General features: G+C 43.2%; 204 protein-coding genes, 4 tRNA genes and 1 pseudogene (1 of these 209 cut by a window edge). 102 read left to right on the forward strand and 107 right to left on the reverse strand.

What is annotated here, in order from left to right; all coding sequences use genetic code 11:
* Positions 1–310 precede the first annotated feature (310 nt).
* On the forward strand, positions 311–1132 hold the full coding sequence (gene gspC / locus FM019_RS10120; protein ID WP_185969251.1) for a type II secretion system protein GspC: 822 nt from the start codon (positions 311–313) through the stop codon (positions 1130–1132).
* A gap of 93 nt (positions 1133–1225) precedes the next feature.
* Here gspC and FM019_RS10125 read toward each other — a convergent pair.
* From FM019_RS10125 to FM019_RS10150, 6 genes are all read right to left on the reverse strand, one after another.
* Positions 1226–1310, reverse strand: a tRNA-Leu gene (locus FM019_RS10125).
* A 3-nt stretch (positions 1311–1313) separates the two neighbouring features.
* A tRNA-His gene (locus tag FM019_RS10130) sits at positions 1314–1389 on the reverse strand.
* Between the two features lie 84 nt (positions 1390–1473).
* Positions 1474–1550, reverse strand: a tRNA-Arg gene (locus tag FM019_RS10135).
* A 26-nt stretch (positions 1551–1576) separates the two neighbouring features.
* Positions 1577–1653: transfer RNA gene (locus FM019_RS10140), tRNA-Pro, on the reverse strand.
* Between the two features lie 160 nt (positions 1654–1813).
* Positions 1814–2074, reverse strand: a complete 261-nt coding sequence (locus FM019_RS10145; RefSeq protein WP_143835823.1) for a DUF5062 family protein — start codon at positions 2072–2074, stop codon at positions 1814–1816.
* A gap of 9 nt (positions 2075–2083) precedes the next feature.
* The gene (locus FM019_RS10150) at positions 2084–2719 is read right to left on the reverse strand and encodes a GNAT family N-acetyltransferase (RefSeq protein WP_143835824.1); all 636 of its coding nucleotides are present in this window, start codon (positions 2717–2719) and stop codon (positions 2084–2086) included.
* A 186-nt stretch (positions 2720–2905) separates the two neighbouring features.
* On the opposite strand from FM019_RS10150, the gene folD reads away from it, so the two are divergent.
* Positions 2906–3760: a bifunctional methylenetetrahydrofolate dehydrogenase/methenyltetrahydrofolate cyclohydrolase FolD gene (folD, locus tag FM019_RS10155; RefSeq protein ID WP_143835825.1), complete on the forward strand. Its 855-nt coding sequence runs from the start codon at positions 2906–2908 to the stop codon at positions 3758–3760.
* Positions 3760–4323, forward strand: coding sequence for a DUF1415 domain-containing protein (locus FM019_RS10160; protein WP_143835826.1), 564 nt, complete (start codon positions 3760–3762; stop codon positions 4321–4323). Before folD ends, FM019_RS10160 begins: the two co-directional genes overlap by 1 nt.
* Positions 4324–4377: 54 nt before the next feature.
* Here FM019_RS10160 and FM019_RS10165 read toward each other — a convergent pair whose 3' ends face one another.
* The 5 genes from FM019_RS10165 to FM019_RS10185 form a co-directional block, all read right to left on the reverse strand.
* On the reverse strand, positions 4378–5565 hold the full coding sequence (locus FM019_RS10165; RefSeq protein ID WP_143835827.1) for an NF038122 family metalloprotease: 1188 nt from the start codon (positions 5563–5565) through the stop codon (positions 4378–4380).
* 312 nt (positions 5566–5877) lie between these two features.
* Entirely contained in the window at positions 5878–6915 is a 1038-nt protein-coding gene (locus FM019_RS10170) for a DUF4340 domain-containing protein (protein WP_143835828.1), read from the reverse strand.
* The gene (locus FM019_RS10175; protein ID WP_143835829.1) at positions 6915–8771 is read right to left on the reverse strand and encodes a GldG family protein; all 1857 of its coding nucleotides are present in this window, start codon (positions 8769–8771) and stop codon (positions 6915–6917) included. The genes FM019_RS10170 and FM019_RS10175 overlap by 1 nt, the downstream gene beginning before the upstream one ends.
* 4 nt (positions 8772–8775) lie before the next feature.
* Positions 8776–9510 carry an ABC transporter permease subunit gene (locus FM019_RS10180; RefSeq protein WP_143835830.1) on the reverse strand — a complete coding sequence of 245 codons (735 nt, stop codon included), beginning with the start codon at positions 9508–9510 and terminating at the stop codon, positions 8776–8778.
* The gene (locus tag FM019_RS10185) at positions 9510–10433 is read right to left on the reverse strand and encodes an ABC transporter ATP-binding protein (RefSeq protein ID WP_143835831.1); all 924 of its coding nucleotides are present in this window, start codon (positions 10431–10433) and stop codon (positions 9510–9512) included. The genes FM019_RS10180 and FM019_RS10185 overlap by 1 nt, the downstream gene beginning before the upstream one ends.
* 266 nt (positions 10434–10699) lie before the next feature.
* On the opposite strand from FM019_RS10185, the gene tsaA reads away from it, so the two are divergent.
* Positions 10700–11404, forward strand: a complete 705-nt coding sequence (gene tsaA / locus FM019_RS10190) for a tRNA (N6-threonylcarbamoyladenosine(37)-N6)-methyltransferase TrmO (protein ID WP_143835832.1) — start codon at positions 10700–10702, stop codon at positions 11402–11404.
* 150 nt (positions 11405–11554) lie between these two features.
* On the forward strand, positions 11555–13270 hold the full coding sequence (locus FM019_RS10195; protein ID WP_143835833.1) for a proline--tRNA ligase: 1716 nt from the start codon (positions 11555–11557) through the stop codon (positions 13268–13270).
* Between the two features lie 62 nt (positions 13271–13332).
* Here the strand turns inward: FM019_RS10195 and FM019_RS10200 are convergent, their stop codons facing one another.
* Both FM019_RS10200 and FM019_RS10205 read right to left on the reverse strand, forming a co-directional pair.
* Entirely contained in the window at positions 13333–14172 is an 840-nt protein-coding gene (locus tag FM019_RS10200; RefSeq protein WP_143835834.1) for an MBL fold metallo-hydrolase, read from the reverse strand.
* Between the two features lie 343 nt (positions 14173–14515).
* Positions 14516–15406, reverse strand: coding sequence for a GGDEF domain-containing protein (locus FM019_RS10205; RefSeq protein WP_185969252.1), 891 nt, complete (start codon positions 15404–15406; stop codon positions 14516–14518).
* A gap of 150 nt (positions 15407–15556) precedes the next feature.
* On the opposite strand from FM019_RS10205, the gene FM019_RS10210 reads away from it, so the two are divergent.
* A complete protein-coding gene (locus tag FM019_RS10210) occupies positions 15557–17527 on the forward strand; it encodes a cation:proton antiporter (RefSeq protein WP_143835836.1) in 1971 nt (656 codons plus the stop codon).
* Between the two features lie 42 nt (positions 17528–17569).
* On the opposite strand, the gene FM019_RS10215 is transcribed toward FM019_RS10210, so the two are convergent.
* The 19 genes from FM019_RS10215 to rpsB form a co-directional block, all read right to left on the reverse strand.
* Positions 17570–18565, reverse strand: coding sequence for a branched-chain amino acid aminotransferase (locus FM019_RS10215; protein ID WP_143835837.1), 996 nt, complete (start codon positions 18563–18565; stop codon positions 17570–17572).
* A gap of 147 nt (positions 18566–18712) precedes the next feature.
* On the reverse strand, positions 18713–20032 hold the full coding sequence (gene tilS, locus FM019_RS10220) for a tRNA lysidine(34) synthetase TilS (RefSeq protein ID WP_143835838.1): 1320 nt from the start codon (positions 20030–20032) through the stop codon (positions 18713–18715).
* Between the two features lie 57 nt (positions 20033–20089).
* A complete protein-coding gene (gene accA / locus FM019_RS10225; RefSeq protein ID WP_143835839.1) occupies positions 20090–21046 on the reverse strand; it encodes an acetyl-CoA carboxylase carboxyl transferase subunit alpha in 957 nt (318 codons plus the stop codon).
* 39 nt (positions 21047–21085) lie between these two features.
* Positions 21086–24571 carry a DNA polymerase III subunit alpha gene (gene dnaE / locus FM019_RS10230; RefSeq protein WP_143835840.1) on the reverse strand — a complete coding sequence of 1162 codons (3486 nt, stop codon included), beginning with the start codon at positions 24569–24571 and terminating at the stop codon, positions 21086–21088.
* A complete protein-coding gene (gene rnhB, locus FM019_RS10235) occupies positions 24561–25157 on the reverse strand; it encodes a ribonuclease HII (RefSeq protein ID WP_143835841.1) in 597 nt (198 codons plus the stop codon). The genes dnaE and rnhB overlap by 11 nt, the downstream gene beginning before the upstream one ends.
* Positions 25150–26328 carry a lipid-A-disaccharide synthase gene (gene lpxB / locus FM019_RS10240; protein WP_143835842.1) on the reverse strand — a complete coding sequence of 393 codons (1179 nt, stop codon included), beginning with the start codon at positions 26326–26328 and terminating at the stop codon, positions 25150–25152. The genes rnhB and lpxB overlap by 8 nt, the downstream gene beginning before the upstream one ends.
* Positions 26329–26359: 31 nt before the next feature.
* On the reverse strand, positions 26360–27130 hold the full coding sequence (gene lpxA, locus FM019_RS10245) for an acyl-ACP--UDP-N-acetylglucosamine O-acyltransferase (RefSeq protein WP_143835843.1): 771 nt from the start codon (positions 27128–27130) through the stop codon (positions 26360–26362).
* A 3-nt stretch (positions 27131–27133) separates the two neighbouring features.
* Positions 27134–27568, reverse strand: a complete 435-nt coding sequence (gene fabZ / locus FM019_RS10250) for a 3-hydroxyacyl-ACP dehydratase FabZ (protein WP_143836140.1) — start codon at positions 27566–27568, stop codon at positions 27134–27136.
* Positions 27569–27636: 68 nt separating this feature from the next.
* Positions 27637–28656 (reverse strand): UDP-3-O-(3-hydroxymyristoyl)glucosamine N-acyltransferase, encoded by a 1020-nt coding sequence (gene lpxD / locus FM019_RS10255; RefSeq protein ID WP_143835844.1) that lies wholly within the window; start codon positions 28654–28656, stop codon positions 27637–27639.
* 15 nt (positions 28657–28671) lie between these two features.
* On the reverse strand, positions 28672–29187 hold the full coding sequence (locus tag FM019_RS10260; protein ID WP_143835845.1) for an OmpH family outer membrane protein: 516 nt from the start codon (positions 29185–29187) through the stop codon (positions 28672–28674).
* A 56-nt stretch (positions 29188–29243) separates the two neighbouring features.
* Positions 29244–31715, reverse strand: coding sequence for an outer membrane protein assembly factor BamA (gene bamA, locus FM019_RS10265; protein ID WP_143835846.1), 2472 nt, complete (start codon positions 31713–31715; stop codon positions 29244–29246).
* 62 nt (positions 31716–31777) lie between these two features.
* A complete protein-coding gene (gene rseP, locus FM019_RS10270; RefSeq protein WP_143835847.1) occupies positions 31778–33124 on the reverse strand; it encodes a sigma E protease regulator RseP in 1347 nt (448 codons plus the stop codon).
* The gene (ispC, locus tag FM019_RS10275; protein WP_143835848.1) at positions 33121–34305 is read right to left on the reverse strand and encodes a 1-deoxy-D-xylulose-5-phosphate reductoisomerase; all 1185 of its coding nucleotides are present in this window, start codon (positions 34303–34305) and stop codon (positions 33121–33123) included. Before ispC ends, rseP begins: the two co-directional genes overlap by 4 nt.
* Entirely contained in the window at positions 34305–35168 is an 864-nt protein-coding gene (locus tag FM019_RS10280; RefSeq protein WP_143835849.1) for a phosphatidate cytidylyltransferase, read from the reverse strand. The genes ispC and FM019_RS10280 overlap by 1 nt, the downstream gene beginning before the upstream one ends.
* 31 nt (positions 35169–35199) lie before the next feature.
* Positions 35200–35928, reverse strand: coding sequence for a polyprenyl diphosphate synthase (uppS, locus tag FM019_RS10285; RefSeq protein ID WP_143835850.1), 729 nt, complete (start codon positions 35926–35928; stop codon positions 35200–35202).
* A gap of 28 nt (positions 35929–35956) precedes the next feature.
* Entirely contained in the window at positions 35957–36514 is a 558-nt protein-coding gene (gene frr, locus FM019_RS10290; RefSeq protein WP_143835851.1) for a ribosome recycling factor, read from the reverse strand.
* A gap of 23 nt (positions 36515–36537) precedes the next feature.
* Positions 36538–37275 carry a UMP kinase gene (pyrH, locus tag FM019_RS10295; RefSeq protein WP_143835852.1) on the reverse strand — a complete coding sequence of 246 codons (738 nt, stop codon included), beginning with the start codon at positions 37273–37275 and terminating at the stop codon, positions 36538–36540.
* A 142-nt stretch (positions 37276–37417) separates the two neighbouring features.
* Complete coding sequence (gene tsf, locus FM019_RS10300; protein WP_143835853.1) at positions 37418–38290, reverse strand: translation elongation factor Ts; 873 nt, start codon at positions 38288–38290, stop codon at positions 37418–37420.
* 148 nt (positions 38291–38438) lie between these two features.
* A complete protein-coding gene (gene rpsB, locus FM019_RS10305) occupies positions 38439–39170 on the reverse strand; it encodes a 30S ribosomal protein S2 (protein ID WP_143835854.1) in 732 nt (243 codons plus the stop codon).
* A 374-nt stretch (positions 39171–39544) separates the two neighbouring features.
* On the opposite strand from rpsB, the gene map reads away from it, so the two are divergent.
* The 3 genes from map to dapD all read left to right on the forward strand — a co-directional run bounded on the left by map (position 39545) and on the right by dapD (position 43992).
* Positions 39545–40336 (forward strand): type I methionyl aminopeptidase, encoded by a 792-nt coding sequence (map, locus tag FM019_RS10310; RefSeq protein WP_143835855.1) that lies wholly within the window; start codon positions 39545–39547, stop codon positions 40334–40336.
* Between the two features lie 198 nt (positions 40337–40534).
* Positions 40535–43180, forward strand: coding sequence for a [protein-PII] uridylyltransferase (glnD, locus tag FM019_RS10315; RefSeq protein ID WP_143835856.1), 2646 nt, complete (start codon positions 40535–40537; stop codon positions 43178–43180).
* Positions 43168–43992, forward strand: coding sequence for a 2,3,4,5-tetrahydropyridine-2,6-dicarboxylate N-succinyltransferase (dapD, locus tag FM019_RS10320; RefSeq protein ID WP_143835857.1), 825 nt, complete (start codon positions 43168–43170; stop codon positions 43990–43992). Before glnD ends, dapD begins: the two co-directional genes overlap by 13 nt.
* A gap of 46 nt (positions 43993–44038) precedes the next feature.
* Here dapD and FM019_RS10325 read toward each other — a convergent pair whose 3' ends face one another.
* The 4 genes from FM019_RS10325 to FM019_RS10340 form a co-directional block, all read right to left on the reverse strand.
* Positions 44039–45400, reverse strand: coding sequence for an amidohydrolase family protein (locus FM019_RS10325; protein ID WP_185969254.1), 1362 nt, complete (start codon positions 45398–45400; stop codon positions 44039–44041).
* Between the two features lie 70 nt (positions 45401–45470).
* Positions 45471–45920 carry a flavodoxin domain-containing protein gene (locus FM019_RS10330; RefSeq protein WP_143835859.1) on the reverse strand — a complete coding sequence of 150 codons (450 nt, stop codon included), beginning with the start codon at positions 45918–45920 and terminating at the stop codon, positions 45471–45473.
* Positions 45920–46678, reverse strand: coding sequence for a tRNA pseudouridine(65) synthase TruC (truC, locus tag FM019_RS10335; protein WP_143835860.1), 759 nt, complete (start codon positions 46676–46678; stop codon positions 45920–45922). The genes FM019_RS10330 and truC overlap by 1 nt, the downstream gene beginning before the upstream one ends.
* Positions 46675–47013: a YqcC family protein gene (locus tag FM019_RS10340; protein ID WP_185969255.1), complete on the reverse strand. Its 339-nt coding sequence runs from the start codon at positions 47011–47013 to the stop codon at positions 46675–46677. The genes truC and FM019_RS10340 overlap by 4 nt, the downstream gene beginning before the upstream one ends.
* A gap of 104 nt (positions 47014–47117) precedes the next feature.
* Between FM019_RS10340 and FM019_RS10345 the strand changes: the two genes are divergently transcribed.
* Together FM019_RS10345 and FM019_RS10350 are read left to right on the forward strand one after the other, a co-directional pair.
* Positions 47118–48158, forward strand: a complete 1041-nt coding sequence (locus tag FM019_RS10345; protein ID WP_143835862.1) for a DUF3549 family protein — start codon at positions 47118–47120, stop codon at positions 48156–48158.
* Positions 48159–48160: 2 nt separating this feature from the next.
* Positions 48161–48472, forward strand: coding sequence for a DUF3301 domain-containing protein (locus FM019_RS10350; RefSeq protein ID WP_143835863.1), 312 nt, complete (start codon positions 48161–48163; stop codon positions 48470–48472).
* A 6-nt stretch (positions 48473–48478) separates the two neighbouring features.
* Here FM019_RS10350 and FM019_RS10355 read toward each other — a convergent pair whose 3' ends face one another.
* On the reverse strand, positions 48479–49564 hold the full coding sequence (locus FM019_RS10355) for a DNA alkylation repair protein (RefSeq protein WP_260681599.1): 1086 nt from the start codon (positions 49562–49564) through the stop codon (positions 48479–48481).
* A gap of 74 nt (positions 49565–49638) precedes the next feature.
* Positions 49639–50550, reverse strand: coding sequence for a LysR family transcriptional regulator (locus FM019_RS10360; protein WP_143835865.1), 912 nt, complete (start codon positions 50548–50550; stop codon positions 49639–49641).
* Between the two features lie 104 nt (positions 50551–50654).
* On the opposite strand from FM019_RS10360, the gene FM019_RS10365 reads away from it, so the two are divergent.
* The 12 genes from FM019_RS10365 to FM019_RS10420 all read left to right on the forward strand — a co-directional run bounded on the left by FM019_RS10365 (position 50655) and on the right by FM019_RS10420 (position 62758).
* Positions 50655–51884, forward strand: coding sequence for an acyl-CoA dehydrogenase family protein (locus FM019_RS10365; RefSeq protein ID WP_143835866.1), 1230 nt, complete (start codon positions 50655–50657; stop codon positions 51882–51884).
* Positions 51885–51905: 21 nt separating this feature from the next.
* The gene (locus tag FM019_RS10370; protein WP_143835867.1) at positions 51906–52691 is read left to right on the forward strand and encodes an SDR family oxidoreductase; all 786 of its coding nucleotides are present in this window, start codon (positions 51906–51908) and stop codon (positions 52689–52691) included.
* 19 nt (positions 52692–52710) lie between these two features.
* A complete protein-coding gene (locus FM019_RS10375; protein WP_143835868.1) occupies positions 52711–53817 on the forward strand; it encodes a phosphotransferase family protein in 1107 nt (368 codons plus the stop codon).
* Positions 53814–54515: a histidine phosphatase family protein gene (locus FM019_RS10380; RefSeq protein ID WP_143835869.1), complete on the forward strand. Its 702-nt coding sequence runs from the start codon at positions 53814–53816 to the stop codon at positions 54513–54515. The genes FM019_RS10375 and FM019_RS10380 overlap by 4 nt, the downstream gene beginning before the upstream one ends.
* A 22-nt stretch (positions 54516–54537) precedes the next feature.
* Positions 54538–55287, forward strand: a complete 750-nt coding sequence (locus FM019_RS10385) for an SDR family oxidoreductase (RefSeq protein WP_143835870.1) — start codon at positions 54538–54540, stop codon at positions 55285–55287.
* A 29-nt stretch (positions 55288–55316) separates the two neighbouring features.
* Positions 55317–56177 (forward strand): bile acid:sodium symporter family protein, encoded by an 861-nt coding sequence (locus FM019_RS10390; RefSeq protein WP_143835871.1) that lies wholly within the window; start codon positions 55317–55319, stop codon positions 56175–56177.
* A 9-nt stretch (positions 56178–56186) separates the two neighbouring features.
* Positions 56187–57101 carry a pirin family protein gene (locus FM019_RS10395; protein ID WP_143835872.1) on the forward strand — a complete coding sequence of 305 codons (915 nt, stop codon included), beginning with the start codon at positions 56187–56189 and terminating at the stop codon, positions 57099–57101.
* Positions 57102–57283: 182 nt separating this feature from the next.
* A complete protein-coding gene (locus FM019_RS10400) occupies positions 57284–58450 on the forward strand; it encodes a benzoate/H(+) symporter BenE family transporter (protein WP_143835873.1) in 1167 nt (388 codons plus the stop codon).
* A gap of 1 nt (position 58451) precedes the next feature.
* Positions 58452–59099: a GntR family transcriptional regulator gene (locus tag FM019_RS10405; protein ID WP_143835874.1), complete on the forward strand. Its 648-nt coding sequence runs from the start codon at positions 58452–58454 to the stop codon at positions 59097–59099.
* A gap of 158 nt (positions 59100–59257) precedes the next feature.
* Positions 59258–60502: a GGDEF domain-containing protein gene (locus FM019_RS10410; RefSeq protein WP_143835875.1), complete on the forward strand. Its 1245-nt coding sequence runs from the start codon at positions 59258–59260 to the stop codon at positions 60500–60502.
* A gap of 1 nt (position 60503) precedes the next feature.
* Positions 60504–61088 carry a hypothetical protein gene (locus tag FM019_RS10415; RefSeq protein ID WP_143835876.1) on the forward strand — a complete coding sequence of 195 codons (585 nt, stop codon included), beginning with the start codon at positions 60504–60506 and terminating at the stop codon, positions 61086–61088.
* 308 nt (positions 61089–61396) lie between these two features.
* Positions 61397–62758, forward strand: coding sequence for a S41 family peptidase (locus FM019_RS10420; RefSeq protein WP_143835877.1), 1362 nt, complete (start codon positions 61397–61399; stop codon positions 62756–62758).
* Between the two features lie 260 nt (positions 62759–63018).
* Here FM019_RS10420 and FM019_RS10425 read toward each other — a convergent pair whose 3' ends face one another.
* A complete protein-coding gene (locus FM019_RS10425) occupies positions 63019–63555 on the reverse strand; it encodes a DUF924 family protein (protein WP_143835878.1) in 537 nt (178 codons plus the stop codon).
* 60 nt (positions 63556–63615) lie between these two features.
* Positions 63616–64026 carry a gamma-glutamylcyclotransferase family protein gene (locus FM019_RS10430; RefSeq protein WP_143835879.1) on the reverse strand — a complete coding sequence of 137 codons (411 nt, stop codon included), beginning with the start codon at positions 64024–64026 and terminating at the stop codon, positions 63616–63618.
* A 200-nt stretch (positions 64027–64226) separates the two neighbouring features.
* Between FM019_RS10430 and FM019_RS10435 the strand changes: the two genes are divergently transcribed.
* The gene (locus FM019_RS10435) at positions 64227–64886 is read left to right on the forward strand and encodes a class I SAM-dependent methyltransferase (RefSeq protein ID WP_143835880.1); all 660 of its coding nucleotides are present in this window, start codon (positions 64227–64229) and stop codon (positions 64884–64886) included.
* An 11-nt stretch (positions 64887–64897) separates the two neighbouring features.
* Here FM019_RS10435 and FM019_RS10440 read toward each other — a convergent pair whose 3' ends face one another.
* The gene (locus FM019_RS10440; RefSeq protein ID WP_221934372.1) at positions 64898–65380 is read right to left on the reverse strand and encodes an HAD family hydrolase; all 483 of its coding nucleotides are present in this window, start codon (positions 65378–65380) and stop codon (positions 64898–64900) included.
* 51 nt (positions 65381–65431) lie between these two features.
* Entirely contained in the window at positions 65432–67192 is a 1761-nt protein-coding gene (locus FM019_RS10445; protein WP_143835881.1) for a monovalent cation:proton antiporter-2 (CPA2) family protein, read from the reverse strand.
* Between the two features lie 203 nt (positions 67193–67395).
* Here FM019_RS10445 and FM019_RS10450 point away from each other — a divergent pair, with 203 nt between their 5' ends.
* Positions 67396–67974, forward strand: a complete 579-nt coding sequence (locus tag FM019_RS10450) for a hypothetical protein (RefSeq protein ID WP_143835882.1) — start codon at positions 67396–67398, stop codon at positions 67972–67974.
* Between the two features lie 51 nt (positions 67975–68025).
* On the opposite strand, the gene FM019_RS10455 is transcribed toward FM019_RS10450, so the two are convergent.
* From FM019_RS10455 to FM019_RS10465, 3 genes are read right to left on the reverse strand one after another with little or no spacing between them, the layout of a single operon-like run.
* Positions 68026–69246, reverse strand: a complete 1221-nt coding sequence (locus FM019_RS10455; protein ID WP_143835883.1) for a phosphoenolpyruvate carboxylase — start codon at positions 69244–69246, stop codon at positions 68026–68028.
* Entirely contained in the window at positions 69243–69878 is a 636-nt protein-coding gene (locus FM019_RS10460; protein WP_143835884.1) for a hypothetical protein, read from the reverse strand. Before FM019_RS10460 ends, FM019_RS10455 begins: the two co-directional genes overlap by 4 nt.
* Positions 69875–73576: an ATP-binding protein gene (locus FM019_RS10465; protein WP_143835885.1), complete on the reverse strand. Its 3702-nt coding sequence runs from the start codon at positions 73574–73576 to the stop codon at positions 69875–69877. Before FM019_RS10465 ends, FM019_RS10460 begins: the two co-directional genes overlap by 4 nt.
* Positions 73577–73832: 256 nt before the next feature.
* On the opposite strand from FM019_RS10465, the gene FM019_RS10470 reads away from it, so the two are divergent.
* From FM019_RS10470 to FM019_RS10480, 3 genes are all read left to right on the forward strand, one after another.
* Positions 73833–75026, forward strand: a complete 1194-nt coding sequence (locus tag FM019_RS10470) for a helix-turn-helix domain-containing protein (RefSeq protein WP_143835886.1) — start codon at positions 73833–73835, stop codon at positions 75024–75026.
* Positions 75027–75134: 108 nt separating this feature from the next.
* Positions 75135–76322, forward strand: coding sequence for a leucine-rich repeat domain-containing protein (locus tag FM019_RS10475; RefSeq protein ID WP_185969256.1), 1188 nt, complete (start codon positions 75135–75137; stop codon positions 76320–76322).
* 47 nt (positions 76323–76369) lie between these two features.
* Entirely contained in the window at positions 76370–76540 is a 171-nt protein-coding gene (locus tag FM019_RS10480; protein ID WP_143835888.1) for a DUF6435 family protein, read from the forward strand.
* A gap of 69 nt (positions 76541–76609) precedes the next feature.
* Here FM019_RS10480 and FM019_RS10485 read toward each other — a convergent pair whose 3' ends face one another.
* Complete coding sequence (locus FM019_RS10485; RefSeq protein ID WP_143835889.1) at positions 76610–77197, reverse strand: FMN-dependent NADH-azoreductase; 588 nt, start codon at positions 77195–77197, stop codon at positions 76610–76612.
* A 124-nt stretch (positions 77198–77321) separates the two neighbouring features.
* Here FM019_RS10485 and FM019_RS10490 point away from each other — a divergent pair, with 124 nt between their 5' ends.
* From FM019_RS10490 to FM019_RS10505, 4 genes are all read left to right on the forward strand, one after another.
* Positions 77322–78272, forward strand: a complete 951-nt coding sequence (locus tag FM019_RS10490; protein ID WP_143835890.1) for a LysR family transcriptional regulator — start codon at positions 77322–77324, stop codon at positions 78270–78272.
* A gap of 44 nt (positions 78273–78316) precedes the next feature.
* Complete coding sequence (locus FM019_RS10495; RefSeq protein WP_143835891.1) at positions 78317–79027, forward strand: hypothetical protein; 711 nt, start codon at positions 78317–78319, stop codon at positions 79025–79027.
* Between the two features lie 131 nt (positions 79028–79158).
* Entirely contained in the window at positions 79159–79773 is a 615-nt protein-coding gene (locus FM019_RS10500) for a hypothetical protein (protein WP_143835892.1), read from the forward strand.
* 73 nt (positions 79774–79846) lie between these two features.
* Positions 79847–80374, forward strand: coding sequence for an AAA family ATPase (locus tag FM019_RS10505; protein ID WP_143835893.1), 528 nt, complete (start codon positions 79847–79849; stop codon positions 80372–80374).
* 42 nt (positions 80375–80416) lie between these two features.
* Here the strand turns inward: FM019_RS10505 and FM019_RS10510 are convergent, their stop codons facing one another.
* Together FM019_RS10510 and FM019_RS10515 are read right to left on the reverse strand one after the other, a co-directional pair.
* Positions 80417–81292 carry a WYL domain-containing protein gene (locus FM019_RS10510; RefSeq protein ID WP_143835894.1) on the reverse strand — a complete coding sequence of 292 codons (876 nt, stop codon included), beginning with the start codon at positions 81290–81292 and terminating at the stop codon, positions 80417–80419.
* A gap of 343 nt (positions 81293–81635) precedes the next feature.
* Complete coding sequence (locus FM019_RS10515) at positions 81636–82130, reverse strand: hypothetical protein (RefSeq protein WP_143835895.1); 495 nt, start codon at positions 82128–82130, stop codon at positions 81636–81638.
* Positions 82131–82599: 469 nt separating this feature from the next.
* Here FM019_RS10515 and FM019_RS10520 point away from each other — a divergent pair, with 469 nt between their 5' ends.
* A complete protein-coding gene (locus FM019_RS10520) occupies positions 82600–83319 on the forward strand; it encodes a PEP-CTERM sorting domain-containing protein (protein ID WP_143835896.1) in 720 nt (239 codons plus the stop codon).
* A 535-nt stretch (positions 83320–83854) separates the two neighbouring features.
* Here FM019_RS10520 and FM019_RS10525 read toward each other — a convergent pair.
* A complete protein-coding gene (locus FM019_RS10525) occupies positions 83855–85309 on the reverse strand; it encodes an HDOD domain-containing protein (RefSeq protein WP_143835897.1) in 1455 nt (484 codons plus the stop codon).
* Positions 85310–85455: 146 nt separating this feature from the next.
* Positions 85456–86277: a helix-turn-helix domain-containing protein gene (locus FM019_RS10530; RefSeq protein WP_143835898.1), complete on the reverse strand. Its 822-nt coding sequence runs from the start codon at positions 86275–86277 to the stop codon at positions 85456–85458.
* A gap of 139 nt (positions 86278–86416) precedes the next feature.
* Here FM019_RS10530 and FM019_RS10535 point away from each other — a divergent pair, with 139 nt between their 5' ends.
* From FM019_RS10535 to FM019_RS10570, 8 genes are all read left to right on the forward strand, one after another.
* A complete protein-coding gene (locus FM019_RS10535) occupies positions 86417–86716 on the forward strand; it encodes a hypothetical protein (protein ID WP_143835899.1) in 300 nt (99 codons plus the stop codon).
* A 202-nt stretch (positions 86717–86918) separates the two neighbouring features.
* Positions 86919–87110, forward strand: a complete 192-nt coding sequence (locus FM019_RS10540; RefSeq protein ID WP_143835900.1) for a hypothetical protein — start codon at positions 86919–86921, stop codon at positions 87108–87110.
* 196 nt (positions 87111–87306) lie between these two features.
* Entirely contained in the window at positions 87307–87963 is a 657-nt protein-coding gene (locus tag FM019_RS10545; protein ID WP_143835901.1) for a GntR family transcriptional regulator, read from the forward strand.
* Positions 87964–88012: 49 nt separating this feature from the next.
* Positions 88013–88891, forward strand: a complete 879-nt coding sequence (gene prpB / locus FM019_RS10550; protein WP_143835902.1) for a methylisocitrate lyase — start codon at positions 88013–88015, stop codon at positions 88889–88891.
* Positions 88892–88931: 40 nt separating this feature from the next.
* A complete protein-coding gene (prpC, locus tag FM019_RS10555; protein WP_143835903.1) occupies positions 88932–90056 on the forward strand; it encodes a 2-methylcitrate synthase in 1125 nt (374 codons plus the stop codon).
* A gap of 93 nt (positions 90057–90149) precedes the next feature.
* Positions 90150–92747: a Fe/S-dependent 2-methylisocitrate dehydratase AcnD gene (acnD, locus tag FM019_RS10560; RefSeq protein ID WP_143835904.1), complete on the forward strand. Its 2598-nt coding sequence runs from the start codon at positions 90150–90152 to the stop codon at positions 92745–92747.
* Positions 92744–93937 carry a 2-methylaconitate cis-trans isomerase PrpF gene (prpF, locus tag FM019_RS10565; protein WP_143835905.1) on the forward strand — a complete coding sequence of 398 codons (1194 nt, stop codon included), beginning with the start codon at positions 92744–92746 and terminating at the stop codon, positions 93935–93937. Before acnD ends, prpF begins: the two co-directional genes overlap by 4 nt.
* A gap of 197 nt (positions 93938–94134) precedes the next feature.
* A complete protein-coding gene (locus FM019_RS10570; RefSeq protein WP_143835906.1) occupies positions 94135–94530 on the forward strand; it encodes a hypothetical protein in 396 nt (131 codons plus the stop codon).
* 132 nt (positions 94531–94662) lie between these two features.
* Here the strand turns inward: FM019_RS10570 and FM019_RS10575 are convergent, their stop codons facing one another.
* On the reverse strand, positions 94663–95481 hold the full coding sequence (locus FM019_RS10575) for a substrate-binding periplasmic protein (protein ID WP_143835907.1): 819 nt from the start codon (positions 95479–95481) through the stop codon (positions 94663–94665).
* A gap of 287 nt (positions 95482–95768) precedes the next feature.
* Here FM019_RS10575 and FM019_RS10580 point away from each other — a divergent pair, with 287 nt between their 5' ends.
* Both FM019_RS10580 and FM019_RS10585 read left to right on the forward strand, forming a co-directional pair.
* Positions 95769–96719: a transposase gene (locus tag FM019_RS10580; RefSeq protein ID WP_143835908.1), complete on the forward strand. Its 951-nt coding sequence runs from the start codon at positions 95769–95771 to the stop codon at positions 96717–96719.
* A gap of 556 nt (positions 96720–97275) precedes the next feature.
* A complete protein-coding gene (locus FM019_RS10585) occupies positions 97276–97473 on the forward strand; it encodes a hypothetical protein (RefSeq protein WP_143835909.1) in 198 nt (65 codons plus the stop codon).
* Positions 97474–97792: 319 nt separating this feature from the next.
* On the opposite strand, the gene FM019_RS10590 is transcribed toward FM019_RS10585, so the two are convergent.
* Positions 97793–98644 carry an alpha/beta fold hydrolase gene (locus tag FM019_RS10590; protein WP_143835910.1) on the reverse strand — a complete coding sequence of 284 codons (852 nt, stop codon included), beginning with the start codon at positions 98642–98644 and terminating at the stop codon, positions 97793–97795.
* Positions 98645–98758: 114 nt separating this feature from the next.
* On the opposite strand from FM019_RS10590, the gene FM019_RS10595 reads away from it, so the two are divergent.
* Entirely contained in the window at positions 98759–99133 is a 375-nt protein-coding gene (locus FM019_RS10595; RefSeq protein WP_143835911.1) for a MerR family transcriptional regulator, read from the forward strand.
* A 4-nt stretch (positions 99134–99137) separates the two neighbouring features.
* On the opposite strand, the gene FM019_RS10600 is transcribed toward FM019_RS10595, so the two are convergent.
* A complete protein-coding gene (locus FM019_RS10600; RefSeq protein WP_143835912.1) occupies positions 99138–99800 on the reverse strand; it encodes a hypothetical protein in 663 nt (220 codons plus the stop codon).
* Between the two features lie 122 nt (positions 99801–99922).
* Between FM019_RS10600 and FM019_RS10605 the strand changes: the two genes are divergently transcribed.
* Positions 99923–100480 (forward strand): TetR/AcrR family transcriptional regulator, encoded by a 558-nt coding sequence (locus FM019_RS10605; RefSeq protein ID WP_143835913.1) that lies wholly within the window; start codon positions 99923–99925, stop codon positions 100478–100480.
* A complete protein-coding gene (locus tag FM019_RS10610) occupies positions 100477–101229 on the forward strand; it encodes a sulfite exporter TauE/SafE family protein (protein ID WP_143835914.1) in 753 nt (250 codons plus the stop codon). Before FM019_RS10605 ends, FM019_RS10610 begins: the two co-directional genes overlap by 4 nt.
* Here the strand turns inward: FM019_RS10610 and FM019_RS10615 are convergent.
* On the reverse strand, positions 101226–102020 hold the full coding sequence (locus FM019_RS10615; RefSeq protein WP_260681600.1) for an aminoglycoside phosphotransferase family protein: 795 nt from the start codon (positions 102018–102020) through the stop codon (positions 101226–101228). The two genes, FM019_RS10610 and FM019_RS10615, sit on opposite strands and share 4 nt — an antisense overlap.
* A gap of 280 nt (positions 102021–102300) precedes the next feature.
* Here FM019_RS10615 and FM019_RS10620 point away from each other — a divergent pair, with 280 nt between their 5' ends.
* Positions 102301–104328 carry an NADPH-dependent 2,4-dienoyl-CoA reductase gene (locus tag FM019_RS10620; RefSeq protein ID WP_143835915.1) on the forward strand — a complete coding sequence of 676 codons (2028 nt, stop codon included), beginning with the start codon at positions 102301–102303 and terminating at the stop codon, positions 104326–104328.
* Between the two features lie 52 nt (positions 104329–104380).
* On the opposite strand, the gene FM019_RS10625 is transcribed toward FM019_RS10620, so the two are convergent.
* Together FM019_RS10625 and FM019_RS10630 are read right to left on the reverse strand one after the other, a co-directional pair.
* A complete protein-coding gene (locus tag FM019_RS10625) occupies positions 104381–104767 on the reverse strand; it encodes a DUF6746 family protein (RefSeq protein WP_143835916.1) in 387 nt (128 codons plus the stop codon).
* 447 nt (positions 104768–105214) lie between these two features.
* Positions 105215–106120 carry a histone deacetylase gene (locus FM019_RS10630; protein ID WP_143835917.1) on the reverse strand — a complete coding sequence of 302 codons (906 nt, stop codon included), beginning with the start codon at positions 106118–106120 and terminating at the stop codon, positions 105215–105217.
* A gap of 218 nt (positions 106121–106338) precedes the next feature.
* Here FM019_RS10630 and FM019_RS10635 point away from each other — a divergent pair, with 218 nt between their 5' ends.
* Positions 106339–107673 (forward strand): M28 family metallopeptidase, encoded by a 1335-nt coding sequence (locus FM019_RS10635; protein ID WP_260681609.1) that lies wholly within the window; start codon positions 106339–106341, stop codon positions 107671–107673.
* 284 nt (positions 107674–107957) lie between these two features.
* Complete coding sequence (locus FM019_RS10640) at positions 107958–108176, forward strand: tautomerase family protein (protein ID WP_143835919.1); 219 nt, start codon at positions 107958–107960, stop codon at positions 108174–108176.
* Between the two features lie 30 nt (positions 108177–108206).
* On the opposite strand, the gene FM019_RS10645 is transcribed toward FM019_RS10640, so the two are convergent.
* The 14 genes from FM019_RS10645 to ccmA form a co-directional block, all read right to left on the reverse strand.
* Positions 108207–108887: a winged helix-turn-helix transcriptional regulator gene (locus FM019_RS10645; RefSeq protein ID WP_143835920.1), complete on the reverse strand. Its 681-nt coding sequence runs from the start codon at positions 108885–108887 to the stop codon at positions 108207–108209.
* A 195-nt stretch (positions 108888–109082) separates the two neighbouring features.
* A complete protein-coding gene (locus FM019_RS10650; RefSeq protein WP_143835921.1) occupies positions 109083–109805 on the reverse strand; it encodes a nitroreductase in 723 nt (240 codons plus the stop codon).
* Between the two features lie 161 nt (positions 109806–109966).
* A complete protein-coding gene (locus FM019_RS10655; protein WP_143835922.1) occupies positions 109967–110512 on the reverse strand; it encodes a hypothetical protein in 546 nt (181 codons plus the stop codon).
* A 52-nt stretch (positions 110513–110564) separates the two neighbouring features.
* Positions 110565–111383 carry a glutamate racemase gene (gene murI / locus FM019_RS10660; RefSeq protein ID WP_143835923.1) on the reverse strand — a complete coding sequence of 273 codons (819 nt, stop codon included), beginning with the start codon at positions 111381–111383 and terminating at the stop codon, positions 110565–110567.
* Positions 111384–111449: 66 nt separating this feature from the next.
* The gene (locus FM019_RS10665) at positions 111450–112223 is read right to left on the reverse strand and encodes a VacJ family lipoprotein (RefSeq protein ID WP_143835924.1); all 774 of its coding nucleotides are present in this window, start codon (positions 112221–112223) and stop codon (positions 111450–111452) included.
* Positions 112223–113443 carry a c-type cytochrome biogenesis protein CcmI gene (gene ccmI / locus FM019_RS10670; protein WP_143835925.1) on the reverse strand — a complete coding sequence of 407 codons (1221 nt, stop codon included), beginning with the start codon at positions 113441–113443 and terminating at the stop codon, positions 112223–112225. The genes FM019_RS10665 and ccmI overlap by 1 nt, the downstream gene beginning before the upstream one ends.
* The gene (locus FM019_RS10675; protein WP_143835926.1) at positions 113440–113886 is read right to left on the reverse strand and encodes a cytochrome c-type biogenesis protein CcmH; all 447 of its coding nucleotides are present in this window, start codon (positions 113884–113886) and stop codon (positions 113440–113442) included. The genes ccmI and FM019_RS10675 overlap by 4 nt, the downstream gene beginning before the upstream one ends.
* Positions 113883–114458 carry a DsbE family thiol:disulfide interchange protein gene (locus FM019_RS10680; protein WP_143835927.1) on the reverse strand — a complete coding sequence of 192 codons (576 nt, stop codon included), beginning with the start codon at positions 114456–114458 and terminating at the stop codon, positions 113883–113885. Before FM019_RS10680 ends, FM019_RS10675 begins: the two co-directional genes overlap by 4 nt.
* Entirely contained in the window at positions 114455–116503 is a 2049-nt protein-coding gene (locus FM019_RS10685) for a heme lyase CcmF/NrfE family subunit (protein ID WP_143835928.1), read from the reverse strand. The genes FM019_RS10680 and FM019_RS10685 overlap by 4 nt, the downstream gene beginning before the upstream one ends.
* Positions 116504–116516: 13 nt before the next feature.
* Complete coding sequence (ccmE, locus tag FM019_RS10690) at positions 116517–116987, reverse strand: cytochrome c maturation protein CcmE (RefSeq protein ID WP_143835929.1); 471 nt, start codon at positions 116985–116987, stop codon at positions 116517–116519.
* Complete coding sequence (gene ccmD / locus FM019_RS10695) at positions 116984–117247, reverse strand: heme exporter protein CcmD (RefSeq protein WP_143835930.1); 264 nt, start codon at positions 117245–117247, stop codon at positions 116984–116986. Before ccmD ends, ccmE begins: the two co-directional genes overlap by 4 nt.
* Entirely contained in the window at positions 117244–117990 is a 747-nt protein-coding gene (locus FM019_RS10700; protein WP_143835931.1) for a heme ABC transporter permease, read from the reverse strand. The genes ccmD and FM019_RS10700 overlap by 4 nt, the downstream gene beginning before the upstream one ends.
* A complete protein-coding gene (gene ccmB / locus FM019_RS10705; RefSeq protein ID WP_143835932.1) occupies positions 117990–118658 on the reverse strand; it encodes a heme exporter protein CcmB in 669 nt (222 codons plus the stop codon). Before ccmB ends, FM019_RS10700 begins: the two co-directional genes overlap by 1 nt.
* A complete protein-coding gene (ccmA, locus tag FM019_RS10710; protein ID WP_143835933.1) occupies positions 118655–119284 on the reverse strand; it encodes a cytochrome c biogenesis heme-transporting ATPase CcmA in 630 nt (209 codons plus the stop codon). The genes ccmB and ccmA overlap by 4 nt, the downstream gene beginning before the upstream one ends.
* A 205-nt stretch (positions 119285–119489) precedes the next feature.
* Here ccmA and FM019_RS10715 point away from each other — a divergent pair, with 205 nt between their 5' ends.
* The 3 genes from FM019_RS10715 (at position 119490) to FM019_RS10725 (ending at position 127483) form a co-directional block, all read left to right on the forward strand.
* Positions 119490–121607, forward strand: a complete 2118-nt coding sequence (locus tag FM019_RS10715) for a flagellar hook-length control protein FliK (RefSeq protein WP_143835934.1) — start codon at positions 119490–119492, stop codon at positions 121605–121607.
* An 18-nt stretch (positions 121608–121625) separates the two neighbouring features.
* The gene (locus FM019_RS10720; RefSeq protein WP_143835935.1) at positions 121626–121934 is read left to right on the forward strand and encodes an EscU/YscU/HrcU family type III secretion system export apparatus switch protein; all 309 of its coding nucleotides are present in this window, start codon (positions 121626–121628) and stop codon (positions 121932–121934) included.
* Positions 121935–122092: 158 nt separating this feature from the next.
* Positions 122093–127483, forward strand: coding sequence for a PAS domain-containing protein (locus tag FM019_RS10725; protein ID WP_143835936.1), 5391 nt, complete (start codon positions 122093–122095; stop codon positions 127481–127483).
* A 12-nt stretch (positions 127484–127495) separates the two neighbouring features.
* Here FM019_RS10725 and FM019_RS10730 read toward each other — a convergent pair whose 3' ends face one another.
* A complete protein-coding gene (locus tag FM019_RS10730; RefSeq protein ID WP_143835937.1) occupies positions 127496–128440 on the reverse strand; it encodes an alpha/beta hydrolase in 945 nt (314 codons plus the stop codon).
* A gap of 123 nt (positions 128441–128563) precedes the next feature.
* Here FM019_RS10730 and FM019_RS10735 point away from each other — a divergent pair, with 123 nt between their 5' ends.
* The 3 genes from FM019_RS10735 to FM019_RS10745 all read left to right on the forward strand — a co-directional run bounded on the left by FM019_RS10735 (position 128564) and on the right by FM019_RS10745 (position 130745).
* Positions 128564–129268, forward strand: a complete 705-nt coding sequence (locus tag FM019_RS10735; RefSeq protein ID WP_143835938.1) for a DUF1028 domain-containing protein — start codon at positions 128564–128566, stop codon at positions 129266–129268.
* Positions 129269–129463: 195 nt separating this feature from the next.
* Positions 129464–129682 (forward strand): hypothetical protein, encoded by a 219-nt coding sequence (locus FM019_RS10740; RefSeq protein WP_143835939.1) that lies wholly within the window; start codon positions 129464–129466, stop codon positions 129680–129682.
* 238 nt (positions 129683–129920) lie between these two features.
* A complete protein-coding gene (locus FM019_RS10745) occupies positions 129921–130745 on the forward strand; it encodes a hypothetical protein (RefSeq protein WP_143835940.1) in 825 nt (274 codons plus the stop codon).
* On the opposite strand, the gene FM019_RS10750 is transcribed toward FM019_RS10745, so the two are convergent.
* The 6 genes from FM019_RS10750 to FM019_RS10775 all read right to left on the reverse strand — a co-directional run bounded on the left by FM019_RS10750 (position 130742) and on the right by FM019_RS10775 (position 137933).
* Positions 130742–131902 carry a GGDEF domain-containing protein gene (locus FM019_RS10750; RefSeq protein WP_143835941.1) on the reverse strand — a complete coding sequence of 387 codons (1161 nt, stop codon included), beginning with the start codon at positions 131900–131902 and terminating at the stop codon, positions 130742–130744. The genes FM019_RS10745 and FM019_RS10750 overlap by 4 nt on opposite strands.
* A gap of 19 nt (positions 131903–131921) precedes the next feature.
* The gene (locus FM019_RS10755) at positions 131922–133592 is read right to left on the reverse strand and encodes a diguanylate cyclase (protein ID WP_185969257.1); all 1671 of its coding nucleotides are present in this window, start codon (positions 133590–133592) and stop codon (positions 131922–131924) included.
* 820 nt (positions 133593–134412) lie between these two features.
* Entirely contained in the window at positions 134413–135447 is a 1035-nt protein-coding gene (gene recA / locus FM019_RS10760; RefSeq protein ID WP_143835943.1) for a recombinase RecA, read from the reverse strand.
* A gap of 136 nt (positions 135448–135583) precedes the next feature.
* On the reverse strand, positions 135584–136078 hold the full coding sequence (locus tag FM019_RS10765; RefSeq protein WP_143835944.1) for a CinA family protein: 495 nt from the start codon (positions 136076–136078) through the stop codon (positions 135584–135586).
* Positions 136079–136092: 14 nt separating this feature from the next.
* Positions 136093–136656 (reverse strand): carboxymuconolactone decarboxylase family protein, encoded by a 564-nt coding sequence (locus tag FM019_RS10770; protein ID WP_143835945.1) that lies wholly within the window; start codon positions 136654–136656, stop codon positions 136093–136095.
* Positions 136653–137933, reverse strand: coding sequence for a GGDEF domain-containing protein (locus FM019_RS10775; protein ID WP_143835946.1), 1281 nt, complete (start codon positions 137931–137933; stop codon positions 136653–136655). The genes FM019_RS10770 and FM019_RS10775 overlap by 4 nt, the downstream gene beginning before the upstream one ends.
* A gap of 360 nt (positions 137934–138293) precedes the next feature.
* On the opposite strand from FM019_RS10775, the gene FM019_RS10780 reads away from it, so the two are divergent.
* A complete protein-coding gene (locus FM019_RS10780; RefSeq protein ID WP_143835947.1) occupies positions 138294–141107 on the forward strand; it encodes a TonB-dependent receptor plug domain-containing protein in 2814 nt (937 codons plus the stop codon).
* 144 nt (positions 141108–141251) lie between these two features.
* On the opposite strand, the gene FM019_RS10785 is transcribed toward FM019_RS10780, so the two are convergent.
* From FM019_RS10785 to gpmM, 4 genes are all read right to left on the reverse strand, one after another.
* Positions 141252–142184 carry a DUF808 domain-containing protein gene (locus FM019_RS10785; protein WP_143835948.1) on the reverse strand — a complete coding sequence of 311 codons (933 nt, stop codon included), beginning with the start codon at positions 142182–142184 and terminating at the stop codon, positions 141252–141254.
* A gap of 24 nt (positions 142185–142208) precedes the next feature.
* The gene (locus tag FM019_RS10790; protein WP_143836142.1) at positions 142209–142997 is read right to left on the reverse strand and encodes a divergent polysaccharide deacetylase family protein; all 789 of its coding nucleotides are present in this window, start codon (positions 142995–142997) and stop codon (positions 142209–142211) included.
* Positions 142998–143138: 141 nt separating this feature from the next.
* Positions 143139–144275 carry a murein hydrolase activator EnvC family protein gene (locus tag FM019_RS10795; RefSeq protein ID WP_313901690.1) on the reverse strand — a complete coding sequence of 379 codons (1137 nt, stop codon included), beginning with the start codon at positions 144273–144275 and terminating at the stop codon, positions 143139–143141.
* A gap of 18 nt (positions 144276–144293) precedes the next feature.
* The gene (gene gpmM / locus FM019_RS10800) at positions 144294–145826 is read right to left on the reverse strand and encodes a 2,3-bisphosphoglycerate-independent phosphoglycerate mutase (RefSeq protein WP_143835949.1); all 1533 of its coding nucleotides are present in this window, start codon (positions 145824–145826) and stop codon (positions 144294–144296) included.
* A gap of 206 nt (positions 145827–146032) precedes the next feature.
* Here gpmM and FM019_RS10805 point away from each other — a divergent pair, with 206 nt between their 5' ends.
* The 4 genes from FM019_RS10805 to gpsA are packed head-to-tail and all read left to right on the forward strand — an operon-like array spanning position 146033 to position 148290.
* Entirely contained in the window at positions 146033–146458 is a 426-nt protein-coding gene (locus FM019_RS10805) for a rhodanese-like domain-containing protein (protein WP_143835950.1), read from the forward strand.
* Positions 146459–146473: 15 nt separating this feature from the next.
* Positions 146474–146731: a glutaredoxin 3 gene (gene grxC, locus FM019_RS10810; protein ID WP_143835951.1), complete on the forward strand. Its 258-nt coding sequence runs from the start codon at positions 146474–146476 to the stop codon at positions 146729–146731.
* 29 nt (positions 146732–146760) lie between these two features.
* A complete protein-coding gene (gene secB / locus FM019_RS10815) occupies positions 146761–147264 on the forward strand; it encodes a protein-export chaperone SecB (protein WP_143835952.1) in 504 nt (167 codons plus the stop codon).
* A gap of 12 nt (positions 147265–147276) precedes the next feature.
* Complete coding sequence (gene gpsA, locus FM019_RS10820; protein ID WP_143835953.1) at positions 147277–148290, forward strand: NAD(P)H-dependent glycerol-3-phosphate dehydrogenase; 1014 nt, start codon at positions 147277–147279, stop codon at positions 148288–148290.
* Between the two features lie 61 nt (positions 148291–148351).
* Here the strand turns inward: gpsA and trmL are convergent, their stop codons facing one another.
* Together trmL and rlmE are read right to left on the reverse strand one after the other, a co-directional pair.
* The gene (trmL, locus tag FM019_RS10825) at positions 148352–148816 is read right to left on the reverse strand and encodes a tRNA (uridine(34)/cytosine(34)/5-carboxymethylaminomethyluridine(34)-2'-O)-methyltransferase TrmL (protein WP_143835954.1); all 465 of its coding nucleotides are present in this window, start codon (positions 148814–148816) and stop codon (positions 148352–148354) included.
* Between the two features lie 138 nt (positions 148817–148954).
* Positions 148955–149575 carry a 23S rRNA (uridine(2552)-2'-O)-methyltransferase RlmE gene (gene rlmE, locus FM019_RS10830; RefSeq protein WP_143835955.1) on the reverse strand — a complete coding sequence of 207 codons (621 nt, stop codon included), beginning with the start codon at positions 149573–149575 and terminating at the stop codon, positions 148955–148957.
* 238 nt (positions 149576–149813) lie between these two features.
* Between rlmE and FM019_RS10835 the strand changes: the two genes are divergently transcribed.
* Complete coding sequence (locus FM019_RS10835) at positions 149814–150560, forward strand: TrmH family RNA methyltransferase (RefSeq protein WP_143835956.1); 747 nt, start codon at positions 149814–149816, stop codon at positions 150558–150560.
* Between the two features lie 37 nt (positions 150561–150597).
* On the opposite strand, the gene FM019_RS10840 is transcribed toward FM019_RS10835, so the two are convergent.
* Genes FM019_RS10840 through FM019_RS10850 form a run of 3 tightly spaced genes read right to left on the reverse strand, consistent with a single transcriptional unit; the run spans position 150598 to position 153700 of the window.
* The gene (locus FM019_RS10840) at positions 150598–151593 is read right to left on the reverse strand and encodes an alpha/beta fold hydrolase (protein ID WP_143835957.1); all 996 of its coding nucleotides are present in this window, start codon (positions 151591–151593) and stop codon (positions 150598–150600) included.
* A 14-nt stretch (positions 151594–151607) separates the two neighbouring features.
* A complete protein-coding gene (locus tag FM019_RS10845) occupies positions 151608–153008 on the reverse strand; it encodes an ATP-binding protein (RefSeq protein WP_143835958.1) in 1401 nt (466 codons plus the stop codon).
* The gene (locus FM019_RS10850; protein WP_143835959.1) at positions 153005–153700 is read right to left on the reverse strand and encodes a response regulator transcription factor; all 696 of its coding nucleotides are present in this window, start codon (positions 153698–153700) and stop codon (positions 153005–153007) included. Before FM019_RS10850 ends, FM019_RS10845 begins: the two co-directional genes overlap by 4 nt.
* 206 nt (positions 153701–153906) lie before the next feature.
* Between FM019_RS10850 and FM019_RS10855 the strand changes: the two genes are divergently transcribed.
* Positions 153907–154698: a Spy/CpxP family protein refolding chaperone gene (locus tag FM019_RS10855; RefSeq protein ID WP_143835960.1), complete on the forward strand. Its 792-nt coding sequence runs from the start codon at positions 153907–153909 to the stop codon at positions 154696–154698.
* A gap of 287 nt (positions 154699–154985) precedes the next feature.
* Here FM019_RS10855 and FM019_RS10860 read toward each other — a convergent pair whose 3' ends face one another.
* The 4 genes from FM019_RS10860 to argE all read right to left on the reverse strand — a co-directional run bounded on the left by FM019_RS10860 (position 154986) and on the right by argE (position 158535).
* On the reverse strand, positions 154986–155756 hold the full coding sequence (locus FM019_RS10860) for a hypothetical protein (protein WP_143835961.1): 771 nt from the start codon (positions 155754–155756) through the stop codon (positions 154986–154988).
* A 168-nt stretch (positions 155757–155924) separates the two neighbouring features.
* On the reverse strand, positions 155925–156344 hold the full coding sequence (locus tag FM019_RS10865; protein ID WP_143835962.1) for a methylglyoxal synthase: 420 nt from the start codon (positions 156342–156344) through the stop codon (positions 155925–155927).
* A gap of 5 nt (positions 156345–156349) precedes the next feature.
* Complete coding sequence (locus tag FM019_RS10870; protein ID WP_143835963.1) at positions 156350–157399, reverse strand: Kelch repeat-containing protein; 1050 nt, start codon at positions 157397–157399, stop codon at positions 156350–156352.
* Positions 157390–158535, reverse strand: coding sequence for an acetylornithine deacetylase (gene argE, locus FM019_RS10875; protein WP_143835964.1), 1146 nt, complete (start codon positions 158533–158535; stop codon positions 157390–157392). Before argE ends, FM019_RS10870 begins: the two co-directional genes overlap by 10 nt.
* Positions 158536–158835: 300 nt before the next feature.
* Between argE and argC the strand changes: the two genes are divergently transcribed.
* From argC to FM019_RS10910, 7 genes are all read left to right on the forward strand, one after another.
* Positions 158836–159879: an N-acetyl-gamma-glutamyl-phosphate reductase gene (argC, locus tag FM019_RS10880; protein ID WP_143836144.1), complete on the forward strand. Its 1044-nt coding sequence runs from the start codon at positions 158836–158838 to the stop codon at positions 159877–159879.
* Complete coding sequence (gene argB / locus FM019_RS10885; RefSeq protein ID WP_143835965.1) at positions 159876–160655, forward strand: acetylglutamate kinase; 780 nt, start codon at positions 159876–159878, stop codon at positions 160653–160655. The genes argC and argB overlap by 4 nt, the downstream gene beginning before the upstream one ends.
* Positions 160655–161563, forward strand: a complete 909-nt coding sequence (locus FM019_RS10890; protein WP_143835966.1) for an ornithine carbamoyltransferase — start codon at positions 160655–160657, stop codon at positions 161561–161563. Before argB ends, FM019_RS10890 begins: the two co-directional genes overlap by 1 nt.
* 34 nt (positions 161564–161597) lie before the next feature.
* Positions 161598–162851, forward strand: a complete 1254-nt coding sequence (locus FM019_RS10895) for an argininosuccinate synthase (RefSeq protein WP_143835967.1) — start codon at positions 161598–161600, stop codon at positions 162849–162851.
* A complete protein-coding gene (gene argH / locus FM019_RS10900; protein WP_143835968.1) occupies positions 162851–164227 on the forward strand; it encodes an argininosuccinate lyase in 1377 nt (458 codons plus the stop codon). Before FM019_RS10895 ends, argH begins: the two co-directional genes overlap by 1 nt.
* A 14-nt stretch (positions 164228–164241) precedes the next feature.
* On the forward strand, positions 164242–165552 hold the full coding sequence (argA, locus tag FM019_RS10905; RefSeq protein WP_143835969.1) for an amino-acid N-acetyltransferase: 1311 nt from the start codon (positions 164242–164244) through the stop codon (positions 165550–165552).
* Positions 165553–165777: 225 nt separating this feature from the next.
* The gene (locus FM019_RS10910) at positions 165778–166581 is read left to right on the forward strand and encodes a PEP-CTERM sorting domain-containing protein (RefSeq protein ID WP_143835970.1); all 804 of its coding nucleotides are present in this window, start codon (positions 165778–165780) and stop codon (positions 166579–166581) included.
* Between the two features lie 55 nt (positions 166582–166636).
* On the opposite strand, the gene FM019_RS10915 is transcribed toward FM019_RS10910, so the two are convergent.
* Both FM019_RS10915 and FM019_RS10920 read right to left on the reverse strand, forming a co-directional pair.
* Entirely contained in the window at positions 166637–168325 is a 1689-nt protein-coding gene (locus tag FM019_RS10915; RefSeq protein WP_143835971.1) for an NAD-dependent malic enzyme, read from the reverse strand.
* Between the two features lie 199 nt (positions 168326–168524).
* On the reverse strand, positions 168525–171209 hold the full coding sequence (locus FM019_RS10920; protein WP_143835972.1) for a penicillin-binding protein 1A: 2685 nt from the start codon (positions 171207–171209) through the stop codon (positions 168525–168527).
* Positions 171210–171382: 173 nt separating this feature from the next.
* Between FM019_RS10920 and pilM the strand changes: the two genes are divergently transcribed.
* The 9 genes from pilM to FM019_RS10965 all read left to right on the forward strand — a co-directional run bounded on the left by pilM (position 171383) and on the right by FM019_RS10965 (position 180313).
* Positions 171383–172414 (forward strand): type IV pilus assembly protein PilM, encoded by a 1032-nt coding sequence (pilM, locus tag FM019_RS10925; RefSeq protein ID WP_143836145.1) that lies wholly within the window; start codon positions 171383–171385, stop codon positions 172412–172414.
* Positions 172402–172989, forward strand: coding sequence for a PilN domain-containing protein (locus FM019_RS10930; protein WP_143835973.1), 588 nt, complete (start codon positions 172402–172404; stop codon positions 172987–172989). Before pilM ends, FM019_RS10930 begins: the two co-directional genes overlap by 13 nt.
* Positions 172986–173585: a type 4a pilus biogenesis protein PilO gene (locus FM019_RS10935; protein WP_143835974.1), complete on the forward strand. Its 600-nt coding sequence runs from the start codon at positions 172986–172988 to the stop codon at positions 173583–173585. The genes FM019_RS10930 and FM019_RS10935 overlap by 4 nt, the downstream gene beginning before the upstream one ends.
* Positions 173582–174118: a pilus assembly protein PilP gene (locus FM019_RS10940; RefSeq protein WP_143835975.1), complete on the forward strand. Its 537-nt coding sequence runs from the start codon at positions 173582–173584 to the stop codon at positions 174116–174118. The genes FM019_RS10935 and FM019_RS10940 overlap by 4 nt, the downstream gene beginning before the upstream one ends.
* Positions 174111–175871 carry a type IV pilus secretin PilQ gene (locus FM019_RS10945; RefSeq protein ID WP_143835976.1) on the forward strand — a complete coding sequence of 587 codons (1761 nt, stop codon included), beginning with the start codon at positions 174111–174113 and terminating at the stop codon, positions 175869–175871. Before FM019_RS10940 ends, FM019_RS10945 begins: the two co-directional genes overlap by 8 nt.
* Positions 175872–176374: 503 nt before the next feature.
* On the forward strand, positions 176375–176890 hold the full coding sequence (gene aroK / locus FM019_RS10950; RefSeq protein WP_143835977.1) for a shikimate kinase AroK: 516 nt from the start codon (positions 176375–176377) through the stop codon (positions 176888–176890).
* 30 nt (positions 176891–176920) lie between these two features.
* Positions 176921–177991, forward strand: a complete 1071-nt coding sequence (aroB, locus tag FM019_RS10955) for a 3-dehydroquinate synthase (RefSeq protein ID WP_143835978.1) — start codon at positions 176921–176923, stop codon at positions 177989–177991.
* A gap of 11 nt (positions 177992–178002) precedes the next feature.
* The gene (locus tag FM019_RS10960) at positions 178003–179436 is read left to right on the forward strand and encodes an SPOR domain-containing protein (protein ID WP_143835979.1); all 1434 of its coding nucleotides are present in this window, start codon (positions 178003–178005) and stop codon (positions 179434–179436) included.
* A 46-nt stretch (positions 179437–179482) separates the two neighbouring features.
* A complete protein-coding gene (locus tag FM019_RS10965) occupies positions 179483–180313 on the forward strand; it encodes a Dam family site-specific DNA-(adenine-N6)-methyltransferase (RefSeq protein WP_143835980.1) in 831 nt (276 codons plus the stop codon).
* 22 nt (positions 180314–180335) lie between these two features.
* On the opposite strand, the gene FM019_RS10970 is transcribed toward FM019_RS10965, so the two are convergent.
* The 3 genes from FM019_RS10970 to FM019_RS10980 form a co-directional block, all read right to left on the reverse strand.
* Positions 180336–180536, reverse strand: coding sequence for a DUF2970 domain-containing protein (locus FM019_RS10970; RefSeq protein ID WP_260681601.1), 201 nt, complete (start codon positions 180534–180536; stop codon positions 180336–180338).
* Positions 180537–180845, reverse strand: coding sequence for a hypothetical protein (locus FM019_RS10975; protein WP_143835981.1), 309 nt, complete (start codon positions 180843–180845; stop codon positions 180537–180539).
* A 176-nt stretch (positions 180846–181021) separates the two neighbouring features.
* Positions 181022–181702, reverse strand: a complete 681-nt coding sequence (locus FM019_RS10980) for a TorF family putative porin (RefSeq protein ID WP_143835982.1) — start codon at positions 181700–181702, stop codon at positions 181022–181024.
* 316 nt (positions 181703–182018) lie between these two features.
* Here FM019_RS10980 and rpe point away from each other — a divergent pair, with 316 nt between their 5' ends.
* The 8 genes from rpe (at position 182019) to FM019_RS11020 (ending at position 190926) form a co-directional block, all read left to right on the forward strand.
* On the forward strand, positions 182019–182696 hold the full coding sequence (gene rpe / locus FM019_RS10985) for a ribulose-phosphate 3-epimerase (protein WP_143835983.1): 678 nt from the start codon (positions 182019–182021) through the stop codon (positions 182694–182696).
* 35 nt (positions 182697–182731) lie between these two features.
* A complete protein-coding gene (gene trpS, locus FM019_RS10990; RefSeq protein ID WP_143835984.1) occupies positions 182732–183736 on the forward strand; it encodes a tryptophan--tRNA ligase in 1005 nt (334 codons plus the stop codon).
* 59 nt (positions 183737–183795) lie between these two features.
* Complete coding sequence (locus FM019_RS10995) at positions 183796–184410, forward strand: anthranilate synthase component II (RefSeq protein ID WP_143835985.1); 615 nt, start codon at positions 183796–183798, stop codon at positions 184408–184410.
* Positions 184411–184494: 84 nt separating this feature from the next.
* Positions 184495–185664, forward strand: a complete 1170-nt coding sequence (locus tag FM019_RS11000; RefSeq protein WP_143835986.1) for an HDOD domain-containing protein — start codon at positions 184495–184497, stop codon at positions 185662–185664.
* A gap of 590 nt (positions 185665–186254) precedes the next feature.
* Positions 186255–187460, forward strand: coding sequence for an aspartate aminotransferase family protein (locus FM019_RS11005; RefSeq protein WP_143835987.1), 1206 nt, complete (start codon positions 186255–186257; stop codon positions 187458–187460).
* A 32-nt stretch (positions 187461–187492) separates the two neighbouring features.
* The gene (astA, locus tag FM019_RS11010) at positions 187493–188527 is read left to right on the forward strand and encodes an arginine N-succinyltransferase (RefSeq protein ID WP_143835988.1); all 1035 of its coding nucleotides are present in this window, start codon (positions 187493–187495) and stop codon (positions 188525–188527) included.
* 21 nt (positions 188528–188548) lie between these two features.
* A complete protein-coding gene (gene astD, locus FM019_RS11015; protein WP_143835989.1) occupies positions 188549–190021 on the forward strand; it encodes a succinylglutamate-semialdehyde dehydrogenase in 1473 nt (490 codons plus the stop codon).
* 92 nt (positions 190022–190113) lie between these two features.
* Positions 190114–190926: a DUF1338 domain-containing protein gene (locus FM019_RS11020; protein WP_143835990.1), complete on the forward strand. Its 813-nt coding sequence runs from the start codon at positions 190114–190116 to the stop codon at positions 190924–190926.
* Between the two features lie 795 nt (positions 190927–191721).
* Here the strand turns inward: FM019_RS11020 and FM019_RS11025 are convergent.
* The gene (locus FM019_RS11025) at positions 191722–192639 is read right to left on the reverse strand and encodes a homocysteine S-methyltransferase family protein (RefSeq protein ID WP_143835991.1); all 918 of its coding nucleotides are present in this window, start codon (positions 192637–192639) and stop codon (positions 191722–191724) included.
* Between the two features lie 203 nt (positions 192640–192842).
* On the opposite strand from FM019_RS11025, the gene FM019_RS11030 reads away from it, so the two are divergent.
* On the forward strand, positions 192843–193448 hold the full coding sequence (locus FM019_RS11030; RefSeq protein ID WP_260681610.1) for a class I SAM-dependent methyltransferase: 606 nt from the start codon (positions 192843–192845) through the stop codon (positions 193446–193448).
* Between the two features lie 47 nt (positions 193449–193495).
* Complete coding sequence (locus FM019_RS11035) at positions 193496–193891, forward strand: hypothetical protein (protein ID WP_143835993.1); 396 nt, start codon at positions 193496–193498, stop codon at positions 193889–193891.
* Positions 193892–194209: 318 nt separating this feature from the next.
* Here the strand turns inward: FM019_RS11035 and FM019_RS11040 are convergent, their stop codons facing one another.
* Complete coding sequence (locus FM019_RS11040; RefSeq protein ID WP_143835994.1) at positions 194210–194599, reverse strand: RidA family protein; 390 nt, start codon at positions 194597–194599, stop codon at positions 194210–194212.
* Between the two features lie 1037 nt (positions 194600–195636).
* Here FM019_RS11040 and FM019_RS11045 point away from each other — a divergent pair.
* Positions 195637–197052 carry a hypothetical protein gene (locus tag FM019_RS11045; RefSeq protein ID WP_143835995.1) on the forward strand — a complete coding sequence of 472 codons (1416 nt, stop codon included), beginning with the start codon at positions 195637–195639 and terminating at the stop codon, positions 197050–197052.
* A gap of 901 nt (positions 197053–197953) precedes the next feature.
* Here FM019_RS11045 and FM019_RS11050 read toward each other — a convergent pair.
* On the reverse strand, positions 197954–199471 hold the full coding sequence (locus FM019_RS11050) for a hypothetical protein (RefSeq protein WP_143835996.1): 1518 nt from the start codon (positions 199469–199471) through the stop codon (positions 197954–197956).
* Positions 199472–200027: 556 nt separating this feature from the next.
* Here FM019_RS11050 and FM019_RS11055 point away from each other — a divergent pair.
* Positions 200028–203150, forward strand: coding sequence for a hypothetical protein (locus FM019_RS11055; protein WP_143835997.1), 3123 nt, complete (start codon positions 200028–200030; stop codon positions 203148–203150).
* A 141-nt stretch (positions 203151–203291) separates the two neighbouring features.
* Here the strand turns inward: FM019_RS11055 and FM019_RS20920 are convergent, their stop codons facing one another.
* From FM019_RS20920 to FM019_RS11065, 3 genes are all read right to left on the reverse strand, one after another.
* Complete coding sequence (locus tag FM019_RS20920) at positions 203292–203429, reverse strand: hypothetical protein (RefSeq protein WP_221934373.1); 138 nt, start codon at positions 203427–203429, stop codon at positions 203292–203294.
* A 1100-nt stretch (positions 203430–204529) separates the two neighbouring features.
* Positions 204530–204937 carry a phosphate ABC transporter substrate-binding protein gene (locus FM019_RS11060; protein ID WP_143835998.1) on the reverse strand — a complete coding sequence of 136 codons (408 nt, stop codon included), beginning with the start codon at positions 204935–204937 and terminating at the stop codon, positions 204530–204532.
* Positions 204938–204947: 10 nt separating this feature from the next.
* Positions 204948–206144, reverse strand: coding sequence for a hypothetical protein (locus tag FM019_RS11065; protein ID WP_143835999.1), 1197 nt, complete (start codon positions 206142–206144; stop codon positions 204948–204950).
* Positions 206145–206388: 244 nt separating this feature from the next.
* Here FM019_RS11065 and FM019_RS11070 point away from each other — a divergent pair, with 244 nt between their 5' ends.
* Complete coding sequence (locus tag FM019_RS11070; RefSeq protein WP_143836000.1) at positions 206389–207387, forward strand: GlxA family transcriptional regulator; 999 nt, start codon at positions 206389–206391, stop codon at positions 207385–207387.
* Positions 207388–207528: 141 nt separating this feature from the next.
* On the opposite strand, the gene FM019_RS11075 is transcribed toward FM019_RS11070, so the two are convergent.
* The gene (locus tag FM019_RS11075; RefSeq protein WP_143836001.1) at positions 207529–208536 is read right to left on the reverse strand and encodes a GlxA family transcriptional regulator; all 1008 of its coding nucleotides are present in this window, start codon (positions 208534–208536) and stop codon (positions 207529–207531) included.
* Positions 208537–208804: 268 nt separating this feature from the next.
* On the opposite strand from FM019_RS11075, the gene FM019_RS11080 reads away from it, so the two are divergent.
* The 7 genes from FM019_RS11080 to FM019_RS11110 all read left to right on the forward strand — a co-directional run bounded on the left by FM019_RS11080 (position 208805) and on the right by FM019_RS11110 (position 216413).
* On the forward strand, positions 208805–210661 hold the full coding sequence (locus FM019_RS11080) for a diguanylate cyclase (RefSeq protein WP_143836002.1): 1857 nt from the start codon (positions 208805–208807) through the stop codon (positions 210659–210661).
* A 421-nt stretch (positions 210662–211082) separates the two neighbouring features.
* Positions 211083–211655, forward strand: coding sequence for a hypothetical protein (locus FM019_RS11085; protein WP_143836003.1), 573 nt, complete (start codon positions 211083–211085; stop codon positions 211653–211655).
* 57 nt (positions 211656–211712) lie between these two features.
* Positions 211713–212246: a hypothetical protein gene (locus FM019_RS11090; RefSeq protein WP_143836004.1), complete on the forward strand. Its 534-nt coding sequence runs from the start codon at positions 211713–211715 to the stop codon at positions 212244–212246.
* 597 nt (positions 212247–212843) lie between these two features.
* Positions 212844–213491, forward strand: coding sequence for a hypothetical protein (locus FM019_RS11095; RefSeq protein WP_143836005.1), 648 nt, complete (start codon positions 212844–212846; stop codon positions 213489–213491).
* Between the two features lie 381 nt (positions 213492–213872).
* Positions 213873–214310, forward strand: a complete 438-nt coding sequence (locus FM019_RS11100; RefSeq protein ID WP_143836006.1) for a GNAT family N-acetyltransferase — start codon at positions 213873–213875, stop codon at positions 214308–214310.
* A 461-nt stretch (positions 214311–214771) separates the two neighbouring features.
* Complete coding sequence (locus FM019_RS11105; RefSeq protein WP_143836007.1) at positions 214772–215386, forward strand: methyltransferase family protein; 615 nt, start codon at positions 214772–214774, stop codon at positions 215384–215386.
* Between the two features lie 64 nt (positions 215387–215450).
* The gene (locus tag FM019_RS11110; protein ID WP_185969258.1) at positions 215451–216413 is read left to right on the forward strand and encodes a diguanylate cyclase; all 963 of its coding nucleotides are present in this window, start codon (positions 215451–215453) and stop codon (positions 216411–216413) included.
* 440 nt (positions 216414–216853) lie between these two features.
* Here the strand turns inward: FM019_RS11110 and FM019_RS20995 are convergent.
* Positions 216854–216976, reverse strand: a pseudogene (locus FM019_RS20995) (IS3 family transposase); the annotation flags it as partial.
* A gap of 532 nt (positions 216977–217508) precedes the next feature.
* On the opposite strand from FM019_RS20995, the gene FM019_RS11115 reads away from it, so the two are divergent.
* Together FM019_RS11115 and FM019_RS11120 are read left to right on the forward strand one after the other, a co-directional pair.
* Positions 217509–217715, forward strand: a complete 207-nt coding sequence (locus tag FM019_RS11115; protein ID WP_143836009.1) for a helix-turn-helix domain-containing protein — start codon at positions 217509–217511, stop codon at positions 217713–217715.
* A 78-nt stretch (positions 217716–217793) separates the two neighbouring features.
* On the forward strand, positions 217794–218510 hold the full coding sequence (locus FM019_RS11120; protein ID WP_143836010.1) for an esterase/lipase family protein: 717 nt from the start codon (positions 217794–217796) through the stop codon (positions 218508–218510).
* Between the two features lie 61 nt (positions 218511–218571).
* Here the strand turns inward: FM019_RS11120 and parC are convergent, their stop codons facing one another.
* Together parC and FM019_RS11130 are read right to left on the reverse strand one after the other, a co-directional pair.
* The gene (gene parC, locus FM019_RS11125; protein ID WP_143836011.1) at positions 218572–220884 is read right to left on the reverse strand and encodes a DNA topoisomerase IV subunit A; all 2313 of its coding nucleotides are present in this window, start codon (positions 220882–220884) and stop codon (positions 218572–218574) included.
* A gap of 64 nt (positions 220885–220948) precedes the next feature.
* Positions 220949–222070, reverse strand: a complete 1122-nt coding sequence (locus FM019_RS11130; protein WP_143836012.1) for a PQQ-dependent sugar dehydrogenase — start codon at positions 222068–222070, stop codon at positions 220949–220951.
* Between the two features lie 195 nt (positions 222071–222265).
* Here FM019_RS11130 and FM019_RS11135 point away from each other — a divergent pair, with 195 nt between their 5' ends.
* Positions 222266–225418, forward strand: a complete 3153-nt coding sequence (locus FM019_RS11135; RefSeq protein WP_143836147.1) for a hybrid sensor histidine kinase/response regulator — start codon at positions 222266–222268, stop codon at positions 225416–225418.
* A gap of 27 nt (positions 225419–225445) precedes the next feature.
* On the opposite strand, the gene FM019_RS11140 is transcribed toward FM019_RS11135, so the two are convergent.
* A complete protein-coding gene (locus tag FM019_RS11140) occupies positions 225446–226162 on the reverse strand; it encodes a DUF2982 domain-containing protein (RefSeq protein ID WP_143836013.1) in 717 nt (238 codons plus the stop codon).
* Positions 226163–226557: 395 nt separating this feature from the next.
* Between FM019_RS11140 and FM019_RS11145 the strand changes: the two genes are divergently transcribed.
* Entirely contained in the window at positions 226558–227430 is an 873-nt protein-coding gene (locus FM019_RS11145) for a phosphate/phosphite/phosphonate ABC transporter substrate-binding protein (protein ID WP_143836014.1), read from the forward strand.
* A 107-nt stretch (positions 227431–227537) separates the two neighbouring features.
* Here FM019_RS11145 and FM019_RS11150 read toward each other — a convergent pair whose 3' ends face one another.
* Positions 227538–230686: the 3' portion of an efflux RND transporter permease subunit gene (locus FM019_RS11150; protein WP_143836015.1), read on the reverse strand. It continues 7 nt past the right edge of the window; 3149 of the gene's 3156 nt are visible here — the last part of the coding sequence; its start codon lies beyond the right edge, outside the window; it ends in the stop codon at positions 227538–227540.

Raw genomic sequence — 230686 nt, forward strand, 5'->3', positions numbered from 1 at the left:
CCAACTTTTACAAACCTCGTAACGCATTGTATTTATTGAGTTTTATAAATCGGCAAGATAATAGACTTAAATAATGAAACAACAAAATTAAAATATGAATCAATATGTGAATAGTTAATTCATATTTTAAGTCAACTTTCGCAGCGCAATTAAATTACCTGGAAGATTTTTACTCTGGAGTTTGTGAAAATTCTGACTCATTAACGATTAGTGACTGATTTAACGGCATTTTACTAAGAATAAGTCATTGTGATGGTCGAGCTGCGCCGTTATGCTTGGCGGGTATTTAGAAATAAAGAGGATTTTTATCGTGAGTGACAATGCAGGGTCTGCCAGCAAAATTATCTTAGCTACACTTGTTTTGGCAATTGCGGTGTTAAGTTACTTTTTGTTCTCGCAAAATGAACACCAGCCGATTGAATTATCCGACGAAGCAAAATCAAGTTTTTTGGACGACAGTGATGAACCACTCAGTGCTGCAGAGATTGCTCATTCCACTGACACATTGCCAGAAAGCAATTATCCAAACGCCGAACCGACCAAATTGGAGTTGACCCTATTGGGTGTTGTGGCAAGCAATATAGAAACAGAATCATCAGCCACGATTCAATCTCGTCTGCAAGTTCGAACTTACTTCATTGAGGATCAAATTGCTTACACAAACGCCATCATCAAAGAAATACGAAATGATCGAGTGGTACTTGATAATGATGGAAAAATCGAAGTCCTCAGACTTCAAGGCACAAAGACGAGCGAAGGTGATATCAGCACTAATAATGAAACTCGTGAAACAACTGAGCAAGATCAATCTCTAGAACAAGCAATTGGGAACCGTCCCAAGGAACTGGAACACATTGTTCGTTTAGTCCCCGTTGATGAGAACAATTCATCGCAAGGCTACAGCGTAGTGCCTGGCCTTAATCCGAAACTATTCAGAGCTGCACGTTTTCAACCTGGTGACGTTTTACAAACTGTAAATGGAATAGACGTGAATACTGAAGAGGGTCTCGAACAAATACAACAACTGATTCCGAACGCGATGACACTGGTATTTAGCGTGTTAAGAGGAGGAAGAACCATCAATTTGTATTTGGATATTCCTTCGGAAGGATTGAATATTAAGAAAAACTAACACTGAAAGTGTTTGAATGGACGAGCAAGGGAAAAAATCCGCTCTAAGGCAGCAAACTGCTAAGTAATGGATTTATACTGAACGTCAACAAGATGGTGCGGAAGGAGAGACTTGAACTCTCACGCCGTGAAGCACTGGAACCTAAATCCAGCGTGTCTACCAATTCCACCACTTCCGCAAGTGGGGTGGGCGATGGGGCTTGAACCCACGACCACCGGAATCACAATCCGGGGCTCTACCAACTGAGCTACGCCCACCACTGTGTTTACCTGTTTTACACTATTTTATTTTTACTTGCCAGATTTTTGCGAGCCCTTAAGATTTTAATCCTTCCGGTCGCATGGCGCGTCCGGCAGGATTCGAACCTGCGACCACCCGCTTAGAAGGCGGGTGCTCTATCCAGCTGAGCTACGGACGCTCGACGAATCAAAGCAAATAAAAAAATGGTCGGTGAGACAGGATTCGAACCTGCGACCCCTTGGACCCAAACCAAGTGCGCTACCAAGCTGCGCTACTCACCGAACCTACGTAGCAATAATTCCTCATCGCTACGGGGGGCGCATATTACCCACTTGCCCTAATGTCGTCAAACACTTTTTTCGACAAACTTTCTAGTTGCTTGTTTTTAACTCAATTTCATCCTTTTTTGAGCTAAATTGCATTGCATTTCTTCAAACAGGATTATTGCAATAACTCATGGCTCGCTGGCAATTTATTTTTTACCCAGACCGCCAAACGATGTTTCATACTGAGTAAATCTTCTGAGTCACTGGGTAAAGGAGCAACCAATTTATCATTGACCAACAATCGATAAATAATTTCGACTTTTTCTTTTTGTCCCATCGTTGCGCTAAACCCGGTGTAACCACGGTTTTTTGAATAGGTTTCTCCCACAGAGAGCGCGAGCTTTAGAAGTTGTGCCTCATTTTTAAGCTTTTTCATTTATTCAACTCAATTTGTTTGCCCATCATAGGACCATATACCATTCTTCTTTGGAGAAAAACCAAGTTGTTGTAAATAGTGTTCGTGCTCTGTGCTATCTGCTTTGGCAAAAATTTGTTCGTAGCCCGTAACTTTTTTAAGCTGCTGACCTTGCGCAAGCACAAACTGACCAAGTCGACACTCACGGTATTCAGGCACGACAAAATCAAAGTCGACCATAAAGCTGTTTTCTTCAACCGGGAAACCCGACAATAAACCAACAACTTCGGTGTTTTCCATCATGAAATAATAGCGTCGATTTGGCTCATCCATTTTTTTGAAAAAACGCGGAAAAAAATGATCAACTTCAGCTTTGTGATAATTTAAGAAGAAATCAACATAGTTAGAGGGCATGCTGACTTCCAGTACCGAAAAGTGAGTTTCAGCCTGTAATAGCATCTTACGCAAATACACAATGTTGGTTAAGGCTATGAAGCCGTTGAGCAATGCAACGGGCGTGGCGCCAATGATCACTCCGTAGACACAAAACGATGATGCGCCAAACAAATTAAACCATCTGAGCTTAATGATAGAACTGCGTGTTAATGAATAAGCGATAAGAGCCGATGCGCAATAACCGAAGATTTCAACGCCTGAAAATTCCAATGATTCTGTTCCTTTACGAATGTCTTAATACGTTCTACACATTATATTGCGAGCGTAAAAATGATGAGACCGCAAATTATACTGCATTTTTGAATGGGTCAGTGTGAATATTTGAACCATCAGCGTTGCGATAATCCCTCAGGGTATGGGACAATATCCTAATTCTCCTTTTCAATGTCTCAAAAAATGCCAGCTCAAATTATCAATGGAAAATCTATCGCCAAACAAGTGCGTGAAAACGTAGCCTCCCAGGTTGAAGCAATAACCGCCGCGGGGAAACGCGCGCCGGGTTTAGCGGTCATTAAAGTCGGTAGCGATCCGGCTTCAGGGGTGTACGTTGCCAATAAGCGCAGAGCTTGCGAAGAAGTTGGCTTTGTTGATCGAGCTTACGATTTACCAGCCAATACGTCACAAAGTGATTTGCTTAACTTGGTTGATGACTTAAACAAAGATGACAACGTAGACGGCATACTTGTGCAGTTACCACTTCCAGCTGGCTTAAACGCTGAGCAAGTTTTGGAAAGAATACAACCCGATAAAGATGTTGATGGCTTCCATCCATACAATATCGGCCGTCTGGTGCAGCGTATGCCCGCACTGAGGCCTTGCACGCCTAAAGGCATAATGACCTTAATTGAGTCTACAAAACGCCCTGCAAAAGGCCTGGATGCGGTCATAGTTGGAGCTTCCAACATTGTTGGACGTCCAATGTCATTGGAGCTGCTTTTAGCCGGATGCACAGTGACCACTTGTCATAAGTTCACCCAGGATCTAAAAAGTCATGTAGAACGTGCAGACATACTTGTGGTTGCCGTAGGTAAAGCCGAATTTATTCCGGGCGATTGGGTTAAACCTGGTGCAATCGTAATCGATGTTGGCATTAACCGCCAAGCAGATGGTTCATTGGTTGGTGATGTAGAGTTTGATGTTGCTAAAGACAGAGCGGGTTGGATAACGCCCGTGCCCGGCGGTGTTGGTCCTATGACGGTCGCCAGCCTGATCGAAAACACCTTGGAAGCCTACGTAAAATATCGCTCGTAATGTCACAGCACACACCTAGCGAATCGGAACAGGCGATTGGCGCCACTAAGGCGTGGGTTGATGCTGTAGTTGTTGGCCTTAATTTCTGCCCATTTGCGAAACGTGAAGTGGTTGCCAACAGCATTCGCTATGAATACTTGCATAAATACCAAAAAAGTCATTTAAAACAATTCCTTGAACGTGAGATACAGCTTTTAAACGCTAATACAGATATTGAGACCACTCTGCTGATCTTTGGTACAGGATTGGAAGGCTTCTATGATTATTTGGATGCGTTAGATATCGCAGATGAATGGATAGATAATTCAGGCCACAGGGGCACTTATCAAATCGCTAGCTTTCATCCCGACTATATTTTTGAAGGTGAATTGTCTAATTCGCCAGCAAATTACACAAATCGTTCGCCTTTTCCTATGTTTCATCTTCTCCGAGAGAGCAGTTTGGAAAAAGCCATTCATGCCCACAAAAACCCTGAGCAGATCCCCATCGACAATATCCGTATGGCGACCAGTTTAGGCGAAGACAAACTAAAAGCCCTGTTAAGAGCTTGTTTAGCTCAATAAAAAAGCCGCTTAACTCAATGAGCTAAACGGCTTTTAAATTTGCTTGATAGGGTGTTATTTGGCTTTATTTCTTCTACGTGACGTTGCGCCGAACAGGCCAAGGCCGAGCAACATGATAGATACGGTCGCAGGTGCGTTAACCGATGTCACACCAAATAACTCTGTACCTGCAAAGGTACGATCTCTGTCATTGAACACGTCATAGCTAATATTCCAACCCATTGCATCGTATGCAGCCAAATCAAGCGAAGTGACTTCAGTACCTGTACCAAAACTCACAGTTGGATCAAGCAGACCCAAGGGTGGAGCTATATCTTTCCAGTGACTTGCCTGACGCCCGTCTCCGAAGGTTCTACCCGTAGAGAAGAAACCGGCTCCTGAGCCTGCAGTAAAAACAGAGGCTCCACCATCAATGGAAAAGTAAGGTGCTTCATTCGTCATAAAGTCTCCACCAACCGCCCAATCCAAAGCGCCCTGAGCTGCACTGTCAGCACTATAGCGGAATAGATCTAATGCACTCATGATGGCGAAATTACCAATATCTCCCCCAAAGCCAGTGTTTATATCATAAACATCGACCCCAGAGACAAAGCCTAGTGCATGTCCAATTTCATGAATTGCTACACCAATAAAATCGATTTTGTCTCCATCAATGCCGTCTTGCGGATTAAAATCAAAAGCAAAATCACTACTGAATGTCACAGTTCCATCAGCCCCAGCAGCATCCGCTGCCAGCAAACCAACGGCTTTTAACACAGCAGTATTAGCGGCCAAAAATGAGTTGTTAGCTCCACCATCACTGTCGAGAGCACGGGATACAGGCAAAGCGACACCTGTACCATCGGGACGCGGAGCGGAAATTAAAGCGTCTACTGCCGCTGAGCCACCAGCGGTGGACGCTACCAAATTCGGCATTACTAAATTTGAGTCCAAATTTGTTGTACCTGTGGCCTGAAGGGCATTAACAAATTGTCCAAGGTCTGCGACTAATCGAGAACTACCTGTAGAGCCCAAAACATTGGGTGGAAGCCCTCCAAAACCGACATCTAGATTAACTTCAACGTCGTTTGAGATGACATTTTCCCAAAACGCGCTGGCTACTGAGAATCCATAAAACGCTTGGGTTCCCATTTCAACACCGCCAGTGTTGTTTAAATTGATCACAAGTGCTTGTGCGGGTGACAAGGCAGCGGCACTGCATAAGGCTGCGACACTGACGCTGAGTAATTTTAATTTCTTCACAACTTACCTCTTTTTCCATTCTTTGTGGCTTGCGACTGGGTCAGTAAAGTACAACTCCATCTCTTTACGGTCATTTTTTTAACCCTACAAAATGCAGCAATATATGGACCACCAAATGTAGTCTATTGAAATATAAAGAATTTAAAATTTATGTCGCGATTTAGCAGCACTGTACTCGCCTGAAATGTAAAAATAGTTGACACTTCTATTGAGTAGTAAACATGATGATTAATTGTGGCTTTGATGTCGATGTGTAACAACGTAAAAGAACTGCTTTTAAGTGCGGGCAGTTAAAAGCAGCTCATTTGTAACTTAATCGCCAGATGGCGCTTCACCTTCGTCAATAGAAGGTATTTCTGGAGTATCGGATTCAACGGCAGGGATTTCAACGAAGTCATCCAATCCTTTGTTAAGTTGACCAAATGCAAAGCTAGAAATTTTGTACGTTTGGCCATTCCAATAACGGGCGGCATCTGGATTGACAGATTCAAACTTCGCAAAATACTGTTCATCGATTTCAGTAACCGACAGTAAAATTGTCAGGCCATCATCCATCGAGACCTCAAAACTGGCGTCGATGTCATTCGCTTGCCAAAGCTCATTCTCGAGGTTTTCAATTCCGTCAAAATTTAACGAGGTGATATTGTTAACAAAGCCATCAAGAATCGAATCGTATTTGAGTGTTTGACCTTCAGGAATGTCAGATAAAGCAAAAGTCATTTCGTCATTTTGCTGTTTGATAATTGAAAAAGATTTAGAGTCGGTTCGCTTCACAGCGATTATGCTTTGAGGATCGACATCCAAAATAGGTTGTTTGAGCCAATCCACTTTATCTGTAGGTAGATTTATCACCCTATCAAGCAACCAGGTTTGGTTTTCGCCAACTTTTCTTATGTAAGAACCTTGCCCGGAGTTGGCCACTATTCCCACTAAGACCTGGTAACTATCACCTGCAGCTTCGATTTGAATCAACGCTGCTTGGCTATCAGTTTGCTCAACGTCCAACAGCCCTAAACGTGAAAAGTTTTCCGATTTTGCAGTTTTTGATTCAAATAAAACGGCCCTAGTTAGGCTCTCGGCCAAATCAGTTAGCGACTGTTGGTCAATAGGATAATTAATTGTTGGCTGTTGAAGCTGTGTTCGCCAACCATCACGAGTGCGCCTGGCGTCGATCACTACACCGTCGGCTCTCGACACTTTAACCCGGTCTATCTTGTCTGCATTTTCAAGCAACCTGGGATAGAGCAAGGTTTTTTCCGGCGCTTGCTCCATTGACTTGATATACAAGAAATATGCTGCAGCACACACACTGACCAATAAAACCAGAAGGGATAAAATTTGTTTATTCATTACGACAACCCTTCTTTATTTTTCGACGTTGTGCGCAACAACCTTGCTAATAGCATTAGTAACAGCATCAAAGCAAAAGGTGCTACGGCAATATTGGTGAATTTTAACCAATTGCCGAGTTTTTCAATATCTTTGTCTAATTGATGACGCACATCGCGCAGTTCTTTTCGAATCTCAACCTTCTTATCAACGAAGTCATCTATGGCTTGCTGCTGTTCAGCAGACAGCACCAAAGCAGCGCCTTCTGTTTGTTGAGATTGCAATTGAGCAAGTTGTGCTTCAGTTTCGTCCAATTGTTGCTGAAGAATTTGTTCCTGTTCACGGAATTTTCGCTCAGCTTCAACGGTTAGAGCGTCTACAGTTGTAAACGGCCGCGCAAAGGTTCCTCTGCTGCGAATACTGATTAAAGCGTCACTACCGGCCAAGTTTTCAACGGCATTTGTGACAAAATCGCCGTTATTGGCAAAAGGTGTATAAACCGTCTGTCCGAAAAAATTTGCCTGTTGTACCCAAAATCTGTCTGCCAACATATCTGTATCGCCAACCACAATCGCATTAAGTTGAGTGGTGTAGGAGACAAAATCTTGTTGCGCTGCACCCTCTGGTGCTGTTTCAAATGCAGAATTTGCAGCACCACTTATTCTAGCGGCTAAAATATGTCTGCTGTTTTCGCTTGAAAACTCTCTCGCTAAAGATTGCGGATCGCGGTTCATAGAATAAGGTGCAACAGCCATCAAGTCGGTATCATCGGATGACGTCATCAATGGTAACCATTCAAGTTGACTATCCTCAGTGCGACCAAAGACACCAAAAGATGCACCGTTGATAATTTCCAAACTCGCAGTTGTCACGTCATCGCGATCCAATTGCTGCGCCCCAACACCTACGAAACCAAAGTGCCTGGAAACACCACCATCTGCTGTGCGAATATCTAGTCCTAATTCTGCATCGAGTAATACTTCGTCGCTGTTAAAAGACAGTCCCCAGGCAGAAAACAGTTGTTGCAAATTAGAGCTGTTGGGGCCCATTGCCCCCATCCCGGCCATCATCGCCATGGGATCCGATTCATTGTTTGGATCAACAAATGCCAATAGCTTGCCACCTTTCATCACATATTGGTCGATGGCATACATTAGTGACTCGTTGAGAGCCTTAGGATGCACTAGGATCAAAACATCAGTTTGCTCAGGCAAAGCGTCAGCGTTGTTTGCGATTTTTTCTACCGAGTACAATTGTTCGAGTTGCGATAAAAACGTCCAAGCGGGGTCAAATTGCCCCGTCATTGGATTTTGTCCACCAGAAAGCGGTAAGTCACTTATCAAGGTGACATTAACGGATGCAGGTTTCGATAAGGTGTGAATAAGTTTACTAATTTCATATTCAAGAAATTTCTCTTTTTGCGGGTCAAAAAAAGCGATGACTTCTTGATCATCAAGGGCATTCGTTGCTGCCAAGCCTAAATAAATAGAATCACCCAGATTACCCAGGGTTGCCGCAGTTAAGCCAAATTGATTGGCCTGGTCCTCTGCTTCAGAAAACGGCTCCGGATCGATCACATTCAGTTTGATTTTTCCTGGCGCAGCATTGGCATATTCCCTAAGCATACTCTCAACTCGGCTCGCATAATTGCGCAGCGTTGTCATGCCTTTGGAAGATTTGTCAGAATAAAAGAAATAGAAATTGATCGGCTCATCAATACTTTCGACTATTTGCTTACTACCAGAAGAAAGTGAATACACTTTGTTTTCGGTCAAATCTAAGCGCACCGGGGAAAGCAACTGATTGTTTAATATGGTCAAAGCAAAAAACAGCACTGCCAATAAAATCAAAATTAAAGAGGTGGAGAATTTATTCATTTTATTAGTCCGCCTTTTTGTGTTCGATAATCAACAAGCTGGCGTACAGCCAAATCGCAATAGATAAAAGGAAATAACCCACGTCGTTAAGTGCAATAACGCCTTTGGCTATGGATTCAAAATGAGTCAGGAAACTGAAGGATGCCACCGTATCGATGACAATTGATGGTGCCCAGTCTTTGAAAGCATCGAGTACAATATTACTGCCACTGACGACAAATAGAAAACATATGACTACAGCCAAGATAAAAGCCACAACCTGATTTTTGGTCAACGCCGACATACACATGCCAATCGCCAGGAATGCCCCGGCCATTAGCCAGCTTCCAATGTAAGCGGCAATGATTACGCCATTGTCGGGATTTCCAAGATAATTTACCGTTATCCATAATGGAAAAGTCAAAAGCAGCGACAACCCCAAGACTGCCCAAGACGCTAGGAATTTTCCTAATACAGCCTGCAGTGAGCTGATTGGCAGCGTCATCAATAATTCAATGGTGCCGCTTTTGCGCTCTTCTGACCAGGTTCTCATGGCAATGGCAGGTACTAAGAACAAGTACAGCCAAGGATGAAAATTAAAAAATGGCAGTAAATCAGCTTGCCCTCTTTCGTAAAGGCTGCCGATAAAAAATGCAAAAACCCCGGATAGGATCAAGAATATTGTAATAAAAACGTACGCCACAGGTGTAGCAAAGAAACTAGAAAGCTCTCGTTTAAATAAGGTTGCAACCATTCCCATTATGCCTGCTCTCCTTGGGTTAATTCTCTAAAAACTTGGTCTAAACGGCCCTGCTCTACAAACATGGTATCCACAGGCAATCGCCTCTCTTTTATATGTTCGGTCACAGAGTGCAGCACATCGGCTCCGTTTCGGGTGATCAAGGTTACCTTGCTGTTAGGTAGGTCGTCTTCGATGTCAATCACATTGTCCAGCTCTAAAAACCCAGAGGTGTCCGATGGGTAACTAAGATGAAGTGTTACCGCATTATGGTATTTCGATTTTCTAAGTAAGGCTTTTGGAGTGTCGTCAAACATCAGCTGTCCAGCAGAAATAATCATAACGCGATTACATACAGCCGTTACTTCTTCAAGAATGTGGGTGGAAATCACCACGATTTTATCTTTGGAAAGGTTCTGGATGAGTTCTCTGACTTGATGTTTTTGATTTGGGTCTAAGCCATCTGTGGGCTCATCTAAAATCAAAATTTGTGGATCATGCAAAATCGCTTGCGCCAGCCCCACCCTTCTTTTAAAGCCTTTAGACAAATTTTCGATTGGCTTGTCCAATACCGACTGCAGCTCAATTTGTTTAACGACGGTGCTAATCCGCTCGTCTTTGTGCTGCCCTTTTAAACCGCGAACTTTAGCGATGAATTCCAAAAATTGCAGAGGTGTCATATCCCCGTATGCTGGCGCGCCTTCAGGCAAGTAGCCAATCATCTGTTTGATTTTTTTGGCGTCGTCGACAATGGACAAATCGGCAATTTGTATTTCCCCGCCCGTTGGCGCAAGAAATCCAGTCAACATTTTCATCGTAGTGGATTTTCCCGCACCGTTTGGACCTAAAAAACCCACCACGTCTCCGGGTTGGATATTAAAAGAAAGGTCATTAACCGCGACAAAATCACCAAACGTTTTAGACAAATTATTTACATAGATCATACTATTCCCATAATGATCAACGAGTTAACGAAATCCACTGGATATATGGTGTTCGCAAAAAAGAATTCAAGGATTGATCGCGACAATTTCTGTCGAAATCCAGGTCAAAATTTTGAGGGTAAGCATACTAAAAAAAATGACTTAAACCAGAACTAATGCGACGATTAGTCAGGTTTAAGCCAATATTGGTCCGGGAAGTGAACAAGGACTAGTCTACGCCTAAAGTATGTCGAATTCGTGTCATATCCGGAGATAAGTTTTACAAAATGTGTCAAATAACCATAGATCCAATTGCCATTATCCATACTCCGTTTAAAGAAAAGTTTGCGATCCCGCGTCAACCGGGCCTTGCGTCAGAAGCAAAAGGACATATCGTTTTTCGAGCAGATTATTCCTCCGCGGATTTTGTGCGTGGACTGGACCAGTTCAGCCATATCTGGTTGATGTTTCAATTTCACCAAACCGCTAAGCCATCTCACCCTCCATTGGTGAGGCCTCCCAGATTGGGCGGAAACAAAAAAATCGGCGTGTTTGCTTCCCGCAGCACGCATCGTCCTAACAACCTTGGCATGAGCGTAGTCAAACTCGATTCGGTAACACTTAAGGATAACGCGGTGAGTTTATTGGTTTCAGGCGTGGATTTGCTCGACGGAACGCCAATAATAGATATTAAGCCCTATATTCCTTACAGTGACGCAATACCTGAGGCCATGGCCGGATACGCGCAACAGGCACCTAGAGCACATTTGCATGTTCAGTTTGAAGAAAGCGCAAAATCGCAACTCATTGAGCAAAAAACTAAACATACTGATTTGGAATTACTGATCAGACAGGTATTGGCGCAAGATCCTCGCCCCGCATATCACCAACAAAAAACTTCTGATCGGGTGTATGGCGTCAGTTTGTATGACCTCAATATTCAATGGAGAGTCGAAGACGACCAGTGCATCGTTACCAACATTTCAGGCTAATACCAATTCCAATGAGTATAAAGTTTACTTGGCTAAGCCACTAAAGCACTTATTGATGACATTATTCCTTTGGCCTTTTCAGTGGTGCTGTTAGAATGTCGCCCGCCCAAAAAAGTTTGAATTTTGTGAAGATAAGGAACTGCACAGACAATGCGTACTAGCCAATATTTATTGTCCACCCAAAAAGAAACTCCAGCAGATGCTGAGGTGATTAGTCATCAACTTATGTTACGGGCGGGAATGGTTCGCAAACTCGCATCTGGCTTATACACCTGGCTACCGACTGGCCTTCGGGTATTAAATAAAGTAGCAAATATTGTACGCGAAGAAATGAATAAAGCAGGCTCAATTGAAATGTTGATGCCCGTCGTGCAACCTGCTGATTTATGGCAGGAAAGTGGTCGCTGGGAAGAATACGGCCCAGAGTTGCTTCGTATTAAAGACCGCCATCACAGAGATTTTGTTTTGGGACCCACTCACGAAGAAGTCATCACCGCGTTAGTGAAAAACGAAATTAGTAGCTATAAACAGTTACCGCTCAACCTGTACCAAATTCAAACCAAATTCCGAGACGAAGTGCGACCGCGATTTGGCATCATGCGTGGACGAGAGTTCACCATGAAAGACGCTTACTCCTTCCACACCGCGCAAGAATCATTGGAAGACACCTACAAAGACATGTTTACCGCCTATTGCAATATTTTTGATCGCATGGGCTTGGAATATCGTCCCGTCATTGCTGATTCTGGCTCCATTGGTGGTGCTGTATCACATGAATTTCATGTATTGGCTGAATCTGGCGAAGATGCCATCGCTTTTAGCGATTCTTCGGACTATGCAGCAAATGTCGAAATGGCTGAGGCCATCGCACCGCAAGTTAGTGCCGCTGAGGCAACAGAAGAAAAAAGTCAGATTGATACACCAGACGTGTCAAGCATCGAAGATGTCACTAATTTTTTCCAGATCAGTGCAGACAAGGTAGCAAAAACGATCGTTGTGCTGGGTGAGGCCGATGAAAATGGTAAACAAGGGCTTGTCGCGCTTGTGTTACGCGGTGATCATCAGTTAAACGAGATAAAAGCTGAAAAATTAGAAGGTGTAGCTATCCCGCTCGCGTTGGCTAACAATGATAAAATTGTAGCTGAACTGGGATGCGAAATAGGTTCCCTTGGACCTGTGGACTTAAATATTCCAGTGTTTGCTGATCGCAGTGCGGCTGTGTTAAGTGATTTTATCTGTGGCGCAAATATTACGGGTAAACACTTAAAAGGTGTGAACTGGGATCGTGATGTAAGTGAATATCAGGTCGCGGATTTACGTAACATTGAAGCAGGTGATCCCTCACCCGACGGCGAAGGAAAGCTCGAAATCAAACGAGGGATAGAAGTCGGTCACATTTTCCAGCTGGGTGACAAATATTCAAAGGCCATGGGTTGTGGCGTACTGAATGAACAAGGCAAGCACCAAATCCTAACGATGGGTTGTTATGGGATTGGGGTGTCAAGAATAGTCGCTGCCGCCATTGAACAAAATCACGACAAATATGGCATTATCTGGCCAGACGCAATCGCGCCATTTAAAATTGCACTGATCCCGATGAACATGCATAAATCTCATCGCATACAGCAAGTTGCAGAGAAAATGTATGATGAACTAATAGCAGCGGGTATCGATGTGCTGTTTGATGATCGCAAGGAACGCCCAGGTGTCATGTTCAATGATATGGAACTTGTTGGTGTACCCCATACAATAGTGATTGGCGAAAGAAATCTTGACGAAAATAAAGTGGAATATAAAAACCGTCGCTCTGGAGAAAAGCAGCTTCTGGATATTGACGGTATCCTTGAATGGGTGAAAACCCTGTAGACCTCTAAAGGACTTTCCGCAGAGATTTCAACAAGAGATCTCTGTGGAAAAAAGCACCACCGCTACAAATCTATTGCCAAGCCTTCTGCAGCAGCAAACACTTGTAAATCATCTTCAGCGATAGCAATCACTTCTTGGCAGTGACTTTCAATTGCCGCAATTTGCTCGTCGGTACGAATATGATCATGGCTATACAAGGCCAAACGCTTAGCGCGGCTTGCTAACGCTAACTTGACGGCTTCTTCAGCCACTGAGTGTCCCCAACCTGATTTTGCGGGCATGTCTGACAACATGTATTGCGCATCATGAATAATGATATCTGCACTCATCGCAAAATCGACCCATTGTAAAAAGTCTGTTTCCTTTCGATAAGGAGGATACAGCTCGTTGTCGGTGATATATGCGACCTTGGCGCCGTCCGCTTCGATCACGTATGAACTTCCACTTCCTGGGTGATTCATAGCATGACGATAGATGGTCGCACCATTTATTTGCCAGCTATTGATTTCTTCATCTATGGCTTCAAGCACGATATTGGATTGCAATGATTTGTGGTGAACCGGGAAGTAACTGCCGGTCATCTGTTTTAAAATTGCATCGTGTTCATCATAAGTAGTCATTCCCGGGGTGATAAAAATGTTACGCCCTGGCTGATAGATAGGAGAAAAAAACGGAAACCCTTGAATATGGTCCCAATGATTGTGAGTCAATAATAAATGGATATCCGATTGCTTAGAAATAAGCTGTTGACCAAGATTTTTAATCCCCGTACCTGCATCGAGAACGATGTCCGTGCCATCGTCCAACTGGATGTGCACGCACGCCGTATTTCCACCGTATTTCGCGAACTCTGGTCCAGGCGAAGGAATTGACCCCCTAACTCCAAAAAAGGTTAGTCGCATATCTAGTCTCTTGGTTTGGCCTCGCAACTACGAAGCAATCAGTGTTATTAGCATAGCGTAACACTATTGTATTGAACAAATAAGATATGAAGTTATGCAAAGTTATTGAAATTTATATGGAAATTTTAATACAAAAAATATCTATGGACTTTTTCGGTGTAAGCAAACTTAGAGGTATTAACTTTACTGCTCTTGCTCAGCCTTTTTAGGTCCCTAAAGGCACAGACTACATGGCACTCGCCTAATCTCGGAGTCGCATTTACAGATAAGTTTTGGTACGCAAAAGCGGTAAGGATCTGCCCAAGAGCGGTTAGCCCTGCAGATTTTTGCCTTAATTCGTCTTTTAGGCCGCTTTGTAGCACGCCCTACCATTTTGTTTGGCTTGATAAAGGGCACTGTCAGCACGATTAAAAATATCTTGCTCACTGTCGTTCGCTAGATAAACCGTACTGCCAATACTGCAGGACACTGCATGTCGAGACAGTACTGGATCGCTTTTCATAAGCAATTGAATCCTTTGGGCTATTTTACTGTTGGTAGCAATTTGACTACCAGGTAACAGACAACAAAATTCATCACCGCCAAAACGAAATGCATAGTCAGTATCACGTAAGGAGTGACGCAGAACTTCAGCAACTGCTATAAGTACTTTGTCCCCTTCATGATGTCCAAAGGTATCGTTGATGTGTTTAAATTTATCCATATCGATGACCAGTAGTCCAAACCCTTCCCCATAACGATGGGCTTGGCTGATCAAACGCAGCAGTGTTTCCTGATAGTTGGCGCGATTACCCAATGACGTCAAATGATCTTTTAACGCCAATTGTTTGATACTGTGATACTCCAGAGCATTGTTCAGTGGAAACTTAAATAGCCGATGTAGCTCAATTAAGATGGCGTGTTCGCGCATGCTCAACACTTTTGAAAATGAATACACCAAGGTTGCGAATATTTTGCGGTTTATCGACTGGTCGAGAGACTTAGATGTCGCATTTTCTGGCGCTTCACCTATGGTTATCAGGCCAGTTGGAAACTTAATCGTGACAGCATCAATGTTCAATTTACTTTTCAATTGATTGTAATACAACGATGCCAATTTATGCAGATCAATACTTGACGCTAGCTGTTGCATCACAATATTTGACTCGTGCTGCTTCATGCCTTTAGGCGCAGTATCACTTGTGAACAAATGGTCATTAATAGTGTCGTCGTATAATTGGCTGATCTGTTCCAATTGTCGCTCCTGCCAAAAAATTGGCGAATTCATGTGTAAAAACGGCCCAAAAGGCAATATACAAAAGAATTTGCAATTGCTGTGCCATCGGACCTTTTTTTACTTTTAGTTGGTGTACACTTAAGGTTCACGATTAGGGATCTGCCACGTATGCACGTCAGTTTTGCGAGTATTTTGATTTTGATGACTGCCGCCGTATTTGCGGTTTGGCTATTCAAACGTGTCAATCTCCCCCCGATCCTCGCCTATTTAGTTTGTGGTATTTTTGCTGGTCCGCACATGCTGGCAGTTATCGACAATCCCGAAGAAATTCACTTTTTTGCCGAATTAGGTATTGTTTTTTTGCTTTTTTCCCTAGGTTTAGAGTTTTCTTTACCCAAAGTGCTCGCCATGCGCCATCTGGTTTTTGGTATTGGCTTGGGGCAAATGTTATTTACCACTTTGGTATTTATGGGGCTTGCCATTCTCGTCGGTTTTGACGCCAAAGCGTCTTTGATCATAGGAGGGATGGTGGCACTGTCATCGACGGCAATAGTCATTAAACAGATGAGCGAAAAAGGCTCTCTAAATACAACCCGTGCACAAATGGTTGTCAGTATTTTGTTATTTCAAGACTTGGCAGTTGTTCCTTTACTCATTCTTGTGCCCCTGCTATCCAGTGATACACAGTCTAGCATGTGGATTGCCATCACTATGGCGCTGCTCAAAGGGACTATCGTCGTGGCGCTTTTGTTATCGGTGGGCAAATGGTTATTACCTAGAGTATTCAACGAAGTGGCCCGGACACGCACAGATGAACTTTTTGTACTTACCACCATTCTAGTGGCGTTGATTGCAGCCGGGATCACCTACTCTTTTGGGTTATCTATGGCATTAGGGGCTTTTTTGGCTGGCATGATGCTAAGTGAAAGCCAATATCGCCACCAGCTTGAAGCGGATATCAGGCCGTTTCGAGACATTTTGATGGGTTTGTTTTTTATTACCGTTGGAATGCGATTTGAAATGCAAATTTTGGTAAGCCAATTCCATTGGATTCTGGTTGGCTTGATCACCATATTGGTATTAAAAACCTTGATTGTTCGCGCATGCGCTTGGTTGTACAGATGTGATAAAACAGATGCCTGGGCAGCCGGTTTAAAACTTTGTCAAATGGGTGAGTTTAGTTTTGTGTTAGCCGCATTGGCGGTTAATCATGATGTCATCAGTGCGGCCCATGGCTCAGTATTGTTGGCTATTGGTGTATTGAGTATGGCTGTCACACCTTGGTTAGTCGACAATGGGTTACTGTTCGCGAAAAAAATCGTCGGTGAGCCACAAGTTACCCCCGATCCTTTAGACGAAGATGTGTATCAACCTAACATGACCGATCACGTTCTGATATTTGGTTATGGACGTGTGGGCCAATCAGTAAGTCGCCTACTCACAATAGAAAAAATCCCCTATCTAGTTGTCGACGCTGATGCGGTGCGTGTTAACGAAAGTCGAGGGGCTGGCCAACCTGTATTTTTTGGTGACGTAAGTCAAAAAGACATTTTACGAGCAGTAGGTATTGACTCAGCTAAGCTAGTGTTAATTACCTTCGACGAACATCAAAAAGCACTTAATGTCATTAAAACTCTCGCCGAACTCAGGCCCGGCTTGCCGATTGTTGTCAGGACAAGAAAAGACTATCACCTAGAAGAACTGTATGCTGCAGGCGCGACGCAAGTGGTACCCGAAATCCTTGAAGGTAGTTTAATGTTGGTATCACAAATACTGCATCTGTCGGGGATCCCTATGTCGCGCATCCTCAAAAGAGTGCGCTCTGAACGCAAAGATCACTATCGCCACATGCACGGATTTTTCCCTGGTGAAACCACTGAAATCACCTACGGGACAAAAGATAAACTGGAATTTATGCATGCTATTGTGTTGTCTCGGGAAGCCTTTGCAGTGGGCAAAAGCATCACTCAACTCAATTTATTGCAAAAGCGCATAACTTTGCAGGGTTTGCGACGCAACAACCTAGAGATATCAGACCCAGACCCGGATGAGCCATTGAAGCCTAATGATGTATTGGTGATATCTGGCAAGCCTAGACGGGTAGAACGAACAGAGCGCTTTTTACTTGAAGGGCATTAAATGACGCAAAATCGGGAGAGCATTCTCTCCCGTAAAGTACTGTTAAATTTTCGTTAGCCATCCATGAGTGTCAGCAGCTTGACCCCATTGAATTTCGTTAAGCGCTTTGCGTAACTTCATTGTCGTTGGCCCGGCTTCACCAGTACCTACGCTAAACTCCTGATTGTCTTTAATCAGTGTACCAACAGGCGTTAACACCGCTGCGGTTCCCGATAGTGCCGCTTCGGTTCCTGGCTTAGCAGAACGCTCTAAGAGTTCATCTACAGACAGCTCTCTTTCACTGACTGTCATGCCCATATCTGCGGCAATTTGCAGCAAGGAAGCTCGAGTGATGCCGTGTAAAAAGGTACTATCCAATGCCTTAGTGATAATTTCATTGCCATCAATCAGTACAAAATTAGCGGCACCGGTTTCCTGCACATCGCCATCTGGGCAAAACAGGATTTGATCGGCATTGACATCCGCTCTGGCTTTAAGAATCGGTCCCAAAGCACTTGCATAGTTACCACCACTTTTGATCATCCCCATATGCGGCGCACAACGCATACCATCGTTTGCCAACAGCAATCGTAGAGGTTTCGCGCCACCAGAAAAATAATCCCCTACAGGAGACAACAAAACATATAACATCGAATTTGCCGATGGCGCAGCCGCTTTTCCGATCGCTGCATCAGTACCAAAATGAGTTGGACGAATATACATGGAACCGGGAGGCGCAGGTACTTCGTCTTGATATTTTTTAACGACGTCGATAATCATTGACGATAGCAACTCAGTATCTATGGCAGGGAGATTAAGCAGCTTACTGCTTTGTGCCATACGCTTCACATTTTCATCCATGCGGAAAATGTTTATTGAGCCATCTTCATGCTTAAACGCTTTTAGACCCTCAAAACAAGTACTTGAGTAGTGCAATACATGGGCACCAGGATGCATTTGAATGCTATTTGAACTGACAAAACTAGCTTCGCTCCATTGATTATTTTCAAAGGTTGCTAGTGCCATTTCTGGCATAAAGACGGTACCAAAGGCTGCCATAACTACTTTTACACTCCTGTATCCTGTTAAGCACATTGTTTAATGCACATCTAAGTCGTGGATTTTACGTCAGATACCACCAAAAACACTAGTGCCCAGCAGCTTGTTTTTTAGATTATTTTGTAAAGCAGAATCGACAAAGGAAGATCACAGCGCAGGCTCAATAGGCTGCCATTGCATTTTATCAATGAAAACAGGTGGCATATGCACTGAAAAAATAACGTTTTCCGCTACCCAAATTGCCACAGGAAGGCCATCAAACGTCACGGTTAGGCTTTGTTCTCTTGTCCACGGTGCGATGTCCCAGGTTTTAAACCACTGTTTCAACGGTTTGGACATCGCTGCATCTTGAGGTTTGAATTTTTCACTGAAGACACTTTTATGTGCTTCGATCGAGCCGACATTTTTAGTAGCAGACGATGAAAAGATCAGCTGACCAAATCCATTGGGGTGTATAAGTTTTCCATGTTTGAGCGCAATTTTGCTTCCCGCTTTAAGCGCCTCACAATGCTTTATACAGAACAGTTTGTTTCGAAAGCGCCGAAATTGCCATTCTTGCCATTGTAAAATCGGCTCTGCATCATGTTTTGCATTCAATACCTGCTGCAATTCATCCAAAACCGCTTTCGACGGCATGGACACATTTTTTTGCTCCAGCCACGTACGCACGAGTTGATGCTGCCAAGCAATAGAGTATTCGTTAAGACTATCAATATTTAGCGAATCGTTTTCATCAGTAATCGATTGTAAGCGTGCATCGCAAACCTCATATAGTAAGGCTTGTTGTTGTGCAGACAGTGAGGCGCTGCGCGCAACTGCCTGACTGAATCCAGGCCAGCGTTGAGACAATAAAGGCATAATTTTGTGACGCAGAAAATTTCTATCGTATCGACTATCTTGATTAGACGGATCTTCAATCCATTGAAGTTGGTTATCACTAGCATAAGCGACGAGTTGCTCACGGCTTATATGTAATAACGGGCGCGAAAAAATCACGCCGGAATGGTGCTGATGACATTCTGGCATCGCTGATAATCCCTTTGGCCCAGCCCCTCTTTTTAATTGCAGCAAAACCGTTTCTGCCTGATCGTCCAGATGTTGGCCTAAAAAAATAATTGAACCATGATCGGCACAATTGATTAACGCTTGATAGCGTTGTTCCCGAGCCGCGGCTTCAATGCCTTTTTTGCTTTTTACATCGATATGAACTCGAACGCTTTTAAATGGTATGCCTAGTGCTTCGCATTGTGTCTTACAATGCTGCTCCCAGCTATTAGCCTGTTCTTGTAATCCGTGATTAATGTGTACCGCAAGAAAGTCATGTTGGGGATATTTGGGGTGCAATGACGCAACACAATGCAACATAACTTGGGAATCAACACCGCCGCTGTAAGCTACAATAATTTGCTTGCCGTCACCGGCTAAATACTCGGTTATATTGGCGACTACAGTTTCAATTGCGTTCATAAGCAAAAAACCGCCTTGGGTAAACAAGGCGGTTTTGTCGTAAGCAGTTTAGTAATTTTAACAGTAACCAAACGACATAAGTCTTTCATAGCGCTGCTCAAGCAAGTCTTCTTTAGACAAGCTCATCAATTGAGACAGTTGCTGCTTTAACGTCGCTTTTAGATTGGCAGCCATAGCATCATGATTACGATGAGCACCTCCTAAAGGTTCCTCAATAATGTTATTGATCAACCCCAGTTCTTTAATTTGACCGGCACTGACACCCATAGCCTCGGCCGCGAGCGGAGCTTTTTCTGCGCTTTTCCACAAAATAGACGCACAACCTTCTGGTGAAATAACCGAATAGGTACTGTATTGCAGCATATTGACCCGATCACCCACACCAATTGCTAATGCCCCACCCGAGCCGCCTTCACCGATAACGGTACAAATGATCGGCACACTGAGTTCAGCCATTTCTTTAAGATTTTTCGCAATGGCTTCACTTTGTCCACGCTCTTCTGCGCCAACACCTGGATAAGCGCCAGGTGTGTCAATGAAGGTGATGATTGGTAAATTGAAACGTTCCGCCATGTGCATCAAGCGTAACGCTTTGCGATACCCTTCTGGTTTAGGCATACCAAAGTTGCGACGAATTTTCTCGTGGGTATCACGGCCTTTTTGATGACCAATTACCATGACCGGTTGTCCATCAAATTCCGCAAGCCCACCCACGATGGCCTTATCATCAGCAAAGGCACGATCCCCAGCCAGCTCATCGAATTCGTCAAATAAATGAGGAATATAATCCAATGTATAAGGACGCATAGGATGACGTGCCAACTGTGACACCTGCCAGGCACCTAAGTCTGCGAAAATTTTGCGCGTTAACTCTGCACTTTTTTCACGTAACTTAGTGATATCTTCTTCCATGCCGACATCGAACTCACCACCTTGGTTTACCAGGCGCAGTTCCTCTATCTTCGCTTCTAAATCAGCTATCGGCTTTTCGAAATCAAGGTAATTTAAACTCATCCCCAACCTTTTAAATTAAGTATTTTGACGGTACTACCATCAACTGAATTGCAGTTGTACACACTCAGGTGTTAACACTTGCTGCAATTCGTAAATTAACTGATCTTCAGGTGTCACGTACCATTGTGCTCCAAATGCTAATGTCATCTCAGCATCTGGATGAATCACCCGCATATTAATTGGGCAACTACCACCTTGATAATTCTGTAAAATTGCTTGCAGTTTAGACACACTTGCGTCGTTACACCAGTTTGATTGCACTTCTAAACCTAAACATTTAACGTTTTTCTCCCGAGCTTGGACGATGTCCATGGCATCACGGGCCGATATTGTATTGCCACCAGAGAAATCATCAAAGCTGACCTGTCCAGATATGAGCAAAATTCGGTCAGGTTGCAGCAGTTCCTCGTATTTTTCATACATATCAGGGAAGAATCGTGCATCCATTCTTGCACTTTTATCGTCCAAGGTCACGATCGCCCATCGACGCCCTTTTTTGTTTACCATGACACGAACCCCCAACACCAAACCCACCGCCGTTGAGGTGGTATCTTTATTGGTCGGCTTCAAATCTACTAGTCGCCCAGAACTATAATTCTTTATCTCTTGAGCGTACTGATTGATCGGGTGCCCGGTTAAGTATAGGCCAAGGGTTTCTTTTTCACCTTCCAGCCATATTTTCTCTGGCCAATGGGGCACATTCGAAAAGGCTTGCTCAACCTGTTCAGGTTCGGTGGTCAACAAACCAAACATATCCGATTGTCCATGAGATTCTGCTTTGGCGTGTTGATCGGCGGCAGCAATTGCTTCTGGCAAAGTTGCCATCAAACAAGCTCGATGCGGTCCAAGATTATCCATGGCGCCCGACAAGACCAGCTTTTCTAACACTCTTTTGTTGACCTTTTTTAAATCAACTTTAGCGCAAAAATCGAATAAATCGGAAAATGTCTCTTTTTCCTTACGTGCAGCAATAATCGCTTCAATCGGACCTTCACCCACACCTTTTATCGCGCCTATTCCGTAGACAATTCGCCCTTGCTCATCAACGGTAAACTTGTACTGGCCGGCATTCAAATCAGGTGGCAATATGGTGATGCCCATGCGTTCGCATTCATCGACCAAGGTTACAATTTTGTCAGTGTTATCCATATCAGCAGACATTACCGCTGCCATGAATTCTGCTGGATAATGTGCTTTCAACCACAAGGTTTGATATGAGACTAACGCATAGGCTGCTGAGTGAGACTTGTTAAAACCGTACCCGGCGAATTTCTCCACCAGATCGAAGATTTTCATTGCAAGATCGGGATCGATATTGTTGTTTTTGGAACCATCAGCAAAAACGGAACGTTGCTTTTCCATCTCTTCAGGTTTTTTCTTGCCCATTGCGCGACGCAACAAATCGGCGCCACCCAAACTGTATCCTGCCATTTCTTGAGCGATTTGCATCACCTGTTCTTGGTACAGAATAATACCGTAAGTTGGCTCAAGGATTTCTTTGAGACAGTCGTGCTGATAATCTGCATCTGGATAAGAAATTTCTTCACGACCATGTTTTCGGTCAATAAAGTTATCTACCATGCCCGATTGAAGGGGGCCTGGTCTGAATAGGGCCACCAAAGCGATAATGTCTTCAAAACAATCGGGTTTAAGTCGTTTAATCAGGTCTTTCATACCGCGAGATTCCAACTGGAATACTGCGGTAGTCTCTGCATTTTGTAGCACTCGGAAACTACGCGGATCTTCCAAAGGGATGGCAGAGATATCAATTTGTTTGCCCTGACCTTCGGCAATCATGTCAATTGCCCATTGAATAATGGTCAGTGTGCGTAACCCCAGGAAGTCAAATTTCACGAGTCCTGCAGTTTCAACGTCGTTTTTATCAAATTGTGTAACCGGGTTTTTACCTTCGTCGTCACAGTACAAAGGTGCGAAGTCGGTAATTTGAGTTGGGGCGATGACCACTCCACCCGCATGTTTGCCGGCATTTCTGGTCACACCCTCGAGGATCCTCGCCATATCAATGAGATCTTTAACTTCTTCATCTTGATCATAGAGCTCAGGAAGCCGAGGTTCTACGGCAAAGGCTTTTTCCAAAGTCATGCCCGGATCAGATGGAATGAGCTTAGAGATCCTATCAACAAAGCCATAAGGATGGCCAAGCACCCGACCAACATCTCGCACAACGGCTTTAGCAGCCATTGTTCCAAATGTAATGATTTGTGAAACCGCCTGACGGCCGTACATGTCAGCCACATGATCGATCACCTCGTCACGCCTGTCCATGCAAAAATCGACATCAAAGTCAGGCATCGAGACCCGTTCAGGATTCAAGAAACGTTCAAATAGCAAATCAAATTCTAGTGGATCGAGATCAGTGATATCTAGCGCATAAGCTACCAACGACCCAGCACCTGAACCACGTCCCGGTCCGACAGGAATACCGTGATCTTTACTCCATTGAATAAACTCCATGACGATCAAGAAGTAGCCAGGGAATCCCATTTGGTTGATAACGGTAAGTTCGATTTCCAAACGTTCATCATATTCAGGGCGTTTTTCTTTACGCTCTTCTTCGTCAGGAAACAAAAATTCAAGACGACGCTCCAAACCTTCCCAGGATACTTTTACCAGGTAATCGGCGTCGGACATACCACCAGTTGGAAATTTTGGCAGAAAGTATTCGTTCAGCTTGACGGTAACATTACAGCGTTTTGCGATTTCCACAGAGTTTTGTAATGCCTCTGGAATATCACTAAACAACTCGCACATTTCCTCTGCGCTACGCAGATATTGTTGCTCGCTGTAAAGTTTCGGGCGTCGCTTGTCTTCTAATGTATAGCCGTCATGGATAGACACGCGAATTTCGTGAGCGGCAAATCGGTCTTTGTCCAAGAAACACACTTCATTGGTGGCAACCAAGGGTAACTCATGATCGACTGACCACTGACAAGCTCGCTGAATATACTCATTTTCACCTGGACGTGCGGTTCGAGTCACTTCTAGATAAAAACGGTCAGGAAAATGCTGCTGATAAAACGCACTGATGTCTTGTGCAAGGGGCATATTGCCTTTAGTCAACGCAATCCCCAAGTCGCCATGCAAACCACCAGAGATAATAAGCACACCTTCTTGATGCTCAGCCAACCAGTCTTTGTCAATCACTGCACGGTTTTGAAGATGTCCCCGTTGATACGCTTTGGAAATGAGCAGCGTGATGTTTTTGTAGCCTTGATTGTTCATTGCCAGCAAAGTAAGACGGAATAATTGTTCTCCAAGCTCTTCACTTGTCACCCAAAAGTCGGTACCGATTATAGGTTTTATTCCACTCGCGTGGGCAGTTTCATAATACTTGACCAGACCACACATGTTCATCTGGTCGGTAATAGCCACCGCAGGCATATTCATTTCTTTGACCCGCGCTAAAATCGGTTTGACCTTATTCAAACCATCCATCATCGAAAAATCGCTATGGACACGCAGATGGACAAATTGGCACGTAGTGTCTTGAACTTCAGACGACATGAATTGCTCCATTATGTTGCGACAAAGCTTGTTGCACGGGTTTAAAACTCATTCTATAGGCTTGATTGGGTCCCAACTCATAGAGTTTTTGCAAGTGTGCTTGCGTCGGATAACCTTTGTGCTGACGATACCCATATTCTGGGAACTGCTCGTCAAGGGCAAGCATTTCACGATCTCGAGTAACTTTGGCAAGTATCGATGCAGCGGAAATCTCTGCGACGCTGCCATCCCCCTTTACGATAGCTTCACTGGGATATTGCCAATCGGGTAATCGGTTGCCATCGACCTTAACAAAATCCGGCTTAATCGATAGTCCGTCAACGGCTCTTTTCATGGCTAACATGGTTGCATGCAAAATGTTGATTTGGTCTATCTCTTGCGGTGTCGCCCGGCCTATTGACCAGCACAATGCAGACTGAATGACTTCATCAAACAAAACTTCACGTTTTTTTTCGCTAATTTTTTTCGAATCGTTTAATCCGACAATTTGCCTATCTGGGTGCAGTATAACCGCTGCTGTCACGACATCGCCAACCAAGGGACCTCGCCCAACTTCATCTACACCGGCGACTAAAACCTTATTCATTGGCAATTCCAATAAGCTCAAGTACTGCGTTGGCTGATTGTACATCAGCGCCTTGCTGCAGCATTTGATGTAATTCGACAAACTTGTCTGTCACTTGGCTTGTTTCTCCCTCAAGCATGGGCGTCAAGTAGCTAGCGATCTTATCTGGATTAACATCTTGTTGCAGCAATTCAGGGACGATTTTTTCATCTGCTAGCAAATTTGGTAATGCAAAGTACTTAGCTTTATAAAGCACCTTCATCATCTGATGTGTCAGCCATTTTAACCGATAAGCGACAACCATGGGGCGCTTGCACAACATGGCTTCCAGTGATGCCGTACCGGAAGCGAGTAAAATCGCATCAGAGGCGATCATGACTTGCCTTGACTGGCGCAATAAAACTGCAATTTCAAGCTCTTCAGGCAAAAGACCATCTTCTACCATTGCCGCAATTTTTTGTTCAATCTGCTGTTTACGCACATCATTAACCGCGGGAATTACGACTTGGAGTGAGCCCACGTTTTTAGCAACTATCGCAGCGCTTTGAATAAAGATATCTAACAACATATTGACTTCACCAGCACGACTGCCAGGCAACAAAGCCAACACCTTTTGACCAGGTTTTATATTAACCCCGTCCAGCATTTCACGGGCGCTATCGCTATCTGGGTGTAACGGAATATCATCAGCCATTGTATGGCCAACAAATTTACACGGAAATCCGTGTTTATCGTAAACCTGTTTTTCGAAAGGAAAAATACTCAGTACAAGGTTGGTCGCTTCACCAATACCGTAGATACGATTTTCACGCCAAGCCCAAACCGTTGGACTGACGTAGTGCACCGTCTTAATTCCAAGCTTTTTCAGTTTTTTTTCTAACGGAAGATTAAAGTCTGGCGCGTCTACACCAATAAAAACGTCAGGGGGATTGTCTTTAAAATGTTGCAAAATAGTTTTACGAATATGCAATAGTCGACGAATTCTTGATAACACCTCGACCAGCCCCATCACCGATAACTCTTCCATCTCAAACAACGTTGAGCAACCTTGTTCAAGCATGTTTGGTCCGGCGATGCCTTCGAACACGGCGTCAGGAAACCGTTTGCGGATTTTTTTGATTAAGCCCGCAGCAAGCACATCACCAGATGCCTCACCAGCGACGATACCGATTCGTAATGGAGGAGTTGCCATAGATGCTATGTATCAAGCAAGAGGTGTCATGTTAACGAATGATACCCCGAGTTGATTCAGCAACAAAGTCTGCCATGATGCCGACTTGTGGTGTGTTTTGTGCCATCTCACGTAATTGCTCGACAGCCTGTTCGGCTCGATTGCCACTTCGGTACAGCACTTTGTAAGCACGTTTTATTTGCATAATTACGTCTTTATCAAAACCACGGCGTCGTAATCCCTCAGAATTTATTCCTGCTGGTGTGTTGTCTGTACCACTGACCATAACATAAGGTGGAATATCTCTAAGTATGATACTTCCTCCCCCAGTGAAACAATGTGAGCCAATGTGACAGAATTGGTGAACCGCGGTAAGACCGCCTAAAATGACACTATTGCCAACATGAACATGACCGGCCAATGTTGCATTATTGGCCAAAATATTGTCATCACCAACTATGCAATCGTGAGCGATATGCACATAGGCCATGCATAAATTTCCAGAGCCAACTTTAGTCAAACTTTGATCTTGTGTTGTGCCACGATGGACGGTGACACATTCTCTAAAAATATTGTTATCCCCAATTTCTAAGCGAGTATTTTCGCCAGCATATTTTTTATCCTGGCACTCTTCGCCGATTGAAGAAAATTGGAAAAAGCGGTTGTTAGAACCGATTTTCGTCGGCCCTTTAATTACCACATGAGACTCAATCACGGTGCCGCTGCCTATTTCAACATCTTCCCCTATCAAAGAGTAAGCGCCTACATGAACATCTGCCGCAAGTTTGGCTGAAGGGTGGATAATTGCTGTTTCGTGGATCACAGGTTACATTTTCCTCATTGCACACATAAACGACGCGCTACAACACTCTTTTCCATCCACGCTGGCAACACCTTGGAATTTCCATATACCGCGTTTTTCTTTTATCAATTTGACGTCAAAATCCAGTCTGTCACCGGGTACCACTGGATGCTTAAAGCGCGCACTGTCTATACCAGCGTATAAGTATAGTTCATCTGAATTACCCGCCGTTTTAAACCCTAATACGCCAGCAGCTTGCGCCATAGCTTCGAGAATTAACACCCCTGGGAAAATGGGTTTGCCAGGAAAATGCCCAGTAAAACATGGCTCGTTAAAGGTAATATTCTTGAAGGCTTTTATTGATTCACCAAGGGTGTAATCAGTCACTCTATCGAGAAGTAAAAATGGATATCGATGAGGCAATAACTCGAGAATTTCTTCAATCTCAATAGTTTTCATTTGTTCGGACAACGGTATATCTCCTTTGTACAGCGCCTAAATTAGGATTAAAACGCTATTTGACACGGTCATTTTTCCAATGCTTTGACACGTTGTGCGATAGAGGCAAGCTGCCGGAGTTGAACAGCGTTTTTACGCCATTCACGGTTCGGCACGGCAGGCATCCCGGAAGAGTAAACACCAGGTTCAGTAATGCTTTTTGTGACCATACTCATACCCGTAAAGTGGACATTATCGCAGATCTCAATATGGCCATTAATACCGCATAATCCGGCAATGGAACAATTACTACCTATTGTCGTGCTTCCTGCAATCACTGAACACGCCGCCATAGCAGTGTTTTCACCGATTTTAACGTTATGTGCTATCTGCAATTGGTTATCAAGTATTACACCATCTGCAATTACAGTATCTTCCAGCGCACCACGATCAATGGTTGTGCTAGCACCAATTTCCACGCGGTCACCGATGACGACTCGACCAAGTTGCGGAATTTTAATCCACTTACCTTTGTCATTAGCGTAACCGAAACCATCACTTCCGATAACCGTCGCTGATTGCACCAAGCAACGCTCACCAATAACAGTATTGTGGTAGATGGTCACATTGGCCCACAGCTTAGTGTGACGGCCAATTTCACTATTCTTTCCAATGAAAGTCCCTGCACCAACCTGCACATTGTCTCCCAGCTTTACGCCGGACTCTATCACTGCATTTGCCCCCAAGTGCACATTAGTGCCCATTTCCACATCATCCGCTATTACAGCACTTGGATGTATACCGCATGCAGCATCAGGTGTGCTGTCAAGAGCTTGGGCTGCCAACGCAAACCCAACATAAGGGTTTTCGTGTACGAGTGCAGAACCTGGACAATGCGAAAGTTCGTCGGGGTGCAAAATAACGGCTTGTGCCGTCGTATCAGCAAGCTGGCTACGATACTTGCTATTGGACAAAAAGGAAATCTGACCAATGCCTGCATTTGCCAGCGTACTCAAACTATCAATCTGAGTTTGCTCAGTGTCATCAGCTGATAAATGCAGCGTGGCGCCGATTTTTTCCGCTAACTCTTTTAAACTGATTGACTTCATGCAGGCTCCAAAGGCTTATTTCATTTGGCTGACTTTTTTCAATACTTTTTCAGAGATGTCGTGCGCAGGTGTAGCAAATACAACCGCCTGACGATCCAAAACCAACTCTAATCCCTCTTCGTCAATCACAGCTTGAATGGCTTGATTAAGTAGATTTAAAACTTTCACGTTTTCTTCTTGTCTGCGTTGCTGAAGCTTTTCTTGAAGCGGCTTAGCAAGCGCTTCATATTCTGTATTTACGCCTTGTAAACGTGCTTGTTCAGCTTGGATTTGAGCCTCACTCATAGTGGGTGCGTCTTTACGCAACTTTTCTAAATCTGCTGCCATCTGTTGACGCATAGCGTCGATTTTTGCACCTTCATCTTTAAATTCAATTTGCAATGCTTGCTGGCTGGCAATGGCTTGAGGCATTTGCTGAACAATCGCTTCGCGATTGATGACACCAATTTTTTGCTGTGCTTGGGCAACCGAACTGATCAGGGCACTGGTAATAAGGGCCGTAGCAAAAAGGGTTTTAAATAACTGTTTCAAGGGATACTCCTTCCTATGTTTTTGTTTTTCCGATTAACGTACATGCTAACCTAAGTTTAAAATGTTTGTCCGATATTAAATGAGAAGAAATCGACGTCGTCTCCATCTCGTTCTTGAATAGCTCTTGAGAAACTAAACACCATGGGTCCCATTGGTGATAGCCATTGTATCGAAAGTCCTCCAGAAGCTCTATAGCGAGTCCAATCGCTGTAATCAGCAACTGCGTCTGGACTGTTGGGATTCAACTCGAGATCGCGATACTCGTTAAAATCAAATTCAGTGTCCCAAACGTTACCTGCATCGACAAAGAAGCTAGTTCGAACGGAATTGTCATACTCTTCTCCTACAAACGGAGTGGGAACGATTAATTCGATCCCCCCTAGCACCATAGCATTGCCGCCCAATGAACGAGATGATACTGATACTTGGTCTGCTTCTGGACCGAGAAATATGGTGCTACCGTCGGGCCCAATGATATTTCTCGCTTGTCTTTGCACGCCGCGAGGACCAACTGTGTTGTTTTCGAAGCCACGCAATGTGTCGCTACCACCGGCAGTGAAGTTTTGTGTAAAGGGTAATATTTGTTCTACGCCGTTAGTTTCACCATAACCATTACCATAACCAGCTCTGAATCGAGCAAGCACAGACCAACGTTGACTTTGTGACAACGGGAAGTAGAACTTACTGTCGAATATTGTCTTGAAATAGTTTACGTCAGAGTTTGGCGTTGTGACGCTAAATGAAGCACTTTGTGATGAACCTGCGGTCGGAAAGATACCACGATTTAGCGTGCTTCGGCTCCACGTCACGGACGCAAGGAAATTGTCATAGTTTATCGGTGCATCAGGGTTTTGTGGATCAATAAACTGGCTATAGAAACGGTCGGTTTGTTCAAACGAACTACGACGAGACAATTCAACATCACTGTAAGAAAGACCAAACCCGATACGGTTGAACTCATTGATAGGATATCCTACGTTCACTCCCAGGGTGTATTGCTTACTGTTGAATTGAATTAAGTTGGCGCTACCCGCATCAAATTCACTGTATGCAATACTGCCGCCCAAGCTAATACCATCAATGGTGAAATAAGGGTCTGTGTAAGAAATCTGCACGCTTTTTTGGAACGAAACGGTACTGATATTAAACGCAAGTCTCTTACCTGTTCCCAAGAAGTTATCTTGTTGGATACCTGCTTGCAGACTCAATTTCGTTCTATCGCCGTAACCAATACCTGCGTTAAAGGAACCAGCAGGTTGCTCACTCACTTTATAGATCACATCAACTTTGTCTTCTTCTCCAGGCAAACGGATGGTTTCAAAGTCAACTTCTTCCATGTAGGTTAATCGAGAAAGGCTGTTTTTAGATGACTCCAGCAAACTGTTAGATAACCAAGCACCTTCCATTTGCGAAACATTTTGACGCAATACGTCATCTGCGGTGACCACGTTCCCTTCAAAATTGATTCGTCTCACATAAATCCGTTTCCCAGGGTCAACAGATAAGGTCAATTTGACAGTTTTATCTTCGTCATTGATTTCAGGTATGGTTGTGACTTCAGGATAAGCGTAACCGAAACGACCAAGGTAGTTACTGATAAACTCTTCCGTGTAGGTAACTTCAGCTTGGTTATATAGCTCACCTGGCGTGAGAGGTAATAACGCGTTGATGTATTCTTCATTACCGAGAAGGTCACCCACCAATTCCACTTCTGAAATTGTATACTGCTCACCTTCAGTTACATTTAAGGTAATATAAATGCCGTCTTTTTCAGGGGTCATTGATACCTGAGTAGAATCTACCGTGTAACGCAAATAACCTCTATCAAGGTAATAACTGCGCAGAGTTTCCATGTCACCAGAAAGCGTTTGTTTTTGGTAACGTGTTTCAGACAAGAAATCCCACCAAGGCGTATTGAACTTTAACTCCATTTGCAGTAAAAGTTCGGCATCGGAAAACACCTCATTACCAACAATATTGATTTGTTGGATTTTTGCAGAATCACCCTCTTCAAAAAGCAATTTCAGGTCAACACGATTTCGCGGCAGAGGCGTTACGATGGCACTTACGTCAGCGTTATATTTTCCGATGCTGTAAAAGAAGTCTTTTAATCCGTTCTCAATACCTGTCAAAACAGTTTTATCCAATGGTTCCCCTACTTGGATATTATTACCGTCTAAACTTTCTTGAAGCTGCTCGTCTTTAATATCATCATTTCCTTCGAAAATGATATTACTGATCGTTGGGCGCTCTTTAACTTTAACAACGAGTACCGTTCCATCACGCAATATCTCGATATTTTCAAAGTGCGTTGACGAATACAAACTGCGAATTAATTGCGAGGTTCGGAAACTATTTATACGGTCGCCGATTTGGATTGGGAGATAGGTTAACGCAGCACCGAGTGCTACACGTTGTAATCCTTCGACTCGAATGTCGGTTACCACAAACTCATCGTCGTTGGCACCAAAGGCTAAGCTAGCACTGGATAACAATAACCCGGCTACAACTAACTGTTTAAACTTCATTTATTAATATTCTTCCTAAGCACTCAATGCTAGCGGTGGCGTAGCTCACTCGCCCGAACACGTTAAAGTCGTGCGATATCGTTATAAAAGGCGATAGTCATTAGCAATAACAAAATCACGCCACCAATTTTAAACCCTATTTCCTGTACCGATTCAGGCACCGGTCGGCCAGTTAAAAGCTCTATAAAATAATAGAGTAAATGGCCGCCATCAAGCACTGGCAAAGGCAATAGGTTAATTATTCCCAAATTTACGCTGATTAAAGCCAAAAAGCCTAAAAACGCAACAATTCCAAAACTAGCGCTCATACCGGCGCCTTGGGCGATGGAAATGGGTCCACTTAAATTTTTCACAGACACATCACCGGTAAACAACTTACCGAGCATATCCAAACTTAAAGTGAATAAACGCCAAGTTTCCTTCGCTCCCTCAAACACAGCATCAACTGGTCCGAATTTCTTCGTAAACAAGTGTGTAGCTGGCCAGGGCTCTTGGAAAGGGATGATCCCTAAGAATCCTGTTTCTTGCTCATCAGGCTTGACACCTACTGCCCCGTTTAGCAGAACTTCGGTGCCACTTCTTTCGACCAAGATAGTAACATTTTGTCGTGGTCGTTGCTTGATAAGCTCAACTATTTGTTCCCAATTTTCGACAGTAGTTCCATCGAAGGCCAGAATTATGTCATTAATCTGCAATCCAGCCTGGTCTCCTGGAGAAGATTCTTCTACAAATGCGACTTTTTTGGTGATGCCCGGACGATATGGCACTAACCCCAAACTCGAGATTGGCGACTCTTTATCTGGGTCCAAATTCCACTGTTGCAAATTTAAAGTGATGTCTCTGGTTAAGCCACTTGTCGACAACACCTCCAATTTCGCTTCATTGTCGCCGATCGCGCGCATAATTGCATAGTTAACGCCTTGCCAATCTCGGATGTCTCTGCCTTCAAAAGACACAATCTGGTCACCCGGCTTTAACCCACTGGCTGAAACAATTGAATTGGCTTTCACTCCGCCCACTATGGGTTTCGCTGCCTGTTCCCCAATCATTAACAGCATCCACATAGCAAATACGGCAAAAATAAAATTGACCATAGGGCCAGCTGCGACGATAGCAATTCGTTTCAAGACATGCTGCCGATTAAACGCAAACGGTAAATCCGCCTCACTAACCTGCTCAACTCGCTCATCCAGCATTTTTACGTAACCGCCTAAAGGAATCGCTGCGACGACATATTCAGTGCCTAACTTGTCAGTCGTACCCCAAAGTTTTTTGCCAAAACCAATTGAGAAACGCTCGACCTTAACACCGCAGCGACGAGCAACCCAGAAGTGACCCCATTCATGCACGGCGACTAAAATACCTAGAGCAATAATAAAAAAGGCAATATTCCAAATAATTCCCATCAACTCGCACTCCGCAGTAAATATTGTTGCGCCAAACTGCGAGCTTCGGCGTCAAGGGCGAGTATTGCTTCGACATCAGCTAATTTTTGCGCTGGCACACTATCTGTAACAGCTTGATTGATAGAAGCTATATCGGTAAAGCGGATTCGCCCATCAAGAAACGCAGCAACCGACACTTCGTTTGCTGCATTCAAAGCCGTTGTCGCATACTGACCGGCTTTACAGGCTTCTATTGCCGTTTGTAAATTTGGATAGCGTTCGAAATCGGGTTTAGTAAAGGTGAAATCAGCGAGACGGTTAAAATCCAAATGAGATACTCCTGAATCAATTCGCTTTGGATAGCTCAAACAATGAGCTATCGGTGTGCGCATATCAGGGTTACCTAGCTGTGCTAAAACAGAGCCATCGGTGTATTGCACCATCGAGTGAATGATGCTTTGTGGATGCAGCACAATGTCAATATCTTCACAAGCCACACCAAACAACCACTTAGCTTCAATAAACTCTAACCCCTTATTCATCATAGTCGCAGAGTCGACTGAAATTTTCCGCCCCATGTCCCAATTCGGGTGGGCACAGGCTTGTTCTGGGGTGATATTTTCGAAGTGATTTAACGGCGTTGTTAGAAATGGACCGCCAGAGCCAGTTAAAAGAATTTTGGCGATACCTGAAGCTGCGATATTCCCGTATTCGTAATCTGCGGGGAGACATTGAAAGATAGCATTATGTTCGCTATCAATCGGCAGAAGCTGTGCGCCGCTTCGATTGACTTCATTGACAAATATTTCGCCGCACATCACCAACGCTTCTTTATTGGCTAACATGACTTTTTTACCCGCTTTTACTGCGGACAATGTTGGTAATAATCCGGCCGCTCCGACGATGGCCGCCATGACACTGTCGACACTATCTAAAGAGGCAATCTGGCACAGTCCTTCATTTCCAGACAATACTTCGCAAGTCAAACCTGCTTGTTGCACTTTGTTTTTAGCATCTGTAAATAGCGATTCGTCTGATACTACAATGTATTGCGCATCAAACTGCTTCGCCTGAGCGACTAATATATCGATATTTTTATGCGCACTAAGTCCAACAATCTTAAATTTGTTAGGGTGACGACTCACCACGTCTAAAGTACTCTGCCCAATCGAGCCCGTTGCGCCTAAAATTGATAATTGTTGCATCATGCCATCCAGAGAACATAGCAATAAGCAAACACCGGAAACGCGGCAGTTAAGCTGTCTATTCGGTCTAAAATTCCGCCATGACCAGGGAGGATTTTTCCACTGTCTTTGATGCCGGCACAGCGTTTAAACATGCTTTCATTTAAATCACCCAGCGCTGAGACACCGACGGTTAACCCACCTATTAGCACATGCAACCATATACGAGTAGGATCAACTTGATAATGCGTCGCCGCAAAGGCAATAATGGCCGTCGAAGCAGCCACGCCGCCGAGGAGACCTTCAAGGGTTTTACCTGGTGAAACGTTAGGGCGAAGTTTATGGCGACCAAACTTTACTCCCACGAAGAAGGCTCCGATATCCGCAGCCCAGACAATACCTAGCACGTAAAAGATTAACGAGACACCGTAAAAAGGATCGATTTCGTACATATGAGATCGAAGTGATACCACGGCAACCCAAGTAGGGATCAAGGTTAAGACACCAAACAAACTGCGGATCATTTTGCTGTTTCGCCAAAAAGATGAAAAGCGCGGATACGCCAATATCATCAACAACGAAACTGCCCACCAGATGGCTGCTACACCTAAAATATATTGATAAATTTCGTTTAAAGCACCCTGAAACCAAATAAGTTCAGTGGGTACCCAATAGGTTAAAAATAAACAACCTGAAAAAATGAACCCTGCATAAATGGCTTTTTGCACACGAGGTAACACCCCGGACATGTTTGCCCATTCATAGGCGCCAAGCCCAACAACAACTGCAATGAATAATTCGAAACCTAGCAAAGGAAGAAACAAAATAGCGAGGATCGCCAGTGGTGCCAGAATTAGCGCAGTAATAATTCTCTGCTTTAGCATTCTCTAGTCCTCACTGTCATGTTGATACGCTTCACTTGGTCTCAACCTGTTCGCCAGTCATACCAAATCTTCTTTGTCTGTCGGCAAAATCATTAACCGCCAATTGAAACGCCTGCTCATCAAAATCTGGCCACAAAGTATCGGTAAAGTACAACTCAGCATAGGCGCATTGCCACATTAAAAAATTACTAATGCGATGTTCTCCCCCCGTACGAATCAAAAGATCCAATTCTGGCTGGTCAGCCAAAGAGGTAAACTGGTTGAATTTGTGTTCGTCGATTTGCGCGCTATCTAGCTCACCGCTGGCGACTTTTTCAGAAATTTGTTTAGCTGCATTCACAATGTCCCAACGACCACCGTAGTTTGCTGCAATATTCAGGATCAGCGACGAATTGTGCTGCGTCATTTCTTCGGCTTTGTTGATCTTATCGACGAGTTTCTGATCGAAGCGCGAGGTATCACCAATCACTTTTAAACGAACGTCATTTTTATTGAGCTTTTTAGCTTCGCTATTGAGAACCAGATTAAATAAATCCATTAACACACCCACTTCTTCAGCAGGTCTGTTCCAGTTTTCGCTACTAAAAGCGAAAAGAGTAAGTGATTCAATATTGTTTTGACGCGCAAAACGCACAGCCGCACGCACAGATTCAACGCCTGCTTTATGGCCAAAAGTGCGAATCTTGCCTTTCTTTTTGGCCCAACGACCGTTGCCATCCATAATGATGGCAACATGTTTTGGCATTTTATTTTGTGTCATAAAATTGTTTGGAAATCGTCAATTAAGACTAAATTTCCATTAGCTCTTTTTCTTTATCTTGCAACACAGCATCAATAACTTTGACAAATTCATCAGTGAGCTTTTGAATTTGCTCTTCTGCCTTGTGGCTATCGTCCTCACCAATTTCTTTTTCTTTGAGCAACTCTTTTACGTCGCTGTTCGCGTCACGACGAATATTTCTGACGCTTACTCGCCCCTGCTCCGCTTCGTTTCGTACGACACGGATAAGATCTTTACGACGCTCTTCTGTTAAAGCTGGCAATGGGATACGAATCGCTGTACCAGAACTCATTGGGTTTAAGCCCAAATCAGATTGCATGATGGCTTTTTCTACAGCTGCGGCAGCGCTTTTGTCAAACACAGTTAGTGCCAATGTACGCGCATCTTCAGCAAAAATATTGGCCAATTGCTTGAGGGGTGTATCAGTACCGTAATAAGGTACCATGATGCTGTCTAGCAATGCGGGATGAGCTCTTCCTGTTCTAATTTTGCTTAACTGGCCTTTTAGCACAGTAACGCTTTTATCCATGCGTTGTTTTGCGTCATCAAGAATATCGTCAATCACTGCAGTCTCCGTAATTTTTATTGTTAGTTAGTCGCTTGGTGAGAAATTGTGGTGCCTTCATCTTCACCTAGAACAACTCTTCGTAAGCATCCAGGTGTATTCATATTGTAGACACGAATCGGTAAGCTATGATCTCTAGCAAGAGTAAAAGCGGCCAGATCCATGACTTTTAGTTCTTTTTCCAGTACTTCTTGATAGCTGACATTTTTTAGCAGCACCGCATCGGGATTTTTTACCGGATCATCACTGAAAACGCCGTCTACTTTTGTACCTTTTAATACGGCATCAGCTTCTATTTCAATGCCCCGCAAACATGCTGCCGAGTCAGTAGTAAAAAATGGGTTTCCGGTTCCTGCCGAGAAAATCACCACACGACCTGATTTGAGTAAACTAATGGCTTCGGTCCAGTTATACGCATCACAGACTCCATTCAATGGAATCGCTGACATTAAACGCGCATTGACAAAGGCACGATGCAGAGCGTCTCGCATTGCCAAGCCATTCATTACCGTGGCTAGCATTCCCATATGGTCGCCAACGACGCGATTCATACCAGCTTTGGCAAGGCCTTCACCGCGAAACAAGTTTCCACCACCGATGACAAGCCCAACTTGTACACCCATTTCAACAAGTTCTTTGATTTCCTGAGCCATGCGATCAAGTACTTTGGGATCGATGCCAAAACCTTCTTCTCCCATAAGGGCTTCGCCACTTAATTTTAAAAGGATTCTGCGATAGGCAGACTTGGGTGCAATACTCATTGATCGGCGTTTCCTTTAGGTTACGGCTTGGGAACTATGGCCCTAGCAAGTCTAGTCTTTAATTAACATACAAAAAGGCACCTCAATTTGAGGTGCCAATAGTTTATATGACAATGGCTTTACGCAAAAGCGAAAGGCGCAATTATTTCTTTGCTGCCGCCATTTGTGCCGCAACTTCTGCTGCGAAATCTTCTTCTTTCTTCTCGATACCTTCGCCAACTTCAAAACGCACGAAGTTAACTACGTCGGCACCTTTAGACTTAAGCATGTCACCAACTGATGTAGAAGGATCTTTAACAAAAGGCTGTCCAGTCAAGCTGATTTCACCGGTGAATTTCTTCATGCGGCCAGAGACCATTTTCTCAGCAATATCAGCCGGCTTACCAGACTGAATAGCAATCTCAACTTGGATTTCTTTCTCTTTTGCAACAACCTCAGCAGGAACATCTTCAGGCTTAACGAATTGAGGACTCGCAGCAGCAACATGCATTGCAACATCTTTAGCAAGCTCTTCATCACCACCATTAAGGATAGCAATAACACCAATACGTCCACCGTGGACGTAAGCGCCCAAGTTTTCGCCTTCAACAGAGATAACACGACGAGGAGAGATATTCTCACCAATCTTAGCAACTAAAGTTTCACGTGCTTCGGTTACTTTAACGCCGTCAATCTCACTGTTGTTCAGTGTATCCATATCATTGATTTTGTTTGCAGACGCAAGATCAACAAGCTTGTTAGCAAATGATAGGAAACCTTCGTCACGAGCAACAAAGTCAGTTTCACTGTTAATTTCCATCATAGTAGCAACACCATTTGCTACTTTAGTCATGATCACGCCTTCTGCAGCAATACGACCCGCTTTTTTAGCGGCTTTTGCTTGACCAGATTTACGCATATTTTCGATCGCTAGCTCGATGTCACCGTCTGTTTCAACAAGTGCTTTTTTACAATCAAGCATACCAGCGCCTGTGCGCTCGCGAAGTTCTTTAACTAGGGCTGCTGTCACTGCCATTTTGGATTCCTCAGCAATAAATAGTGTTCTTAATTTATGAAATAGGGGCCGTAATAAATTACCGCCCCTTTTAGAATTTGAGTGTCATGTTGTTACAGATAACCTTGCAACACCATGACACAACCGCAACCTAACGTTGCGTTACAGATTACTCTGCAGCTTCAACGAAGTCGTCTTGTTCAGCTTGAACTTCAAGGTTCTGTTCACGACCTTGAGATACAGCATTAGCCGCTGCGTTCAAGTAAAGCTGAATTGCACGGATTGCATCGTCGTTACCTGGGATAATGTAATCAACACCGTCTGGATTAGAGTTAGTATCAACAACAGAGATAACAGGGATACCAAGATTACGTGCTTCAGTGATAGCGATGTGCTCGTGATCAGCATCAACAACAAATAAACAGTCAGGCAGACCGCCCATGTCTTTGATACCACCTAAGCTGCTTTCTAGCTTAGTCATTTCACGTTGAAGCATAAGTACTTCTTTTTTGGTCAACTTTTCAAACGTGCCGTCTTGAGACTGCTGCTCAAGCTCTTTAAGACGTTTGATTGACTGACGAACTGTTTTCCAGTTAGTCAACATACCGCCCAACCAACGCTTGTTCACGTAGAACTGGTCACATTTCTGTGCAGCTTCTTTAACGGCATCACTTGCTGCACGCTTGGTGCCAACAAACAATACTTTACCTTTCTTAGCAGATACACCACTAATGTAGTTCAATGCTTCATTGAACAAAGGAACGGTTTTTTCAAGGTTGATGATATGAACTTTGTTACGAGCGCCAAAGATGAAAGGCTTCATTTTTGGGTTCCAGTAACGAGTCTGGTGACCGAAGTGCACGCCCGCCTGGAGCATGTCACGCATAGATACGTTTGCCATTATAATTTCCTCAATTGGGGTTAGGCCTCCATACATCCCATCTGTCGATCCATTCGAGCGGCAAAACCCGTTGTGGACACCCCGACACATGTGTCGATGTATGTGTGTTATTTAAAGTTTATTTTCGCGATATAGAGCAACCAAACAGAGTTACCCTTAAATTGCGGTGCGCTTTATATCACGTCGAGCGTTGACACGCAAACAGATTCGCTCTTTTCACAAGTTTTCGTTATATCAATTGTTTCCAAATCGACATCATCCCGGTGACAAAAGGACTAGGTTCTATACAACGGTTTTGCGAGAAGTTACAATCCGCATTCTGAATTTTTGCGAAACATCGATGTGTGAGCATCTGCTCGATAGGAAAAACCGCTTTGACAATTACCATCAAAACACCAGAAGAGATTGAAAAAATGCGCGTGGCGGGTCGTTTGGCCGCTGAAGTACTGCAGATGATCGGGCCTCATGTGAAAAAGGGTGTCACCACTGATGAACTCAATCAAATCTGTCATAATTACATTGTTAATGAGCAACAAGGGATCCCAGCGCCGTTAAATTACGGTAATCCGCCTTTTCCTAAATCCATCTGTACGTCAGTAAATCATGTGATTTGCCATGGCATCCCAGCAGACAAAAAACTTAAAGATGGCGATATCGTTAACATCGACGTGACGGTAATTAAAGATGGCTATCACGGTGACACGTCAAAAATGTTTGTGGTGGGTAAACCCAGTATCTTGGCAGAACGTTTAATCCGCGTGACCCAAGAAAGTTTGTACATGGCAATTAAGCTGGTAAAACCTGGCACTCGATTGGGTGACATTGGCCATATCATTCAACAACATGCCGAAAAACATAATTATTCGATTGTCAGAGAATATTGTGGTCATGGGATTGGAGCCAATTTCCATGAAGAACCCCAGGTCGTGCATTATGGTCGGCCCAACACTGGCGAAGTTCTAAAAGAAGGCATGTGTTTTACTATTGAGCCGATGGTCAATGCAGGTAAACGTTACTCAAAGATCCTCCCGGATCAATGGACGGTGGTGACTAAAGATCGAAGCTTAAGCGCCCAATGGGAGCACACCCTTCTAGTGACAAGTGACGGCGTAGAAATCCTAACCCTGCGAGAAGACGAGCAAATTGATCGAGTCATATCGCACTAAAATTGACTATCTTGGGTAATTGTCAAAAAAGATAACACATCATTTTCATACACTTATGAAGATTGATTATGACTCACCTATTTTAGTTATTTGCCTAAACCTTGCGCTTGTTAGACACTTCGACATCATTTTTCTTTGGATGAGAGCATAATAGCACTTCGTCCAATCAACAATTCGCGTGCAGCCTGAGGTATTCTTTTGTCGTTGACAGATCTAATTAACAAAGTTGAAGCCATAGACGATATCAACAATCTTCCCGCATTCAAGCAATGTGTTGCCGACAGCTATACCTGGTTGGAAGAAAATTTTGACCAAGTCGCCGTTGACCAGCTTGTGCACGAGCGTGCCTCTTTTGTTGATGCCTTGCTTCGTCATGCATGGGTGTTAATTGGTTTAGATAACATAAAAGGGCTAACCTTAATCGCTGTTGGGGGCTATGGTCGAGGACAGTTGCAACCCCATTCAGATGTCGATTTACTCATTCTAAGTCCCAAAGCTATCAATAAGTCTGCACAGGACAAAGTCAGTCAATTCATTACCTTATTATGGGACATGAAGTTAGATATCGGCCAATCGGTGCGAACGGTAAAAGAAACCTTCAAACTGGCAAGCACTGATATCACCATCGCTACAAATCTCGTCGAGTCTAGGCTGTTGACCGGTGATCTAGATACCTTTGAATCCTTGCAGAAAAAACTGCTGGGCAAAGGCTATTGGAGCAGTAAAGATTTTTTCACTGCTAAATATCAAGAACAGAAAGATCGCCACAGCAAATTCAACGATACGTCTTACAACCTTGAACCAAACGTAAAAGAAAACCCAGGATGCCTGCGTGACATTCAATCTATAGGTTGGGTAGCTAAGCAGCATTTCAATGTTTGGAATGGCCGAGAATTAGTTGAGCATGGCTATTTTACTGAGAGTGAATGGGCGGAATTGATTGAGTGTCGATCACACTTATGGCGAATTCGCTTTGCCTTGCACATGGTATCTGGTCGCAGCGAAAACCGCTTATTATTTGACTACCAGGCCGATGTGGCGGAAAAACTCGGATACGGTAACGGCAAACCTGCTGTGGAAAAAATGATGAAAGCATTTTTTCGCATTGTCCGTCGCGTTAGTGAACTTAATGAAATGCTTCTGCAATATTTCAAACAAGATATTTTGGACGTTAAGGTTAAACATGTCTGCATAGTCGACCAAGATTTTGAGCTGGCCGACGGCTTAATCGCCACGCGACAAGACAAGGTGTTTGAATCGCCAGAGCACATTTTGAGGTTTTTGCTGCTTGTCGCCAATACACCGGAATGCACAGGCCTGCATTCTAGTTGTTTAAGACAATTACGCAACGCTCGCCGAGCATTCAGTCAACAATACTTTTGTGAACGGAAAGAATGTCGCAAGTTATTTATGCAATTGATGAGGCATCCTGACTTCTTCGGGTTAGCCTGGGACTTGATGTATAAACACGGAATATTGCAGGCGTATTTACCTCAATGGGATCACATCGTCGGCATGATGCAATTTGACTTGTTCCACGCTTACACAGTTGATGAACACACCCATCGTTTGGTTAAAAACGTCTATCGTTACCATTTAGACGACAACAAAGAATTTCCTCGCTGTAAGCGGATTGTCCGAGAAGCCGACAAACCAGAACTACTCTATATTGCTGCGATTTTTCATGATATTGGTAAAGGCCGAAATGGCGATCACTCCGTATTGGGTGCCCAAGATGTGATTGAATTTTGCCAAATGCATGATATTGACGGTGACGATGCTGAACTGATTCGATGGTTAGTCGCCAGTCACTTGTTAATGTCGGTCGTTGCCCAGCGCAGAGATATTTACGATCCAGACATTATTGGTGAATTCGCTGCAGCAGTAAAAAGTCACAATCATCTTAAACATCTTTATGCCCTGACGTTGGCAGATATTCGAGCGACTAATAATAACTTGTGGAATGATTGGAAGGCGTCATTGCTCAGAGAACTTTACCTATTGACACAAAAAGCCCTGGATAACGGATTGCAGTGCGGAGCGACATTGATAGAACGGGTTAACAAGCACCAATTAGAAGCGCGGGATTTGCTCAAAGAGCATGGCCTTAGTGCCAACGACATCGATCAATTTTGGCGCAGATTAAACAACGATTATTTTGCACGATTCAGCCCAGCACAACTAGCCTGGCATACACAAGAAGTGGCAAAAGCTAACATTGCCGACAACCATACATTGACGGTAGCCCTAAACGATTCAACCACTAAAGCAGGTACTGAATTGTTGGTATACGGAAAGAATCGTCCGGCTTTATTTGCACAAATTGCTTCGGTGCTAGACAGCCGCAACTGTAGTATTCATGACGCTCAGATCACTATCACCAGCGATGATTATGTTTTCGATAGCTTTATTTTGTTGGAACAAGATGGATCACGCATTAGTTCGCCGAGCCGAATGAAGAGCCTCAAAACAGCCATTGAAACGCAATTAGCGAAACCCGGAAAAGAACACAGTAATAAGCGTAAGATGTCTCGTCGTATGAAACAATTGGACGTCAAAACCAAAGTGCGCTTCTACCAAAGCAGTTCAGATGTCACCATGATGGAATTGGAAGCATTGGACGCCCCTGGGCTTTTGGCAAAAGTTGGTCATCTATTCGTGGACCTTAACCTGACTCTGCATATGGCAAAAATCACCACTATTGGTGAGCGCGCAGAAGATTTATTTATTATCGCCAATCAAGATGAAAAAGCGGTAACAACCGAACAACAAGTACAACTTAAAAAACGATTATCTCAATTATTAGATCAACCTCAGAATAACGGTGAAACATGTCCGACCTAAAAAACAAAATTGAATCCGCGTTTGAACAACGCGCCTCTATCACAGCTGCTAACGTCGATGCTGAAACAAAGAACGCAGTATTAGACGCTATTGCAATGTTAAACTCTGGCGAAGCTAGAGTTGCTGAAAAGATTGCTGGGGAGTGGGTCGTTCATCAATGGCTGAAAAAAGCCGTGTTGTTGTATTTTCGTATCAACGACAACGACGTAATGGAAGGAGCAGAAAGTCGCTTCTATGACAAAGTGCCTTTAAAATACGCAGACTATACTAAAGCCAAGTTTGCTGAAGAAGGTGTTCGTGTTGTGCCACCTGCGGCAGTACGAACCGGCTCTTTTGTAGGTAAAAACGTTGTATTAATGCCCTCTTACGTCAATATCGGGGCTTTTGTTGACGAAGGCACCATGGTCGATACCTGGGCGACGGTTGGCTCTTGTGCACAAATCGGTAAAAATGTTCATCTTTCTGGTGGTGTAGGCATAGGGGGGGTCCTTGAACCACTCCAAGCCAACCCGACGATTATTGAAGATAACTGTTTCATCGGCGCACGCTCAGAAATCGTCGAGGGCGTTGTAGTAGAGGAAGGCGCGGTAATTTCGATGGGCGTATATATCGGCCAAAGCACGCGCATTTATGACCGGGAGACAGGTGAAATCCATTATGGTCGAGTCCCAGCAGGCTCAGTTGTAGTTTCGGGTAGCTTGCCAAGTAAGGATGGTAAATACAGTTTGTATGCTGCCGTTATCGTGAAAAAAGTGGATGCGCAGACACGCTCAAAAGTGGGAATTAACGCACTACTGAGAGCCGCTGAATAATATCCAATCCAATACTGGGGTAATCAAATTTGATTGCCCCTTCTAACTATTTTTCTACTAACTCTCCGTCAGACACCCAGATTTTGCCGTCTTTTATCACCATATCGACGTATTTCAACATATTGATATCGAATAGTGGATCACCGTCAACAATCAAAACATCAGCCAATTTACCGGGCTCGAGAGTGCCTAACATTCTACCCTGCCCTAAAATCTCTGCGTTCGTTTTGGTCGCTGCTGTAATGACCCTTGATGGTGACATCCCACTATCCACCAGTGCAGACATTTCTCGCCAAATCGCATCATTGTGAAAATTCAATGGGCTCGCAGCATCAGTGCCAACCCCAATGTACGCATTGGCTTGAATAAACTGTTTTGCATTGATCTGAGCGTGACGAATTTCATCAGGCGTATCATGAAAATAGGACAACCTATGAAATTGTTTAAAACTTCGTTGTAACTCCTGATAAAGATCCTCTGGCATGTCTCCTTGCATTTGAGGCGTATCTAATCGACCAGGGTTGTTTAAGGTAGCAGGGTACACCCAGATCCTATGCGCAATCGTTTGAATAACCGGAGTGCGAGACTCAGCAATGCGTCTGATAAGTTCATCAGGGTAAGGCGGCATTTTTGCACTACCTACATGTTGCAATACGTCCACCCCGGCATTAAGTGCTTTTTCGATTGCGTCGACTTTATACAGGTGAGCATGGACTTTTACGCCGCGCTCATGGGCGACTTTCACCACGGCTTGATAATCTTGCAAGGTAAGACCCAGCCAAAGTTTGATCACATCTACCCCTTGGTCGATTAGGTACTTTGCCTGTTTCGCTGCTTGTTTGGGGGAATTCACTACCAGCTGATATTCATCTGGCACACCATCCAATTTAATGCGGGTGATCCAGGGGCCGGACACAGTCAACCGCGGACCTGGGATTTGCCCAGCTTCGATGCGCGCCTTGGTATCAAGAATAGAAAGTGGACTGCCCAAATCCACCGCAGAAGTTACGCCCGCCCGCAACATTTGTTTCGCCGCGATGGGCATTATCTCATCCAGCCGTTTGGTACCGCCAATAAAGCGATAATACTGGTCGTAATCACCGTGACCAATCAAATCCAGATGCATGTGCAAATCGATTAACCCAGGTAAAACCGTTTTACCCCGGGCATCAATGATCTGCGCATCTTTGGGGATCGAAACCTCATGTTTCGACCCTGCGGCAGTGATTTTATTACCTTGGATCAGCACCACCGAGTGATGAATGGCGGGTGTTTCATAGCCATCTAAAAGCATTCCGCCAACAATCGCAATCGTTTTGGGTTGATTGTCTCCACCTGCTACAGCAGCAGTAAAAATCAGCACAACAAAGATTAGGCAGCTTTTAAACTGCCAACTAAAAGGATTCATCATCGCCTCCTTAGAAGCTGTGCTTTGTGATTATCAATGTGCTCAAGCGTATTCGTATACCCAGTGAATATTAAGCGACAAGTTGCGGCAGCAATGTCTCAACCCAGGGCACAACGTCACCTTCTGGCTCTAAAGTTTCCATCGCATCAACGATAAGCAGATCCGCTGCCGGTTTGCCTTGTAATTCTAGCAAAACCTCAAAAATCTGTTTTCCAGCGCCACAAAATGTATCACCGTAACTACTGTCACCCAACCCAGCCACAGCAAAAGGTTTTTGCGCCATTAACGGCATCTTGTCGCGAAGATCCATCACAAAGAATTCTATGTTTTGTGGTAAATCTCCCTGTCCTGTGGTTGAGCTAACAAATAAAACGGATTTGCTTGAGGTGAAGTCTTCAATAGTGGGGTCGGTGAACACTTCTACACTGTGACCTTTACCTGCGATCATATCTTCAACCTGCTCAGCTACGTGCTGGGCGTTGCCATACACTGAACCGACAAAAATACCTACATCTGCCATTAACGGGTTTCCTCTTGATGAATTGATTGGTGTAACTGTGAAGGGGTCATTCCCCAGGAATAAAGTAAATCTGCCATTCTTTTGTCGAAATGGCTACGTAAAATCAGTGGATTTTTTTCTACCGGATGCATTAACGCCATTTCAAAGCAGGTCAACGCCATGCCTTCAAAGTTATACTGCAGACGCACAAATTGATTTTGTTTTCCATCACCATGAGTGGTATCTCCCACGATTGGGTGGCGAATATGCGCCATATGGCGTCTAAGTTGATGCTTTCTCCCCGTTTTAGGCATTAGCTTAATAAGGCTATATCGAGCAGATTGATAACGACCGACCGGAAAAGGTAGCTCAAACGATTGTAGAGTTTGAAAATCAGTCAGTGCATCTTGCGGCGCTTTGTCTTGGCGCGCTTTTTTATCGGCGATTTTGTCGAGTTTTTCTTTTAACGCATAATCGATTTGCCCTTGCTCGGGACTATAACCTCGAACAATTGCGTAATAGGTTTTAGATACGTGTTTAAGGGTGAGCTGTTCTGTCAACATTCGTGCTACATCGGATGACAAGGCAAACAACAAGACACCTGAAGTGGGACGATCCAATCTATGCACAGGAAACACGTGCTGATTAATCTGATCACGCAGCATTTGCATGGCGAAGACGGTTTCGCGTTTATCGATTAAACTTCTGTGCACCAACAATCCAGCAGGTTTATGAATAGCGACAACATGTTCATCCTGATATATCACCTCTAACATCATTTATTCTCCACGCCCGATGCAAACTGCGCGTCAATATCGGCAATTATCTGAAGAACTCCGTTATGTGTTTTAGAACAAAATTGCCCCTCAGCTGCGGGTAACAAACACAAAGCATTGGGCATTGGCGCGTCAGACTCAATAATGATGGTCATTTTTGGGATAAAAACAAATTGCAACCACTGCTCAAATGTCATCACATTGCAGGCAAAAGGCACACCTTGTGTCATAGCCTGATGCAGGGTGGAATCACAAATAGGCGTTAACGACCATAAGCCACAGGCCTTCATGTGTTCAGCTAAATGATTGAGTAACGATAATAAAACGTGCTTGTACATTAAATATGGGACTTTTATGTTTGCTTTCTTTTGATTTAGTGGTGCAAACAGTATAATCCTGCCTGCCTTTAAAACGACTAACGATATCATAACGTAAAGCCCCTATGAGCAGCAGCCAAATCTCAACAATCAGTGAGTTTTTATTACACGCCGGTACCGATTATCGTGTTTTTGACATGGGTCGAGGAATTAGAGCGCTAGAAACACAAGCCTTCCTAGATTTGGAGAGTGGAAAACACGCTGCACCTTATCCGCGTAATCAGCATGCATGGTTTGGGATCGTTTTTTGGGACAAAACCCGTTCCACGCAACAATACATTTGGTTCGTTAAGTTACCCTTGGACGAACAAGGTTTAATCGTAGGTGCTTCGCGCAATCACTTTTTGCAGATTATCGTTGATGCCCTAGGTAGCCAGCTTGAAAATACCGAAGCCAAAAACGGGCAATTACCAGAAAATCTCTACACGTTCATTCCTAATCAGCACCAACTAGCGGATTTTAATAGCATTAGTCGAGCAACCCTTAATCTCGGACATTCACAATTTCACACTGCAGCCTGGGCATATTTACAAGCTCCTCTTGTGCTCGATTGGCAAGGGGTTGCGTTGCAAGGAATCGCCGATGTGGTGTCTCAGATGCAAGAGCCTGACGTAAAACAGGTCATTGCACAGCACCTGACTCGATACCCTACTCAGGTTGTTTTTTCTTTGTTGGTGAGTTTAGAGAATCAAACTACTGACCAAAAAGTTTTTGAAGCCATTCATAGTTGGATTCTTGACCACAAGCAAGATCCCATCGCGTGGCAACATGGTTTAAGGGCATTAAGTCGTAACGAATTTAGAACTGGTGTTAAGCAACTTTTGGAAAACGTGCTGGCTAGCGAAGTCGCCAACGACCCAAATACTCTTTTAGTGATAAGTGGCAGGCTTTGGCAGCATTTGTCAGAGCCTGGTCTGCTGCAAAGCTTTATGCAAAAAACCGCCGACGTCGACCCAAGCTATGCCTTATTTCAGGGTGTATTTCGTGATTTGGTGCAAGTGCCTGATCTTAGAAACGCCATGCTAATGCTATTGAGATTGCCTGAAAAACCCCCAGTATTAGCGCAGGCCATTGGTAGCCTGTTTCAAAACCCTAAAGGCAGTTAAGCATGCAGTTCAATTTAGCAGATATCCTATTGCTGGCAGTTATCATTGCCATCGGAATTCAATTCTGGCGCATTAGAGCAATCTCAGAACAGGCCAAGCGCTATCTCGAACGCTACTGTGATTCTCAAGGATTGCAATTGATTAGCGTAGCCCGAAGTAAAACACGCTTAACCTTCCACAAAGCAAAGCTAGATTGGCGCACAGAATTTAACTTTGAATTCTCCAGCACTGGCGAAGAACGCTATTTGGGTAAATTGTGCATGCGTGGTTTGACGGTAGTCGACACCGAGATGCCCGCCTATCGCATAAACTGAACCTGTTTAGCCTTTCATGACAAGCTCAAATTGTTGTTTGTGCAGAATTTGTCCATTGATGATGACCTCCACAAAGTGTGTCCCTGGATAATAGACTCGGGTGGTTATTGGCTTAATTCCATGGTTCTTTTGTAAAACAAGCGATTTGCCAGCGGCCACTTCGATATTTTTCCACTTAAAGACCTTTGCAGTGCGGGTACCATTCGCTTTGAGATGATGGATCGCATAGTCAATCATCAAACGTTGAGGGCGCTCGGTGCCATTGGTTAATGACAAGGTGAAAGTCAACACATCGCCAAAATGCAACTGGGTTTTGTTCAGGTCCAATTTGATTGAATTTAAAACCGCAGGGTGAAAACCGAAACTCTTCAATACCCGTGGATGACCTTGTTTAAGTAATGTTCGGCATCCGTGCTTAACAAGCCTTTGTCGATTTTTATCCGCTTTCAGCAGCCAATCTGCCGCAATAGTTGCAACCAAATCAGGATGGTCCTTTGCGATATCGTTGAGATTGTTAGCGACAGATCGTCGAACATATTCGTCAGGATCATCTTTGAGTTTTTCTAACAGAGCAATGATTGGACTGGGATCAGCAACAAACTTTTTTAGTTGCATGCCCCAGGGTAAGCGCGGACGCGTACCTTCTGATACCAACCTTCTAACATGCACATTGTTATGCGCACACCAATCGTGTAATACCGGCAACACATTCTCGGCATATTCATCCAGAAATGGGCGGATGGCAAACTCTGCCGAAAAGCGCATGGTAAGTTGTTGTAAAAGTGAAAGCGACCGTTCTAAATGTGTTTGGCCTCGCAAAGCGACATAGTCCGCCATCGGCATAATCGCCCACCCCCTTAGCCCAGTATTCAGCTCGTCCGTTGGATGTTTTTCTTCAATACTTGGTGGTGCCAATGAGCCTTCAATAAATTGCGTAGCAGCTAAAAAATCTTCAGGTAAATACGCACACATTGCTTCAACAATTTGATTTGAGCGGGCTTTAAGCTCTAAAGAATTAAAATCTTTTGTGGCGTGCTGACAAAAACCCTGCTGATCAAACTTGTTATCCTGCTTGGCAAAATGGACTGCCATGTTGTTCACAAGTTTTATATTAAATACGTTCTTAAACGGCTCCATTTAATCCTCTCAAAAAAAGTAAGTGCACACTAACTTTTTATCATAATTTTAGCTATCAGATCTCTAAACCACAGCAATGCGTGGTCATGCTGGGTGTTTTGATGCCAATAAAGATGGGTCTCAATGTTGGGCATCTTAAATGGCAGTGCCAAAACACTCAGATGCTCGTCACAGAGTCTATGGGCAAGCGCAGTGGGTAAGGTTAACAGCATGGGCACATCCGTTAACATATCTCTAGCGGCATAATAATTTTGACAACGGATCGCTACGTTGCGAGAAAGCCCTTGCCCTTGCAGAATAAGATCTTCTACAGCAGCGCCAGTTGGCCGATGAGAAACGCTAATATGCCGTTTAGAAAAATACTCTTTTTGGGTTAATGCTTTTTCTTTTAACAATGACTTATCTACCAATATACTGAAGCTATCGTCCAGCATGCGCTGGTGCAAAATGGGTGATTTCATCGGCATAGCCACATCAAAAACCATATCCACCTGACCTGCCGTTAGCATCCTACCAAGCTGATTGCGCTCAACTTTAATACTCGCTAATGTGGTGCCTGGAGCGATCTCAGACATTTTCCGTATGATTTTTGGCAGTATAGCGGGCTCTAACGCATCGTGAATGCCAATACGAAAATGGTGTTGGCTAGTGCCGGGGTCGAAGTCCCCCCATTGTTGAAGCATTTGTCGAAGTCGCGACAAATTATCAATGATCAAAGGTGCCATTCGCTGGCAAGCTGGTGTCGGCAACATTTGATTTTTACTGCGTACAAATAAAGGATCTTGCAGGCACTCCCGCAATCTTTTTATCGCATGGCTAACAGCTGAGGGCGTAATATGCATTTGCTCGGCCGTTCGCGTCATATTCTGCTCTTGGTAAAGACTTTCAAATACTTTGAGCAAATTGAGATCAAGTTGTTGGATTTCTCGTTGATGTTTCATGACAAAAGCAATGAATTTAGTTCATAGTTACTTGATACTATATTTCATTTCATTCAAATACAAACTTCCGCTATGCTGGTTGCAAATTGACATTGGAGAAGACCATGGATTTTCAACCTAGCAGCAAAGGCCAAGAGTATCTAGCGCAACTAAAAGCGTTCATGAATGAACATGTGTACCCGATAGAAAATCAAATCTATTCTGAGTTGGAAGAACTTAACCCAACGGGGGATTGGAAGAATTGGAAAGTCCATCCCAAGATCGATGAACTCAAAGCGTTGGCAAAACAGCAAGGTTTGTGGAATTTGTTTTTACCTGACGATGAGTTGGGTAAAGGACTCAGTTGCATTGAATACGCGCCACTGGCGGAAGAAATGGGGCGCGTGCCTTTTACGCCGGAAATCTTTAACTGTAATGCGCCAGATACAGGCAATATGGAAGTGCTTTATCATTTCGGCTCACAGCAGCAAAAACAGACTTGGTTAACCCCTCTGCTAGCTGGCAAGATTCGCTCGGTATTTGGTATGACCGAACCCGATGTGGCTTCCTCTGATGCCACAAACATGGCTGCCACCATTGAACTGGACGGCGATGAGGTGGTGATAAACGGTAAAAAATGGTGGAGCACAGGACTAGGACACCCTAATGCCAAGGTGACCATTTTTATGGGCTTATCAAACCCAGAAAATGACCGCCACGCGCAACACAGCATGGTGATCGTTCCGTTGGACACCCCAGGTATTGAAATCAAAAGAATGCTGACGGCCTATGGCGATTATGATGCCCCCTTCGGCCATGGTGAAATGCATTTTACCAACGTTCGCGTTCCCAAAGAAAACATCATTATGGGACTTGGAAAAGGCTTCGCCATTGCCCAGGGGCGCTTAGGTCCTGGTCGCATTCATCATTGTATGCGTGCAATCGGTATGGCCGAAAAAGCGCTGGAGCTGGCGATCAAACGTGGAGCATCGCGCACAGCGTTTGGCAAGCCTTTGATCAAGCTGGGAGGCAATGGAGAACGCATTGCCGACGCTAGAATGGCGATTGATCAAGCCCGCCTTCTAACCTTGAATGCTGCATGGAAAATCGATGCCGTTGGCGTAAAAAATGCCATGACAGAAATTTCAGCAATCAAAGTTGTGGTGCCGCGTATGTTACAAAGTGTTGTCGATATGGCTATCCAGATGCATGGTGGAGCGGGCATGTGCAATGACTTCCCATTAGCTCGATTTGCTGCGGGAGCTCGGGCATTGAGATTGGCCGATGGCCCAGATGAAGTGCATCAAGGTATGGTGACACGTTTAGAGTTGGCCAAATATAAACCTAAGAACTAACCCTAAAGAGCACAGCCATACATGAAACATGTTTTAATCACCGGCGCAGGTTCCGGATTAGGTAAAGCCATAGCCCAGCAATATGTTGGGATGGATGTCTCGTTGTGTATTGCCGATGTCAATGCAGACGCCGCACAACAAAGCGCTCAAGCGCTAGTCAGTCTGGGCCAGGATGCTTGGAGCATCGCCTGCGATATTACTAGTGAAAAAGATATTGAAGCCTTGATTGCCGAGGTAACTAATCGCTGGGGAAGTATCGATGTATTGGTCAACAATGCAGGTGTAGCCACCGGCGGGGCCTTGGAATTCGAAGATATCGATCAGTGGCAATGGGTGATGAATATCAATCTGTTAGGTATGGTAAGAATGACCCGTGCCTGCGTTCCCCTGATGCAACCTGGCGCAAAAATCATCAATATTGCCTCGCAGGCGGGCATTACACCTATCCCACTTATGGGGAGTTACAATGCGAGCAAGGCTGCGGTTGTCAGCTTTTCAGAAACCATGCATCTAGAATTGGCACATCAAGGTATACATGTGAGTGTCGCCTGCCCGTCATTTTTCCCGACAAACCTGGATAAATCGTTACGCAGTAAACAGCCGGGAATCGGCTCGCTAGTAAGCAAAATGCTTAGCAAGTCAGACATGGATGCAAACCAGGTTGCCAAAGCAATTATTCAGCAGGCAAATGCAGGCAGATTCATGATATTGACTCACAAGGATGGCAAAACCGCTTATACTCTGAAACGATTTTTACCGACAAAAACCTATCTGAATATGATTAAACAAAAAACCAAAAAAAATTGATGAATATAAGAGGTCATCAATGAACCAAGCGGACAATCTTGACGCCCAAAGCAACACAAAAAATACTGCCATAGATACAGCCGGAAACGTAAGACGTGGCGAAGAGCTTGATTTGCAAAAGCTCAATCCATGGTTAGTTGAGCAGCTTGGTGATGTCTCTGGCATACCTGAGGTAACGCAATATTCTGGCGGCGCATCCAACTGGACTTATTGTCTTGTTTATCCAGAAAAAGAAGTCATTTTGCGCCGCGCACCAAAAGGCACAAAAGCTAAAGGTGCCCATGATATGGGCCGTGAATACCGTCTGCAAAAAGCCCTGAAGCCTGTTTATCCTTATGTTCCAGAGATGCTTGCCCACAGTGATGATGATTCACTGATTGGTAGCGAATTTTATGTGATGGAAAAATTTACCGGCCTGATCCCTCGTAAAAATCTACCAAGAGGTGTTTCGCTGGATAAAGCGCAAACACGAGAATTATGCTTGAAGGCTCTAGACAGTCTGATTGAGTTGCACCAAGTCGATTACAAAGCGGCAAACCTCGAACATTTAGGCAAGGGGGTGGGTTACACTCAACGTCAGATCGAAGGTTGGACTGCCCGTTACTCCAAGGCTAAAACCTGGAATGTGCCCAAAGCCAAATACGTGATGAATTGGCTCAGAAACAATATTCCAGCCAATGAGCATATTTGCATTACACACAATGACTTTCGTTTTGACAACCTGGTGTTAGATGCCGAGCAACCCACCAACATTCTCGGTGTGCTAGATTGGGAACTTGCTACCTTGGGGGATCCACTAATGGACTTAGGCAACAGTTTAGCCTATTGGGTAGAAGCAGGTGATGACCGTATCGCCAAAGGAACACGAAGACAACCCACTCACCTTGACGGAATGTTAACTCGCCAAGAGGTGATCGATTATTATCTTCAAAAAACCGGTTTTAAGGTAGATGATTTTACATTTTATGAAGTCTATGGCCTGTTCCGTTTAGCCGCAATCGCTCAGCAGATCTATTACCGATATCATCATAAGCAAACCGATAATCCGGCCTTCAAGAATATCTGGTTCTTTGTGCATTACTTGCTTTGGCGTTGTAAAAAGGCCATAAAACGAGGCCAGTCATGACCATTATTTACCTTATTAGGCACGGGCAGGCGTCTTTTGGAAAACAAAACTACGATAACCTTTCCGAACATGGCCACCAACAAGCCAGAATTTTAGGTGAGTCATTACAATCTCGAGTGGGTCAGTTTGATAAGCTTGTTTTGGGCAGTATGCTCCGTCATCGGCAAACACTAGAAAATTGTCTCAATGCAATGCAGCATGCATTCGATGAAGACGACCTGCGGATAGAAGCTGGCTGGAACGAGTATGATCACAATGACATTCTTGCTCAGTTAGGCCCTGAGTTTTGTGATGCGCCATCAATCGAGCGCTGGGTGCGCAGTCAAACGCATCCTAAGAAGGCCTTCGAGTCGATGTTCAATCGTGCAATGGACCGTTGGATAGCGGGAGAGCACGATGATGAGTATGTCGAATCCTGGCAGCACTATCAGCAGCGGATCAGACAGGCGCTTAGTAATACAATTGACTATGCGGGTGAGGCAAAGCATGTCGCGGTATTTTCTTCAGGCGGGCCAATATCTGTAGTCAGTCAGGCATTGCTCGGTGTCGACCCAAGCAAAGTCATGCAGGTCAACTGGACGTTGGTGAATTGTGGTATCACCAAGCTTGTCAGTACAGGATCTCGTCTTTTTGTTTCGACGTTAAATGATCACAGTCATTTTGAGGGCAAAGACAAAGCCCTTATAACCTACAAATAAAACAAAATAAGAATCAAATCATATGCTAAGAAAAAATATTCTCATTACAGGTGCCAGCTCCGGCCTTGGTAAAGGTATGGCAATTGAATTTGCCAGGATGGGGCGAAATTTGGCGCTTTGTGCCCGTCGTGTCGAACGATTAGAAGAGTTAAAGGCTGAGCTGCAATCCATCAACCCAGACATCAAAATCTCGGTGATGCCTCTCGATGTGGACAACCACGACCAGGTATTTGAAGTGTTTCAAGCATTTAAACAAGAATTTGGCGAGATTGATCGGATCATAGTCAACGCAGGTATGGGCAAAGGCGCTTCTATCGGTACCGGCTACTTTTATGCTAATAAACAAACTGCTGTCACTAATTTCGTTTCAGCATTGGCCCAGTGTGAAGCAGCGATGGAGATTTTCAGGGAGCAAAATGCCGGGCACTTAGTGACAATATCTTCAATCAGTGCATTTCGTGGCGCGCGCCGCGCTATGACTGTCTATGCCGCGACCAAAGCTGGCTTAAGCAGTATGACTGAGGGATTACGCATTGATGTGCTGGGAACACCCATAAAAGTGTCTACAGTACACCCGGGGTTCATACGCAGTGAAATCAATGAAAAAGTGAAAAAAGTCCCTTTTATTGTCGATACTGAAACAGGCTGCAAAGCGATGGTTAAAGCGATTGAAAAAGAAGGCGGAAATAGCTATGTACCCGTTTGGCCTTGGGCATTTATGCGCTTTATTCTAAAAATAGCTCCGCTTAGCTGGCTCAAGAAAATGAGCTAATTGAAGGTTCACATCAAGGTGTATATGTGATGCAAGATTCATTTTTGACCCAGACAGCGTTGCCGATCATCATTGCACTGATCATGTTTGGCATGGGCCTGAGTTTAGTGGTTGGAGACTTCCTACGGGTCGTCAAAATGCCAAAAGCCATTGCGGCGGGTCTACTAGGGCAAATCATTTTAATGCCAGCCCTAGCCTTTGTGATTGCTATCGGGTTTGAACTGAGCACACCTTTGGCGATTGGCTTAATGATTTTAGCGGCTTGCCCTGGCGGTACTATGTCCAATGTTATCAGTCATATTGCGCGAGCAAACTTAGCGCTTTCGGTGACGATGACCTCTATATCGACGGTAATCTGTGTATTTTCGACGCCATTTATCATTGCATTGGCGATAAGGTATTTCTCTCAATCGGACATTCAAGACTTTTCGATTGGGCACACCACTGTGTCATTGATCATGATTACTTTAATCCCTGTGTCCATTGGTTTGTTTGTTCGACACAAATTCGAAGCAACCGCCCTTTACCTTGAACCCTACTTTAGACGATTCTCCAGCGTCTTTATTGCCTTGATGATAGTGGCAATATCTATCGAAGAACGTAACACTTTAATCTCGTCTTTTTCATCAGTCTTTATGGCGACACTCGGTCTAAACTTATTAGCAATCGGTGTAGGGCTCGCCCTTGGCTGGATAACGAAATTGCCGGCGATTGATGGAGTCACCCTGGGCATTGAAGTGGGTATTCAAAATGCTGCGTTAGCAATTTTGATTGCAGTATCTATCCTAAAACATCCTGACTATGCCATTTCAGCAGGCGTATATGGAGTGACCATGTATATAGGTGCCTTTTTATTGGCTATACTGGCTAAAAAAACCCACAACAGGTAATGCCAAACTATGAGCAACCCATCAGATAAGCTGATTTCCAACGATTGCGAAAAAGCCCCCTGCCCTGCGATTAAACTGCTCATCCACCCAAAAGAGAAGGACATTGGTGATTTCTCTGTTAGACGGCTATTACCCTTTGCAAAACAGCGTATGGTTGGCCCTTGGATTTTCTTCGATCACATGGGTCCTGCTGACTTTTCACCTGGTCAGGGCATTAACGTTCGCCCTCACCCTCATATAAATCTGGCTACCGTTACCTACTTGTTTGAAGGAGAAATCCTACACAGGGACTCTTTAGGGTATAAACAAGCCATTAAACCTGGCGACATTAATTTAATGGTTGCGGGTAAAGGCATTGTGCATTCTGAACGCGAACGTCCGGAGGTCCATCAGCAATCGCACAGATTACATGGGTTACAATTATGGATGGCTTTGCCCGAAGCAGATGAGGAAATTGACCCGGCCTTTTATCACTACCCCGACAAAGATATTCCTCATATTGATTTAAATGGTGTTGCGGTAAAAGTAATGATCGGCAGTGCCTACGGCCTTACATCGCCGGTAAAGACATTTGCCGATACTCTTTACATCGAGGCTCATCTTTCTGATGGACTGCAATTAGATTTACCCAATGCGCAGCAGCGGGCTTTGTACGTAGCACAAGGAAAGATAGAGATAGCGGGTGTGGAAGTGAAGCAATACGAAATGGCAATTTTGAACAATAGTGACACGCACTCGGTTGTTGCCACACAAGATGCCCGAATCGCTCTGATTGGTGGTGAAGAAATGTCTCCTCGCCATATGTATTGGAATTTTGCCTCCTCGTCCTTGGAACGTATTGAGCAAGCCAAACGCGACTGGCAACAAGGTAAATTTCCGAAAGTCCCAGGTGATGACAAGGAATTTATTCCTTTGCCCGAATAAAGCTTTCACACTCTACTACCACTAAAATTTGAACTGAGAACTGGCTATTTGGCAGCACTAAAGTGCGCAGATGCCTTTTAATACCAATCCACACTTTTTTACCATCAATTTAATAATTTTCTTTTCATTTTCATTATTTCAGTCTATAAAATGTATACATTTTTATTTTTGTATACTTTGGAATGGATCAATTTTTAAAAGATACATCCCTGTCAGCAATTTCAGCGGGGTTTATTGCCGTGGTAGTTGGCTTTGCCAGCGCCATGGCCATAGTATTTCAAGCAGCACAAGCCGCCGGGGCTAACACACTTCAAATTGAATCTTGGGTGTGGGCCTTGGGCTTAGGCATGGGCATAAGCACTTTGGCTTTGTCTTTGTGGTACAAGCGACCGCTGATTATCGCTTGGTCTACCCCCGGTGCAGCGTTGCTGGCAACCAGTTTAACCACAACCAATCTTGCGCAAACCACCGGGACTTTTTTATTTGTGGGCGCGCTGATTTTTATTGTCGGTATAACGGGGATTTTTAGCCGAATCGGCCGCAGCATTCCATTACCAATAGCCTCTGCCATGCTCGCCGGAGTGTTAGTGCAATTTGGTCTTGGTCTGTTTACTGCAATCGAGCAGCAAGCGAGTTTGGTGTTGCTACTCATTTCGTCATTTCTCTTATTAAAACGCGTTGTCCCTCGTTATGCAGTGCCATTGGTTCTGGTCATTGGCACGATATTTTGCATTTGGAACGGCACTTTCCAATCACAGGCTTTGTCATTAAACTTAGCCTCACCGGAGTTTGTCATGCCGGAATTTTCGTTATCCTCGATGTTAGGGATTGGTATTCCGTTGTTCATCGTGACCATGACCTCACAAAATTTGCCAGGGGTCGCCATTTTAAAAAGCTGTGGTTATACCCAACAACGTATTTCACCGCTAATTACCACCACTGGGATCACCACGCTGATCTTTGCGCCTTTTGGAGGTTTCACCTATAACCTCGCGGCAATTACCGCAGCGATATGCGCTAGTAAGGAGTCCCACCCGGATCCTGATAAGCGATATATTGCAGGTGTGTCTGTAGGTGTCTTTAACATTATCGCCGGATTGTTTGGAACAGCTGTAGTGGGGCTATTTGCAGCGTTTCCCCAAGCGTTAGTTGCAAGCATCGCCGGACTCGCTTTGTTGTCTACAATTTCAAGCAGTTTCCACAATGCTTTTGAAAAACCTCAATATCGAGAAGCTGCAATGTTAACCTTCTTATTAACCGCCTCAGGTATAAGCTTTTTTGGCATTGCGTCGGCTTTTTGGGGTATTGTATTAGGATTACTTACTGTCATGATTTCAGCTAAAAACTAGTATGCAAAAACAACCTGCACAGCAGTTATATGCAAAAATTAAACTGGATATTCGCAGTAACCAGCTTCCAGTTGGTGAGCCGTTAAAACAAGAAGCCTTGTCAAAACGTTATGGCGTCAGCCGCATTCCTATTCGAGACGTTTTGCAGCGCTTAAAAAATGAAGGCTGGTTAACAGGCAGTGGCAAACGAGGAGTAATGGTTCCTCCTTTCACAGCAGGAGAAGCCGAAGATCTTTACATGATGAGAATGTACCTGGAACCTCTGTTGCTCGGCCACGCCATCCCAAAGTTAAACCAACAAACTCTTGGCAAAGCAGCGGATTTTCTAGCGGTGATTGATCAAAGTAAGGGATTGACGATTGAAGAGTTAGGTGAGCTAAATTGGCAGTTCCATGCCTGTTTATATGAAGCAGCCAATAGGCCCACCTTGTTCAACACTGTCGCCGCCTTACATCAACAATGCGGAAGATATATTGGTTTCCATAGTCAAAAACTCAATTACTTAGAAGCAAGTCAAAAGGAACATTATCAATTACTCGACGCCGTGAAACAAAAACAACTCAATCGCGGCAAAAATATATTAAAAGCACACATATCCGATGCAGGTGAAATACTTGTTGAATACCTTTTACAATCTTTACACTTTTAATTCAGTCTTTTTTACCAAGTATTTGCCCAGCCGCATTGCTGCTTTATCGTTATGTTTAATAAGGAATAATTTGAATTCGGTATAACATATAGCCAACTAGCATGTAAGCAAACCTGATCTAAATCGGTTAAGTGGATGTAAATGCTGGGGCTAAAATAATGTCAACGAATCAATTAAATCAAACTGCTTTACTATCATTGCTGAATCAAATATCAGACGCTACGGCTATGCTCGACCAACAAGGCAATTTAGTGTTTAGCAATGCCGTATTTGATAAGCTTCCCGAACAATTCAAACATTCAATGTTAGAACATTCAAAGCAACGTTTAACCACACTTCCGGGTTTTTTCGATTTTCTAGGTTACAAAATTAAAATGACCCGTGAACATGACTACACCAGTCTCATTGTTGATATGTCATATTCTCATCGCACCTTGTCGGTCTTCACACTAAAACACATGACCGACTTACTTAAAAAGTCAGACGACATTTATTACGCTGCAGCAAAAGCGATACAAGACAGTTTAGGCTGGAAATGGGTCGCGATAACACGATTTAGAGAAAAAGGTCGACTCGAAGTCTTATCCTACCTTGATAACTATTTAAAGGTAGACAATTTCGAATATGACATCGTGGGTACGCCTTGCCAGGCCGTTGTTGATACCAATCGCTTCACTATGTTTGAAGATGTCACTAAAGCATTTCCCAATTATCAGGCACTCCAAGATCTGGGCGTTAAAACCTATGCAGGACTAGTATTTAGAGGACCAAATGGTAAACCTATTGGACACATAATGGCCATGCACGACAGTAGTGACGTCAACTTTGCCCATGCTGAGGAAGTCATCGATATCGCTACTATGGCACTGTCCTCACATTTCCAATTACGCAGCGCTACTGATCAACTTGAAGAGGTGAAAATTTTGGCTGACAAAGATCCCCTCACTGGTATCGCAAATCGCAGTGCATACGAAAAAACTTTGGAAAAAATTAACAGTGCATATAAAAAGCGTGTTTATGATGACTGGAGTATCGCCATCATTGATTTAGACCACTTGAAGCCATTGAATGACTCGTTAGGTCATAAGGCAGGTGACCAATTTATTCGGTTAATGGCAGTTGAATTGAGTCAATTAGGACGTCAAACCGACAGTGCATTTCGCATTGGTGGAGACGAATTTGCGTTGCTGTTCTCACAAAATGCCACGCCTTTTATCGAATCGATTTTGGCGCGGTTCAACAACGCAATTAGCAGGATCAGTAAACTACTAAATTTCCCGGTAGGCGCAAGCATCGGTTTTGCAGCCCTTTCAGAAACCCAAGGTGATACTAACCAATGGGTGCAGTTAGCCGATCACCGTATGTATCAAGACAAACGTAATAAAAAACAAGTGGTGTCCTAACATGAGCAATTACCTTCCAGTTGATTATCAATCTGCACCATTAGAACTGCGAGAGATCTACGATGAAATTTGCTTGACCATGAACGTTGATGAACCTCCTTCTTGGGCAACGTGTTTGGGAGGCGCAACCCATCTAGTTAAAGGCATGTGGGCAATGCTTAAACACTGCGTGGTCGAAAGTCACTTGCCGCCACTATTAAAAGAATTGATATTTTTCGCTGTGGCGTACCACAGAACCGTGCCCTACTGCATGAACATACACGCCAAGAATATTCTTCGCATGACCGAGCACTTAGCATTTTGCGACTTAAAAGATATAGTAGAGAACAAATCCAGAGGCGTGATCCCCAACTCCTATCAGGTAGCTATCAATTTGGCGACCAAGCTGAGTAAAAGTGATTGCTCGCTGCAAAAAGCGGATTTTAAACTATTGGAAAAAGCCGGTTTTGACGATGTGGAATCCATGGAAATAGCGACGCAGGTTTCCGCCGCTTTGTATTTTAATGTACTGACCTTTGCAGCTGATTTACCGATACCCAATTATCTGAAAAATGATCGACAACATTGGCGAGAAAGTGTTCGCTAGCGGGACTTTACTTTTTTGCTAAATCATATCGCTTAGAGAGATTTCCGTATGCGTCTTTATTTCGACCGACAGGTGTCTTTTAGCGAATTGTACATCGTTAAGAAGCAAACTTTCACCTCCTATTCGCTTTTGCCAAATATTACAGAAATTACCTAAGCAATTGCTATTGTTGAATAAAATTATTCATTGCATGTTAGTCTACGGCGCTTTTTAGTTTGTGAGCACCGCGCATTCGCCGCAGTGCACTCCTAATAATCTGAAAATCCTTGCGCCGCAGCAATCAACAATGGAGTGAAATATTTTACTAAATGAAAAAAACGATCTTTATAATTCTTTTATTTGTCACCTTCAGCTCAAATACATTATTAGCTAATGACAGTATAAAAAGCCTAGAAAAAATCCTTACTCCAGAACAAATGAATGAGGATTTGAAATCTTGGCGAGACTGGCTGACTAACACACATCCCGATCTGAACATTCGCATAGACGACTTGGCTCAATTTGATGCGAATATTAAAAAAATAACAAATGAAACCGTCCGTCCAGCAAACGTAAAAACGTTTCTTTCAGAAATATCTATTTTTAATAGCCAGTTCAACGATGGCCATATGAATATTATGGTTCAAAGTCAGGGGAAACTTATCAATGCTATTGTTAAGGAAGACAATGGGTTGTTTCCATTTGAAGTCATCGTCAGTAAAGAAAAGGTATATATTTCAACAAAACTGGGCGGCGCAAGTAGCCCGTTAACAATGGCTGAAATATCTAGCATTAATGGTATGGCTATAGCGGATATTTATGGGAAATTAATAACTAGGATGTATGGTGATAGCACTCGTCATAGAGAGAGCTTACTATCAGATAAATTTGCCTTATTTTATTGGTTATTCATAAAACAAAGCGATAGTTTTTCAATTGTGTACAAAAAAGCGGGTAAGACTGAGGAACGAGTATTTCAGTCAACAAGATCGCTGCCTAAAGCAATATCTAATGAATCGTTCGAAGAATTGTTTAAATTTGAATTACTGGACGACAAACAAGCATTGTTAACCATCAATCTATTTTGGTGGCAGGACAAAGAACGTTTTTATCAGTTTACTAGAAATGCTTTCCAAACAATTAAAGACAGTAATATTGAACATCTCATCATTGATGTCCGCAAAAACCCCGGAGGGGATGATGATATGTGGAAAAATGGTTTGTTGACTTATATTGCAGATAAGCCATATCGACATACAAGTAGATATACTAAAAAGATTATCGCGAAATATATGGATGAAGGCGAAACAGAAGGAGATGTTGTTACAGCTGATTATGACAAATTTGAAGCACCCTTAGACAACGAGCCGCTTAAATTCAAAGGTAAGGTTTCTGTTGTGGTGGGCAAGGTTACCTATTCTTCGGCAATCGTATTCGCAAACACTGTTCAAGACTTTGGATTTGGCAAAATTGTTGGGGAAGCTTCTGCGGGCTATTCATGGCAAACTGGCGGTATTCAGTTTTTTACCTTCCCTCATTCTGGGCTAAAAGCTGTGAGTCCCAGGTTTTATTTATCTAGACCTAGCGGTAACGGTCGTGGGCAGCCTGTTTTACCCGATTTCCCGTTGTACGATAATCCGCTCAATGAGCGAGATTTAGTCAATGAGATTGTCAATAAATACGATAAATAGTTTTCTTGCTAATTAGGGTAGCTGGAGGCTTCTAGTCTCCTACTACCCGCATACATCTCTATAAAGAATCGTCCTGTTGGCTTAGCGACCTTTAAAACAACCTTCGCACCGTGAATAAAGTTCCTCGAATATCGGTAGAGAAACGTTAGAGCCTCATTTGTCACTCCCGTTAGTAATGCTGCCTCTATGCTGAAACCGGTTCTTACACCGATTCACCTTCTCGGAAGTCCGTGTGAATGTGAGACGCTTCTTATTTGGCGTCAAAAACCAGAATTAGGTTGTTTTAAAAAAGCAATTTCTTCCTCGGTAGATGGCCGACCTAAAATATGATTTCGATGAGGATAACGACCAAACCTGTCGATGATTGCCTTGTGTTGTAGCTCGAAGTCCAAGGTATTGGCGTCACCAAATTCAGTAATTAACTCAACTGCTATATCATGTATGTCTACCGATTCGCTATGCATATAGGGCATAAATAAAAAACACCTGTGTTCAATCGACATTTTCAGATGTAAGCCTTTTTCAACCGCCACTTGAGCCAGGACTAAAGCAACTGAATCATAGGCAAAAGCCTGTGCAGTATCACGAAATATATTTCGAGAGAACTGGTCCAAAAGGATCACTTCCGCCAACGCCCCATCAGGATTTTTTCGCCAATCAAAAAGTTCGCCTCGGGCAGCTTTTTGCTGCCAATCACCAAATCTTGTTTTGATTGTTAAATCAAGTTCATCAGATTTTTGCCAATGCTGATCCGGAGTTAGCTCATGAAACCAAAAATCCAAAATGTTTTGATACATCTCTTTTCCTTTGACCTACATAAATTGCGTAAATAAATAATACTATCCACAGAGCATAGGCTATTTACGCCATGCATTTATTTCTTCGATATAGTCCTTGGGCAAAGCAAGGCTTTTAGCGACAATGGCTAAAGATTTGGCATACTCAACGTTTTTTCCTTGCAGCTTTTCAACTGGTAGGACATAAGTGACCGCCGACAAACTTTCACCCGTTAACGCTGTTGCTACAACTTCTTCAGGTATGTATTCAGCGACGCTTGGTTCGCTGTATAGAGTTTGGAGTTCGTCATTTTGTAACTGCATCACAGTGCCATAACAACGCTCATCAACAGATTTAATTAATGTGGCGCGATTTCCTATCCTTAAAGCATATCCATCTACGCGAGCCAATTTGACATGCTTAGGCGCCAGGCCTTTTTGTCTCAACAGATTTTCATCCATAAACAAACCGTAAAAAAATACTATTTTCATGTGCTGCTCACTGATGCAAAGCTTATAAGTATCAAGGTGTTACTAAGTATTACTGTTAGTATTTGTTCAGCCTCTTCGAAAAACCGTGGGTGAAACTCCTTGTTTAACACCATAAATCCTTTACTCTTAGTCAATCCCTGTTTCGTCATTTATATTTTTACCCTTATTTGGCTTAGCTTTGCAACATGACTAAGGCAAATATGACTTCTCCCGTCCGCATACGTTATCAAACGATTGAAATTGGTAACAATGACATCCACCTATGTACCTTACGTGATAATCAACAATTTAACGATGACCAGGGGCTCGCCCTGGAATTGGGAATATCATCGGCAACTTGGCCTCTATTTGGCGTCATTTGGCCTGCCAGCATTGTATTAGCCCATTATGTTCTTGAATTTGATACCAGTGGTAAACGTATTCTGGAAGTAGGCTGCGGCATTGCATTGTCGAGTATTCTGTTGAATAAACAGCATGAAAATATCACCGCAACCGATTATCACCCAGAAGTGAAGGTTTTCTTAGACAGAAACACCAAGCTAAATCAAGGTAAAGACATCGATTTTGAGCGAGTAGATTGGGCAGATGATAACAGCCAGCTTGGCAAATTTGATTTGATCATAGGGAGTGACTTACTTTATGAGGATCAGCATATCGCGCTGTTAGCGGGGTTTATCGAAAATCACGCACAGGATAAGTGCGAAGTCATCATTGTCGACCCAGGTAGGGGTAGAGCAAGCAAGCTCAGCACCCAAATGCAGGCATTCGGATTTACTAGCGAGCATGCTAAACCTGTCCATACAGAATACCTAGAAAAACATTTTAAAGGTCAGATTCTTAAATATTCAAGAGGGGAATAAGAGAATGGAATTTAGACTGCCAGAGTTATTAGTTCAGGCAACGTTTTGATTTGTTTATATCTTCCTTTTATATTGCTATGACAATCTAACGCATTTAACCAAATAGCCTTCAAGCCAGCGTCCAAGGCCGCTTGCACATCGTTATTAAAGCTGTCCCCCACCATAACCAAAGATTCGGGTTTCTCTCCCAACGCCTTGGCAACCCTAGTATAAAATTCACCGCTTTGTTTACAGACCCCGATGTTTCCATGACAAAAATAGCCAGAGATAAATTGATCAAGCTTAACTCGTTTAAACGCTTTTTGAATGTCTTGTTCTGAAGAATCTGCCGCATTAGTCGCGACATAAATTCTTGAACGTTGAGAAAGGAGCGCCAGTACTTCATGCGCTCCGTCGACCGCCTTCACTTCTGTCCAATCACACATTTTTCCTGATTGGTCGACATAATCGACCATTAAGGTGTCGCCCCAATCAAACAAGAAGCTCTTAATCAAATTATCTCCTGCAATACGATTGAAGACGACACGCGTTTATCTGAGTCTTTACTAAGATCCAATCTCTTTTTCATCATTGGCAAACAGGCTCTCCAATTCGGCCCGACCTTTTTTACTGATTTCGATGAGATTGGGCATATCATTGGATTTGTTAATAGATTGGGTCAAAAGATGCTTGTCGTGACGTTCGAAAATATCACACATTTTGCTTGCCTGTCTTTCATCAAATCCAAAGTCCTTTAACACAACTTTAGCGGCATCTAGTCCACTGGCAAACACTTCTCGAATGTAGCTTAGATTTTCTATGTCGACCAATTGTCTGACTGTTGCCCGGTTGTGAGCGCGGACCACAAGCTTAATATGGGGGAAATGTTCACTCACTAAATGGGCGATTTTCAACGAGTCCTCTTCGCCATCAACGGCAACGAGCAGTATTTCAGCATGTTCTATACCTGCAGCGCGCAATAAATCCAGCCGTGTTGCATCACCAAAAAATATCTTGCTGCCAAACTTTTTAACAAATTCAATTTGCTCAGCGTCTTTGTCCAGCGCGGTAAATGGAATATGGTTGGCAGCCAGGATCCTGGCCGTGACCTGTCCAAAGCGACCAAAGCCAGCAATGATCACACGGGGTTCATCAGTTTCTCTGTGTGTATCATAAACAGGTGGACAATTTCGACTGTTAAACCACATGCTATGCAGAATGACGATGGGAGACGTCAACGCCATCGATATTCCCACAATCAAGGTGATTTGGCTGGCAAGCGCAGCATCCACCAAATTGCTCATTGCTGCTTGGCCCATTACAACGAAGGCAAATTCGCCGCCTTGAGAAAGCATTAAACCAACACGCATTGCGTCGGTATTGCTTTGTTTAGCCGCTTTTAGAATGGCAAAAATAATGGCGGTTTTTATTACTACCAATAAGATGGCAGCCGAAACTATGAATACCGGCTGCGACACCAACAGTTGCAAGTCAAGGTTCATTCCAATGGCGATAAAAAACAGACCTAGCAATAAACCTTTGAAGGGTTCGATTTCGGTTTCTAATTGATGTTTGAAGCTGGAATTAGCCAACAATATACCCGCCACAAAAGCGCCCATACCCATGGATAAGCCTGCCTCTTGCATGCCTAACGCTGTCGCCATCACAATCAGTAAAGCCGCAGCAGTCATGATTTCAGAACTGCCATAATGAGAAATTAAACGCAAAAACGGATTGATAAGGTATTTGCCCACAACTAACACCGCAACAATTGCGGCGACACTGATCCACCATGCTGGTGCGTCGGCCTGCCCACTATCAGAAAGCGCCTGCACCAAAAGCAAAATGGGGATCACCGCCAGGTCTTGCATTAAGAGCACTGAAAACCCCTTCTGACCTGGAGGCGTGCGCAAGATATCTTGCTCGTTCATTAGCTGGATGGCAAAGGCGGTTGATGAAAGGGCTAACGCTAAACCGATAACAATGGCACTGGTCCAATCGATGCCCATCAAATATTTCACTGCCAATGAAATAGCCACAGCACTGACGAGTAATTGCCCTCCCCCCGTAAATAGGATCTGATCACGCATTTTCCAGAGTTTTTTAGGTTCGAGCTCTAACCCAATAATAAACAACAACAACACTACGCCAAGCTCAGCAAAATGCAGGATAGTTTCTGGTTCCGATACCCAATCCATGACCGATGGACCAATCACCATGCCGGCAGCGAGATATCCCAGAATTGCACCCAATTTGAGTCGTTTAAATATCGGCACCGCTACGACCGCGGCACCAAGAAATATCATCGAAGAACCCAGTACGCTCATGTGTTTTCCTATAGTTACGATAAACTACATTTTTTGTTAAAAAAAGCGGTAGCGATACAGAACAGCGAGCCTTAGAGCGAATTCATGCTGTGTTTGTTTTTGTTAAGAAGGCTGCGTAATATTAGCTACTTGCACAAGTCTTTGTCCATGAATTCAATTATATACTCGCACAAAACACTAAGTATTAAATAAGGAAATTATTGATGTTAAAAAAACTTATCATTGCCTCTATTGCGATCACCTTTTCAATTTCTGTTAGCGCATCTGAACCAGTATGTGCTGGAATTGAAATGATTTATGATGAAAATGGAGAGTTAATTCCGTTGGATCGTTCAGTACACCAAATCGACGAAAGCACTCCAATTTTTTATCGTAACAGCGAATTCATTCCTAATGTTTCTATAGGTCCAAGACGTTTCACGAATATTTATGTAAAGAATATTTCAGATAGAGCAGTAAACTTCTTTTTTGAGCCGGTTTACCATTCCTATACTTCTGGTCAATTGGCAACAGTTTCCCCCGAACAACTTTATGGTGTATTTGAGAGCGCTAATTCACCAATGAGTTCCTCCGGAGCCTTTATGCTTGCGAACACTCTTGGTAGGATTTACTTTTACTACAGTAGTCAAGAATATCAATTAAGTGGGAATATATATTGGGATTCTGCAACTTGCAGTACTAGCCCGATGGTAGTTACTGTAGAGTCATATTTTTATCAGAATTATAGCAGCGGCAGAGGTGGTATAGATAATTACTACGTAAACAACGGACAACCGTTCTAAATTAAAAATTAATTTGGTCATCTGCGTAGACAAAGTTATAGTTAGCTTTGTCTACCTTAAACCCAATTCCACGTCACGAATAATGAAGTTACCTGTATAGACAGGATCTATTTCCCCGGTTTGTTCGATAGCGAAATATTCTTGTTCTTCCAGGCTTAGGCCCTGATATCCACCAATCACCTGATACAACCAAGCTTCTGGATCAAATTCCAGATTGTTGTCCTGGTAATATTGCAAGGCCGTAACACGATCTCCGGAATCAATGACATGGCAGAAGTAGGCTTCTACGGCTTTTTTAAGCCGATCTTCTTCAAAGGCCACAGCACTTTGTTGTTCTACATGAATCTGATGGGCAGCGCGTTCTGGTTGGTAATGTTTGTGTGGGCGGTTTAGTGCTCGAATAGCGCCCACTAACTGTTGGAGCTCTTTTTCATGTTCAATTCGTTGGGTATCGGCAGCAGCACTACCAATAACGCTTGGCGACTGATTAAACAGCATAGGTACTTGCGACAGACCACAATAATTAACCGGTACAAAATCTGGGCTATGCTCCATGTGTAGCAAGAAGCCCTTAAGCAGCCGTGTACGTCCACGAAATTCACGAAATCGGCCCAACAATGCCAGCAATCTGGCTTGTACGATGGACAATTCTTGGGTCACTCGAGAGAAGCTATGTTGCAGTGTGACGATCAGCAAATGCCGCAGCTCACGATTACTTGCTGCGATGTCACTTAGCTGATCAAACTGAAACATTTCCAATTGGTCTAGCAACTCGGAAACTTGCGATTGTGCTAATTGGTTTTCCCGAATTTTGGCGTCGATAGATGACACATAACCAAATTCATTATTGATACGGCTGAACAACACCCGCACATTATTTGCCAAACTTTCGGTCAGGGCATAAACATGCTCGGTGAGATCTGACAAATGTGCGTGAGACTCGGCGAATCGACCATGTTGCAGCGCTTCTTTATAATGCTGAGCAAGGGTTTTTAAACTCGCCAATGACGAGCCAATGTTGGCGTCGATCTGGCGATTACGTTCGTCATGCAAGCTGGACTCAAGCAATTGGCGCACTGCGTTTTTTAAGCGCAGCTCTGCATCCGCTTCCGGTCGCCACAAAACGCCTTGCTTAATTAAACTATCAATAACCTTGGCACTGAATTTTGCTTCATCCACACTGCCCGACAAGTACGCATGCATGATCAAATCGGCATGCCGACTCATTGCATTGAGCAGCTTAACGCCGGCTTGATGGATATTCTGATTCATATCAAGCTACCTTGTTGAACCGCATTTTCTGCCTGTTCGGCAAGGGATAAAGACTCAGTTTCATCAATGAACTTTATCACCTCAAACAAATACTCAATTTTTCCGGTCGCAATAAAAATCTGTTTGTCCTGATTCGGTCTCAATAAATACCCCAAATCTGTCAGACGTTTGAAAACTTGCTTAAGCTGTCCGTCGACTGACACGCTCGTTGAACCAAAGAGCTTGTAGTGTGATATTTTTGCCAATTGTTCACTGAATGCTGGTGTATCTTCGATGGTACCTTGCAATTCAGATAAACGAATAGCGCTGCCTTGGGTGACAGGCACGTCACTACCATTTGCCTGCTGGACAAGTAACAGCCACTCCACCAGCGGCACCAGATGGCTGGATATTTCCTGAAACTGCTGGGTCAAGACCTTACGCTCATCATCACCAAGTGATTGATATGCTGCATAAAATACATCGCCATCGGCAGCACTAGCGAGGGTTCGGTTTAGCACGTTGAGTTGCGATTCAATTTTATCGCTATTGCCGCTGGCTTTGAGATATCGCCAGCCGTCCTCATCGCTAATTTGACAGATAAAGACACCCGACAATAGGCGCTCTAAAATTCGACCTTGTTCGGTGATCATGCGCTTGTCTCCAACTCAGTTTCTTTGCGTTGTTGTAATCGCTTGGTGATGGCACTAACTTGAGGTTCAACCACTTGCAATTTACGTGTCGCTTTATCAATCAAATAACGGTTGTTAAACAGTGACAAAACCTCTGATTCAGGGTTCGGGAAGGCACCGACAACACTGATGTTATTGTTTTGACAAGCATCAAAGATCTTTTTCACGTTACTTTGGTGAAGGGTGCCCAGTTCATCAATGGGCCAATGGATGGTGGCATTCGCACCACCACGCAACAAGCGCGTAAAGGCCAACAAGAACTTACACAAGATGAGGTAAGCCATACCGTGACTGGAAGACTCATTAAGCTGCCGGTCAGTGCGGATAACAAGGTGCGAGTTACCCTCTTTGATATGCAGTTCAATATCCAATAGTTTACTGATCCCGCCGCTTAATGCCGCGCGGCCAAGGATATCTAGCACTCGGCGCATACTCTGTGCGTAGTCATCATCGGGCAATTCCACCGCGCCACTTTTCATCCAGGCTTGATAAAGCTTGTTAAACTGAGCTAGTTCTGGCCAGAACTCCAGCTCAGATATTCGCGAGCGAATTTTCACTGCCGATTCGGACACGCCATCAAGAAACAGCTCTTCGTCTACTTCTTTACTGATGCGCTGACTCTGGCTGGCAATGCGTTTGTCGATGTCTTCCAGCACGTTATAGTACTGGGTTAAATCAGCACCGAAGATACGTCCTTGCTCTCGCAGGCCGTGTAATTTTTGAGGAACGACCTCATTGAGTAACTGAGCCAAATGGGCAACCATCCGCCGATGATCGATACTGCGGATACCTTGTGCATTAACGACCGCGCAATCCTCTCGCGAGCGCTCCCAAATATCCGCCAAACCAGTCCCCGATTGGGCAGCGATGAGTTGATCAAAATGCTCAACATACACTTTGATATCGTTTAACAATCGATCCCGAGTTTGCAACAAATCCTGTCCTTCAGAAATTCGCTGCGCCACACTGATTGAATCAGACGTTGATTTAGAGTTGGCAATGTCGCTGTCATCGATTTTTGGCAGATTAAGCTTGGTGATGCTGCGGTTGATGTTCTGGACTTCAGCATCTTGTTCACGGGCAATTTTCAGTTCTTGTTCTAGCTGAACTTGGATTTCTTTGAATGTTTGTCGCTGTTGTTTAAATGCTGCTTCTTTTTGATTCAATTCACGCTCAGATTGACTCGCAACTTTTTTAACCTTGGCCAGACTTTTCTGCCAGGTGACCTTGTAACCGACAAAATAGGTGGTGTACCAACGTTCATAGTCTTTGACCATATGACGGTGGGTATCGGTATAGGTGATATCTTTTTGCAGCTTTTTGATCAGCTTTTGCAAGCCGCCAATTTCGTCGACATCCACGCCTCGGTTATCAAGCTCATCGGCTTTCCATTGTTCGGTAGCAAGCTTGTCCTGACTGGCCACTTCTTTGGCGCGTTTAATGTGTTGCTCAATGGTATCGATTTTTTCTTGTGTATCAGCGATTAGCTGCTGCCAATGGAACTGATGCTCAGTTTCGGCTTCACGCTGTTGATCTTTAACTTCCTGCAACGCTTGAGCATGCTGACTTTGACACTTGCTTTGCTCCGTTTCATTTGCCGATAAGTGCTTTTTGTTCTGTTGTTTGCGCTGTGCTAATGCATGAGCGTATTCCTGCTGGATATGATCTTTGTCTTGTTGAGCGCGTTTGCGCGTGGCTTCAGCGGTTTTCACTTCGCTTTCCGCTTTGGCTTGAGTTAACTCTCGATTGCGCACTAGTTCACTGGATTTAGCCAATTCCAACTCTACTTCATTTTGCTTTTCTAGCGCTTCAGCCAAGACATTTTGCGCGTCGGTCAATTCCTGTTGAATTGTTTGTTCAGAGCGCGCATATTCGGGTACCTCAACACTATGCAGATCTAGCTTGAGTCCAAAAATTCCGTCCGCTTTTTTGCCCATTGAGGGCTTTAAATCTTTGCGTTTGAGTAAATCAGGGTGGATCACTTTACCCAATGTCCCTTGCCAATCCGGTTGTTCCTTGCGTAAAAACTCTAACAAACTGTTCTCGCCTGGGTATAACAAGGCTTCAACCTTCTCAACCTGATGTTGAGCGTCTTGGTGATCCCGTCTGGTAGCTTCAAGTTTTGAATTTGCCAGGTTTCTTTCTTGCACCGCGGCTTGGTAATCTTGCTGCGCCTTACGATATTTCTCTCGTGCGGCATCTTCGCTGACACTGGCTTCTTTGAGCGTGGCATCAAGAATATCCAACTGGCTCTGCTCAAACTCATCAAAACCAGCATTTTTGAGGGTCGCGGATATCTCTGCATGCTTAACCTTGAGCTCGCCTAATTGCTGACGATATTCGCTTTCAACATTGTTCAATTGACCTTGAAAATCTTGTTTGATTTTTTGCAAAGCTTCTTGCTCTTGGGCCTTTTGCTCAGATAGGGTGTTTTGATGTTGTGTTTTTTGCTCAGAGTAAGATTCCAATTCAAGATTAAGCTTCTCGCTAACCTGTGCTAATCGTTTATTAAAACTTGATTCAATGTCCTGGTGTTTTTCAGTCAATAAGCTATACCGAGTTGTCGCTGTCTCTAGCTCACTTTCCCACTGGGGTAACTGTTGTAGATTTTTCTTGAGGGTCTCAATATCTTGCGACTGCCAATCATCAAATTCCGTTTCAATTTGCTCTAAATCTGATTCCAGTTTTTCTACATCCGCTCTGGCGGCAGACAGCGTTTGGTTGAGCGTGTCTCGTTCCTGTGTCCAATTTGTGTCGGCTTGTTTATTAGCCAACTGAGTTTCGTCAAGCTGCCCTTGCAAAGTCACCAGAGACGCAGACAGGCTGCTTGCGTCTAAGTCAAATTGTTGCTTGATCTGTGCAAGGCGCAATTCACTTTGTTGCAGCTGATGATCGGCCTGTTCTAATTTGGCAAATTCAGGACGAATTTGCTCAAATTCTTTGATTAAATGGCATTCCTTGATCCAATCCTCTACGCGATTTCGGCTCAAACTTGAACTCGGCGGTTGTACGCCATCTTCTTCTAATATGGCGGCTATCATCGCCTTGATAGTTTCCATTTTGCCTTCTTTGGAATGCACTGCCTTGGCGAGTTTTTCTATATGCCGAAGATGATTCGCCTGTTCGCAAAGACTAAAGATCCTCGCATAACCCAACAACTCACGATTGTTGGTGCTGTCGTTTAGCACCCCTCTATCGTTTTGCAGTACCGCACGAAATTCTTTGGTATTGAGCAAGTTAGTCACCAAAACATTGGAACGTTTTAAACTACGTGCCAACTCATTCATGGTAACGCTGCTATGCTCACCCGCTTTGTTTTTATACAGATAATCATTGAGCTCAAACGGCTTACCAATAAATCGATAGTTAACACCGTTGCCACTGGATGCCAGCACTACCTGACACAAGTCATCTTCGCTGCGTGCGTATTCGTAAACGATAAAACTCGACTCTCTGGGCAAATACCACTTTTCAAAACTGTCTCGTGTGGCCGGCACTACTCGGCTTGGATATTCGCCGTAAAAAACGGGAATAAGGCGCTGCAGTGTGGTTTTTCCAGAAGCGTTGGTACCACAAATGTTGGTGTGACCATCGAGTTTAAGTTCAACAACACCGGGCAAATGGGTGTCTATGAGAATAATGCGGTGTAACCCAGGCATAATCGTCCTATTTATTATAATGTTTGAGACAGCTAACTCGGGATTCAGATGCGTGATATTGCGGGGGTAGAATTCCGTTTGGGAATTGATTCTATCTATGTTTCACCCATTTTAACACCTCAAAATCGGCTATTTTTATGGGTTTTTCTAAGTACTTGATTTCTGGTTATCTATCTCCTTCTCAGACTCTATCACCTGGTGTTTCGCCTAAGCGAAAATAAGTTAAAGGTGTTGCGGGCATCGTGTTTAGCGATCTATGCTGACGCTTAATATTTGGCCTTTGTTCAACAAACCCATGTTTGATCACATCAACACGATTCTCCTTGTTTGCAGTATTTTTAATGGCTTGATCATCACTGGCCTGTTGGTGTTTAGAGCTAAACATCGACTGGCAAATATCGTTCTGGCCTTTTACGTCATGTTGTTGAGTGTCAGAGTCATCGTTTATCTGCTTGGCAAAGAACACCTCTACGACCCTTACAGTTGGTTATATTTACCACCACTGGAGGTGTCTCTGGCCTATGGGCCGTGCATTTATTTGTATTTGAAAGCGTTATTGTCTCGGTCTTTGAGCAAATTAGACTGGTTACATTTGACTCCTTTTGTTTGCCAGGTGAGCTACTACAGCGTGCTGATGTTCGTCGTCCCGCTAGGGCACAGAGCCGATGCATTAGCCTTTCATATGGACTGGATAAGGCACCTTGAATCCTTTTTAGTGACGCTCTCGATGGGGTCTTATTTGCTGTTATCTTGGTTTAGCTTTGGTCTTTACCGTCAATGGAGCAACGATCAATTCAGTGACAGTGATAATTACAGATTGACTTGGTTAAGGTCATTTTTAGGTATGACTTCGACGTTTTTTCTACTCTGGGTAATTTCTGCCGTCAGTCATGTATTTATCTCTTCTTCATTTTCTTCGCAGTTCTACCTTTTCGCCGCACAAGCCCTATTGCTTTGCTTTTTATCTTTCGAGAGTTGGCGACATTCTCACTTTGAATACCCGGCACACGCCGACCTCAAGGCAGATATTGCCTCAATATCTTGGCTTACTGCTAATTCCCTCAATCAACAAAAGCACAAAAATGAAAATAGCCGAAATGAACCAAAACTGCACGATCAGGCCCATAGTTGGCTTGCATTAATCGAAAAGGGTAATTGGTGGCAAGAGCAGGAAATTTCGTTAGCCACTGTTGCAAAGCGTCTAGGTACCAATACAAGCTCCTTGTCCAGGGCGATCAATACGCTGAGTAACGAAAACTTCAATTCATTGATCAATCGATTGAGGATTCAATATGTGTGCGATCGATTGTCGGAGCGATATTTAGAACAGGACATACTCGAGCTTGCCTTTGAGGCCGGATTTAATTCAAAGAATAGTTTCAATCGAAATTTCAAACGCTTCGTTGGTAAGACACCCAGTCAATATCGTCTATCTATGAGTACCAAATAATAAAAATATATCTACCGCACGTATAATTAACGATTTGAGACGCACTAAATTGACGCTTAGAGGATGATTAAATTAAATCACTTCAAAGGAAAGCGTATGTGCACTTCAATGTCAAAACAGTCTCTTTTAACTTTATTCAATCAGTTTCTGTGGGGCGGTGTGCTCACAGGATTTGTGTTCGTTTCTTTTGCACAAGCGAATACCGAAACACTTTCCTTTAAAGATCCGCAACTTGAAAAAGCAGTACTTAAGCTTCTGCCAGTCGATACTCCTTTGACACTCGGTAACGTGAATCAGATTGAATCGGCAGATCTGAGTAACGCAAACATACGGTATCTTGATGGCATCGAAGCCTTGTCTAATTTGAAAAAGTTGTCGCTGAACAATAATCAGATTGAAGATGTACAACCCCTTGCTGCGTTGAGTGCACTAACAAACTTGTCGCTAAATAAAAATCAAATTTCTAACATCGACGCTTTATCCTCGCTTAACAACTTGCAAGGGTTTGCCATCGAGCACAACAAGATCACAAACGTTCAAGTAGTTAAACATTGGCCAAACATCCGTGGATTAGATATTTCGATTAATCAGATAACGTCACTAGAGGGCGTTAAAAACAATGATTCTGTCGTCGCTATATGGGCGTCCCACAACGCCATTTGCGATTTGACTCCATTGGAAAGTATTACAAACTTGATAATTCTAGCGATCGCGGATAATTGTTTTGATGACTTGTCTGCGCTAAAAAACAATCGGGGGTTAGTGGAACTAACACTCGCTAATAACCGTTTGTCGAACATCACACAATTGTCATCACTGACAAGTATTGAACGGTTGGATATATCCAATAATTTCATTCAAGATCTATCGATTCTATCTTCCTTCACCCAGCTTAGATGGCTTGATGCACGCTACAACCTCATTGATGATTTAACCCCGTTAGCGAATCTTAAACTTTTGGAAAAGTTGATGCTTGGCCAAAATAGAATAAGAGATATTGCGGTACTTGCCGGTGCTCCGCAATTAAAGTGGCTAGTTGTTGGTGGCAATCTACTAAGTTCAGCCGAATCACTTAAATCTATGCCTAATTTGGTCAATGCCGATGTTACTTACAACAGAATTAATATTGATAATGCCAACTGGCAAAAAACGGTAAATCAACTGTCACACAATCTAAAAGTATTATCTTATACCCCTCAACAACCAAGGGCTATGCACAGCGATATTCCGGGGGCGCAACCAAGACAACAAGACTTTGACGCACAGCTGCTAAAAGACAATTCAGGTGATCGATAAGCCACTTACAAAAGTAAAAGTATTATTCATTTAGTAAGAGAACCATAATGTTTGGATTGTTCAAGTCAGACCCAAGTAAAAAACTACGCAAGCAGTATGATGCTAAGTTAACCGAGGCTATGCACGCACAACGTCGCGGAGACATTAAATCCTATTCAATGCTCACCGCAGAAGCAGAAAAGATATGGGAGCAAATTGAGTCTCTAAAACAAAACTAAAAAAGCCTGCAAAATTGCAGGCTTCTAAATGACCTCAACTCGGGTTAAGTAGGCTTATCCATATTTAGATTATGCAACAGCCCGAATACTGGATTCGGCTCGCTCGATTGCTGCCTGTTGATCTTTCATCAAGCCACTGCTGTTTACAATCTGCACATCTGTAATGCCGATGAAGCCCAGCACATGTTTTATCCATCCAGAAACAAAGTCGATGTCTGTGCCCAATTCTGTGCCACCTGAAGTAATGATGACGTAGGCGTTTTTTCCTTCCAATAAACCAACGGGGCCATTTTCTGTATAGCGAAAAGTCTCTCGAGCTCGAGCGACCATATCTATCCATGCCTTAAAAGCGGCAGGAACCCCGAAGTTATAAATGGGCGTAGCAATCACTAAGGTGTCAGCTTGTTTTAATTCTGCAACTAAAGCATCTGATTGGGCTAGCACTGCCCGTTGTTCTGCAGAACGCTCGGCCGGGTCGGTAAAGTTTGCGTTTATCCAAGCTTCATCAACAAAAGGAACCGACTGAGTCAGATCTCGATTTTTTACATTAGTGTTAGGTTGTTCAGTTAATTTGGCCACTAGTTTGTCAGCCAGCTCTCGGCTAACAGAACCGTTTACTCGCATGCTCGCATCAATTCTTAAAATTTCTTTGTTCATTTTTCTGCCCTTTATTTGACGATGATTTGTATTAAACGTTAGGTTAAGGACATCATATACCTTGACTATTAATAGAAAAATACAATAATTATCAAATCACTTTTCCGTTTTTCAGAAATATATTATGAATCAGCTTGAAGAAATGCGTATTTTTGTCACCTTGGTTGAGTGCAAAAGTGCGAGCAAAGCCGCAGAGAAACTTGGGCTGGCTAACTCAGCGGTAAGCCGGAGAATGAAAGATCTTGAATCGAGGCTCGGTGTGCAACTTATGCAAAGAACGACACGGCGTATGCATATCACTGAAGATGGCGAGACCTATTTTCAACGCTGCAAACGGATCCTCGAAGATATCGAAGAAACCGAATCTCTTATTTCAAGCTCAGCGCAACGATTACAAGGCACTATAAAAATTGCCGCACCATTAAGCTTTGGCATCGGTCATTTATCATCTGCACTTGCTGCCTTTATGCATCAACATGAGGCCATCGAAATCGATCTCGATATGAGCGACAGGCGCGTTGACATTATACAAGAAGGCTTCGATTTAGCACTGCGTATCGGCCAGTTAGAAGACTCAAGTTTGCGGGCAAGAAAGCTGTCGCACATTAAACATGTAGTGTGTTGTTCTCCTGCTTTTCTTCGCCAATACGGGCCTATCGACACACCGGAAAAGCTCATGCAAGTGCCTACACTTTGTTATTCAAATATAAAACAACCCGATCGCTGGCGTTATCAAACAGCAAAGGGGGAAGCATCAGACGTTCAGGTCTCCCCGCGAATGCGTTCTAGTAATGGTGACTCTCTACGCGAGGCGGCAGTGGCTGGATTAGGTATTATATGTGAGCCCACATTTATTTGTCATACGGCGATCAAACGTGGGTTACTTGTTCCGGTTCTAACAGACTACCAATGGTTTGATATGGACCTTTATGCAATCTACCCGCAAACACGTCATGTCTCAGCTCGTGTGCGCACCTTTATCGATTTCCTCTCCCAGCGTTTTGGTGAGGATCCCTATTGGGACGAATGCATGGAGATAGAAAATCCGCACAAAATTCCTGCAACAATCAACTAATACCTTTATAATCCCAATGAGCTGTTTAAATACGTTGGTGAGAGATGAAAAAAGTTTGGTTGTTGTGGATATTGATGAGTATTGCTGGTCAGGTTTTTGCGCAAGAAGATGCTGCAGACATAGCCCCAGAACCTCTCGACCCGGCCTATGAAGGCATTCACGGCATGGTGGTGTTTAACAATGCTTCAGCCTTGTATGCGTCCCATCTACCGTTATACAGAAAACCACACAACGCTCAGCTCATCTATAAAATCGAAGCAAAAGATCCGGCATTGATTTTTTTGGTTCGTGATGCAGATATGGTCACGATTAAACCGGAAAAGTTCAATTTACAGCGGCTACTACGCGGTGAACAATTAACCGTTAAAGCTGATGTTTACATTGGCCATTTTGAACGGGGTGGCTCCTTGACCTATGAACAGGTTGAACTCACTTTCAGCGAGCAAAAGTATATGCGCATGCTTGAGGAACTGGGTGAGCCCTCTACATTGCAAGTGTATGACGAAGTGCAGCTGAGCAAAGGGTTGCGAATATTAGTGCATCAAATCCAAGGAGCGCCGAGTTACGATCATCTTGTTTTGTTGTATCAAAATATTGGCTGCATTACCCAGATCGACACAGGTATTGCTGTGCCCTCTGAACAGTTCTTGATCAATCGCTTAAGTTTTTGCGGTTCAATGAAACCGCTATATTTTGAAACCCAGGATTTTGCCGAAGGTGGCCCTGAACATACCAAAGCGCATAGCACTTACTAACAAAGGCTATTTACACGCGTATTAACCGACAAGTCAGGTCGTCAATTGATAGATGATCGGCGATAAAAACACCTTATACCAATCCACACAAAGAAGTGATCAGGTATTATTAATTAATAAGGTGCTAAAGTATGCCGGTTTCGCCATTAAATACCGTTGAAGTTGCTCAAAAACAACTCATTCTAAATATTCTACGTTGCTTCTTACTTCTTTTTGTCAGTAGCAGTTTTGGTGCTAATGGAATTGAACCTTCACCTCAAGTGTCCCAGGAAAAAATCCATCCGCTGAAGCGCTTTGAAGGTCGATGGGTCGTTGACCAAAAGGGATTTTCAATGGTCTGGGATAAACAAACTATTCAGACTATTCCGCTAACCGGGCAAGTGTCCGATTGCCGTATACTAAATACGCCAGATGCTTTGTTGTGCGAAGTCGCAACGCCAAATGATCCAACGGCCAACAGCGGCAATATAACCTGGGTTTGGGATCGCTCATCGAATAAAGTACATTGGCTTTCTCATTTTTCACCTTCACGTTATGGCGTCGGAACAGGCGAACTGGACGAAAAAGACAACTTAGTTTTTCGTGTACATTTTTCAGATGAACCTAAAAGTACCTATCGTATTTATCAATGGACCTGGCAGCATGACGGCAGCTATGCTTTGATGTCTCGGCAATACGACCAAGACAATAATAAGACTGGAAATTGGTATGGCGGAAGATTTGTGGCTTTGACTGAACAAAAATAGCTTGTTTTTTCATTGAAGCGATACTGAACTACAGTTATTTAAATTGAGATCAATTTAATTCAGAAGTCATTCTATGAAAATTCAAGCATGCAAACCCTACTTTAGTGAACACATATCAGGGGCTATGGCGTATACCCACATATTAAGTGGCGTCATCCACCCGCAACGAGATGCACCTTTAAGTGAGCAAGCACTAGCCCAATTCAAGGACGCCGCCAGTTCAACAAAAGAAGGGATTTCTGTTTCGATGTGTTTTGCGGGCTCCTCCGGAACGGGAAAAACCTTATTGCTGGCCAATCTCTGCTATGCCTGTCAGCTTCCTGCCATTTTTGTTGAAAAGGCATTCTTTGATGCAGTGGAAAAGTCCAGAATTTCCGCTTTGTTTACATTTGCAGAAAAACAAAAAGCCATATTGTTTTTTGACGAAGCTGACCCATTGTTGATGGGTAACACTTCCTATGCAGATGAAGATACTGTTGATCCTGATTTTATATTTAAACTTGTGCAACAACGCCAAGGGGCAAGCATATTTACTATATCAACTTCCGAGGCACTAGAGCGTTGTAAAATGCGTCTCAAATATGTTGTCGAGACCAACTGATCATTCATTAATGAATCATTAATTCGTAGTAATTCTCATAGCCTAAACTTTGTAGCCAGGTGCTAGTGCGGTGTTTTCAATGCCTTCAAGTATCTCCAAGTTAGCCAATGCCAATTGACAACCTTGCCCCGTGAACTTACTACCAACAGAACAATCAACCTGCCATTGCCGAAGAAGGTACGCCGCCAATGCCGCTTTAATTGTTAAAACCATCTGGCCATCTTGCATAGCATAATCCATTTGAATAGCTCGTGGTTGTGCAATGCTAGGATGCGCCGTTAACGTTAAGGTTACTTCAGTGTTCCACTGTTCATCATATTGACGACCTTCTTTAGTATTGATGTCCTGCGGAAGCGTTTTTACAAAAGTAAACCGTGTACAAACAAAATCTCTGAATGTTTCATGCTTGCGATCGTAGGCACGAACATGCCAACGATGGCCATTATTTACAATGGCATGAGGACACAATACCCGAGTCGTTTCCCCAGAGCTAACTGAGACATATCCACACTCAATCGGTTGTTTGTTGTGAATGGCACGCATCAGTGCTGCGATGATCCCTGCATCTGGATGAATTAATCTTACCGCATCAAAGCACTGTTCAGAGGGTTGCACGCCGTGAGAAATACCATTGCCAAAACCGCGGCTAAGAGAAGTCAAAATGACTTCAGGATCATGGCTAAAAATCGCTTTAAACTCCGCTGTTCGATGATAACTTTTGGTCTGATGTACCAATACGAGATTATTTGGAGCCAATGCTTTGTAGGCAGTAAAATCTCGGGTGCTTGCAGCTAACCCTGTTTTAAAGCGACTGATGAGGTCTGTTCTGGCGACATGACCAAAATACTGCAAGCTAAAATCGATGAAAGCAAGTCGTTCTTTTTGAGCGTGAGTTAGTGTGTCCAATTGTTCAGTCATTTCAGTATCCAGATTGTCAATATTTTAATAACGATAACGTGAAATCCAACAACATGCAATCCTTTTGATGCCATCTTTATGAGTCCATTGTAATTGCATGTTACTTAACCTGAACTCGGGATAAGAGAATCTGCAACTTATTGATTTTAATGAAAAGACTAAAACATATGACCCGGTAGTGGTCTGAAGTTCGAGTTCAAGGCACACAAGTGAAGGAATAACGGGTTATTTCGAGCTTGTGTAACGCAGAAATCGTACTTAAGAACGCTGCTGGGTGGATTCGCTTATCCCGAGTTCAGGTTACTTACAACGTCTCTGTTAGGTTTTTATATTCTACGAATGACTATTCCCAGCGCTCTTTGTCTTGTTCTGAAGCACTTTCTTGACATTCCCCTCTTACCAATATTTCATTTTCTAGTTGGGAGTACTCAAGCAAGATGTAACCGTTTCTACAGTATTGAATGTTAGCAAGTCTGGATTCAAGAATCGCTATGGCCTGTTCGCGCATATCTGCTTCAGAATTTTCGGGCTTAGCTATCTCGCTTTGTGGAGTTTGCTGAGAACCCGAACTTGAAGGCTCAACTGACCCACCAGAAGCCTTACCATTTCCTCTGTTACCCCCTCCGCGCCCCCGTTCATTACCTCTTGCACGTCCTGAGCGCTCTGATCGGTTTTTGCTCTTTGAAATAAGTGTTAAGTGAAATCTCTTTGAACCATCAGGCTTGATTTCTGTTTCAAACAGTTGACGCTCGGGCCCGCCGCGTTTCGGATGACTTGCACACCCAGAGCCGACCAAAAATAAAAATAGTGTAACAACAGAAAATATCAGTACACGCATAAGAAGCACCTTGAAGTATTTGTATCGTGATCAAGTTGACAATTAAAAGTGGGCAGGGTTTTGGCTGCGCTTGAACTTGCACAATTTCTGCACATTTGCTTTTAAAACGTAAGATAATTAGGTGGTCAAATGAAGTCGGTGTCGAACACTCGACGATTCCAAGCCATACTCAAACGACCCATTAAATGAACACATTTTTTCGGCTAAAAAGCTAACTATGTCATAGGGTTATTTAATTTACCATTCTTGGAAAATAGTGTCAGAATACTTTACAAAACTAGTTTTTACCTTTTTATGAACTCCCCGATAGTCGCTACGAAACCTAGGTTTCGCACCTATGGCACAGGCATTGCTTATATTTTAATCAGTAGGCGTCTGGAGTGGGCGTCCGCATTGGCAACGGAACAAAGTGGAAGGGAGGCAATGACAACGCAGTATGTCACACCACCACGACTAAGGAGATTTGTATATGAGAAAGAACATATTGGCCGCAGTAGTCGGAATGGCCGCATTAACGTTAACTAGTGCAGCAAACGCCGCACCTATTACTTATTTTGGAGAAAATTTGACGCCAGGGGCTACGGTTACTGGTGATCCTGCCGCAGCACGAGCAGATTTTCTCGCAGCATTGTCAGGTGGTGTAGGCACTGAAGACTTTGAAGGGTTTGCAGTAGGTGCTAGCACGCCCCTAGTCCTAAGCTTCCCCGGTTCCACAGGCAACATTGGCGCTACGTTATCGGGCTCAGCGTCCGTTCAAAGTGGGGGCGGTGCAGGTCGATTTGCTACATCGGGTTCACAATACGTAGAAACTCCAGGTGGCGGCGACTTTGTCATCGATTTTGGTGCCCCCATTGCAGCCTTTGGCTTTTTTGGCACCGATTTAGGCGACTTTGGTAATGATCTGGAAATTACGTTAACGGATATCAACGCTGTTGAGACGATGTTTACATTGGACTTGAATGGCACACCCAATGGTGGTCTTATCTTTTGGGGCTTTACTGACACAAGTAATCAGTACACTCAGGTCAGTTTTGACAATGTTCCTGGAGGCTCAGACGTCTTTGGATTCGATGACATGACCATCGGTGATGCAGGTCAGATAATCGGTGTTCCTGAAACAGGCTCGCTGGCACTGTTTGGTCTTGGTATCGCAGGCTTAGGCTTTGCGCGTCGTCGTAGGACTTCCTAATTTCAGTTCAAACAATCGTTAACACCAAAAACGGCGGCTCTAATGAACCGCCGTTTTCTTTTGCGTGACGCTGACAGCAGTTAATTGACCCTATCCAAGATATACATCAGACATTGTCAATATTTTTTACAACGAATAAATGCGCCCAATTTTATAACCACATAAGTTGTTGATATTAAAATAGACATTGAAATAAATACAGTGTGGAGAAGTAGTCTAAGGTCCAAACAACACGTCGCATTTCCGCTACAAATAGCCAATCTTTTTGAAAAAATCTGATTATTTGTTTTGTAATTAGAAAGCTATGCAGCAACAGCGAGTTGTCAAACGAGCAATCTAAGAAATTTACTGACTCGAATATCAGGGTAAAAATTAAAAATTTAAACTTTTTGCTGCGATACAACGTCATATTAGTATCGGACGGTAATTTTGGCTCCTTTGTCCACAATGCTTATCCGAACTTGGCAGCCTAGTGAACTGCCATGTCTCCTTGGGCCGCTTGTTGCAATCTACAGGCGGCTTTTTTATGTAAAAGTCAAAGTTTACGTGAGGCCAGCGACAGGCAAAGACTTAAGTGATCAGTGATGAAGCTAAAGTGCGAAAATTCGTCTTGGCCAAAAGCCTGTGATTTATCTAAGTATTGCGCGGTGATAACACCAATATCTTTATTATTGATTTTAACCGGCGCTAAACAAATAATACCAGACTCAATCAATTGCTCTGAATCAAAAGTCATGTAGTCACGCCATTTCGGGTGTTTGTGATCTTCGATCACATCCGCTTCTCCATGCTCAAGGATGTAAGTCATGATGTTGTCGCCATCTTGCAGAGAAAACTCCCCCATAAATCGCAGGGGCTGACCCTCAGTGTCTACGGTTTGTCTGCACTCAAGGGTCGATCTGTCTGAGTTAAATACCCAAAACGTGCATCGGTGATAGTGGAATATTTGTGCGAGGTTACCCAAGGTTACCGATAAAAACTCATTCACATTGCGACTGCTTTTAGAGAGTTCAGAAAGGGATTTTACCGTTAATATGACCTGTTGTTCAGCGCTGAGTTCTGGCTGCAAAACTTGCTTCTGTACAGCAAAATCCTGTTGTTTAGGGATGGGACGCAAATAGGTTTCAAGTACTGAGGCATTGTATGAGCCTAATAACTCTATGGCTAACTGTCGAGTCACCTCAACACGCTTTTTAACTGCAGGTACATCAATGTCCATCGTTTTGCCAACATCTTTTAGCAACTGATCAAATTTAGCGCGATTTTTGGGTGGTGACCCGATAGCCTCACTCAGTTGATTCGACAAGCTAATGATGTTCATTTCACGAGTGCGACTTTGCGGTTGATCTAGGGATTTAACCAACAACTCACCTAGGTTCCAGGTTTTCGCCAACCCCACGCTAAGCTCTTTAAATTTGACCCCTGCTACTGAGGCGCAGTATTGTTCAAAGGCGATTTTAGGCATTCCCGCCTTTTTTATTAGTTCTTTGGTTAGCGGGTTACCCGTACTCCAAAATGACGTTTCGCCAATGTTATACATCATGGCGGCTAAATAGACTTCTTCTTGAGTACTTTCATCGTAATCTGGCACCATCATTCGTGCCAACAAACCAGCAAAAAAGGCGTTAGCCATTAACCGCATTAGACGTTCATAAACTTCTGGTGCTAAGCGTTTACTGTTGAGAAGACCTTCTAACACTTTGGCGGTCAAACAAATATTTTTAACCGATTGGATCCCAAGAAAAATAGCCGCGCGGGATACCGTTGTCACCTTTTTAACCGGCGAACGACTTGAACTGTTTGCAACTTTCAACAGACAGGATGACAAGGCTTGATCATGAAGAATGACTTTACTTAGTTTTGGAATTGACGAACGATCATCGTTGGAAAATTTATCCAAGATACTAGCGATTGAGGTTATTGCGGGCAGCTCTTCTTTAGCCAACATGGCAACCCACTGTGACGAACTTCGCTTTGGCTTGTCGCGCATCTTATTATCCAATTCATTCGACTCTAAAAATCAAATCGAAACTACCAAATAGTGATTAATTATCAATCAGTTAAACCGTATTTGGTCACTGAGTTATGCAACTAGCCTAGCCTATTCTGAGCAAAGGAACAAATCAAGAGAGTCGACTAGTTCTCAAGCAGTTTGTGAAAAAAAAGCTTGGTGGCCTCATTCATCGGATAAAACGCCTCAATTCGCAATTCATCAGTCGTGACATCCTGAGGTGTTCCAAAGGTAGAGATCACAGAAAAAATACTTAGGTGAGTATCACCCATTTGGAGTTCAACAGGGATCACTGGCATCAAGGAGTCATGCTGGAAAAGGTCACCTTCATCAATTGGCCCAGCCGCTTCAATATGTTGCATTAGATAGTCATGGACCTGAGGATCTGGGCTCGACATTGCTTCTCTTTTGAGTCGATTTTTAAACAGCGGAGCAGTCTTGTTCCAATTGCTCATGAATCGTCTTAGGCCATCAGGATGCATCGTCAGTGCAATCAAATTCTTTGGATCAAAACTTATATGCTTTCCTTCATGATCCTGGCTGGTAACAAGCTCACTAAGCATAGTAAACAGCGTTTGTGCTGAGCGGTTTTGTTGCACTATGTTCCACATTCTATCGACAACCACGGCGGGAAAGGGATCATGATGATTTAACATACTTTCAAGAGCTAAGGAAACGGGTTTCATGTCTACGCTGTCAATGGCGCTCTCTTGGAACAATGCTTTGTATCCAGCAGCCTCAAACAAGCGATTTTGCTCTCGCAACGGAATGTCCATGGCCTCACACAAGCGAGCGATCATTTCCCGACTTGGATGACTTTTACCGGTCTCCAAATAACTCAAATGACGCTGTGAGATATCAGCGCGCAGCGCCAACTCAAGCTGCGACAACTTTCGAAATTGTCGCCATTTGCGACACTGATAGGTAAAGTTTTTGGTGTCCAGCATAAAATTCTCCGCCTTTGAACCTGGGCTTCTAATCGCAATAGTGTGCTCATTGTTGTATGAATTCAATTACCTGTGAGGTAATTGCTTGGTATATGTAAACCGCTCATTATGCACTTAACAAATTGTTTAGGAGAAATTTATGAGCACTCGACAAACCCTCTCTCTTTGCCTGTTAATCCCTTTTCTGGCGCTCACCGCCTATGCACTATACACAGTAGGCTACATCGGCATATTCGACTACCACCGTCATAGCCCTGCTGGTTGGCAGGTCTTTGCCGATTTGGTGATTGCCCTGATTATTGTCATGATGTTTTTAATTCCCGATGCCAAAAAAGCCGGGCGCAACCCTTGGCCTTGGGTAATCGCAACACTTTTTCTCGGCTCAATCGCGCCTCTTTGTTACTTAGTACTGGGAAAGAAAACAGAAAAGTCTGCATAAAGAAGTTTTGGTTAAATTCCACAAAAAGTAGTGGAATTAATAAATAGCGTTCAAATTAATTTCCACTATCCAATTGAATTAATTGACTATTATTTCTGGTATAGCCCTTGCTCGTATTAGTTAAGTACATCAATGAAATGAAGTACTTAATTAATCGAGGTGTTTGCAGCAAGGTGCTTCAAACCATTAAGGAGTCATAGTTATGTTTAGTTTCTTATGTGGTGTTTTGTTCTTTTTTGTCTGGATTATTCCAGTGATCGCTATAGGCGTGTCAGACCGCACTTCAGGTGGTGAGAAAGCAGCATGGCTATTGGCTGTGATCTTCATATCTTGGTTCGCATGGATTTTCTATTTGTTGCTGGCACCTTTAAAAACCCAGCGTTATCGCGCTTAAATAAACTAGGATTAACAACCTCTTTGTAATGCCTCGCCGAATCTAACAGGTATGCGGTGAGGCGCACCATTCGTTTTTATGTTGTTCAATAACTCAAAAAAATTACATTGTCGACAATATTGGTAGTCAAGCTTGTAAAACCTCAATAATTTAACTATATTGTCGACAATTTCATAGCTTGAAGATATTTCCTATCGTGAACACCCCTGCTGAAACGCCAGTAACCTCTGCCGATAAAACCTTTGTGCTGTTGCGCAGCGATATTGTTGAAGGGGTTATCACCGCAGGTAGCAAACTCAGTGAAACAGAATTGTCGACAACTTATTCGGTTAGTCGAGCGGTGATCCGAGAAGCCATCAATCGTTTGGAAGCTTGTCATTTGGTTGAACGTAAAGCCAATGTTGGGGCCAGAGTGGTTACACTCACACCCGAAGGCTTGGTGCAGCTTTATCAGGTGCGAGAAGCGTTGGAAGGCATGGCTGCCAGACTCGCCGCCGCCAATATGACCGATCAAGAGATAGCTGAGCTACAAGAGCTGCTCTCTGAGCATTTTGAAGAAGTTAAAACAGGCCACTCCTACTACCAGGAAGCCGGTGATGTGGATTTTCACTACCGCATTATTGTTGGAAGTAAAAACACCCATTTGATTTCGATGCTAACCAACGGTATTTACCATCTGGTGCGCATGTATCGAGTGCAATTAGGTATGGCCGGTCCACGAGTGTCAACGGCATTCGGTGAACATAAACATATTGTTCAAGCCATCGCTAATCGAGACGGAGAATTGGCTGAAATGTTGATGCGTCGACATATCCTCTATTCAAAAAACAATATTGAAAACAAGCTGCTGTAAGGTCAAATACAGCTTTTTATTAACAGATTAATATTTAACGAGGCCTCACATGAGCTCAGGTAAAAAATTTCACCAAGCATTAGCAGACAATCATCCTTTGCAAATTGTTGGTACGATCAACGCCTATTCGGCAATGATGGCTAAACAGATTGGCCACAAAGCAATTTATCTTTCTGGTGGTGGCGTCGCGAACGCATCTTATGGCCTACCTGATCTGGGTATGACTTCATTAAATGATGTCATCGTTGACGTGCAACGCATTACCTCTGCTTGTGACCTGCCTTTATTGGTCGATATCGATACCGGATGGGGCGGCGCGTTTAATATTGCCAAAACCATTCGTGATATGGAAAAAGCCGGCGCAGCAGCCGTACATATGGAAGATCAAGTTGCACAAAAACGTTGTGGCCACCGTCCAAATAAAGAAATCGTCTCGACAGAAGAGATGGTTGATCGAATTAAAGCCGCCGTTGATGCACGTACCGACCCTGACTTTTTCATCATGGCCCGCACTGACTCTTTTGCCCAAGAAGGGCTTGAAGCGGCTATTGAACGGGCGAAGGCTTATGTTGCAGCGGGTGCTGACGGGATTTTTGCCGAAGCTGTGCAAACCGAAGAACATTATCGCGCTTTTGCAGAGGCGCTTAATGTACCCATTTTGGCTAATATCACTGAATTTGGTAAAACTGAACTTTGGAATGCTAAAGAGCTAGGCGAATGGGGAGCAGACATGGTGCTTTATCCGTTAAGTGCATTCCGTGCGATGAACAAGGCGGCAGAAAACGTTTATAACGCTATCCTTAAAGATGGCGATCAAAAAGCCGTCGTCGATACTATGCAAACTCGCATGGATCTGTACGACTACCTTGGATATCACGACTATGAGCAAAAACTCGATAGCTTGTTCTCTCAAGGCAAAAACAAATAACCCTACACATTAAAAATATAATCGTAAACAGGATACAAACATGGTTGATAAAAAGTTAAGTGGCGCCGGCCTGCGTGGTCAAAGTGCAGGTGAAACAGCATTGTGTACGGTTGGTAAGTCTGGCTCAGGATTGACCTATCGTGGTTACGACATCTCTGATCTGGCTGAAAACGCCACCTTTGAAGAAGTGGCGTACTTGTTGTTTAAAGGTGAACTTCCCACCAACTTGCAACTGCACGATTACACCACCCGGCTGAACGCTAAACGCGACTTACCTCAAGCACTTAAAGAGGTTTTACAGCGTATTCCAGCCGACGCTCACCCAATGGATGTGATGCGCACCGGTTGTTCATTCCTAGGTAACTTAGAACCAGAAACTGATTTCGAACAGCAACAGGAAGCGGCCGACAGATTGCTCGCGGCATTCCCAGCGATCATGTGTTACTGGTATCGCTTCAGCCATGAAAATGTCGAAATCGACTGTATGACCGACGAGCCTTCCATTGCCGGACATTTTTTGAAGCTTCTAACAGGCAAAACACCGTCAGCGCAACACGAACGCGTGATGGACGTATCCCTTATTTTGTATGCTGAGCATGAATTTAATGCATCAACCTTTACTGCAAGAGTTTGCGCGTCAACCTTGTCTGACATGTACTCCTGTATCACCGGCGCTATTGGCTCTCTACGTGGCCCTTTGCACGGCGGGGCTAACGAAGCAGCCATGGACATGATCCAAAAATTCTCATCACCAGAAGATGCCAAAATCCAAATGGCACAGATGTTAGAACGCAAAGAGAAGATCATGGGCTTTGGTCATGCCATCTACCGTGAATCAGATCCACGCAATGTCATCATCAAAGCTTGGTCTGAAAAACTTGCTGAAGAGTTTGGCGATTCAAGTTTGTACGACATCTCAGTAGCCTGCGAAGAATTCATGTGGGACACCAAGAAGCTGTTCTGTAATGCCGACTTTTTTCATGCTTCAGCCTATCACTTTATGGGAATTCCGACCAAGTTGTTCACGCCAATCTTTGTATGTTCACGTTTAACAGGCTGGGCAGCACATGTGATGGAACAGCGCAGTAACAACCGCATTATTCGCCCAAGTGCAGATTACACTGGCCAAGGCCCTCGTAGCGTTGTACCCATCAGTCAGCGCTAAGCGTTAATACAACCGTTGATAGAGGGTCTAGTGACCCTCTTTTTTGCTCAGCCCAGCGGGTTAACAGACAAAGTAACAAACAGGTAAGTCCCTATGAACAGTCAATTTAGAAAGCCACTGCCCAATTCCAATTTAGATTATTTTGATACCCGTGAAGCAGTCGAAGCCATCAAGCCCGGCGCCTATGACACCCTGCCCTACACCTCTAAAGTACTAGCAGAAAACCTGGTTCGTCGTTGTGAGCCAGAAAAGCTCAATGCAGCCCTTGAGCAGATCATTGAACGTAAGCAAGAACTAGACTTTCCTTGGTTTCCAGCGCGGGTAGTATGCCACGACATTTTAGGACAAACGGCGCTGGTGGATTTGGCCGGATTACGAGATGCCATTGCACAAAAAGGCGGTGATCCGTCTAAGGTGAACCCTGTCGTGCCCACGCAATTGATTGTTGACCACTCTTTGGCAGTTGAGCATGCAGGGTTTGATCCCGAAGCATTTGAAAAAAATCGCGCCATCGAAGAGCGCCGAAATGAAGATCGTTTTCACTTTATTAATTGGACCAAAACTGCATTCAAAAACATTGATGTGATCCCGCCAGGTAACGGCATTATGCATCAAATCAACTTGGAAAAGATGTCTCCAGTTGTGCATGCCAGAGATGGCGTTGCCTTCCCCGATACCTTGGTAGGCACAGACAGTCATACTCCCCATGTTGACGCACTCGGTGTGATAGCCATCGGTGTAGGTGGATTGGAAGCAGAATCTGTCATGCTTGGTCGCGCATCTTACATGCGCCTGCCAGATATCGTTGGGGTTGAGCTAAAAGGCAAACGTCAACCGGGCATTACCGCCACCGACATTGTTTTAGCGATTACTGAGTTTTTGCGCAAAGAGCGTGTGGTATCTACGTATTTAGAGTTCTTTGGTGAAGGTGCACGAGACTTAACCTTAGGTGACAGAGCAACCATTTCGAACATGACACCAGAGTTTGGTGCCACGGCCGCGATGTTCTACATCGATGAAAAAACCATCGATTACTTGCGCTTAACCGGCCGTGATGAAAAACAAGTTCAGCTTGTTGAGAACTACGCTAAGCAGACCGGTTTATGGGCGGATGAATTAGAGGGTGCTCAGTACGAGCGCGTATTAACCTTCGACTTGTCTTCAGTTGGACGCAACATTGCTGGGCCGTCAAACCCCCATCGCCGCGTACCTACAAGTGAACTGGCTAAACAAGGTATTTCAGGCGTTGTGGAACGACATGAATCATTAATGCCAGATGGTGCGGTGATCATCGCAGCCATCACCAGTTGCACCAATACCAGTAATCCTAGAAACGTTATCGCCGCAGGTTTAATCGCCCGCAACGCTAACAAGTTAGGGCTAACACGTAAGCCTTGGGTTAAGTCATCTCTTGCCCCAGGCTCAAAGGCAGTGCAGCTGTATTTGGAAGACGCGAATTTATTACCTGAGTTAGAGCAACTAGGGTTTGGAATAGTCGGTTTCGCTTGTACTACCTGTAACGGTATGAGTGGTGCCCTTGATCCAGTTATCCAAAAAGAAGTCGTCGATCGTGATTTATATGCCACAGCAGTATTGTCAGGCAATCGTAACTTCGACGGTCGTATTCACCCCTATGCCAAACAAGCATTCTTAGCTTCACCTCCGCTTGTTGTAGCCTATGCCATAGCGGGAACCATACGTTTTGATATCGAAAAAGATGTGCTTGGACATGACCAAGATGGCAATGCCATCACGTTGAAAGACATCTGGCCAACTGATGAAGAAATCGATGCGATTGTGGCCAAAAGCGTCAAGCCTGAGCAGTTTAAAAAGGTCTACGACCCTATGTTCGATTTAACCGTAGATTACGGCGACCATATCGACCCACTGTATGACTGGCGTGAAAAAAGTACCTATATTCGTCGCCCTCCCTACTGGGAAGGAGCTTTAGCAAGTGAGCGTACCATGAGCGGTATGCGTGCTCTGGCGGTGTTAGGTGACAACATCACCACCGACCATTTGTCTCCCTCGAATGCCATTATGCGTGACAGTGCTGCCGGCGAATATCTATTGTCGATGGATGTACCAGAGGTTGATTTTAATTCTTACGCAACCCACCGCGGTGACCATTTAACGGCGCAACGAGCGACCTTTGCAAACCCTAAACTGCTCAATGAAATGGTGCAGGAAAACGGTGAAGTTGTGCAAGGTTCTTTGGCTCGTTTGGAGCCCGAAGGCAAGGTAATGCGCATGTGGGATGCAATTGAAACCTACATGGAGCGCAAACAGCCGCTGTGCATTATCGCAGGTGCAGACTATGGTCAGGGCTCATCCAGAGACTGGGCAGCAAAAGGCGTTCGCCTCGCGGGTGTAGAAGTGATCGTCGCCGAAGGCTTTGAACGTATTCACCGTACCAACCTAATCGGTATGGGCGTATTGCCTGTCGAATTTGAAGCAGGCACCACACGTAAAACGTTAAACATAGATGGTACTGAAACCTTTGATGTGAAGGGCGAGCGCTCACCGGGCGGCACATTAACATTAGTTGTTACTCGCAGTGACTCAAGCCAAATCGAAGTACCTGTTAAGTGCCGTTTAGATACAGCGGAAGAAGTTTCTATCTATGCAGCGGGCGGTGTACTGCAACGTTTTGCCCAAGATTTCTTGGAATCAGAAGGCCAAAGCGCATGAGCACCGCAGTAAACAATGGATTAAAACAAATCAAGGTACCCGCCACTTACATTCGTGGCGGCACCAGCAAAGGCGTGTTTTTTAGCCTGAATGATTTGCCTGTACCTGCGCAACAAGCAAGTGAATACCGTGACGCGCTATTACTGCGCGTAATAGGTAGCCCGGATCCTTACGCTAAACACACAGACGGCATGGGCGGCGCTACATCAAGTACCAGCAAAACTGTGATCGTGTCAAAAAGCGAGCAACCCGGGCACGATGTTGACTACTTGTTTGGCCAAGTGGCGATCGACAAAGCCTTTGTTGATTGGTCAGGCAACTGCGGAAACCTATCCGCTGCAGTAGGACCGTTTGCTATTCATGCCGGCTTGATCCCCCAAGAAAAGCTCGTGGAAAATGGCACGGTCACCGTGAATATTTGGCAAGCCAATATCAAAAAAACCATCATTGCCTATGTAACCATGCGAGACGGCGAAGTACAGGAATTAGGAGATTTTGAGTTGGACGGTGTGACTTTCCCCGCGGCAGAAATTCCAGTGGAATTTGTTGATCCTGCCGACGGTGATGGCGATATGTTCCCCACAGGAAACCTAGTTGATACCTTGGATGTTCCAGATATTGGCAGTTTCGATGCAACGCTCATCAATGCAGGCATACCCACTATCTTTTTAAATGCAAAAGACATTGGTTACACCGGCACTGAATTGCAAGATGCCATCAACAACGATCCAGCCGCCCTTGAGAAGTTTGAAACCATACGCGCGCATGGCGCGCTGAAAATGGGGCTGATAACCGATTTAGCTGAAGCCAAATCGCGCCAGCACACACCTAAAATTGCCTTTGTTGGTCCTTCACAAGACTATGTTGCTTCAAGTGGCAAACAAATAACGGTAGCCGATACAGATTTGGTGGTGCGCGCTTTGTCTATGGGTAAATTGCATCATGCAATGATGGGCACAGCCGCAGTTGCCATTGGCACAGCTGCTGCTATTCCTGGCACACTAGTAAATCTAGCCGCAGGCGGTAGTGAGCTCGAGTCCGTTTGTTTCGGACACCCATCAGGCACCCTTCGTGTCGGCGCAAAAGCCACACAACAGGATGGAAAATGGGTAGTGGAAAAAGCCATTATGAGCCGCAGTGCACGGATATTGATGGAAGGTAGGGTGAGAGTGCCTGAGCCTAAAATCTAACGTCATTACCGAGACTAACAAACAACGTCATCCCCGAGTGCTCTTTTCGGGGATCTCCATATACATCAACCAAATTCCAAGCCTGCGTACGCCTTTAAAAAGACATGTCAGCCCATTGCCCAACGAATTTAGTCGTGATCATTGCAACTGTACATTTTTTAAACTAATTTAGAAGTTCATAAGCAAGGAGGGAACCTATGAAAAATAGTATCTTTAATCTAAAACTGGCATTCGCTATCGCTGTTCTTTTAGCGTTTTCGAAGAGCAGTTTAGCAAGTGATGCCGACGATTTTAAAGCCGCTTCAAAAGCCGTTTGTGAGAAAATGAAACAATGTGCATTGGCACAAATGGACATGTCAGACATGACCCCGGAAATGCGCCAAATGGCAAACAGTATGGTCAGTAATATGTGCATCGGAGTGCTTGAATTTAGCCAGATTGAGCCATATCAGGCACTATATGAACCTGCTGCCGCCTGTTTACAGTCAATGTCGATACTAAGTTGCAACGAGTTAATCGAGAGTGGAGATGTAGTAACCCCAGCTTGCACTGAATACGAAAAATTGGCTCAAAGTTACCAAAATGGTGGTTAAATCTGAAGCTTTGTGTCTTCGAAAGTGACGGTAAAAGTACCTGAGCATAATATGTTAATGAGCAAAACAAAAGGCTGGGTCTAAGTGTTTACCGCAGCACAAACAGCATTACCAAGTTACGTTAGACAATGATTAATTCAATGCAGAACGTTTAGGTTGATATCGTATGTAAACTTGAGCCTTATCAACACTCATAAATAGGACGATAATGCGTTTTGCTAGATCGTGGTGCGAGTTAGCAAATTTTTTACTAAAAACGACGTAGGCGGGGTTTGACAAATAAGGAGGATGTAACTTTTCAAAATTTGTATAACCCAGGGTCTCCGCCATCGATTCGATTGGATATTGACCATCCATCGAACACACTTGAACGATTGCATCGACACGACCTTTTTCGAGCATCCGGTGCTTTTCTGTTGGATTAAAAAGCTCTACCCACGTAGGAGAGATCTCCTCGCTATGGCGTTTAGTAAATCCAGCTTCAATCCCTACAATAAAAGGGCCAGTCTTACTTAAACCTTTCTGTGCTCGTTCCATTTGTGGTCCAGCAATACTGAAGAAACACACATCAGCCGTGGATATAGCACTTTCGTTTAAATCAAACCCCAAGCTAAGTGGATAAACAACGTTATCTCGCTTGGCATCATAACCACCTATCATCATATCAACCGAGCCATTTTCAAGATCTGCATTACAGCGTTTCCATGGTCGAAGTGAGAAGCTGAGAGTCGCTTCTGGAAGTGTATTCTGATTAAAAACCTGGCGAATTAAATCAGGGTTGATCCCCGTCAATTGTCCGTTCTCAGTCATATAAAAAGGGTAAACATTGTCTTGTGGCGCGCAAAAAACGATATCGGTAGGCGTAGAAGTTGTTTCGTTAGCTGCAACCCAAAAAAGTGATGATATAAAAAAAGCACATCCCAAAAGCAGACTTCGCATAATCAACTTCATTAAAACTTTCTCTCAATCTTTACCGCGTCCACTGCACATAACGTTATAGGAGCTGCATGACACCACAGAAGGATCACGTGTCTTTGTCAGGCAGTAAATCTTTGCTTGAGACATCCTAGCATGACCTTTTCAATACCTCCATTTACTACTTCTTTTGTTGTATACACCGGTAATTTTGACCGAAAAAATAACGACTTGGACAGCAACGACTTGGACAGCCACAAACTGTACTACCTACATCTGCCAGTTGTCTAAACTTACTTCAAACCCACCAACCCAACGGAATGATGCCGCTAGCAAGGAAACGCCAAATAAGCTTGGTCGACACACCCTACTATCATTGTGTGTCGCGTTGTGTCCGCCGTGCTTTTTTGTGTGGCGAGGACAAACTTACAGGCAAAAGCTTTGAGCATCGTCGTCAGTGGGTAGAAGACAGATTGTTATTTCTATCAACCGTATTTGCTATCGATGTCTGTGCCTATGCCATCATGAGTAACCACACTCATGTGGTGCTGCATGTAAATCTTGACCAGGCCAAAAGCTTGAGTGACAAGGAGGTGTGCTCTAGGTGGCACAAATTGCACAAAGGTACATTGTTGACTCAACAATTCGTTCGTGAGGGTAAGATTCTCTCGGAAGCGGAACAATTGACGGTAAACACCACCTTGTCTATTTACCGACAGCGATTAACTGACATCAGTTGGTTTATGCGTGAATTGAATGAGCCTATTGCCCGTCAAGCCAACAAAGAAGATAACTGTACTGGCCATTTCTGGGAAGGCCGGTTTAAGTCTCAAGCATTACTTGATGAGCATGCTCTCGCCGCTTGTATGGTCTATGTGGATTTAAACCCTCTTCGCGCCAATATTGCAAAGACACCAGAGACATCAAACCACACCAGCATCAAACGCCGCATTCATAACCTGAAAAAGGGCTACCAACCCAAAACCTTGATGTCTTTTATAGGCAACCCCAGGCAAAACCAACCTGAAGGACTCACCTTTAACCTGATTGATTACATTGCCCTTGTGGACCTATCAGGTCGAAGTTATGATCTGGAAAAGCGCGGGACTATTGCCTTGGGAGAATCCCCTATATTGCAAAGATTGAGCGTTGATGAACAACGTTGGCTAGCGATATCATCATCCTTTGAAACTACCTTCAGCGTCGCAGCCGGTCAGACGAACACATTGAGGCAATTTAAAAGGCGCTACAGGCAAAAAGCGCAATCTGGCTAGAATTTAATAGTCTCCTGCCCGACCGTTACATAAATCCTGCGCTTAGATAATTACTTGTTTAGCCCGATATCGTCTGAAATCGCGATTCAATCGCTAAAAATAGCAGAGCCCATCCCAGTCATCTTGTTAGTCCAAATTTCAAAACAAAATCACTGTTCACATTGAGATATTTATCCACATTTTGTGACCTTGTTTGATTCGTTGATTATGTGCCTGTCCATGATCTATGTCATGAATTCAATGTCCATGATCTAGATTTGTGCCTGTCCATGAACTAACTTCCATGAACTAACTATCATCTAGATTTGTGCCTGTCCATGAACTATATGTGTCCATGAACTATATGATGATCTAGATTTGTGCCTGTCCATGAACTAACTAGAACTAGAACTCAGAAAAACTGTACCCAGGTACAGGATACGCACCACAATATTGCTGCTAATCTCTATTTGTCGCTTAGACAAGTATTACTGGTATTCCTGTGACAATCATAATCGTTGCATGCTTTGTCATCGAGCCAATCAATTGTTAAATTACAAATATCAGGAGATATTTCATGGAAGAGTTAAATATAAACGAAGTGAATAGCGTCAGCGGTGGTGGCACCACAGAATGGGGTGTGTCGGTAGGTGCTGCGACGGCCTTTGTGGGTATGGCTATAGCTATTGGGGCAACAGCTCCAATTGGCGCTGGTATTCTAGCAGGTGCATCCATTGCATCTTCACTTATCGCCATTTACCACAAACTTGATTAACAATGTAAGGGAAGTCAGTTCCCTTTTTCGAGGATCTCATGTTCATTTTATTCGCTTCTTCCGTAGTAGTCTCGGTTCTAACAAGTTTACTTTTACTACTGATTGGGTATATCGCAGCCCAACAGGTTCTCATTTCCACATTGTTGGTAGCGACCTCATGCATGGTTCACTATCTATTTGTAATTGAGTTAAAAAAGGGTTGGAGCAAAAATAAAAAACAAAGTAAACAACGATAACTTATTGCTTGGTTTTTGAAATGAAAGGGAAAAGCTTTCAGATTATCAGGTATACCTGCACAGCTTTTCCCCCAGAACTGAGGTTACTTATACTGTTCAAAAAAACGAAAAACGTCATCCCAAAGCCCATTTGCCTTCGCAAAAAAGTAACCCATATGGCCGACTTGATTTAGCCCATGATCTTTAGGATTCAGGTCAACCATCTCCAAAACTGCATTTCGATAATACGGCATAAACGCATCTCTAGATTGAGGCATCGCCCATTTATCATCAATGGAGTTAACCGCCTTTATCGGTAGTCTTACCTTTTCAAACCGCTCTGACATACCCGGATATTGAGGATCTTGAAAGAAATAACTTGGGAACCGACACCAGCGCTTCCACTGTTTGTAAACACCCATAGGTAAGTCTTCACCCATTCCCAATATACTCCAACCTAAATAGCCTTTTGCCCGAGTTACAATTGGAGCGATGACATTCCACATGAATGACACCTTATACTTTTCCAGACCCGGCATCCAGCCATGCCAGCCAGCGCCCGTGCCAAAGGTATAAGCGGCATTAAGTTTGTCATGATTAGACAGCATGCCAATCGCATGACCACCATAAGAGTGCCCGACTAAATATAATGGAAGATCCTCTTTTGCTTGTTCGTCAATGACTGCCACCAAGTCTTTGCTCGCCCAGTCTCGATAATCCATTTCAAATCCTTTCAGGGTTGCTGGGGCTGAATCGCCTATGCCGCGATAATCGACAGTGACAACATTGAAACCCTGTTGGATAGATTGCATCGCAAATCGGCTATAAAAACGTTGAGGAACTCCCGTTGCCCCAGCAATGATGATGGTTCCCTTAGCACTGTCTGATTGATAAAGTCTTCCGGTCAATTTATAACCATCGGTCGCAACAATAGATAGAGGTGTAAATTCAGCCATGTCGGTCTCCTGAAAAATCTCGCGTTTGTCTGAGATGGCCTCATTCTAAAGTATGGAGTACACTCCATAGTCAAGCGATTTATTTCTGATTCCTACCGTTCAAAGGGGAAACAAATGAAAGCTAGTGAATTAGCAAAACGTGCAGATGTACCCAAAGACACCCTTAGATATTACGAAAAAATTGGCCTTATCAGCACACCGCCCAGAGGCATAAACGGCTATCGTGATTACCCAGAATCCAGTCTAGATGAATTACGCTTTATCAAAATGGCGCAATCTGTTGGATTCACACTGAATGAAATCAAGCCAGCGATCCCATTTCTGGCTAACCCTGTTCCGGGCTGTCCTTTGCTCACGAGCGCAATGACAAATCAAATTAAGCGCATTGAACAAAAAATCGCAGAACTCGAAACGGCAAAATCTACCTTACACCGTTGGTTGGAAAAATTGTCGATGCCACCTGTGGTAGCACCGTCAAAAACAAAATAAAAGGTTATTGCTTGCGCCATAGAATATAAACAACAACTAAAAACCAGATACAACAACTGAACAATAAAATGATCGCGCCATGTACATCTAAATGAATAGTTCCCGTCGCAAATAAAAACATATTCAGCGCGGACAGAACAATACCTGTTGAACTCATCAGCAAATGCTTAACTGGCCCAACTCCTGCCAGAATTGACCAACTAGCGATGCCTAACAACCAGCCTATGGCGCCTGTATAGGCTAACGCCTGATTACTGTTCCACGAAAAACTGCTTAACAGGTTGTAGGAGTCTTGGCTCAAGGTTGATTCAGATGACAGCCACACAATGGTGTTGGGAAAAATAAACCCACTCACCAGCGCGGCTCCGCACATGGACAATGAGCCAACAAGAAAGGCAAAACTAGAAAAGGAAAACAATAGAGAATTGCCAAAAAGTGCCTTTAACCCATATTGGCAACACACATAAAATAGCAAAGAACATATGATAAGAATGCCATGAACACTTTGATTTAGGGCGGCTTCGCGCACTATCTCGGCAATTTGTTCATCGACGTTGTCAGCACCTACTGTGGGATGGAACAAGACGAGCAACATAGATAGCAATGTAACCACCAAAAGAAACAAAGCGGTTATTTTTAAATCTTTAGGGGCATTTTGTGATGTCATGTGATTTACTCCTTGTGAATTCCCGCTAGACTATCAAGCCATGGCAAAAAGAAGTGGGACAAAACCCTACAGTTGTTCAATACTGAACATCGACACAGAATTGTTCAGTAAAATAAGAAACTATGACCTCAACATCTGACATCTCGCCGGACAAACGAATACAACGCACATTGACGGCGCTTCAACAAGCGTTTGATGCTTTGGTAACTAGCAAACCCTACGACGAAATCACCTTAAATGAGATTATTACCAAGGCCAATGTCGGGCGTTCAACCTTTTATCAGCATTACAAAAGTAAAGACGATATCTTGGCAAAAAGACTCAGTTGGCCAATGTCAGTCATAGCCAGTGCGGTAACAGAAGACGCAAATATTGAAGACATTCAAGGGATCCTAGCCCATTTCTGGGATAAACGAAGCTACGCTCGCATTGTGTTTGCAGGTTCCACCTTCAAACAAATCAAGCTCGTTTTAGCCGAGCACCTTAAAACCCAACTTAAAACGGTCGATCCCGCTCAATCCAGCCTTGTTCCGCATGAGACCTACACAAAAATGATCGCCGAGGCGCAAATGTTTTTGATCGCCAACTGGCTAACGGGTCAAACCCCCATCTCATTAGACAAAGTGACGATGGGGCTAATACAAATATCCCAGGCGATGTTCAGCGGATTAAAAAAGTGATTGAGCTTTTTTCCTACACACTAAGTTACCAGCAACTTGTAATGGTGCTTCTGGCCGCATTCTTTATTGGCATGGCAAAAACCGGTGTGCACGGTGTGGCAATGTTTGCCGTACCTATTATGGCACTAATTTTTGGTGGTAAAGCCTCGTCTGGTTTGATGCTACCCATGCTCATCATGGCCGACCTATTCGCCGTATGGTATTACCACCGTCATGCCAATTGGGGATTTCTAATCAAGCTCTTTCCCTCTGCAGCCGTGGGTGTATTGATTGCTACAGTAATTGGCAACAGCATTGATGATGTAATGTTCAAACAGATTATGGCAGTGGTCATTTTTGTCAGTCTTGGGATCATGTTATGGATGGAAACATCAAAAAAGGAAAATGTCCCAGATTATTTGTGGTTTGCTGTTTTAATGGGGACCTTAGGGGGTATCACTACCATGATAGGTAATCTCGCAGGTTCAATTATGGCATTGTATTTGTTGAGCATGCGCCTGCCGAAGAACGAATACATAGGTACCGCTGCCTGGTTCTTCCTGGCTATCAACCTTTTTAAAGTTCCTTTTCATGTATTCAGTTGGGAAACCATTTCGCTCAACTCGTTCTATTTGAACCTGCTTGGCTTGCCCTTTATCGCTTTAGGTGCCTATATTGGTGTGCAAATTGTTAAACGCATTGCGGAAAATTATTATCGGTGGTTGATTTTAGCAATGACTGCGATCGCGGCTGTCTTTATGATGGTTTAAAACGCAGTTAGGGCGATGTTAGTTTGCGCTTTAGAATAGGAATTCAATTTATAGTGTTCGGTCGCCCAACCTAACAAAAAGCGTTCAAAGTCAGCCCAGGCAAAAGAATATAAATCCCGCCATTGTGATTCAAGTGCATAGAAATCAACGGTTGCTCCATAATGTATGATTGCCTGTTTTAAATGGACAAAATACTCATCTAGCAAAGAAGCGGCATGTTGATGCAAGCCATCATCATCGAGACAGCTTCCCAAAAAATACACGACATCTTTGATCCCACAACCACCGCCAACATACTGAAAATCGACTGCCGCTAAGTCATGTTTTTCAAGGTCAAAACAAAAATTCGCCAGCTTCGCATCACCGTGGACCAAGGTTTGGAATTGACATTGATTTAACCTTTCATCGATAGCTTGTGCTTTGTCTTTTAGAGGGCCCGTCCTCATCTTGTGCCACTCATCTGGCCGCGTAGAGAGATGCCAATAGGTACCAACAGGCCATAGTGACTGAGTATTAGTTTGTAAAAAACGCGCATGGAAATAGGCCAGCCAACGAATGCCCTGTTCAATCAATGGCATCGGGGCATCATCACATCGGTAGTCAAACCCTGCTTGATCCAAATCTTCCATCACCAACCAGCTCATTTCGCTTTGAGAATCACTTCCCAAGCAAGCAGGAACGCGGCAGTAGGCATCGGTCATTGCGGCAAATCGTTGATAAAATACCATTTCGTTTTGATAAGAGCTTAATTTGCGTTGATGTATTCCAACCTCTTGGGTGAGACGCCTCATTAGCGGGATTAACGACTTTTACGATCACATTCGTGTTTTGATCAGGTACCCAATAACGTGCAACTTCACCGTATCCGCTCCACAGCTTTTGCAAAACGGTTACCTTCTGTGGGGCGTCTCCTGCAAACAATTTCTGTAATGCCATATTTAAAATACGCTGCGCTTCTGGTTGCATGCAAAATCCTTGGTCTACTAGGCGAGTGCTTTTTGTCTGAGACAAACCCTTGCACACTCGCTTGAAGCGACTTACTCTTTGACGATGATTTTAAAGGGTAACAATATGACAACATCCTCTGCATTTCCACATTTATTAGCACCTCTGGACTTAGGCTTTACTACACTGAAAAATCGCGCACTGATGGGCTCGATGCACGTTGGTTTGGAAGAAGAGAAAGGGGGCTTCGACAAGCTTGCAGCGTTTTACGCAGAGCGTGCAAAAGGTGGTGTTGGTTTGATTGTCACAGGCGGCATAAGCCCAAACATTGTTGGTTGGTTAGCCCCTTTTGCAGGGCGTATGAGTAGCCGGCGACACGCAAAAAAACATAGGGTTGTCACCGACGCAGTGCACCAAGCGGGCGGCAAAATATGCATGCAAATTCTTCACGCAGGACGCTATGGTTATCACCCGTTTAGTGTATCGGCATCGGCAGTAAAGGCGCCAATTTCAAAATTCATGCCTAAGGCCCTGTCTTCTAGAGGCGTTAAAAGCACCATTAAAGACTATGTAGAATGTGCCAACTACGCCAAAATCGCCGGGTATGATGGTGTTGAAATCATGGGCTCGGAAGGCTATCTGATTAACCAGTTCTTTTGTGAACGCACCAATCACAGGGATGACGAATGGGGTGGCAGTTTAGAAAATCGCGCCAGGCTTGCAGTGGAAGTGGTCCGTCAGACTCGTGAAAAAGTGGGGACCAACTTTATTATCATTTATCGTCTTTCGATGTTGGATTTGGTAGAAGGCGGCGCACCTTGGGAAGAAGTAGTTTATCTGGCTAAAGAAATTGAAAAAGCCGGAGCGACCATTATCAACACCGGCATTGGTTGGCACGAAACACGAATACCAACGATTGCCACATCTGTTCCCAGAGCAGCCTTCACCTGGGTAACCAAAAGGATGAAGTCGGAGGTCAATATTCCACTGATCACGACCAATCGCATCAACACACCAGAAATTGCCGAAAAAGTACTGGCCGAAGAACATGCTGACATGGTGTCCATGGCTCGACCCTTCTTGGCAGATCCACATTTCATTGCCAAAGCTATGCGTAATGAATCTGACCAGATCAATACCTGTATCGCCTGTAATCAGGCGTGCCTTGACCACGGCTTTGAGCGCAAGCGCGCCAGCTGTTTGGTAAATCCCCAAGCCTGTTATGAAACCGAACTGATCTTCAAAACTGTGTCGAGTGCAAAAAAATTAGCGGTTATTGGTGCCGGTCCCGCCGGTTTGGCATTTGCAACCTATGCGGCGCAACGGGGTCATAGCGTGCACTTGTTTGACAAAGCCAGCGAAATAGGTGGCCAGTTTAACTATGCAAAACAAATCCCCGGTAAAGAAGAGTTTTATGAAACCTTACGTTACTACGGCAAACAGATTGAAGTGCTTGGGATTGAGCTGCATCTGAATACTGAAGTTGATGTTCAAACCCTCGCGCCGTTCAATTTTGACGAAGTTGTTATGGCAACAGGCATCAAACCTCGTGAACTGAACATACCCGGCATCGATAATCCAAAGGTTATGAGTTATCTGGATGTATTGCGAGACCATAAACCTGTGGGGCAACGCGTTGCGCTAATCGGTGCGGGGGGCATTGGTTTTGATGTGGCTGAATACTTGGTTGAACAGGAAAGTCTCACTACAGATTTAGAAAAATGGCTATCCCATTGGGGCATAGACAAAACCTATCAACAGCCTGGTGCACTAACTAAACAGGACATTCACTGCGCAGATAGAGAAGTCTACTTGTTACAGCGTAAGAATAGCAAAGTCGGCGCAGGATTAGGTAAAACCACGGGTTGGATCCACCGCACTACATTGACCCAACATAAAGTAAAAATGATGAATGGAGTGACCTACGAAAAAGTCGACGATCAAGGTTTGCACATTAAAGTTGGCGACAAACCCATGCTGCTCGAAGTAGATAATGTCATTGTTTGCGCAGGCCAGCTCCCTTTCAGAGAGTTGGAGTCCAGCTTATTAGAAGCGGGCATGACAGTGCATGTGATTGGAGGCGCCGACGTAGCGGCTGAGCTTGACGCTAAACGTGCGATCCGCCAAGGTGCTGAGCTGGCTGCGCAGATTTAACTCCATACTTAGGGTATTCGCTGTATTGAATACCCTTAAAATCAATCCAGAATTAGTCGCACTTTACTGCATCAGTTAGTAATTTTGTCTGAGCAATATACTGACTACCGTGTGAGTCGATGGCTTGTTGATCAATGCGTTCTGAGGCCTTATGCACACTCTCTAAATTTTCAGCTACGACAATTAGGTCCTTCTGAATTTGAGCAACCGCATCCTCCAATGTGTAGGTTAGCTCGTGAACCTTTGCCATATCTACGGCATCAAGTGTCTCTTTGCTTAAAATGTTGGTGAGTTTGTCATTGTAGCTTTGTAGATTGCATAGAGCTGTGGCCAGATCAGGAGAAGGAACTGAAGGGAAATGACGATACGACTCTTTAGCAGACACAGTAGTGGCATTAACAAAAACAGAGAAAAAAACTGCAGAGAAAACGATCTTCATAATTCATCATCCTATTTATTTTGTGTAACAGATCCTAAAGTGCGTCAGTATACTCACATTCAGTGTCGTGAGTTAAGAGGTCATATTGTAGATGTAATCGTCATCCTGTTGGTATAAACGTCATCACGCAGGTATAAACATCATCCCGCAGGTTTAAACGTCATCCCGCAGGTTTAAACGTCATCCCGCAGGTATAAACGTCATCCCACAGGTATAAACGTCATCCCACAGGTATAAACGTCATCCCGCAGGTATAAACGTCATCCCACAGGTATAAACGTCATCCCACAGGTATAAACGTCATCCCACAGGTATAAACGTCATCCCGCAGGTATAAACGTCATCCCGCAGGTATAAACGTCATCCCGCAGCGCTCTTGTGCGGGATCTCCATATACATCAAACGAATTCCACATTGCATGCGCGCCAAAAAGCCTGCTGTGGTCGCTTAGGTGGCTGGCACCGCACCAGCAGCATGAAACAATTGTATATGCACCTCCACTAGCGCATCAATATTTCGCTGGTATCCTCCACCGATCACCGCAGCAACGGGTAAGCCTTTTTGTTGGCATAGTTCAAATACCAAAGTGTCCCTTGCCAATACGCCTTTTGTTGAAATATTCAGATGACCTAAATCGTCATTGATGTGGATATCTACTCCCGCATCATAGATCACCGCGTCTGGTTGAACATGGTTTACCGCAAGATTCAGTGCACAGTCTACGGTATCCAAATATTCATCATCCTCAGCACCTTTGGGCAGAGGAAAATCAAAGTCAGAAATCTGTTTTCGATGAGGAAAGTTCTTTTCACCGTGGATGGAAACCGTTGCAATCTGCCCATTATTTTCAGCTAGCTTCGCCGTTCCATCTCCTTGATGCACATCACAATCAAAAATTAGCACCTTATCGATAGACGAATGCTGCAACATACTTAGCGCGGCCAAGTACAAATCATTAAACATACAAAACCCTGAACCGTAATTGGCGAAAGCATGGTGATACCCACCAGTAAGATTTAAAGCTTTACCACTTTCAAGGGCTAGCTCAGCAGTTAACAAAGTCCCACCCACAGCCGTCATGGTTCGTTTAACCAATTGCTCCGACCAAGGAAAACCAATACGACGCATGGCTTTTGCATCAAGCTGGCCTGTGACAAGTTGTGATACATACTCAGGGTTATACACGCGGTTTAGCATTGCGACGGTCACCGGGTCTGGCGTATGAAAAACCGTTTTTGGCACACCTTTAGCGAGCAAAGCATCGTAAATGCCCTGATATTTCTCGATGGGAAAACGATGCTTATAAGGCAAATCTAACTGGCTATAAATGGGATGAAAAACCAACGGAGTCATAAGTACGGCAGGATGCTGAAATGGCTTAAAATTCCGTCTACTATCACAAAACAGCTGACCGCTTTACAGTAAAAAATCATTTTTTTATCGCTAATGTGTATCAAATCTGCAATTTTATCGTTTAAATAGCGGTTTATACCTACACCACATCCAAAACTAAAATAACAGGGGTTCGTATGCGCAATATTTTCTTACTCGGATGCTTCGCATTCAGTTCAATGGCTATAGCTAATCAAAACAATCCCAAAACCGAATTTACTGATCAGGCAGCGCTTCATAAAATCCAATCGCAAATATCCGCAAACAATATTGAAAGAGATATCGCCAAGCTGGTGAGTTTTGGTACTCGCCATACGTTATCTGAAACTGAATCAGATACGCGCGGAATTGGCGCCGCACGGCGTTGGATTAAAGCAGAATTGGAGAAAATTTCCAAGGCCTGTGGTAACTGCCTGGAAGTGTATTTTCAATCAGAAACCATTAGCGGTGAAAGACGTATCCCTGACCCTGTTGAAGTAGTCAGTGTAATTGCTGTGCAAAAAGGCACAACTGATCCAGGTCGCTACGTGATCATGTCGGGTGATATCGACTCACGTGTGTCAGATGTGATGAATTATACCGACGATTCACCCGGCGCCAATGACAATGCTTCTGGTGTTGCTGGAACGCTAGAAGCCGCCCGTGTGTTGTCAAAATACAAGTTCAACGGTTCGATTGTTTACGCTGCTTTAGCAGGTGAGGAGCAAGGGTTATTTGGTGGCCGTATTATGGCAGAACAAGCGCAAAAAGATGGTTGGCGCATTAAAGCCGTGTTAAATAACGACATGATCGGAAACATCGAGGGCATAAACGGTGTAATCAATAACACCACTGCACGGATCTTTGCTGAAGGTACGCGCCAAACTGAAACACCTGAAGAAGCCAGACTAAGACGCTTTACTGGCGGTGAGGTGGACTCTCCTAGCCGTAATCTTGCGCGTTATATTGATTGGATGGCGGACCGATACATTCCTAATCTCGACACTATGGTAATCTATCGTTTGGACAGGTTTCGCCGCGGCGGTCATCATCGTCCGTTTAATGATTTAGGCTACCCGGGGGTGCGCATTATGGAAACCAACGAACATTATGACCGTCAACATCAGGACCTGCGCACCGAAAACGGGATTGTTTATGGAGACACCCTTGATGGCGTGAACTTCGAGTATGCTGCCAAGCTAACAGCGCTCAACGCTGTTTCACTAGCGGGTATGGCTTGGGCTCCCACTCCACCAGCAAAAGTAGAGATTAAAGGCGCTGTGCAACCCAGTACAACGCTAAGCTGGCAAGCCGCAGACAAAATACAAAACCCCAATTTGGCCGGTTACAAAATCTACTGGCGCTACACAGATGCGCCCCAATGGCAATTTAGTCGTTATGTTGGTGATGTTACAGAGTTCACCTTAAAGAACGTCGTAATCGACAACTACTTCTTTGGCGTCGCCAGTGTTAGTAAAGACGGTTACGAGAGTCCCGTGGTCTTCCCAGGGGCAGCAGGCGCATTTGGAGAGTGACGCTAATCGTCATCCTCGAAAAATTTAAACGCCATACCCTCTTGCAAATGCCTGCGTCATTATCGACGCGTGCTTGCCCTGCATCATCCCCGCATGCTTAGCCTACGTCATCCCCGAGGCGCTCTTTTCGGGGATCTCCCTCATCACTGACCATTTACACTTAACTACGCAATGCGTAGTGGGTTACTACGTTTTGCAATGCAGATTCAGTTTCAATGGCTATGTACCATGTCTCTACCGATTCGAATCGGAATATCAAACTAACTGACTAACGGAGAATACAAATGCCAATTATCAACGTCAAACTAATCGAAAACGTCTTTAGCAAAGAACAGAAAAAAGAAATCATTTCTCGCCTGACCGATACAATGGTCGATATCGAGGGTGAAAATATGCGAGGTGTAACCTGGGTTTATATCGAAGATATAAAAGAAGGAGATCTTGGTATTGGTGGTCATGCTCTGCATGCCGCGGACGTTCACCGTATGCAGCACGGTGAGTAAACGATAGGGCGCTTAGCGCCCTAAATTCTTTCAACTGCTTACAGCTTGAACATCTACGTAGCGCGATAAAGGAAACCAACTCATAACGTTCTTTCGCAAATACCCCGCGCCATTAAATTTGATTTCTCTGTCGGCATAGGCCGCTAAGCTTTTTTCCCCCATCCAAACTTCTGCCAAACTACGAAGCGTACAGGTAATATACATCGATACGTCATAACCAGGATCTTCATTACACAAATCGACTGAATCACTTTTTGCTATCATCCACCATTTGGTTGCATCAGGCTGGTCACTCAGAATCACACAGAAAACATGCTGTCCATCTGGCAGACTCTCGATTCTAAGAGTACGATGAAAGTCCCACATGAAGGTGCCGGCATCAATATCGATATCGCATAACTGATCGCGCGCCCACCTTAGACCCCACCTGGCTAACTGGTCCATGATCGGTGCCAGTTCTTTGCCACTCTGCGTTAAATAATAGTTTCCTCTATTTTTACCTAAATCCTTTTTATGGATGATAAGGCCGTTTTTTTCCATGGTCTTCAGTCTGTTACTCAAAACAGTTGGAGAGATCCGCGGCAGAGCATTTTGAAAATTATTGTATCGGTGAGCTCCCATAAACAATTCGCGAAGGATCAGCAAAGTCCACTTATCTCCCAAAATATCTGTCGCCTTTAAGGTAGGGCATAAGCTACCAAACTTGTTCATCTAATTAGTCATCCAACGAATTGTAGTTAGATTAATAGCTTAGCAATATTAATTTGATTTTACAGGGATTGGGAAAATGAGCCTCTAACCTCACTATACGAAAGTGGATCTCTTTTAAATAAAAATAATAGGCCACGCACCAGACCTCGGCTTAAGATACCACCGGGAATAGAAAAATGTCTGCGGACTTTTTTATCACTTGCTTCGGATCAACAACTCCTCCAATGCAATTTTATTTGGGCGATACTGATTCACTTTTTCATCTTCTTTGGGATAACCCAGTGCCAACCCGCACACCAACTTGTACCCATTGGGAATGTCAAAATGCTTTTCTAATGGTGATCGCCACATGCCAAGTGCACCTTGCGGGCACGTCCCCAAGCCTTTGTCGGTCGCAGACAACATGAGAGACTGCATCATGATCCCAGCATCCACTAGTGCGGTGAATTTCATACCCGGATGAATAAAAACAAAGATGGCGACAGGTGCATCAAAAAAGGTGAAGTTGCGTGACATGGCCTCGTCCCTAGCTTTTTTGTCTCCACGCTTAATGCCAAGCACATCATACAAACCTTTACCCGTATGCATCCTACGATCTTGAAAGATTCCAGGGTACTTACCTAGTATTGGTTTGTAGTCACCATCTGGCATGGCTTTGCTAGTGGCGACATTAAAAAGCTTTAACGGCAATGGTTGGCGCTGGATTTTATTGATTTTGTAGTAGCGTGAAAGCAGCTCCTGACCAAGCTGTTTGCAGGTCTCCCCAGTCGCCACGGCTACTTTATATGGTTGAGTATTAGAGCTCGACGGTGATTCGATTGCATCGCTCAAAATCCCATTGATGATTTCTTGCGGTACAGGTTTGTCAGAAAACGCACGGATGCTTCGGCGTGAATGTAGTGCTTGTGAAAATTCCATAGAACCTAATGAATCGAGTAAAATTGACTAAATATTTTCATACCACTGGACCATGGGTCAACTACTGTAAAACCTATAACGAGATTGATTGCAGGTTATTTTCCAGTGTGTATTTTCTGGTATTCTTAAAACAGAGCCGCTAAAAACTGTCTACTTTGCGGTTAATTCAAATTATAGGGACACGACTTGCTTGTGTCTTTCATATCACAAACAAATGTCTGCTCAAATCGCTCTCGCCAGGTATCGAATTTTTCCGTTTCGACATCCATTTTCCAGACTTTTTGGATTTGATAATAACTTTCCTTACCGGAAATCATCAGATGAAGCACTTTTGCTGTGACCTTATCGTCTTGGATACATTGGGTCTGCCAATACAAGACTTCATCTGCAATCGCTTTGGGATGTTCTAAAGTGATAGATTCGAATTTCTGACAATGGCGCTGACCAGGTGCATCCATTTCTGCCCGTTTGACATTCAAATCTGGCGACTGCCCGTAATAAATACTCACTGCATAGGTGTCTACCCAGCGTTTACCCGGTTTTTGCCACATGTTTGAACGATAACCGCGTTCTTCTTGCTGAAACAATTGCCAACCTTTTATTTCTTCTATAAACGGCATGACTAAATGCTCGCCTTGATAAACGCTTGTTTGGCTCGCACACCCTAAAATACATAGGTTAAAAAATGCGATGAAAAATAGGCGCATCAATCTTTTTCCTTGTCCGGCGGTTTGGTTTGATATCAACTTAGTCACACACTTAGTTGATGTCAAATGCACTAGTTTTTGTGAAATTACCATGCCAAAGCGTCTCACAGGTAAACCGTGTTTTTTCATCAAACTGGCTGGAATAAATACGTGAATTAGCTTTTTGTTTTTTGGAAGTGAATATGTCCAAGGCAATGAGCCGATTTTCTACCTGTTTTGCGATTGCTTCGCTGGTATTGACCAAGGTGGTTTGCCTACCTACTATTTTGCCAATTTGCTCGGACAGAAATCCGTAGTGAGTGCATCCCAATACAATGTGATCAGCATTGGCTTTTAACATGGGATCCAGATATTGCTGCAACATTTCTATGGTTTGCGCATCATCGAAATGCAGGTTTTCGATCTGTTCAACCAAGCCTTTGCAAGCTTGATTGACAATGGCTTTATCGCCAGAAAAGCGCTTTTGCAGCTGCGCATATTGTGGACTTTTAAGCGTATTGGCTGTTGCCATTACACCAATAACTCCGGTTTGCGTTGCTTGCAGCGCAGGCTTGATACCAGGCTCTACGCCTACAAAGTCTATGGCATACAATGATCGCAATTTACCTATGCAGGTCAATGTTGCAGTGTTACAGGCGACAACAATTAATTTAACCTTTTGACTGATCAAAAAATCGATGATCCGCTGGCATCTAGCCAAGACTAAATCCGGTGACTTTTCGCCATAGGGGGCATTGGCGCTGTCAGCAACATAGATCATCTCTTCGTTTGGCAACAATTTAGTTATAGCGTTTGCGATAGAGATACCGCCTACACCAGAATCAAAAATTCCAATGGGTGCATCGCGGTTGTGTGAGTTGAGAGAAGGCATGTAAGCGGCTAATTAAGACTTTGGGAAAAAACGAAAGGGTGGGTCGCACCCCTTCGTGCTAGTGATTTACAGGTCGTCGAGGAAGTCTTCGAAATTTTCGTCTTCTTCTTCGATTTGAGCTTCGTTCTTCTCCGGGATTTTTCCGTCTAAGACTTTGAATTCCAAATTCTGGAAGTAAGCGTTTTTCACAAACGCATAGGGGTCGAGCGATTGTTCTAAATTCGCTTCTTGTTCGATAAGTTCAGCCCGAGCATCTAACGCTTTGATCCCAGCACGAAAGGCTGCCACGTAAAAGGTTAGGTCATCGAGTGGAAAATACGAGGTATCGACAATATCACCCACCGCACTTCGAATATCTGTTGGCCCCAATGCAGGTAACATTAAAAAGGCGCCCGTGCCAACACCGTATTTACCCAGCACTTCGCCAAATTCTTCTTCTTGACGTTCCAGACCAATTGCCGAAGCCACATCAAACAAGCCTAAAATACCCACCGTTGAGTTCAATGCGAATCGCCCCAAACTCGTCAAACTGCCACCAACTTTACCTTGCAGTAAGTTGTTAACTGTATTGGACGGCTCTTCTAAGTTTAGTGCCGCGTTAAGTAGCCCTGTTCTGGCTGGAGAGGGCACATAATCAACGTAGGCAACAGCCGCAGGTCGCAATAGGTATTCATCCAGAATCTCATAGTTGAAATCCCACATTACGCGGTTAAACCCTTCAATAGGGTCCCTTGGATCTGAATAACCTTGGTTATCGACCTGTTCATTGGTCGCTTGTCTAGAGGCGCAGCCACCTAACATAAGCAACGTTACAACAACCAATAAAACTTTATAATTCATTAAAGCAATTCCTTATCTATCAATATATTTTGCAAGATTTGTGTGCCTGGTTTCAGGTCAACCACCACCTCTCCTTGCAACTCCCCTGTTGTTTGAGCGACATTTTCATCAACTGAAATCCGCGCCACGAGTCTTGTCTCGTTCAATTGCGAAATTTTATAGGTTGGCATCATGGCATTGGCATCTGACAACTCCACTGATACGGGTAAATCGCTCAACTTACTTTTAACCACTGCTGCCGGCATTTTTACCTGGCCATTGGCGTCTTGGGCGAACACAAACAAATAGCCATCAGCAGGTATTTTATCTTTAAGTTGTTGATCAATGTCCACAGTAATGAGAACCGAGGTTTTGCCCAATTGAACAACTTCCCCACCCAAGGCTGCGATACGTTGATCAACTTCCAATTGCATAGGATCGTTTGGCGCCAATTTAACTTTCAAACTTTGCCAATTTTCAATTGCCTGATCGGTTTTTCCTAACTGCGTTGACGTTACCGCCAGCATGCCCAATGCGTTGGCGTCCGCCGGATTGAGTAAGACGAGTTTCTTCAGCAATGGTTCCGCATGGCGAAGATAATCTTCTTGCCCGGTCATAACAAGTGTCTGAGTGTAACTAGATAATACACCCGGATGTTCGGGCGCTATTTGATACGCCTTTTCAAAGGCCTGCAGTGCTGTGTCCAATCGATTCAAAGACGCATGCAAGCGTCCTAGCAGCAACCAACCAATATGATCGTCTGGGGTTTTGATCAACTTGGTGCGCATAGCCAAGGCAAAATCTTCAATATCTTCGGCTGTCACTGTGGGGTCGGCATCTAGGACTATTCGTTTAGCCAATTCAGACGATTGTTGGGTGACCGCTTGCCAATCTTTCACGTCACCGACTTCATTACTCTTGTAATAAATAAATCCACTGATCGCCAGTGTTGAGATCAGCCCGCCAGAAACCATCCATTTTGCTGAACTATTGCCAACGTGTGTTTCTGAGGTCTCGTCCACCAGGGCAAGTTTTAACTCTTTGATTGCAACCTGTTTGTCGTCTTCTGATATCAAGCCTTCTTTGACTTCACGCTCCAATTCGGTCATTCGCTGTTTGATAATTTGCGTATTCGATAACACGTCTTGATTCTTGCGCGCGAACCCTGCCACCCAAGGAAGGATCAATATCCCAATCGCGATCACTGACAATAAAACAACACCTAGCCAATAATTGCTCACTTATCTTTCTCCAATAACGAATCAGCTTTCGCCAGCACAGCCTCATCAAAATCTTCAGTTTGTTTTTTCCGTCTAGAAAAAACCACGCCTAAGGCGATTAGCACAAACAACGGGGGAAGCAACCATAACCAGACTGTTAGCGGTGTAACAGGTGGTTTATAAGAGACAAAATCGCCATAGCGGGCTTTCATAAAATCAACAACTTCCTGCCTGGATTTACCTTGCTGCAGCAATTCATATACTTTGCGTCTCAAATCATGGGCAATCATCGCATCCGAATCAGCAATATTCTGGTTTTGACATTGAGGACAACGTAGCTCTTGCGTCAATTCTAAAAAGATTTTTTGTTTTGCCGGGTCGTCAAATACAAAAGCTTCTTCTGCAGCCAAGACTGGAAAAGCCAAAAACGTCAAGATTCCAAAAAGTATGGTTAACTGTTTCATTCAGCCACCAATTGATTATAAAGAGGGGCAATTTTGTTATTCCACACACGAGGATTAATATCCCCAATGTGATGCATTCTCACCACACCTTGTTTATCGATGAGAAAGGTTTCTGGAGCACCTGTGACCCCTAAATCCAAAGAATAATCTCGTTTCACATCAAAGATATTAAATGCATACGGATTACCGAGTTGACCTAACTTAACTTCAACTTCTTTTTGGATGGTTGGAATACTCTTGATACCAAAATCGGGATCTGTATCCTGGTCGTAGTACAACCCCACAATCCTAACTCCTTGCTCTTCACGAAGCTGGGTCAAATAAGGTAATTCGACGGCACAGGTAACACACCATACTCCCCATACGTTCATAAGTGTAACATCCCCCTTGAACACGTCGGGTGTATGCGTCACCTCTGGTTGCATGAGATCAGGCAGTGAAAATGGTGGTAACGGCTGATTAATGAGACTTGAATCTAGCTGTCTAGGATCACTGTACAAGCCTTTGTATAAAAAAATTGATAACACCACAAACATTGTTAGCGGGATCATAAATATGGTTACTTTTCTCATGCTTGTCCCTGGGAAACTTTTTGTGCGGTTGCGACATTAGATGCTTCTACATCTGGCGTTGCTAGCTTTGCAAACCGTTGTTTCACCTTGGCAACTTTTGCCATCCTGTAACGTTTATCGCACATGGATAACACGCCACCAAACGCCATTAAAAATGCGCCTGCCCAAATCCAATTTACAAAGGGTTTGATATACAAACGCAGTGCCCAAGCACCGTTGTTGAGCTGTTCACCCAAAGCAACAAATAAGTCTCGGCTGATCCCTGAGTCGATCCCTGCTTCTGTCATACTGGTGCGCTGCACCGGGTAAAAGCGTTTTTCCGCTTCCAGATGTGTAACCTTTTCAGATAGTGACGTGTCGGTGTAGACATCAACTATCCCTACATGACCTGAATAGTTAGGCCCCACTAAATCGCGAACGCCGGTAAATTGGAATGCATAGCCACCTAATTCAACCACATCACCAGGACGCATACGAAGGTCTTTTTCTTCTTCGTAATTACTCACTAGCGTGATCCCAATCAACATTACAGCAAAGCCGATATGACCAAACACCATCCCCCAATGACTTGGCGTCAAACTCGTCAATCTTTTGAGCAAACTGCGTTCTTTGTTGTGCGATGCATCAGTACGCTGCATGATTTCTTGTATCGTGGAAACAAATATCCAACCACTCAATACCAGACCCAATGTTGCCATGTAGGTCATCTGATCGTAACTGGCTTGAATTAAGAATGCGGCACTGACACTGATGGCAAAAGCAACAATAAGGTGTTTTTGTAAAGCCTTAGGCGATTGTCGTTTCCAGCGCGAAAGCGGACCGATAGCCAACAGCAGCACAAAAGGCACAATTAAATAAACGAACATTTCATTAAAGAAAGGAGCACCGATTGAAATCGATCCCAAGCCCAGTTCTTTGTGGACGAGTGGCAATAGGGTGCCAAGTAATACCACCATGGTGGCAGCGGTAAGTAACAGGTTGTTTCCAATGAGCATCACTTCTCTGGAAAACCATTCATAGCGGCCAACACTTTTTAACTGAGGTGCTCTAACTGCGTACAAGATTAATGAACCGCCGATCACAATTCCTAGCAACGCCAAGATAAATAGACCACGGGTGGGATCACTGGCAAATGAATGCACCGATACTAAGATGCCGGAGCGAACTAAAAAAGTGCCCAATAAACTTAATGAGAAGGCAGAAATGGCCAACAACACTGTCCACGATTTAAATATTTTACGCTTCTCTGTCACCGCCAGGCTGTGCATCAGAGCGGTGCCAATCAACCAAGGCATAAACGAAGCGTTTTCTACTGGATCCCAGAACCACCAGCCACCCCAACCAAGCTCGTAATAAGCCCACCATGACCCTAAGGCGATCCCTACGGTCAAAAATCCCCAGGCCGCTATCGTCCACGGACGCGACCATCTTGCCCAGGTTGAATCCAATTGACCGGATATCAATGCGGCAATGGCAAAAGCAAAGGCTACAGAAAATCCGACGTAACCCATGTAAAGCATGGGCGGATGAATGATCATGCCGAAGTCTTGCAACAGTGGATTTAAATCTCTTCCGTCAACAGGGTAAAAAGGTAACAAACTCTCAAACGGGTTTGATGCCCACAACATGAACAAATAAAACCCGATAGCGACCATCCCTAAAATAGACAGGACTCGGGCGACCATGGCTTTAGGAATACCATCACTGAGTAAAGCGACAGCGACTGTCCAGATCGCGAATATCAACACCCAAAGTAGAAACGAGCCTTCATGACCGCCCCACACAGCAGTGATTTTATAATACCAAGGCAGCAAGCTGTTAGAGTGATGGGCGACATAGGCAATGCTGAAATCATCAGTGTAAAACGCATAGGTCAAAGCAACATATGAAAATGCAGTGAATAAAAACATGCCGATGGCCAAAGGCTTTGCTGTGGCCATCATTTGTTGATGGTTTTTCTGAGCACCCCAAAGCGGGTATATTGCTAATAGCATTGACATCAGCAATGCCAGGATAAGTGAAAAGTGCCCTAATTCAGCAAACATTCAATTGATTCCCTTATTGCCCAGCGCCAATATTTTGTGGTTTAACGTGCTTGATGCCTTTCATTTTTTCGGCTAGTTCCGGCGGCATGTATTCTTCATCGTGTTTGGCAAGCACCTCTTCAGCAACGATAAAATCAAATTCAGTCAATCTACCTGTCGCCACAATGCCCTGCCCTTCTCTGAACAAATCAGGCAAGATCCCGTTGTAACTGACGGTCACAATCGGGCCCACATCCACTAAATCGAAACTCACTGCCAAGGTATCAGGATCACGATTGACGGTGCCAGGTACCACCATGCCGCCAATTCTTAACCTTTGTCCTACTTGTGGCATAGCACCATTTTTACCTTCGACAATTTCAGAGGGGGTATAAAAATGATCAATATTTTCGCTCAACGCAGTAAGCATCATCCATACTGCCGCCGCGACCAATAATACGATTGCGCTAATACCCATTAATCGTTTTTGACGTCTTGGATTCACTGTGACTCTACCTCTTGTTTAAGCTGCGATGGTGACGCAGAAGGTTGCGCCTCATCAGTTTTTTTCTGTTGGCTTTTCTGGATACGTTTCTTACGAGCAATTTGTGCATTGACTGCCTGAATTAATTGCTTTTTCGCCCACAATGTTTCTACAACCAATGCAATCACTGCGAGAAACGTCACCGAGAATGCCAACCAAACAAAAAAGCCATAACCGCCCATGTCCCAAAAAGCTTGCCAACTATCAAATTGAAACGTCATGCTTTGCCCTCTCTGATCAGGGTTTTTATTGCCCAGGGGCGGTGAATTTCGCGACGAAGTAATTCGTTTTGAAGACGCTTAATTGACAGCGCTCCGACTAATAAACCTGTGCCAAACAAGTTAATCAACAATGGCCAAAGCATTTCGGAAGCAATGGATGGCTTTTCAAATTTGCTGATCGTTGCACCTTGATGCAAGGTGTTCCACCATTCAACTGAGTAGTGAATAATCGGCAGATTTATAACGCCAACAAGGGCCATTACGCCTGCGGCCTTGCCCGCCTGAATTTTGTCATCAAAGGATTTGTATAACGCGATCACACCTAAATACAAAAACAATAAAACCAATTCAGAGGTTAAACGAGCATCCCAAACCCACCAGGTTCCCCACATTGGTTTTCCCCAGGCAGCGCCGGTAAACAAGGCAATGAAGGTCATCACAGCGCCAACCGGAGCTATCGCCATCATGCCCATGTACGCTGTTTTTATTTGCCAGACAAGACCGATAAAAGCCGCGATGGCCATACCTGCGTAAGCGCCCATGGATAAAATTGCACTTGGCACATGAATGTAAATGATCCTGAAGGAATCACCTTGTTGATAATCCGCAGGGGCAAACCCTAATCCCCAAACGGTGCCAATACTGAGTGCCAAAATGGCGCTGATGGAAAACCACGGCACTAAGGTGGTGCATAATTGATACGCAGACTCAGATTTAGCGTAGGGATGTAACCACTTCCACATTAACTTTGACTCACTCTTAAGGCATAAGCGATGGCCATAGGAGCCAAGGCGAACGCCAATAATAACATTGCGCCTATTAAACCTAAATGGGCGCTGTAAGGTAATTGCAAGGCAGCGGCATCGACTGCGGCCGTTGCAAAAATTAACAAAGGTACAAATACAGGTAGCAATAACAAGGCCAGCAGTACACCGCCTTTTTGCAAGCCGACCGTCAAACCTACTGCAACAGCGCCAACTAAGCTCAACAGCGGAGTCCCAATCACTAGGGTCAACAATAATGCTTGAAACATTTCGACCGTAAGATTGAGAAAAAGTGCAAGCAATGGCGACAACAAAATGAGCGGAACTATGCTTGCCAACCAATGCACTGCGACTTTGACCAAAGTCACTAATGGCATCGGCACGCCACTGAGCATAATTTGCTCAAGGGTGCCATCTTGAAAATCATCGCGAAACAGTCGTTCCATGCCCAACAAAGAAGATAAAATCGCCGCAACCCAAATCACTCCAGGACCAATCTTTTGCAGTGTTTCAGGTCCGGGCCCGACCCCCAATGGAAACAAGCTGATGACTAACACAAAAAACATCATAGGTTGTAATAGTTCAGCTCTTTGCCTAAAAGCTAAGGACATATCTCGTTTGAATATTGCCAACAAACTGCCACTCATATGCGATACTCCAAAATCAGCTCTTTAGTTGCATAATCCAAATCTAATGTTTGGTGAGAGGTAATGATGACAGCACCACCATTTCCCAGATGGCTGACAATCTTATCTTTAAGTAGTGCTATGCCTTGAACGTCTAATGCGGTAAAAGGTTCATCCAACACCCAAATTTTCGCCTCAGATTTGAGCCAAAGGCGGGCAAGTGCGACGCGGCGCTGTTGGCCTGCCGATAACTGACTGATTGGTAAGTCCTCTAGCCCTACAAGACCAATTAGTTCCAGTAGTTCAAAAAGGGCATGTTCAGAGGTTGTGATACCGTTGAGCTGGCACCAGAATTTGAGATTTTCAATACCGTTGAGGGTAAGGTTTAATCCCAATTTATGTCCGAAGTAGACCAGGTCTTGATTAAACGCTTGATCAACTTTGTGTATGTTTTCGCCCTTGTACATCACTGTGCCGGCGGCCGCGTCAGCTAATCCAACCAAAATACGCAACAGGCTGGTTTTACCTGCGCCATTTTGTCCACGAATATACAACAACTCACTTTGCTCAACAGAGAAATCTGTGTGCTCAAACAAAACGCGATCTTGTTTAATGCAAGCTAAGTTTTGTCCACTAAATAAGATCAAATTACGAAGTACTCCACGTTCCGATAAACACGCCCCAACAATACGCCGAAACAATCAAAAAAGGTGCAGGCTAAAATCGGCGCAAATCATACCATAGCAAACCGGCAATACCAGTTATTAGATTCTATACTCACAACAGGTTATGCTGTGGATCCCGTTAACTCTTTTACGACGCTCATCCAGCCAGGTTCATAGGCCCAAGTGTATGTCTGATATTACTCCTGCTGTTCAACAACAACTAACTCAGGCGCTTTCTCAACTTGTCAAAGCACAAGGCGATTCGCCAATTGCTCGTCAGGCCGCGCAAGTTGTTGTGCAATATCTGGGCGGAAATCAGCTAAACCTTGGATTGGACAAGAACACACGTTCAATCAGCTTAGACAAATTTGCCTCTTTGCCCAGCGCACTTAAACCCGGCTCATACACAGGTGAAATACAAACCACGCAGCCAGGTAAACAAGGGGCAACATTGGCGTTATACCAAGCCAATACCAACTCAACGTCTCAGGCGTTGCTGGCAAAACTAAATCAAAGTCAACTTAGCGCGATCCTCTCTGCTATCAGCCAAGATCTGCAACCCGGCGCGCAAAGTAAAAGTCAAATTGTTAACGCTAAGGTGACCAACATAGTGGGTCAACAGGTGACCTTTTCAGCCACAGTGAACGGCAAAGCTCAACCAGTCACAATCCGCTTAGCGCAAGTCCCTTCTGAGCTAAAAATTGGACAGTCTGTGCAACTTCAGGTGATCCCTCGGGGCAACGACTGGCAAGCAAACTTGCTCACAACAACAAATACTCCGCCAAATCCGCATAGTCCTAAACACGTTGCTGAGCCGAGAACATCGTTTACAACTTTAAACAAAACACCTATTCAATTAGAAAAGAGCAGCGCCGTGACTCTGCTGCGAGCAGATCTATCGGGGACCACAAAAACTTCCACTGCAAATGTTGTTAGTGTAGATAAAAATGTACTCATGGCCGCTGTGCTAAAAACCAATATTTCATTGCCACACCAAGCATTAGAGCAACTCACTGCGCATGCTACAGACAAAGATGGACAGCGCCTAAACATTACACTCAACACCTCATCCAGTGGTGAATTGCGAGGACCTCAGTCTGCCCCTGTTGCCAATATTCCGCTTACCAAGCAACAATTGCAGCAGGTCCAAACGCTCATTACTGAATCCGCGACAAAACATACTGTAGCAAGCAGTAATACCGTACAGAATCCGTTGACAAACACCTCAATCAGCTCGCCAGCAATCGTGCTTGAGCAATTAACCAATCAGATCAACAAGGTTAGAGATCCAGAAAAGGCTGAACAACCTCTACTTGCAAAAGATTTATCCAAAGCAGTTAAAGAGATTGTCGCGCAATTGCCAAGTGCACAAAAAAATGAAGTGTTAAAACAGATAAATGAAATTAGCCGTCGATTATTACCTAGTACGGCAAGTCCATCTGAGACCATTGAGATCATTAGTAAAGCCTTGAGCGATCAAGCAACACTCAAAGAACCCTCAAGCAAAGCAATAGCAGATTTGTTTTTAAAACAAATCAACCAAGGGATCCCGCAAGGCAAAACGACTGATGCTGAACACATTAAACAATTGTTAACACAGCCGGTTTTAAATCTAACCCCAACGCAAATTGTGCAGCCAGCATCAGGGGGGCAAGGTTTGGTCGCGGGTTTAATTACCTTGTTGCAAGTCAGTTTAGCGTCCAGACTAGCCCGCACGTCTGCACCACAAAGCGAAAAAATCGCGCAAATTGTTTCAACCTTATTAGGCCCAACAGTTAAACAAACCACTGGGCAAACTCAGCGATCAATGAACGATATACAACAGCTTGACCAAAAACATCAATTGATTAAGCAGCTTGGACGTCTTTTTGCGCAACATCAATCAACAAAATTAGCTAGCGCTGAACAAGCCATGCAGGGCCAAGAGGGTCTGTATTATATTCTGCCTTCGGGTATCGGTGAAAATAAGCGAGATATTGAAATATTGATAAAGCGAGAGTCTGAAAAAAACCCGGGGCAACAAGTTGAACAAGGCAAGACTGCCATTTGGCATTTGACCATGAAATTGGATATCGGCGATATCGGACAATTACTCACCAAAGCCAAGTTAAAAGATACTGAGTTAGAACTCGACCTTTACACCTCTAATGAAGCGTTGAAGGCCTTGGTATATGAATATTTACCCTTGTTCAAAAAGCGATTGCAACACCTTGGGATTGACGTTTCAAAAACCCTTTGTCAATTGGGTAAAATTCCCCATCACCTGCAATCTCGTCCTTATCAAATTTTTGAAACCCAAGCCTAGCTTGAAAAGGTAGCCAAGATGGATAAAAAAAATAAAAGTGCGGTAGGGATCAAATATCAAGAAGGCGACAAGGAAGCCCCTAAGGTTATTGCCAAAGGCTTTGGCGACCTTGCAGAAGAGATTATTCAAGTTGCCAAACAAAATGGTGTATTGGTACATGAAGATCCTTACCTGAGTGAGTTTTTAACTACCCTGGATTTGGGCCAGGAAATTCCAGAGCAGCTGTATCATGTCATCGCTGAACTCATAGCATTTTCTTATGTTCTGCAGGGCAAATTTCCAGAGAGTTGGGCGCAAACTAAGGGTAAGATTTCGACCAACGCGTAGCCTGATTAGATAACAAATATGCAGGTTACGAAATTCTATCCGATAATTAGTGCTTAAATAGCGTATTAAAAAGCACACATAGTTGTTTTTTAACAGCTTTGTCTGAATTACCAGACAGGTTAAGCTTGATATCAACATGTTGAGTGGGAATATTTTGGATGAAATTACGCAGTTATCTTCTAGCGTATAAAATGTGCTTGTTAGGCATCACCCTTTTAATGAGTGGATCGGCATTTGCTGTTGGAGAGACCCTGATTGAATTAGGCGCAGATTCGTTAAACATGGTGATGATTGCCATTGCCGTCATTGTCACGCTCCTTGTGATAACTCTGGTATTTTTCAAAGTCAGCCAAAAACGTGCGTTACAGAAACACGCTCAAAACGAACAGATCCTAGTCCAGACGCAAAATCATCTAAACAACTTCCACGTTGGCATCGTGCATGTCAATCACGCTGGGAATATCCAATATTGCAACAAATTAGCCGCCTATTATTTAGGTAATCGTGCAGAGAACCTGGTCAACCAACCCCTCATCAATTTGCTGGACGAGAACGTCAGCGAAGGCCTAACCCATGCACTGGGTGCGAAAGTACAAAATAAAATGCAGATTGTGGGTCCGGTAAAAGCCCGTCAACTGCTATTAGAGTTTGCACCACAAAAAGACTCTCAAGCGAATGTTGCTTCAGTGATATCCATCGTCGATGTCAGTGACAAACAAGCTGAGTTAGACACAATGCGCCAGGATTTGGCGCAAAACAACCAACTGCTCGACAACTCTCAGATTGGTCAACTGCATATAAACTTGTCTGATAAACAATTTGCTGCCAACGCGATACTGGCAAAGATGTTGGGGAGCAGTGACGAAAGTCTTAGCGGAGAACTCTCTGCTTTTGAAAACTACTTGAATCAAGGAACACAATTTGAGTGGAATCAAGCGATAAAACGGGCGCAAAGTGGCGAAGACGTAGAATTTGAGTGTCGATTTGATGGTCATCACGATCTCGTCAATGCAAAACTCGTTGGCGTCGTCACTGAAAAAGATGAAAACGGAAAAGGCACCCAGGTACACTTTAGTGTTATCAACCAAGACGAGGTTATTAATTTAACGAAAGAGGTAATCAGCGCAAACCAACGTGTGAGAGGTATGCTAAGTGCCAGCAGTTATCCTACCTTCCTGCTAGACGACAAAGGCCTTGTCATTGGTTGTAACACCCCGTTTGAATTGGCATTTAATACCTCGATTGAAAACATCCGAAATACACCAGCGAATCAGCTCGCGTTTTTCCCCGACTCACTCAAAGCGCTACAACCTGAAAGTAATCAGTCTGGCTCAATGCCCTATTCGGCTAATTCTGGTCTGGCTCAAGAAATAGATCTAGAACTTTCTTCGGGAGAAAGGAAAACTCTGCGAGTCAAACTACAAACGTTTAGAGACGACACCGGCAACACCGTTGGTTCTGTCTGTACCTTAGAAGATATTTCTGAATTGAAGAATATCAAAGCGAAGTTGGAGCAAGAACAGAAACACTTCGCCAGTATCATTGACAAAGCTCCGCTTGGCATTGCGATGATCAATGAAGATGACAAAATTGTTGATGCCAACAAGGCTTTGCTTGACCGCCTCGAACTGTCTGAACGCGATTTGAAAAAGGGCTCATTTTATCAGTTATTCAATGACCCCAATAATTCCGGGAAAGCCGCGAAGAAATTACATAAAAATGGGCGATTGGAAGGCTTTCATGCAGATTTGAAGGGTAAAAACGGATTGTTACATCCCAGTGAGCTCAACATTGAAATGTTTGATCAGGAAAAACAACAATTCTTGTGTTGGATTTCAGATATCAGCGACGAGCAATATCAGCAAGACAAATTTGAAGGATTGTTAGAACACAGCAGTATGCCTATGGCGGTGCTAGCAGATGATGGTTTTAATAAACTAAATCCTGCTGCGTGTCAGTTCTTTTCAGTCGAAGACGAAGAAGATTTATTCGGCTATTACCCCTATTCCAAAAAGCTCAATAATGAGTCAGACGAATTAAAAGAATTCAAACAAAAAATCCAACAAATTAAGGAAGATGGTCAAGCACTGTCGCTAACTTGGCAACACAGTCGTGGAGACAACTTGCTACCATGCCAAGCGACGTTCGTGCCGATGTTTAAAGGCCAGGAGTTCGATTCCATTTTGTGCATATGGACCGATTTGCGCGCACTCAAAAAAGCCGATGCTGAGCGTATGGAAGCGATTAATCTCCATCAAGCTGCAGAACGCCTGATTGTTGAAAAGCAGCAACTCCTTGAAAGCAGCCAGGATCAGTTGGCAAGCAAAGTAAGAACCTTGTCTGATACGCAAACCAAACTGCAAGCTGCCAAAGAAGATTTATCCGATAAAGAGTCTGAAATATCAGATCTACAGCAAGCCCATCAAAACATTACCGAGCATTTAAATAAGTTACAGCAAGACTATCAGCAAAGTAGAGATTCTCTGGCGAGCAGTGAAAAAGCTAATGAAGATCTTGCCGAGCAACTTGAACAATCAAGCAAACGCGTCAATGGCCTTGAGCGACAACGCAACCAGATCGCAAATGAGTTGCAATACAGTGAGAAGAAATACAAAGACGCGCAGCGTGAATTGGAAGAGAGCGAAGAGACCGCCAGAAGATTAGAACAAGAGCGAGAAGAGCAACAGTCGAAAATGTCAGAGTTTGTTGGCGAGATCGATAGCTTAAAAACCTCTATTGAGCAAAAAGACCAACAAATTGCTGATGTTAGCGGTCAAATTAATGCCTTACAGTCTCAGCTCACCAGTTCATCTGAAGCCAGTCAAAAACTACGTGAGCAACTCATAAATCAACGTAAAGCTAGCGAACTTGCTGAGCAACAACGCAGAGAGCTTGAGCAGACTTGTTTTGTTGCCCAATCCGAACTATCAAACAAAGCCCGCCATATCGACCACTTGCAACATGAAATGGACAAATTTGAAGAAATGTCCAATCAGCAAAAAGGCGACATGGAAAAACAACAAGCCTTGTTACAGCAAGAACTCGAAACCAAGCAACAACAGTTACAATCCACCATGCAGGCACTGGACGAAACCAAACGGTTGTCTGAGCAAGAAAAGGCTGAAAAAGAAGCCCAACAAGAGCGCTTGCAAAAACTCCAAGAGGAACTTGCTGAGGTCGAACGCAATAGTGAAGAGCAACAACGGAAAATTGCTGAAGCCGATCAACAGTGGCGTGAGCAACAACGTTCGTTACAACAGGAACTGCAGGCTAAGCAGCAGAAACTGAATGAAACAGAACAGTTAATCAAACAACAGGAACAACAGGTTGAAGCGGAAAAAGTTGCCAAGGCGCAGCAGCAAAAACTGTTTGAAAGACTACAGGCCGAATTGGAAGAAATGGAACGTCGCAGCGAAGAGCAGCAGCGACTGAAAAATGAAGAAGCCGAACAACGCTTACAAGAACAACAAGCCAAGTGGCAGAAAGAACTTGAAGATAAACAACGTAAGCTGCAAGAGGCTGAAGAGAGCTTAAATCAAACAAGACAACAGACGGAGCAGGAAAAAGCGCGTCAAGAAGAGTTGATGACACAACTGCAGTCTGAACTGCAAGAAATGGAAAAACGCAGTGCACAGCAACAGCAAGCGATTTTAGAAGAAGCCGATCAACGCTGGAAAGAGAAACAGGATGCCTTGCAACAAGAACTGTTAGATAAGCAGCAACGGTTGCAGAAAACTGAACAAGCTCTGCAACAAACGACTGAACAAACTGAAGCTGAAAAGGCTGAACAACGTAAATTATTTGAACGTTTGCAAAGTGAATTGGCCGAAGTTGAACGCCGCAGCGAAGCGCAACAAAGACAGAAAACGGAAGAGGCAGAAAAACGCCTTCAAGAACAGCAGCAGCAATGGCAACAAGAGTTAGAGTCCAAACAGCGTAAATTGCAAGAAACGGAACAACGACTCAATCACGCCAAACAACAAACTGAAGCGGAGAAAGCCCAACAGATGCAGTTGAAAGAAAAACTGCAGACAGAAATGGCTGAAATCGAAAAACGCAGTGAAGAACAGCAAAAGGCTATTCTCGAGGAAGCTGATCAAAGATGGAAAGCACAGCAAGAAGCGCTACAAAGAGAACTTGAGGCCAAGCAGCAAAAATTGATTGAGACTGAACAGGCATTGCAGCAAACGGCACAACAAACTGAAGCAGAGAAGGCCGCGCGGGAGGAACAGCAACAGATCTTTGAAAAACTCCAAGCCGAACTGGCGGAAGTAGAGCAGCGCAGTGCTGAGCAACAACGAGAAATGCAAGAAAGTGACGAGCAATGGCAAAAACGTCAAGAGGCACTAAAACAAGAAGTGGAAGCAAAACAAGCACAGCTGCTTAATACACGTAAACAGTTGGATGAAAATCAGCGTCAAACCGATGCAGAAAAACGCGAACGCTTAGAGCAACAACAAAAGCTACAGCAACTAAAAGTCGAATTAGCCGATGTCGAAAACCGCGCTTCGAAACAAAAGGAGATGTTGCAAGGTAGTGATGAGCAGTGGCGACAGCATCATGCAGAAATCGAAGAACAGAAAAAACAACTACAACAGGCACTGCAAGAAGCTGAGCAGCAAAACGCGCAAATGAAGCAGAAGCTATCCAGCAGCTTGCAGGAGCTGCAAAAAGCAGAATCTCAAGTGTCGACTACGCTTTCTGGTGAACAAAAACTTCAAGAAGAATTGGAACGAGCACGAAGCGAAGCGGAACAACTGCAACAACGATTGAAGCAACAAGAACAACAAGAGTTGAAATTACAACAACAACTTGCCGAGCAACAAAAAGCACTGCAAAGCAGTGAGCAAAATATTTCAAATATGCGCCAAGAGCAGCAGCAACTGGCTCAGGAGTTGAATTCGATTCAAGAGGAATACGACCAAACAAAAGCCAGCTTAAACAAACAAGATAGTAATCAGTCTGAGCTAAACGAAAAACTTCAGCTGCTAGAAAAAGAATTAAATAGCAGCAAAGAGCAGATCGCTAACAAAGAGAGCGCTTTGCAAGACGCTCAAAAAGAACTTGAGTCTTCTCAGGAGAAACTGCAAGACAAAGAAAAAGCGTTGATAGAAGCACACAAAGAAGAACTTAAGCAGGCGCAAGAGCAACAACCTGAACAATCTCCTGCTGATATCCCAGATTTTGCCAGAATCGATATGCCAAAAGACCCACAGATATGGTTTGATTTACTGCCTTATCTACAGAAGAATCCGCCTAAGGAGTCTCTCGCTGTTGCATTAAGCGATTTGATGTCTGAATTAGAAACTTCTATGTACAGCATGGATTTAGCGGTGCAGGAAGACAACAACAGCGGTATTTTGATGCAAGCTAGAAAGCTTGGGCACGTCTGTCGTAAAGTCAACTCCATTCCACTTGATGATGTTGCGACGAGAATGGAAACTTTTTTCCAACAAGGTGAAGTTGATAGTATTTCGATATTCTGGCCGAGTGTAAAAGAGTCGTTGATGACCACGCTTCGAGTTATTTACGCTCAGTTGCACAGTTAGAATAATGTTCAATTATTCTGTAAGAAGATAATTGAGCAAATGTTCGAAGCTTGCTGTACCAGGATGGATCCAATCAAAATGGCCGGCATCCTCGTCTATCTGAAAAGGAATGCCGGTAAAACGCACTTGGCTTTCATCGACAATCCCGTCTTGGCCACCACCAAACAAAAACGTTTGTGCACTCAGTGAACCTGTTTGCGGATTAGCCAAGGTATATTGCTCAGGTAAATCTGCTGGGCGGCCGTTCATAAAACTCACAGCCAACGAATTGCAGCTTCCCTCCTGATCTGCGTAGGTAATCAAATTAGTTATCGCTGCCAAACCCACAACATTAAAATCCAAGTCTAAATTGGTGCGGGCCAATAGTGCCAGATGTCCGCCAGCAGAGTGTCCAACGATGCGGATTTTGCTTTGTGATTGACTATAAATTTGCTGATAAATAAAACGGATTGCAGATTCAATATCTGTGTAGGTGCCCGGCCAACCGCCACCTTCATCACCCGTTGCACGATACTCGATGGACCACACGGGGAAGCCATTTAAAGACAACGCTGTTGCCATAGGGTAACTCTGCGCCAGACGAAAACGGTTTGACCAACAGCCGCCGTGAATCAACACGATGTTCGCAAGGTCTTGCCGTTGTTGCGTGTTTTGCGCAGGCCAATACTCAACAAATTGCAAACTGTCTTCACCATAAAAACGTTTTTGAGTTGACGGCTCATAATTAAGATTCAAAACATCGCCGTATGAAACTGAACGAGTTACGGCCGAATAAAGTTCGCGATGAAACTCTTGAATGTCAGGCGACATTTCCGGCGGTAGTGGCAGACTTGGTGCTTCGGGAGGGATAGGCTGCATTGGGTCAGCCTCTGTTACAGGAATATTGGTAGGATCAGACGATCCTCCAGAGCACCCCAGCAAGGTTAAAATGCTAATCAAGAGTAAGACAAATTTCATAACTATTTTATTCAGTGGCGATACATGGTTATACGCAAAATTTAATCATTAAGATTTAAACCTTTGCATTGGTTGTTGCGACACATATATCTGACCACTACGCATCTACCATAAGGATATTCCATGCTCAACATTAGCTCCCCATCTCGTTTTACAGTCGCTGTCGTTTTTTTATCGTTCATTGTTTTTTCAATTCCCGCACAAGCCACTTGGTCTATCATCGCCGTAGACAGAGATAAAGGCGATATTGGCATCGCTGGCGCGTCCTGCACATTTGATGTGTCAGGCATTGCCTCAGTTGTGCCAGGCAAAGGAGCTATTGTTGTTCAAGCAGCCAGCAACTATTTTGCTCGTATGCAAGGGGTTAAAATGATGCGCGAAGATGCTTCAGTTGAGAAAATCCTCGAGAGTATGAAGCAAGAAAACTTCACACCATCAAGGCAACAATACGGTGTCATACTTTTATCAGAAGGTACAAAGCCGATGGTAGAAACAGGCCACGAAGTAAAAGGATTTAAAGGCGCGAAAATTGATAACGATGTTGCGGTGATGGGAAACATCCTCGTCGGCCAAAAAGTATTAGACGATGCCTTTAACGCCTTTAAATCACCCGACCAGACCTCATTTGCTGAAAAAATGATGAGCGCATTACATGCCGGGGCAAAAGCAGGTGGCGATAGCCGCTGCGGTGAACAACGAGCGCGTTCAGCGTTTATTTCCATTTATTCTTCGCGCACGGAGGCCATTACAACATTGTCCGTTTATGGAACGGATGTCGGCGGAATGCCAGCTGTCGACCTGTTGGCGGAAAAATTTAGCAATCTATAAGACGTAAAAATCATTGTTGTATCGTGATTGCAGATATTAAAATTCGTTTTAAGCGCGGTGCATAACCCTAATTTTGTATTAGGGTTATGTCGTTTGAGAGATAGCAGACCACACTCGTTGTTGGTATCATCCTGCCTTTTTACTAACAACGATAATGCTTCGCTGAAGCACGTGTCTACTGGAAAATAACGCGCCATGCAAAACCAGATTGTTTATCAATTCCCATCCGCGCAAGTTGCTAATCGCTTTTTAAACGAAGTTAACTCATCACGTCTGCCTGATATAAAAGCTAAATTATTCAAAGGGTCTGACAAAGTACAGGTTGTTTATCACTATGCTGATGGCGGATTTGACAGCACCAGTGCGGATCTGGATGACTTAGCTAACCGTTATGAAGGTAGCGAAGTCAGTTGACATAAAGCAGATTTACCAGCTTTTCTGCATGTCGACTTGTTTTTCATTTCTTTTCTCACTTGCTGCACACTTTTACTAAACGCCTAACTTGGATTCTGACGACAAAATATATACGCTAGACAGGCATGATGGGAAAGATAACAATAAAGCGCTTTTCTCTTAATATATTGAGGCGGTTGAGCACAGACTTTTAGTTCCTCAGAAATACTAATTGGTCATTTTCAAGGAGTTTCGATAAATGACATTCGCAAAAATATTTTACGGCCCGATCATCGGATTTTTCGGGATCGCATTGTCTATATTCGCTGGCTTTAATCATAAAGGGTGGAGCTTGTTAGTTTATTCGCTTAGTAGTGCGTTCGCATTTTCCATCGCCATTTTCCTTATGTATCTCATTGCAATTCGTCGTAAACATACTTTTTTTGGATGGGAGAGAGGCGCAAAGATTAACTTGGTTATTCCTTCATACTGGAATAGAAACGAATATGACCCAAAAGCGCTAGAAAAAGAGTATCGTTATTACAAAAAAAGTAATGGTGAAAAAACATGGCTGATCGGTGCCACAACTTACCCATTGACCAGCACAGGTGGAACATCACTGGCGTGCAATCTCACTGCACTTATCGCATGTGAAGTAACGCGAGAGATAGAAGTTAAAGGTGATGAAGAAGATCTGCGCAATGTAATTGGAACCAAAATATGTATAGGTAGCCCAACGTCCAACACGCTAACTGGGAAAGTTCTCAACGTGTTACCCCAGAATCGTGCCATCACATTCACATCCAAAACAATGAAATGCTGGCTAAGTGACGAACCTTATGTCGCTACTACCCAGTACGATTTTGCCATTTTAGCAAGGATGAAATATCAATCGGACATACATTTTGTTTGTGCCGGTATCGATGAAGAAGGTTCTGTCGCTGCAGGCAGATTGCTCGCATCAAAATGGAAATCATTGCCAAACGATAACTTTGTCATCGTTTACAAAGTGGAGAAAAACTCTTTTGATGCTGAGGAGTGTGTAAAGATTATTAATCAAAATGGCGAGTGGGTTAACTTCTAGGTATTTTGCCCAAACACTTCACATCGATTACGGCCCGCTTGCTTAGCTTGATATAATGCCACATCGGCCTGATGAATTATTTTTTTAGGATCTAATGGGTTGCTGGCAATTAGATGGACAACACCTATGCTGACTGTTACCAGTCTATGGGGGCTGGCCTCATTATGTTTGTGAGGTATCGAAAGTTGCGCAATTTTTTGTTGTAGGTGATTTATACTTTCTTGTATCTCATTAAGTGATACCGAGGGTATTATGACTGCAAATTCTTCACCTCCCAATCGCGCTACCATTTCGCCTGAGCGTTGAAAATGGCTCTGCATGCATGAGGCTAATTCCTGCAAACACTTGTCGCCTTCTACATGCCCATATTCATCGTTGAACAATTTAAAATGGTCCACATCGATTAGTACAAGTGTCAACTCAGAGTTTAGTCGAGCGCTTCGTTTTAGTTCTTGCAAAAAATGCTGATCAAAAGCACGACGATTTGCCAATCCGGTAAGACCATCGAGCAGTGACAAGCGCCTGAGCTTTGCTTCCACCTCTTCTCTGACTTCAATCTCTTGCGCAAGCCGTTCGTTCAATCGTAAGGCTGAAACAAATTGTTTATTGACCGGTCGCACAGTCTTTAAGGTGACTGCTGAGTATAACAGTATCGCCAATATTATTGCATGATTGAGGCTACTTGGATGTAATGCCAACATGACTAAACAAGGAATAATAAGCGGAAAAGAAAACATTAAAAACACTCTGAAACTTGAAGCGTATCCAATTGCCGCGCTACTACAGATACCAAAAACGACAAGCGTTACCAACAATGCATATTCAGGAATAGAAAACGCTCCAAAGGCTACCCAGAAAAAACCATATAAGGCACCCTGAATGATTGCCAGAATAATAAACAGATTGTGCCATTTAGAAATATTTAGGACAGCGTCCTGACGCTGTTTGAAACGAAGAAATACGGGAATACGCGCCAAGGCAACGGTAGAATGCACAATCAACCAGGTGATGAGCAATATATGCTCAACTTCATTACGGAATAGCCAACAAAGTAATGCACCTGCAAAGGGATGGCTAACTGCAATTGTGTAGGAATTGTTGTACAAACTTTCAACTTGCTTGACTTCGATTCGTAGCTTAATAGCTTGATTATCCATTTAGCAAAATCTCCCGCTATTACGCTTCAACAACTTGATTGCGACCTTTATGTTTAGCCATGTAAAGTGCTGCATCGGCCTGATGCATCAGTTCATCTATCGAATTTTCAGCATTCATGTGTGATAAACCAACGCTAGTTGTCAACGTTAGGGTTCCTTTTGACGTTTCTATTTCAATACTGCCTACATCCTTACGCAATCTTTCAGCCATTTGCAGTGCCTGCTCTCTGCTACCCACCATAAGAAGAGAAAATTCCTCACCACCAAGTCGAGCGAATATGTCGGTTTCACGGATCCGTGCTTTAACTATTTTGCAGAACATTTTTAATGCTTCGTCACCACAAGCATGTCCAAATGTGTCGTTAATCGATTTAAAGTGATCGATGTCAAACATCATCAAACTAAATTCCAACGATTGGGATTTGCAATCAGCGATGAACTTTTGCGACTCAGAAAAAAAGCTTCTGCGGTTTTTCGTTCCGGTGAGAGAATCTGTTTGAGCTTCAATTTCAGCTTTTAGCTTTTGTTGTTGTAATTCAATAGTCCTCTCACCAACCAACACTTCAAGTTTAATTTTGGATTTTTCCAATTCGTCACGATATTGCTTTTCCGCAACGATTTTTTGCTGTCTGAGGGTCAAGACTTTAATGCCTATCGCAACAATAATGACGATCATTTCGGTATAGGAGGCTAGAGGTGGCCAATAATAATTGACAAAGTTATGCTCAACATAGCCTAAATCTCTGAGTGCTTGTGAGACTAATCCAGTGGCAAGGAAACTCCACGCTACGGCATAAACCAAGGCTTCTTTGGAACCCTGCGACCAACGCCGAATTCCAGCAATAAATGCAACCGGGTATAACAACAATGCTACAGTGATTGATAAAATAGCCAAGGCTTTAATATGCAATAATGCCGCCACAAAAAGTAGCACCGCATTGGCAATCATAAATAATAAAAACTTGTCCAACCAAGGTGTATATTTGCGTGTTTCTAAAAACATCCGTGTAAAAACAAGCCCGCAAAAGATAGTGAACGCGCCTGAAATTGAAATATAACTCCAATGAAAATTAGTGCTCAACACGTATTTGTGGGTGTAGCCAAAAATTGTTGCCCAGGCGACTATTTTTGCCAACGCATAAATCGAGTAAACAAAGTACAATTTTCTTCTTGTAATCAATCCCACCACAAACGCGAATACAAACATCAAAAACAAGCCGCCAAACAAAAAAGATAGACCAATGCTTTCTAAATTTTGCATTTTCTGGAGATTAGAGGGCGTCCATATTCTCAGAGCGGGAAAGACATAACCGCTTCCTTGGGAAGAATATTTCACTAAAAACTCTTGAGTTTGCCCTGGTTGCAGCGTGGTGGAAAAAACAAATCGAATATGTGGGTATTCACGCTCATTGAAAGAATCTAATAGAGATAGATTAGCTATAGAGGTGAAATTAAGATCAGCGGATTGTTCTGTAGAGAATGCTTCTAGAGATATCAACTGATGATCAACATATTCCAATGCGAGTTCAACTTTGTCAGTTGTTACATTCTGCAGTGTAAAATGAGACCAAATTGCCCCTTTTATAAAACCCGTTGAGCCGGGGGAATCAAACTGCTCAAATCCGCCGGCTTGAAAAACCTCGATAACGTGTTCTAAGCTTTTCTGGTCGCTAGGATCATGCCAAACCATTATTGAGTCTTTGATGGAGAGGCCGTTGACACTCTCCTCAATAAAAATAGGTTCTTTCGCAAAGATAGACGTGCTTAATGACAGAATTAAAAATAGAAACAGTAGATTTATGGCATATGTTCCAATGCTTGGTGTCAAAAAGTTATTGGCCAACGATCTAGTATCAATCTGCATTTTCTTTTACTTCTAAAATCATACAGCCAAACTTAACCTCGTAATGAGCGTTATGTTCTTCAAAGCCATATGTCCACTTTAAATCGCTTAAACTATCAGCGTCGTTGGTAAGGGTACTATATACAGGTAAAAGGTTACAGAATGAAAGCAAGATTGTGACCCCAACTAAGGGCTTTGTGAAGTGTAAACCCGATAACAAGCTGCATTTTGAGTGACCCAAATCTTGGATAAACAGCGCCTGTAAACACCGCTAATTATCCTCTTCTGTTAGTTGTTCACTATGCGCTCATTGCGACTAAACAACATAATTCTCGCCTTGGTAGGGGAATACATCACAATACATACTTATTAAAGACCAGTATCAAAATGACCGTAGCTTTTATCTTATTGATAAAACCTTAAAATAAGCAATATCGACATTTCTGACCCGGGATTGGGGTTAAGTAATATTACCCCTTCAAAGTCACCTTATAATCAGTGAATGAACCATTTTAGTATCTAGCGCTTTGAAAGCGCTAGTCTGATGAATTTGACGAAGCACAACTTTTATATAGCTTCACAACATAGTCTTCCCATAAAACGCAAAAAGCCCCATCAATAGACTGACGGGGAAGCTCACGCTAAGGAGAGGTGTATCTAACTGACGTTACAATACGTCTTCTGATTCAATTGGCTCTTCCGGCTTAACTGTCTTTGATAGCAAAAGCTCATCGCGAAGGCGTCTTTCAATATCATCAGCCATATCTGTGTGCTCTTTAAGATATTTCACTACGTTAGCTTTACCTTGGCCAATTCTTTCGCCGTTGTAGCTATACCATGCACCGGCTTTTTCAACAAATTTTTGCTTCACGCCTAAATCGATCAGCTCAGCTTCCTTACATATGCCTTGACCGTACATGATCTGGAATTCAGCTTGTTTGAATGGTGGAGCAACTTTGTTTTTGACGACCTTCACTCGGGTTTCATTGCCCACCACTTCGTCACCGTCTTTGATTGCGCCAATACGACGAATATCTAAGCGAACGGAAGCGTAGAATTTAAGGGCATTACCACCTGTTGTGGTTTCGGGTGAACCAAACATGACGCCAATTTTCATACGAATCTGGTTGATGAAAATCACTAATGTATTAGAACGCTTAATATTACCTGTTAGTTTACGCAAAGCTTGCGACATTAGCCGTGCTTGCAAACCAACGTGAGAATCTCCCATGTCACCTTCAATCTCAGCTTTAGGTGTCAGTGCAGCAACCGAGTCAACCACTACGACGTCAACCGCGCCTGAGCGAACTAACATATCGCAGATTTCCAGCGCTTGTTCACCCGTGTCTGGTTGAGAAACTAACAAATCATCGATATTAACACCTAACTTGGATGCATAAACTGGATCCAACGCATGCTCAGCGTCAACAAACGCACAGGTTTTACCCATTTTTTGTGCTTCGGCAATGGCTTGTAATGTCAGCGTCGTTTTACCTGATGACTCAGGACCATAAATCTCAACAACCCGCCCACAAGGTAAACCGCCTATTCCTAGTGCAATATCAATTGTTAATGAACCGGTTGAAACCGCTTCAATATCAAGCGCCTGGTTGTCACCCAAGCGCATAATTGCACCTTTACCAAATTGTTTTTCGATTTGCCCAAGGGCAGCTGAAAGCGCGCGAGATTTATTATCGTCCATCGAGTTATCCTTCGATTAAGCGTTATTAGTATTCAAGAAAATCTATGGTGAGAAGTATACTGTATGATTATACAGTTACAAGTGCAGTTTTCACTTTTTTTAAATAATTCGTGTTTGTAATTTACTAAGATTCTGATTACTTTGAATTTTCGATTTGTTCAATTATCTTGCCCAAAGCGAAATCAATCGCTTGTAATCGAATCGAACTACGATCCCCGTCAAATATTACGTGTTTAGTAAGGATATTTCCGTTCACAAAAAAACCAAACCAAACTAAACCAACCGGTTTTTCTGCAGAGCCACCGCCAGGACCAGCTATGCCGCTGATTGATACTGCAACATCTGCACATGCCGCCTGTGCGCAGCCTTTTACCATGTACTCGACCGTGGCTTGAGACACAGCGCCATCTTCATTTAGCGTTTTGACTGGGACGTTAAGCATCTGCGTTTTAGCCTCGTTGCAATAGGTAACATAGGATTGCTTAAACCAACCAGAGCTGCCCGCCACACTGGTTATTGCGTAGGCAAGGCCACCGCCCGTACAGGACTCAGCGCAACTAATAGATAAATTTAGTTGGTCAAGCAATTTGCCAAGTCTTGCAGCGAATAGAGTAGTCTGGGCGTTCAACATGTAATGAAAATTTCCTAGTCACGAGGTGCAATAATACCCTGATCAATCGGTAAAGCGGCAGCAAAAGTGTAAGTATTAAACATTTGGGCAATAGACACAGCGGTGAATATGTCCATAATTTGCAATTGATCAAAATCGACTTGCTTTAATCGGTTTACCATATCTTTTTCGACTACACATTTTTTCAAACTTAACTCAACGGCTACTGCCACAGCCACTTGATAGGATTCTGGTAAAATGCCGTTGGACTGATGGGTGGCGATTTTTACTAAATCATCAAAACTTAAGGCCTCAGTAAGTCGCAAAGCATTACTGGCATGCAACTCTATGCAGTAGGGTGCGTGTCTGTGGTGGGCAATACTAAAATAAATTAACTCTAATAATAATGTCGATACTCTTCCGCCAAAAGATACCGACTTAAACATGTTCCAAAAACTTTCGAGTATTTCAGGGGATTCACCAAGATGTGTTGCCCAATTGGGCAATTTGGTTATATTCAGAGATTGTAAAATATCATCATATACACACTTCAGTTGACCTTCGGCCTCATGATAAGGAATACAATTGTAGTTACTCATTGATCACCCACATAATTTACCTTTACTGCGGTTAAATTTGCGTCTTTTTTCGACTTTTTATTGCGATACATTCGTTGATCTGCAAGGGCTATCCACTTTTCAATATCATTTTCAGCTTCGCTTAGTGAGGCAAAACCGATACTTGCATTGACTGGGTATTGCATAGCGGTACGAACACGATGAATGGCTTTGCTAAACCGACCAATAAGAGAGCTGATAAAGGCAGGAGTACTTTGCGAAAAAATCACTGCAAATTCATCGCCACCAATACGAAATGCGTGATCATCTTGCCTTCCGATTTTATCCAGTTCCGTTGCCATCAAGCGAATGAATTGATCGCCTGCGTTATGGCCGACATTATCATTCAGCGGTTTTAGTCCGTCTAAATCTATGATGGCGATTGTCCAGTCGTGGGCACGTTGCAGATGTTGGGTAGATTCGACGTAATTCAGGATACTGTCATAGGCCAAGCGGTTGCCAATGCCGGTCAATGCATCCACTTTAGCTTGTTCTTGTACTTCTTTGAGTTGGCTTTTAGCGTTATGCAGTTGAAAGTGGGATGCCAGCGCCAAAGTTGACACACTTATAACATCTTCGGCCAGCGTAAAATCAACATCCCGTTTATCGTGCATCACCATAACATGTCCCAATGGCTGATTATCAGCACCACGATAGACAAGACCAGCATAAGTTTTGGCGCCCATTTCATGCAAAGATTGATAATTCGGGAAGGCCGCTAGAACGTCAGAAAACAATGTAAAACTATTGGTATCTACGACCATCTCGCAAGGTGTACCGACAATATCGTATTCGGTTTCTTGCATTTTTTCATGGTTATCTAAAAAGGTAAGCACTTCCAAGCGATGTTTAGATTTAAATCGCGTGATCGCCACCCATCTCCAAGGCAAACATTCGGAAATAGCTTCGGCGGTCGCCGCATAAATATCGTCAGAATGTTTCATTGCCTCTGACAACTTGCGCAACGTCACCTCTGCAATTGAGTTTTCTTTGTCTGTATCATTGACGATAAACGCGTAACCATTTGCAAATTCTGCAAAACGTACCAACCTGTTGTTTACCCAACAATGCTTTAGGGCCTTTGTCTTTCTATTCGCCCACTGCTGTAGCATGTCTTGTTTAAAGTCAGAACCCATTGCGACAAAAATTGAATTTGAAAAAACTTCATTGTCATCCGTATCAAACACGCATACAGGCTCGTGCAGATGATTAAACAATTGTTCGTACAAGGAAACGGTGGCAACCAACTTTTCAGACATAATTCGCCAATTCTTGAAATCTGAGGTATTCAAATCCTAGAACACAACTGGACTTGTTTCAAAATGTTCCGCTAACAATGCCTCATCAGCCTGTATTTTTTAAGTTTGCGGTGGTCGACAGTATATTTGCGACGAGCTAAACCGGTTATCAATGAAAAGTCTCCGTTTACAGAAACAATTTGTTGCATACTCCCCCATTCAACCGGGATTTCCACTATTCAGTCACACCTATCCTGCAGTTCAAATAAAGCGACTAGTGTCAAGTATTCAATCCAAATTACCCTGCCTTTAGGCACAATTTTTTGCCTTAAAATAAAAAATCATCGTTGCTATTTTAAAGCGACGAGCAGGGAGATAAACATGTTTAAAAACAATCGAATAGCTAATTCGGTGAAATGTGCTTTGCTTTTGGCAGCAGGTTCATCATTAGCCTTCACATCCAATATTACAATGGCACAAGAAGCTGAGGATTCAGCAACTGTGGAAAAGATATCGGTAACTGGTTCACGGATTAAGCGCGAAGACTTAGTTGCTACCTCTCCAATTAATATAATTGATGAGGTGGCCATAGAAATAAGTGGTGCGAATAATGTTGCCCAATTCCTGAATGAGCTTCCGTCTGCAGGTATCCCAGGTACGACAGATTCCGCTTCTAACTTCAGAACCACCACATCAGGGATCAACACGGTAAACTTGAGAAACTTAAACTCTAACCGCACGTTAGTGTTGGTCAATGGCCGACGCCATGTTGGGGGTAATGCAGGATCTCCAACGGTCGACGTATCCATGATCCCGGTTAACTTGGTTGAACGAGTGGAAATTGTAACAGGCGGTGCTTCGGCGGTTTATGGTTCAGAAGCTATTACCGGTGTTATCAACTTCATCATGAAGGACGACTTCGAGGGCATAGAAATTACCGGCCGCATGGGTGCTTCTGACTTAGGCGGTGCTGACGAGACCGATTTTACCCTGACAGCTGGGGGTAATTTTGATGACGACAAAGGCAATGCAGTCATTCACTTGAGTTATAGTGACAGAGGGATACTGAACTCTCGTGACCGAGAATTATCAGCCAATGATGCAACCAATAGTACCTTTGGTCCAAAGGGAAATTTCTTTGTACCTGGCACAGGTTTTGTTACACAAGATGACAATACTGGACTCTGGGATAAAAACTTCGTTGCAGCGGAAGATGGTTTTAACCGTAACCAGGTAAGGATCATTCGTGTACCGACGACGCGTACACAATTTAGCGCCAACGTCACGTACGAAATTAACGAGCACTTTAATTTTTTCAGTGAGTCTACCTACGTCGAATCGCAAGCAGAGTCTCGATTGGAACCATCCATTGTTGGTGACTTTGTATCAGTAGGAAATAGTGTTTCGAACATTCGTATTCCTATCGAAAACCCATTCATCCCACCAGAATTACTTTCTGCCGTTCAAGCTGCAAGTCCGGGGGCAACTGAGATACAAATGTTTAGACGATTTGTGGAACTCGGCCCTCGTACCAGTGATGTGCAGCGCAAAGTGTTCAGAACGGCAATAGGATTGGAGGGGATCATCAATGATGATTTCGATTATGAAGTGTATTACCAATACGGAAACTTCGGCCAAGATCAAACCAATGGTGGTGTATTTAATACACTGAACTTCTACAACGGACTCCGAGTAGAAGACGACGGTGCAGGCGGGTTCCAATGTAGTGATTCTTTTGCCCGTGACCTTGGTTGTGTGCCGATCAATGTATTTGGGGCAGGTTCTATAAGCGGCGCTGCACTTGACTGGGTTTCCGTTGACAGTCAATTAACCTCTCGTATGGATCAACAAACCTTTGGTGCGACGATATCTGGGGTTGCCTTCGAGCTTCCCGCGGGTGATGTTGGTATTGCTTTTGGCTATGAATGGCGAGAAGAAGAAAGTAAGTTCAATTCTGACTCTCTTGCTCAATCCGGACTAACGTCTGGCAATACAACGCCTAACACTGTTGGCGAATATGATGTTAATGAGTTTTTTGTTGAAGCAATAGTACCTCTTATTGCTGATGCTCCTTTTGCACATTATCTCGGTTTAGAACTTGCCTATCGCACGTCTGATTACAGCACCATAGGTTCAGCGAGTACCTACAAAGTATCGTTAGATTGGTCTCCAATCGAAGACTTGAAAATACGTGGTGGTGTTTCAACTGCAGTAAGAGCCCCTAACATCGGTGAGTTGTTTAATCCTGGAAGTGAAACGTTCCGAAACTTTGTTGATCCGTGCGCATTTGGCGGTCAGGGCGGTACGAGTTCAACCGGCGAAACCTATGAAGCGCAATCCGCTACCGTTCAAGCAAATTGTGCGACGATCAATGGCACCGCTACCTTGGATCCCTTCGGCTTGAACATCCGCAGTGCTGGAGGCTTGTCAGCAGGCAACCCCAATCTTAATGAAGAAGAAGCAGATGCGACAACCATAGGATTTGTATATACGCCTTCTGATCTGGAAGGATTCAGCTTTACTGCGGATTATTACAAAATCACTATCGACAATGCGATCAATAGTTTTACTGCGCAAACTACCGTTGATCAATGTGTGCGCCAAGCTAACTTTCCAAACAATCCATTCTGTAGCTTGATACAGCGAGATCCCAATACTGGATTGGTCTTACGTATTAATGCATTAGCAATCAACGTAGCAGAGTTCGAAGCATCGGGGGTTGATTTCACAGCGGACTATGCATTTGATCTGGGTCCAGGTAATTTGCGCCTTGGGGTAGTGGGCAACCACTCTTTGTCGAACGATTTCTTACCTTTTTCCGGCGGTGAAACGGTAGACAGCCAAGGCGAGATAGGGGCTCCAGACTGGAAAGTAAATCTTAATGCCACCTACCTGTGGGATGAGTTTATTTTCTCTTGGTCCACCCGTTATCTCGATCGAGTGTTTGTTGAAAATGACCAAAAAGAAAACTTTGGCGAAATTGGTTCTTATGCCTACCATGATTTCCAGATGCGCTATGCCTTAGGTGAAAATGGAAACTATGAGTTATATGCAGGTGTCGATAACATCTTCGACAAAGAGCCTCCTTTCTTAGGTCAAGGTGTTCCTGGTGACATTACAGGTACTAATACGGCTTCCGATGTGTATGACGCGATTAGACGTTACTACTACTTTGGATTCCAAGTTAATTTCTAAGTGTGTGTCCTGAAGTTGGGTTAACCCAACGCTTAAGTGTTTCCCCAGCCTTAGTGCTGGGGATTTTTTTGAGAGATTCCCGATAAGAGCGCTCGGGAAAGACGTTGTGTTGAGGGATTCCCCAAGCACCGAAATCAGAACAACCTATTTTCTAACTTTGTTAACACCCATCACCAAAGCCAGCACAGCGGCGCCAGCAACCACGCCGGCAACACCATCAAACAGAATTGGTATAATAGACTGCGACCAATTTCCTATCATTTGATTAAACCAAGCAGCAAAATCTTGTGAAATGTGATGCAAAAAAGGCACACTGTGCACTAGGATGCCGCCACCTACTAAAAACATTGCTGCGGTGCCCACGATCGACAGCAGATGCATTAATTTGGGTGCAATAATTAGAATACTGCGCCCCAACCAACGTTGAAAACCATTAAACCCGCCTGATACAGATTTGCGCAAAAGATACAAACCAGCATCATCCAGTTTAACGATTCCGGCAACCAATCCGTACACGCCAACGGTGAAGAGAATAGCGAGACCCGACAGCACTGCGATTTGTGTAGTAAAAGGTTCGCTTTGTACTGTGCCTAATACAATCACAATAATCTCTGCGGAAAGGATAAAATCGGTTCGGATTGCACCTTTAATTTTATCGTTTTCCATAGCGACCAAATCAATCTGATGGTCAGCGACAGCCTTGAGTTTTTTGTCATGTTCAGATTTCAATTCGGCTTTGTCATGCAAAAACTTATGCATGATTTTTTCGAAGCCTTCATAACTCAGAAACAAGCCACCTATGACCATTAATACAGTGATCATCACTGGCAAAAAAGCACTAATTAACAGCGCTGCAGGAACTAAAATTAATTTATTAAGAAACGAGCCCTTGGCAACCGCCCATACGACAGGTAACTCTCTGTCTGCTTTTACACCCGAAACCTGTTCGGCATTTAGCGCTAAATCATCCCCTAGAACGCCTGCAGTTTTCTTCGCTGCGACCTTAGACAGAACGGCAACATCGTCCAAAATAGTGGCGATGTCGTCAATTAAAGCGAGCAAATTTGCAGCAGCCATAAATATCCTTTTTTGTTGGTGTATTTAATCTAATTCAGCTTTTTGTGGATCCATTTTTGAAGGATTTAGTGCCATATCTTGCAGTCGCAACAAATCGCTGATGGGACTGAGTTGCACGCCCTTGGATTCGATGTCTACCAGCGCCTGTTTTAGATATTCAATTGTTTGTGGATAGGGATGGCCAATGCCAACAGCAAAACCGTATTTTTTTGACAATCTAATTAAGCGTTGAAACTGTGCGTCTATTTGTTCCATTCGACGATCATGGTCTAAAAACACATTTCGTTTAATGCTCAAAACACCATAATCGCGAGCAATACTTTCAGCTTTGCTATAACGGGTTGTGCGACTGTCGACAAAAAACAGTTCATGCTGAATTAGAAAATCCATCGTTGCATGCATGGGATAAGTTAACTGTGTGAGTTTGCTCCCCATGTGATTATTCACGCCAATCGCATCAGGTACAGTCGCCAACGCTTGTTTTAACGTTTGTTGCAACATGGCCTGAGACATATCAGCGGTCAATGCACCGGGCCCTAGTTGATTCCCTCCCAAAGATTCCATAGGGATGTGTAACATCACCTCACGCCTTTGGCTTGCCGCTCTGCGTGAAAATCGTTCAGAGAGGTGTGTCATAGGTAGAATCGAAAAAGCCACTTCAGCGGGTAGTTCAAATGCTTGCGCATCGCGCTTGGTGTTGCCCATATCGTCAATGATAAGCGCGATTTCTGCAGCCTGTGAGCTCCAACAAAAAGAAAGGACACTTAGGGTAACTAAGCATTTTTTTAGTATAGATATAGGTAATATTCGCACGGACGTATTTGTATAATTATTATAGTTATCTGACAAGTTGCGCTTATATACTTGAGTATATCCAACACGTTGTATATTACTAGAGCGCGTTTAGCATTGTTGGTTTATTTTGCAGCGAATTGAGTGGTTTTTGGTATTAGCCTACAACTTAAGCCACTTGGCCGGGTCAATAGGTTTACCTTTATGACGAATTTCAAAATAGAGATTTGGAGAACTCTGGCCTCCACTTTGCCCGACCAACGCGATGGTTTCACCCGATTGCACATCATCACCGACATTTTTTAATAACGCCTGGTTGTGTCCGTACAAGGTCATATAACCGTCTCCATGATCAATGACAGTCATTAAGCCGAACCCTCTGAGCCAGTCGGCATAGAGTATTTTTCCATCATGAACAGCGCGAACAGGTGCCCCTGTATTGCCATTAAACAGTACGCCTTTCCATCGGATCTGGCCTTGTCGAATTCGGCCAAACATCTTCCGAATACGCCCTTGGGTTGGCAATAACAATGCTCCCCGTAAAGAAGCCAGGCCGGTCAAATTGACAGGTCTTTGCTGCGCTTCCTGCTGCGCCTCTTCGATAGCTTTGAGTAGTGCTTGTTCGTTTATCTGTAATTGCTCAATTTGAGCCGCTTCAGAATCAATTTGTTGTTCAATTTGTTGCAACGTCGACTTGCGTAAGCCTTGCTGTTGCACCAATTGCGTGCTTTGCTGTTGTTGGGTTTTCTCTAGTACAGTGAGTTCTTGTTGTTTTTGTGTCAGAGATTCACTCACTTGTTTGAACTGAGCAACCAAAGCCCTGAATTGATCGATTTGCTCTTTTCGCGCTTTTGATAAGTACTGGTAGTAACTAAACGTGCGTTCAAGTTTAGATGCGTCTTCTAAATTGAAGAGCATTTTTGCAAAGTCATAGTCGCCACTCATGTACATGCTTCGGAATTGACTAGAAAGTGCTTGCTGTTGATTTTTCACATCCGCTAAAAGACGCTCTTGTTCTTCGGTTAACTCGGATTGTTGCTGCCGATTTGAGGTCAGTTCTTGACGGGTTTTATCCAACTCTTTAGCGGTTCGCGAAATGTTCAGCTCTGCGGCTTTGAGTTGCGCTTGCAATTGCTTGGCACGGGCAAGTTGTTTTTCAATTTGCTCCTGCTTTTGTTTGATTTGCTGCTGAATTTCTTTGAGCTCTTCGTTTTGCTGGGCATCAACGGGATGAAATAAAAAAAGCGCTGTTAAACACAGCGCGATAGATTTCACAATGAATGTTCTGCCTAAGATCAAGTCGGGCTCCAGATCAGCCTATTTTAGGGTAACTATGGGTGTGCCTGTCATTTCTTGAGGCTGCTCCATTCCCATCAAATGTAACATGGTCGGTGCAACATCACTCAAGGTTCCACCTGTACGAGTGTCGGCATCACGGCCAAAATAAATAAAAGGCACAAGTTCACTGGTATGCGCGGTATGCGCTTGACCCGTCGATTCATCAACCATTTGCTCAGCGTTACCATGGTCAGCGGTGATCAAACATTCACCACCCACTTTAGCTAGTGCCTCAGTCACTCTGCCTATGCAGTGGTCGACCGCTTCAACGGCTTTCACTGCCGCTTCATACACACCCGTGTGTCCAACCATATCACCATTTGGATAATTGCACACAATGACATCGAATTTGCCCGACTCGATGGCCTCTACCAATTTGTCTGTCAATTCTTCAGAATTCATTTCAGGTTGCAGATCATAAGTCGCCACTTTTGGTGACGGTATTAAGATACGCTCCTCACCTTCGTATACACTTTCACGTCCACCGCTATAAAAGAAAGTTACGTGAGCGTATTTTTCTGTTTCGGAAATACGCAACTGGGTTTTATTATGCTGTGCGAGCCAATCCCCCATTACATTAACCAAGGGTTGAGGTGGATAGGCTGCGGGCGCGTCGATAGAGTCAGCGTATTGGGTGAGCATGACAAATTCAGCAAGCTTAGGCACCCGTTTACGCGTAAATCCATCAAAATCAGTGTCTACAAATGCACGAGTGATTTCTCTAGCTCTATCGGCGCGGAAATTCATGAATATGAGTGTGTCATTATCGTTAAGTGTCACTGCATCACCGATGATGGTTGGCTTAACAAACTCGTCGTTTAGTTCTCGTGAATAAGAGGCTTCTAAGCCTTCAACAGCACTGGCAGCCTGAAACTCAGCCTGCCCTTCACAAATCAAATTGTAAGCCATTTCAACACGTTCCCAACGCTCATCACGGTCCATGGCGTAGTAACGGCCGACCAAAGAGGCGACTTTGCCTACACCTAAATCGGCAAATAAAGCATCGGCTTTTTGTAATGATGATTTTGCACTTTGCGGAGGCGTATCTCGACCGTCAAGGAAGCAATGCAAATAAATTGCTTTTGCACCTTTGTTTGCCGCCATCTTTATCATTGCAAAGATATGATCTTCGTGGCTGTGTACGCCACCTGGAGACATCAGCCCCATGATATGCACGGCGTTATCAGTTGCCACGGCTTTATCTACCGCAGCAGACAAAACTGGATTGGATTCAAATTCTCCGTCAGAGATGGCTTTACTGATCCGGGTAAAATCCTGATACACCACTCGACCCGCACCCAAGTTGACATGACCCACCTCTGAGTTGCCCATCTGTCCTTCGGGCAATCCCACATCCAACCCAGACCCCGAAATAAAAGTACTGGGGTAGTTGGCGGTGAGTTTATCTAAGACTGGCGTGTTAGCGTTAGCAATAGCGTTGTTATGAGTGTCTTCTCTGTGTCCCCACCCGTCCAAAATTAAAAGTGCTAGCGGCTTTTTCGCGTCAGTCATACATTGCTCCAATGATAGATTTCAGTAATTTTCTTACAGTTTATCCTGTGCAATTGTTCACTGCCAATGGCTTTGTGTAGGAATTGTCCATCATTGTCGCCATAAGTTATGTCTTTCTTGTCGTTTGAAGGTGCTCTGGGACTGGTTTCTGTGTCGATTTTCTATATACTTTGCACTCTTTTTTTGTGCCAAGGGGTCATGTAGTAATGGATCAGTTAATTGAATTTGCAGGTAACAACCCGATTTTGTCCGCTGTTTGGGCAGGATTAGTGGTTGCGTTGGTATACAGTTACATCGCTGGCGCATTGTCAAAAGTGAAAGAACTTAGTACCCACGAAGCCACAATTTTAATGAACAAGGAAGATGCCTATGTTTTGGATATTCGTCCAGCGGCGGAATACAAGAAAGGCCATATCCTCGGTGCCAAACAATTAAAACCAGAGTTAATTAATCAGGGCGACTTTAAGTCACTTGAAAACAGTAAAGATAAACCCATAGTAGTAGTTTGTGCGATGGGTATGAACGCGAAGAAAACGGCAAATGCCATGATCAAAGCAGGATTTCCTAACGTGTCGGTTTTAAAAGGCGGTATGAATGCCTGGCAAGGCGCCAGCTTACCTGTCTCGAAGTAATTTGGAAGGCTGAAGATGAGTAAAGTAGAAATTTTTACTAAAGGTTATTGTCCCTACTGCCAACGAGCAAAGGCACTGCTGGAACAAAAAGGCGTTGAGTACATAGAATTTCCAATTGATAAGCAGCCGGAATTACGTGACACCATGATAGAAAGAGCAAACGGCGGTTATACTGTCCCGCAAATTTTTATCAATCAACAACACATTGGTGGTTGCGACGACATGTTCGCACTCGAATCACAAAATAAATTAGATAAATTACTCGGCGCATAAGCCGGGAAAAGCATAGGATACAAGTTAAAATGGCTGAAGAAAATCAAGCAAACGCAGCAGGTGCACAGGCTAATCAACAAAATGCACAGTTTGCAATTCAACGTATTTATACCAAAGACATCTCTTTTGAAACGCCTAATTCTCCGGCTATTTTTAAGAAAGAATGGACACCAGAAGTTAAATTGGATTTAGACACTCGTACTGTTGAAATCGAAACCAACCTGTATGAAGTAATTCTTTCTGTGACGGTGACCGCCTCTATCGGAGAAGAGACTGCATTTTTGTGCGAAGTACAACAAGCAGGTATTTTCTTGGTTGGTGATATGCCCGAAGCAAATAAAGCGCACACGCTTGGCTCTTTCTGCCCCAACACGCTGTTCCCTTATGCCCGTGAAGCTATTTCAAACTTAGTCAATCGTGGTACTTTCCCTCCGTTGAACCTTGCGCCAGTTAATTTTGATGCGATATTTCAACAGTACATGCAAAAGCGTGCAGAACAGCAACAAGAGCAAGCACCTAAGCTAGACGCTTAAGGTTTTGTCACTGTGAAGCAACTCGATTCACAAAGCGTAACAGTATTGGGGGCGGGGTCTTATGGCACCGCCCTTGCTTTTTGTCTTGCTCGTAATGGCGTGACAACCTATTTGTGGGGAAGAGACGCTGAGCAAATGGCAGATATGGCCACATCCAGGCAAAACGCCCGTTACTTACCTGATGCCACCTTTCCTGAAGACCTTGTTATAGAATCAGACTTAACTGCGGCGATTGCTAAAAGCCAAGATATTTTAGTTGTCGTGCCGAGTCATGCGTTTGCACAAACTCTTGATGCTATCAGACCGTTATTGCAAGAAGACCATCGTTTGATTTGGGCAACAAAGGGATTGGAGCCTCACACCGGAAGATTGCTGCAAGAGGTTGCAATCGAAAGACTTGGCGAAACGATGCCAATGGCTGTACTGTCAGGGCCAACCTTTGCAAAAGAAATGGTTGCTGGCTTACCTACCGCGATTTCGTTGTCGTCTACAGACAATCTTTTAGCCGAGCAATTCACTGACAAACTTCATTGTTCAAAGAGCTTTCGTGTTTATCGCAACAACGACTTTATTGGCGTTCAGCTGGGCGGAGCAGTGAAAAATGTTATCGCTATAGGTGCTGGGCTTGCCGACGGACTGGGATTTGGCGCCAATGCCAGAACCGCTCTGATCACGCGAGGTTTAGCCGAGCTAACGCGTCTTGGCCTTAAGCTCGGTGCAAAACCAGAAACCTTTATGGGCATGGCTGGGCTCGGCGATTTAGTTTTAACCTGCACAGACAATCAGTCTCGTAACCGACGTTTTGGCTTAGCGCTCGGACAGGGGTTGAGTGTAGACAATGCTATCGAGAGTATTGGGCAGGTTGTAGAGGGCTACCGAAATACGGAAGAGGTTAAAATTCTGGCAGACAAATTTGATATTGAAATGCCAATCAGCGAACAGATTTTTCAAGTTCTTTATGAGAATAAACCTGCCAAAGAAGCTGCCTTCGCATTGCTAGGGCGTCAACCTACCAACGAAAGCTGATAACGATACCCCACCATCAAATAACATGTTTGTGACGTAGGGTTAGTGTTTTAACCCTGTGTTAAATCGCGCCTTCAAAATCAAGTTGACGCCAAGATTCATACACAAACACGGATACCGCATTCGACAAATTCATGCTGCGACTATTGGGCAACATAGGGATCCGCAGACGTTGCTGCTCAGGCAGACTTTCGATGATATCGTTGGGCAATCCCCTAGTCTCAGGTCCGAACAACAAGGTATCGCCTTTTTTAAAACTGACCTGCGCAAAATTAGCAGTGCCCTTGGTAGTGCAGGCAAAAATCCGACTGCCTGCAAACTGCTCTTGATAATCTTGCAACCTCTTGTGACGCGTTACTTCTGCAAACTCATGATAATCCAACCCAGCGCGACGGATTTTTTTGTCTTCCCAATCGAACCCCAAGGGTTCAATCAAGTGCAATTTAAATCCAGTGTTAGCACAAAGACGGATAATATTGCCAGTATTGGGTGGGATCTCAGGTTGGAAAAGAACAATGTTTAGCATAGTGTCTTAAAAAAATAATAACTTGGTAAAAGTGTACCAAAAAACAACCAGCCCGAGACAATTTGTTTGCCTCACTAAGACGATTAGCTTTATTCGTGAATCTCAATAATGCGTTGTGCTAACCAGCATAACTTCGATTTAACCTTTAAAACCCTTACCAACAATATACACTTCCCGAGATCGTGGGCGGGACGCTGCAGGTTTGCGAACCAAAACTTTGTTAAAGGATTGGCGTACGTCTTTAACATACTCTTCATAACCAACACCTTGAAAGACCTTGGCGCAAAAGCTTCCCCCAGGTTTTAGTACATTGCGCGCCATATCCAAGGCGAGTTCAACGAGATAAATTGAGCCGTATTGGTCTGCGGCATTCACACCACTAATATTGGGTGCCATGTCAGAAATTACCACATCCGCTTTAGCCCCTTCCAGAGTACTGAGAATTTGTTCGTATACCGCTTCTTCGGTGAAATCACCCTGGATAAAGGTGACACCCATTATGCTGTCCATGGGCAAGATATCTGATGCGATGACAGTGCCCTTTTCACCAACTAAAGGCACCACAATTTGCGACCAGCCTCCGGGGGCAGAGCCCAGATCCATGACCGTATCACCCGGACGGATTAATTTGTCTTTTTCATTAACTTCAATCAGTTTATAGCTAGCCCTTGAACGATATCCGTCAATTTGTGCCTTCTTTACATAAGGGTCATTTACGTGTTCGTCCAGCCATTTTTTACTGGTTTTTGATCGGGCCATGGATTAAATCTGCTTTTCATTTCGCTAAAACGGTGCTTATTGTAAGCTTGCGCTAGGTATTTGCAAATTTCAGGTAGGTTTTATAGGGTTTAGCCCTGACTTGGATTGGGCTTACCGTTACAATCTTGTGCAACAACGCCATTCCTATTGAATATTAGATTGAGATTTATATGACGTACTCTGTATTACTGGATTTGCACAAAACGCGGTTAAAAACAGACCATGTGAGCAATGCGCAATGAAATTTGAAGAAGTTAAAAAACTCAATCAAAAAAAGTACCGGTCTCAGTTTGGCTATTACCTTATTGAAGGTGAACATTTAGTCCTCGAATTGCAAAAAGCCGCCGCCAATCAGCGTCAGATAAACAATATCTCGCTTTACGTCACTAGCGATTATCAGCAATGGGCGAGCCAGTTAACAATGGATTGCACGGTATCTGTGATTAGCAACAAACAGATGAGCCAATTGAGCAATACAAAAACGCCCCAGGGGATTGTTGCCTGTGTTCCTCTGCCAGCTCTGCAATCGCAAAAGCCGGTTAACAAGCAAAACGAGCGTTGCATTTACCTGCATGAAGTTCAAGACCCTGGCAATCTGGGTACAATTATTCGAACTCTGGCCTGGTTCGGTGATTTTCGTCTGTTGCTCAGCGCCAATAGTGTGGATCCGTTTAATCCCAAAGTTGTTCGTTCAAGCATGGGGGCAATTTTTCATGTGCCTATCGAACTGGATGTCGCCTTAGATGATTTGCATACACGATTTAGTAAATTTGCTTACCTTGATATGCATGGAGCCAAAATTAGTTCAGAGGATTTTGCCCACTATCCTTGCTACTTATTTGGTAATGAGGCTCGCGGAGTGCCTGCGGAGGCTTTAGCAAGATTTAACGCTGACGCTTATACTATTGAAGGCAGTGGTAAAATCGATTCACTTAATTTGGCCAGTGCGGTCAACATTTGTGTCTATCAATTATCGAAAGGGTAGTAGGTGCACACCCAGGAAAGTATGCAAAGAGACGCGCTCAGGGATTAGTTTCTATAAAAGTGAGTATTTCCCGAAGGCATTCATCTCGAGTTTCTTCAAGTTCCATGAACAACTCATGTCGCGCATTTTCAAGGTAAACATGTTTACAGTTGGGTAACTTAGCGACCATTTTATCCTGCCGACAATTATCAACCACCTTATCATCACCAGCCTGCAGCAATAGCACCGGGCTGACAATTGAATCAGCGTTTTGATAAATTAACGACATTGCGCGGTATGCTTCAAACAGCCACTTACTTGTCACTCCGCCCAGCTTAATCGAGGGGTTTTCTTCATACTCAGCTCTGAATACTTTGTACCGTGTTTCACTTCGGGTCAGCACATTTTTATTGAAATCTGCGGGCATATAATCACCCTGCCCCAAGAAATACCAAGGCTCCTTAGACAGTGCTTTGTTGCATAGCATATGAAAGCTTAACAGCGCATAGGCAATGACGTTAGGTAGGGCGGGCCGAATGCCAAACATGGGCGCTGACATGACGCATTTTTCAAAATCATCGGGATGTTTAATCAGATAAAGACTAGCAATCGCTGCGCCCATAGAATGACTAATTAAAATTGGCTTGGTTGCACTTTTTGGCGCAATGACGCGATCGAAGAAGATTTTAAAATCAGATACGTAGTCGTCAAAACTGGCAACATACCCTTGCTGAGTGTTTGCAGTCATTCGTCCCGATAAACCTTGTCCTCGATGATCATGAATAAATACCGAGTAACCGGCGTTATAGAGATTAAAAATCAGTTCTTTATATTTGAGTAGGGTTTCTATTCGCCCAGAAGAAATAGCGATTGAACCACGAGCATTAGGGTGAAGCACAAAGGCATAAGCAATCTGAATATTGTCTTTGCCAGAAAAATAGCCGTTGACTACTTGCTCGCGCCAAAAGGGCTCAATGTATTGCTGAAAACGGGTATCAAGCAATGATTCCGTCTCTTTCAGCTCAACAATGTCGTATTTCCTCGTTGCAATCACAGATATTCTCTAATTTAAACTTGGTTGATGGGAATAGTAACCACCACTTCAAAACCATTATTCACACAGTTTTGCGCTTTGATGTCTCCACCATGCAACAAAATAGCTTGTTTGACGATTGCTAAGCCTAATCCCACTCCTCCCGTTTCTCGGGTTCGAGAAGTAGACGATCGGTAAAAAGGCTCAAACATTTTTGTGAGGTCAGCCGAGTCTACGCCTGCCCCATCGTCTTTTACACGAATAACTAGTTTAGCTGTTTGCTGCTCAAATGACATTTCAACTTTAGTCGAAGAATATTTGAGTCCGTTATTTAATAGGTTACGCACGGCACTAGCGAGTAATTGCGGATAACACGACAGTCTTAGCTGGGGAATATCTTGCACATCCAAATCTTTACCTAAATTTTGTGCTTCAAAGCGACAATCATTGCACACAGGCTCTAACACACTCGCTAAATCTACCTGTTGTAAATCATCCACTGGCACATTCGCTTCCAGCCTGGACAGTTTGAGCACCTGTTCAATCATGTGGTCAATTTGGGTCGCTTCTTTTTCGATTCTTTGCAACTGCTTAATAATGTTGTCCGGGATAGTATCTTGATTATTGTGGGCGATTCCGATGGCTAACTGCAATCGCGCTAAAGGTGAACGAAGCTCATGAGAAATATCAGCAACAAGACGTTTCTGACCGTCAATCAAGTCACTCAAACGTTTTGTCATTTGATTGAAGCCTTTACCCAAATCACCTAATTCGTCACCGCGCACTGAGGCAATATCCTCTTGTTGTGAAAGATCGCCTTGAGCCACTTTCTTGGCACTTTTTTGCAACGACCGAATAGGCTTAACCAATGTCCAGGTAAACATTGCACACAACGCTGCGCTGATAACTAGCGCAATAGTGGTTAGCAATACGGGATTAGCTCTGGCAAGTTGACGAATGGATCCTGTAGGTTTAGGGCGGCCGGCAAATAGCGCATAGTTTTTACCATTGATGACCATTTTTTGTGGCCCGAAAAAAACTCCGGCCGAGGTGTCAATTTTGTATGCCTGTTGTTGTTCAATGAGATCAAGAAAGGGGCCTTTCAACGGGCCTAAACGTCTTGGAAAGCCATAGATAAATTCTCGACTTTGTTGCTCGATCAATAATAACGCTAATTTGTCCCGTTGCCCTGCTCTTCTGAGTACCAAAGACAAATTTGCATCTGGCCTGCGCTGCGTAATCACCCTTATTCGAAATGCGATTTGTTCAATTTGCGCCGCATGTTCAGCTTGAATCGGGCGAACCGAGTAACTTCCTGATACTTGCTTTGCCGTCCACGCCCCTATCAGTACCAACAATATAGCCGCTAGCCAAAACCACAAAAAAATCCGCCCAAATAAACTGTTAATGGGGTTAGCTTTTTTTACCCAATTCACGTGTGCGCCACAAACAAATAGCCTGTGCCTCTGACCGTTTTGATTTTTTCTAGCGTTGAATGTTCGGCCAATTTGCGCCTAATGTTACTCAGGTGCATATCGATACTCCGGTCAAATGCCATCAGTTTTCTACCCATGACTTTTTCACTGATATCTTGTTTACTGACAATATGCCCACTATTGATCATTAATAAATGCAGAATTAAAAACTCGGTTGCCGTCATCTCAATGTTGATGTTTGAACAACTGACCGATTGCGTCGACGGTGTAATTGTCAGGTCATCAATTTGAATTTGTTGTTGAGAACTGCTTGCAGGAAGATAATCCATTCGGCGCACAATGGCTTTGATTCGGGCTGACAATTCTCGGTGATTAAATGGCTTGGGCAAATAATCATCAGCCCCCAGCTCCAACCCAAACACTTTATCAAAATCATCACCTTTAGCCGTGAGCATCAACACAGGAGTCAAGTGACTTTGTCGAAGACGTTTGAGCACTTCAAAACCATCAAGTTTGGGCAACATCACGTCTAACAGGATCAGATCGTAATGGTTATGACTGGTGGCTTTGTTTAACCCCTCTTCACCATCGTGTGCCAAATCAATTTCATAACCTTGAGGCGTGAGATATTCACACAATAAGGTTGTGAGTTCTTTGTCGTCATCAATGATCAGCAGAGTCTTTGTTTGCATAGTTTCTTTTCTTAAAGTTTTAACACAGTTTAAGTGAGTGCTCTTTTTGCTTGAAGTGCGCCAAACACTCTTTACACAAGCTTTACACTCGCCAGACACTTCTTTGCACTGACTTTTCTATAATCCTCATCAATGAATAAAGCCGTCGCCATTGCCACGTTATTTCCAATGGCTTCGATTACCGATAGGTCAATTTTAAGGATACTATGATGCAGACAAAAACACTTTTCCAGCGTTCATTACTAGCCGTTGCGACAGCAGCATTAATAACTTCGCTACCTGTCATTGCCCACAATGCTGAACAACCACCAATGAAAAAAATCCTTAGACAGTTGGATTTAACCGACCAACAGCGCGCTCAAGTACGAAATTTAATGCAAGAAGTTCGCAGTGATGCTCAAACAGTGCATCAGGATCAGGCGTTAATTAAAGAGCAACTAAAGAACGCGATTCAAGCGCAAAACTGGAATGAAGAGGTTGTCACTGCACTAATTTTGCAAAAGCAAACAGCCAAAGAAAAGTTAGCACTTACTCGCGCAGTCAGCCAAAACACGCTTTGGAATCAACTAGATGATCAACAACAAGAAAAGTTCGAAAGCCTTGTAGATAAACGTCAAAAACGCGATCGCAATCGAGCACCTTTGCGTCGTTTTGAACCACTAAATCTTAGTCAAGAACAGTATTCAGAAATTGAAGCGCTTATCAATCGCCAAAAGGAACAGATCACAGAACAACAAAAAGTGAGCAAACCGTTTCGTAAACAACAAGTCGAGCTAATCCAAGCAGATGATTTTAATCAACAAGCATGGCTAGCGTCTCATCAAACCATGCAGAGTATGCAATTAGAGTTGGCCGTTAATGTTGCCCATACCCGCCACAAAATATGGAATATCCTGACGCCGGATCAACAGCTCAAAATGCAAGAAGTGGCGCAAAAACGCCAACAAAAAATTGAAGATAAAAAACGTAAGATGGAACAACGGAAAGGCAGGATGTAAGCTTGCCTTATTGCGTTGCATGTTCATCAATCTAGAGTCATGGCGAAGGGAAACTGTTGGCTCTTTACCCGAGCGGCCTAATCTTTCGAGAACGGGTCGTTGGAGGTTTTAGCATTCTGATTTATTCAATTGGGCGGCGAGACGATATTCACCCGAAAAAAAGCGTTTTTTTAGCAGTAGAAAGCAGGATTATTTTAGGCTGACTAAAATCAAGTGTTTTGACACCTTGACTCTAGTATAAAAGTAAAAAGGGAGGCTTAGCTCCCTTTTTACAAGCAAGCCAGTGATTACACTCGCTTAAATCTGCGCATTGCTAATAAGGCTATGGCCAATAAGCTAATTGAAGCGGGTTCTGGTACCTCTACCGCGTTTAAGGCAATCTCGCCACCGAAATAATTTCTTTGGGTTAAACCGCTAACGACGAATGAGTCGAGGGTATTCCCATTTCTATCGAACTGGATCATGCCTAGATTCACACGGTTATAAGCCCAAAAGGTATCGCTTGCGCTCTCATATGCTAACCCAACCAAAGACCCAGTTAAATCAAAGCTTCCCAATAGGTTACCAGACAAATCATAGTTAGAAATTGTGGAACCGAAAGTCGATATAAATAAGCTATCAGTAATAGGGTCGTAAGAGATTCCAGAGCCCGATTCGGTTAAATCAAAAAGCACACGTTGATTTGACCAATCTTCGTTAGCGACGGTAACAGAGTTAACAACGCCGCAGCACTCAACCCCATAATTCACTCCTATGCCAGACGCACCATCGAGTAGTTGAGAAAAAGCATTACCACCAACCGACGTATTACCCGTAGCATTGCCGGCCAAATCATACTCAGTTGCACCATTATCATCACGGTGACCCAACCATATCGTATCTCTAACAGAGATTGGATAGCCGAGATTGAAGGTGGTGTACTCATTAACTACACTCGTGCCTTGGATCTCTACCAAAATACTGGCATCACCATCAGCAAGGAAGTAGCTTTGCAATAAACCAGCATTCGCAAAACTCATGGTCAAAAAGCACGATAGACCTAACAGAAATTTTTTCATTATTTTTTGTCCTTTATAATCAGTAAATTCATAAAAGAATCATTCTGATTATTGGATCAGCACAAACAATGCCATTCCGTAACCAATTGATTTAAATGCACAAATTATTTCACGAATTAACTTACTGTAAATGAATCCGACACAATTCACTGTGCATCACACAATCTATTAGTAATCAGGAATAAACCTTTGATATTCGTCACTGCTAAACAAAGGAGAGGTGATTAGTAAATCTGCGGTGGAGCGACTGCACGCAACAGGCAGATTCCATACGGAGCACAGGCGCAGTAACGCTTTAACGTCTGGGTCATGAGGCGCAGGATTGAGTGGATCCCAGAAAAATATCAAGCAATCTAGTTTTCTTTCTGCGATCAGTGCACCGATTTGTTGGTCGCCGCCTAATGGGCCACTTTTAAAACGATGAATCGACAAGGACAATTTGTCAGCCAACAATCCACCTGTTGTACCCGTAGCAACTAAGTCATGTTTTTTGAGTTGTTCAATATGGTCACCTGCCCACTCAACCAGTTCGCTTTTTTTATGATCATGTGCGACAAGCGCAATGGTTTTTTTGACAAAATTTCCCATTTAATTTATTCCAAGTCTGAAAGCTTTATCTGTGTAACAGTATTTAACACTTGTTGATTTTTACCCATTCCACCAATAATAAGCAATTGATCTTTATCGTTAATTAGACCTCTGTGATCCATTGTTGCGGCTTTTGTGCTGGAAATGTTCCACTTCATTGTGTCTAGATTAAAAATCCAAACTTGGTTATCCGCCTTTGATGGCTGTCCATCATAGCCAATCCCGTTATAGTTGTATGGATTATCCGAACCACCAGCAAAATATAGTGTGTCTCCGACATGAGTGGCGGCCATTCGATAACGCGCAGTACCGGTTGGATGAGGCAGCGTGCGCCAATCAATTTTATAGATGTCGTCCGTAATTGTACCAATGTAACAGGCAGATTCGGCGGCAAATCCCCTTCGCTTGTTCGCTTCAGGCACAACTGCCACACCATCACAAACAACCATTTTATTTACTGATATGGCACCAGCATGTCCAAATACCGGTTTGCCTAAAAACGGTGATGCCTGGCGCCAAGAATCAGTTTGGGTATCGTAAACCTGAACGAGATTCACATTGCCGTCGTTGTGCCAACCACTGACAAGATAAATATAACGTTCTTGGTGCACCAGAGCGACAGCATCGTCTACCGGAACAGGCATCGCTGCTAATTTGATGTAGTTGTCTTGTACCACGTCATATTTAAAATTATCTGGACTGGATATTTCGGTGTGGTCTGCAGCCACCGTATAGCCACCAAATAAATACACATGTTGTTTGATGCCAACCGCAATACTTGCAAGACGACCTTTGAGTGGTAAAGACGAAGGAACTGATGTTTTTTGTTGCCAACTATTTTCACCGATTTTCAAAGCCCACACTTTATTGTGAATATCTTTGTAATCACGTCCCGCGCCGAGTCCCATCATGGAGACTAGATAGTCACCATGTTCAGTTTTTACAAAGGCTACAGCGTTGTTCGAGACAGGTTCTGGCAGCGGTGGATACGATGCATAAGAGAGGTTGATTGAGAGCAAAGCAGAGATAAAAAACGTGATTTTTTTTAATAGCATATGTGATGGATCATCTTGTTGAGTAAGGTCACTGTTGGTGCGACATAATCCAGCGAAATGAACTCATCAGGCTGATGCGCCTGTTCAATACTACCGGGACCTAATACTAATGTATCGCAGCCCAACATATTGATAAAGGGTGCCTCGGTTGCATAGTTGGCATTTTGCATCGAAAATCCCGTCAAGGTCTCCGCTAAATCAACAATATCGTGTTCGTTTTTACAAGCAAATGCTGGGGAAGAATCGTACATCGATGTGCGTAATATTCGATTAGGATACTGCTTATAGACGGGAGCCAACGCATCATCAATCATACGGACAGCCTGTTCATCACTTAGCCCAGGTACACAGCGCAAATCAAAATTTAATTTACAATGGCCGCAAATTCGATTCTCGGCATCACCACCGTGCACATGCCCTAAATTCAGCGTCGCTTGAGGCACGGTAAAACTCTCATCACGATAATTCAGTGCTAAATTGTCACGTAACTCCAGCAAAGAATGAATGGCCTTGTGCATAATTTCAATGGCATTCACGCCTTTTTCTGGGTCACTGGAATGCCCTGATTGACCGGCAATTTCAAGGCTTTGCCCCATGTGCCCCTTGTGCTTTCCTATGGGCTTAAGCTCTGTGGGTTCACCAATAATGGCCATTTCAGGCTTAATCAATTGCTGGCTTGCAAAAAAGCGCGCTCCGGCCATGGTGGTTTCTTCGTCAGCGGTGGCTAAGATAAAAAGTGGTTTTTTAATTTTATCTAACTCTAAAGTTTGAATAGCTTCGAAGATAAATGCAAAAAAGCCCTTCATGTCACAGGTTCCTAACCCGTATAATCGGTTGTCTTGATGTTTAAGTTTAAAGGGATCACTGTTCCATCGCCCTTCATCAAAAGGCACCGTATCTGAATGTCCTGCCAGCAACAATCCGCCTTCTCCAGACCCTACTTGCGCCAACAGATTATATTTGTTTCGGGCATTGGGTACTTTTTGAATAGAAATTCTAAAACCAATATCAGCAAAAAGATTACTTAAATAGTCGATGATCTGCTTATTTGATTGATCAATACGTTCTTCCATCGCACTAATTGACGGGATAGAGATGATTTTTTCATAAATATCTAAGAAAGTACGATTTCGCATAAAAACCCTTAATATATTTATTCACTTTTATTGCATATTTATATCATTAGTGGCAAGCTACGTCTATCCAAGTGATGAAAGCAAGATCACAAATACAGATTAAACCTTATATTGACGATTGAGAACAAATTAAAAAGATGACACAGAATTTTTCCCTGCCTTGCTACGTTCGCGCATTCATGCGACGAAAATGAGACCTGTTGCGTAGCTCGCTCTTTACCTTTGATTTAGGGTAGTGTTCAAAGGTAAAGAGCGCTTTTTTTTCCACTTTTTTAAACTCTATTTTATTGGTTATTAATGATGTTCAAAGCATGTGTTATTGGCGCTAGTGGATATACTGGTGCCGAATTAGCAAAACTAATTGAAGACCATCCGCACTTTGAATTAGCGGGTTTGTTTGTTTCACCAGCAAGTCAGGAAGCGCATAAACCGATAAGTGCACTACATCCTTGGCTGCAAAGTTATGTTGATCACACGCTAGTCCCTATCAGTGATGAGAAGCTTATCGAATTGGCTGAATCTATGGATGCCATTTTCCTTGCAACCCCACATGAAGCCAGCCACGATTGGGGCGCTATGTTGGTCAATGCCAAAGCTAAAGTATTTGATTTATCTGGTGCCTTTCGGCTCAAAGATAACAAGATTTTTGAGCAATTTTATGGGTTTAAACATGCCCACGCCACATTGCTGAACGAGGCAGTGTATGGACTAGCCGAATGGTATGCAGATGATATTGCTAAAGCGAAATTTGTGGCGGTTCCAGGATGTTATCCCACTGCATCGCTGCTTGCACTTAAACCTCTTGCCCAGGCAGGGCTCATTGACAAACAGGTGCTACCTATTATTAACGCGGTGTCTGGTGTAAGTGGTGCGGGCCGTAAAGCGGCATTGAGCAATAGTTTTTGTGAAGTCAGCCTGCAGGCTTACGGTGTACTTGGACATCGCCATCAACCTGAAATTAGTCAGTACTTGGGTGACCAAGTCATTTTTACGCCGCACCTAGGCGATTTTAAACGAGGCATCCTTGCCACCATAACAGTAAAACTCGTCGGAAAAACAGCACAAAACCAAATCGATGATGCTTATCAAAGCGCCTATTTAGAAAGTCCGCTCATTCGCTTGATGAAGCAGTTTCCGAAATTGGATAATGTTGTTCGCACACCTTTTTGCGACCTTGCTTGGAAATTCGATCCGGGGTCTGGATATCTTGTGATCGGTAGTGCCATTGATAACCTGTTAAAAGGTGCAGCATCTCAAGCAATACAATGCGCTAATTTAGCCTTCAATATGAAAAGCCACACCTCGTTGGCAAAACCTGCTTTGGTCGAAGGAGCAAAGCCATGACGGTCAAAGTGGTTAAAGTAGGCGGCGCCTTTTTGGATGACCCGGATATTTCTATACCCTTTTTTAAAGCATTGTGCGCGTCTCATACTCAGACCCCCATCGTACTAGTGCATGGTGGTGGCAGCTCAGTCGAAAAGCTTATGTCAGACTTGGATCTACCAACAGCGAAAATTGATGGGTTACGCGTCACACCGCCGGAACAAATTAATTATGTGGTGGGCGCATTAGCCGGCACAGTCAACAAACAACTCTGTGCATTGGCGCAACAAGCTGGTTTAAATACGGTCGGGTTGAGCCTATTCGATGGCAACATGACAGTTTGCCAAAAAATTAACGATGAATTAGGTAATGTGGGTCAGGCAACGGTCCATGACCCACTATTATTGACCACTTTGTTGGGTTCCGGTTACTTGCCTATTATTAGCTCCATTGGCAAAGACACATCCGGTCAATTACTCAATGTGAATGCCGATCAAGCGGCTACGGTAATTGCAAAACTACTTAATGCTCAGCTGGTTTTGTTATCGGACGTAAAAGGCGTGCTTGATGAACATAGCGAACTGGTCAGCAGTCTTGATGAAATACAAATTGATAAACTCATCGACTGTGGAGTGATCCGTGATGGTATGACGGTTAAAGTTAACGCTGCGCTTGATGCAGCCAAAGCCATTCAGCAGCCGGTCACCATTGCGAGCTGGAAAGACCTAACCATATTTAATGACGACGGGGCCGGATCCGTTGGAACAACAATTTTACCCAATAAACAGGAAGCATGATGAAACAGGACTTGTTAACCTTTAAAGATTGGTCAGCGCAGCAAATCTCAGATTTGTTGAGCCTTGCTATCAAAATGAAAACCACCCCTGCAGATTACCAAGATTCCCTAAAAGGCAAATCGGTTGTCGCTTTGTTCGAAAAGCCTTCATTACGCACCCGGGTTAGCTTTGACATTGGCATTCACAAACTGGGTGGCCACATGGTCTATCTTGATAGCCAGGCAAACAAACTAGTCGGCCGTGAAGACGCATCAGATACCGCGGCAAATCTCGCATGTTGGGCAGATGCGATTGTTGCCAGAGTGTATTCCCATTCCACACTTGAAACCTTTAGCCAATCTGCCAAGGTACCAGTAATTAACGCGCTTTGTGACAAATATCACCCTTGTCAGGCCCTTGCAGATTATCTGACGTTGGCTGAAAATTATGAACAGCTTCAAGGGTTAACCCTTGCCTATATTGGTGACGGTAACAACGTGACACATTCATTATTGTTGATGGGCGCAATTTTAGGTGTGAATGTGATTAGCGTGACCCCGTTGGGCCATGAAGTGGATGAAGAAATCCTGCAAATAGCTCAATCTATCGGTGAAAAAACCGGTGCAAAGATTGTTCAGGATCATGATCTTCGCGCAGCAAAAGGGGCGGATGTGCTCTATGCTGACACTTGGATTTCGATGGGTGACACCACTGCATTGGATCAAATAAAACAAATTTTCGACCCTTACAAAGTCGACGAAGCGTTGATGGCAATGACAGGGGCAAAGTATGTAATGCATTGTCAGCCTGCCCATCGCGATTTGGAGATCAGCGGCAGCTTGATCGATAGCGACCAGTCTTTGTTAATGCAACAGGCTGAAAATCGTATGTGGGCACAAAATGCCATTTTGGCGACTTTACTCAAATAACATGAATCATAATACGTAATTTTTAGGAACGAACATGTCAAAACCCTCTATCAAAAAAGTGGTATTAGCCTACTCAGGAGGCCTGGACACCTCTGCGATAATCCCATGGTTAAAAGAAAACTACGATTGTGAAGTTGTCGCCTTTGCAGCCGACGTGGGTCAAGGTGAGGAAGAGTTGGAAGGCTTGCACGAAAAAGCCATTCAAACCGGTGCAAGCGAGTGTTACATCGTCGATTTAAAAGAAGAATTTGTTGCCGACTATATCTTCCCGACGATTACCACAGGCGCAGTATACGAAGATGATTATTTGCTGGGAACGTCTATGGCGCGCCCCGTGATTGCTAAAGCACAAGTGGAAATTGCCCGTAAAGTCGGTGCTGATGCTGTGTGCCATGGCTGCACAGGTAAAGGCAACGACCAAGTGCGTTTTGAAAGTGCATTTGCAGCCTTGGCACCGGATTTACAGGTGATCGCCCCATGGCGTGAATGGGACATGGTTTCTCGTGAAGATTTGCTCGATTATCTTGCTGAGCGTGATATTAAAACTAGCGCTTCCGCGACCAAAATATATAGCCGAGACGCTAACGCATGGCATATTTCTCATGAAGGTGGCGAGTTAGAAGATCCCTGGTGTGAACCCACGAAACAAATCTGGACCATGACAGTGGATCCTGAAGATGCACCAGATAGCCCAGAGCGAGTGCAACTGACTTTTGATCAAGGGCGATTGGTTGCTGTCAATAAAGAACATTTATCTCCCTATCAGGCCTTGGTCAAACTTAATGACATAGCCGCGGCACACGGTGTAGGCCGCATCGACATTGTTGAAAACCGTTTAGTAGGTATGAAATCACGAGGGTGTTATGAAACACCAGGTGGTACAGTCATCATGGCAGCCTATAAGGCGTTGGAATGTTTGGTGCTAGATAAAGCTGCATTTAAACATCGTGAGCAGCTAGGCTTGGAGTTTTCTCATGTGATGTACGACGGCCGTTGGTTTACTGCATTGTCTGATTCGTTGCTCGCCGGTGCAGGGTCGTTTGCTAAACAAGTCACTGGTGACATAGTAGTGAAATTGTACAAAGGCAGTGCCACAGTGGTGCAGCGCCGCTCACCTAACAGCCTATATTCTGAAGCCTTTGCCACTTTTGGTGAAGATGATGTGTACGACCAAAAACACGCCGAGGGCTTTATTCGTCTGTTTAGTTTATCAAGTCGAATCCAAGCGTTAAACGCCAATCCTATCGCCTCTGAAGGTGAAAAGAAGAACAATGGAGAGAGACGCTAATGGGTCTGTGGGGAGGCCGTTTTCAAGGTGGCAGCAGCAATATGTTTCGGCAGGTCAACGACTCCCTGCCCTTTGACCGGATCCTAGCTAGTCAGGATATTCGCGGTTCAATTATCTGGTCACGTGCGATAGCCAAGGCGGGGGTAATGAGTGAACAGGAGCAACAGCAAATTGAAGCTGCACTGTCTGCACTGTTGGAAAAAGCCGAAGCGGGTGAACTGGATTTTGACGCTAGCAGTGAAGAAGATATTCACAGTTTTGTTGAAGCTGCGCTGATCGAACAACTCGGCGATCTGGGGCGAAAGCTGCATACAGGCCGTAGCCGTAATGATCAGGTCGCCACCGATTTTCGCCTTTGGTGCAAAGAACACATTGTTAACTTACGTGATGACTTGCTTGGCGTGAAGGCCGCGCTGGTCAACTCGGCGGATGCTAATCGACAGGTTATATTACCCGGTTATACCCATCTTCAGCGAGCACAACCGGTGCGTTACCCTCATTGGTGTCTGGCCTATGTCGAAATGATTAAACGTGATATCAGCCGTCTGGATGATTTGCTGATTCGTATGGATCAGAGTCCTTTAGGATGCGGTGCGTTGGCGGGGACAGTATACGAAATCGATAGACAAGAGATCGCCTCTCAACTGGGGTTTGCCAGTCCTAGCATCAATAGTCTCGATGCCGTCTCCGACAGAGACTATGTGCTGGAGCTGATGTTTTGCGCCAGCACCAGCATGATGCATTTATCTCGTATGGCAGAAGATTTGATCTTCTTCAATTCAGGCGAAGCGGGTTTTATTACATTGGGCGATGCAGTGACATCAGGTTCATCATTAATGCCACAAAAGAAAAACCCCGATGCATTGGAGTTGATGCGAGGTAAATGTGGACGTGTGTTTGGAAGCTTGCAAAGTTTGCTGGTCACCATGAAAGGCCTGCCACTTGCCTACAACAAAGATATGCAAGAAGACAAAGAGGGTGCGTTTGATGCAGTCAATCAATGGCATATTTGCTTGTGTATAGCAGCGGAAGTTATCGACACCATTCAGCTTGATGCTCAACGCTGCGCACAAGCGGCACGCCAGGGCTATGCAAACGCTACAGAAATGGCAGATTACCTCGTTGGCAAAGGGATCCCGTTTAGAACCGCACACGATATTTCTGGACAGATCGTGCTAGCGGCCATAGCGCAAAATAAACCCATCGAAGGGCTCTCATTGACCGAGCTTCAAAGCTTCAGTGATGTCATTGAAAACGATGTGTATGACATTTTGGAGCTGGAGTACTTAGTCGATAAACGCAATATTCTAGGTGGCACTGGCGCGAAACCGGTATTTGCAGCGTTAGATAACGAGCTTGCGGCGTTGAAAGGGTAGGGAAAGGAAACACCATGGTGATGTCGGACATTGATAGCGTCAAACTTTTCAGAAACTCTGCGCCTTATATCAATGCGCACCGAGGAAAAACCTTTGTATTGATGTTTGGCGGAGAGGCTATTGAAGACGCCAACTTTGCCAATATCATCAGCGATATAGCCTTGTTAAACAGCTTGGGAGTGAAACTCGTTTTAGTGCATGGTGCAAGGCCACAAATTGACCAACGTATTGCGTTACGTGGTGTTGAAAAGCGCTTTGCCAACAATATTCGACTCACCGACAAACAAACCCTTGAATCGGTTAAAGACGCAGCCGGTTCGGTGCGTTCGCAAATAGAGGCCCTGTTAACCATGGGGCTGGCCAATTCCCCGATGCACGGTTCACAAATTCGCGTGTGTTCGGGCAATCTGGTGGTGGCAATGCCCATGGGTGTGCGCGACGGCGTTGATTACGAGCACACGGGCCTAGTGCGCAGAATCGACGTTGAGGGGATTAATGATCATCTTCAAGATGGTTCGATTGTTCTACTGTCGCCAATGGGTTATTCGTCTACAGGAGAGGTCTTTAACTTATCCCACGAAGATGTTGCTACACAGGCTGCTATAGGATTGCAAGCAGATAAGCTAATTATTTTTTCCGAACATCAAGGCATTATTGATGAATCAGGAAAACTGTGCAGAAACATCGACTCCGCTCAACTTGAAGGGCTTTTGGCTGGGACAGACACCCACAATCAGCGCGCTATTTTACACGCGATCAAAGAGTCACTGGCAGAAGATATTCCTCGATGTCATTGTGTTGGCTATCACCAAGATGGAGCATTGTTACAGGAGTTGTTCACTCGTGATGGTTCAGGGTCGTTGATTTCTAAAAAACACTACGAGCAACTGCGCCAGGCTAAAATTGAAGATGTGGGTGGGATCCTTCAGCTAATTAACCCGCTTGAGGAAAAGGGCATTTTGGTCAAACGATCGCGAGAGCTACTGGAAGCTGAGATTGAAAGATTCACCTTGATTGAACGGGACGGCATGGTTGTCGCTTGCGCGGCTTTCTATCCCTATCAATCTGAAGGTACGGGCGAGTTGGCTTGCGTGGCGACTCATCCAGACTACCGAGGTAGTAGTCGTGGAGAACGCTTACTTGAAGCCATTAAGCAACAAGCCGAACAACTCGGTCTTACGTCGATTTTCGTGCTCACCACGGTCACCGCTCACTGGTTTCAGGAGCAAGGATTTGTTCAGGCTGACCTACCCTCTTTGCCTGAATCGAAAAAGGAACTTTATAATTTCCAGCGTAACTCTAAGGTATTCACACTAAAGTTCTGATTTTCAATAATCTCGTCAAACGAACAAGTACGTTTGATAACTAGAGTCATTCCTTTGTAGTGCGATAAGCCCTTCAATATATTGTCAGCATTTTTAACATTAACCAATTGAACATCAACATGATTTCATTTAACCCGCTGTATTTTATATATATTTTGTGTTGGTATTAAATTTGCTGGTTTATTTTTTAAAAGCTAATCAGTTTGACAACGGAATCAAAACGTTATGAAAAAATTACTACAAACTGCCCTTCTTCTAGCGTCTACGCTCTCATTGAGCGCCAACGCCGGCTTGTTGATGGCAATAGATAACAGAAACGATACCTTGGTCAGTATTGATACTGACACCTTGGCACTGACAACTATTGGGAACTTGGGGACAAACGTCGCTTTTGGCGGGCTTTCTTATGATTCCAACTCTGATACATTGTACATGGTAGGTGGGCGTAACAACGAAAATCTCTATACTGTTGATATGACCACAGGAAATGCGTCTTTGGTGGGCTCACACGGTATCAGAGACTTATTTGCCATAGCTTTTGATACGACTAGCGGTATGTTATACGGATCTCAATTTTCCGGTGGAACAGGTCTATTTTCATTGGATGTCAGTACGGGTGCAGCAACAACGATTAATGCCGCGATGGCTACCGGAATAGGTGGCATGACATACAATGCTGTCAGTGACATTTTGGTTGGTATGAATGATGGAGCGGGTGATTTATACAATGTCAACCGAGCAAATGGCGACCTCACGCTATTGTTTGATGGTCCTTTTGTCAATAATAGTGGCCTAGCGTTTGATGACGAGAAAGACGTATACTGGAGCATCGATTACAGCGGTAACCTATTTTCCTACGATAATGGAAATGGCTTTGCACGAACCACAGAATTATCCGGATTAGGAAATTTTGATGGGCTTGCTTATATCAATGAAAGTGTAACTCAACCCAACGATATTCCTGAACCTGGCGCTTTGGCATTATTCGCACTAGGCTTGTTAGGTTTGAGAAAGGTGCGTCGCAGCTAAATTTTAATAAACGAATTAGTCGACTAGCAAGCCCGCTTTCACAAGCGGGCTTTTTTTAGATACTCACCCGTTTATATTCTCGATACTCCGGCTGCCAGAAATTGCTATTGATACTGGCTTGCAACTGCTCATCGGTCGTCTCAAGCGCAAGCCCTTGCGATTGAGCCACTTTACCCACAGCAAAGGCAATCTTGCGACTCAAGCTAGCAATATCAATAAGAGGCGGAAGTAATGCACCTTCACCTGTGTTTGCCAGAGGGGATGCATCGGCCAGGGCTTCACTCGTCACCATCAACATTTCTTCGCTGATCAATCTAGACTTACTAGCTATCACACCTAAGCCAATTCCTGGAAAAATGTAGCTATTGTTACACTGCGCGATAGGATAAATCTTGCCATTGTATTCAACTGGAGAGAAGGGGCTTCCTGTTGCAATGATCACCTGACCTTGAGTCCATTCAATTACTTGCTCAGGGCGGGCTTCAACTTGTCTTGACGGATTACTCAAAGGGAAAATAATAGGCAACTCACAGTTGGCTTTCATGCCTTTAATCACATCTTCAGTAAACAACCCAGCCTGTCCTGAAACACCGATCAAAATATCCGGCTTAGCGCAGTTAACCACATCTAACAATGATGCCCATTCGCCATCATAGGGCCAACCTTGTATGTCATCTGTTTGCTGTACCAATTTCTGCTGAAAATCTCGTAGTCCTTCCATCCCTTCTGTCAGCAAACCATAACGATCAATCATGAAAACTTGTTTGCGTGCTTGCTCGTCACTGAGACCTTCGTGGCACATTCGGCTAATGATCATCTCGGCAATACCGCAGCCTGCGGAACCTGCCCCAACAAACACCACTTTCTGATCTCTTAACTTTGCATTTTTACTTCTGCAGGCGGCTAAAATCGAGCCAAGGGTTACTGCTGCAGTACCTTGGATATCGTCATTAAAACAACAGACCTGATCACGATACCGTTCAAGCAGTGGCATCGCATTTGGCTGAGCAAAGTCCTCAAATTGGATCATCACACCAGGCCAACGTCGCTGCGCCGCCTGAATAAATAAATCGACAAATTCATTGTATTCGTCTTGCTCTATGCGCTTGTGGCGCGCGCCCATGTACATAGGATCATCAAGCAATTTTTGATTGTTTGTTCCCACATCCAACATCACGGGTAAGGTGTAAGCAGGGCTGATCCCGCCACAGGCAGTGTACAAAGACAATTTTCCAATCGGAATACCCATTCCGCCAATGCCCTGATCGCCCAAACCTAGAATTCGTTCGCCGTCAGTAACAACAATCACTTTAACTTTGCGTTTCGTCGCATTGCGCAGAATATCGTCAATTTGGAATCGTTCTGAATAAGACACGAACAGACCGCGCGAACTGCGATAAATATCAGAAAACTGCTCACAGGCATCGCCAACAGTCGGGGTATAAATGATTGGCATCATTTCATCGATATGCTCCTGCACCAATCGATAAAACAAGGTTTCGTTATTGTCCTGGATTGCCCGCAGATAAATATGTTTGTTGATCGGGGCACTAAAGCTTGAATATTGCATGTAAGCACGGTCGACCTGCTCTTCGATACTTTCATATCTTGGCGGCAACAAGCCGGTCAAATTGAAATTTTCTCTTTCTTTTGCGGTAAACGCACTGCCCTTATTTAGCAATGGCGTTTCTAGCAGGGCGGGACCAGCGTGGGGAATGTACAAATATTTCGAAGCGTTGCTCATATTAGCTCAGTTTCATCCGTAGTGATTAAACACAGTGTATGCAGAAAAACAAAAAATGCGACGTTAGTCGCGACATTTATAGAATGGCGGCAAGTTTAGCCGAAAACGCTACAAACTCAGTATGAATTTATCTGGTCAGAGGTGATTAGGCGCAAAGAGTCGTTTTGCAACAACCTATCAAAACCCTAGGCACCAATCACTAAAATATATCGTCAGGTTCGTCCTGTTTTTCATCACTCTCAAATGGATCCACAATGACATCTTGTTGAACAGACGCTTCGGGTTGAGTGCCATCAATAAAGTATTCAAACATAGAGGTGTAATCTGTTCGGGTTGTCAATTTGCCCGTTGCGCGATCGATACGTACCGTTACGATGCCCTCAGGGATCGGTTTAAACTCTTGTTCAACGCCGTCTAAAGCAATTTCCATAAATCTGATCCAGGCAGGTTGAGAAGCTTTTGCACCATCTTCTGCACCGATCATTGCATTTCCTATCCAGTTGAATTTTTCTGGATTTTGATTGATTAAATTTTGATTACGCGATGTTCGGCCTAACATTCGCCCCATGTTATCGAACCCAACCCAAGAAGTAGCCACCAATCCTGGGGCAAAACCACTGAACCAGGTATCACGTGAATCGTTAGTCGTTCCTGTTTTACCCGCTAAATCTGTGCGACCAAGGATGTTACGAGCACGCCAACCAGTACCTAGCCAATAGGTATTTCGCTGTGGATCTTTGTTCCAACGACCATTTCCTCGCACTGCTGTGCGCATCATCTCGCGAGTAAGAAATGCATTGTGTTCAGAAAGCACTCGTTCAGCCAAGATAACCGGCTTTTCACTTTCTGGCTCGGGCTCATCGATAATACCGTTTAATTCAGCGGCTAAAAGCGCTTCAATGTCCGGCTCTGAGATTTCTTGTGATGCTTCATCAATAGATTCTGGCTGTTGCACTTGTTTTTCGCATTCAGCACAGGCGATTGCCGGATTGGCTTCCCATAGCACGTCGCCCAAGTCATTTTCAATTCGCTGGATAAAGTGCGGTTGGACATAAAATCCTCCATTTGCAAGTACTCCCATACCTGCGGCGACCTCAAGCGGAGTATGTGAACCTGAACCAAGCGATAAGGTTTCATCTTTAGGAATTTCAGAACGATCAAAACCAAATTTGCTCAGATGCTCCACCGCATCATCAATGCCAATGGCTCTTAAAAGCCGAACTGACACAACGTTTTTCGATTTCCCCAATGCCACGCGCATGCGAATTGGCCCATCATAAACAGCAGGGGAATTTTGCGGTCGCCAAGCAACGCCGGTGCTCGCATCCCATTGGTTAATAGGTGCGTCATTGATCACACTTGCCAGCGTGTAACCTTCTTCTATTGCTGCAGAATAAATAAACGGCTTGATGTTTGAACCAACCTGACGTTTCGCCTGCGTGGCACGATTAAACTGGCTTTGATAGAAACTGTAGCCGCCAACAATCGCTTGAACTGCCCCGTTTTGGGGATCTAAAGCGACAAAAGCACCACTGACCTGAGGGAGCTGAGAGAGTTGCCATTGTTGGGTTAGTTGATTGTAACGAATCCAAACAAGTTGCCCTTCTTGAACAATGTCTGACGCCAATTCAGGATCAGGACCTTGTCTATTGTCGTCAATGTAAGGCCGTGCCCAATGTAACCCTTGCCAGTCGATAGCAAGACGTTCGCCTTGTGCTCGAAAAACTTCAATGCTTTGTTCTTCTACATTTGTAACAACTGCAGCTGACAATACCCCAATGTCACTGTAAACACCCAGAACATCCAACATTTGCTCTTCTGTGAAGGGTGTGTCTAAGATTTCTGATTGTTCGAAGGTCGAATCTACTTGATCACTAACAGGGTCATTCGCCTGGTCAACGTCCTGTCCCCATAACGTTCTGATAGGTCCCCGATAGCCGTGACGCTCATCATAATCGTGTAAATTTTGTATAACTGCTGTTTGCGCCGCTGCTTGTAAGTTAGAAGGCGCCGTTGCATAAACCTGATATCCTCCGGTTTCAGCTTCTTCCTTTCCATACAGTTCAATCATCTCATTGTAGATGATGTCAGCAAGATAGGGCGCGTCTAAGGCGATTTCTGCACCATGCTTTTTGGCACCTATGTCTGCATTAGCCGCTTCGTTGTATTGAGCCCGTGTAATAAATTCCTCATCCAACATACGCAATAAAACAAGACGGCGACGCTGTTTCGAGCGTTCAAGATTACTAATTGGGTTAAGTACCGAAGGCGCCTGAGGTAGTCCAGCAATAGTAGCGATTTGTGCAAGGGACAAATCGTTTATGGCTTTACCAAAATAAACTTGCGCTGCGGCGCCAAAACCAAAAGAACGGTGACCCAGTTCAACTTTGTTTATATACAGCTCCAAAATTTCTTCTTTACTGAGCAGGCCTTCCATATGCCAAGCGATAAAGATTTCCTTAATCTTACGGATATAGGTTTTTTCCCGAGTGAGGAAAAATCCGCGGGCAAGCTGCATGGTTAGCGTACTACCACCTTGTGCACGCTCACCGGTAACAACCAAACTCACAAAAGCGCGAGCCATGCCGATAGGATCTATACCAGGGTGTTCATAGAATCGACTATCCTCTGTAGCAAGCACAGCTTGTATCAGTTGCTCTGGTACTTCCTCAAGTTTTAGGGGGATTCGGCGCTTGACACCGAACTGGGAAATTAACTTTCCATCTTGAGTGTATATGCGCATAGGCGTCTGCAGGCGGACATCCTTAAGCACCTCGACACTGGGTAGGTCGGGCTTGATATAGAAATACATACCCACAATCGTTATCGTACCAACGAAAAATGCGGCTATACTCAGGATTAATAACAGTTTGATGTACTTCACAAAAATAATACTACCAGAGCAAAATTGACGAAATGATTTATATTTTATACCTATGTACCGTTATTAGAACCATAAAAAAATAAAAAATAAGTAATAATGGTAAAACTAAGGCAACAAGTAATGATTCGGAACTAATTGTGTTAAAAGAACTTTTTAAGAAAAAAGTATCACAAATGATCGGTCTCGATATCGGTACACGCTACGTAAAGGCTGTGCTGTTCGAAAGTGACGGAGATCAGATCAAGGTACAAAGTTTCGCATGCGAGCAAATTATCGGCAATGCTTTTACTGACCGAGAGATCAAAGATTTTGACGCGGTGGGCAATGCGCTTAAGAAAGTTAAGCTTGCGTTAAAGACTAAAAAGAAAGATGTAGCCGTAGCGATTTCAGGCGGTTCTGTAATCACCAAGGTCGTGTATATGGAGCCGGAACAGCAAGATTTTGAATTAGAAGGCCAAATCGAAATCGAAGCTGACAGCTTAATCCCCTATCCTCTCGAAGAAGTGTATATGGACTTTGAAGAATTAGGAGAGAGTCAAGCTAATCCTGGTAAAGTTGACGTGCTACTCAGTGCGGCGCACAAAGATATGGTCGACAGTCGCATCACCCTCATACGGGAAATCGAGTTTGAACCTAAAGTTGTCGATATTGAAGGCTATGCTTTGGGTAACGCCATGCAGGAATTCGCCATTGCCGAGCATGATAAACCTTTATTATGTTTCAATATTGGTGCTTCACAACTTCAGCTAACGGTAGTAAAGAATGGGCGGATAATCTATGCCAAAGAACATAGTTTTGGCATGGACAGTCTCATTCAAGATTTGAGCATCATCCATACACTTGAAAAACAAGAGACCGAGCAACAGCTTGTCAACGGAGAGTTGCCCGCAACTTGGCGGCAAGACACTTTTCCAATCTTCTTAGCAAACTTAAATCAACATTTAGGTCGTGCGATCCAGATGTATGTAAGTTCGACCCATGAAGAGCGACCCACATCAATTATGGTTTGTGGCGGCGGAGCAAATATTGAAGAAATCGCTTCTGATCTTGAAAACGAATTGGGTATAGATGTAACCGTGTTCAATCCATTTCAAAATATGCAAATTTCTGAAAAAGCAGCACAGCAGGGGTTCGATAAAGTTGCCCCACAGTTAGCGATTGCAGCAGGTTTGGCATCAAGGAGTTTTGTTCCATGTCACATATAAATCTTCTGCCTTGGCGCGAAGCATTGCGACAACAGCAGAAAAAAGAGTTTTTAACTCTGCTGTTTGCCGTAGCGCTCTTTGTAATGATTATTGTTTGGTTGATCGGCATGCTGATCGATAGCCAAATCGCCGGTCAAAACCAACGTAATTCCTTTTTAGAAGGTCAAATTGCAGTCCTTGATTCTGAAATAGCCAAAATCAAAGATATTAAAGACAGTAAAAAAGCAATCGAGCAACGAATGGCGCTGATCGAACAGTTGCAAACCAGCCGTAATGTAGCACCCATTGTGTTTGACGAGCTGGCAAGGTTGGTTCCTCCTGGTATCTCATTCAGAACTTTTTCCAGACAAGGCAATATTATCGAAGTGTCAGGCATGAGCGAGTCGAACAACCGACTGTCGTCTTTTATGCGCAAAATCGAAGAGTCTAAAATATTTGGAAATGGTGAATTATCATCTATCGTTGCGGACACCACCGCGTCAGATGCCGTCAGTGAATTTAAACTTACGTTCAATATCAATGCATCGATTGCCCCTGACTTCTCTGAAGCTGAGCAGCAGGAGGGTCAACAATGAAGTTTGATTTTAATAAACTCAAAGAAATGAACGAGCTCGATTTCGAGCAGGTTGCCAATTGGCCGTTTGAAGTCAAAACCGTTGTCGCAATTTTTGTCGCTGTGTTAGTCGCCTTTGGTGGTTATTATGGGCTAATCTCTTCGAAACTCCCTGTTTTAGATACAGCGCAAATCAAAGAAGATGAGTTAAAACAAACATTTGCAGCTAAATACCGTATTGCGGTAAATTTAGAAGCTTACGAAGAGCAACTTGCACGCATTGAAGCGGATTTTTCTTCGATGCTTAAGTCATTACCCACCAGTAATGAAACACCTGGCTTAATTGACGACATCACGTTTGTCGGCACAACCGCAGGGTTAACGTTTAAATTAATTAACTGGCAACAAGAGATCCCTAAAGAGTTTTACACCGAGTTGCCGATTCAAATGGAAGTGTCAGGTACTTATCATGAGTTTGGGCAGTTTGTTTCAAATATTGCTGGATTACCACGTATTGTAACCTTGCATAATTTTGACATCGCACAAGAGCGTGGTGAACTGACATTTCAGTTACAAGCGAAAACTTATCGCACAGCAGTATCGGAGCAACCACAATGAAGAAACTTTCAATGGTGATTGTGGCCGCATTACTTGCCGGGTGCGAGGCACAAACCGATGATTTGGTGCAATATATCGTGGAAGTCAAACAAACGGTTCCAGTGAATATTGAACCTTATCCAGAATTCGTCACTATGCCGCCGTTTGAGTATAAAGCGTCAGAATTGAGAAGCCCATTCAAGCGTCCTCGCAACGTGGCAGTGCAAACTGTAGAAACAAAACGGGACAATTGTTTACAGCCCAATTTTAATCGCGCTAAGCAACCGCTTGAAGCATATGGTTTAGACGCACTATCAATCTCAGGGACCTTTACCAGTCAAGGTAAAATGTGGGCATTGGTAACAGCAAATGATGGGTCACTTCATCGAGTGACAGCAGGAGATTATTTAGGTTTGTTTTTTGGAAGAATTACATCAATCAATGATGGCAAAATTTCGATAACTGAAATGCTGCCCGATGGCGCCGGTTGCTGGCAAAGAAATGAAGCCACGCTGAGCATGTCCTCACAGGCAGGAGAAAATGACAATGTCTGAACGTTTTATCTTTAACAAACGCCTGAACAAGAGCAACAGAGCTTGGTATTGGCTATCTTTAGCTGCGATTGGGATGTCATTTGTCTCATTCAACTCGATTAGTCAGGAAGGGCAAGCTGTACTAGTTGATACTGACAAACAAATCGCGTCGGTTTTCCGTTCGAACATGAGTGACATAGATTTCAAACGCACCTCAACAGGCGGAGCGAGAGTAACTTTGTCTTTTGACAATGCCGATTATCAAATGCAAATCTCGCAAAAAGATAATCTTTTAACGCTTTCGCTTCCCGCGGTGCAACTCGGATCTGATCAACTTTATAAATTAGATGTTGCTGACTTTGCGACACAAGTCACACAAATCGAAACATTTCAAGAAGCTGATGCCAGTCGCATAGAGTTTAGCTTACTCAGTAAAGCAAGTTTTACACACAAAAAAGGTGCGAATGAACTCGTTATTGAGATCGAAAAAGCCAGTGAAGAAGAAGTTGCCCAAAGTGACGCCATGTTTACTGGTGAGCCTATCTCATTAGATTTTCAAGATGTTCCTGTACGCCAGGTCTTACAGATCATTGCCCAGGTGAATGGCTTTAACCTTGTCACAACAGACACGGTGACAGGTAATGTCACCATTAGTTTGACAAGCGTGCCCTGGGACCAAGCACTTGAAATGATTCTAAAAATTAAAGGGCTCGACAAGCGACTCGAAGGCAATATTTTATTGATTGCTCCAGCAGAAGAATTAACTGCTCGTGAAACCCAGCAGTTACAATCTAAGCAACAAGTTGCAGATCTAGCGCCGCTTAATTCAGTCAACATTCAAATCAACTATGCTAAAGCGTCTGAAATGGCGACTATCCTTAAGTCGTCAGATTCTAGTATTTTGAGCCCCAGAGGTTCCGTCACGATTGATGAGCGCACAAATACCTTGCTTCTGCGTGATACTGAAACGTCCATTGCCGAAGCACGCAAAATGATTGACGCACTAGATATTCCAATTAAACAAGTGTTGATTGAATCCAGAATGGTTACGGTTCGCGACAATGTCGACGAGCAATTGGGTGTTCGTTGGGGTATATCCGACAGAAATAGCGATGGAGGAGTCTCGGGTTCTCTTGAGGGTGCTGACGCTATCGCTAGCGGTGTTTTCCCTGAGTTATCAGACCGACTGAACGTAAATCTTCCTGTTGCTAACCCTGCAGGCCGTATCGGATTGCAGATTGCTCGTCTAGTAGATGGCACCATCATTGACTTAGAGCTAAGTGCTTTGGAGTCTGAGAATAAAGGCGAAATTATTGCCAGTCCGCGTATTACTGTAGCAAACCAACGTGAAGCATACATTGAGCAAGGTACTGAAATTCCATATGTTCAAGCAACTTCAAGTGGTGCAACATCAGTTGAATTTAAGAAAGCCGTTTTAAGTTTGAAAGTGACGCCTCATATCACGCCAGACAATCGCATTATTTTAGATTTGGTTGTCACTCAGGACACCCGTGGTGAGACGGTATCAACGTCAACTGGTCCTGCAGTTGCCATTGATACACAAGAGATCAGTACGCAAGTTCTGGTAGAAAACGGTGAAACCATCGTTCTGGGCGGTATATTCCAACAAACCTCCACCGACGATGTAGCGAAAATTCCGTTGTTAGGTGATCTGCCAGTTGTTGGTAATCTATTCAAGAATACTCAACGCATCAATGAAAAACGTGAATTGCTGATTTTTGTTACACCAAAAATCATGACCGACGCGTTATAAAAACACAGCTTTCCTCGACTTAATCGGTAAAATCATTAAGTCGAGGAAGCAGAATCCAATAAATACCTCAACTTCACGTTAACAAAACTTGCATATTTCTGCTTTTAACTGAGATAATCCCGCTCTCGAAATTTAGACGAGGTCTGGTTTATACCAGTTCCATTAAGTATATGGCCTCTCAGAATGCGTCCAGCGGTGTTTGAACTAGGCGTCACGATGTAGGAATGGTTGTTCCCTTTCAAGTCGTGACAACGCTGGACAAACACCGCTGGGGCATTCCCTTTGGGCGATGCCTAAAAGCGCTTACTCGTTGTTCTGCCCTTTAGATTTAGCCCGCTAGATCTTCAAGGACACGCCGCGATTAAGCGCTTTTATTCACTCGCTGAGAGGCCATATACTTAGTGGAATTGGTATTGCACCAATCCATACTGAAAACGTGATTGGTATTATTCAAAAATTGGGCAACGAAAACCCGATTAACAATAGTTGTGATAAAAGCAAAAATGGCTGAAAAACGTAATATTTTTCTTGTTGGCCCAATGGGAGCTGGCAAAAGCACGATAGGAAGGCATCTCGCCGACGAACTTCACCTAGAATTCTTTGATTCCGATCAGGAAATTGAGCGCCGCACTGGTGCAGATATCGCCTGGATATTCGATTTAGAGGGTGAAGACGGTTTTCGTAACAGAGAAGAAAATGTCATAAACGATCTCACCGATAAGCAAGGTATTGTGTTAGCAACTGGTGGTGGTTCAGTGGTAAGCAAAGCTGTGCGAAACAGACTTTCCGCCCGCGGTATCGTTGTATACCTGCAAACGACCATCGACAAGCAAGTTGCCAGAACGCAACGGGACAAACGTCGTCCACTGCTGCAAAACGAAAACCCGGAAGCGGTTCTTCGTGATCTTGCTGACTCTCGTAATCCTTTATACGAAGAGGTTGCAGATTATGTGGTTGATACAGATGACCAAAGCGCCCGTGCGGTTGCCAATCAAATCATCAACAAAATCGGCCTTTAAGCATACGAAATACACTGAGGAACATCGCTCATGTCAACAATTACGGTAAAGTTGGGTGAGCGAAGTTACCCAATTTCGATCGATTCCGGCAATTTGTCAAACCCACAATTGCTCAAGGCCCAGATAAAAAGCAACAAAGCCGTCGTAGTAACCAACGATGTCGTTGGGCCTTTATTATTAGAAAAGCTGCTCAAATCGTTGCAAAGTATTGAAGTTGATGTCATCACCGTCCCTGATGGTGAGCAGCACAAAAACCTGAAACAATTCGAATACGTAATAACTCGACTTCTTGAAATGCATGCAGCCCGTGATACCACTATTATCGCGCTAGGCGGTGGTGTGGTGGGCGATCTTACTGGCTTTGTGGCGGCGAGTTTTCAACGGGGCATGCCATTTATTCAGATCCCAACGACATTGTTGTCGCAAGTTGATTCTTCTGTCGGCGGAAAAACAGCGGTCAATCATCCTTTGGGGAAAAACATGATTGGTGCATTTTATCAGCCGAAGTCAGTCATTATTGACATTGATTCTTTAAAAACTTTACCCAAGCGTGAATTTGCCGCTGGCATGGCAGAAGTCATCAAGTATGGCATTATTTACGATGGTGAGTTTTTTGGCTGGTTGGAACAACACTGCTCACAACTTAAAGATCTTGATCCTCAGCACCTGCAGACAGTCATCAAACGTTGTTGTGAAATAAAGGCCGAAATAGTCGCTAAAGACGAGCGTGAACAGGGTATTAGAGCACTTTTAAATCTTGGGCATACCTTTGGCCATGCCATTGAAGCAGAGCAAGGTTATGGTAACTGGCTACATGGTGAAGCTGTCGCCGCAGGCATGATTATCGCTGCCCGAGTTGCGTTGGCAAAAGGCTGGTTGTCTGAACAGGATTTGGACCGTATTATCAAGCTTACCGATGCCTTTGATTTACCTACAGAGCCACCAGCCAATATGAACTACGAGACTTTCATGCAACATATGCAGCACGATAAAAAAGTGTTGGCTGGCGCGATCCGTTACATCATTCCTCGGAAAATTGGTGAGGCAGTAGTGACCAAAGACGTTGAAGCTAATGAACTGATCGCTATTTTGGGTCAATAAGGTTTACGCCTGTGGCAATTGATGCGCTACATGACAGACTAGAGTATTTGGTTTCTTACTCCTCTCAGTTGATTCTGATAGGTTGCGAGAGTCTTGCTCAGCAGCAATCTTCTCTTCAACAGTTTTTGTCTGTTCAGCATGAAAACACTGACATTGCGTTTTTAAATGGCGAACCTGAGCATTCTGATGACCAGTATAGAAATGAGATTTATCGGCAGTTAATCAAACAAGATGACGTCAACGACTTGCCGCTTGACAAAGGATTGTTGCAAAGGTTGCCCGAGGACACAGGGCCAATACTGGTTTGTATTTGTGCAGCAGAACACATCTCCAGCAAGCTACTCAATGAACTTTGGCAACTGGTTCGCAGCAACAAAAGTCAAAAACAGGGAAGGCATATTAATGTTCTTTTATTTGGCTCACCGGATTGGATTGCACAGGCCAAACAACAGTTGGTCATCGATACCAAACATTTGCCGGTACTGCTCAGCACCGAAACCGTCGAGCCAATCTCGTCTACCGACAGCCTGCTTGATACGATCAGACAAAACCGTCGAATCGTGACAAGCCGTATGGAAAGTGCTGGATCGGAAGTGGAAGATGAAGCACTTATTGCAAAACCCTTGTTCAAATACGCAATAGCAGTGCTGTTTTTGGCATTATTTGCGAGCATCATATATTGGCAATACCCAGAGGAGATACGCAATTTCCTCAACCCTCAATCTACCCAAACCAAGGTGACTCCCCCACTCCACACGGAGCCCGAAACTACTCTAGAAGATTCGGATTTAACGCAAAATAAAATTGCCGATAGTCCAATCGATGCTTCCAAAGCTGATGATATGTCCGTAGATATTGAGCAAACCGTCGCGCTAGTAAATGAGCGGGTCAATGATGAAGATACCTCATCGATAGCTGAGGCAGCTACGCCAACAGAAAACGAATCACAAACCTTGGTAACCAATTGGCAGCAAGAAGTTAAGAAGATTCAAGCACAGGCAGAAAACATCACTGAACAGCCTTCAGTCACTGTACCTGACACCCTTGCGTCGGAAACTGACCCGTCAAACGAGTCGCGCATATTAGCGGAAACAGAAGAAGAAAACTCACTAACCAGCGAACAAATCTCTGCTAATAAACTGGACGCAGAGCAAGCCATAATGGCGTTGTCAGATGATAAATTTTTACTGCAAATCTCTGCCATGTCTGACCGACTGATGATAGAAAATTTTATCGCCGAGCATGGGCTCTCTGATGACGTTTGGTTGTATACTACTCAGCGTTTCGGCGGAGATTGGCATGTTGTTGTGCACAATGTTGTGTTTGATACACTTATTCAAGCTCGGGACTTTGTTGCTCAATTACCAGCGAGTATTGACAACTCTCAACCATTCGCAAAGTCAGTTCGGCAAATTAAACAAGAACTGGCAACAGCTAATGAATAAAAACCATCTCCTGCAAAGCGTTAACGTAGTGAGCAAAGAACAATAAATGAAAAAAAATAAGCATCGCGCGTTTCTAAAGTGGGCCGGAGGAAAATATGGACTTATTGAGCAAATATGTCAGCAGTTGCCAGATGGAAGAAAGTTAGTCGAGCCCTTCGTCGGTGCAGGATCGGTGTTCCTAAATACCCAATATGACCGTTATCTGTTAAATGATATCAATCCTGACTTAATCAACTTGTATAATCACGTCAAACAAAAAAGTGATTTTTACATCAGCGAATCACGCAAGTTGTTTACTTCAGCAAATAACTCTCCGGAGCGTTATTACGCAATTCGAGACGAGTTTAACCAAACCTCAGATACCTTTTTACGCTCTTTGTTGTTTTTGTATTTGAATCGACATGGCTATAACGGATTGTGTCGATATAATCTTTCTGGGGGCTTTAATGTTCCCTTTGGCCAGTACAAAGCCCCTTATTTCCCTGAGCCTGAACTTGAGTTTTTTGCTGAGAAGGCACAAAAAGCTAAGTTCACTTGTGGATCTTTTGTGGATACCTTCAGGCGTGTTCGCAAAGGAGACGTGGTGTATTGTGACCCGCCCTATGCACCGATCAGTTTGACGGCAAATTTCACCCAATATGCCAAAACGGGATTCTCATTAGACGATCAACTACTTCTTGCCAAATTAGCCAAGCACAATGCTTTTAAAAAACAGGCTACTGTGTTGATCAGCAATCATGATACATCGTTTACCCGCGACATCTACAGCCGCTCAAACATAACCAAATTGATGGTCAGCCGCTCTATCAGCCAAAAAGGTGATAAACGATTAAAGGTGGGTGAAGTCTTGGCCTTGTATGTGCCTTTCAGGGAATAAAGCTACGTAAACGCAAAAAGTATCAAGCCAGTATAAATTTAACCAGCAGTAATAAACCCACAACAAGCCCGATTACAAAGACTATTCCAACCAGTAAAAACGGGATAAATGACTTTTGCTTAAAATCATGTTCATAGTTTTTATGGGTTTGTACACCAAACATGCTTGCAGCGACGCTTTTAAAAACATTCCACAGACTGTTATTGGTGTCAGGCTGCTGCAACTATTGATTGCCTCGATGGCGCTCTGTTGAATCTTCACCAACTCTAGATAACAGCTCGAGCAAATCCAAGTAATGGAATTGGTAACTCGGAGAGCGACCGGAGAACCAACTTGTCCAACTTACATCATTTTTTTGCTCAGAAGCACAACGATTTAGTGGATGGCTCATTGGGAGGTTAGTATTGAAATCTACTTCGTCGAAATTTGCACATACGCTGTCACCTTTCACAAATGACATTTGCGCAGCCATCAGCACAACAAAAGAAATTGCACCAACTGTGGATAGGCGAGCTTTTGACTTCCTGTTCATAAGTACCCCATGTGTTAAGTAGAATAACCTTATTATACGTGCGTTTATTGAATGAACAACGTCCATTAACCGAAATACTCTGCAATTTATCGCACTTAAACCTGGATTTTACGGCTAAAAAACAAAAAAGCCAACTGAACAGTTGGCTTTCTGAGTAAATTTTTTGGCAAAACTAATTAAAACGTTGTGCCCCAGCTAACAACAAATTTAGTGTCGTCGCCTTTGCCAGAACCAGCAGCTTCTTCATCGGCTTTGGAGATACTGAACGTAAAATCGCCTTTCGCTAAATCCAATTGGAAATGCCCGTAATCAGAATCACTTCCTGCATCAAAGTCATAATATCCATAGGTAAGACCTAGCGAGAACTCTTCAGGCAAGTCAAAACCATAGCTAATGTTGTAATACAAATCACCAGTATCAAATAATGAACCTTCGTCAACTTGGCTATTTACTGTGTAAGCAACGCCAAAACCAAAGGCGTCGTATGAGCCGTTGAAATAAATTTCACCAAAGTTAGAATCGTCAAATCCGTCAGCTGGGTAAGCGTAGTAGATGTAACCCACATCGTAACCAAAATCACCCGACTCACCGGCATAACCTAGGTAATAATCGTTTTCAGTTCCGCTACCATCGCCAAAATCAATAGATCCGATCCAAGTACCGGCGTAAAAACCGCTTTCATGTGAGTAATCGATACCGCCAGATACTGATACGCCGTCATCGCTTTGACTGACACCACGCCAGACGTAGTTGCTGGTTACACCGACATTTGCCTCAACTGAAGCTAGAGCAACAGAGCTATAGCTTGATGCTGACATGACAGCAACTGCTAGGGCGGCCAATTTCAATGATTTCATATGTGTTCTCCGAAATTTTTTGTGTGTTATCAATATTTTGGTAATTATTATTATTTTAAGTTTTTGTCGCTGCCAGAAGTAAGGCAATTCTAATGCCGCTAATTCAAATTCGCGAAAACTCACTATATCCTTCTGTTTTTTATGCATTTTTTAAATTTTTTTAAAACATTTAATGTATCGTAGCGCGACCCAACCCCTGTAAAAACGCACCACAATGAAACCTTAGCACCGTTTTGGTGCGATGTCCTGTTAAACTGAGTGCTTTAGTCGACGCCCTTTTTTCGTTAAAGTACGCGCAAAACAATTGGAGCCCGTTATGCAGCCTTTTCAAATAGCACCTTCTATTCTCTCAGCAAACTTTGCCAAACTGGGCCAAGAGGTAGAAGATGTGATCGCCGCAGGTGCCGATTTGATCCATTTTGATGTGATGGACAACCACTATGTTCCAAACCTGACGATCGGCCCTTTGATATGCGAATCGTTAGTCAAGCATGGGGTCAGCAAACCTATCGACGTGCATCTTATGGTTGAACCAGTTGATCAAATGATTGTTGATTTTGCTAAAGCCGGCGCAAATAGGATTAGCTTTCACCCGGAAGCAACAAGGCATCTTGACCGCAGTATTCAACTGGTGCGAGATAATGACTGTAAGGTGGGCCTGGTACTAAACCCTGCCACCCCAATGGCATATTTGGACTATGTTTTGGAGCAGCTAGATTTTGTACTGGTCATGTCCGTTAACCCTGGATTTGGTGGCCAGTCCTTCCTGCCCTCCTCATTGGATAAAATTCGCCAATTGAAACAACGTATCCTCCAAACAGGAAAATCTATCAGTATTGAAATTGACGGCGGCGTAAAAGTCGATAATATCCGCAGCATAGCGCAAGCGGGAGCAGATACTTTTGTTGCTGGCTCGGCAATTTTCAATCAACCAGACTATAAACAAGTCATCGATCAGATGCGCGCAGAGTTGCGCGATATCAATCAGGCTTAATTTCATTTACACAATTAAAGAAGATCTAAAGCATTATGAGTAAACCCATCGTATTAAGTGGCTGCCAGCCTTCAGGACAACTAACCATAGGTAACTATATGGGTGCGTTGCGCCAGTGGGTCGATATGCAAAATGATCACGACTGTTTGTATATGTTAGTGGATTTGCATGCCATTACGGTCAGACAAGATCCAAAAGATCTCTTCGAAGCATGTTTAGATGGCCTAGCACTTTATATTGCCTGCGGGATAGATCCCAAGCAAAGTACTATTTTTGTGCAATCTCAAGTGCCAGAGCATGCTCAGCTATCTTGGGTATTGAATTGCTACACGCAAATGGGTGAATTGAATCGAATGACCCAGTTCAAAGACAAGTCATCGAAGAATCAGAATAACATCAACGTAGGTTTATACAGCTATCCTGTTCTTCAGGCTGCCGATATTCTGCTGTATCAGGCGAATCGTGTTCCTGTAGGCGAAGATCAAAAACAACACCTTGAACTTACCCGTGATATCGCTACACGATTTAATAACCTGTATGGCGACATTTTAACTATCCCTGATCCCTTTATTCCTGAGTTCGGCGCTCGGATCATGAGTTTGCAAGACCCTGACAAAAAGATGTCCAAATCCGATGACAACCCAAACAATTATGTCGGTTTGTTAGAAGATACTAAAAAGCTCACTAAGAAAATTAAACGTGCGGTCACCGACTCTGATGAGCAGGCCAGAATATTCTTTGATACAACAGAGAAACCTGGCGTATCAAACTTACTTACCCTGCTCTCTTGCGCCACCGGAAAAAGTGTTGAATCCCTTGTTCCTGATTACGAGGACAAAATGTACGGCCATCTTAAATCAGATGTAGCCGATGCAGTTGTCACTCTACTTGAACCAATTCAGCAAAAGTTTCACGAGTTGAGAACTGATCGCGCTCATTTGAATGCCATCATGCGAGAAGGCGCTGAAAAAGCCAGTGCACGAGCGGAAGTCACACTGAAACGTGTTTATGAAGCTGTTGGGTTTATTCCCAAGCCTTAATGGTACACCACTCCCCCAAAAGGTTAATTGACATAATTCGCGTTGCAGATTGCACCTAGATGTTGCTACTCATTGATAACTACGACTCATTCACCCACAACCTGGCTCGATATTTTCGCGAGCTGGGCGTTGAGGTGAGCGTAATCCGCAATGATAAAATAAACTGTGACGATATCGAAAAATTGAAGCCACGTTATTTGGTGATTTCTCCCGGGCCATGCACGCCAAACGAGGCGGGTATGACCTTACCTATCATTCAACGATTTGCTGGAAGAATCCCTCTTTTGGGGGTCTGTCTTGGGCACCAAGCGATAGCTCAGTCGTTCGGCACAAAGATTATCGTGGCACAACATATCATGCATGGAAAAACATCTTGGCTAAAACATTCTCACTCTGAATTATTTGCAAATGTTCCTCATCCATTTGAAGCGACTCGATATCATTCACTTTTAATAGAGCCCGACACTCTACATGCAGAATTTGACGTGACCGCATGGTGTGATGAGTTCTCAGTCAAAGAAATAATGGCTATTGAGCATCAAACATTACCTATAATGGGTGTACAATTTCATCCAGAATCTTTGTTGACAGTATCGGGGCACCAAATCCTTAATAACTATCTGACAATTGCCGATAATTGGCACAATGGATGCGTAAATCGCTTATCAACTTAGTTAATGTCAGTTTCCTTTTATAGGGCATACTGATAACGTTGTAAAAAATAAATAAAAATTCACTAAACGAAATATAAACTACCCATGAAACACACAACTGAGCTAGCAAAACTAAAAAGTGACATCCACCAACGATTTGATCGCTTGACGTTAAGTTTACAAAGTGCACAGCGAGCCATGGGTATAGAAAGCGAAAAAATCGCCTTTGAATTGACTGAACAAAGCGATGCAAGGCGAACATTATTAAGAGTTGAAAAACAAGCTATTCGCGACAAAGAGTTGAACAAGCGTTCACATGCAAGCTTTGTAAATAGTATTCGAGACATGGTGCATAAAGAAATTCGTGCGCGACTCATTGAGCTAGTTAAGGATCCAGACAACCTGTTCCATGATGTGTTGGCGTTTGATCACAGGTTGCCAGAAGTCCTCGATTTGCTATCCACAAAAGCCTGTTCCATCTCCAAATTAGAACCAAGCGCCGCTAACATGCCGTGGTTATACGACGAATTGATAAAACTCATTAATACGCCTAAATATCGAAAAGTTGATGCCAAAGGCAAAGTGGTGGTGGTCGAAAGTTTCAAAGTTGCATTGAGCTTCTTAGGCATCGAAAACTTAAGAATGCTTATACCATCTGTTGCCTTCAGACGCTGTTTGCCACAGATCACCGACCCTTATCCAGAAATAAAAACGCGCTTAATGGAAGCATCGATTGGCACTGCCATGTCTTGTAAAAAAATTGCCCAAGTAAGTGACCTGGACGAATACCATGGTTTTATACTCGGCTTGCTCCATGATCTTGGCAAGATCGCGGTGATAAGGCTTTACTTTAAGCTGTTTGATGCTGTGCACAAAGAAGCGACGATAGAGGCAGAAAGCGAACGTAAGCGAGATGAACATCTGGCCCTGGGTGAAATTACTCCCTCGGACGAATTCTTAAGACAGCTCATCGAGGAGTTTTCGTACCCATTGAGTGCACGGTTTTTCGAAATCATGCAATTCAAGCGCTTATTTGTTTCTGAAGCTTTGAATGAATTTGCCCAAAATAAGGCTGTATCCCATATGTCTCCTTATGGAAAACTATTGGCACAAGGTGTGGCATATAATCGATATCGCACTCTCAAGCTAAACAAAATGATAAATATGGATGAGGCAAAAGATTTTTTACGCCAGTTTTATTTTCCTAAAGGTGCCCTTTCAGTACTGAAAACCACCGATCTTCGTGAATTAGACGTCGAAATGGATGAAAACTAAACAAATATTACTATTGTCTTACGGTACTTTTCGGTTTTTACAAACATTTTTTTTACATAATCATGCACGATGTCTTTTTTAAACAACCTTAAGCTTTTTTACCGCTTGTCTTGATACAGCGCTTTTGTGTTTTTTTATTTGACCTGCAAAACCCCAGTTCAAAAATGTACTAACCTCAACTCAGGATAAAGGGATCATCGTGGCATCGCTATTTTTAAGCCTACCGGCGTTGCGCTATTCGAGCAATTACCCGCTAAACGTACGATAGTGCATATTGATATGCACAAAAATTTCTGTGCAGATCCGTTGTTTAGCAACAAGCAACACGCAGGGATATAATAGGCGCGTAAAAAAATAGAATTTTTGTCCAACGTCTAATTCCCTCAACCCGAGCTGGGTTTAAATAGTTATTCACAATTCCTGCAAAATTAGCGTAAAGCCTTTATTTTTAAGGGATTGCAATACATAGAGTAGAGACAGATTGATTAAAATCTGACACAATGCGCAGTCCAAAATATTCGCTACAAGACAATGTTTGAATTATCGCTAAAACTGATTAGCGGCAGGTCAAGATAAATGTGAGGTAATGCATGCAAGTAACACGTAAAACGTTTGACGAAGTTATGGTCCCTAATTACAACCCAGCTTCTATGGTGCCTGTTAAAGGTGTCGGTTCAAGAGTATGGGATCAGGAAGGTACTGAATACATCGATTTTGCAGGCGGTATTGCGGTAAACGTATTGGGTCATTGCCACCCTGAGCTTGTCGCTACGTTAAAAGAGCAAGGCGAAAAGCTTTGGCACTTAAGTAACGTATTCACCAATGAACCATCAATGCGTCTTGCAAAGAAGCTTACTGATGCAACCTTTGCGGAACGAGTATATTTTGCCAACTCTGGGGCTGAAGCAAATGAAGCAGCGTTGAAGCTTGCCCGTCGTTTTGCCTTAGATCACTTTGGTGAAAGTAAAGACCAGATCATTTCTTTTAAACAAGGCTTTCACGGTAGAACATTTTTTACCGTTACAGTAGGCGGCCAAGCGGCTTATTCTGATGGTTTTGGTCCAAAACCTGGTGCCATCGATCATGTTGATTACAACGATCTTTCTGCCCTTGAAGCAGCGATGTCCGATAGAACCTGCGCCGTTATGATGGAACCTTTGCAAGGCGAAGGCGGGATAATCAGCCCAACTCAAGAATTTGTTGAAGGTGTTAGAGCACTTTGCGATAAACACAATGCCTTATTGATTTTCGACGAAGTACAATCTGGTGTCGGCCGCACAGGTCACCTCTATGCATACATGGGTTTAGGCGTTACACCTGATATTTTGACCACTGCAAAATCCCTAGGCGGCGGATTCCCAATTGGTGCCATGCTGACTACCGAAGAGATCGCCAAGAGCCTTAAACCAGGTACTCATGGTAGTACTTATGGCGGCAACCCATTAGCCTGTGCAGTCGCCGAAAAAGCGTTAGATATTGTTAACACTCCAGAAGTACTAGAAGGCGTTTTGAAAAAAGAAGCCCTGTTTCGTGAAGGAATAAAGGCTATCAATGATAAGTACAAAGTATTTACCGAAGTCCGTGGTAAAGGAATGCTTTTAGGCTGTGCATTGAATGAAGATTATAAAGGACGCGCAAGAGACTTTTTAGTTGCTTCAGCGGCAAACGGATTAATGTGTTTGGTCGCTGGCGCAAACGTCGTGCGTTTTGCTCCGTCTTTGGTGATCCCAGACGAAGATATCAAGGAAGGCCTAGAGCGCTTCGAACGCGCTGTTGCGCACGTGGTTAACGGTTAAGTCGCAGACCATAGTCTCAGGAGCGCCCGACAATGAAAGTGATCCGCCCGATAGCTGAAAAAGATTATGATTCATTGCATGATATCGCAATCGAATCAGGCATTGGTTTTACCTCATTGCCAGTAAATGAGTCTTTACTAAAAAGCAAAATAACCCGCTCTGAAGCTGCGTTTACTGAAAATGTTGATAAACCGGGAAACCAAAGTTATTTGTTTGTCATGGAAGACACTGAAACCGGCGAAGTAGTTGGCACAAGTGGCATCGAAGCAACCGTTGGATTAGACGATGCATTTTATCACTACCATTGCGGAAAAGTGGTTCATGCTTCTCGTGAGCTAAATGTGCACAATACCGTCGACATTTTAACCTTGTGCAACGACTACACTGGCGTGTCAGAAATTTGCACTTTATTTCTCAAAGAGAATGCACGACAAGGCAGCAATGGCCGTCTTTTGTCTAAATTTCGCTTTCTATTCATGGCTGAGCATCAACAGCGATTTGCGCAAACGGTCATTGCAGAAATGCGCGGTGTTAGCGACGAAAATGGCACCTCACCTTTCTGGCAATGGTTAGAAGAGCATTTCTTCTCTATGGATTTTCCCACTGCAGATTATATGACAGGGATAGGTGACAAAGTATTTATTGCGGAGTTAATGCCTAAGTATCCTATTTACGTGAATTTGCTGAGTAAAGCGGCTCAAGCCGTTATTGGCAAAGTCCACGAAAAGACTCGTCCGGCGTTGCAGTTGTTGCAACAAGAGGGCTTTAGTTGCAGAGGGTACGTGGATATATTCGACGCTGGCCCTACTGTTGAAGCGAACCTTGAACACATTCGCACCGCGCAAGCCAGCAAAAATTTGCCAATACATATTGATGACGATAAAGCTCAGCAAGGTATATTGAACTTTGTAATCAACACACAGGTGGAATCTTTCCGTGCAGTTACCACCGAAGTATTGGTCGATAGAGCGTCTGGTCAAGCGTATATTTCCGCCGCAGCTGCGCAATCCCTACAAGTAGAAAACGGACAATCAATTCGTTTTGCCCCAACAAAAATTAGCTGTTAAACAGCGACAGGAATACGAACTATGAGCACTCTTGCACATTTAATTGGTGGTCAATGGCAAGCTGGCCAAGGCCACGACATTCAGTCTATTGACCCAGCAAAAAAACAGCGTATCTGGCAAGCGAAGTCTGCATCTGCCCAGCAAGTAGATGAAGCTATCGCGTCGGCTCGCAATGCTTTTATCGATTGGAGTGATTTGGATTTCGAATCTCGTCTTGCAATTGTTAAACGTTACGCTGAGCTTTTAGGCGAAAACAAACAAGATCTGGCTTTAACCATTGCTCAGGAGACTGGAAAGCCACTTTGGGAAACCGCCACTGAAGTCGCAGCTATGATTGGCAAAATAGGTATTTCTGAAAAAGCTTATCATGAACGCACTGGAACCGTTGAAAACCCTATGCCATTGGGCAAAGCCTTTATTCGTCACAAAGCGCATGGTGTGGTCGCCGTGTTTGGTCCCTATAACTTCCCTGGGCATCTGCCAAACGGACACATTGTTCCGGCTTTATTGGCAGGCAACACCATTGTCTTTAAACCCAGCGACCTGACACCGTTGGTCGCAGAAAAAATGGTCAAAATATGGCAACAAGCTGGTTTACCTGATGGGGTGCTAAACCTGGTACAAGGCGAAGTTGAAACCGGCAAAGCACTTGCCAGCCATAATGGAATCGATGGTCTGTTTTTTACTGGTAGTTCACGCACTGGCAAGATCCTACACGAGCAATTTGCCGGCCACCCTGGCAAAATACTTGCCCTTGAAATGGGCGGCAACAACCCGCTGATTGTTAAAGATGTTAGTGACATAGATGCCGCAGTGCATGACATTGTGCAATCCGCGTTTGTTACCTCAGGACAACGCTGTACCTGTGCCAGAAGATTGTTTATCGAAGCTGGAGCAAAAGGCGACGCCATATTGGCCCGATTGATAGACGTCACCAAGAACATTGGCGTAGGTCAATACGACGCTGATGAACAACCGTTTATGGGTGCAATGATTTCTTCACAAGCAGCAGCGTCAATGGTCAGAGCACAAGACCAATTAATCGAATTAGGTGCCAGCGTACTCATCAAGTTGCAACACACAGATACAGAATCGGGCTTTGTCACACCAGGAATTTTGGATGTAACGGCTATCGCGAACGTCATGCCAGATGAAGAACACTTTGGGCCTTTATTAAAAGTGATCCGTTACAATGATTTTGATGATGCGATTGCGATGGCCAACAATACAAGTTTTGGCCTCAGTGCTGGGCTTCTGAGCGACAACGAAAGCGATTACCAGCATTTCTTTAAACGCATTCGAGCGGGCATTGTGAATTGGAACCGCCCCATCACAGGCGCTAGCAGTGCCGCGCCTTTTGGCGGAATTGGTGAAAGCGGGAATCACAGGGCAAGCGCATACTACGCTGCCGATTACTGTGCATTCCCAGTCGCATCAGTCGAGCTTGAAGCAGTGAACATGCCAGCTAGCTTAAGCCCAGGCCTTAAATTTTAGCAAGCCAGATTAGGTTTCAAGTTCTAATTTTTCCACATTAAATAGGCTTTGCGGGATTTTCCGCAGAGCCTGATGTTTTAAGAGATACCATTATGCATACAAATATTGATACCTTGTTCGCCAATCTATGGCAGGACTACTTGGCGATCACGCCTTCAGCACAGAAAGTTCACCAACTTCTTGGCGAAACAGCAGGCCAATCAGAACTCGTTAACGACCATGTTGCATTTCGTACTTTCAACATAGACAAAATCAACCTAGATAAACTAGCCGCACACTTCATTGCCCTAGGGTACGAAGAAAAAGGTCAATACAACTTTGAGCAAAAGAAGTTAATTGCAAAACATTTTGAACATGCTGATACCACTAAACCAAAAGTTTTTATCAGTGAACTAATTGTTGAAGCCTTTAGTGAGTCCGTTCAAGCAATTATTCAAAAAATGGTAACGAATATCGAACCGAACGCCGCCGCGCAAGATGACTTTTTATATTCAGGAACCCACTGGCAGGTATCAAGCGAAGACTATGACACCTTGTTGGAAGCCTCTGAATATGCAGCGTGGATGGCAGCGTGGGGATTTCGTGCAAATCACTTCACGGTTTCAGTCAACCATTTACAACATTTCCAAGTGTTGGCCGATGTCAATCAGCAGCTTAAAGAAGCGGGGTTTGTACTCAACACCTCTGGTGGTGAAATAAAAGGCGGTCCAGAGGTTCATCTTGCGCAGTCCTCGACCATGGCCGATCACATTGAAGTCCAATTCAGTGATACCAAAAAGCAGATACCTAGTTGTTTCTACGAATTTGCACAGCGTTATAAAATGCCTGATGGAAATATGTATCAGGGATTTGTCGCAGCATCTGCTGACAAGATTTTTGAAAGTACTAACGCCAAAACGATGTGATCACCCCATATCTACCAATAAATAAGTTCGTTTACAAGCTAACAGCTGTCGTTTGGCGTCAGGCAGTTGTTAGCTTAACCGAGTTTTAAACAGCCTACTCTTGTGACGATCACTCCAGTTTTTGTGGTTTTACTCAAAAGCCCAATTTCGACTGACTGCCAAATACCTTAATTTGTCCCCTCTTCACGGTTCCTACCAATATACATTCACGCGGCTGGCACAGATATAGTCAAAAAAAAGCATATCCATATTCTTGCAGGTGTATGTCACGGTCGCATTCGCATGTTCGAGCACCATGGTAAGTACTTTCAGCCGTTGCGATAACAAAAGTAAAATGTGTACCCAATACATAGCTATGCAAAAAAATAGGGATTCCTTTAGCTGTGCCAATAATGGTAGAAAAGCCAAATTCCGTTGAGTAAGGAATATTGAGTACTCTTCGTAAGAAATATTTCTTCTGACCGTTTTTGTCCAGCGTATTTTAACTAATCGACACTAAAAAATATTGATTTTTGGGCAAACAAATAAAGCGTGAGCTTTACAAAAGAAATTAAAAAAAAGGCGACAGATATTTGTAATGTCAGAACTCAGTGAGTTTAGTAGCGATAGGCTGGCAAACATAAACCATTAAAAAAGCATCACCTTGAAGCACACTACAAAAATAACATGTCCAATTGCACTACGAAACAGGTTACTAGTGGTGAGTCGTTTTATAATTAAATTTTAACAACGACTCACCGATAATCTATGATCTTGTAAGTTGCACAGAGCCTATTACAGGATCATTAAAAGCTTTTAAGCTAGCATCTTAGACACATGCCTGATGTCTGTGCCACAACACCCACCAAGAATGTTTATAGACGGGTGTTGATCCACAATGTTTTTCACTTGCATTGCGAGTTCAACTGGGTCCCCATCGTCGAGTACTTCGCATTCGTCCAGTTCCGCGTGGCTTTTGCAAGAAGCGTTCGTTCTTATACCTTTTATTCTCTTGGTCCAACACTCTCCGGCAAGCAATGCAGTTTCAAAGTGAGTCGGGTGGGCACAATTTACCATATAGTAATCTGGCCCTCCGCCTGTTGTTTTATCAACAGTTTCAATTGCATCTTTCAAAGAGCTTCCGTCTGGTAATCGCCCATCTGTTTCAGTTGTAAATGAAATAACAACCGGCATATTGCATTCTTTTGCTGCCTTTACTATACCTATTGCCTCATCTGGATAATTCAACGTTAGTGCAGTTATCAAGTCAACATCTGCACTAGCAAGAGTTGCAACTTGCTCGGAATGATATTCGTATGCCTCTTCCATGGTCATTCGTTCAGTCACCACGTACCCGTCGTTACGAGGGCCGATACAACCGCTTATTAGGCTATCCGTTTGTGCATGCTGTGCTTGTAGATTTCTCATGAAAGAAACACATTTCAAATTCAGAGCTTGTATTTCCTTTGTTTTTAGCCCTAGTTTATTACACCAATCTCTGTTGGCTCTCCAGGTTGGAGTGTCAAGTAGCAAAGTAATTTTGTGTTTGTCAGCTAACTCAAAATAATCGCTGAAATAATCCCTTAATGCATTTCGTCCATTTTCAGACCCAAGCAAAGTAAATGATGCAAACAAAGGTAAGTCTATTTCTTTTTGAAAAACCATTACAGTTTCTAAGCCACCGTCGGTTATAAATAAATCATTTGTCTGGTGAGGTAATTTAAGTTTAGTCATTTTTTTTCCTTTTGAAGGTAAGTAAATTGAGTTGTCAAACCCAATTACTAGAACAATCTCTATAAAGTTGCAAAATACACGAAATTATACTTTGGAGGATCCTATGAACGCCCCATTTAGCTCCAATTGGGGTTTTTAAGCCTAGTTAGTCTCGCGCTAGGTGAAATACTATAGGTCTACAGTAGATAGCGGGGAGTAGGCATATTCAAGCTGAATCTAAAAAGTATTATTTTGATTCGACGAGAGACAAAGATATTCGAGATGAGCTAAAACTAGCCTCTGATTTGTCAGTGTCTAAAAAGGTAGCAATCGATTGTGGATGTGGATCAGGAAGCGACATAGGTTTTTTACTCGACGAAGGTTTCGAAGTGTATGCATTTGATATTGAAGAATATGCTATAGAGCTCTGTAAGCGTAGGTATTCAAGGAATTCCAAGGTTCACCTAAATATTGCGACTTTCTATGATTATGCTTACCCTAAAACCAACCTCTTTGTCGCCGACTCGAGTCTGTTTTTCTGCCACCCAAATAAATTTGAAAGTGTCTGGCAGGAAATTTGTGCGTCTCTAGAACCTAATGGGGTTTTTTGTGGATCTTTTTTAGGTCCAAAAGATTCCATGATAGGTAGTGGCGGTGCACGAACTAGATATTGGGATGATTTATTGGTGCTTAGCGAAGAGCGAATTATTCAGTTGTTTGAGAATTTTTCGATTAAGCTTTTTTCGGAACATTTGCAAGAGGGGATAAACATTGAAGGCGCGCAACACCGATGGCATATATATTCGTTAGTAGCAAAAAAAATTAGGTAATGTTTTTTCGCAACGAAATTGGTTAAAAAATTTAAAGGAGCAAATAAGTGAAGAAATTTTTACCTACTCCAGAGAGGCCTCAACTCTATTTGGGATTCGTATTTTTTATCTTAGGAGGGTGGTGTATTGTTGACCCACAAACTGTCGAATCTCTCTCAATAAATCAACAATACGTGATTCTCAATGATCTTTCCAGCCTACTTCTTCAGTGTTTCGGAGCACAGGCCGTTTTAGTATCAATTGTCATTTTCTGGTCAACGTTTACAAAAAAAACTTATGTTATATTTGGATTGTTTGGCTCAATTCCATTTGTTTATTTTAACTATTATTTCGTTTTTGTTGAACCTATGTTCTCCAAATTGATGCTCCTGGACTTTTTTGGAAATTTATCTATCCTGGGCACTTGCATTTGGGGCGCTATCTCTACAAAACAAGTTAATTAGTAGTTATTAACCACAACAATAATCGATACTGCATTGCTAAATCAGGAAATTTAATGGTAGCTCGCTGCTATTTTTTCCAAGAGTATAGTGTGTTTGCGCGATGTCCGTTAACGATTAATTATCGTTAAACCTGATTTGTATATTGTTACCACATAATATGTCTACTCATAAACCAAACCTTGAGGTTTAAGAAATATTGAATTTATAATTGCCTTCAAATACAAACATATCGGTGAGGTAAAGCAAAGTGAGCTGCACGAAAATCACTCAAAATGTGGTGTGATATTAGAACGAGTGAGACGTTATTTGAATATATCTTTAACTACAACCTTTGGAAATTTTTGCGTCAATTTCAACCATTTGATGTTCATAGCCTAACATCGAAACACCCAATAGTGTTGAAGGCGGTGCCCCGTCGGGAAACATAAATGTCACAGCTTTCCATGCTTTCAGGAGATCATCTCGATTCCCTGCAACATATATCGTTATATGCTTGATATCATCAAAACTAAAAAAGTGACAATTCATTACTTTCTTTAAGTTGACTAAGCATTGTCTGGCTTGGATAAAAGGGTCAGATATTCCAACCAAGTTGTTCTTAGAGTCGAGTGGGACTTGACCCGAAACAAACAATCGCTCACCGCAACGTTTGGCAAATGAATAATTTTCAGTTTGATGAAGGCCAGCTCTAGTTTCTATCTCGTTCATTTATGCTCTTATTAACTCTTTAAATTTGTGCCCTAATCAATGCGTTACAATCATAAATTCGATGCCCACCTCATCTAATAATAGTTTCCTATGCAGGAGCTACAGTGTGAAGGCCATTACAAGTAAACTCTCACTGATATCTATCAATTTGAGAGGTCAAGAATACCAGGTTAATCATTTCAATCGGCTCGATGCCAAGTTGACCCCAAGTTTTAATACTACGACTTAGATCCCCCAATTGGTAATATTGACAGAAGTGCCAAAGTATATTTTGTCTGTTTACGCTCAATTCCAAGCGGTTCACAGGTATTAATTATATTCACAGACTTTTCAGTCTTACAAAGTGCTATTAAGTCTCAATCGTCCAATGCGCGGTAGCTATTTCTCAGAGAGCATTGCGCAGTAAAATCATTGTTATTATGTTTGGGCCATAGAATTTTTTTAGCTGACCGATTTCATCCGCAGATTTTATAGATTTATACATTACAAATTCGACCCTCTATGGGGTTGGAATTTGAGGTGCTTAGGATCACGCTTTTCTCTTCTTCTATTAATCGTTCTCGTAATGTTTAGTAATTATCCCGCCTGATCAATCGATGGCTAATAAACGAAATAATACTCCTCTAAAAATTCAATTAAATACTAAAATTGACAGATTGATGCTTAATAAGTCACTCATTTATAAATAAAACAAACAACGCTGTTGCTTGTCAGTTAGTCTGCAGCCTTATCCAGAATGCACTGCCAAATATGTTGCTCAAAAGCTTCATAAAAACGGAGTGTTAACTCATTTTAAAATCATAATTCGAATTTGTTGCAACTTCCTTAGAGCATATGGCGTATTTAGACTCACGCAAGAGAGGTAGGTTATATCGTTTTGCAACACCTCACGATGTTTTGAAACAACTTGACGAATCTTGCAACTGCAACAACTTGTAGCGAAGAGTTAATATTAAGTGCGGACGTTTTAGAAGACCGTACTTCAGTATTTAAGAAATTAAGTAATCAGTTAAAAATTAAGAAAGGAGTAAATACCAATGCGAAGTCAGTCTAGTTTAGTAGCGCTCATATTATCTGCTGCATTAATGTTTTCAGCATGTGTGAACGCCACAGATGTGCTAGGACATTCTCAAATAAGTAGCCCTTTGGAAGTCGTTGACTTCGGTAATAATCTTGATATCAGCGAAGGGAAGTATAATCAATTTTTGGTAACGACTGACCCTGGGTATACTAAGCTTCGGCCTACTGGATATCACAGTTCACCAACCGAGCACACAATTGAAGGAGCTGTGTATATCTATAAAAGGAGCAGAATTTCCTCTGGAGAATATTCAGACTGGAAGCTTCTCCACTCGATAAAATATAGCGATAATCCAATGTCGTGGCATATGATTGATTTTGGTTTTGATGGGTTAGGTGAGGACATTGGACTTTCGGCATCTATATCACCAAGTGGAGAATGGTTAGCAATTGGAAGAACACATGCAGGTGATAGCCATACTGGTCGTCGTCCCGGGGCAGTTGAAATCTATCGACTTGATAGTTCTTCCGATTTCTACAGCCATCACTCCACGGTGCCAGGAAATTTTGCATATGAAAATTTTGGTTACGAAGTTGACATTACAGATAGATACTTGGTTGTAAGCGACCCATTTTATAATGGTAATCGCGAAAATATGGGCGCAGTTGAAGGTTACAAATTGATTTCGGGGCGCTGGGAGTACCAATGGAGATTAACTTCCAGTATTGTTAATAAGAGCTCTGTACAAGGAAATAAATTTTTTGGCTTTTCAATAGAAATTGATGACAAAACTAACAATTCAGTTGTCATAGGAATGCCTGGAGATGAGTCACACTTCGGTGCAGCATATGTGTTTTCAATGGATAATCCTACAGATTACCCTATACGCGTTAGCAATCCTTATCAGCAAAGTGGTGATCAGTTTGGCAAATCAGTTTCCATATCGAATAACGTGGTTGCAGTATGCTCTCCAAATTACACTTCAAGTAATCGCCTTGAAAGCGGCTCAGTCGGCGTGTTTAACATCAGCAAGGGCAAAGCGAATTACATTGACAATTACCTACCTTACAATCGAAGCTATTATGACGCGCAGTCAGAGGCCCATTTTTGTTCGGACGTAAGTGTGTCGGCTTCTTCAATAAATAAATGGGATATTGCAGTAGGTTCAGCCGACTACAATTTTCGGTCTGGCCGCAACAATAGAACGGACTCCGGAGCAATATACATCTACAGTCAGCATTGGCTTTCTGGTTTAAGTCGCCATCGTCGAGTTTCTCCGAGTGTAGTTCCTAGTTCTCACCAAGGAATTGCAGTGAAAATGGTCAATTCCTACTCTGGTAGAGAAGCGTTTAGTACCATGAAAAAAGCAAAAACTTATGTAGGAGATTCTTCACCAGCACGAATAATATTCTATCCGATAAGTGGTTACTAAAAGTGAGTACAAGAGTTTTTTTAAAAGGCTCTTGTTCCCGCGAGGCGTCTTATTTAGTTCACTTGTTGATAATCTGCAAATAAAACGAACCGCATCACGGGTTTTACATTGTTTTTGCACTTCATATCAGAAACATACAGCTACAAGCTTTCAGTCAAACAGATTGCTTACAGCAAATTTTACCTGCTAGCAAAACACTGGGGCTAGGGATTCATTGGGACGAGAGAAAACCCGAATGTGATCTCAGGGGTCCGCAGTTCATTTAACTGGTGGGATAATATGGGAATAGAGCCCGAGATCATTTATTTAGAGAGAACTAAAGATTTTAGAAACTCCGAAGCATGTAAAATAAGGTCAAATAGTTTTTATCCATTTCTAGTACTGGAAAATACCATAATAGGCTAACTCTCAAGTTCGGCAAATGTCTAATAAACTTTGTGTGCGTATATTGAAAACTACGTGGCAACAGACTTACTGATAAACAATTATTCTGAAACAGGCAAGAACATTACGTTCAATGAATACCGTTCTTGCTTAACCAGGCTTACGACTACTGTCAAGTTAGACGCGCTTATTCTTTTTTCTCAATATTCGGAACTTGTGCCTTAACCATAAAGTTCCTGTCAAAATTTGATTTTTTACTAGTTGTGCAGTCTGATTTTTACATCATCTGAAAAGAAGCTTTACGGGGGTAGACGCTCATTGCGTTACGACAGTTAAAGAATTTTGTTTACTATATTATTTTACGTTTTGAAGTTAGTCTAAAGATCTCTTGAGCAAGTTGTTTTGTACACATATTTAGTGGCTTTCTTCGCAGATAATATACCAAGATTGCCACCTGATACGGTAATTGTCCAAATATTAACAGTACCAAGTGACTACTTTAACAATGCAACTGAAGTTAATGCTGAATTACTTTTATAGAATCAACGATTCCCATAAACGGTAAACCTGCAGTGGAATAAGCATAAGTAATAATACCTATAGATACTTCCCCATCTACCCCCCAAGTAGGCCCACTGCTCGCATCTTGATATGCCAAATCTCCATTTTGATTGTACAGATTCCAACGATCAAGGTTTTCATTCCCACTTAAATTTGGTAATTGCCAATAGGCGCTCAGCGTGCCGTCTAGACTACCAACTAACCGAAGGTCTGCTCTTCCATTTGGTAATATGTTTTCTCCAGCGTCAGTTGTTCGAGAAATTCCATCGGAAGTTAACTTTCCCTCTATTGTATTTTGCACTTCTCCACGATGACCAACTACCAAATGAGCGGAATTTACGTTCTCGAAACTGGGATGGTGAATTTGAACACCAACAAAATTATAAGCTCCTCTCGCAGGGTTGTGAGGACTTAAAGGGTTATCCAGTGGAGCAGTACCGACGTTTCTCAAAATAACTTCAAAAGGGAACTTAAACCCTTCTACAAAATCTAATCTTCCCTGATCCGAATGGTAGAACAAAGTTCTGTCTCCATCATTGTTTAGCAGTCTAGCCTCATATCTGCCACATTTCTTTCCTACGTCCGGCAGGGCTTCAGTGTTAATGGACGAAAAAGAATTAAGAGGCTCTAGATGGGTACAATCAAATGAATCTTCAATACTGATTTGTTCATTAATAGGAGTCACATCTACATATATACTTTTATTTGTTGAAAGGCCTTCTGAGTCAACCACACTAACCTCTATAGTGAAGCTCTGAGCTGGAGCCGTAACCATAATCGAGCTGCCATTATGTGTAAATTCCTCAGCACTCCATTGGATAGAGTTCGATAGATCTCCATCTTCTTCATCGATCGCAGTTGCATCTATAGAAAAAGTCGCGTTTTGTTGAACTGCAATACTTGTTAATGAAAGTGATAGCACTGGTGCCGTGTTCTGAGGTTCGTGAACAGGCTCCTCATTATCTCGTAATTCATAGCGAAATCTTACGGCTGTTGCACCGACATATTGGTTATTACTACCCTCAGAACTAATTTCGACAAAACCACTTTGACCTAAATCAAATTCAAAGCTGCCAATCGGACGCCATTGCCCCACAAATTCGTCAGATTCGCAGTTTTGATCAACTACCAATTCTGCTGTTCCATGCTTGTGCACAACGGTATGTTTCACTTCCGTGCTTCTAGGAGTATAACAAGAGTTAAAGACTTCGACCTCATAAGTACTAAGTTGAGGAAAGTTAGGTGAAAAACGATAAGTACTATTGCCACCAGCAGAAGTGTACACACCTCTGTTGCCGTTGTATGGCATAGATGCACCGCTTGCGTAGTACCAATCCCCACTATGACTTGTTCCTTCACCATTTGCCTGCAAAATGATTTCCGATGGGCTGGCATAAAGACTAAGGCATACAGAGGCCGACGTAAGCAATAATAAACTTTTGAATAATGTTCTTTTAACGTGAATTGAATGCATTGAATACAACCTGTTGGGGGACCAAAACGTTAGTGTTTGCAACTCCAAGTTTCTATTAATATTGCAACCAGTTAAGGCGGTATAAAAATTGAAGCACATCATATTTGGTCCGTTGAATCGAGCGCATTATTGTATAGAGCTGCCTCGATGTTTAACTGGTCGTATTGGTCGTATTGAGTGCAACAAAGACATGAAGCAATTTATAGCTTTAGCTCGTTTTTTGGGAATGTGACAGGTTATCGAAGCATGATTTGTTTTTAGTGCGCTTTTTGGCCCTTTTAACTTCTTTGTGCAACATACACCGCTCATATTTTCTGGTCTTTAGAGGTACAGTCCCAAACTGTTTTCATCATTGTCATTTCTAGTCACCCCACTACTTTTGATGCTTCTCGACGGACTTGAAAGTTAGTTTGATTTCGACATGATTCGATAGAGGAAGACACTGAGAGTATCCTCACCTTGATAACTCTTCGTGTGGACGTTGTTTAGCATAGAAGTTTGGAGCCATGTTGAAAGGTCATTCGGACAAATATTAATTCACTACGTGGAGTAGACAATGGTCAAGTATCTAGCAACACGAACTATTCTCATAGGGATACTATCCCTTAGCGCAAACTCTTTTGCCAACGAGAGAGAGCTTATCTCCAATGGAGATTTTGAAAGTGGATATCATGGTTTTTTTGCCAATGATTCGGCTAATTTATCAATTTTAAATACTGGGGAGTCTGTACATCCGCCTCTTAGAGGGAATTCGAGTTTAATCGTCGATTTACCACCATATTATGAAGTGTCTTACCTTCACGATCCGAACTGGGGAAGTGGTGAATTTTATCAAGTAATATCTTCCAAAGCTCTGGTGAAAAACGTATCTGATGTGCTCGCTGATATTGAATTGTGCAGCAATGTTTATTTCCAGAATGGTACGCTAGTTTCCTCTTGTGATAATGCTAAGCTCTCTCCTAATGAGATAGTCAATTTTGAGGCCGTTTCAGACATTGAGCCAAATGTTGAAGTAGACCGGGTTTGGTTTCGCATTGAATCTAAACACGATGTTGGTACTGTAAAACTCCTTGTAGATGAAGTATCGATGGTCGTAACCCCCCCGACTACAGGTAACTCCCAACCACCTGTTAATGTAGCTTTACCTGAAATCCCTTCGAGTTTTGACACACTTTTAGACTCTTCATTTGAAGCTAACTTAAATGGTTTTACGTCTACCAGTAGAGACAGTACTTTTGAAATAATCAAGCCAGGTCTAGATAATAATGGAAGTCTTCGAGCCGATTTGCCAAGTTATCATAGGATATTTTTTTCTTACGATTTTCCATGGAATAGTAACACTTTCAGTGATTCTGCTAAGGCACACATATATGCAAAGCAGCTAAGCAGTGATTATACCGGCTACCTAGAAATGTGCTTATTTATAGTATTTCAAAACGGAGACTTTAGTAGAAATTGCTTAGACTCTACGGATTCTCTGACAGTTTCCGGTGAATTGCTGGAAGTGGCTATTGATGACGGTACACAAAGCCCAATTGAAGTTGATCGGATTTACTTCTCTATACAGAATATAGGCAATGAGAGGGCACAATTGTATCTAGATAGCGCGTACGTTGGTTTACACACTGTATTAGCCAACGAGGGCCCTGTTGACTCTTCTCCGGCGATACCTCCCGCTGCGCCCCCATCTGATCCTCATGACCCCGATGAGAATTTGGCGACTGATTTAGAATGGACAAAAAACATTTCACCATCTCACCCGAGATTGCTTTTTACCCAAGATAATATGAATGAACTGCGAGACTGGCATTCTAAAAACCCATTCGAACCAGGAAATATATTAATACCTGGTTACAGTGGCTTCGATCCTTCTGGCAATGCGTTTAAATACCTTCTCACAGGCGAGAGTCGTTATGCAGACATAGCTATCGAGGGTATGTATCGAGCTGCTGAAGAAATATATTCGGAGTTAAATTTAAAAACCTGCAATACCTGTCGTTGGTATGGTGAGGAAACAATTTTGTCGTTTGATTGGCTATATGATTATATGAGTGCAGAACAGAGAAATTACATCGCTTCTCGTTTAACTCCTACTTTTGAAAAATTCCTCGATACATATTGGGGCTCTGCTCTGCCTATATTTGATGAAAATAACTTCTTTTGGGGTTATTTCCGCAATGCTGTTCTTTGGGGCATTGCTATTTATGGTGACGATGAAAAAGCGGACATGTTTTTGCAGCGTTCTTTGGCAGAAAGGTGGGAAAATATAGGTATTCCTCATTTCAATATTGGCTCTCCTTCAGGAATACCTTCTGAAGGAGTTAATTATGGACCTTATCTGCTCTATTATAAGAATTCCGTGCAAAAAACTCTAAAGATGTACGGACGTGACCTGCATACAGAAACAAATTGGTATCGGAATTCGGCATGGTGGTTATTGTATTCAACCCTACCAAAGAAAACCTTTGACAACCCAAACTCCGAGGCTGCGGGTTGGACAGTGTTTCCATACGGTGATGCAGGTGGGTTCTATAGTGGTAACGCACAACTAAATTATGGCCTACAAAGATTTTTATCTTATGCGTTAACTGAATGGGATGGTTCTGGGTTAGAGGGTTACTTGCGAAATATTACAGAGCGGAATTCATCCGCGTCAGAAATACCCAACTATATTAAAGCGTTTGATAACGGTGGAGATGTTTCTCAATTGAATCAGTTGCCAACTGATTATTTCATAGATGGTGAGCTGGCATACGCATATACTAAAAGCTCATGGGACGAGGATGCGGCAGTAGTTAATTTACAACTGACTTCGCCTAACCCTGTGGGACACGAGCACTTAGATTCAGGAAATTGGCAGTTCTGGAAAGATGGCGTTTGGGCAAGCCGGGAATCTCCTGCAAGAGGATACGGATCGCTAAACGGGCAAATACCAGGTTACCTCGAACAAGAAAGAGTTAATGTCAACTTACCAATTGCACACAATGTATTGTTAGTGAACGGAGAGGGGCCTCAATATCAATATGAACCGCGTGGAAGTGTTACTGATGTTACTAGCGAGGATGACTATTTTTATGCGTCCGTAGATTTGAGTGATGCTTACAGTGATAAAGTCGTGGATAATGTGAAGCGAAGCTTTCTTTTTATAAAACCAATCGAAAGTTTGTTGATCTTGGATAACGTTGTTAAAAGAGATCCGGATGCTGCGATGACCTTTATTGCGCACTTTCAATCCCATCCTCAGATCTCACACGACTCATACTCGGCGGTCAATAGGCATATTGAAACTAAGATAACAACATTGCTGCCTACAGAGGGTGTTAGTACTAGAGTTGTTAATGAGGAACGGGAGATTAGAGTGGACGGACAGCCATTCGATAATGCACATAGATTAATGGTTGAATCAAAATCTAGTCAGTTTCTGCTCCATGCAGTTGTAGCCAAGTCTGTTTCTGAAAAGGAATTGACTTTCGACTTAGTGGAGGGCAACTCAAATTATTTAGTCAAAGTCTTAGCCGGAGAAGATTTGGTTGCTGAGATATCAATTGATAAAGATAGTATGAATTTTTCAAAAATTGGCATTAATAAATTGGGTGAAGAGCTCGTTGATATTCCAAAAGGTATTGAAAAAATGTCGCTCGACAATGACTCAATTACTTGGAACAACGTCTACAAATAGAATCATTATATTCACTACCTTGTCTTTAGTGGCCTGTATTTGACGCGGGCCGCTTTGTTCGCAGAACAACTTATTCAAAATCATCTGTAGCGGTCAAGCAATATCAGCGAGGGTCTTATAGTTATTCCAGTACGGCTGTCTCTATTCATTTCGTGTCAATCCAACTTGTATAAATGCGTCCACAGCCGACTTTAATAACCAAAAAATAAATTCGTCAATCCGTCGTTTGGCTTCGGTAAAATTTCGTCTGTCTGTTGTTGGTACCCATTCTGTTTTCATGCTTCTAGAGAACATTTCCAATGGGCCATTATTCCAAAAGTCGCCGCGCTGCCATTAACAATTCATCCAAGGCGATATCTACAGTGATGCGTGATTGCATTGATTACCAGGTTGCTTTACAGGACAGTAGCTCAACAACAAAGTAAATCCACTTTTCATGAGTTTGGATGTTAGTGATATCTGTCGCCCAAGCCTTATCAACATTCATCGGATTGAATTTCAATTGAAGCATGTTGGAAACAACATAACTGAACCTGTTACTAAGTTTCAGCGCGCAAACCTTTAAGGTTTGCATCAGTTTGATGTATTGGATGAACATTACGACGCTCACCTACGTCACGTAAATCAACATGGAGCTTCGCTGCTATAGAAAAGCTAAAACTGGTTAATCAAACCCATTAACTGTTGGTCTTCTTTGGTGAGTATAGAGATTATTACCTTACGCCAGGCCTAGAAACCACTGAGACGCACATTCAGCATCCGATATTACCGACATGCAGGCCAACAATTACAGTTGAAGTGATAAAGGCATACCTTCGTCAGACTAGTTTACTTAGTAAATCCGGCTTTTAAACTTAGCTCGCTTTTCCGGTACGTTTTTAAGTTCTTTCTTAAATAGCCTAATCTCTGCTGCCTAATCTGTTGAAGCTTTGTGCTCTTTCGAATCAGAACAATACGTCTTCACGCGCACACAAAAACTTTGCGAAGTGACTTCTTATCGCTGGGCAACTCCTGCAATAATATGACAGCGATTATCTATCTGTTTAAACCGCTTCGGTTTTAAATTCTTTGGAGTAGAGTTTATCGCTCGTAAACACCTATAATTAGTTTATCTAACTGAGAGGTGACTCGGAAATTAGCAGCGATTCATTCTTCCTCGTCGTATTTTTTAGGGAATTCAGAAAATCTTTGCTAACGATTAATCTCTCTAGACTTTAACAAAACGTAGCAGTTATCTGCAATAATTAGACGCGTCTATACCACTTTTGAGGCATATTAAATCCGAATCATTTGATGATTTGGGTCGCGTTGTTCAGCACTCTTACAAACTTTAGCGCTGGCAACACCGAAGTATGGAGAGATGTTGATGAATTGCTCTGCTAGTACGTAGCAATAACTTTCACACTATCAGTGACCTTATTACTATCTATATATCCAATTATGTTAGGATTACTGTTAACTAATTCTAAAACCTCAATGTCGTTAGCGACTGCCTTAGGTGGGATTCCTTTTCCCGTAAACAAGAGTTTAGCCCAATAAGCTTTCAATTGGCTCGGTGACTTTTTTAGCGCTTCAACACTAAAACGTGTGTTGATACTTTCATCTTCTTGTTTAATTGGGATCGCTACTGATCCATCAGGAAAAGTTTTAATTTTTCCCAAAAAAATGTTTGATATTACATTTTTGTTAAATGAATTGGTGTTTCCTTTGTGGACTATCACTGATATTTCAGCAAGCGTTGATGTACTGAAGGACAGAAATAGGATTGTGCATAGAATTTTTCTCATTTTATTCCCCTTAAAATATTAAATCTATTCCAACCGACCAAATCGAGAAGTCTCCAACGTCGGTACGAGAATCTTCCCCTAAGAAGTAATCCACTTTGAGTGCCGCATTCGGATGGAAATCATGTCTAAGGGTTACACCGGAACCTTTAAATTCGTATTCCCTAAACGCCTCGGCAAACGCTATGCCTGTATCGAAAAGAATTTGGTTGTTAACTTTTGAGAGAAACTTATCTTCCACATTGTCTTGGGTAAATTCTTCAGTGTGGACTAAGATAGTTATTTCGGGAGTAACTCTGTACCCTAGTGATGCGTACCAAACTTGATTAAACACATCAACGGAATCTTTTATGCCGTATCGAGTAATTTCGAAATCGATTAAAATGTCATTTTTATCGATATTGAATCCTAAATAACTATATCTTCCGTCTTTACCTGTATATTTAATGGCATTTAAGAAATTGTCGACTTCAACGTCTGTAGCCCCTTGACTTATTGCAAAATCAATAGCTGGTTGAGCGGCCGCGAATATTACATCTGTGTCAACTTCTCCGCCATCTAAGACATTGAAAATTACTCCACCATATATGTTCCACCATCCACCTGAAAAATTTGCTCTAAGTGATACAATATCATCAAGGCCAAACGAGTTCGTTTCGCCTGTAAGGGGCTCAAAAAAATCTCCTTCCCAGCTACCATATAGAATTTTAGTTGTCAGAGCGTATTGGCCGAACGTAAAATCACTATCTAAAGTTATTCCATCGATAGTATTGAATTCAAAAGGTTGATAGACAGATTTAGGCAGACGTGCAAAATTATAGGCATAGCCTACATTTTCAAATTCTGATTGATAAAATAAAGGATTTGCAAATCGACCAGCGCTAATACGGTGATTCGGTGTGAGCTCATAGCTGATGTAGGCTCTAGACGCCTCTAGGTTGAAATTGTTTTTACCCTCTGCAACAATTTGTATCGTAGCACTTAGACCATCCCCCATATCTGCGCGAGCCTGTAACGCGAACAATGATTCATCTTTAAAAGAAAGCTCACCATTTCCTTCAATACCCTGATGTGCAGGAGTATCACCGTCTTGGTCTGAAGAAGTGGCTCGAATGGAGGCAAAACCGTTAATAGAAACTTCTGCAAAAGCGGAATATGTAGAAGTTATTAATATAAATAAGAGTGCAGGAGTACAACTTATTATTCTCACTTTGGTTACCTCATTAATTTAACTAGCTCTTTATTGATAGTTAACCAATACGCAATAAATTTTTTTTATAACATAATTGGATTAAACTCAGCCTCGATTCAAAATAGTTCAACGCATCAAAGAGGCAGGTAAAGCGTGTGTTACTGATGATGTGATTAATTTAAGAATGCTTCCAGGGTTTAAAATTAGGAATTAGGGTTAAAACTATTAGTTGGAATAAATTGTGGAAAATAACAAAAAAATAATGATACTAGTTGTTAGAGAAACTTCTGCTTCCGTGGCGTATAGTTTTATAGATATACTTAATGTTGTCGGCCGAGCCTGGGATGGCATTCCAATGTCTCCCGCTAGTTCTAGTGGCTTCGATATACAAATGGCTTCCTTTCTACCTGCTCCCCTTTTACTAAAAAGCGGCCTATCTATTCATAATCTAATTGACGTCAGACATGCGGATGAGCCAGATATCATTATCATCCCAGACCTTATTATCGGAACCAATATTCAACCCAGCGATATGTGGAGAGACGAAATTAGCTGGATAAAGCAATCTCACCACAGAGGTGCACTAATTGTTGGCGCATGTACGGGAAGTATTTTGCTTGCTGAATCAGGTATTCTTAACGACGAGATGGCAACTTCCCATTGGGGGTTTTACACAATGATGGAAAGTAATTACCCAAAAATAAAACTTAATCGAGACGACCGAATAGTAGTTTCTGGCAAAGACTCTACACTGATCACAACTGGTGGTTACGCAACTTCCAAAGAGCTTATGATGTACTTAGTACAACGTTTCTTTGGGAAGGCTGAGATGATTCGGATCATAAAGTTGTTTTTGTTTGGTAAATATAGTTCTGGACAACAACCTTATGTATACTTAGACATCCCTCTGAGTACTAAAGACAAGGCTATAAACGAAAGTATTAGGTGGTTACTTGACAATATTATTGATGGAACCCCCCTAGCCGGAATGCTCGAAGCCGCTGGTTTACCCTACAGTACATTCATACGTCGCTTCAAAGATGCTACAGGTTACACCCCAAATAAATATATTCAATACTTCAGAATTGAGCGAGCTAAAAAGCTTTTGGAGCTTACAAAAATTCCTTTAGAGCAGGTATGTTTTGATGTTGGCTATGAGGACCCTCGCTCATTTCGAAATTTATTTAAGAGGCTCGTGCAAATGTCTCCATCGGAGTACCGGCGCCAATTTAGTACGGTTGATGATTTACTCCCAGAGTAAACTCGCGCTAAATCAAGTTTAATGTAATGGCCAAATTAACGATGGCACTACATTTTAATGCTGGGGCAACTATTAATCTCCCCTATCAACAAATAGGTACGTTTCACAGACCAAATTGTAAGCATGTAAAGTTAATATTTATTAAGGCTTTATGGGGTACTTGAGGAACTTTTTCCGATATTGATTAGGAGTTACGCCTGTGTGTTTTTTAAACAACCTTCGAAATGATGACATATCTGAATACCCTACATCAGAAGCGATCTCTTCAATATTTGTATTGTTTGCTTCTAAACAGTCTTTCGCTTCTTCCATTCTGAGGGATACTACATATTCAATGGGTGTGTAACCAGTGGCCTGCATAAATCTTCGGTAAACCGTTTTTTTGGAAACAGATGTTATCTTAACCATTTCCGCTACTGGATTTTTCTTGTCATAATTTTCAGAAATCCACAACTGTAACTCCTCGATCATCTTGTCATCATGACGACGTTTTCTAAAGCCAGTTGCGTATGGGATAATTCCGTCAGATTTATCCCCTAATAACCATAGCTTCGATAATCTACATGATTCTGCAGTACCTCGAAACCGTGATACCAGGAAAACTATTAGTTCCTCCCAACCACCGGCACCACCGATAGTAAGTATACGGTCATCAATGGTACCAATACTGACTCTGTTGGGTTTTACTGTAATACTTGGGTAGTCCTGTTCAAATCTTTGTAATGCACACCAGTGGGTAGTTATCATCTTTCCATTAAGAATACCGCTCTCTGCCAGCAGCAGAGCTCCAGTACAGATACTGCTTAAAATGGCCCCGTTTTCATATTGTGATTTAATCCACCTAGCTTCTTTGGGCCATCTGCCTATGACAGAGTTAAACGGATCTACAAAGAGGTCAGGAATAATAACGATATCTGGTGTAGTGGCGGACTCAAATGTATGAGTTGCTTTTAATGGTGCGCCAGTTGGCGCATTAATGATGTCAGTTGTGAGAGCAACTATTTCCACATTAAAAGGCGTCACTCCTACTTCTTCTCGCGTAGCGAAAGTCCAAGCTTTACCGACACTTTGGAGAGTTTCATGAACTATATATAATATGGATGCCGAACATTCTGGTATCATAACAATCGCTATATTTTGTACTTTCACTTCTTTCACCAAATAGCTAGTAATTTATTAAGTTCCTGATGAACTATTAATATCAATAGTACTCCCTCACATTATTCTCAATCAACTTTAAAAAGCATTAGCTTTATTACTAACATCATCCTGACTAGAAATCTTTAAATTGGCAGAGTCTGAATGAATGTTCTATATTTCCCGTTCACTCATCACAAGTGATAACGGATATTTAACTTCGAAAAACAAGAAATGGCATTAGTTGTTTTAATATAAATATTGGAGCGCAAATTATATTTTGCTAAAAATTTTAAAGTTTGCTTTTGGATATTTTCCGATCGTAGTAATGGCTTCAACATTTACTGAAGTAGAGTCTGAACTTAAAGTCGTATTGGATCGATTGTCTTCGGACCCACACACAAGCTTACAGTCGTTAAATAGAATATTGAAGTCCTCAGACATTGAGACTTATCCCGAATTATTGTTGCGATTACTTAAGGCAAAATGTTTTTCTGAAATAAATTTAGGAAAATTTGAAGAAGCCATGAGAACAGCAGAACAAGGTTTGGCGCAGCTTGATGGGGAATCTACGAATCAGGGGAAAGTAAGATTTATCATATGTAAAGCAAATGTCGAGGTGCAAAGAGGTAACGCGTTTGGGGCACTAAGTCTTTACAATAAAGCAGTGGAATTCGCTAAAGGCACCAATGAGCTAGAGGCGTTTTCTTTGCAATACAGAGCACGTTATTTCTTAAATTATCAATCTTTTGATGAGGCTATTCAAGATAGCCTGAAAGCATACGAACTCTATATTCTGGAAGGCGGTCACGAAGCTCAAGCAAATGGAGCTCTCATGAATATAGGGCTGGCCTACTACAAAATGAAAGACTTTGACAGCGCCAGAGATTACCTCCGCCAATCGCTAATGTATTTTTCTAAGACTGACCACCCTTTTGTTCAAGCAAACATATACCACACACTTGGTTTAATAGCATATTCTACTGGAGATATTAGCGAAGCGATTGATAATATTGAAGAATCTGCCGCCATTAACAATGCTATTCAGAATAAAATTGCATTGTTTAAAGACTACATAGCATTAATTGACTGTTTCATAGCAAACAAAGATGTGAAAATGGCTAAAAGTTATCTCAATAGAATTATAAATATACGTAAAAATTTAAATTCTAATGATGTAATAATTGCTGCTGAAATTGCAGAGGCTAAAGTGTTTTCATTAGACAATAATGTTTATTCAGCAATTGCAAAAATTAGTAAGTTAGAGAAAAAATTCACTCTCAATAATTTGCAGTCACTCGAAGTCTTTCAGCTACTTATCGAACTATATGAAAAAACTGATAACGTATCTATGGCTAATACCTATCTACATAAAATATTAAGTTTGGAAAGAACCGTTTTTAACGATCGAATACTAAACAATACTAGGCAGATTAGTCTTAGGTACAAAGTTAGAGACATTCAGGTTAAGAACGAATTACTTAATTTGAAGGCGCAAGCAGCAGCTTCTGAAATCGCATTAAAAGAGGAAAAGATGGCGTTATACTTTTTTATCACTTGCGTTGTAATTTGTGCTCTTTTAGTTTCCATAGTTATGGTTGTGCTGTTGTTTAAGAAGAATAAGGAAATAAAATTAATGTCACTGACTGACGAACTTACTGGAGTTATGAACCGTAGAGCAGTTATAAATCAATTAAAAAGAGAAGTGGACCATACGTTACGTTACGATAAAAAAATAGTAGTCGGCATTGTTGACATAGATCATTTTAAAAGTTTGAACGATAAGTTTGGCCACCCATTTGGGGATCAAGTGCTTATTACGATAGCTAGCAAGTGCTTGTCTATAATAAGAGCATCTGACTATTTTGGAAGACTCGGTGGAGAGGAGTTCATGTTCATTTTACCCGAAACGGACCTGACTAAAGCCCTGGCTTTTAGTGACAGATTGCGTGCGATAGTGAAGAGTACCAATTTATCAGATGGGAAAATATCTGTTCATATTAGCGTCAGTATCGGAATCGCTTCACTGACGAGTGAAGATACCGTTGATAGCATATATCACAAAGCTGATACTGCTCTTTACCAAGCGAAAACGTCGGGGAGAGATCGTACTGCGATGTTCGAAAGCACAAACTAAAGGATCTAAGTAGCGATAGTCATTTTTCAGCGTAAATTGTTTCATCTTAATTTTTTGGGCTTCATTGCCTCCTTTCTGTCCGTTCTTACACGTTAATTCCAACTGATTTGTACTAAGATCACAAGCAATTTAAGAGCTAGCAATAAGCACAGCAAATTAGTTAGGCAGCCTCGATTACTCTCACTAACACTAACACTAACGTAGAAGTTTGAGTGATGTTTTTATAAACAGGGGCATTTAATAGTAAGCGCTTTAAACCAAGTTTTGTGGAAATCTAATTTTTCCTTATTTTAATGCGTAATTGTTGCTTCTTAGCAACAGCTTTAAGCATGACGTTATGAAATTAACCTTGAAAAAGTGCTTCTGTCAAAAATTAACAATTGGTTGGCCTATCAGTGTCACCCTGCCAATGGAGTAACAAATGAAATTACGCATTAATGTAGTTTTTCTTATAGTTTCAACGATCTCATCATTGAGTGTGCTTGGTTCTTCGGAAAACAATGTTGTATACAGCGCCAGCAAATGCGCACTCAATTCAATGGACGGATCTTTAACATGGTTTTCAGGAAAAGAATCTTGGGACGATAACAACATTCCCAGCTCTGTATATTCCAGCTATGGACTGCACAATAAGTCAAGCGATAAGTTTTTTAGTGTAAATTGTCCTATTGTCAATTTAGCACCTGAAATAGTATCACCAGTTTCAGTTGAAGTGAGATTTAAAAACTCCGATAAATTTAGAGAGGGAACAGAGACTCTCAATCATTATTACGGAGATGGATACTATGTATGGTGGCCAGTTGGTTGTCGATTAAATTCCAGAACCTCGGACAGGAAATATTCAAAAAAATCTCAATTCGTATCTTTTGCAGGTTTAACCGGGGGGACCAGCAAACAATTGCCAAGTCTCACGCAAAACACCGACAGTACGTACGGTATTTCCTGTTATATGGGGCCAGACTCAAAAATATTTAATTACGTGGTTTCTCAATGATCCCTCCAACATTATTTAGCGCAAACTTTGAAATTTACACCCCGAAGGAAAACACAAATGAATAAACCATCTTTTTACATCGGATCGCTGTGCTTCTTTATAGCCACCAGCGCTTTTTCCCAGACTCCCAAACACAAAGCGTTGTATAACACTAATAGTTGTAAAGTACATGTATATAAATCTGAGTCAGAGGCAGAGTGGGAAGAAGAATCTGGAGCGATACATAAAATTTATGGAATAAATAATTCCTCAGGTAGTAAGTTCCACAGAGTATATTGTCCTATCGATAATCATATTCCTCAAACGACACCTAGTGGCAAATTAGTCGTCAATGTAACTTTTTCAAACAACTTCGATGTTTCTAAGCATGAAATCAATCGTTTTCATCCAATAGGCTGTAGATTAAAAACGACAAATTGGAGCGGTCAGTATGGCAATACAACTAGGTGGAATAGCTTCAAGGGGCTTACATCGAGTGGGTCAATCGAGCGGGAGCTAAGTGTAGACTGGATATACAGTGGAAGCGCGGGAATGGAGTGCTTAATTGGTCCAGGAATGGGTTTAATCAGTTACGAAGCATCTTTTTACTAATCAGGTGGCAGTTTATGAATTTTCGAAACAAAAAATCAGCCGCTAAACCACCTATCTTGAGATAATCACAATGAATCAAACTTTTAGAACATTTTTTATTTTAGTTTTGACGTTAACGTCTACCAGCAGCATTGCTACGGGTGAAAGCGCCGTTATCTATAATGCGAACAATTGTGCTTCATCGTATTTATCAGGACCAAATTCAGACTTGGACCCAAAGTCAGTCTATAGAGTCGACGGTGTCCACAATAGTTCATCAGAACAATTTTTTCAGCTTACATGCCCAATTGATATAACTTCTTTGGAAAAAAGACCGATATCAATCGAAGTCTACGCCAGGTACCGTGGTAATTCGAACGATTCAAAGCACCAAACTGCTACTTCTGTGGTCGGATGCTACGTTACACATAGAAATTGGAAGGGGTCTAGCTACAAAGTTAGCTCTTTTATATCATTTGTAGGAGAAACATCTTTCGGAGCGAAGTCTATTGGTCCCATTTATGGTGGCTTTGCAAGTGGCAGCGCAATTCTGAAATGTACTTTGGGACCTGGCATGAGTCTATTTAATTATTCAGCGATAATCGAGTACGAAGATTAATGAAAAAAATTTTCCTGATTTGCTTTACCGTAGTAATAGTAAATGTATGTGCGAGTTTGTTCTTGCATGTAAAGCTGAATAGGCAATATGAATTTTTCAACGAAGCGCAGAGTAAATCCCTTCAAATTTATTTAAAAGAAATAAACGAAGTTAAGCTAAAAATAAATGAGGTTAATACAGCGTATAGTTCGCCGGAAGAAAAAACTAGCCCTGAGAAAAAAACCCCACTCTTGACGCCTATTGATACGTTAGATGGCAATTTAGATAGGCGTCATGATGAGTCTGGGTTGGATATTGCAGACACTAATATAATTAGCATGGAGGAAGAATTTGGAAATTACCAGAGCGAACTAAATCAATCAGACTATAACAATGCTTTTCAAGAAATACTTTACCAAAATTATAGAAATAATTTTTTAGAACATGCTCCTAATAGTGAAGTAGACGCAAAATTTAGATGTACGGATATTGTGTGTGAGATTGTAATATCCTCTTATGACTACAAGCAGATAGACCTTCTTTCAGATTGGTTGGTAATGGGTAAAGCGCTTGTTGGTCTTCAGTTTAGCGAATGTATCATCGAGCGTAGCGAGGAGAGTAGTTTGCTAATTTTTACCAACATTTGTGTTATCGGCAGTTCGAATTGAGCACGTTAAAGCCGTCCTCGGGGAACGTCCTCAAATTTTGACCTCGGTGTCTCAGATAGATGGGATTGGTCGAATAATCTGACAGATTTATATCGACAAATTAGGACCAAATATAAAATGGACTTAGTGCTGTTCTTAGTTAATACATAGCAAGTAATAGTCTCCTAAATTTTAGCTTTTAAATGGCTCAAGCTAATTTAAGCAGTTTTTTTAGACTTGTTAGAAACATAATCGCTGGATTAACAAGGTTATTCTAAATAGGACTTTCGATGCCATTTGTTTTTCCTTAAGAACATATGGCTAAATTAATATGAGATCTCGTCATTCCAAATGAGCTTTTGACATTTTCTTTCAAAATTAACATTTTTAATAGGAACTTATATGCTCGAATTAGACGTCTCTAAATTAGAGCAATTACGCAAATTTTCCGAAATGGAGAAAAAGGAAGATACTGCAAGATTTATTATTCCCACCACCTTTAAACAGCATATGTGCTTTCAAGCGGATGAGGCTCTCACATACCTGTCCATATATGACGATGGTGCACTTGTTGGTTTCTTTATGATACGCACCGAAAACTCAGAGAGTGTCGAGTTGAGGAGAATGGTTGTTTTTAAGAAAGGCATAGGGGTGGGTCAAAGATCGCTATATGCCTTGGAAAAATATTGCGAGACTCATTTAGCCTGTAAGAGGATTTGGCTTGATGTTTTTTCCTACAACACCCGAGCCAGGCACATCTATGAAAAAACAGGATATGAAAAGTTTAAGACTGCGAACTACTCTCAAAGAACTTTAATTTTTATGGAAAAGTACATTTGATATTGAAGGTAAGTTTAATCAGGTATTTATACTCAATTAGAAAAATTTTGGTTGAATATGCTTGTGTGATGAAGAGTCTAGATTAAGCCAGAATATAAACGATTGTTGTTTTCTCGCTTTGTCCTTTCCTGAAAACTAAGCCAAAGTAGAGAACTTCTCAAACTCTGTAAATACCTTCAAATATTTGAGAGATATGGCACTTTTTTAACCATATAGCCCCTCATAATTTAATGTTATATCCGCTAGTATCATTATCAGATTTTATTCTTCACGAAAAATCTAAGTCAAGGTTTTGTCATCAATATGTTGCTAATTAACTGTGGGGTAAAATGAAAAACTACGCAATTTTCATTTTTTCGATAGTGTCCTATACCATAGGGGCACTTTCGATTGTTCTATTGATGATATTCCTATTTAGTGGAGCAATGTTGTTTAACCCTCTACATAATCGAGGCTACGACATGCCTCTTGAATACCAAATTGCTAGTAACGTTTTTCTGGCTATTATTTACTTCTCAATTCACTCTTTAATGGCACGTTCATCTTTCAAAGGTTGGTGGAATTCTCACTTTCATTTTGCGATGCAAAGAGCTTTCTACATATTTATAAGTGGTATTACAACAATTACTTTTCTCTATTTATGGTTTCCTTTGCCAAACCTTTTCATTGAATTTTCTCACCCAATAACAAAGATGTTTGTAATTATTTTTCACGTTTCTGGATGGGTTCTAATTTTTTCGTCGACTTTTGTCATAGATCACTTTTCTTTTTTTGGCATCAGACAGACTTGGCGAAATATGGTAGGGAAAACATCTGTTGATCCCCCCTTTACGGTCAAATACATGTATGCCGTTATTAGGCACCCGATTAGTTTAGGTTGGTTGATGGTTTTTTGGAGTTCTCCAAACTTTACTTACGGCAATCTTTTGTTAGCCATACTCTCAACCGGCTACATATTGATTGTTACGCCAATTGAAGAAAAAGACCTAGTCAGAACAATTGGGAAAAGTTATCTGGATTATAAAGAAAAAGTTCCAAAAATTTTACCGCTGCCTCGCTTGAAAAACAAAAACTAAAAACTGTTTATGACAAAAATTGTGCTTGCGTAAGCGACTCAAATAAGAATAGTTGGAACGAATTGTGAATAATTTAAGCAAAAACAGTAAATTACTCGAAACTTTAGCGATCCTTGATTCTAAAACCCCTATTGAAGATGATAAAAATACAATACTGGTGGTAGATGATGAAGATATCGATTTGAAAATTTTGAATAGTATTCTGAGTCCTAAATACAATGTCGTATTAATGCGAAGTGGCAATGAAGCAATTGCATATTGTGTCAACACCCCTCCGGACTTGGTATTACTCGATCTTCATATGCCTGAAGTTGAAGGTACCTTAATTTGTAAACTGCTTAGACACCATAAAAAAACAGAACATATTCCTATTATTTTTATTACGGCGAGTGACGAACATGAATCCCAGGATGCATGTTGGGAAGCTGGTTGCGTAGATTTTGTAAACAAGCCAATTGTAAAATCAACATTGCTACATCGAGTGAAAGCACATCTAAATGCAAAATTGACGACCGATAAACTGCGCAAAAATACATTCTTAGATGGGTTGACGGGCGTTTATAATCGAAGATACTTGGATAACAAATTGGAATCTGAATTACAGTATGCTGCGAGTGGGATGGAACCTCTACATTTTATGATGATTGATGTTGATTTATTCAAACAGTTTAACGATAGTTTCGGTCATTTGGCTGGTGATCAAGCCTTGAAACTTGTCGCGCATGCAATCTCTCTTCACTGCCAGCGACCAAGCGATAGTCTAGCGCGTTTTGGAGGGGAAGAATTCGGTGTATTGTTACCCAATACAAATCGTCATTTGGCACTTAAAATTGGGCAAAAAATTCTTCATCAAGTTTTTTCACTTCAACTAACAAATCCAAACTCAGAATATGGAGTACTTACAGTGAGTATCGGTATTGCCGAACTACCACAAAATTCATCGAGCATTGAAGAGGTAATTGCTATTGCAGATAAGAACTTGTACGAAGCGAAGCGACATGGCAAAAATCGGGTCTGGTTTACCTAATGTTTTGTCAGATTATAACTTTTTTTAAACCTTTACTCTGACTAGATGTACTATTATAAGAATCATTTTAATTTTGACTTGCTTTCAATATGACTGGACCCAATAAAAAGCACTATTTTGAAAGATTAGCACCAATCCTTCGATGAGGTTTTTCATATTATTCGGCCTGTTTTGCAAACTCACCTGGTAATATGTAATTCATTGAGCTTCGGGTTCGAACATGATTATACTATTTGACCATAGCTCAATTTCCTAACGTGCTTCATCCCTAAATTCAGGGATACAACGTTGATTACTCGTAAATGTTCCTCCAGTGCTCAACGAATACATCGAATCTATCTATGTAGTGGTCAAGTTATATTGACCAAGGTTTATAGTATAGCAGTATCTTTTTTCTGATTCGATTGGACTCAGACCGCCAGTGTACTGGGCCTAGTTTAGCTGTGAAAGCCAACAATATAATTCGTTATGTGTGGCTTGGCATCTGTAAAATTCCGATAACCAGTATTTAGAACCCATTCCATTATTAAACTTCTGAAGAATCGTTCCGCTAGGGTATTATCCAACAATTTCAAGTGAGGTGAGATCTCTTAACTTCTATTTCAAACAATATGAGAATTTACATATGCAGATATTTCTCATATCGCGAAATAACATGATAAGTGCGGGATTCGTTATTTCAACGAATAAGAGATCCCACACTTTTAGGAGACGATTCCGTCTCAAGTCTAGGATTGGTAAACACAATCATACAATCGCGGCGTCTTCTTTTAGCAATAGGACGACTAGATAGATCAGTGCAAAAGGTGGAAAAAACACAGTAAACATTCGATGATTGCCGCTGTCCTAGGGTTCTCTGTTTTGGTCTTACCCAACTTTTAGCTGTAATAAGCAAAAAAGATGAAAAATCCAATCGTCGCCAAAATGCTCAGTGCTGAATATATATACTCTCCTTAATGAAATAAATTGTCTCTGGCTAACCCACTTGTGACGAAATATAAAACATCATTTATCCAATACCCACATATTGTAATTGTTTTTCGATAATTAATTATCCATTATCGATATATAAATCATTTCAGAGAAGTTTCAATAATGCAGAAGCAATTGAAAGTAAATCTCGATTTACTGTTATTACAACGCAAGATGAAGTTGTCAGAGTTATCCAAAAAAGTGAATATAACCATGGCTAATTTGTCGAAACTTAAGACTGGGAAAGCAAAAGCAATACATTTCACTACTCTTCTATCAATTTGTGAGGCATTAGATTGTAAACCTGGCGATCTATTAGATCTGGAATGAATAGGAAAAACTTATGTTGATCTACCCTTGCCATTAGAAGGTATTAACAAAGGTCATAAAGTATAGAGGGGTGATAGCTTGTCTCAATCAACTAATAACGTTACCTTCAAGGCTCCCAGTAAATTTAATACCTTTAAAGAGATCACAGCACCGTTAGATTGGTTGAGCACGTTAGGTAGTCTACCGCAGCTACTCACATTACCTAAAGGTGATGGCAGGCCCATTATTTTAGTGCCTGGGTACATGGCCGATGATTACTCTATGGCGCCATTGAAAGGCTTTTTACGCCAAATGAATTATGATTGTTACAATTGGGAGCTGGGCCGCAATCATGGTGACGTTGATCAGGATATTGTGCGGCTGGGCGCAAGAACATTAAAGTTGTTCGAAGAAATTGGACAAACACCGATTACGTTAATCGGCTGGAGTCTAGGAGGTGTGCTAACTCGCGAGGTAGCGCGATTGTTTCCTGAATGCGTTAGGGAAGTTATCACCATGGGCACACCAATATCTGGCGGCCCAAAATACACAGCCGTTGGAAAGCGTTATGCAAAGCGGAAGAATCTCGATTTAGATAGCTTTGAACTACACGTTCTAGAGAGAAACCAATTAGGCTTCAAGCAACCCGTCACATCAATCTACAGCAAATCGGATGGCGTAGTAGGTTGGCAGGCGTCAATTGATATTTATAACAGTCACGCTAGAAACATCGAAGTTAAGAGCACACACATGGGATTAGGCATAAACCCTAAAGTTTGGGAGATCATTGCCATGACGTTGGCAAGCGATGAATAGATTCCCGCCTGCGCGGGAATGGCTCAATAGTTTTGCTAGTAGTCTGATTGACTAATAATGGCTAATCTTCGTCAGGTGTACTATCTTGCGCGACTTCGGGTGAAACTTCCTGTGCTTTTTGCGTCAATTCAATTTCGACGCCGTCAACCCTTTGCAAGCCTCTAGGCAACTTGTTACCTCTACGGCCCCGTTCACCTTGATAGTGAATCAAGTCATTTGCGGTTAACGTCATGCCTCGCTTTCCAGCCATAATTTTCACTTGGGCACCATCAGGCACTACTGCAAGGACACTGACATATTCTTCACGGCTTTTGGCTTTTGCAGAGGGGATATTGATGATTTTATTCCCCTTGCCTTTACCCAAACTTGGTAAGTCCCGCAGTGGGAACATTAACATCCGTCCTTCATTCGATATAGCCAAGCACCAGTCGGTTTCGATATTGGAAACCGTTTGTGGCTTAATGACTTTGGCTCCAAGCGGCAAAGATAGGTAAGCTTTACCGGCCTTATTTTTACTGACCATATCAGCAAATTTACCGACGAAACCATATCCGGCATCAGTCGCCATCAGATATTGTTGTTCATCAGCACCCATGATCACATGTTCAAAGGTTTCGCCACCTACAATGTTGAATTTGCCCGTGAGCGGTTCCCCTTGACTGCGAGCAGAAGGTAAGGTGTGAGCATCAGTGGCGAATGTGCGACCTGATGTATCCAGGAACACTGCCTGTTGGTTGCTTCTGCCTTTGGCGCTAGCCAGATATTTGTCGCCCGCTTTATAACTCAACCCTTCGGCATCAACCTCGTGACCTTTCGCACAGCGTGCCCAGCCTTTTTCAGACAGAACAACGGTTACCGCTTCGGAAGGTACTAATTCTTTCTCTGAGAGCGCTTTAGATTCGCCGCGCTCAACAAGTGGAGAACGTCTATCGTCTCCATATTTTTCGGCATCAGCCAAGATCTCTTTTTTGATTAAGGTTTTTAGGCGACGATCCGAACCTAATAACAATTGCAGCTCATCGCGCTCTTTGGCAAGCTCTTCCTGCTCTCCCTTTATTTTCATCTCTTCCAGTTTAGCTAGATGACGGAGTTTCAACTCAAGAATTGCTTCTGCTTGTTTGTCAGATAAACCAAAACGTTTTATCAATTCGGCTTTTGGCTCATCCTCGTAACGGATGATACGGATGACTTCGTCGATATTTAAAAACGCTATCAACAAACCTTCTAAAATGTGCAACCTGGCCAACACTTTGTCCAAACGATATTGAAGTCGCTTGACCACGGTATCTTTTCTAAATGACAACCACTCGCTCAAGATAGTGCGTAAATCTTTAACTTGAGGACGGCCATCCAAGCCAATCATATTGATATTGACGCGATAATTTTTTTCTAAATCGGTTGTGGCGAACAAATGTTGCATTAACTGCTCAACATCAACCCGATTAGAACGTGGTGTAACTACCAATCGCGTTGGGTTTTCATGATCTGACTCATCACGAAGATCACTCACCATCGGCAATTTTTTGGCCTGCATTTGCCCAGCAATTTGTTCTAAAACTTTGCCACCAGACGCTTGATGAGGCAACGCTGTGATGATTATCTCGCCATTGTCCTCGTGGAAAACTGCACGCATTTTGATAGACCCGCGCCCTGTTTCATAGAGCTTTTGGATATCCGCTTTTGGCGTGATGATCTCGGCATCTGTGGGATAGTCAGGCGCCTGAATATGTTGCAGGATATCGTTTAACTCGGCACGACTATTATCTAGCAGCAACGCACAGGCGTTGGCAACTTCACGAGCATTGTGAGGCGGTATGTCAGTCGCCATACCAACCGCAATTCCGGTCACACCATTTAGTAAAATATGCGGCAAGCGCGACGGTAAAACTTGTGGCTCTTGCATTGTACCGTCGAAGTTGGGTTGCCAGTCGACCGTACCCTGCCCTAATTCGCTTAGCAGTATTTCACTGAATTTTGATAAACGAGATTCGGTATAACGCATAGCCGCAAAGGATTTTGGATCGTCTGGTGCGCCCCAGTTCCCTTGACCATCGACCAATGGGTAACGATAAGAAAAGGGTTGCGCCATCAATACCATGGCTTCATAGCAGGCAGAATCACCATGAGGATGGAATTTACCTAATACATCACCGACTGTACGTGCTGACTTTTTATATTTGGCCGTTGCACTAAGTCCTAATTCTGACATCGCATAAACGATGCGTCTTTGAACAGGCTTTAAGCCGTCGCCAATGTGCGGCAACGCTCGGTCCATGATAACGTACATGGAATAATTGAGGTAAGCGTCTTCTGTGAATCGACTCAGAGCCAGTTGCTCTATGCCATCCTTGTTTATAGTTATCTCTTCGCTCATAGTGTATTACGTAAACCGATTGTTTTTATTATAAAGACCAGCAAAAGCTGGCCACTTTTAACGATTATTTGCTGTAGGTTACCTTATAAATCGCATCAGCGAAATCATCCGATACCAGAAGGCTGCCATCGGGCAGTGTCAGCATGGCTACAGGTCTTCCCCAAGCCGTATCATCACTGTTTAAGAATCCATCAATAAATGGGCGATAATCGGTAATTTTGTTGTTTTCAACCATGGCCATCATTACCCGGTAACCCACTTTTGAGCTTCGATTCCAAGAACCATGCTCTGCAACAAAAAGTGTCTTTTTATATTCTGCTGGGAATTGACTGCCTTGGTAAAAATGAATACCTAATGGCGCTACATGAGCGCCTAAATTGAGTTCTGGATGGACATAGTCACTGGCTTTTTTGCCCTCGCCAAATTCCGGGTCCGCAATAGTTCCTCCGTGAAAATAGGGGTAACCAAAGTGTTGTCCTTCCTTACTCACACGATTGATTTCACACGGAGGGATATCATCCCCCATCCAATCTCGACCATTGTCACTAAACCATAATTCTTTTGTTTGCGGATGCCAGTCAAAACCCACGCTGTTACGAACACCTTTAGCAACCCACTGTTTTTCACCTGACGATAAATCGACTTTCAGGATACTGGAAAACATGGGGTCATCAAACTTACCATCGTTTACCGTTTCGCAAATATTACAAGGAGCACCGACCGGCACATACAACCAGCCATCAGGGCCAAAGTCGATATTTTTCCATCCATGATGTTTTTCGCTAGGCAATCCATCAACGACCACCTTACCTTGAGGAGATTTCGTATAGGTGGAATCGATGTTTTCATATTTTAATATTTGGCTTACTTCAGAAACATACAAATCGCCATCTTTATAGGTCAGTCCAGATGGCATGGTAAGACCCTCTGCTATTAAAACGACTTTTTCCGCTATTCCATCTTTATTCTCGTCAACCACCGCATGTACTTTCCCCTCGCCGCGACTACCAACATAAACGATTCCAGTTTTGCCAATCGCCATTTGCCGCGCGTTTTTAACGTTTTCCGCATAAACGCTGATAGAAAATCCATCAGGCAAAGAGAGCTTATCCAGAGCCAATCCCAGGCTACTTGAGGTGAACGTAAGCGCGGCTAACCCTAAAGTCAGAAGAGCAAGTTTTTTCATGAGGAGTTCCTAGCAAATTATTATTAGGTTTAATATACAACGAACAAAGGATATTTGGTTCACTGATTCGTAATTTATATTAAAATGTAAGTTGTTGTGGCCTTTGCAATTGAAAAACATGATAGCAGAGGGTTAAATGGACGTTACGACCTTAGAGACTGATGGACTATGAATATCAATAAAAATTTGATGTGGATGAGCATTGCTGCCCTCTTGTTTTTTGTTGTGCCAATTGCTCAGAGTCAGTCTCCACTCTCGACCAATTCTTTTTCTTCATTGCAATTGATCAATAAAAACGAGTCATTACGCCTTAATGGCAAATTAAAATATCTTAGTGAGACTGACGAACAACTGACCATCGAAGATGTGCGAAAACGCACACAAGATTTCCAATGGCACTTGGGCGGTCACAACCCCAATTATGGCATTCGTGACAAGGGGTTTTGGTTACATACCCGATTTAGCAATGTCAGTGATATTGAAGAGTGGGTGATTGATATCGGCTTCTCCCATCTGGACAAAGCGGATTTCTATTTTCTGCAAGGCAAAACACTTTTAGCTTCCAGCCGCCAAGGGAAACTATCTACTGAGCAAACGACTCGATTCCCAACTCTCAAAGTTGATTTACCCAATGCACTATCTGTTGATCTGTTTATCCGGCTAGAAAGCAGCAGCACACAAGTTATCGCACCTGTAGACATACAGCCCTACCAAAAGTACCTGCGAACGATGTTTTGGGACAACCTAATGTGGGGATTGTTTTATGGTGGATTGATCATTCTTGCCATATACAACTTAGTGCTCTACATCAGCAATCAAGAAACCAGTTTATTAGCCTATGTAGGCTACATTTGCACGGCTTTGGTATGGCAATTTGTCTGGGGTGGTCATTCAATCATGCTGCTATCAGAGAACATGACTGTCTGGCTTAGCAAACACATGGATTTGATATTCATCCTCATTGGTATCGCATCGGGATTCTTTACCTACACGTTTTTAAATGCGAAAGAGACGGCACCTAAATCAACACCGTTTATCAAGACCAATATCGGATTTTTAGCTACCTTGGGGTTTTGTTCTTTACTCAATTTACTTCCAGAGTTATGGCAAAACTCTGTGGTTTATCTAACCAGTTTATTTGCTATCGCCAGCTATCTGGCCGCAGGTTTCGAAAGCTATAGCAATCGATTTAGACCTGCACGCTACTTCATTTTTGCCTGGACAATACTTGCACTTGCAGCAATAACAGGGATGTTAAGCTTGTCTGGGATATTGCCGACAAATGCCTTCACGACTTATTGTTTCCAAGTAGGTATTTTCATAGAAGCGGGGTTGTTTTCATTGGCTATTATGGATAAAAACCGTAGTCAGCTGGAATACGATATTCAGCAGGCAACCAATGATTTGCGAAATAATGTGGAGTTTATTGAAGAGCAAAACGCACGTCTAGATATAGCACGTAAAGACGCGATAAATGCAAGCAACATTAAATCTCAGTTTCTAGCCAATATGAGTCACGAGATCCGAACTCCATTAAATGCAATTCTGGGATTTAGTAAAGAGCTTCTCAACACTCCGTTACCGGTAGACAAACAAGAGCATGTTCGCATTATAAACTTCTCTGCAGACAGCTTGTTGGGCATCGTCAATGACGTATTGGACGTATCAAAAATTGAAGCGGGTAAGCTACAAATTAATAACCAACCTTTTTCTCCCAATGATGTACTTGAGGAGATGGTCAGTGTTATGGCTAAATCCGCACATCAGAAAAATCTGGAATTTCATTTCGAGCTAAATCCATTACCTGAAAAATTAGTTGGTGACGCTCAGCGTATCAAGCAGATCCTGACAAACTTATTGGGCAATGCGTTAAAATTTACACCCAGTGGACACATCAGTCTCAAGGTCGCTGGGAAAGTCTTAAAACATGGCATGTTTGAACTAAAATTCGTCATCGAAGACACAGGCATCGGGATCAGTCAACAAGACAAGAAAAAGCTATTCAATGCCTTTACACAAATTGATGACGCAACGAGTCGCTCTTACCAAGGAACGGGCTTAGGACTTGTTATTTGCCAACAGCTCGTTCGATTAATGGGGGGGAAAATTGGATTGACCAGCCGCCCGGGCAACGGCAGTTGCTTCACCGTAAGCATCATGACTAACCTGCTCAATAAAACTGATAATTTTTCTCGCAACATCGGTTGGAACAATCGCCAAGTACTCATCTACGAGACCGATCCTGAAATTACTCATTCGACAGCTAAGATGCTGTCGAACGTGGGCGCGCAAACTACGTTAGTAAGCGATATAAAAGAGCTAAAACGAATTAAACACAAGTTTAGCGACGTATTTGTATGTTTATCACAAGGTTACTTGCGAGCGAACCCCGGCATATTAGATATTCTACTCAACGCTCAACTTCCGGAATTGGTCATTTTGTATTCCGGGTACGAGCTGGTGTTTGCTCAGCATCACAAGTCAGAATACATGGTTAAGCAACTTCGTTTGCCACTAACGCTGAACAAGTTGGCTAGTTTGACTGAGCTACCCATTGAGTCGCAACAAAATCAACTGCAATCAGAGTTACTGCAATTGCCTAGCGTTAAAATCCTGGCTGTCGATGACATGGAAATGAATTTGCGGCTGCTTAAAACCTGGTTCAAACCTTCTAAAGTGGAGCTTTTTCTGGCTTACACTGGAGAAGAAGCGGTCAACCTTTGCAAGGAGAACGAGTTTGATCTCATCCTAATGGATGTACAAATGCCAAACATGGACGGTTTGCAAGCATCTAAATTGATACGTCAAACTCATCTTAACCTTGGCACGCCAATTATCGCGGTAACCGCGCATGCACTAAAGGAAGAACAAGAACGGTTGATGGCTTCAGGTATGGACGATTATTTGCCCAAGCCACTAGACCTGTCTGATTTGATTGAGGTGATTCAACGTTGGTGTGCGTTGGCTGATAATAATGATTTAGCCGATTTGGGTGCGCAATCTATTGATTGGTCTTTGGCCCTAAAGCGAGCCAATCAAAATCGAGACGCCGCTTTAGAGCTTCTCAATGCTTTTATCGAACAACTTCCTAATTTTGTATGTGACATAAAGACCAGCTGGGAAAACGCTGATCGAGACGAATTAAAAGCATTGATCCATAAACTTCATGGCGCTTCGTGCTATACCGGTGTACCTAAGTTATTAGAACTTTGCGAAGAGCTGGAAATAGCCATCAAAAGCGGACAATTTGATGTGGTCGAACGCAAACTACCAGACTTTTTTACTGAAGCAGAGGCTATTATCGAACAAGGGGCGGAGTATGCAACCGCGTCCTCGAAATCTGGATAGTACTGATCCGTATAAATAAACGATCAGTTAAGGAAGTTCTTGCAAAACATTGATATGGCATTGTTTGAGCAGCGCAACGAACTCTTCTGAACTACGATCCAACTCAGCAACTGAAATAAACAAATCGAAACCCAAGCTATTGCGTAACTTGCTCATGCGATTGGCTAACATCGCTGGAATGCCTTGTACGATAGTTCCGTCAGGCATCTTGAATCTGTCATCTTCGATCAAGTCATTATTATAGCATCCGCCAGTAGCACAGCCGCTATTGTGAAGCAATAAAGCTCGTTGCTCCAACAACAGATTAGTTGCTAAACGAGGGGAAATACTATCAAGAAGTGGTTGATAATCTTTGATCCTTATTCCCACCATTGATAGGGGTATTTGCTCGATTCCCTGACTTATTTTTGGTACATCAATTCGTTGAATATTGTCCCAATCAAGTTGCCATTTCCCGTGACGATGTTGGTAATGAATAAAGCGCTTTGTCAGTTCAATGCTGTGCGGGGGTTCTCGCATTTTAAACCAACCAATAAGCATGGTGACGATTGAGCCACTTAAGGCAAAAATGCCAATTAAGTAGACTGCCTTAGGTAACACTATCAACAGCAAAATGGCGACGAACAATACCCCAACACCAACGATGAAGGTCGTTAAACCATTCCGTTTAGAGGCCGCTCTGATCTTAATACTTTGTGTTTGCGACGCATCTTTATTTATTGTGTTGTTTTCATTGCCAGACATAAAAGTACACTACCAACATTATCAGGGCCCAAACCACGATCATACGCAATCGCAAACAGTAGGGGCAGTCTGTTTTTATCCAACGTTTTAAATTCGTCAACATATGCATTTATACTACGATAAAGCGTTCCATGAAGTTCAAAAAAGCGAGTTACGAAGCAATAACCTTGGAATATGAGTTTACAGACAATCAGCAAAAAAGTCTGTGTTTAAGACAACCGTTGGTTTTATTGAGATAAAAGCGTCAACTGTGGCTTTATGAAAGCGCTTCAATATGCCGTTTCAAATTTCACGATGGAAGCCTTTGCAATGGCTACAGAACGTGACCAATTAAATGGCAGATGTTCGACGTAATGTCCTAGGTGATATTTTATGTTTAGAGGATAAAAAACATAATGTTCTACTACTTTTTAAGAAGTACCCTTTACATTTTAACTATAGCTTTAGTTAGCAGTATTCATAGTCATGCAACCGATACTAAGCACATTGTTGTGGGCACCTATGCGTATCCATCAATCGATCGTGAGGCGGCTGTTAAACCTCTTGCCGAGCTAGTCGCGAATACTTTTCACCTGCCTACAACAATTATCGTTGCTAATACTCCTTCAGCATTAGCCCGCATGGTCGCACAAAATGAGGTGCAAATTGCCGTTCCAAACTTAGTCGGTTTTGCCCTCATTGCAGCCAGCAAACCTGATATTTATACCCTTGCTGTCCCAGATAATACCGACTCGACTTACACCAGCAGCATAGTCGCTTACCAAAACGAAGATGCAATTTATAAGTCACTGTCTGAAACAATTACGCAGACTACAAAGCCTATAGGCATGGTGTGGCCAGATTCGGCTTCCGGCGCTATCGTCGCATCCGCCTATTTGAAAGAAATATTTAACAAACAGCAACTTACGGAGCTGGCCAATATTACTTACCTGCAAAGCCATCAAAATGTTCTCGACGCACTATTAAAAAACACCGTTGATGTCGGCGTGTTAGCCACAAAAGTTTTCAATGAGCGCCATTCTGAATATCAACAATCATTGGTTGAAATTTGGCGGTCCCCACCCATTCCATACGGCCCTGTTGTTTGTAAAAAGTACCTAGAGTCAATTTGTTCAAAAATCAAAAATGTTTTGTTGGATAAAAATCGAAACTCACGAGCGGTGTTAGAGGGATTAAAGCAAGGTTGGGTGGAGTTTGAATCCTCAACATCATTCGTTACTGTGGAGCCAAAAATTTATTCTGCTTTTATTGAACACTATGCAAATTGATACCCGTGTCGCTGATCGCAAAGTAGAACAAGAAATGATATCAATGAGGCAATATATATTGCCTCACTAAATACCCGCAATCCGGTAGAACGGTTTACAAGCTTTCATTACGCAAGGGCTATTTCGGCGTGAGGCGCCTTTCTCCCTTCACGTATTGCTAACCTTCCAGCGACAATTGGCGTAAATACCAAAGACAAGATGACTGAGAATCCTACTCCGCCTGCCAATACCACTGCCAGCGGTGGCCAGAAAGACCCTTCACTGAAAATCAATAGCGGGATAAAACCGCCTACGGTGGTAAAGGTCGTTGAAAGAATGTGACGGCTACAGCTCATAGTTTCTTTAACAATTTCATCCAAATCGCCCATTTTTGCTTTAGGGTTGGCATTAATCGAAGCGATCACCACGATTGAACCGTTTATGGCAACACCTATTAGACCAGCGCATCCTAACAATGGATTAAATCCAATCGGCAATCCAGATAGCCATAAACTGAACATGCCCAATCCGACAGACAAGGCCGCAACCGAGGCTATCAATACGGCTAATTTTACGCTGCGGAATGTCAAAATCAGCGTGGTGATCATCAATACAAGTAGCACTGGTGCGTATGTCGCTAAAAGCCCTAAGGCTTCTTGTTGTTCGTCTGCATCACCGGCCATCTTGATCCGATAGCCCTTGGGCAAATTGAAATCTGGGTCGTTTAGCTTAGCAGACAGCATATTGCTAACATCCACTGCGGTGGCGCCGGGAAGTAAGAATCCCTCAACAATATTGACCCGCTCACCATTCATTCGGGTGATACCGGCAATACTAGAGCGAAGCTCAAATTGCCCAAGTGCGGAGACAGGCACCCAAGTTTGTTGGTTCGCCAAAGGCGCGCTAAGCAGAGGTATCGCATTCAGATCATCCAAATTATCACGTTGTGATTCTGGAATTCTGATGCGGATTGGTATTTCTTCAGTCCCCTCTAGGATTGAACCACCCAATTGTCCATCCAAAGAGGCCTGCAATTGCGAGGCAATATCATTGAGTGACAATCCAGCCAAAGAAGAGACATTTCTCGTCACGTCGAGGATTAATTCTGGCTCACCCATTGTAATGGATGCAATAGAATTGGTAACGCCAGGTATCTCAGACATTGCTAGCCTAACTTTCTGGCCCAACTCATTAATGATAGCCAAATCTGGTCCGTAAATTTCAACACCAATCGGCGCGGATATTGGCGGCCCCTGCCCAAATGCACGCACAACAATTTTTGCTTCAGGGAAATTTTCGTCGAGGCTGGATTGCAACGCAGGAATAAGCTGCGCAGCTTGCGTGACTGATTTGGTTTTCACCACACCGTTGGCAAAGTGCGCGGTATTGTCTCGATTCATTACTTGGTTGTAATAGACACTAGGCGCTGAACCGCCAACTAGCCAAGTGACGGATGCCACAGAGTCGTAATTTTCAATATGGAGATTGATATCTTCAACCACAGTGCGCGTTTTATTAATTGAAGTGCCGTTGGGCATCCAAACGTAAATTTCGAACTGGTCCCGATCAGCGCTAGGGAAAAATACATTGCCTAGCTGCCCTGCCAAGACGAACCCCGCGACAGGCAAACTGACAGTCATGATCAGCATTAATATTGGACGTTTTATCGCTTTACCGATGGCCTGTTTATACCAGTCGGTGAGCATTGGAAATTGAATGCCGCCACGATACCAAGGCTGAACAGTGTCCAATGTTTTGGGACGAGGCAAATATCTGGCCGCCAAAGCAGCGATCACAGTCAACGAAATGAATAGTGAGCCCACTAATGCCATTACTACGCTGACCGCAATAGAGCTAATAAAATCACCGATATTGCCAGGTAAAAGGAAAATGGGCATAAAGCCTAATATCGTCGTTAGTGTTGAGGCCAATAACGGGCTAAATAAATGCCTCAGACTTTTGACCAAAGCATCTAAGCGACTGTTGTTTGGATCTAACAGATTTGCACGGGTTTCATCGGTGATAACTATTGCATTATCAATCAATAAACCAATCGCAATGATAATCCCAAATATTGACATTTGATGGATCTGCTCATCGAAAAAACTGAGCGAAAATAGCGTAAATGCTGCGCTTAGGGGCAATGAAATTCCCACGATCCATGCAGAGCGAAAGCCCATAAACAAAAACACAACGGCCATTACCACCAAACAACCCATCAGCAAGTTTTGAGTTAAATCGAGCAATCGGGTTTCAGTGTATTCATTTTGCTCAAACACAATATCGGCTTGCGCGGTGCCTTCATATAACAGATTGAAACTTTCAAGCGCTTGTTTAGTATTATTTGTCCAGGTGTCTACGCGAACCGTCGGTTGCATACGCGCAGCAACAAAGACTTTCTGTTGGCCATCAACCAAAGCGATATCATTGGGCGGATTTTGCCAACCTCGATATACCCTAGCAACATCTTGCAGCCGCAAAAACTGACTGTTGGCACCGACAGACAAGGGAATATTGCGGATCACGTCTAGGTTAGACAGCTCCTCGGCCACCTGAATTCGGATATTTTGTGATTCACTGCGCACTACTCCGGCAGGTAACTTGGGATCGGCTGCGGCAATGAGTTGGCTAACCTGTGCAACACTTAATCCCGCGCTGGACAATTTATGTGGGTCGACTTCGACAGTAATTTCTTCAGATAACTCACCGTAAATACGAACTAGTTCGGTACCAGGCACATTGCGCAATCGGTCTGCCACTTCCTCACTCATTCGAGTGAGAATGGACATCGGCGTTTGATAGCCGTCGGGGGAACCCAATGACAGCAGCATGGTAAAAGACGTGGCGCCGCGTTTTTCGTCTAACTCAGGTTCACCTGCACCAGCGGGAAATTGCTGTTTTGCGTCAGCCAAACTGTCACGGATTTTTGAGAAAATTTGTTCGTTAGTGGTTTTGTCGACCCAAGCTTGCAACTCAATGCTGATCACTGAAATCCCGGCACGAGAGGTTGACTTGATTTCTTTTATTTCGAACAGTTGTCGAAGTTCATCTTCCAATACATCGCTCACCAAGGCCTCGACTCGTTCAGCCGAAGCTCCTGGGTAAGGCGTCAGCACCAAAACGTTTCGCGTATCGATCCTCGGATCTTCTAAACGAGGAAGGGACGAGATTGCTGACAGCCCAGCAACCAAAAAGATAATGATCGTCAGCGCTAGTAAGTGACCGTTGCGGAAAAACGCGCTATACCAAGGCGCGTTGTTCGACGATAAAAGAGGCG

Origin of the sequence: Aliiglaciecola sp. M165, from assembly GCF_007197995.1 — a bacterium.
GTDB lineage: Bacteria > Pseudomonadota > Gammaproteobacteria > Enterobacterales > Alteromonadaceae > Aliiglaciecola.

Coding starts and splice junctions, on each gene's coding strand:
- FM019_RS10145 (WP_143835823.1), bottom strand. CDS start 2,074: ATGAAAAAGCTTAAAAATGAGGCACAACTTCTAAAGCTCGCGCTCTCT.
- folD (WP_143835825.1), top strand. CDS start 2,906: ATGCCAGCTCAAATTATCAATGGAAAATCTATCGCCAAACAAGTGCGT.
- FM019_RS10160 (WP_143835826.1), top strand. CDS start 3,760: ATGTCACAGCACACACCTAGCGAATCGGAACAGGCGATTGGCGCCACT.
- FM019_RS10170 (WP_143835828.1), bottom strand. CDS start 6,915: ATGAATAAACAAATTTTATCCCTTCTGGTTTTATTGGTCAGTGTGTGT.
- FM019_RS10175 (WP_143835829.1), bottom strand. CDS start 8,771: ATGAATAAATTCTCCACCTCTTTAATTTTGATTTTATTGGCAGTGCTG.
- FM019_RS10180 (WP_143835830.1), bottom strand. CDS start 9,510: ATGGGAATGGTTGCAACCTTATTTAAACGAGAGCTTTCTAGTTTCTTT.
- FM019_RS10185 (WP_143835831.1), bottom strand. CDS start 10,433: ATGATCTATGTAAATAATTTGTCTAAAACGTTTGGTGATTTTGTCGCG.
- tsaA (WP_143835832.1), top strand. CDS start 10,700: ATGTGTCAAATAACCATAGATCCAATTGCCATTATCCATACTCCGTTT.
- FM019_RS10195 (WP_143835833.1), top strand. CDS start 11,555: ATGCGTACTAGCCAATATTTATTGTCCACCCAAAAAGAAACTCCAGCA.
- FM019_RS10200 (WP_143835834.1), bottom strand. CDS start 14,172: ATGCGACTAACCTTTTTTGGAGTTAGGGGGTCAATTCCTTCGCCTGGA.
- FM019_RS10210 (WP_143835836.1), top strand. CDS start 15,557: ATGCACGTCAGTTTTGCGAGTATTTTGATTTTGATGACTGCCGCCGTA.
- FM019_RS10215 (WP_143835837.1), bottom strand. CDS start 18,565: ATGGCAGCCTTTGGTACCGTCTTTATGCCAGAAATGGCACTAGCAACC.
- tilS (WP_143835838.1), bottom strand. CDS start 20,032: ATGAACGCAATTGAAACTGTAGTCGCCAATATAACCGAGTATTTAGCC.
- accA (WP_143835839.1), bottom strand. CDS start 21,046: ATGAGTTTAAATTACCTTGATTTCGAAAAGCCGATAGCTGATTTAGAA.
- dnaE (WP_143835840.1), bottom strand. CDS start 24,571: ATGTCGTCTGAAGTTCAAGACACTACGTGCCAATTTGTCCATCTGCGT.
- rnhB (WP_143835841.1), bottom strand. CDS start 25,157: ATGAATAAGGTTTTAGTCGCCGGTGTAGATGAAGTTGGGCGAGGTCCC.
- lpxB (WP_143835842.1), bottom strand. CDS start 26,328: ATGGCAACTCCTCCATTACGAATCGGTATCGTCGCTGGTGAGGCATCT.
- fabZ (WP_143836140.1), bottom strand. CDS start 27,568: ATGAAAACTATTGAGATTGAAGAAATTCTCGAGTTATTGCCTCATCGA.
- lpxD (WP_143835844.1), bottom strand. CDS start 28,656: ATGAAGTCAATCAGTTTAAAAGAGTTAGCGGAAAAAATCGGCGCCACG.
- bamA (WP_143835846.1), bottom strand. CDS start 31,715: ATGAAGTTTAAACAGTTAGTTGTAGCCGGGTTATTGTTATCCAGTGCT.
- ispC (WP_143835848.1), bottom strand. CDS start 34,305: ATGCAACAATTATCAATTTTAGGCGCAACGGGCTCGATTGGGCAGAGT.
- FM019_RS10280 (WP_143835849.1), bottom strand. CDS start 35,168: ATGCTAAAGCAGAGAATTATTACTGCGCTAATTCTGGCACCACTGGCG.
- uppS (WP_143835850.1), bottom strand. CDS start 35,928: ATGACACAAAATAAAATGCCAAAACATGTTGCCATCATTATGGATGGC.
- pyrH (WP_143835852.1), bottom strand. CDS start 37,275: ATGAGTATTGCACCCAAGTCTGCCTATCGCAGAATCCTTTTAAAATTA.
- tsf (WP_143835853.1), bottom strand. CDS start 38,290: ATGGCAGTGACAGCAGCCCTAGTTAAAGAACTTCGCGAGCGCACAGGC.
- rpsB (WP_143835854.1), bottom strand. CDS start 39,170: ATGGCAAACGTATCTATGCGTGACATGCTCCAGGCGGGCGTGCACTTC.
- dapD (WP_143835857.1), top strand. CDS start 43,168: ATGTCCGACCTAAAAAACAAAATTGAATCCGCGTTTGAACAACGCGCC.
- FM019_RS10325 (WP_185969254.1), bottom strand. CDS start 45,400: ATGAATCCTTTTAGTTGGCAGTTTAAAAGCTGCCTAATCTTTGTTGTG.
- FM019_RS10330 (WP_143835859.1), bottom strand. CDS start 45,920: ATGGCAGATGTAGGTATTTTTGTCGGTTCAGTGTATGGCAACGCCCAG.
- truC (WP_143835860.1), bottom strand. CDS start 46,678: ATGATGTTAGAGGTGATATATCAGGATGAACATGTTGTCGCTATTCAT.
- FM019_RS10340 (WP_185969255.1), bottom strand. CDS start 47,013: ATGTACAAGCACGTTTTATTATCGTTACTCAATCATTTAGCTGAACAC.
- FM019_RS10345 (WP_143835862.1), top strand. CDS start 47,118: ATGAGCAGCAGCCAAATCTCAACAATCAGTGAGTTTTTATTACACGCC.
- FM019_RS10350 (WP_143835863.1), top strand. CDS start 48,161: ATGCAGTTCAATTTAGCAGATATCCTATTGCTGGCAGTTATCATTGCC.
- FM019_RS10355 (WP_260681599.1), bottom strand. CDS start 49,564: ATGGCAGTCCATTTTGCCAAGCAGGATAACAAGTTTGATCAGCAGGGT.
- FM019_RS10360 (WP_143835865.1), bottom strand. CDS start 50,550: ATGAAACATCAACGAGAAATCCAACAACTTGATCTCAATTTGCTCAAA.
- FM019_RS10365 (WP_143835866.1), top strand. CDS start 50,655: ATGGATTTTCAACCTAGCAGCAAAGGCCAAGAGTATCTAGCGCAACTA.
- FM019_RS10370 (WP_143835867.1), top strand. CDS start 51,906: ATGAAACATGTTTTAATCACCGGCGCAGGTTCCGGATTAGGTAAAGCC.
- FM019_RS10375 (WP_143835868.1), top strand. CDS start 52,711: ATGAACCAAGCGGACAATCTTGACGCCCAAAGCAACACAAAAAATACT.
- FM019_RS10380 (WP_143835869.1), top strand. CDS start 53,814: ATGACCATTATTTACCTTATTAGGCACGGGCAGGCGTCTTTTGGAAAA.
- FM019_RS10385 (WP_143835870.1), top strand. CDS start 54,538: ATGCTAAGAAAAAATATTCTCATTACAGGTGCCAGCTCCGGCCTTGGT.
- FM019_RS10390 (WP_143835871.1), top strand. CDS start 55,317: ATGCAAGATTCATTTTTGACCCAGACAGCGTTGCCGATCATCATTGCA.
- FM019_RS10395 (WP_143835872.1), top strand. CDS start 56,187: ATGAGCAACCCATCAGATAAGCTGATTTCCAACGATTGCGAAAAAGCC.
- FM019_RS10400 (WP_143835873.1), top strand. CDS start 57,284: ATGGATCAATTTTTAAAAGATACATCCCTGTCAGCAATTTCAGCGGGG.
- FM019_RS10405 (WP_143835874.1), top strand. CDS start 58,452: ATGCAAAAACAACCTGCACAGCAGTTATATGCAAAAATTAAACTGGAT.
- FM019_RS10410 (WP_143835875.1), top strand. CDS start 59,258: ATGTCAACGAATCAATTAAATCAAACTGCTTTACTATCATTGCTGAAT.
- FM019_RS10415 (WP_143835876.1), top strand. CDS start 60,504: ATGAGCAATTACCTTCCAGTTGATTATCAATCTGCACCATTAGAACTG.
- FM019_RS10420 (WP_143835877.1), top strand. CDS start 61,397: ATGAAAAAAACGATCTTTATAATTCTTTTATTTGTCACCTTCAGCTCA.
- FM019_RS10425 (WP_143835878.1), bottom strand. CDS start 63,555: ATGTATCAAAACATTTTGGATTTTTGGTTTCATGAGCTAACTCCGGAT.
- FM019_RS10430 (WP_143835879.1), bottom strand. CDS start 64,026: ATGAAAATAGTATTTTTTTACGGTTTGTTTATGGATGAAAATCTGTTG.
- FM019_RS10435 (WP_143835880.1), top strand. CDS start 64,227: ATGACTTCTCCCGTCCGCATACGTTATCAAACGATTGAAATTGGTAAC.
- FM019_RS10445 (WP_143835881.1), bottom strand. CDS start 67,192: ATGAGCGTACTGGGTTCTTCGATGATATTTCTTGGTGCCGCGGTCGTA.
- FM019_RS10450 (WP_143835882.1), top strand. CDS start 67,396: ATGTTAAAAAAACTTATCATTGCCTCTATTGCGATCACCTTTTCAATT.
- FM019_RS10455 (WP_143835883.1), bottom strand. CDS start 69,246: ATGAATCAGAATATCCATCAAGCCGGCGTTAAGCTGCTCAATGCAATG.
- FM019_RS10460 (WP_143835884.1), bottom strand. CDS start 69,878: ATGATCACCGAACAAGGTCGAATTTTAGAGCGCCTATTGTCGGGTGTC.
- FM019_RS10465 (WP_143835885.1), bottom strand. CDS start 73,576: ATGCCTGGGTTACACCGCATTATTCTCATAGACACCCATTTGCCCGGT.
- FM019_RS10470 (WP_143835886.1), top strand. CDS start 73,833: ATGCTGACGCTTAATATTTGGCCTTTGTTCAACAAACCCATGTTTGAT.
- FM019_RS10475 (WP_185969256.1), top strand. CDS start 75,135: ATGTCAAAACAGTCTCTTTTAACTTTATTCAATCAGTTTCTGTGGGGC.
- FM019_RS10480 (WP_143835888.1), top strand. CDS start 76,370: ATGTTTGGATTGTTCAAGTCAGACCCAAGTAAAAAACTACGCAAGCAG.
- FM019_RS10485 (WP_143835889.1), bottom strand. CDS start 77,197: ATGAACAAAGAAATTTTAAGAATTGATGCGAGCATGCGAGTAAACGGT.
- FM019_RS10490 (WP_143835890.1), top strand. CDS start 77,322: ATGAATCAGCTTGAAGAAATGCGTATTTTTGTCACCTTGGTTGAGTGC.
- FM019_RS10495 (WP_143835891.1), top strand. CDS start 78,317: ATGAAAAAAGTTTGGTTGTTGTGGATATTGATGAGTATTGCTGGTCAG.
- FM019_RS10500 (WP_143835892.1), top strand. CDS start 79,159: ATGCCGGTTTCGCCATTAAATACCGTTGAAGTTGCTCAAAAACAACTC.
- FM019_RS10505 (WP_143835893.1), top strand. CDS start 79,847: ATGAAAATTCAAGCATGCAAACCCTACTTTAGTGAACACATATCAGGG.
- FM019_RS10510 (WP_143835894.1), bottom strand. CDS start 81,292: ATGACTGAACAATTGGACACACTAACTCACGCTCAAAAAGAACGACTT.
- FM019_RS10515 (WP_143835895.1), bottom strand. CDS start 82,130: ATGCGTGTACTGATATTTTCTGTTGTTACACTATTTTTATTTTTGGTC.
- FM019_RS10520 (WP_143835896.1), top strand. CDS start 82,600: ATGAGAAAGAACATATTGGCCGCAGTAGTCGGAATGGCCGCATTAACG.
- FM019_RS10525 (WP_143835897.1), bottom strand. CDS start 85,309: ATGCGCGACAAGCCAAAGCGAAGTTCGTCACAGTGGGTTGCCATGTTG.
- FM019_RS10530 (WP_143835898.1), bottom strand. CDS start 86,277: ATGCTGGACACCAAAAACTTTACCTATCAGTGTCGCAAATGGCGACAA.
- FM019_RS10535 (WP_143835899.1), top strand. CDS start 86,417: ATGAGCACTCGACAAACCCTCTCTCTTTGCCTGTTAATCCCTTTTCTG.
- FM019_RS10540 (WP_143835900.1), top strand. CDS start 86,919: ATGTTTAGTTTCTTATGTGGTGTTTTGTTCTTTTTTGTCTGGATTATT.
- prpB (WP_143835902.1), top strand. CDS start 88,013: ATGAGCTCAGGTAAAAAATTTCACCAAGCATTAGCAGACAATCATCCT.
- prpC (WP_143835903.1), top strand. CDS start 88,932: ATGGTTGATAAAAAGTTAAGTGGCGCCGGCCTGCGTGGTCAAAGTGCA.
- acnD (WP_143835904.1), top strand. CDS start 90,150: ATGAACAGTCAATTTAGAAAGCCACTGCCCAATTCCAATTTAGATTAT.
- prpF (WP_143835905.1), top strand. CDS start 92,744: ATGAGCACCGCAGTAAACAATGGATTAAAACAAATCAAGGTACCCGCC.
- FM019_RS10570 (WP_143835906.1), top strand. CDS start 94,135: ATGAAAAATAGTATCTTTAATCTAAAACTGGCATTCGCTATCGCTGTT.
- FM019_RS10575 (WP_143835907.1), bottom strand. CDS start 95,481: ATGAAGTTGATTATGCGAAGTCTGCTTTTGGGATGTGCTTTTTTTATA.
- FM019_RS10580 (WP_143835908.1), top strand. CDS start 95,769: ATGCCGCTAGCAAGGAAACGCCAAATAAGCTTGGTCGACACACCCTAC.
- FM019_RS10585 (WP_143835909.1), top strand. CDS start 97,276: ATGGAAGAGTTAAATATAAACGAAGTGAATAGCGTCAGCGGTGGTGGC.
- FM019_RS10590 (WP_143835910.1), bottom strand. CDS start 98,644: ATGGCTGAATTTACACCTCTATCTATTGTTGCGACCGATGGTTATAAA.
- FM019_RS10595 (WP_143835911.1), top strand. CDS start 98,759: ATGAAAGCTAGTGAATTAGCAAAACGTGCAGATGTACCCAAAGACACC.
- FM019_RS10600 (WP_143835912.1), bottom strand. CDS start 99,800: ATGACATCACAAAATGCCCCTAAAGATTTAAAAATAACCGCTTTGTTT.
- FM019_RS10605 (WP_143835913.1), top strand. CDS start 99,923: ATGACCTCAACATCTGACATCTCGCCGGACAAACGAATACAACGCACA.
- FM019_RS10615 (WP_260681600.1), bottom strand. CDS start 102,020: ATGAGGCGTCTCACCCAAGAGGTTGGAATACATCAACGCAAATTAAGC.
- FM019_RS10620 (WP_143835915.1), top strand. CDS start 102,301: ATGACAACATCCTCTGCATTTCCACATTTATTAGCACCTCTGGACTTA.
- FM019_RS10625 (WP_143835916.1), bottom strand. CDS start 104,767: ATGAAGATCGTTTTCTCTGCAGTTTTTTTCTCTGTTTTTGTTAATGCC.
- FM019_RS10630 (WP_143835917.1), bottom strand. CDS start 106,120: ATGACTCCGTTGGTTTTTCATCCCATTTATAGCCAGTTAGATTTGCCT.
- FM019_RS10635 (WP_260681609.1), top strand. CDS start 106,339: ATGGCTATAGCTAATCAAAACAATCCCAAAACCGAATTTACTGATCAG.
- FM019_RS10640 (WP_143835919.1), top strand. CDS start 107,958: ATGCCAATTATCAACGTCAAACTAATCGAAAACGTCTTTAGCAAAGAA.
- FM019_RS10645 (WP_143835920.1), bottom strand. CDS start 108,887: ATGAACAAGTTTGGTAGCTTATGCCCTACCTTAAAGGCGACAGATATT.
- FM019_RS10650 (WP_143835921.1), bottom strand. CDS start 109,805: ATGGAATTTTCACAAGCACTACATTCACGCCGAAGCATCCGTGCGTTT.
- FM019_RS10655 (WP_143835922.1), bottom strand. CDS start 110,512: ATGCGCCTATTTTTCATCGCATTTTTTAACCTATGTATTTTAGGGTGT.
- murI (WP_143835923.1), bottom strand. CDS start 111,383: ATGCCTTCTCTCAACTCACACAACCGCGATGCACCCATTGGAATTTTT.
- FM019_RS10665 (WP_143835924.1), bottom strand. CDS start 112,223: ATGAATTATAAAGTTTTATTGGTTGTTGTAACGTTGCTTATGTTAGGT.
- FM019_RS10675 (WP_143835926.1), bottom strand. CDS start 113,886: ATGAAACAGTTAACCATACTTTTTGGAATCTTGACGTTTTTGGCTTTT.
- FM019_RS10680 (WP_143835927.1), bottom strand. CDS start 114,458: ATGAGAAAAGTAACCATATTTATGATCCCGCTAACAATGTTTGTGGTG.
- FM019_RS10685 (WP_143835928.1), bottom strand. CDS start 116,503: ATGTTTGCTGAATTAGGGCACTTTTCACTTATCCTGGCATTGCTGATG.
- ccmD (WP_143835930.1), bottom strand. CDS start 117,247: ATGACGTTTCAATTTGATAGTTGGCAAGCTTTTTGGGACATGGGCGGT.
- FM019_RS10700 (WP_143835931.1), bottom strand. CDS start 117,990: ATGTGGAAGTGGTTACATCCCTACGCTAAATCTGAGTCTGCGTATCAA.
- ccmB (WP_143835932.1), bottom strand. CDS start 118,658: ATGAGTGGCAGTTTGTTGGCAATATTCAAACGAGATATGTCCTTAGCT.
- FM019_RS10715 (WP_143835934.1), top strand. CDS start 119,490: ATGTCTGATATTACTCCTGCTGTTCAACAACAACTAACTCAGGCGCTT.
- FM019_RS10720 (WP_143835935.1), top strand. CDS start 121,626: ATGGATAAAAAAAATAAAAGTGCGGTAGGGATCAAATATCAAGAAGGC.
- FM019_RS10725 (WP_143835936.1), top strand. CDS start 122,093: ATGAAATTACGCAGTTATCTTCTAGCGTATAAAATGTGCTTGTTAGGC.
- FM019_RS10730 (WP_143835937.1), bottom strand. CDS start 128,440: ATGAAATTTGTCTTACTCTTGATTAGCATTTTAACCTTGCTGGGGTGC.
- FM019_RS10735 (WP_143835938.1), top strand. CDS start 128,564: ATGCTCAACATTAGCTCCCCATCTCGTTTTACAGTCGCTGTCGTTTTT.
- FM019_RS10740 (WP_143835939.1), top strand. CDS start 129,464: ATGCAAAACCAGATTGTTTATCAATTCCCATCCGCGCAAGTTGCTAAT.
- FM019_RS10745 (WP_143835940.1), top strand. CDS start 129,921: ATGACATTCGCAAAAATATTTTACGGCCCGATCATCGGATTTTTCGGG.
- FM019_RS10750 (WP_143835941.1), bottom strand. CDS start 131,902: ATGGATAATCAAGCTATTAAGCTACGAATCGAAGTCAAGCAAGTTGAA.
- FM019_RS10755 (WP_185969257.1), bottom strand. CDS start 133,592: ATGGTTTGGCATGATCCTAGCGACCAGAAAAGCTTAGAACACGTTATC.
- recA (WP_143835943.1), bottom strand. CDS start 135,447: ATGGACGATAATAAATCTCGCGCGCTTTCAGCTGCCCTTGGGCAAATC.
- FM019_RS10765 (WP_143835944.1), bottom strand. CDS start 136,078: ATGTTGAACGCCCAGACTACTCTATTCGCTGCAAGACTTGGCAAATTG.
- FM019_RS10770 (WP_143835945.1), bottom strand. CDS start 136,656: ATGAGTAACTACAATTGTATTCCTTATCATGAGGCCGAAGGTCAACTG.
- FM019_RS10775 (WP_143835946.1), bottom strand. CDS start 137,933: ATGTCTGAAAAGTTGGTTGCCACCGTTTCCTTGTACGAACAATTGTTT.
- FM019_RS10780 (WP_143835947.1), top strand. CDS start 138,294: ATGTTTAAAAACAATCGAATAGCTAATTCGGTGAAATGTGCTTTGCTT.
- FM019_RS10785 (WP_143835948.1), bottom strand. CDS start 142,184: ATGGCTGCTGCAAATTTGCTCGCTTTAATTGACGACATCGCCACTATT.
- gpmM (WP_143835949.1), bottom strand. CDS start 145,826: ATGACTGACGCGAAAAAGCCGCTAGCACTTTTAATTTTGGACGGGTGG.
- FM019_RS10805 (WP_143835950.1), top strand. CDS start 146,033: ATGGATCAGTTAATTGAATTTGCAGGTAACAACCCGATTTTGTCCGCT.
- grxC (WP_143835951.1), top strand. CDS start 146,474: ATGAGTAAAGTAGAAATTTTTACTAAAGGTTATTGTCCCTACTGCCAA.
- secB (WP_143835952.1), top strand. CDS start 146,761: ATGGCTGAAGAAAATCAAGCAAACGCAGCAGGTGCACAGGCTAATCAA.
- trmL (WP_143835954.1), bottom strand. CDS start 148,816: ATGCTAAACATTGTTCTTTTCCAACCTGAGATCCCACCCAATACTGGC.
- rlmE (WP_143835955.1), bottom strand. CDS start 149,575: ATGGCCCGATCAAAAACCAGTAAAAAATGGCTGGACGAACACGTAAAT.
- FM019_RS10835 (WP_143835956.1), top strand. CDS start 149,814: ATGAAATTTGAAGAAGTTAAAAAACTCAATCAAAAAAAGTACCGGTCT.
- FM019_RS10850 (WP_143835959.1), bottom strand. CDS start 153,700: ATGCAAACAAAGACTCTGCTGATCATTGATGACGACAAAGAACTCACA.
- FM019_RS10855 (WP_143835960.1), top strand. CDS start 153,907: ATGATGCAGACAAAAACACTTTTCCAGCGTTCATTACTAGCCGTTGCG.
- FM019_RS10860 (WP_143835961.1), bottom strand. CDS start 155,756: ATGAAAAAATTTCTGTTAGGTCTATCGTGCTTTTTGACCATGAGTTTT.
- FM019_RS10865 (WP_143835962.1), bottom strand. CDS start 156,344: ATGGGAAATTTTGTCAAAAAAACCATTGCGCTTGTCGCACATGATCAT.
- FM019_RS10870 (WP_143835963.1), bottom strand. CDS start 157,399: ATGCTATTAAAAAAAATCACGTTTTTTATCTCTGCTTTGCTCTCAATC.
- argE (WP_143835964.1), bottom strand. CDS start 158,535: ATGCGAAATCGTACTTTCTTAGATATTTATGAAAAAATCATCTCTATC.
- argC (WP_143836144.1), top strand. CDS start 158,836: ATGTTCAAAGCATGTGTTATTGGCGCTAGTGGATATACTGGTGCCGAA.
- argB (WP_143835965.1), top strand. CDS start 159,876: ATGACGGTCAAAGTGGTTAAAGTAGGCGGCGCCTTTTTGGATGACCCG.
- FM019_RS10890 (WP_143835966.1), top strand. CDS start 160,655: ATGAAACAGGACTTGTTAACCTTTAAAGATTGGTCAGCGCAGCAAATC.
- FM019_RS10895 (WP_143835967.1), top strand. CDS start 161,598: ATGTCAAAACCCTCTATCAAAAAAGTGGTATTAGCCTACTCAGGAGGC.
- argH (WP_143835968.1), top strand. CDS start 162,851: ATGGGTCTGTGGGGAGGCCGTTTTCAAGGTGGCAGCAGCAATATGTTT.
- argA (WP_143835969.1), top strand. CDS start 164,242: ATGGTGATGTCGGACATTGATAGCGTCAAACTTTTCAGAAACTCTGCG.
- FM019_RS10910 (WP_143835970.1), top strand. CDS start 165,778: ATGAAAAAATTACTACAAACTGCCCTTCTTCTAGCGTCTACGCTCTCA.
- FM019_RS10915 (WP_143835971.1), bottom strand. CDS start 168,325: ATGAGCAACGCTTCGAAATATTTGTACATTCCCCACGCTGGTCCCGCC.
- pilM (WP_143836145.1), top strand. CDS start 171,383: ATGATCGGTCTCGATATCGGTACACGCTACGTAAAGGCTGTGCTGTTC.
- FM019_RS10930 (WP_143835973.1), top strand. CDS start 172,402: ATGTCACATATAAATCTTCTGCCTTGGCGCGAAGCATTGCGACAACAG.
- FM019_RS10935 (WP_143835974.1), top strand. CDS start 172,986: ATGAAGTTTGATTTTAATAAACTCAAAGAAATGAACGAGCTCGATTTC.
- FM019_RS10940 (WP_143835975.1), top strand. CDS start 173,582: ATGAAGAAACTTTCAATGGTGATTGTGGCCGCATTACTTGCCGGGTGC.
- FM019_RS10945 (WP_143835976.1), top strand. CDS start 174,111: ATGTCTGAACGTTTTATCTTTAACAAACGCCTGAACAAGAGCAACAGA.
- aroK (WP_143835977.1), top strand. CDS start 176,375: ATGGCTGAAAAACGTAATATTTTTCTTGTTGGCCCAATGGGAGCTGGC.
- aroB (WP_143835978.1), top strand. CDS start 176,921: ATGTCAACAATTACGGTAAAGTTGGGTGAGCGAAGTTACCCAATTTCG.
- FM019_RS10965 (WP_143835980.1), top strand. CDS start 179,483: ATGAAAAAAAATAAGCATCGCGCGTTTCTAAAGTGGGCCGGAGGAAAA.
- FM019_RS10975 (WP_143835981.1), bottom strand. CDS start 180,845: ATGAACAGGAAGTCAAAAGCTCGCCTATCCACAGTTGGTGCAATTTCT.
- FM019_RS10980 (WP_143835982.1), bottom strand. CDS start 181,702: ATGAAATCATTGAAATTGGCCGCCCTAGCAGTTGCTGTCATGTCAGCA.
- rpe (WP_143835983.1), top strand. CDS start 182,019: ATGCAGCCTTTTCAAATAGCACCTTCTATTCTCTCAGCAAACTTTGCC.
- trpS (WP_143835984.1), top strand. CDS start 182,732: ATGAGTAAACCCATCGTATTAAGTGGCTGCCAGCCTTCAGGACAACTA.
- FM019_RS10995 (WP_143835985.1), top strand. CDS start 183,796: ATGTTGCTACTCATTGATAACTACGACTCATTCACCCACAACCTGGCT.
- FM019_RS11000 (WP_143835986.1), top strand. CDS start 184,495: ATGAAACACACAACTGAGCTAGCAAAACTAAAAAGTGACATCCACCAA.
- FM019_RS11005 (WP_143835987.1), top strand. CDS start 186,255: ATGCAAGTAACACGTAAAACGTTTGACGAAGTTATGGTCCCTAATTAC.
- astA (WP_143835988.1), top strand. CDS start 187,493: ATGAAAGTGATCCGCCCGATAGCTGAAAAAGATTATGATTCATTGCAT.
- astD (WP_143835989.1), top strand. CDS start 188,549: ATGAGCACTCTTGCACATTTAATTGGTGGTCAATGGCAAGCTGGCCAA.
- FM019_RS11020 (WP_143835990.1), top strand. CDS start 190,114: ATGCATACAAATATTGATACCTTGTTCGCCAATCTATGGCAGGACTAC.
- FM019_RS11025 (WP_143835991.1), bottom strand. CDS start 192,639: ATGACTAAACTTAAATTACCTCACCAGACAAATGATTTATTTATAACC.
- FM019_RS11040 (WP_143835994.1), bottom strand. CDS start 194,599: ATGAACGAGATAGAAACTAGAGCTGGCCTTCATCAAACTGAAAATTAT.
- FM019_RS11045 (WP_143835995.1), top strand. CDS start 195,637: ATGCGAAGTCAGTCTAGTTTAGTAGCGCTCATATTATCTGCTGCATTA.
- FM019_RS11050 (WP_143835996.1), bottom strand. CDS start 199,471: ATGCATTCAATTCACGTTAAAAGAACATTATTCAAAAGTTTATTATTG.
- FM019_RS11055 (WP_143835997.1), top strand. CDS start 200,028: ATGGTCAAGTATCTAGCAACACGAACTATTCTCATAGGGATACTATCC.
- FM019_RS20920 (WP_221934373.1), bottom strand. CDS start 203,429: ATGAAAACAGAATGGGTACCAACAACAGACAGACGAAATTTTACCGAA.
- FM019_RS11060 (WP_143835998.1), bottom strand. CDS start 204,937: ATGAGAAAAATTCTATGCACAATCCTATTTCTGTCCTTCAGTACATCA.
- FM019_RS11070 (WP_143836000.1), top strand. CDS start 206,389: ATGATACTAGTTGTTAGAGAAACTTCTGCTTCCGTGGCGTATAGTTTT.
- FM019_RS11085 (WP_143836003.1), top strand. CDS start 211,083: ATGAAATTACGCATTAATGTAGTTTTTCTTATAGTTTCAACGATCTCA.
- FM019_RS11090 (WP_143836004.1), top strand. CDS start 211,713: ATGAATAAACCATCTTTTTACATCGGATCGCTGTGCTTCTTTATAGCC.
- FM019_RS11095 (WP_143836005.1), top strand. CDS start 212,844: ATGAAAAAAATTTTCCTGATTTGCTTTACCGTAGTAATAGTAAATGTA.
- FM019_RS11100 (WP_143836006.1), top strand. CDS start 213,873: ATGCTCGAATTAGACGTCTCTAAATTAGAGCAATTACGCAAATTTTCC.
- FM019_RS11105 (WP_143836007.1), top strand. CDS start 214,772: ATGCCTCTTGAATACCAAATTGCTAGTAACGTTTTTCTGGCTATTATT.
- FM019_RS11115 (WP_143836009.1), top strand. CDS start 217,509: ATGCAGAAGCAATTGAAAGTAAATCTCGATTTACTGTTATTACAACGC.
- parC (WP_143836011.1), bottom strand. CDS start 220,884: ATGAGCGAAGAGATAACTATAAACAAGGATGGCATAGAGCAACTGGCT.
- FM019_RS11130 (WP_143836012.1), bottom strand. CDS start 222,070: ATGAAAAAACTTGCTCTTCTGACTTTAGGGTTAGCCGCGCTTACGTTC.
- FM019_RS11135 (WP_143836147.1), top strand. CDS start 222,266: ATGAGCATTGCTGCCCTCTTGTTTTTTGTTGTGCCAATTGCTCAGAGT.
- FM019_RS11140 (WP_143836013.1), bottom strand. CDS start 226,162: ATGTCTGGCAATGAAAACAACACAATAAATAAAGATGCGTCGCAAACA.
- FM019_RS11145 (WP_143836014.1), top strand. CDS start 226,558: ATGTTCTACTACTTTTTAAGAAGTACCCTTTACATTTTAACTATAGCT.